This is a genomic window from Sorangium sp. So ce185 (genome assembly GCF_051526825.1).
Lineage (GTDB): Bacteria > Myxococcota_A > Polyangia > Polyangiales > Polyangiaceae > Sorangium > Sorangium cellulosum_D.
This window is the reverse complement of sequence record NZ_CP150316.1, coordinates 4,207,672-4,438,357: the sequence shown is the minus strand read 5'-3', so window position 1 is coordinate 4,438,357 and position 230,686 is coordinate 4,207,672. Positions and strand designations below refer to the sequence as shown.

Here is a 230,686-nt window from a genome sequence, read left to right as displayed (position 1 = left end):
GCGTCGGCAGGTCGCGCATGGCTTCGACAGCGGAGCGCAGCGATGGAGGCATGGGGCCGAAACGAGCTTCGTACAGCGCGATGGTTCCCTGGGCGATCCCCTGCGCCACTCCCTGCGCCACCCCCTGTGTGCGTCCCTGCTCGATGAACTGCTCGACGAGCTCCTCGGTGGTCATCACGAACTCCTCTTCCTCCGGCGTCACCGGCCCGCGCTGTTCGACCTCCGCGCGGAAGCGTAGCAGAGGACCGAGCGCGATGGCGCGCTCCGGCGCATCCTTCGGCAGCTGGCGGAAGTCCTCGATCGCCTCTCGCAACACGCGCCCACCGCCCATCAGCCGGATCAGCACGGTCGAGCGCACGCGGGGCAGCTCGCCGAGCACGACGACGGCGGCCCGCAGCAGGCTCGGTCCTTCGTACACGCCCGCGGGCCAGCCGGCCATCGGCTCCGCCCGCAGGCCGTCAAGCACGGCCGTGGGACGGCCCGTCGACAATACCCAGAGGAACGGGGGCTCTGCCTCGCGATTGCGGGCCGAGCTGCTTCGCCACAGGGCGAGGTGCTTCTCCACGCACGCGCGCGCCTCGTCGGCGCTCGGCGTATCGCTGTAGGCCTCGATGGTGCACGCCGTCGCCGCGAGGCGGCCCAGGAGCCCGAGCCGCTCTCGACCCGAGGCGCGCGCCGGGTCGGGCTCGTACCACACGTCCGCATGCTGCGCGTCTCCGACGACCTCGGCGTTGGTCACCACCTTGCCTATCGGCGCGAGCCCCTCTTGAGCGATGTCCTTTGCCAGCCGATCGAATCGGTTTCGCATGGCGGGCGCAGGCTGGCACGTTGCACGGTCAAGATAAAGAAAAAGGCACGCTCAGCCTGCGCGGTGGGACTGAGATGGGGCCTTGCGGGCTGCCAGCGTGAAGCATTTGAAATTCGACACATCCTCATGCAGCCGATGGGATGATCGCATCCGTCATCAGTCCGCGTCGCCGGCCGAGCGGCCGACCTACGATCGCTTCTGGGAGGCGTATGGCCGACCGCCCTGGATGCGGGCCAGCGCGTTCCGGGCGGCCGCGTACGAGGCGATGAACGTCGGGATAGCGCTCCCCTGGGCGGCGCGGCACGGCTACGGCGACCTGGTGGAGCGGGGGAAGCGCGAGCTGCGCGAGGCGCTGGAGGCGTTGCGGCGGCTCCGGCCGTAGGCCGTCCGTACGCGGTGGAGGATGCGCTGTCCGGAGCCGTCGCCGGCGGAGCGGGGCAGCGAAGGCAGGAACGCGCGCGCTGGATGGAGTCGTCGCGCGTCGGTCAGGACGAAGGTCCGGGGGGAGCGGCGGAGAGGGCGTCGTGCGCCTCCTCGCGCGTCCCGGTGCCGACGAGGACGAGCCATGTCCGGAGCGTCGGCAGGTCGCGCATGGCCTCGACGGCGGAGCGCAGCCGCGGCGGCATGGGGCCGAAGCGAGCTTCGTACAACGCGATGGTTCCCTCGGCGATCCCCAGCGCCATCCCCTGTGTGCGTCCCTGTTCGATGAACTGCTCGAGGAACTCCTGGGTGGTCATGACGAACTCCTCTTCCTCCGGCGTCGCCGGCCCGCGATCGACGACCGCAAGCTGGCACGCCGCGAGGACGAGACCAGGAAAATGCACGTACCGCCGGACCGGCGGTACGGCGATGTGCCCTTACGTGCTGTCGGCGCGATGCGTTTGGAATTCGACACATCCTGTGCGAGCGATCGGCCGATCGCTCCCGTATATCCATGCCGAACATCGGCCCCGCGATCGCCAGTCGCCCGCGCGAGAGCCACGGGATCTCGCCGCGCCTACCGGCGCGCCCCCCGCAGCATGGGACACACAGCGCGTCGAAATGCCTGGAAACCAAGGCTTTGCGTGATCGAATCGTCACGGCGATGTGTCAGCGCATCGCGCGGCTGAGCTCCGCCGAGGTCGAGGGCGCCATGCTGAGCGGCTCCGCCGACCACGAGGGCGCCGAGGTCGAGGTCGACGTCGACGTCGCGATCGAGCCTGCGGCGACCGGCGAGCGCCCCCGCCCTGAGCCAGCACGGCCACGAGGTCGAGGGACACAACCGCCAGCCCGACCGCCAGGCCCGATGCCAGGGAGGCCGGCGAGCAGCGGCAGCCCGACCCGTGTGGCGTTCCGGGACCGGTCGACGTCGAGAGGGCGCACCTCGATCGGCTGTAGGCATGTAGGCAGATCGAGGGGGCTGTTTCCATAAACCCCTCTGGTGTCGATGCGTGCGCTTGCGTGGAGGAAGTTCCCGGATCTGGTCCCTACAAGTGCCTACGTGCCTACAAGCCTGCAACGCCGGCCCCTCCCGGCAGGTCGTCGCCTTGGCAGCGGAGCCCGATGCCGCGCCAGACGTCGCGCGGGGTCCGCTGTCCCGGGAGGCGCTTCGTGCTCTCGTCGGCGCCGAGGTTTCGGATCCGATCCGCGAAGCGTTTGGACCCGAGCGGGAACTTGTTGCCGTTGTCCTGGCACCACCGATCGTACTCCCGCCGTAGGTCTGCTTTCACCACCCATGCGTCCGGGGTGACGACGCAGCGCTCCTCGATGAAGTCACGCAGCGGATCGTTCTCGGCGCGGTAGGCTTCCGTCGCTCGCGTGATCGACGCGGGCACATCCAGCCCTCGCTCTTGCCATTCGCGGCACCCGCGCACCGCCCAGGCCAGGATCGCCGGGCCACCGACCGCCGGATCGAGCAGCGCGGCCTTGACCTGCGGGTCGCGCTTCTCCTTCGCGACGGTGTGCTCGAACGGGATTCGAAGGATGCGGCGCCAGATCGCGGCGTCATCGTCCCGCACGCGCGGCGCATCGTTCGCGGCCAGCCACAGCTTGAACGCCGGCTTGAACTCGAAGGATTCGCGGTAGAGGTACCGAGCCGTCAGGTGTCGCCGCCCGTCAGTTGCTTCACGAGCCCTTCGGCGAGCCGCTTGCCCTCGTCGACATCAATCGAGAGCACGAGGCGAGCGCCCGCGAGCCGCGCGATGTCGTTGCGCGGACCGCCAGCGTCACGCCGGGCGATGAACGTCTCGAAGTCTGCCTTCGCCGCATACTCGCTCATGGTGATCTTCAGCGCTTCGAGGAACGTCGACTTTCCGGAGGCCGGCCGACCGTGGACGAGGAAGAGCACCTCATGCCGGACGTCACCGGTGAGCGTGTAGCCTGCGATGCGGCGGAGGAAGGCGCTCAGCTCCTCGTCGTTGCCCGTCACGTCAGCAAGGAAGCGATCCCAGACCGGCAGTTCCGCGTCGGGGTCGAACGCGATCGGAACGATCCGGCGCATCATGTCGCGGCGGTCGTGGTCCCGCAGCTTTCCCGTACGGAGGTCGAGCACGCCGTTGCGGCGGGTCAGCAGCCAAGGATCGGCGTCGAATTCACCGGGCTCGGCGCGGACGATCGGCGCTGTTTCCGCAAGGCGGAGCATCGCATCGATGCCGCGCGCCGACTGCGATCGCTTCGCCCAGGTGAACAGCGCGGTAGCTTCCATGTGCTAAGCCTTCGCCTTCGCCACCTCGTCGTCGTCGTGCGCGCGCTTCACCTGCTTCGCTGCCTCGCTCATCGAGAACTTGGCATCCATCAGCAAGCGGCGCGTTGTCTCCTTCGCGAACTCTGCCGCCATGGCCCGATCGCTGCACCATCGCGAGCCGTTCCACGTGTACCAGCCGCCGAGCGCGTCGACATGACGCAGGTCGCGACCGTGCACCGCAACGAGGCGCTCCGCGTTCGCGAGGTCGCTGTCCGGCGCGGTGCCCTGCCTCAGCGTCACCACGACGTGCGGTGCCCCGTTGCCGTTTGCCGCACCGTGTCCGGTTGACGCCCCCGCGGGCACCATCGATGTGCCACACGCATCGAGCCAGAGTCCGTCGCCGCGCGAGATCGGCTCGTCGCCACCGGCCTGGTCGGCGTCTGCCTTCGCGTCGCCGTGGTTGCTCGGCTCGCTCGGCTCGACGTCGTTCGCCGCGCGCGCCTCGTGGTCGTGGTGCCGCTCCGGTCCGGCCGTCGACGGCTGCGCCGAACTCGGTTCAGCGTGCATCCCGCACCTCGGCATGCTTCCGGTGAAATCGCGAGAGGATCAGCGCGGCGATCTTCTCGGCGGATTCGCGCGAGCCTGCCCACGTCGTGCTGATGCCGTAGTCCTGCTCGATGGTGAGCGCGCTTGCGATCACCGCCTGCGGCATCGTCTTGCTGCGGTAGCGATGCGTCCAGACATCGGGGACGCCGGCCTCCACCAAGATCGTCTTCAGCTCGTACGAACGAAGCCTCTCGCACTCACGGAGAAAGCGTCTGCGCTCCCACGTGACGCTCTGCACGAAGTCGTCCAGGCTCTTCCGCTCGATCGCGACGCTGGTCTCGAAGCCGGCGATCGAGTAGTCGCCGGCGGGCAGCGTCGCGCGCTCGATGCGGAGGGCACCGCCGAACGTCCACGGGCGCAGTTCGCGCGTGTCGACGATGACGGTCATGCGGTCCGCCTCCTTCATCGCGACGGCCTCCTGGGCTGAAGGGACGCGAAGAAGGCCGCGTCCACGTCGTCGCCGCTCTGCCCCTTCGGCTTCGGCGTGCGCGCCTGGGTCGCGATCCATGAGTCCACGTCGGCCCTGCGCGCCATGGGCTTGCGGCCGACCTTAAAGGTCGGGAAGGCGCCGGCCGCCGCTGCGCGTCGGAACGTCGTCGGCCCTGTCGGGGAGGTCTTCGCGTCGTAGTACTCGGCGCTGGTGTCGCGAGCAGCGTTCTCGTTGGCGACCTCGCGAAACGAGTCGATCAGGTAGCGAGCGATGGTGGCGAATGCTTTGGGCAGTTCATCCTGGGTAACAGGTCGTCTCAATGGCACCTCCAAGAAGCAGCACGATCCACATGAGCGCCCCGGCACGGTCCTGCGGCGCGCGGGACGCAAGTTCCCGAGCTTCACGACGATCCGAGACACACGGCCGTTTTGGCCGACGGCAACAGCCGACGCGGCCAGGCGACCGAAGTCGAACGAAGCGATGGCGACGGGCGCACGGCGAAGTCGAACGGCGGCCCGAGTGCCCTCGGGCCCTCGGCTAAGCAGCCGTCAGCGCCTGGCGCCGGTCACGGTCCAGCGGCTCGGTCGGGGCGCACACGCTCCGGCGTGCTGCCGGTTGGTTGACCCGGCGCCGACCGGTTGGGGGGGCGCTACTCGAACCAGCCGAGCGGCAGGGAGGAGCGCCGGGCCCCTCGGCGACGGGCAGGGGCCGGGGGTCCTCTCATAGATCATGCTGCTCGAGATCGAGGGTGCTGTGATCCGTCGTGGTACGGGGCCCTGGGTCCGGCGCCGGCCGTCGAGGTCCCTCCATGCTCCGGCGCCCTGCCGGTCGATGCTGCCGGCCACGCGATCGGGGGAGCGCCACGAGGGCGAGCTGAGCAGCGGGCGGAGCGCCGGGCTACCCCCGACCGTGATGCCGGGTAGAGGCCGAAGGGGGCGCTCTCCTAGATCGTGGTGCTCGAGATCGAAGGTGGTGTGATTCTTTGCGGGGCGGAGACACTCAGCGGTTACATTTTGGACGGAACATCGCTAGCGGGAGGGCTGGCGAGCATGCGATCAACGTCGCGGACGTGGCGTGGATGATCCGGGGGTGCGGGTGGGATACAGGCGTCCGATGACCTGCATGCTGTCCTCCAGCCGCTTCGCTCCATAGGGATCGGAACTCCACGGCGGGCGCACGGCCGACTGGGCCGACCCGGGTACGAGTGTGGGACTCCGGGCCCACGAGCGAGGCCGTGCGAGCAAACGCGGCAGTACGCCGATGCGGGCGGCGGTAGGGCCCTGCGGGCCGGCCAACCTCCCGATCCTGCCGGCGGCCCCACTGCCGGACGGGCCCTCTTGACGCGGGACGGCATCTCCGCTGGCCTCGCAGAGTGGGGCTGACCATGGGGATAACTGAAGCGATAGCGAGGGCCGGCCAGACGCCGCCGGGAGCCGGCGAGAGACAACGCGCAGATTCGACTGTGCTCAAACATCTTTTCGTCCTATAAATATTCTCCATCTGGACCTTTTTCCGATCAACGCATGCAACCGTCATGGCAGCATAGACACCTGAAGACAGACAAGCCAAGCCAGCAACGGGCTCACATCTTTCCTTATCAGGTCACATACGCCGCCACAATTCCAACCAGACCACAATCAGTCAGGCCAAGGGGCCACAGGCAGATCCATGGCAGCCCTAACACGTCAAGATATAAAACGTACAATCGCAGCCATAGCCAACCATGAGCCCACAGCAACTCTCATAAGCATTTCATACGCAATCGAATCCGTATTGCCCATATTGGAGTATCGCACCCCCACTGAGATCGGGGACGCCATCATTCTGACCCCAGAGGGGAACGCAACATTAGAAAGAATTCAAATCAACTGCCCAGACATTCCAATTGGCGAAATCAAGCTCGCTATTTTTATACGCTTCTTTCACCACGATTTGCTTGTGGACACGACCAGGACACGAGCGCAGGATGTCCTAGATTTTGTCAGTAACAGCATTCAACGCCGACATCTCATCATACCGTTTGGACTCGGTCGAGAACTCTACGATCGATTCAACGATACCTGGCCCGGCCGAGAGATAGAGAGCCTAAATTCAGTCGAAACGATGTGTCTACTCGACGGCTCGCAGCAGGGCGTCTACCAAGTTGGATATTTAACGATCGGCCCTCTTGGCCTTGTACGCTCCCTAGAGCGTCGATATTTTCCGCCACACCGAAAGCTGCCATTGTGGCACTGCCCTGACACAGGGTGCCAGTATGAGCACGACGTGGCGCTTGGCCGACTTGACACACCGTTCACGGCAGCACTGAATGAAGTCAAACGCGAATGTGGCACTGCTGCTGAACCGGCTTCCCCGTGGCACATACATCTTTGTCGTCTCGTTGAAGAGCCGCTCGAATCCGACCGCAACAGATCGCTTACCTGCTCTCCTTCTTAGCTGAAGCATTTGTCGAGGATGAACGCGCTTTGCTGCTGGCACGATTGATCGCATCCGATTCAGGCCCTGCCATACGAGCAGCAGTTGAAGCATCGTCGTCCGACAAATCCAGACACCGCGGGTCTCCAGCTGATGTGGTGCGTCGCCTCAGCGATCGCGAGCGACTTCAGCTTCTAATGACGATCCCCACAAGCACTCTATGGTTCTTTATCGATCAAATCGTAACCACGGGCACCATCAAGATAAGCGCACATGAAACGCGGCGACCCAAGCATGTAATTGATTTTGCTGGAAGCCAAGCAGAGGCTCTGGAACTGTCATCACTTGGTGTTCGAAGAGTGACACGGACACCGATCATTAAGCTCGCAACTAAAGTATGGCGCGTCTACGACGCCAACGGAAAATCCGACGATCTAGCGTGGAGGTTGTCTCGTAAGGCCGTGAAGGCTTCACGCGGTGCAGTGTTGGCACGCCTGGGAACATCGGATCCTTATTCATTCGTAAAAGACATTATATTGCCAAGTGCAGAAGTCACGACGGCGCTCGCAACAGAGCTAGATATGGACATATCACTATACCCAGAAGGATCGACAACCAACGCACTCCTCTGGAAGTTCGGTTTTGCGATTCCACGATTCGAAGACACTTACTCGTCATTAAGAAAAAGACTTCAGCATTTTCAGGACACGATACTACGGATTGGAAGGATAAGCTCAGAGACGGACCGTGAAGCAATCCGAAGTGCTGGCGTAAATCTCTTCGTGTCCGCAGAGGCATTCCTCAATGAACTGATTTCGTTTAATGTGTGGCTTCTTTACTCCGATCATTTTCTTCGAACCAAGTTCATCTTCCGCAATCAAGACGCATGCGAAAGCGTTGGTGGGGCACTGGGCCACGAACTGGGAACAGGTAGTCAAACCATAAAGTGGGACGCTGGCGGGTCGAATACCCTCGGAGTTCTATCGAGCTATCTTAGCGCTGCTGCCAAATGGATCTCTGGAAGAGCATCGGCGCCCACCGGTGATGTGATGCGTCCAGTTAGCGACTTTCCGCATTATCGAAATTCTGGAGATCGACCGTTTGCTTTTAATCACGTTCAGTTCTGGGCAGATGCGGATCGCGAAGCCCTAGAATCATACGCGGCAGACTTTGCGAAGGTGGTCAATGAGCTCGGCCAAGCAAATCTAGCCTATGTAAGAAATGGCCTGGATCATACTCGCACAGAGGAAACATTTCCTTCCATAGATTCGATGCTGCTGTGTGTTACTCGGCTGCGAGAGGCGTTTGACATTGCCGATAGTCGACGTCTGATTCCAAAATCATTCTGGCTTCGCTCTCGGCAACAAGATCGATACGGGCGCATTGAATATGAGTATGAGGACTATGCGGGTCGTGGTGTTAAATTGATCGGTCCACCTGGCGTTGCCGGTTTGCCGACAATTCCTGACGAAGTGCCCGTCATCATCGCTCCTGGGAGTTTGCTGCCAGAGGCCGGAACTGATATTCGGTTTATATTGCGTTCCAATAGCGCATACGACTTGTACTGGTCTGGCTATCCTCGCCGCGCCAGGCCGGAGGCGCGCGATGTAAACTCCGATACATCTGTGAGCCGAGGGTAAGGAGGTGGTCCCGATGGGCATTATAAGGCTTCGAGCGACCTCGCTCACCTGCTCGCCTTAGCCCACGAGAAGCAGCTCCTTCCGCTCCCGGGGCTCCACCAGCCAGAGCAGGTCCAAGAGGGTCTGCGCCTCGACCTCCCCATGGGGGACGGAACCCGGCCGGGCGACGTGCGCCAGTGGCTCGGCCACGGCGACCTCCCGGCGGCGGTAGGCCGTCTCGTGGCACTCCCCGGCCTGGTGGACTGCGTCGAGCGCCGCGGTGGCGTTCAGGATTAGTTTAAGATCGCGCGCGGCGGGCGCTGGCGAGGTCGACGACAGGCGCTGCCCGCAGCGTCGCCTGCGGGGCGCTGAGTAGCTCCGAGAGGGTACGAGCGGCGATCTGCGCGGTCGCGAGGTCGCCCGCCGCGTGGGCAGCGGCGATCGTCTGCGTGAGAGTCGCGACGAGCACCTGGCGCGGGTTGCTCGCCGGGGCAGTGGGCGAGGTTGCTTCGGGTCGGGGAGGGCTCGCCAGCGCAGCCTGCTCCACGACTGCCGAGGGCACCGCCGGAAGCGTCACGGAATCGTCCGGTCGACCAGAGATCGCGGGGTTAGCGCCCGCGATCGGCGAGATGACGTCGACCTCGGTTCCCTCAAAACCCGCTGAAACGCGCTCGATCGTGTCACCCCGCTCCCCCAGATGAGGGGAAATAGCGCCAACCCTTCCCGTCGAGACCCGCCCCACGGCGCGGCCCGCACCGCGCCCGCCCTTGCGCCGGCCTCGACGCCGGCCCCTCGGCCATGGCATGACGGCCCCATGCCCGAGCGAGCCCTCTCGATCCCCCTCCCCGACGGAAGCGCGGTCTCGGGCGTGCTCCACGCGCCCGCCGCGCGCGCGAAGCGCTCCGGCGTGGCCGTGGTGCTGGGCCACGGGGCCGGCGGCGACATGCACGCGCAGCTCCTGGTCGACGTCGCCAGGGGGCTCAAGGACCGCGGGCACACGGCGCTGCGCTTCAACTTCCCTTACAAAGAGCTCGGCCGCAAGGCGCCCGACAGGCCGGAAAAGCTCGAGATGGCCTACGAGGCGGCCATCGCGCGGCTGCGAAAAGACAAGCCCCAGCGGCTCTTGATCGGCGGCAAATCCATGGGCGGCCGGATCGCCTCCCTCCTCGCCGCGCGGGGCGTCCCCTGCGACGGGCTCGTGTTCCTCGGCTACCCGCTCCACCCCGCGGGCAAGCCCGCCACGCTCCGCGACAAGCACCTCTCGGCCATCGAGGCGCCGATGCTCTTCCTCCAGGGCACCCGCGATCCGCTCTGCAGCCTCGATCTCCTCCGGCCGGTGCTGAAGCGCCTCGGCGCTCGCGCGAGCCTGCATGTGGTGGAGGGCGGCGACCACTCCCTCGAGCTCCTGAAATCCGCCGGACGCACCGCCGATAGCGTGCTCGCCGAGATCCTCGCCGCCATCGACGCCTGGCTCGCGAAGCAGGCCCCCGGCAAGCGCGATGAGCCCCGCCCGCCGGAACCAGGGCGCGCCCCTCGCAAGCGAGCCGCCGGACGCCGGCCCGCCGCGCCGCGATCCGCACGTCGACAGCCATGACCGAGCCAGACAGAAGGTGCGAAGCCGATGATCCCGCAAGCGCTGTTCTTCCTGACCCTCGCGTCGACGCTCGGGTGTGGGCTGATCGCGGGGGTGTTCTTCGCGTTCTCGAGCTTCGTGATGCCCGCGCTGGCCAGGCTCCCGCCGGCCGAGGGCATGGCGGCGATGCAGTCGATCAACGTGGTCGTGCTGAATCGCTCGTTTCTGGGCGTGTTCGTGGGGACCGCGGCAACGTGCCTGATCCTCGCCATCGTCTCGATGCTCCGCTGGTCGGAGGCGGGCTCGGCGCTCCGCATCGCCGGGGGCGCGCTGTACGTCGTCGGCACGTTCCTGGTCACGATGGTGCGCAACGTGCCGCTCAACGACGCGCTGGAGCGGGTCTCGCCGCAGGCCGCGGCGGCCGCGGAGACGTGGGCTCGCTACGTCCCCGCGTGGACGACGTGGAACACCGCGCGGGCGCTCGCGGCCCTCGCGTCCGCCGCCCTGCTCACGCTCGCCCTCGTCCAGAGCGCACGCGCCGGGTGATCGCGAGTCCGACAGGGAGAGAGCGCGGCGCCGCGTCGTCGATGCCAGAGACGCCATGACGACCCGCGCGTCGTGGCGCCCCCGAAGGCAACGGCCGAGTTGGGACGCCGCGACATCGCAGCGAGCCCAGCGCACGATACGACCACGATCGCTCGATCGAGCGGCCGAAGCGGTGGAATTGCAAAAACCGCTCAACGTGGCATATTGGACGTCCCTGCGCAACCCCGTCCAGTCCTTCCCATGTCCACCTCCAACCCCGACGAGCTCTCGATTGGAATTGCCCCAGGAGACGTGCTCCTCGGCAAGTACCGCGTGGAGAGCGTCCTCGGGCGGGGCGCCATGGGGCTCGTCGTCGCCGCGCGCCACCTCGCGCTCGACGATCGCGTCGCGATCAAGGTGCTCCTGCCGCGGTACGTGCAGGATCCAGAGATCCTCCAGCGCTTCCTGAGGGAGGGGCGCGCCGCGGTGCGCATCCGCAGCCCGCACGTCGTGCGCGTCGCCGACGTCGGCACGCTGGAGAACGGCGCGCCGTACATGGTGATGGACCACCTCGAGGGGAAGGACCTCGCCGCCGTGCTCGCGGAGAGCGGGCCCCTCTCGGTTCCCCTGGTCGTCGACCTCGTGCTCCAGGCGTGCGAGGCGCTCGCGGAGGCGCACGCGCAAGGCATCGTCCACCGCGACGTGAAGCCGAGCAACCTGTTCCTCACGCGGAACGCGGACGGCTCGCCGTGCGTCAAGGTGCTCGACTTCGGGATCTCGAAGATGTCGCACGCAGAGGACCACGCGCTGACGCGGGTCGGGGGCGTGCTCGGCTCGCCGCTCTACATGTCCCCCGAGCAGCTCCGCTCGGCGAGCGACGTCGACGGCCGCGCGGACATCTATTCGCTGGGCGTCGTGCTCTTCCAGCTGCTCACGGGGCGAACGCCGTTCGTCGCGCTGGAGCTCGCGCAGCTCGTCTATCTGGTCACGCAGGGCGAGCCGCAGCGCCCCCGCGCGCTGCGCCCGGACCTCCCGGAGGCCCTGGAGCAGGCGATCCTCACGGCGATCGCCCGCGATCGCGATCGCCGCTTCCCCACCGCCGCGGACTTCGCGCTCGCGCTCGTGCCCTTCGCCCCGCCGCACCTGCGGGCGGCCGCCGAGCGCCTCTTCGGCGCGCTGCGCGGCGCGCTCCCGGCGGGAGCCCCGCCGCACGGCGGCGCTCCGCTCGCGGCCTCGACGGCCGGGGCCGCCATCGCGGTGGCCATACCCGCCGACGGAGCGCACACGATCGTGCCGGTCGGCACGACGAACCGCAAGCCAGCGTCGCTCGAGCGGCGCGTCCTCCCCATCGCGCTCGGGCTCGGCCTCGCGATCGTGGCCAGCGGCGTGTTCCTCTCGCGCCTATCGCCCGAGACCGCGCCGACCGAGGGCGCTCAGGGCGCTCAGGCGGAGCCCCGCGCCGCGCTCCCGAGCGCCGCGCCTTCCGTGGCCATCGAGCCTTCCGCGAGCGCCGCGCCACCGCCCGCGGCCGCCGACGCACCTCCCGCGGCCGCCGACGCACCTCCCGCGGCGAACGAGCCTCCTCCCGCGGCCGCCGAGCCTTCCGCGAGCGCCGCGCCGCCGCCTGGCGCGTCGGCCGAGGGGCAGCCCGAAAAGGCGCGCGCCACGCCCACCGCAGCGCCGAGGCCCGCGAAGCCGAGCGGCTCGGCTCCCCCGAAGCGCAGCGCGCCGCCCCCGAAGCGGCCCGCCGGCGCGGATCCCTTCCAGCGCGATGTCTTCTGATACCCTCGCCGAGACGATGACGCCGCCGCAGACGACGAGCCGAGCGACGCGCGGGCCCAGGTGGGTCGCAGGCCTCTGCGCGCTCGGCGCCGGCCTGACGGCGACGCTCGCGGGAGGCCCCGCGGCGAGGGCCGACGACAAGGCGGGCGCCGTGGCGCTGTTCCGGGAGGCGGGGGCGCTCGTCGACGCCGGCCAAGCGGCGCGCGCCTGCCCCAAGTACGAGGAGAGCCTGCGCCTCTACGACAGCGTCAACACCCGGTACTTCCTCGCCGATTGCTACGAGCGCGTCGGCAAGATGGCGTCGGCATGGGCGCAGTTCCTCGAGGTCGCCGCCCGGGTGCGCGCGAGCGGCGATCCGGCGAAGGAGGCGAAGGCGCGCGAGCGCGCGGCGGCCGTCCAGCCGAAGGTCTCGCGCCTCACGGTGGTCGTCGAGGCCGCGAGCACGCCGGGCCTCGAGGTGAAGCGCGACGGCAGGCCGGTCGGCCCCGGCCAGTGGGGCGTGCCCATGCCCGTCGACGCGGGGACCCACGTCGTCGAGGCGAGCGCGCCGGGCAAGCGAGCGTGGACGGCGCAGGTCGCGGTCGAGCCGGGCGGCGCGACCTCGACCCTCGTCGTGCGCGCGCTGGACGACGACCCCGCGTCGGCGGACGCGGGCGGCGACGGCAGCGGGCGCCGCACGCTCGCGCTCGTGACGGGCGGCGCGGGGATCGTGGCCGTAGGCGTCGGGACGGCGCTCGGCTTCACCGCGAAAGCGCGGTTCGACGAGTCGCGCCCGTTCTGCAACGGCGACCGCTGCGACCAGCGCGGCATGGACATCCGCGACGGCGCCGTGGCGCGCGCCAACGTCGCGACGGTGGTCTTCGGCGTCGGCCTCGCGGCCATCGCCGGCGGCGGCGTGCTCTGGCTGACCGCGCCGAGCCCGTCGAAGGGCGCGTCGGTCGGGCTGACGCCCACGCTGGGCGGCGCGCTCGTGCGAGGCAGCTTCTGATGCGCCTCCGGGTGCTCGCCGCCGGCCTCTGCGCGTCGGTGCTCGCCGCCGGGTGCGGCCTCGTCCTCGGCATCTCGTCCGGCGAGTACGACCCCGACCCGTTCGGCCTCGATGGCGGCGCCGCGGGCGCTGGCGGCACCGCGGGCTCTGGCGGCGCCGCGGGCACGGGCGGCGCCGCGGGAGCCGGGGGCGCCGGCGCCTCGGACGCCGGGGCCGAGCCGCCTCCCTGCACGGCGCTCCTGGACGACCTCGAGGACGGCGACAGCGCGATCCTCCGGTGCCAGGGCCGCGTCGGCAGCTGGTACACGTACAACGACGGCACCCGGAGCGGCACGCAGACGCCTTTGCCCGGCCGCCCCTTCGTCCCGGTCTCGCCCGGGCACGACCCGAGCAACTACGCCGCCCACGTCGCCGGGAGCGGCTTCGTCACGAGGGGGGCCGGGATGGGGTTCGACCTGAACCTCGCCCCGGGAGGAGCGAAGTTGAGCTACGACGCCTCCGCCTACGTGGGCCTGACCTTCTGGGCCAAGGCGGCGGCGCCGACGCACATCTACGTGAACTTCCCCGACCGCAACACCGATCGCGAAGGCGGCGTGTGCGAGGGCTCGGGCTGCGGCGACCACTTCGGCGAGGGGCTCGACCTCACGACCGAGTGGGCGCAGTACACCGTCATGTTCTCCGTCCTCAGCACGGACGGCTGGGGCGTCCCGGCGCCCCCGGCGTTCGACGCCGCGCACGTCTATTCGATCGAGTTCCACACGGCGAAGTCGACCGTGTTCGACATGCTCGTCGACGACATCGCGTTCGTCCCCTGAACTGCGCGCGCAGCGACGGCGAGCGCGCGCGGCGCTCGCTCAGGGCTCCGGCGAGTCGATGCGCATGAACGAGAGGGTGCGGAACGTGCGCTTGCTGAGCTTCCAGCCCGAGCTCGTCAAGACCGCCTCGTTCTCGTAGGTGCCGTGCGCGACCTGGACGCTGCTCAGCGGGTCGTAGACGTGCGTCGCGATCAGGTAAGAGGTGATCTTCGCCCGGCGGCCGCCAGGGAGGATGTCGATACGAACGTTGCTGATCAGGTGCTGCGTGCCCACATAACCGGACTCCGCGAACAGGACGTCGATGAAATCGGCCCAGGCCTCGGCGCTGGGCACCGTGACCACGGGCGGGTCGCCCGGATCGGCGCCGGCTTCCCAGATGATGACGGGCGCGTCCTCGGTGAAGCACCTCGCGTAGATCGCCTTGCCCGTCTCCAGATCACCGCGGCCGATCGCGTCGGTCCCGGCCGCGTAGCAGTACTCGAGCTGCTCGATCTCCTGCAGCGCCTTGAGCTCCGGCAGGCCGTTCGGGGGCGTGCCCTCCGCGGGCTTCGCGATCGACATGGTGACGGCGCCCGCCAGCGCGAGCGCGGAGGCCGCCGGCAAGGCACGACGCAGAAAGCCGCTGAAACGATCGCCGTTCGTGCTCATGGAACTCACCCCTTTCGGTGGGCGTATGCAAGTCGCCAAGGATCAAAGATATAACCTAAATATCTTAACAAACTCCGTCAAGGACAGATTGCCCCGAGCTTCAGGATCTGACGCGGGAGTGTCGGGTCATCGCGTCATCGCGTCATCGCGTCATCGCGTCATCGTGTGATCATGTGGCAGGTTCGACGCTCGAGCTCCACGGGTTCGGGCGCACGTGCGGAGCCGTCGTCCGCCCGGCGCTCGCCGGCGACGTCGACGCACGCTGTCAGATTGTCCACCTCGCGCCACCTCGCGCCGCGCGGCCAGCGCTGGTGAGCCGCGCTACACGCGCGCTACGCGGCGCTCCGGCGCATGCTGCGAATGCAGTGCTCGAGCCCCTGGCGCAGCGTCGAGCGCGTCTCGATCGACGAGAGATCCACGCCGAGCCCGACGATGGTCTGGGCGATCGCCGGGTGGATGCCCGTGATGATCCCCTCGGCGCCGAGGAGCTTGATGGCCGCGGAGAGCTTCAAGAGGTGGTTCGCCGTCTCCGTGTCCATCGCGTCGATCCCGGTGAGATCGAGGATGGCATAGCGCGCCTGCGTCCGGACGACCTCGCGGAGCACGCCTTCCATCACGTCGGCGGCGCGCGTGCTGTCGAGCATGCCCACGAGGGGCAGCGTGAGCACGCGATCCCACACCTGGATGATCGGCGTCGACAGCGAGCGGATGACCTGCTGCTGCCGCTCGATGAGATCGAGCTTCGCGCGGAGCTCCTGCTCGATGCGCTTCGAGGCCGTGATGTCGAGCGAGACGCCCGCGACGTGGGTGACGTCGCCGCGCTCGTTCTGCATCGGCAGATACCAGGCCTCCCAGTGGACGCCCTCGATCTCGTTCACGAAGGTCGACATCGTGCCCTCGAGCGCCTTGCGCAGGACCGCCGTGCCCGACTCCGGGTAGATCTCGAACATGTTGAGGCCGAGGAACTGCCCCGGCTTGAGCCCCGAGGACTCGAGCCCCTTGCCGTCGTGGAGGACGAACTCCCCTCGCGCGTCGATCGCCCACAGGCAGATGGGCAGGTGGTCGCTGATCGCCCGGAGGAGCTTGAGCTGTATCTCGTGCTTGATCCGCTCCTCGGCGTCGCGGAGCGTTCCATAGACCTCTTCCTTCTCGGGCACCCATCGCGCGGTGCACTGGAAGTACTTGAAGGATCCGTCGGCCGTCTTCAGCCGCACGTCGACGGCCACCGGCTCCGCCGCGGCGCGGACACTCCTCCACGCTTCGTCGAAGGAGCGCCTGTCGTCCGGGTGAACCAGGGGGGCAAGCCCCGCCGCAGACGACGCCTCGCGGAGCTCGGCGCTCATCGCGCGCGTGAGCGCGCCGCTCGTGCGGAGCAGCTCGCCGCCCTCGCTGGCGATGAAGACCAGCTCCATACAATGCAGGAAAAAGTCGGCGAGCGTGCTGGTCGTGCTGTCTGGCTGTGGCATGTCCAGCTTGGCAGACTAGATCGGTCAAGCCGTCAGTGTCGAGCATCCATGTCGAGGAGCGCGCCCCCTCGGGGCGCCTCGAGCGTCCCCTCCCGCGCTGCCGCCGCGCGGCGGATCCGAGCAGCAGCGAGCGCTCCGGCGGCGCTCCCAGGCGCGGGCGACTCGCCATCATCGGTGTGCTGCCGCACACAGATCTCCACTGCTCGGCGCCCCGGCCGGCGCTCAGCCCGCGATCAGCTCCCGGGCGCGGCGGACGTCGCGCGCGTCGGTCGCCTGGGGGAACGTCGCGAGGACGTCTCCCACGAGGCGCAGCGCCTCCTCCGACCTCCCGAGATCGCGGTAGAGCGCGCCGAGGCGCACGGCGGCGCGGAGCTCGAGGAGCTTCTCGCCGGCGCGGGAGGCGCCCTCGATCGCGCGCCGGAAGCTCGCCTCGGCGGCGGCATGTTCGCCGTCGCACATGAGCTGGATCTCACCTTCCAGCCGATCGAGCTCGGGCACATACAGCCGCTCTCCGCTCTCATCGACGTACACCCGCGCTTGCGCGAGCAACGCCAGGGCGTCCTCGCGGCGGCCGGCCTCCACGTAGGCCTGGATCAGCGTCGCGTCCCACTGCGAGTCGGCGCTGCGCGAGCCGATCTCCCGCCATAGCCTTGTCGAGCGCCCTGGCGACCTGGGTGAGGATCTCGATCGCCTCGGCGTGCGGCAGCGCGCCCTTGCTGGCGACGTACGCCTCCACATCCATGCCATCGAGGAGCTCCATCACGAAGAAGGGCGCGCCGCCGAGCTCCGGAGCGACATCGGCGTCGGTCACCCTGACGACGTGCTCGCTCCGGATGAGCGCCGGGATCCGCGCCTCTCGCTTGAAGCGCTCGAGCGTCGTGGCGTCCGCACCGCGGCAGGCCAGCAGGACCTTCAGCGCGAGGTGCTCGCCGGTGTGGACGTGCTCGACGCGGAGCACTCGCCCGATGCCGCCCTGGCCTATCTCGTCGAGGACGCGATACCGCGATGCAATGATCGGAGGGAGATCGCTTTCAGGCATGCTCGGAGGCTCCCGCAACCGCGGTCCGCAGATGCAACGCGGGAGGGGCGGCCCTGTCAAGCCTGGCCCCGCCGCCGTTTCGCCGCGACATCGGCGGGCCTCCGCGCCGCGCTGTGGCGCGATCCGACCAGGTTGCGGGCTCGACCCAGGTTGCGGGGCAGCGACCTCCCGCGGGCTGTCGAGCGGAGACGGGCCGTCCGATGTGCCTGCAATTTGTCGACATGGTCGAATTTTCACGACGGCGCCGATCGCAGGGATTCACCGACCTGAAGCGCGATCCTCTCGGTTCGATTCCGCCCGACGGGCTGTCCAGGCGAGGCGGCCTCGCGGCGAAGAGCCGGGCATGACGCAACGAACGCCTTGTCAATTCGCTACATGCCTCCCCACGATCCGCGGCGGAGCACGCCAATGGAACGTGGCATGGCAGCGCCGCCGGGTGAGGCATTTTGCTCCACAGAGCGCTCGGTGAGGCGCTTTTGCTCCATGCAATGCTCGTCGGCCTATCGAGCGAGAGCGGGCGCCGAGGGTCGTTGGCTTCGCGGCTGAGGCCGCCGGAGCGAAACAAGATGATGACATTGCATCATGAAACCTTCTGGTTCCAGGCCATGAAAACCCGTTGCGAACGTGGTCGAGCATGGTAAGCAAAGCAGGCTTCATCGTCGTAGCCGCGCGATCATCGTCGATCACCGTCGATCGCCGTCGATTGTCAAATCCCGTCGCGAGCCAGGTCGGACGAGGCCCTACGAACTCGATGCCAGGACGTCGCTTCGGCCTCGCCCGGGATGACCTTTCGGCGAGCAAACGGACTGCCAACATGGATGGAACGATCATGAAGAGACATGGATGTTCTCGATACTGGTTGACCGGACTGGCCACGCTGGCGCTCTTCCCTGCCGGCTGCATCGACGATCCAGGCGCAGACCCGGAGGCGCTCGACACCGACGAGGCGGCCGCCGTGACGGGCGCCCCGTTGACCAGCGTCGCGTCCGGGAAATGCCTGGACGTGAAAGGGAGGAGCACCACGACAGGGACCGCCCTGCAGATCTACACCTGCAATGGACAGGACAACCAGAGCTTCAATTTTACATCCGCAGGTGAGCTCCAGGTCTACGGCGGCACCCGGTGCGTCGAGCCGGCGAACGGCGCGACCACCGCGGGGACCAAGGCTGTGATCGCCAATTGCAGCGGCCAGGCTCGCCAGAAATGGACGAGGAGCTCGGCCGGCGCCATCGTCCACCAGCAATCCGGGCTATGCCTGGACGTGGAGGGGCAGCGGACGACCAACGGCACCGCCGTTCAGATCTGGACCTGCAACAACCAGACGAACCAGCGATGGTCGTCGACGGGGTCGGGCTGCAGCTCGGGGGTCTGCGAGGTCGTCCAGGTCGCCACGGACACCGACCTCCCGTGGGGCCTGGTCTCGCTGCCGGACGGCACGGTCCTCTACAGCCGGAGGGACGCGGACGACATCGTCCAGCTCAACCCGAGCACCGGCGCGAAGACCTCGATCGGCACGGTGCCGAACGTCGCGGGCACGGACGGCGAAGGGGGCCTGATGGGGCTGGCCATCGCGCCGACGTTCGAGACCGACCGCTGGCTCTACATCATGCACACGTCGCCCACGGACAACCGGATCGTGCGGATCCAGGTCGTCGGCAACCAGCTCGACACGTCCACCGAGCAGGTGCTGATCTCGGGCATCCCCCGCAACAAGTACCACAACGGCGGCCGGCTGCGGTGGGGGCCGGACGGCAAGCTCTACGCGACGACGGGCGACGCGCAGAACGCGAACCTGGCGCAGGACACGAGCAGCCTCGCCGGGAAGGTCCTGCGGCTCGAGCCCGACGGCAGCGTCCCGTCGGACAACCCGTTCGGGAACTACGTGTGGAGCTACGGCCACCGGAACCCGCAGGGGCTGGCGTTCGACTCCATGGGTCGGCTCTGGGAGCAGGAGTTCGGCAACACCGTGATGGATGAGACCAACCTCATCCAGAAAGGCGGCAACTACGGCTGGCCGAACTGCGAGGGCACCGTCTCGCAAGGCGGCAGCGGGTGCGGCACGGCGGGCTACATCGCGCCCAAGCTCACGTACCCGACCTCCGAGGGGTCGTGCAGCGGGATCGCGATCGTGGACGACGTCTTCTACGCCGCGTGCCAGCGGGGGACACGGATGTACCGCGCGGTCATCAGCGGGAGCAGCCTCACCAGCGTGCAGCAGCTGTTCGTGGGCACCTACGGCCGCCTCCGCACCGTCGAGCCCACCCTGGACGGCGATCTCTGGCTGACGACGACCAACACCGGGGGCACGGACAGCGTCCCCAACAACAGCAACGAGCGCATCTTCCGCGTCATCCTCGGCGACTGAGCCTGGATCAGAACGGGGTGCCGCCGTCCTCCGGGACGATGATCGATTTCAGCGCCCCGTCCTGGCAATCCGCCTGCAGGCGGAAGCCCTTCTCGGCGTCCGACAGATCGAAGCGGTGGGTGACGATGGAATCGACGTCCACCGCGCCCTCGGCGACCATGTGGATCGCCCGCGGGTACACATGCCCCATGCGCCGGGAGAACTTCACCTTCAGCCCCTTGCGGCGGCACAGCGCCGCCGGCAAGGCGTAGCGGTCGCCCTCGGGGATGCCCGCCAGCAGGATCCGCCCGCCGATGCGCGCGGCTTCGGCCGCGTGGTGGAAGCCGTCGGGCGAGTTCGTCGCCTCGAGCACGAGATCGGCGCCCCGGCCGCCCGTCCACTCCAGGACGGCCGCCAGCGCCGGCGCCGCGTCGTGCGCGCCCAGCCGACGCGCCGCCTCGGCCCGGTAAGCCACGGGATCGATGGCGAAGACGCGGGCGGCGCCCGAGCGGCGCGCGAGCTGGACCAGGCACAGGCCGATCGGCCCGCAGCCCAGCACCACCACCGTCTCCTGCAGGTGGGGCCGGGCGAGGTCGATGGCGTGGATCGCGACGCCGAGCGGCTCCAGCATCACCGCCCGGCGCACCGAGAAGCCCGCCGGGACCGGCACGACCTGGTCGGGATGCACGACGACCCGCTCCGTCATGCCGCCATGGAGCGGCGGCGCCCCCAGAAACTCCACGAAGGGGCACAGGTTCACGTGGCCGCGCTGGCACCACTCGCAGCGGCCGCAGGAGTGCGCGGGGTCGACGGCGACCAGCTGCCCCCTGGACAGGCCCAGCTCCGGATGGTCCTGGACGACCCAGCCGGCGAGCTCGTGTCCCGGCACGAAGGCGCGGTGGATCTGCGCCGAGCCGATCCCCCCCTCCAGGTAATAATGCAGATCGCTGCCGCAGATCCCGCAGCCGGCGACCTGGATCATCACCATGCCGTCGCGCGGCTGCGGAGGCTCGACCTCGCCGAACCGGACGTCGCGGATGCCGTGAATGAAGGTTGCGCGCACCGCCTCACTCTTCCCTTTCGCCGCCCCCGCCGGTGCCCGGCCTCTCCGAGCTGAACAACCGTGCGGGCGCGAAGGCGCATGTAATCTTCCTCCGCGATCGCTTGTCAACCCATGTTCCGGATCGCTGGCGGCGGCCACCTCGACGCGCGACGCAACGGTAAGTTAGGCTAACTATTCTTTTGGGAGGAGTCGAACCGCATGACGCCCGTCAGCGGATGAGCCCGTTCGCGCGGAACATCCGCTCGTAGATCGCGCGAATCACGGGTTCCTTGTGCTTGTTGTAGTCCATCATCATGCCGCTCCCCGCGGAGATCGCGGACGCGGCCGCGAGCTTCGCCCGGCGGTAGAGCTCGAGATCCTCCGGGTGCTCGGTGAGCCACTGGCGGAACATCCGGTGGCGGATCACCTCCGGGCAGTCGGGGCCGAAGACATGCACGTTGCTGTTCGGCTCGGCGAGCTGGAGGCACCGATGCTCGTGCCACTCCGGCTCGCGAATGACCAGCGTGAACCCGGCGCTCGACAGCGCGGGGACGTACGCGCGCTCGTCGGCGGGATCGGCGACGGTGAGGTCGACGTCGATCGTCGGCTTGGCGGGCAGCCCTTTCACCGAGGTCGAGCCGACGTGCTCGATCGCCAGGGCGGCGCCGCCGAGGGCGGCGCGGATCTTCCGCGCGACAACGTCGAAGAGCGCCGGCCAGCGCTCGTCGTAGTCGACGACGGCGATCGGCGACGGCGCCGGTGGGCCGTTCACCCACGGGTTCTGACCGGGCGCGGGCTCGTGGTGCTTCGTGATCTCCTCTGCGGTGGGCACGGCGCGAGTATAGGCGCGCCGTGCTCCGCGTCCCGTGGGAAGATCGGATCGAGCCTCGATCCCGCGGCGAGGAAGCTGGAGATCGGCCCGAGCCGAGCCCGCGGCGAGGGAGCGCGAGATGAGATCCGCGCCCGCCGGAGGCCGCGATCAGCGATAGCGCGGCGGCGCGTTGGCGATGAGGGAATCGAACGGCGCGGCGGTCCGCGTGACCCGCACGATCCTCGCTATGGGATCGACGGCCACGATGAAATGGACGTTGCGCAGGACCTCGGGCATGAGCGCTCCACCATCGTACCGTGGATCCCGCCCGAGGCGGGTCGCTCGCGCGGCCTCGAAACACACGACATCGAGGTCGGTCCCGCATTCCGAGCAGCCCAGGCGTCTCCGCCGCGCCCGCGCCATAGGGGGTGTGTCCGCTGCGCCGGGACACCAGGGTTGTGCCCCCGCGACGCCCGCACACGACGGCTGTGCCCGGCGGCCATCGCTGTGCACGGCGTGGCCATCCGCGCCCGGGCCGCCGCTCGAAAGCCGCGGCGCGGCGCGTGGCATCCTCCGTGCTCGCGCCGCAGCGCGTGGCGCCGGCGCTCGTCGCCGCGCCGGTCGGGGAGCTCGCATGCCGCTGCGGATCGAGGAGTACGCGCTGCTCGGGGACACACAGACCGCGGCGCTGGTCGGGCGCGACGGCTCCATCGACTGGCTGTGCCTGCCGCGCTTCGATTCGGCCGCCTGCTTCGCCGCCCTGCTCGGGGCGCCGGAGCACGGCCGCTTCCGGATCGCGCCGAAGGACCCGTCGCCCCGCGTCGCGCGCCGCTACCGCGAGGGCACGCTCGTGCTCGAGACCGAGTTCACCACGGCCGAAGGCGCGGTCCGGCTCGTGGACTGCATGCCGCTGCGCGGGAGGGCGCCGGACGTGGTGCGCGTCGTCGAGGGCGTGCGCGGCCGGGTCCCGGTCTCCCTGGAGCTCATCGTTCGCTTCGATTACGGCTCGATCGTGCCCTGGGTGCGCTCGATCGGCGGCGCGCTGCGCGCGGTGGCCGGGCCCGACGCGCTGATCCTGCGCGCGGGGGTGCCGCTCCGCGGCGCGGGGCTCACCACGGTCGCCGACTTCGACGTCCACGCGGGACAGCGCATCCCCTTCGTGCTCACGTGGCACCCGTCGCACGAGCCGCCGCCCGAGGCGCTCGACGCCGAGCGCGAGGTGCAGAACGCCGAGGCGTGGTGGCGCGCCTGGTCGAGCCGCTGCGCCCACGCCGGGCCGTGGAGGGAGGCGGTCGTCTCGTCGCTCGTCGCGCTCAAGGCCCTCACCCACGCGCCCACCGGCGGGCTCGTCGCGGCGCCGACGACCTCGCTGCCGGAGTGGATCGGCGGCGTGCGCAACTGGGACTACCGCTGCTGCTGGCTGCGCGACGCGACCCTCACGCTCTACGCGCTGCTGCTCGGCGGCCACAGCGACGAGGCCGAGGCCTGGCGCGACTGGCTCCTGCGCGCCATCGCGGGCGACCCCTCGAAGCTCCAGATCCTCTACGGCATCGCGGGCGAGCGGCGGCTCCGCGAGGTCGAGCTCCCCTGGCTGCCGGGCTACGAGGGCTCGCGGCCGGTGCGCGCCGGCAACGCCGCGGTCGCGCAGCTCCAGCTCGATGTTTACGGCGAGGTGATGGACACGATGTACCAGGCGCGCCGCACCGGCCTCGCGCCGGAGCCGGAGGCCTGGCGCCTCCAGCGCAAGCTGATGGACTTCCTCGAGTCGAACTGGCGCCGGCCCGACGAGGGCATCTGGGAGGTGCGGGGCGGGCCGCGCCCCTTCACCTATTCGCGGGTGATGGCCTGGGTCGCGTTCGATCGCGCCGTGAAGACCGTGGAGCAGCTCGGGCTGGAGGGCCCGGTCGACCGCTGGCGCGCGCTGCGCGACGCGGTGCACGCCGAGGTGTGCGAGAAGGGGTTCGACCGGGGCCGCGGCGCGTTCACGCAGTCGTACGGCAGCCAGGTGCTCGACGCGAGCACGCTGCTCATCCCGCTCGTCGGCTTCCTCCCGCCGGACGACCCGCGCGTCGCGGGCACGGTGCGCGCGATCGAGCGCGAGCTCCTGCGCGGGGGCTTCGTGCTCCGCTATCCGACCGGCCCGGCGGGGGCGATCGACGGCCTGCCCGGCGGCGAGGGGGTGTTCCTCGCGTGCAGCTTCTGGCTGGCGGACTGCTATGCCCTCATGGGCCGCGCCGCCGAGGCGCGGGCGCTGTTCGAGCGGCTGCTCGCCCTGCGCAACGACGTCGGCCTGCTCTCGGAGGAGTACGACCCCGCGAGCGAGCGGCTGCTCGGCAACTTCCCCCAGGCGTTCAGCCATCTGGCGCTGGTCGACACCGCGTTCAATCTTGCCCTGGACCGCGCGGGGCCCGCGGCTCATCGATCTCGTTGAGGCTCACACGAAGAAAGGAGAGCTCGATGCGCGCCATCACGGTCGAGCCCGGCAAACCGAGCTCCGGGCGCCTGGACGACATCCCCGAGCCGCCCAGCGCGCACGGGCCGGTGCTGGTCAAGACGCTCGCCGTCGGCGTGTGCGGCACGGACGTCGAGATCGTGGGCGGCGGTTACGGGTGGGCGCCGCCGGGCAAGGCGCGGCTCGTGATCGGGCACGAGTCGCTCGGCGAGGTGCTCGAGGCGCCGCCCGGGAGCGGGCTCGACCGGGGCGACTGGGTGGTGGGGATCGTGCGCCGCCCCGATCCGGTCCCGTGCGCGAGCTGCGCGGCGGGCGAGTGGGACATGTGCCGCAACGGCCGCTACACCGAGCGCGGCATCAAGGCGATCGACGGCTACGCCTCGGAGCGGTACCGCATCGAGCCCGAGTTCGCGGTGGTCGTCGACAAGAAGCTCGGCGAGCGCGGCGTGCTGCTCGAGCCGGCGAGCGTCGTGGCCAAGGCGTGGGACCAGATCGAGCGCATCGGCGCGCGGACGAGCTGGAAGCCGCGGAGCGTGCTCGTCACGGGGGCGGGCCCCATCGGCCTGCTCGCGGCGCTGCTCGGCGTGGAGCGCGGCCTCGAGGTGCGCGTGCTCGACCGGGTGACCGAGGGGCCGAAGCCCGGCCTCGTGCGCGATCTCGGGGCGACGTACCACGCGAGCAGCGTGCAGGAGGCCGGGGCGGGCGTGGACGTGGTCATCGAGTGCACGGGCGTCGGGCGGCTCATCTACGACGCGATGCTGGTCGTGGCGCCGGTCGGCCTCGTGTGCCTCGCCGGGGTGTCGTCGGGCGGGCGGACGCTCCCGGTCGACGTGCAGGGGCTGAACCGCGAGATGGTGCTCGAGAACACGGTCGTCTTCGGCACGGTCAACGCGAATCGGCGGCACTACGAGGCGGCCGCCGCGTCGCTCGCCCGGGCGGATCAAGGCTGGCTCGACCGCCTCCTCACCCGCCGGGTCCCGCTCGACCGCTGGGCCGAGGCGCTCGTGCGAAAGCCGGCCGACGTGAAGCCCATCATCGCCTTCGCGTGAGCGCCGGCGCCGCCGGAGGCGGGACCTCTCGGGCCCGCGGAAGACGGCCCTTGTGGGTCACTCGATAGCGCAGTCGGGCGCCGAGCTCGGGTCGGCGACCCACGCCGCGAGGCGCGCGGTCCCGGCGTCGCCCCACGCGTCGTGCGCCAGCTGGTTGAGCCGGCACCACTCATGACGTGTCTGCTGGACGGCGAGCGACTTCGCCGCCAGGTGCTGCGCCGTGCGATCGGTCAATGAGGTCTTGTCCTTGCTGAGCTCGTCGTGCGTCATCGCGACCGGAGGCGGACAGTAGTCCCCCTGCTCGTACTCGACCGTACCCGAGACGAGCCCATAGGCCTTCTTCCGCTCGACCCGGACCGTCACGATGGCGTACTTCGGGTACGGTGCGCGGGCGTCGCGCGTCACCGCCGCTCGCTTCGGCTTGTCGCCCTGCACGACGATGAAGCCCGTCGACGGGATCGCGGAATACGGCGCGAGCGCGGGGAAAGCGGTGAGCGACTCGTCCACGAGGACGTCGCCGCCGAGCTCGACCCAGTTCGTGTGTGCGTAGAAGTCCTGCACCGCGTGGAGCGAACGCCCGAAGGCCAGCATGGCCCGGGCATCCCCGTCCAGGAGCGGAATGCCCGGGCCCAGCGCGCGCACCGCCTCGGCTTGACTCGCGGCGACGAAGGCGGCGCCTCCGCTGAAGTTGCAGTCATCGAAGTGGGCGGCGTTGCTGAAATGGAACGCGACGTCCGTGGACACGTTCCCGACCTTCAGGGCGGTGAGCACGGAGGGCTTCAGGAACGACAGGGCCGTGTGGGTGATCTCCTCGTGGTTCGGCTCGCCGGGCGCCGTCGAGAATGCATCGGCGCTCTCGTCGAGCGCCTCCGCGGTTTCAACTTCGCCGACGCAGCCGAGCGTCAGCGAGAGACCCATGATTGTCAGTCCGAGAGCGGTGTGTCGATGCATGTTCCGTGAGATTGCAAGTCACGATCCAGGCGTGCGGGCTGAGCGTCTGTTGAAAAAAGCGCACGAGAGGGGTTTGCAACGATGCGCCGGAGCCCGATGAGGACATGTCATCACGTGTCGTTACCTTTCACGCGCGACCTGCACGCGCGCCCCACTGCGACAATTCGCCACGTGCTTTGCTCAGGAGGAGTGTCGGTCGAGGCGCTCCAGGGACGTCTGGCCGACGCGATGGCGATAGCGAGGGCGATCGGAGCGCGGGCCGCGCTCGATCTGCGGATTGCCTGCGGGCAGCGCTACGGCAAGCTGAACGCGAACAGCGTGTTGCCCGGCGTGCCGATCCCGAAGCTCTCGTAGCCGCTCCCCCAGTACACCGTGCCGTTCGCCACCGCCGGCCCGGCGCTGACCGAGCCGTCGGCCGGATGGCTCCAGAGGATCGCGCCCGTCGCGGCGCTCAGGGCGTGCACGTTGCCGCTCATCGAGCCGGCGTAGAGCACGCCGTTCGCGACCGTCAGCGGCCCCCGATCCTGCGCGCCCGGCGTGGGATCGGGCGTCTGCCACAGGATGTCGCCCGTCGCGGTGTCGAGCGCGCTCCACGATCCCCACGAGACGACCTGGCCGGAGGGCTCCAGCGTGTACTCGACCCCGCCGTTGTTGCCGATCGGCACGTAGATCCGGCTCTCGTCCACGGCGACTCCCCACATGATGCCGCCCAGCTCCCCGCCGGGGCCGACCAGCGTGCTCCACACCACGCTCCCGTCGTCCCGGTCGAGCGCCCAGAAGATGCCGCTCTTCTGGCCGGCGCCGACCAGATCGCGGCGCTCCGCCCCCGCGCCGGCCGAGAACAGCGTGGCGCCCGTGCCGAAGTCGTAATCCGGGCCCGCCGGATCAGGGCACCAGTCGCCGCCGAAGTAACACGCCCCCGTCCATGCATCGAAGCCCTGGAGCCGCCGCGCCCACTTCAGCGCGCCGGTGTCGAGGTCGAGCGCGAGGACCGCATCGATGTAGTTGTCGGCCGGGAGGCAGGCCTCCACGGCGAGGGCGTCGTCGCCGGCCGCCTCCACGCACGCGGAGACGGCCGGAGGCACGGTGTAGTTGTTGCCGGTGGTCACGTACAAGGTGCGACGCCCGAGGTCGATCGCGGGCGCGCCGCCCCAGACGGCGCCGCCGGTGAAACCGGCGGGGACCAAGTAGCGCTGCCAGAGCACCTCCCCGGTCACCGCGTCGAGCGCGACCACGCTGCCGCGGAACGAGCAGCACGGATACGCGTTGTCCGCCGCGAAGAGCTCCTCGCGCGAGGAGACGCCCACGTACACGCGCCCGCCGTGCACGACGGGAGACTGCGTGATGATCGCCGCGGGGTGCGGGTCGAGCTGCGTCTTCCACAGGAGATCGCCGGTGCGGCTGTCCACGGCGAGCATGTGCGCGCCGGCCTGGGTGCCGACGAACAGCATGTGGCCGTGGAGCGCGGGGCTCGTGCGCGAGACGGCGTCCGCCGTGCCCGTGAGGCTGGGGATCGCGCGCGTCCAGATCGGGGCCCCGGTCTCGGCGTCGAGCTTGTACAGGTTGCCGCCCCCGTCCGGAAAGTACAGCGCGCCGTGGTCGACGGCCGGCGTCGCGGGGACGATGCCAGTCGTCGTGAAGGCCCACTTCACGGAGAGCGAACCGACGTTCGACGTCCCAATCTCGTTCTCGCCGGTCGCGTGGTGCGTATTGGCGAGATCCCTGCCGTACATCGTCCAGCGCCCGGTGCCCGTGCCCATGGCGGTGCGACCTTGGGCGATATAGAGCCCGGCGAGACATGCGGCGGCCGCGACCGCGGACCGCGCCCAGAAGATGCGCTTCATGATGATCCTCCTGGGGTATCGAGGTGAGCGGCGCTCGGCGGCCCGGCTCGTTCGTTCCGCCGCTGCTGCAACACGACGCCCCGGACATACGTCACGCCGGATCTGGCTGCGTGTCAATCGGATAGAGAGGTTGGCCGAAGCGCCCGTGACATGGCCGAGGTACGGATACCGCGACGCAGGTTTGAGCACCTCGGGATAGCCTGCGGCTCACCGCCGCGCGCGGCAGGCGCGCTGCTGCGGCCGCAGCAGGGTGCGGAACGCCTGCCCGGCGCGCAGCGACGTGACAAGCGCCGTCGCGTCCGCGCCGCGCCTCGCCGCCGGTCCCGCCGCGCGTCGCGCCGCCGCCGCTGCCTGCCAGCGCGCCGCGCATCCCCGCCGCGACCCGAGCGCGCGCAGCACGGAGCGCGTGTGGCCCGGCGAATGCTACACACTCGCCCCGTGACCTCACCCCTGCTCTCGCCTTTCTCCTTCCCGAACGGCCTCACCGCCAGGAACCGCGTCTGGCTCGCCCCGCTCACGAACGGGCAAAGCCACGACGACGGCTCCCTGGGCGACGACGAGCTCCGCTGGCTCTCCTGCCGCGCGCAAGGCGGCTTCGGCGTGGTCGAGACCTGCGCTGCCCACGTCGCCGAGGACGGCCATGCCTGGAAGGGCGAGCTCGGCGTCTTCGCCGACCGGCTCCTGCCCGGCCTGCGCCGGCTCGCGGCCGCGGTCGCCGCCCCCGGCGCCCTGGGCCTCGTCCAGCTCTTTCACGGCGGCCTCCGCGCCAATCCGCAGGTGTCCGGCCTGCCCACGTGGAGCGCCAGCGCCGTCGCCGAGCCGGACCTGCCCGTCCCCCGCGCCGCCACCGAGCAAGACATCCTCGGCGTCATCGAGCGCTTCCGCGACGCGGCGGCGCGGGCGCTCCTCGCCGGCTTCGCGGGCGTCGAGCTGCACGGCGCGCACGGCTACCTCCTCGGCCAGTTCCTGTCCGCCACCCAGAACCGCCGCACGGATCGCTGGGGCGGCGCGTGGGAGAACCGGGCGCGCCTGCTGCGCGAGACCCTCCGGGCGGTCCGCGCCGCGGTGCCCGCGTCCTTCGTCGTCGGCGTGCGCCTGTCGCCCGAGGACTGGGGCCAGGCCAAGGGGCTCGACCTCGACGAGAACCTCGAGCTCGCTCGCTGGCTCGTCGAGGACGGCGCCGACTTCCTCCACCTTTCGCTGTGGGACGCGAGCAAGCCCTCGCGGAAGCGCCCCGACGCCCACCCGCTGCCGCTGTTCCGGGAGGTGGTGGGGCCGAGCCTGCCGCTCGTGGTCGCGGGCGGCGTCTGGACGCGCGCCGAGGCCGAGGCGCTCCTCGACAAGGGCGCCACCGCGGTCGCGCTGGGGCGCGCCGGCATCGCCAACCCCGACTGGCCGCAGCGGATCGCCGATCCCGCCTGGGAGCCGCGGCGGCCGCCGCTCACGCGCGCCGAGCTGCTCGAGCGCGGCGTCTCCGAGACCTTCGCCGGGTACCTGCGGCGATGGAAAGGCTTCGTGGCCGACTGAGGGGCCGCGCCGATCACGTCCCGCAGAACGTGTACTGCACGCGCTCTTCCAGCTGCGGGGGCTCGCTCAGGTGGGCGAGCTCCGGCTGATCCTCGTACGGGCGCTCGAGCACCCGCACGAACGTCTCGAAGGGCTCGAAGTCGCCGCGGACGGCCGCCTGGATGAGCGCCTCGATCCGGTGGTTGCGCGGGATGAACGCGGGGTTGACGAGCCGCATCGCGCGCGCGCGCGCCTCCGGCGTGACGTCCTCCCTGACGAGCCGCCGGCGCCACGCCTCGGCCCAGTCGCGGAAGGCGCCGGGCTCCGCGAACAGCGAGGCCACCTGCGCGTCCGCGGCGGTGTCCTCCGCCGACGCGCACAGCCGGCGAAAGAAGAGGGTGTAATCGACGCCGTTCGACGCGAGCCGGTCCAGCAGATCGGCGGCGAGCGCGAGGTCGTCGTCCTCCTCGCGCGCGAGCCCCAGCTTCGCCCGCAGGACGCGCTCGTGCGCCTCCACGAACAGGCCGGTGAAGCGCTGCACGCGCTCGGTCGCCAGGCGGACGGCCTCGTCCTTGTCGTCGGCGAGGAGCGGCAGGAGCGCCTCGGCGAGCCGCAGCATGTTCCACTGGGCGATGCCCGGCTGGTTCCCGAAGGCGTAGCGGCCGCCGCGATCGATCGAGCTGAACTTCTTCTCGGGGTCGTACTCGTCGAGGAACGCGCACGGCCCGTAGTCGATGGTCTCGCCGGAGATCGAGGTGTTGTCGGTGTTCATCACGCCGTGCACGAAGCCGACGCCCAGCCAGCGCGCGACGAGGCTCGCCTGCGCCTCGATGACGCGCTCGAGCAGCGCCAGCGCGTCGTTGCCGCTGCCCGCGGCCTCGGGGTAGTGCCGGGCGAGCGCGTACGACGCCAAGGTGGAGAGCGCCTCGCGGTCGCCCCGCGCGGCGAAGAACTGGAACGTGCCCACGCGGAGGTGGCTCGCGGCCACGCGCGTGAGCACCGCGCCCGGGAGCACCTCCTCGCGGAAGACCGGCTCGCCCGTGGTCACGGCGGCGAGCGCGCGCGTCGTCGGTACGCCGAGCGCCGCCATGGCCTCGCTCACGACGTACTCGCGCAGCACCGGCCCGAGGGCGGCGCGCCCGTCTCCGCCGCGCGAGAACGGCGTCCGCCCCGCGCCCTTGAGCTGGATGTCGCGCCGCTTGCCGTCCTTGCCGACGACCTCGCCGAGCAGGATGGCCCGGCCGTCCCCGAGCTGGTTCACGAAGCTGCCGAACTGGTGCCCCGCGTACGCGAGCGCGATCGGCGCCGCGCCCTCGGGCAGCGCGTTGCCGGAGAGCACCTCTGCCCCCTCCGCGGACGCGAGCTGCGCCGCGTCGAGCCCGAGCACCTCCGCGAGCGCGCCGTTGACCTTCACGACGCGCGGCTCGCGGACCTTGGCGGGGGCGACGCGCGCGTAGAACCGGTCCGGGAGCCTGGCGTAGGTGTTGTCGAAGGCGAGCTTCATCGGGGAACCTCGGGGCGGGTGGGAGCCATCGGCGTCATGAGACGCGTCGTTCTGCCGAGGTTCTACTGCAATCCGCGCGCTCGCGCCGCCCCGCAAACGAGCGAGCGCGGCGGCGCCCGGCGCGCCCCGATCACTCGTACCACGTCGGCACGATCGCCCGCACCTCCGGCAGCGCGGCGATGCGGCAGATCTTGTCCCAGGCCGCGCCCTCGAGCGCGCCATGGCGCGCGACGCACTCGGCGTCTCCGGTGGGGAAGAAGTACAGCGTCTCCGCGGGCACATCGCACCTGGCGCGCCCGGGCGACGAGCCCTCCTGGATCGTGGGCGCGATGCCCCGCACCCGGGCGACGAGCGCCTCGTCGCCCGCCGGCAGGCAGAACTCGACGGATCCATCGTTCGCGCACCCCGTCTCCCGGGTGAACGCGAGCTTCTCGGTCGGACACGCGGCCGCGGGCGGCGGTGGCCCCTCGACCTGCCCCTCCCCGGGCGCGGACGGCGGCGCGGACGTGCAGCTCGACAGGCAGGCGATCAGCAGATGAGAGATGGCGAATCGTCGCATGGCGCTCCTCTCGGGTCGCGTCGCCGGCTCGCCGGCCTCGACAGCGTAGAGGAGGCGGCCTTCCAGGGGCAATGGCCCTCCGCCTGCCAGGACGTCACCTCCTCGCCGCGCCACCGGCCACGTCGACGGGCCTATCGCGGATGGCCGTCCGGATCGTCCGTCGCCGTCGTCGCGGCCCGGGCCAGGAAGATCTCGCGCACGCGGCCGATCTCTGCCGGCTCCGCGAGCACGTCGAGCCTGTCGCCGACCTCGAGGATCGTTTGGCCCCGGGGCACGACGGTCCCGCCCTCCCGGTGAATGGCGCGGATGAGCACCCCGGCAGGCAGGCCGAGCTCGGCGATGCGCTTGCCGACGACGGCGGCCCCGGGCGCGAGCTCGAACATGCGGCTCCTCGGCTCCGCGCCGGCGAGGGTGTGGGTCGTCGGATCGTACTGCCCCGCGAGCTCGTTCACCACGGTCTCGGGCGAGAGGGGCGTGTTGGTCGTGTAACCGGCGCGAGCGAGCAAGTGCGTCGCGACGGGCATCGTCAGCACCACGAATGCGATGATGACGACGGCCCGGGCCGTGACGGCCGGGTCCTGGAAATGAAGGGCGGAAGCGGAGATGATGCACGTCATCCCGAACACCGAGGCCTTCGAGGTCACCTGGAGGCGGGTGAACAGGTCCGGCATGCGCAGGATGCCCACGGCCGCGAGCAGCATGAAGATGCATCCGATGACGAGGAGCGCGCCCTCGACGAGCTCGAGGATCACGACGACTCCCCCTGTCGCTCGAGGTAATACGCGAACGCGATGGTGCCGAGAAAGAAGATGAGCGACAGCACCATCACCGCGTCGAGGAGGATGCCTTGGTCGGTCACCATCGCGTAGAGGGCGATGCCCCCGCTGCCGACCGTCGCCATGAGGTCCATGGCGACCACGCGGTCGGGGAGGCTCGGCCCGAGCAGGAGCCGGATGAACGCGACGACGAACGCCGCCGTGACGACGGCGATCGCGACGAGCAAGAGCGGGGTCATCGCAAGAGCTCCTTCACGCGGCGCTCGAGGTCGTTCTTGATGGTCGCGCGCAGCGCGTCGGCGCTGTCCACGAACATCGCGTGGACGAAGAGGACCGTGCGGTCGCTCGACACGTCGAGGCCAAAGGTGCCGGGCGTCAGGGCGAGGAGGTTCGTCAGCACCGTGATCTCGAGATCGGTCGTCAGATCCAGGGGGACCGCGACGATGCCGGGGCGGCTCTTTCGCCTGATCGAAATGACGTCGCGGGCGACCCTGATGTTCGCCCGCACCATCTCTCTCGCATAAAAGAGCAGGAAGGACAGCACCCCCGGCAGCTTCTCGAAATAGGTCGTGGGGCCGAGCAGGCGCCGGAGCCCGAAGAGCAGGAGGTACCCGAGGAGGAAGCCGAAGGCGAGGCCCCCCGCGGTGACGCGGCCGAGCAGGGTCACCCAGACGATCGCCAGGAACAGATTGAGGACGAGGGCTCTCATGGGCGCCCCTCCCCCAGCACGGTGCGCACGTATTCGGTCGGCTCGGCGAGCTGCGCGGCGGCCCGGCGGACGACGGCGAGGAGCGGCTCGGGCGCCATCCCGAGCGCGAAGCCCAGCGCCGTCAAGAGGACGACCGGCGCGTAGAGGAGCGCGCGACGCCGCGCCCCGCCCTCCCGCGCGGCGAGGTCGGCCTCGGCGGGCGCGGGCTTCCAGAAGGCCTCATTCCATATCTTCGTCATCGAGATGAGGGTGACGAGGCCGACGGCGAGGCTGGTGGCGACGACGGCCGCGGCCTCGCGCGAGCCGACCTCGAGCCCCGACCGCACCAACATGAGCTTGCCCCAGAACCCCGACAAGGGCGGCATGCCGGCGAGGGAGAGGGCCGTGACGAGGAAGCAGGCGGAGAGCCCCGGGCTCCGCGCGAGGAGCCCGCCCTGAAGCTCGAGGGGGGCGTCTCTCCTGTCGGATCGCATGATCCCGCTGATGAGGAAGAGGTTCGACTTGATGATGGCGTGGTGCAAGACGAAGAAGATCGCCCCCGAGAGCGACGACAACGTGAACAGGCCGAGGCCCATGACCATGTAGCCGACCTGGCTCACGCTATGAAACGCGAGGATCCGCCGGACCTCCCGGTGGGACACCGCGCCGAGCACGCCGACGGCCATGGTGAAGGCCGCGGTCCCGAGGAGGAGCGCGTGGGTGACTTCCCCGTCGGCCACGAAGACGAGGGTGAACATCCGCACGAGGGCGTAGACGCCCACCTTCGTCAAGAGCCCCGCGAACAGCGCGGTGACCGTCACGGGCGGCGTGTGATACGAGTCCGGCAGCCAGAAAAAGAGGGGGAAGACAGCGGCCTTGATGCCGAACGCGACGAGGAAGATCATCGCGAGGGTGAGCCGGATCGGCGGCGCGAGGCCCGGCAGCTTGAGCGAGAGGTCGGCCAGGTTGAGGGCGTGCACGGATCCGTAAAGGATGCCGAGGCCGGTGAGGAAGAGGGCGCTCGAGATCAGGTTCATCGCGACGTACTTGATCGCGCCCTGCATCTGCGGCCGCTCGTTGCCGAGCACCAGGAGCACGAAGGACGCGATCAGCGTCACCTCGAACCAGACGTAGAGATTGAAGAGATCGCCGGTGACGAACACGCCGTTCGCCCCCATGAGGAGCACGTGCATGAGCGGGTAGAACCCGCGCGCCCGCCGCTCCCGGTCGATGTCCGACAGGGAGTAGATCGACGTGACGACCGCGATGATGCCCGAGAGCAGGACCATCAGCGCCGAGAAGAGGTCGACCACGAAGGTGATGCCGTACGGGGCGGGCCAGCCTCCGAGCTGGGTCGATTGAATGCCCCCCCGGTGCACGGCGCGGAGCAAGACGACGCCGACGGCGAGCTGAACGACGCTCCCGACGAGGCCGAGCGCGCGGTGCCGCCCCGCGCGCTGGAAGGAGAGGAGCGAGAGGGCCGCCGTGGTCATGGGGACGAGGACGGGCAGGACGAGGAGCACCTTCATGGGTCGGCCGATTCGAGGGAGTCGATGTCGTCGCTGCCCATGGTCCGATGAACGCGATGAAGGAGGACGACGGCGAACGCGACGACAGCGAAGCTGATGACGATCGCCGTCAGGATCAGCGCCTGGGCCATGGGATCGGCCGGCGGCGCGTGGAAGGCCTCTCCACCCCTGGGGATCAGCGGGGGACGGCCGCGGACGACGCCGCCCGCCGTGAGGATGAGGAGGTTCGTGCCGTGCCCGAGCAGCACGAGGCCGAAGGCGAGCTTCACGATGCTGCGCCGGAGCATGAGAAACAGCCCCGACGCATAGAGCCCGCCGACGACGATCGCGAGGAGGACCGTCATGAGCTCATCTCCGCGGTCATGAGGACGATCATGAGCACCATGCCCATCACGGCGGCATACACGCCGACGTCGAACAGCACCGGCGTCCCCACCGCCACGTCGCCGAGCCCCGGCACCGGGACGGTCGTCCACACGCCTTGCAGGAAGGCTCCGCCGGCCACGAGCCCGATGACGCCCGAGAGCAGGATCGTCGAGAGCCCGAGCCCCATGAGCGTCTGGGGCGCGACGCGGAGCAGCCGCCGCGTCGAGGGGACGTCGTACGCGAGGATGTGGAGCGAGAACGCCGACGCGATGATGAGCCCGCCGACGAACCCGCCCCCGGGCTCGTGGTGACCGCGGAGGAGCGCGTATATCGAGACGATGATCAGGAGCACCATCAACACCGGCGCCGCGGCGCGCAGGATCACGGAGGGCACGGCTCAGGCTCCCTTCCGCGTACGGGTCGCGAGCAGCGCATAGACCCCGATCCCGGCCACGCAGAGGACCGTGGACTCCCCCAGCGTGTCCATCGCCCGGAAATCCACGAGGATCACGTTGACGATGTTCCGCCCGTGGGCCTCGGCGTACCCCTTCTCCACGAAGAACTCGCGCAGGATCGGCTCCGGGGAGAGCGACGACGACATGAGGATGAGCAGGGTCACCGTGCCCCCGAAGATCACGGAGACGATCGCGTCCGGGATCCACACGCGCGCGGGGGATCGGGGCACGAAGCGCGGCAGGTGGTGCAGGACGAGGACGAAGATGACGATCGTCAGCACCTCGACCATGATCTGCGTCAGCGCGAGATCGAGCGCGCTGAAGATCACGAAGATGAGCATGACGCAGGTGCCGATCGCGCCGAGCGCGGCGACGACGGCGAGGCGCGATTGCGTGCGCGTCGCCATGACCGCGGACCCGAGGATCACGCCCGCGAGCACGAGCTCCGGGAGCTCCACGGTGAGCGACGGGACCGTGAACGGGAGGCTCCGGAGCAGCGGCGTCCCGACGAGCACGACCGTCGTCAGGACCGTGATGAGCAGGTAATGGCGCAAATGCCCCGTCTGGAGCCGCCGGGTCAGCCACTCCGCGAACCGGAGGAGCCCCGCGAAGGCAGCGTCGTACACGCGCGCGGGGCCCCACGCTCCAAGGCGCGTGGCGGCGCGCGCGGCGGCGTCGAGGAGGCGCGCTTCGCGGCCGGAGAGGACGCGGAAGAGGCCGAGTCCGGCGAGGAGGGTCGCGACGCTGAGCCCGAGCACGGGGGTCAGGCCGTGCCACAGGCGTAGCTCGAGCGGCGCGGGTCGGCCGAGGATGGCGGTCGCCGCCAGGCCCGGGAGGTCGCCGAGGAGCCGCGGCGCCACCCCGAGGACGAGGCTCGCCGCCGCGAGCGTGGCAGGCCCGAGCCACAAGGACGGCGGCGCTTCGTGGGGGAGCGTGGGCGCCGCCGGGGAACCCCCGAAGAAGGGGCGATGGGCGACGACCAGGCTCACCACGACGAGGAGGGCGCTCGACAGGACCGCGGCCCCGGCGAGGACCGCCGTCATCGAGGGCGGCGCGAGGACGGCCTCGTAGAAGAGCTCTTTCGACACGAAACCGAGGAGGGGCGGCGCCCCCGCGCTCGAGAGCGCCGCCAGCACGGCCGCCGTCGCGGTGATCGGCATCCGCCGCGCGAGGCCCCGCAGGCGGGTGACGTCGCGGGTCCCGGTCTCGTGGTCCAGGGTCCCCGCGGTCATGAAGAGCGCGCCCTTGTACAGCGAATGCGCCGCCAGATAGACCACCGCCGCGGAGACGGCCGCCCGGGTCCCGATGCCGAGGAGCATCGTGAGGAGGCCGAGGACGCTCACGGTCGAATAGGCGAGGATCCGCTTGAGATCCTTCTGCGTGACCGCGAGCGCCGCGCCCGTCACCATCGTGGCGGCGCCGAAGCCCGTCACGACGAGGGTCCATTCGCGCGTCGCGCCGAGCGTGGGGTGCAGGCGCGCGAGCAGATAGACGCCGGCCTTCACCATCGTGGCCGAGTGCAGGTAGGCGCTGACCGGCGTGGGCGCCTCCATCGCCCGAGGGAGCCAGAAATGAAAGGGCACCTGCGCCGATTTCGTGAAGGCCCCCGCGAGGACGAGGAGCAGGATCGGCAGGTAGAGGGGGCTCCCGCGGACGACGGTTCCCGAGAACCGCGATATCTGCGTCTCGCCGGTGGCCACGACGAGGAGGACGAGGCCCGCGAGCATGGCGAGCCCGCCGCCGCCCGTCACGAGGAGCGCCGTCAAGGCGGCTTTGCGCGCCTCCGGCCGCTCGTGGTCCCACCCGATGAGGAGATACGAGCTCACGCTCGTGAGCTCCCAGCACACGAAGAGGAGAATGACGTCGTCGGCGAGCACGAGGCCCGCCATGGATCCCGTGAACAGGAGCAGATAGGCGTAAAACCGCCCGAGCCGCGGGTGCGAGCGCAGGTATTCGCTCGCGTACACGAAGATCAGCGCCCCGATGCCGCAGATGAGCCCGAGGAACACGAGCGAGAGCCCATCCAGCCTCACCGCGAGCTCCACGCCGAGCGACGGGATCCACGGCAGCGACGCGTGATGGGCCTCCCCCGCGGCGAAGAGCCTCGGGACGAACCGCATCGCGACCACGAGCGGAACGAGCGGGAGCGCCGCGAAGAGCCAGCCGGCCTGGCGGCCGAGCCTGCGATGGAGGGGCGGCGCCAGCAGCGCTCCGACGAAGACGCTCAGGACAGCCCACAGCATCGCAGCAGGTTCCCCTTCGATGCCGGCGACGGCCCGAGGCTGCCCCCGGCGCGCTGCGCATCCGCGGAAAAGTCGGTCGCGAGGACGAGCGTCATGCGCGTGGCTCCCACTCCGAGCGAGCACGAGCGGCTCCAACCGCCCTGTCGATGAACTGGGTGGAGCCAGAGCTCTCACGGCGCAAGCTCCACCTCGGCGGCTGCCTGCGTTTGGCCGGCAAGCGGGCGCGTCGTCCCCTCTCCGTGGTCCCAGCGCGTCCTCGCGCGGCCGGGCGAGCCGCCCTGCCCGCGGTCCCGGCTGCCAGCTCGCGTGCCCGTGCGTCGCGGACACGCATTCGCGGCTCTGGATCGGGCGCGGACCTTGCGCCCTGAGGGCGCACACGTCGCGCCCCGCGTGGGGCCCCGCCAAAGGGAGGCATCGAATGTACATTCTTTTCATCGTGGTGCTGCTCGGCGCCGGAGCGGCCCTGATCGCGTGGGGGATGTGGATGCGCAGGCGCCTGCCCGTCGCGGCGGGAGCGCTGCTCGCGGCCGGCACGCTCGCGTTCTTCGGGTTCCTGAGCTTCTGGGGCGAGTACCTCTGGTTCGCCGAGCTCGGTTACACGGCGCGCTTCTGGACGGCGACGCTGGCCCGGTCGATCTCGGCGCTCGCGGCCGCTTCGCTCGGCGCGCTCCTCGTCTTCCTGCTGACCCTCCCTGCGCGGTCGCTCGGCGCGCGCCGCGTCCCGACCTTGCTCGGCGCGGCGTTCGGCGCCCTCTGGGGCTTCTTCGGCTGGGAGGTGATCCTGCGCTTCCTCGCGCAGGTGCCCACGGCGCTGCGCGACCCCATCCTCGGCCGGAGCACCTCGTTTTACCTGTTCTCGCTGCCGTTCTACGATGCGGTGTACTTCCTGCTGTGGACCCTCGCGCTCCTCGCGCTCGCCGGGGCGGCGGTCGACGCGGACCTCGCGTCGGCGCGGCGGACGACCGGTCCCGCCGCGGAGCACGTCGCGGCGCCTGCTGCGGAGCACGTCGCGGCGCCTCCTGCGGAGCACGTCGCGGCGCCTCCTGCGGAGCGCATCGCGGCGCCTCCTGCGGAGCAGGTCACGGGGCCCCCGGCGGACCTCCCTGCGGAGCGCGCCGCGGCGCCGGACATCGCGGCTCCCACCGCGGACGCCGCGCCCGCCGGCGTCGCGCGGTACCGCGCGCTCTTCTTCTCTCTCGGCGCGCTCGCGCTCGTCATCGCCTGGGGGCGGTGGCTCGCGGCCTATCACCTCATGTACTCGTCATGGGGCGTGGTCGTGGGCCCGGGCTGGACCGACGTCCACGTGCGCCTGCCCGCCACCCGCGTCGTCGCCGTCATCGCGGCGCTCGTGGGGATCGCGCTCTTCCTCCCGCCCGTGCAGCGCGCCCTCTGCCGCGCCGCCGCCGTCGAGCGCGGCGCGGGCCGGCGCGCCCTGGCGAGGCTCGCCGCGCTGCCGGCGCTGCTCGTGGCGGTGCCGTGGGCGCTCGGCATGCACGTGCTCCCGGCGCTCGTCCAGTGGCTCAAGGTCGTGCCCAACGAGCTCGCGCTCGAGCGCCCCTACCTCGCCCACAACATCGCGTTCACCCGCGCGGGGTTCCGCCTCCACGACATCGAGGTCACCGAGTTCCCCGTCTCCGACCGGCTCACCCGCGAGACCCTGGCGGACAACCAGGATCTCCTGTCCGAGGTGCGCCTCTGGGACCCGCGCGCGCTCGAGGCCGTGATCCATCAGTTCCAGGCGATCCGCCTCTATTACGAGATGCCTGGCATCGACATCGATCGCTACGCCGTGGGCGACCGCTACCGGCAGGTCATGCTCGCCCCGCGCGAGCTCAACGCCGAGAACCTGCCGCGCGAGCACCAGACCTTCGTCAACCGTCGCTTCAAGTACACGCACGGCTACGGCGTCGCGATGGCCTCGGCGCACGACTTCACGCACGACGGGCAGCCGAACCTGCTCGTGAAGGACATCCCGCCCGTCTCCGCCTCGCCCGAGATCGCGATCGAGCGGCCGGAGATCTATTATGGAGAGACCACCCACGGCTACGTGGTGGCCAACTCCAGGGAGCCGGAGTTCGACTATCCGAGCGGCTCGGAGAACGTCTACACGCGCTACGCGGGCACCGGCGGGATCGCGCTCGACGGCTTCTTCCGCAAGCTCCTCTTCGGGTGGAAGCTCGGCGGCACGAGCCTCCTCGCGTCCGGCATCCCCACGGACGACAGCCGGGTGATGTTCCGCCGCGAGGTCCGCGAGCGCGTGGGGGCGATCGCCCCCTTCCTGGCCCTGGATCGCGATCCGTACATCGTCGTCGCCGGCGGGCGGCTCCACTGGATCCTCGATGCGTACACCACGTCGAGCTACTACCCCTACAGCGAGAGCTTCTTCTCGGCCGAGGGCGCCGGGATGAGCGCGCCGGGCGACGCGGGCGGGCGGGCGGGGTTCGCGCATCACCTCCGCCGCGCGAACTACGTGCGCAACTCGGTCAAGGCGGTGGTCGACGCCTACGACGGCTCGGTGCGGCTCTACGTCTTCGAGCCAGAGGATCCGATCCTCCAGGTCTACAGCCGCATCTTCCCCGGCCTGCTCCTGCCGCGCGAGGAGATGCCGGCGGAGCTCCGCGCGCACGTGCGTTATCCGGAGGATTTCCTCCTCGCGCAGGGCCTCGTTTACGCGAAGTACCACATGACGGATCCCGAGGTGTTCTACAACCAGGAGGACCTCTGGGCGCGCGCGACCGAGAAGTACTACGACAAGGTCCAGCCGGTGGAGCCCTATTATGTGATGTGGAAGCCGCCCGGCGAGGGTCGGCCCGAGTTCACCCTGATCCTGCCGTTCACGCCGAAGGACCGGCAGGTGCTCATCGGCTGGATCGCCGGCATGTCCGACGGCGACGACTACGGGCGCATGCTCGCATACAAGTTCCCGAAGGACACGCGGGTGCTCGGCACCCAGCAGATGGACACGAAGATCGATCAGGATCCGGTGCTGTCGGCGCAGCTCTCCCTGTGGAGCCAGCGCGGTCAGAAGGTGATCCGCGGCAACGCGCTGGTCATCCCTGTCGAGGACACGCTCCTCTATGTCGAGCCGATCTTCCTCCAGGCGGACACGGCGGCGTATCCGGAGCTCCGCGTCGTGGTGGTGATGCACGGCGACCGGATGAGCTTCGCGAGCTCGCTCGACGCGGCGCTGCGCGGGCTCCTCGAGGGCGGGCCGCCCCCGACGCCGGCCGCGGCGGGCGTGCCCGGCGTGCCAGAGGCGCCCGGCGCGCGCGGCGTGACCGACGGGCTGGCGCAGCGGGCCAACGACGCGTTCGCGAGCTACCTGCGCCTGCTCGGCGAGCGTCGCTTCCACGAGGCCGGCGCGGCGCTCGAGGCGCTGAGCCGGACGCTCGAGGAGCTAGAGGGGCCGTCGGCCTTCCTCGACGATCGATAGCGGGACGGCGCCGGGGCGAGACGAAGAGGCGGCCGGGCAGCGCGCAGACACAGACCTTTATCCGACAAAGCGCGCGTCTCTTGACGGTCTGATGGTCACCCCTCCTCTCATCCGGTGCAGCTGAGAAAGGATGTGTGTCCTGGTCTCGCCCTGCTCGGGCGCCGAATTCGGGCTCGCGCCAGAGACGAGGTAGCGGCGCATACCTGCGAGCGTCGTAGCCTTCCTCACGCCTTCGAGCATGTAAGGCCATCGTATGTCAGGTCTGTGGAATCCAGCATCCCCGGCATAGGCGTGCGTATATTGAACCGGAGGTGACGAGGGGGAGCAGTCTGCGTAGAAAAATGCCTTGATAAGGCCGCACATTCGCATGCCTTCGACGAGGGCCGCAAACACGGTATCGCCGATCTCATCAAACGCATCCAAGACGTACCCGCGCCCCACGTTGTACACCGTCTCCTCGAGGGTGAGGTACTGTTCATGACGGAGAATGGATGTAGCCGCGTCGAAGAATCGGTCCTCTGCGAGCGCGACGCCTCCATTGAAGAGGTAGTCCTGCTCATCGAACGTTTCGTACCTCGAGTACCGCTGTCGGCGGCAAATGCGCAAGTGTTCGGCAAAATTTCGCAAACAACAGCGGAATAGCGCCGCGTGAGCGCGGTCGCCGACGTCTGCGCTGGCATATTCCAGCATATGCAGATGATAGAACAGCTGAATCGGGAACATGTCCATGAAGACGCCGACGTTCCCGTCGCGAAGCCTGTTCGCAGAAAATATCAAGAGTTGCCGGATCGTCTCCAGCGCGAACCGAACATGCGGAAACGAGCTCAGCGTCCAATTGATGGTCCGCAGGAACGCGGTGACGCCCTCGCCAAAACCGGCGCCCAGGCTGGGATTCCTTGCGAGCAGTATCAGGCGCCCAGGATCTGAATCGGCCAGATCGAGAAGAAATTCGATCAGGCGAAAATTGCAGCCGACGGCGAACGAGCCGAAGGACGCGCCCCCCGCGAAGAGCAGCCTGTTATTCGCGGAAAACAGCGTGGAGTAACGAGCGTTGATCAGGGTATTCGTCTGTACCCATGCCCGGGGTGTGTTGTAAGAGCGCACGACAGGGTCGGCCACGGCATCGACCTCGCGCCAGAGGTGCTCGCAGTCGTGGCACTGCTGCGCAATTTGGACAGAGGAGGCGCAGCAAGCGCACCTGCCCATCAGAGGACCCCGAGGCCGGGGGCGGACAGGTCCGCGATCACCGACCAGGTGCGCGGGCTCCCGCCGGCGCTCGCGCGGAGGCGGCCCCAGAGCGGTGTTTCATCACAGCAGGCACCAAACAAGAACATCGTCACGCCTCTCTGAACTTGCTCCGTGGTCAGCGCCGAGCATCCGCCGAGCAGCACCTCAGGAGCGCTCGCGTCGAGCTTGCCAGGATTGATCGCGCCGAGCATGCTGAGGTACTCCTCGGCGTTCATTGATCTCAGGGCTCGCCCAGCGAACACCTCCGAAGCCTTTGCGACGGCGACGTCGAGCGCGCTCACCCTCCTTTTTCGCAGGGCGATCCGGAGCTTGGAGAACCAACGGTAGGCGCTGGTCCCGCCGCGCATCGAGTCGCCGGCCCAAGCAAACGCCGGGTCGTCCGGGAAGCGGTAGCCCAGATCCATCGATCCTTCGACGAACTCACGGATGTCGGCGTCTACATCGATGCCCCTCCGCACCGCGTCTTTGGTAGCCATTCGGCTGAGATCCATGAGTGCCTGCTCGCCGAACAGACGCAGGAGGCTGGAGCCACGGTATCGCTGAACGAGATGCCGAGCCAGATCGTCAGCCAGGATCGCCACCATCTGGCGCTGCATCGCTACAAGGGTCTCCTCACGCAGGCAACGCATGGTAGCTCTTGAGCCATCATACATTGGGTCGAGCTCGCGCCGGTCGAGAAGCCCATGGGTTCGTCCTGATTTTGTGCCACATTGCCCCACGTTGACGCTCATCGCGCGATCTGCGTAATACGCACCCCGATCGCCGATTCCCCCTCTTCCCCTCCTTGCGCCTTGGCGCCTTTGCGTCGATCTCTCCCCCGTGTACGCTCGCCCCGTGCGCCCCCTGCAGCAGCTCCGCGAGCTCTTCTCCGCGTTCGCCCCGCGCGTGGTCTCCGCCCCGATCTCCCATTTCGGCCGTCTCCGGCAGAGCGCCGACACCTTTTGCGAGATCGCTCCCGCCTCGTCCGCCGAGCTCGCCGACGCCCTCGGGACGGCCCACCGCCACGGCGTCCCCGTGCGGATCCGCGGCCAGGGCCACGCGCTCAACGGCGCCTCCCTGCCCGCCGCGCACGAGCTCCTCCTCCGCACGGAGCGCCTCGGCGACGTCCGATTCGAAACCGAAGGCACCGTGACCGCGGGCGCCGGCGTCGTCCTCTGGAGCCTGCGCAACGTCGCGGAGCGCCACGGCTACACCGTGCCCGTCGTGAACGACGGCCACGCCGGGCCCTCGGTCGCCGGGTTCGTCGCCGCGGGCGGCTTCGGGCCGCGCTCCAACCTGCACGGGGGCTTCTGGGAGAACGTCGCGGCCCTGACGCTCGTCGACGGCACGGGCCGCCTTCAGCGCGTCGACAGGCATCATGCGCTCTTTCCATGGCTGTTCGGCGCGATGGGCCAGCTCGGCGTCGTCGTCGAGGTGACGCTCGACCTCCACCCGCTGGACACCGCGGCTCCCCCGCCCTACCCGGCCGGCGCCAGCGTCGGCCGCGAGCTCATCGCCGCCTCGCCAGACCTGCAGGGCCCCGGTCCGGACGAGGCCGAGCGCGACGAGCGCCTCCTGTGGTTCACGCTGTTCACCCCCGGAAGGAGCCTCGCGAAGGCGCAGGCGCGGCTCGCCGCCCTCGAGGCGGAGCACGCGGGCCTGCTCTCGTACCGCCGGCGCTACGCATACCCGATCCGCCAGCGGCGCCCGGTGCCGCCGCTCGTCTACCCGCGCGACGAGCCGTTCTTCGCGCTCGGCTCCTGGGGCGCGCTGCGCCTGCCCCCCGGCGACGCCGCGGGCCCGCTGCGGGCCTATGACGAGGCGCTCACGCGGGCCGCCATCGAGCTCGGCTGCCGCCGCTACATCCAGTCCGAGTCGACCTCCGGCGCCGACGCCTACCGCGCGTGCTTCGGCGAGGAGACCTATACGGCCCTCCGCGGCCTCAAGGCGCAGCAGGATCCGGGGGGCATCCTGAACCGCGGTTCCGTCTTCCCCCCTTGATCCGCCGAATCCCGATCGTCTCGCCCGCCCCGGCCGCGCCCACTGACTCGCCCTCTCCGCCCGCCGCCGCGCTCACCCGAACAGCGCCACATACGGCGTGATCCCGAGATACGCCTTCGCCTCCAGCGGCGCGTCCGGCCGGTAGACCAGCTTGAGCATGACGCCCTGACGCAGCCGCGTCGGCCACCCCCGGCCCGGCCAGGGCCGCGCGTCCGCCGGCCAGGCCAGGATCGCGTCGCGCTTGTCCGGCAAGCACGCGCCGAGCGCGACCAGCCGGTCCAGCGCCGTCGCCCAGCGGACATCCACGACCGGAACCGAGATCTCCAGGCCCAGCATCGGCTCCACCGCCGCGCCGACGTCGAGGTGGAAGCCGACATGGCTCGTGAAAGGAACCATGCTGTCGAGGAGCGCCTCGATGTCCGCGATCGATCCGGGCCAGTCGATCCGCGCCAGGTACGCCGGGACATCGGCCTTCCCCATCGCGACCACCAGGCGCACCGCGGCGCGCCCCCGCACGGCGAGCGGGGCCACGTGCATCGCGCGCCCGCTCGGCGGCAGCCGCGCGATGCACCGGAGCAAGGCGCCGTCGACCGCGGGCGGCACGGGCTCGCCCAGCAAAAGCGCGAGCGCCCGCCGGATCACGCCCGTCTGCTCCGGAAGCCCCGCCCCATCGCCCGCAGCGCCCGGCGTGACGCCGCCCGGCACGGCGGGATCGACGCAGGGAAACGGATACGGCGCCGGCACGGACGACGGTAGCCGCGCCCCGTCGTCGGGGAGGTCGAGCTCGAGCCAGAGCAGCGGAATACCGCGGTAGAGCGGCGAGCCAGGGTCCGCCCACTCCGCGCAAAACGCGGCCACCCGCGCCCACGCCGGCTCGGCGAGCAGGTCGAGATCGGCGCGCCGCCGCGCGAGCGCGCGGTGCCCCCCCTCCGCCGCCGTCAGACAGACCAGCAGATCGACCCGCTCGGAGCCGTCGAGCCGGCACTCGACGGCTGCGCAGGAGGCCGCCGCAGGCAGGCCGGCCGCCGCCGCGGCGAGGCGCGCGTGCGCCGCCGGCGACACCAGCGCCGGCGGGAGCAGCGCCGCGCCCTCGGCCATCAGCGCGTGCACCGGGACGATCACCCCGGACCTCCCCGCGGAGGGCAGTGCTCAACATCGAACATGGAGGCGGGAAGGCGGGAAGGAAAGTTCAATGCTCTTCCTGCCTTCCCGCCTTCATGTGAGCTCTCTCCGGGCAAATTTGAGCACTACCCCGCGGGGCCGCGCCGCCCCGGCCGCTCACACCGGCGTCTGGCGAGCGCGCTTCACCTCGAACGCCCTCGGCAGCGTGCTCTCGGCCTTCCGCGACCTCGCCTGCACGCCGTACGGGCCGGGGACCGCGTTGGCCAGGTTGAACCGCACCTCCATCCGCGAGTTCATCCCCGTGACCACATTCGAGACAACCCCGGAGATGACCGAAGTGCCCTGCACCAGCGAGCACGCCATCGTGCTCTCGAAATACGTGCCGTACACGACCGTCTTGACCTCTTGCCCGTGCACGCCGCTGTTCGGCTCGACGGCCGTGACATGGAGCACGGGGCCGATCCAGTTGACCACCGGGCTCACCGACCGGATCGGCAGGGCCTCGACCTCCTGCGCCACCGCGTCGGCGATGCGCTTCGGATCGCGGGTCCGCAAGAGCGCCTTCTGCTCGTCCGAGAGGCCGGCTTGCGCCATGGCGCGCTCCGGATCCTCGCTGAAGGCGGCCTGCAGGTTGGGATCGCGCGCGAGATCGGCGATGAAGAACATCAACATGAGAACCGCTCCACGGCTAGGGTGATGGACGCGGCAAGGGCCCTGCGCCCACGCGCCGCCCGGCGCTCACCGGGACGACGTCCGATGATAGTAGATGAAATTCGATGTATCCCAGTTCGTCTCGACGATGTCCAGCTCCGTCGAGTACGAATAGCGGACCTCCACCTCATCGCCGGGCCGGAGCCGCTGCGCGAACGAAACCCAGCTCCCGCCCGGGAGCGAGGCGACGTCGCGCGGCGCGACGGGCGCGCCGTTCCGGCGGATCTCGTCGATCTGCTCGATGACCGGGCGAGAGAGCGTGATCACGGCCTGCTCGCGCTCGATGCGGAACGTCTCGGTCGCCGACTGCAATGCCTCCCGGCCCAGGTCGGCGAGCGCGATGGTCTCCTGCACCGTCATCGTCGCCGAGGACCAGACGGGCTCCCGGGTGAACCCGCCGCCCAGCCCGAGGTAGATGTGCAGCGGCGCGCCCAGCGCGTTCGGCGGCGGGGCCGGGCCCCAGCGGCCCGCGATCAGATCGAGCACGCCGTCGCCGCTCACGTCGGCCAGCGCGACGCCAGCCCCCCAGCCGGCGCTCGCCGACCTCCAGGTCGGGCCGCGCTGGCGCCCTGGCGCATAGGCCTCGAACCGGGTCGAGCTCGCGCCCGCCGCCCCCCGCCCGGGCGCGCCCGCGCCCTGCGCGCGGCCCGCCGGGGCGGTGCCAGCACCGAAGTCGCTGTACGAGACCACGAGCCCGGTCGAGGCGCCGAGTCGCCCCGCGTCCAGGAACATCGGATACTGGATGGACTCGCTCGCCGTCCAGGCAGGCTCCCGCGGGAGGGAGATGACGCCGCCGTCCCGCAGCACGCCGCGGAAGATCGGCACGCCCGGCATCGCGACGGCGAGATCCAGCAGGCCGTCCTCGTCGATGTCGGCGAACTCCATGCCGAAGCTGTGATCGACCCTCGCGCTCTTCCAGCTCGGCAGCGGGGACAGCGCGCCGCCGACGTTCTCGTAGATCCGCGCGGGGCCCGGCGCATACCCCTCCTCGAGCGCCACGGAGGCCGCGAGATCCAGATCCCCGTCGCCATCCGCGTCGCCGAGCGCGCAGCCGACGCTCGAGTAGCCGTCCGCGCTGCGGTAGCCCGGCGTCGGCTCCAGCGCGCCGCCGCGGTTCTTGTACACCTTGACGTGCCCGAGCTTCAGGGTGCCGGGCTCCCGGGGGCCGACGCTCACCGCGACATCCACCCAGCCGTCCCGATCGATGTCGCCCACGGCGAGCCCGGTGTTGTAGTCGGCGTCCGCCGACGACCAGCTGGGCTCCGGCGGGAAACGGCCCGTCCCGTCGTTGTAATAGACGACGATCGGCTGTTTCGTCATGTCGTTGCCGTTCGCCACGACGATGTCCTTGAAGCCATCGCCGTCGATGTCGGCCAGCCCGAGGCCCATCGAGTACACGTCCTCTTCATGGCGCGACCGCCAGCCCGGCTCCGCCGCATAGGGCAGCGGCCGGGCGACGAACGGCGATAGCGCCTGCGCGTCCGATTGCGCCGGCTCCGGCGGCGAGGCGAGGCCGGCCTGCGAGGTGCAACCCGGGCAGCCGACGGCCGCGGCGAGCGCGGTCCAGACGGCCGCGGCCCACGCCGGAGACATCGAGGAGGCGCGCGCGGCGCGGGAGCGGCGAAGCATCGAGGTCAGCCTCCTGGGCCGCCGAAGCCCGGCAGGTAGAGCGCGGTCCATCGATCCGGGCGGCGGACCCCCTGGCGGGCCATCGCCTCGTCGGCCTGCGCGACGAGCGCACGCCCGGCGTCGCCGCCGAGCAGCTCCCCCCGGCCGCGGCGGGCGCAGGCGCCGTGGAGCGCCATGTCCACCGCGTCGAAGCCGCGCGCCGCGGCGCCGAGCTGCACGATCGCCTCGCTCGGCCGGTCGCGGAGCCGCGCGACGCCCGCCCGGAGCAGCGCCGCGAGCGGGGCGCCGTCGCGCCGCACCTCGCGCTCGAGCCGGGCCGCGTCCGCCTCGGCCTCCCGGAGGAGCGGCTCCCGGCCGGAGCGCCGCGCCGCGGCCGCCGCGATCGCCGTCCGCGCGCGCAGGAGCAGCATGTCCATGCGGGCCGGCTGGACCCGCAGCTGCTGCGAGCGCTCGATGCCGCGCCACTCGGCGAGGAGCCGCGCGCGCGCCGCGTCGGCCTCGCCCTCGTACAGGTCCGCCAGGGTCTCGAGGCGCAGCGCGTAGAGGTGCTGCACGTGCATCGACCCCCGCGCCCCCCTCGCCCAGCGGGCGACCACCTCGCGCACGCACCTCCGCGCCTCGGCCGCGTCGTCCGCGGCGAGCAGCGGCACCGCGGACGCGATCGTCGCGGACACCGACGCGAACAGGTTGCCCACCGCCGTCGCGCTGCGGCGCCAGCTCGCCGTGCGCTCCGCGAGCTCCACGAACCGGCCGAGCGCCTCCAGCGCGACCACGGCGCCGGCCTGCGCCAGGTTGCGCTCCATCTCGACGCCGACGCAGCGCTCCTCGAGCTGCCGGCGGGTGACGTCGTAGTAGTCGAGCGCCTCGCGCCACGCCCCGCGCACGAGGTGCGCGCCGCCCACGTAGATGCGGATGACGCTGCCGAGCCTGCCGTCGCCGAGCCGCTCCGCGATCGCCTCGCCGCGCGCGAGCAGCCTCGACCCCTCCTCGATCGCCGCCGGCGTCCCCTGGAACGCCGAGATGAGCCCGAAGGCGGAGAGGCCCAGGGCGACGCGGGACGGCTCGCCCGCGTCGAGCGAGAGCAGCAGGCTGCGGAACAGGAACACCGTCGAGCGCAGCGGATCGACGTCGGTGAGCGCCTTGCTGACCGAGAGGCAGAGATCGATCCGCGTGAGCACATCGGGCGGGATCTCGGCCGCGGCGCGCTCCTGGAACGCCTGGCCGCGCAGCCGGATGCGGGCGTAGAGCGCCGCCACGGTCATGACCGCACGCGCGGTCGTCGCCGGATAGCCGAGCCCGACCTCGGCGAGGAGCGGGACGAGCGCGGAGGTGCCCTCCTCGAGGTGGCCGCCGACGAGGTACTGCTCGGTGGCGCGCCGGCGCAGATCGAGCGCCACGGCGGGCGGCGCGCCCTCGGCCGCGGCGAGGAAGAGCGGCGCGGCGTCGCGGCAGCGCCCGGCGTTCGCCAGCGCGGTCGCGCGCCGGACCTGGAGATCGCGGCGCGCCTCGGGGGTGTCGCCGGGGCCGCCGCGCCCCCACGCGAGCGCCTGCGCGTAGAGCTCGGCCGCGCGGTCGAACGCCAGCGCGGCGCTCGCCAGATCGGCCGCGGCGGCCGCGTGCCGCGCCGCCTCGAGGAGCTCCCCCGCGCCGTGGAAGTGGACCATGAGCGCCTGCGGATCGGCGCGCCCCGTCGCCTCGAACGCGCGCGCCAGCCGGGCGTGCCGGGCGGCGAGCGCCGCGGGATCGAGCTCGGCGAGGACGGTCTCGCGGATGCGGTCGTGGGTGATCTCGAGGCGCGGGCCGCCGCGGGCCTCCGTGATCCGGACCAGGTTGGCGGCGCGGAGCGGGGTGAGGCACGAGAGCGCCTCCTCGCCGAGCTCCGCGGCCGCGAAGGCGACCTCCTGTTCGATCGGGCATCCGGCGACCGCGACGATCTCGATGAGCCGCCGGGCGCGCTCGGGCATTTCGTCGATCCTGCTCATGATCACCCGCCGGAGGCTGATGTCGCCTCCCCCCCCAGACGGTGCGAGCGTGCCCCCGTCCCGGCTCGAGAGATACTGGATGAGCTCGCTCACCGACAAGGGGTTTCCCTCGGACTCCTGGGCGATCGCCTGCGCGCGCTCGAGGCGCGCGCCCGCTGCGGGCCCGAGCCGCTCGATGGCCAGGCGCATCGTCTGCTCGTACGAGAGCGGCTCGACGGTCAGCTCGCGGAGCTCGACCGCGGCGCCGCACCGGGTCGCGAGCCGCCGGAGCTCGCCGACGGCGGCGCAGCGCTCCGCCTCGTCGCTCCGGTAGCAGGCGATGAGCAGGAGCCGCGGCGCGTTCGGGGGCGAGAGCAGCTCGGCGAGCAGGCGCGCGCTGTCCGCGTCGCCCCACTGCAGATCGTCGATGCAGATCGCGAGCGGCCGGCGCGCCGCGAGGCGGCGGAAGAGCGCCTTGAGCGCCTGGAACGCGCGCCAGCGCGCCTGCCGCGCGTCCGGCGCGGTCGCGGGCGCGCCCTCGACCTCGGCGCCCGGGACGGCGCGGAGCGCGGGAAAGACCCGGGCGAGCGCGTGGATGTCGTCCGGCAGGACGCTCGCCGACTCGGCGGCCGGCATGCGCCGGAGGTGCTCGCAGAGCGCGTCCACGAGGCTGTCGAGCGCCTTGTAGGGCACGGACTCGCGCTCGTGGCAGCGCCCGGCGAGCACGGTGGCGGCGCCGCGCTCGCGCAGCGCGCGCAGGAAGCTCGACGCGAGGGCGCTCTTGCCCATCCCGGACCGGCCGGCGACGAGCACGACCATCGTGCGCCCGGCGGCGCTCGCGCGGAACCCGTCCTCCAGCGCGCCGAGCTCCCGCTCGCGCCCCACGAGCCGCTCGGCGCCCTCGGGCGGGGCGCGGAGCCACCGGACCGGGTGCGCCGGCCGCTCGCCGTGCAGGCGCCGCACGACCTCGGCGCCCGAGGGCCGCGCGGCCGCGTCGCGCTGCAGGAGCGCCGCGCAGAGCTCGTCGAGGTCGCGCGGGACGCCGTCGACGAGGAGCGACGGCGGCGTCGGCGTCGACCAGAGCTTGGCGGAGATCGTGTCGACCACCGAGCCCACGAACGGGAGCGCGCCGGTGAGCGCCTCGTAGAGCATCACCCCGACGCTGTACCAGTCGCTGGCCTCCGTCTCGGGCGCCGAGGTGATCCGCTCCGGCGGCATGTACGCCGGCGTGCCGACGAGGTCCTCGACGGTCGCCTCGCCCGGCGCCCTCGGCGTGAGCTCCTTGGCGATCCCGAAGTCGAGCAGCACCACGCGGCCGTCGCGCGTCACGAGGACGTTCGAGGGTTTGAGGTCGCGGTGGAGGATGTTGGCGGCGTGGAGCGCGGAGACCCCCTCGACGAGCTGCGAGAAGGCGGCCCGGAGCCGCCGCGTGTCGAGCGAGAAGGTCTGCCGGAGCGGGCGGGGCGGGCTGGATCTGCGCTCGGGCCAGCCGCCGTTCAGGCGCCGCGCCGGGGGCGCGGGGGTCCCGAGCAGCGCGTGGGTCACCTCGTCCGGGCCCGCGACGCCGCCGCCGGCGCCGGCGGACGCGCGCTCCACCCACGTGGCGTCGTCCGTCGGGAACGGACGCGCGGTGCTCGGCTCGAGCGACGCGCGGTCCACGAACGCGTCCGAGACGATCGTCTCCTGCTCGGCGTGCGCGCGGTGGCTGGGCAGCTGGACGCGCACGAAGCTGAGGAAGTCGACGCCGTCGACGAGCTCCATGGTGAAGCACCACGTCCCGCCGTCGGAGAGCAGCTCGTGCAGGGTGACCAGGTTCGGGTGCACGAGGTCGGCGAGGCTGCGGAACTCCTGCTTGAAGCGGAGCAGCGCGGTCGGCTCCGACTGCTGGTAGAGGGCCTTCAGCGCGATCACGCAGCCGTAGCGCCGGTCGACGGCCTCGTAGACGGCGCCGAACCCGCCGGCGCCGAGCTGGCGCCGGATCTCGAAGCGCTCGCTGTGCTCGAAGGCGCGGAGGGGCTTCATGCACGCCGCCCGGTGCGGAAGGCGGTCCGCCGGCGCGAGGCTCGGCCGGTGAGCGGGGGATCAAAGCTCGAGATCTTCCACGGCACAGACCGTAGGATATATCACCAGCGTCGGCGCCATCGCACGACAGTGGCGTCGGCGGCCTCGACGTGATCGTTGTTCTAGCACCGCGGATCAGAACTCTCGCCAGGGCTCTGCCTCACGAGCGATAGAGAAATAAACGCAAAGGCGCAAAGGCGCAAAGGCGCAAAGGCGCAAAACTACAAACCTTTTTTGCGTCTTTGCGTCTTTGCGCCTTTGCGTTGAACTCTCGCTCCGGATCCCTGGCCGGACGTCTGGCGGGCGGAACTAGCGCGGCCGGGGGATGCCGAGCCGCTGGCGGCGCTCCCAGAGGGCCTTGCGGCTGATGCCGAGGCGGCGGGCGATCTCGGTCTCGGTCAGCTCGTGCTGGTGCTCGAGGACGAAGCGGCGGAAATACCCCTCGAGCGAGTCGGACCGCGGCTCGCTCTCGTGCGCGGCCGGAGGCGGCGCGGGCTGCGCCGCGTCGTCGAGCCCGAGCAGGCCCACCCCGATGTCCCTGCCCTCGGCGAGGACCATGGCGCGGTGGATGGCGTTCTCCAGCTCGCGGACGTTGCCCGGCCACGGGGCCGCCGCGATGGCGGCGCGCGCCTCCGGCGACAGCGCGAGCGGCCGCTGGCCCGTCGTCCGCGCGCGCCGCGTGAGCAGCGACTCCGCGATGCGGACCGCGTCGCCCGGCCGCTCGCGCAGCGGCGGCAGGCGGAGCTCGAGGACCCGCAGGCGGAAGTAGAGATCGCTCAGGAAAGACCCCTGGCGCACCATCGCCACGAGATCCCGCTGGGTCGCCGCGACGAGGCGCACGTCGACGCGCCGGGCCTGCGCCGCGCCCACGCGCCGCACCTCGCCGGTCTGCAGGAAGCGGAGGAGCCGCGCCTGCACGCGCGCCGGCAGGTCGGCGATCTCGTCGAGCAGGAGCGTCCCTCCCTCCGCGGCCTCGCAGAGCCCCGCGCGCGCCGAGAGCGCGCCCGGGAAGGCGCCGCGCTCGTGACCGAACAGCTCGCCCTCGATCAGCCCCTCGGGGATGGCCGCGCAGTGGACGCGCACGAAGGGGCACTGCCGCCGCGGGCTGAGCCGGTGCACGGCGCGGGCGAGCGTCTCCTTGCCGGTGCCGCTCTCGCCGAGCACGAGCAGCGTCGCCTCGCTCGGCGCCACCTTGCGCACCCGCGCGAACACCTCGCGCATGGCCGCCGAGCCGCCGATCATGCCCTCGAGCTCCTCGTCGTCCGACGCGGGCGGCGTGGACGCCGCGGGCGGCGCCGGCGCCGGCGCGGGCGGCACGGACGCCGGCGACGGCGGGCGCGGCGCGCTCTCCCCGGGCGCGCCTTGCGCGGAGCGCGCGCCGGCGAGGTGGTGATCGACCAGCGCGACGAGCTCGGCGTGATCGAACGGCTTCGACAGGTAATCCGCGGCGCCGCGCTTCACCGCGTCGACGGCCGCCTTCACGGTCGCATAGCTCGTCATGAGCACGACCGGCGCGCCGCCGCACCGGCCGACGAGCTCCGTGCCCGGCGCGCCGGGCAGGCGCACGTCGGCGAGCACCAGATCGAACGCGCGCAGATCGTGCGCCGCCTCGGCCTCGGCGATCGACCCCGCCTCGACGACGTCGTGCCCGTGGCGCGCGAGCAGCCGCCGGAGCTCCATCCGGATGACGACCTCGTCCTCGACCAGCAGGATCCGGCTCACGGCGCCACCTCGGGCCCGCCGGCGCGTGGAACGAGCCCGCCCGCCGCCGCGAGCGCGGGCGCACATTCCGTGGCGACGGCCTCCGCGTCGTGTCCTCCGCGCATGGGACAAGGCTACTCAGGAGCGCAACGGATGAACATGTGTGGGCGCACAACGCAACGCGTCAGCGCCGGCGTCCAGGAGGCTGCGTTGCCGAGGGGATGTCTCCCGCAGAGGCGTCCATCGCAGCCTTCGGCGATCGCCACGACTCCCCGGCTCCCCGCCGGGGAAGCGGGGGTGCCTGGCCGGGCGCGCAAGGATGCCGCGCGCCCGGCCGAGCTCCCCCATGATCGCTTCGCTCTACTTGGTGAACAGGTCGAGGTCGACGGCGTCCGCCATCGCCTCAAGGCCAGTCGGGTTCAGGTGCAGCCCGTCATTCTCGAAGTCGAGGTCGTCTTGCAGCTTGGCAGGGTCGTTGGGGTCGACGACCGCCGGGTCCAGGTCGATGACCGCGTCGTACTTGCCGCTCGTGCGGATCCAGGTGTTGACCTTCTGACGGGCGGCCTCGTGCGCGTCGGAGTAGTACCCGTTGCCCTTGAACGGCAGGATGGGGATTCCGTAAACGAGCATCCCCTTGGCGTGCGCCTTCTCGATGAACTCCTGATAGGCCGCGATCAGGGCGTCGGCGACGTTCGGCGCGCTGTCGCCGCCGATGTCGTTCACGCCGATGAAAATGACCGCCCAGCGAGCCCCGCGCTGGTCCAGGATGTCGCGCTGGTAGCGCAGCTTGGCGGTCGGCCCGAGCCCGCCGGCGAGCACGGTGCCCCCGCCGATCCCCAGGTTCAGCACGGCGACGTCCTCGGTCCCGGGATTGGCCCGCAGCCGGCGAGACAGGAAGTCCGGCCAGCGCGTGTTCCCGTCCGTGACCGAGCCGCGGCCGTCCGTGATCGAGTCGCCGAGGATGGCGATCGCATGGGCCGTGGGGTCGGCCATGACGTCGAGGCCCGTGATGTAGTACCAGTGAGCGGTGCTCACCGGCGACGTCAGCGTCGGCGACGAGACCCCGTTGCCGGTCTGGATGTACGAGTTCGTCCGTGAGCCCGGGTGCCCGGTGATCCCGCTCGGGACGGCGCCGAAATGGATGGTCACCGCGAGCTTGGTGAGGGGCTTGAGGTCGTAATCGATCGGATCGGAGAAGACCGACTTGCCCACCGGGATGGTCACCGACGCGGAGCCCTCGAAGGTCAGGGCCGTGTCGGTGTCCGCATTGATGCCGTCGGCGTTCGTCGAGTCCGCGATGTGCACGGAGCTCATGGTCACCGGCCCGTTGCCGAACTCGTTCGAGAGCAGCAGCCGCACGTTGCTGCCGCCGATCGAGGTGTAAATGACCTGGCGCAGGGTGTTGTTGGCGAGGCCAGGCGCGGGCGGGTTGTTGCTGGTCTCGGTCAGCTGCGGGCCGGTCGTCCAGGTGCCGACCCAGCGCCTCTCCCCGGAGCTGCCGCCGTCGCCGCCGCCCTCGCCCCCCGTGCCGCCAGCGCCGCCGGTGGCGCCCGCTCCGCCTCCGCCAGCGTCGTTGCCGCCGCCGCCGCCGCCGCCGCCGCCGGTGCCGGAAGCCTCCGACCCGCTGGAGCTCGTCGCCCCCCCGGAGCTCCCCGAGCTGGTCGTCGCGCTCGACCCGGTGCTCGTCGTATCGGATCCGGGCGAATCATCGCCGCAGCCGGTGCCGGTGATCGATAGAAACAGCAGTGCGTAAAGAATTTTCCGCATGGTCCTCGTCCGACGCTATATCCCTACAAGTGCCGCCCAAGGTGCCACACGCGGGGCCTGAGCGACACCATGTTTCATGGCGGGCGAGCGCGCTGGACGCCTCGATCCGCGGCATTGCGTTACGATCGGTAACACGTTGGCCGGCGCGCGTTACGCTCGGTAGCAATCCGATCACGCCGGAAACCCACCGTGTTCGTGGACCAGGCACGCGCCGCGGCGCCGCGGCGCCGCGTGACGCCGGCGCGGAGGCCTGCTGAGATGGGCGCATGCCCCCGTGGAACGACGACGACGCCGCCTCCACCGAGCTCGTGCCCGGGCCGCTGCGCCCCGCCGCGGCCGCGGCCGAGAGCTTCGCCCTCTCCGTCATGGCGGGCCCGGACGAGGGCCTCCGGTTCACCGTGGCGCCGGGGCTGCCCGCCCGCGTGCTCGCCGGCACCAGCCCGGCCTGCGACATCACCCTCACCGACCGGCTCGTCTCGCGCCGCCACGCCGCCTTCGAGCTCGCCGGCGCCCGGCTGCGCGTCACCGACCTCGGCTCGACCAACGGCACCTTCGTCCAGGGGATCCGCGTCGGCGACGCTTACCTCCAGGGCAGCGAGCTCGTCCGCATCGGCGAGACTGTGCTCCGGGTCGAGGCGCTCGGCGTCACGCAGGCGGCCGAGCTGTCGCGCGCCGTGCGCTTCGGCAAGCTGGTCGGCGCCAGCGAGGAGATGCGGCGGCTCTACCCGCTCTGCGAGCGCCTCGCGGCCTCGAGCGTCCCCGTCGTCATCGAGGGCGAGACCGGGACCGGCAAGGAGGTGCTCGCGGAGGCGATCCACGAGCAGGGGTCGCGCGCCGCCGGGCCGTTCGTGGTCTTCGACTGCACCGCGGTGCCGCCGACGCTCGTCGAGTCGGCGCTCTTCGGGCACGAGCGCGGCGCCTTCACCGGCGCGAACGAGACCCGCCGCGGCGTCTTCGAGGAGGCGCACGGCGGCACGCTCCTGCTCGACGAGATCGGCGATCTCGATCTCGGCCTGCAGGCGAAGCTGCTCCGCGCCATCCAGCGCTCGGAGGTGCAGCGCGTCGGCTCGAACAAGTGGATCCGCGTCGACATCCGGGTGCTCGCGGCGACGCGGCGCGACCTGGAGCGCGAGATCCAGGCGGGGCGGTTCCGGGACGATCTGTTCTTCCGGCTCGCGGTGGCGCGGATCGAGCTGCCGCCGCTGCGCAAGCGGCGGGGCGACGTCACGGTGCTCGCGCACCACTTCTGGCGGCAGCTCGCGGATCGCGGCGCGCCGTTCCCGCAGGGGTTTGCCGAGCGGCTCGAGGATTACGACTGGCCGGGCAACGTGCGCGAGCTCTACAACGCCGTGGCGCGCCGGGTGGCGCTCGGCGAGGCCGCGCCGATCGAGACCAGCCGGGCCGGGCTCGCCTCCGCGGGCGCGCCGGCCCCGCCCTCCGGGCCCGCGTCGGTGACCCAGCCGGCCGCGGCGAGCGGGCCCGCGTCGGCGCCCCAGCCGGCCGCGGCGAGCGGGCCCGCGTCTTCGGCGCTGCCGCCGCCCACGCCCGCGCCGCCCGCCTCCGCGGGCGCCGGGGCCGGCGAGGGAGCCGAGGCTGCGACATCCAGCGACATCATCGAGGAGATCCTCGCGCTCGACCTGCCCCTGCCGCGCGCGCGGGAGCGGATCGTCGAGCACTTCGAGCGGCGGTACGTGCAGCGCGTCCTCGCGCAGCACGGGGGCAACGTCCGGAGCGCGGCGGCCGCGTCGGGCCTCGCGCGGAGGTACTTCCAGCTCCTGCGCGCGCGGCGGTCCACCTGAAGAGGCCGCGCTCCGGCTGACATGCCGCCGCGCTCCGGCTGACATGCCGCCGCGGCATCCGCCGCGGGCGTGTTATCGTCGCCCCGATGTTGCGGGCCCAGGGCGGCGCATCGGCTGTCGTCCGCTACCTGCTCTTCGACGAGATCGGGGCCGGCGGCATGGCCACGGTGCACCTCGGGCGCCAGCACGGCTCGGCCGGGTTCCGGCGGACGGTGGCGGTCAAGCGGCTCTACCCGCAGTTCGTCCGGGATCCCGAGCTCGTGGCCATGCTCCTCGACGAGGCGCGCGTCGCGGCCCGGATCCGGCACCCGAACGTGGTCGCGACGATCGACGTCGTGTCGAGCGGCGGCGAGGTGCTGCTCGTGATGGAGTACGTGCACGGCGAGTCGCTGGCGCGGCTGCTGCGCGCGGCGACCAAGGACGGCGGCGCGCCCCCGCCGCGCATCGCCTGCGCGGTGCTCGCCGGCGCGCTCCACGGCCTGCACGCGGCGCACGAGGCGACCGCGGAGGACGGCGCCCCGCTCGGCCTCGTGCACCGCGACGTGTCGCCGCACAACCTGCTCGTCGGCGAGGACGGGGTGGCGCGCGTGCTCGACTTCGGCGTGGCGAAGTCGGCCGGACGCGCGCAGATCACGCGCGACGGGCAGCTCAAGGGCAAGCTGGCCTATATGTCGCCCGAGCAGATCGCGGGCGAGCCGCTCGACCGGCGCGCGGACGTGTACTCGGCCGGGGTGGTGCTGTGGGAGACGCTGACGGGCGAGCGCCTGTTCGAGGGGCGCGGCGAGGCGCTCTCGATCCTGCGGCTCTTGCAGGCGGGCGTGGATCCGCCGAGCGCCCGCCGGCCCGGGGTGCCGCCGGAGCTGGAGGCGATCACGCTGCGCGCGCTCGCGCGCGGCCCCGAGGACCGGTTCCCGACGGCGCGCGAGATGGCGCTCGCGCTGGAGGCGACGGGCCTCGCGGCGTCGACCTCGGAGGTTGGCGCGTGGGTGGCGTCGCTCGCGGGCGAGGCGCTCTCGCAGCGCGCGGCGCTGATCGCCGCGATCGAGCCGGGGGCGGCCACGCCGAGCGCGCCGCCGGAGCTCGGGTCGGCCCTCGAGACGGCCGGGGCGGCCCTCGGGACGGCCGGGTCGGCCCTCGAGACGGCCGGGGCGGCCCTCGGGACGGCCGGGGCGGGCCCGGCGGAGGCGGCCGTGGCGAGCGCGCCGCAGCCCGCCGCCGCCAGCCCGAGCCGGCGGCGCTGGGGCGCGGCGGCGGCGGCGGGCGCGGCGCTCGCGATCGCGGCGGCGGCGATCGGGTTCGCGCGCGCCGAGGCGCCGCCGCGCGCCAGCGCGAGGGCCGGCGTCGCGGCGGCGGCGGCGCGCGCGCGGGTTGCGGCGCGGCCGGCGGCGCTCCCGCGCGGGGCGCAGTTCGCGGCCGGCGCGGGGGCGCCGGATGCGTCGGCGGCGCCCGCCGCGCCCACGGCGGCCGCCGCGACGGCTGCGCCCTCGGCGCCCGCCGCGAAGGCGGCCGGCGCGGGCGCGCGGCGGCTGCCGCGCCGCGAGCCCGCGCGCGACGGGTGCAATCCGCCCTTCGTGATCGATGGACAGGGCCACAAGCGCTACAAGCGCGAGTGCTTCTGACGGAGGCCCGATGACCCCGCGCACCTCTCCCCGCTTCCTCGTCGCCGCCGCCCTCTCGGCGCTCGCGTGCCTCCAGCCCGCCCGCGCTCGCGCCGGCGACGCCGAGGCGTGCTTCACCGCCTCCGAGGAGGGCCAGCGCCTGCGCGACGAGGGCCGGCTGCGCGAGGCGCGGGCGCGCTTCATCGCGTGCGGCGGCGCCGGCTGTCCGGATCTCGTCCAGTCGGACTGCGCGGGCTGGCTCTCCGACGTCACGGCGCGCGTGCCGACGCTGATCCTGAGCGCCCAGGACGAGCAGGGCCACGACGTGGCCGACGTGCGGGTGACCCTCGACGGCGCGCCGCTGGCCGCGCGCCTGGACGGCAAGGCCGTCGAGGTCGACCCGGGCGAGCGCGTGCTCCGGTTCGAGCGCGCGGGCAGCGCTCCCGTGGAGCTGCGGCTCGTCGTGCGCGAGGGCGAGAAGCTGCGCCGCGTCTCGGCCCGCCTCGCGCGGACGGCCGCGCCGGGGGCGAGCGCGGGCGCGCCGGGAGGCGGCGCCGTCCCGCCCCGCGAGGACCGCGCCGCCTCGTCGCCCGCGAGCGCGCTCGTCCTGCCGATCGCGCTCGGCGGCGTCGCGGCCGGAAGCGGCGTCGCCTACGCGGCGCTCGGCCTGAGCGCGCGCGCCGACGCCGACCGCCTGCGGGCGACCTGCGCCCCGCGCTGCGCGGAGGCGGACGTCGACGCCGTGCGCGCCAAGATCCTCGGCGCCAACATCGCGTTCGGCGTCGGCGTGGCGGCGCTCGCCGGCGCCGTGGCCGCGCTCGTCCTGCGCCGCGCCGAGCCCGGAGCGCCCGCCGCAACCGCGGCGGTGCACGTCGTCCCCCTGCGCGGGGGCGCCGCCGCCGCGCTCGGCGGCCGGTTCTGAGCTGCCGGGCTCGCCGCGGGCCTGGGACCGCGGCCGGGCGCCCCGCTCAGAACGAGCCCTCGCGCAGGTTGATGCCGTGCTCGAGGTACGCCTTCAGGCAGCAGGCCATGTGCATCCAGCCCTGACAGTTGCCGTAGGAGGCTTGCAATCCCTGCTCGGTCTGCTTCCAGCCCGACTCGGCGATCCGGACCATCGTCGAGCTCGGGCCCAGGGCCTCGAAGTGCATCTCGACCCGCGTGTTGTAGGGGAGCTCGTTCACCGGCTTCCCGTCGTCGCCGGGCTCGCCGGCCGCCCACTCGAAGGCGATGAGCTTGTCGGCGATGACCTGCTTGACGTAGACCGGGAACGGCTTGCCGCCGTCGAAATCGGCGAAGCTCCACATCACGGTCTTTCCTTCGTCGAGCGGGCCGCTCGCGCCGCCGGTCGTGAAATACCCGCTGAGCTTCTTCGGGTTGTAGACCGCATCGAAGACCTCGTGGACGGGCTTCTGAACCTTCGTCTGCACCTGAAACTTGAGCTCCATGACGCCTCCTTGTCGCGGCGCTGCCTCGGCCGCGGACCGCGCGCGACGCGCGGGTGCACCGGCGCGCGGGCGCACGGGTACACCGGCGCACCCGCGCCCGAACACCTCGGCGCACGGACGCACCGGTGCGCCGCCCGTACGGACCCAGCTTCGCGCGGCGATTGACCGCCCGCTCATCATGTTATATTCTTATAACATGTCAAGCGCGGATCCGGACGACCTCGTCTTCAAGGCGCTGGCCGACGGTCGGCGGCGAGAGATCCTGGACCTGCTCAAGGACGGGCCGAAGACGACGGGCGAGCTCTGCGCTCATTTCGCCGACTGGGATCGCTGCACGGTGATGCAGCACCTCGGCGTGCTGGAGAAGGCCGAGCTGGTGATCGTCAAGCGCGAGGGGCGCCACCGCTGGAACTACCTGAACGTGCTCCCCGTCAAGCGGATCCACGACCGGTGGATCAGCCGCTACGCGTCCGCCGCGGTCGACCTGCTCGACCGGCTGAAGCGGGATCTGGAGACGTGACGCGGGGGCCCGGCGCGCGCGGCATCGGCCGGCCGCTCGGCGTGGGGCAAGCCGTTCAGGGGGGCCTCCGGGTCGAATTTCGCGAGCCCGTCCGCCCGGACCTCCACGTCCGGATGACGAGGCGGCCGCCGCCAGCTCAGTCCATGTAGTAGCTGGCCTGCTTGGTGAACATCTCGTGGTATTTGCCCTTCAGCCCCATGAGCTCTCGGTGCGAGCCCGCCTCGATGATGCGCCCCTTTTCCAGCACGACGATCCGGTCCACGAAGCGCGTGAGCGCCAGCCGATGGCTCACCACGATCGACGTCTTCCCGCCCATCATCTCGCGGATGAGCTGGATGATGTGGTGCTCTGCATCCGGGTCGATCGCGGACGTGGGCTCGTCGAAGATGAGCAGATCGGCTGTCTTCGCGTTCAAGAGCGCCCTCGCGATGGCGAGTCGTTGCCACTCCCCTCCCGAGAGCTCGGTGCCCCCGTCGATGCCTTTCCAGAGGACCGTGTCGAGCTCTCCCGCGAGATCGTCGAGCCCGACCTTCTTCAGCGCCGACCTGATCTCGTCATCGCTGGCCCCGGTCTGCCGCACATCGACGTTTTCGCGGACGGACAGGGGGAACCTCGCGAAATCCTGGAAGACGGCGCATATCCTGCTCGTGTCTCCGCACCCGTCGCTGGCGCCGGGGTTCGCGGCGGCTCCGTCCCACCGGATCCGCCCCGACGTCGGGCGGTAGAACCCGCAAATCAGCTTCACCAGGGTCGATTTACCCGAGCCGTTCTCTCCGACGACGGCGATCTTCTCTCCTCGAGCGATCAGGAGGTTCACGTTCCGGAGCGCGAGCTCCGCGCTGCCCGCATACCGCAGGGATACGTCCTCGAGCCGGATCCCCGGGATGGGATACCGCTCTGCCTCCGGGCGCGCGTCCCCTCGCGGCGGCTCGGGCAGGTTCAGCAGCTCGATCAACGGCTTGGTCGCCAGCAAGGCGCCGATGATGTCTCCACCGTTGTAGATGATGACGGCCAGCCCGTTTCGTATCTGCACGATGACGCCGATGAGCAGCGACACGTCTCCGACCGTGAAGCCTCCATCCAGCGCTCCCTTGACGACGTACACGAACGGGACCGACATGCCGAGGCCGCTCAGCAGAGACCAGATCGATATAAGATGCGCTCCTCTCTTGCGGACGGCCGTGAGATCCCTGAGGAACGTCTCGTACAGGCCGCTCCATCGCCGGAGGACCCACTCCTGCATGGAAAAGAGCCTGAGATCCTTCGCGAACTCTTGCTGCGTGAGGATCCGCTCGCCGAGCTGCAGCCGATTGAACGTGGCCGCGTGAAAGGTCTCGATGTCCCAGCTCTTGCGCTCGTTAATCGCTTTCGCGTACAGCACCGGGGTCATGCTCGACACGACCACCAGCGGGATCCACCACCTCAAGCTGGCAGCCAGGACGAGCGCCGGGACCATGCCCAGGACGCCCATGAGCGTATAGGACGACGTATGGACCAGCTCGTTGATCGAGCTCAAGCTGCGGCGCGCGAGGATCACCAGGTGATTCAACCTCGGCTCATCGAAGAAGGTGAGCAGCGGTTGCTTCGATATCTCCTCGTTGATCCTGAGCGACACGTTCCTGCGCACGCGGTCCTTGAACGAGTCGCCGACGAAGCCCTCCATCGCCTCCAGGACGTCGCCGAGCGCGTTCAGCAGGACGACCAGGACAGCCAGGAGCAACGCCGAGTAGGCCAGGAGCTCGTGCACGCTCCTGGGTCCGGCGCCGGCGATCTCGTCGACGATCATCGCGTTCAGCCAGACCGTGAGGCTGGGGGTGGCCCCGGCGAGCGCCTGAAAGAGGACGAGCGCCGCGAGGCTCCCCCAGGAGGGACCGACGAGCACCTTGAGCAGGAGCGGCAGGCGACGGAGGGCCGCGCGGTGAGGATGTTCCTCGTCCGCGAGGACGCCCACGGGGTCGCCGGCGCCGTCGTCGAGCGCGTCGTCCAGCGCCGGACCGTCGCCTTCGTGGCCTCGTTCGCCGTTCGCTTGCTTCACGCCAGCCATCGAACGAGCTCCACGTCAGCGGTGGGCCCAGGCTCTCTCAGGCGGCATCTCGTTCCGAGGGGGTCCACGGGGCCGCGGACATCGATGTGCTGAAAGAACGCCTGGGTGTCGGAAATTTCATTCTCTCCGACCCTGGAGGACATCCTCCGTAGTCCAAGCACGCTTCGTGCCGAAGCTCGAGCGGTACGAGCCTGGAGACCGAGCCCGATCGTCTACCCCGTATTGCCGGCCCTAGTTTCCGCCCGCCAGGAGTCCGGCCAGGGATCCGGAGAGAGAGTTCAACGCAAAGGCGCAAAGGCGCAAAGACGCAAAAAAAACAAAAAAGAATTTGTAGTTTTGCGCCTTTGCGCCTTTGGTCTCCGCCTTTGCGTTGATTTCTCTTCGCTCGCGAGGCAGATCCCTGGCGGGAGCTCTGACCCGCGGTACTAGGTTTCCGCGTCCGGTCCGTCGTCGAGGGCCGACAGGTCGAGATCGCGCAGCTGCTCGGGGTCGCCCATGACGTCGATCTGGGCGATCTTCCCCTGCGCGAGCGTGAAGCGGAGCACCCGGAAGAGCCGCCCGCGCGGGGCCAAGACGACGCCCACCGCGCCGTCCACGAGCGCAGGCCGGGCGAGCTTGGCGCCGCGCGCGCCGGAGAGCGCCCGCTTGGCGCAGGCGCGCGCGCCGCGGAGCTCGATCCCGGCCGGGGGCGCGGCCGTGGCGTCGCCGCGGAGCACGACGTCCGGGTCGAGGATCGACACGAGCGCGTCGAAGTCGCCGCCGCGCATGGCCGCGAGGAAGGCGTCGACGACCTCGCGCTGGCGGCCGACGTCGGCGTCCGCGGACGGGGGCGCCCCCTGCACGCGGCGGCGGGCGCGGCTCGCGAGCTGCCGCGCCGCGGCCGGGGAGCGGCCCACGATGGTGGCGATCTCCTCGAAGGGCACCGCGAACAGGTCGTGCAGCACGAACGCGAGCCGCTCGGCCGGGGTCAGCGTGTCGAGCACCACGAGCAGCGCGAGGCCGACGGAGTCGGCCAGCACCGCCTCGCGCTCGGGATCGGTCCCGGCCTCGCGGTCCGCGGCGGGGTCGGGCGCGGCCATCGGCTCCTCGCGCCGCGCCTTGCGCGAGCGCAGCATGTCGAGGCACACCCGCGCCACGACCGTCGTCAGCCACCCGCCCAGGTTCTCGACGCCGGTCGTGTCGGCGCGGCTCAGGTGGAGCCAGGCCTCCTGCACCGCGTCCTCCGCCTCGCCCACGGAGCCGAGCATCCGGAACGCCACCGCCCGCAGGTGAGCCCGGTGGGCCTCGAACCGCTCCGCCAGCCAACGATGTTCATCCATCCCGTCACACTCCCTCGTCCTGCTTCGTCATGGCTGTGACGAACGAACCCTAGCCGATGTGACGACGCGACGGGCGTTCAGCGCCCCGTCACGTTGGCGAGCCCACCCCTACCCCTCGAGAGGGTCACGATCCTGCGGAAGGCACGGAGGAAGATCCCGCGATGAGCTCAGCGTGTTTGGACCGTGTCCCGGCGCGCGGCGAGCCATACGGCCCCGGCGGCGGCCAGGAGGGCGGTGGCGCCGAGGAGATAGAGCCGGCGCAGGGCGACCGCCGTCTTGTCGGGATCGAAATCGGTGAGCGAGCTCCGCGCGCCGCGCGGCAATACCCAGGCGTCGCTCCCGCCGCCGATCGCGCGCACCGCCCGGCCGAGCCTGCCCTCGGGCGCGATCCGGCCCTGAGCGTACAGGATCCAGCGGCCCAGCGGCGTATGCCCCTTCGGCTTCTGCTCCATCGACGCGATGACGCGGCGGAGCTCGGCGGCCGTCTCGGCCGCGCTCCCCTCGCCCGGCAGGCGGGCCCATTCCCCGTGACCCGGCAACACCCACGCGAACCTCAGCCATCCGGCCTCGGCCGCCGCGAGCAGATAGCGGACCGAGCGGGTCTGGCGCTCCCAATCCTCCCAGCATTGCAGTCGGTGCGCCACGAGCTGCCCCGAGGCGCGCGAGTAGCTCAGGTGATCGCCGGTGAACAGGAAGCGGCCTCGGTACAGGAGGCATAGCGAGCCCGGCGTGTGTCCGGGCTGCGGCACGATCACGATCTCGGCCTCCTTGGCCGCCTCTCTCGAGAGCGGCTCCCCCTCGGGCGAGAGCGCGCCGAGCTCGTCCCCGAGCTTGATCTCCACGTCGCCGGTCGAGGCCATGTGCTTGGTCTCGCGGAGGTTCACGTCGGCGGCGCCGATGATGCGGCGACAGCCCGGGAAGCGGCTGGCGAACTCGGCGTGGTGGTGCGCATGATCCCGGTGCGTCAGAAAGAGCCACCGCACGCCGCCGTGCTCCGCGAGCCAGCGGAAGACCTCCTCGCTCGGCTTCGGGGGATCGACCAGCACCCCGCCTCCGTCCCGCTCGATGAAATAGGACAGGGCGCTGATGTTCTTGATGGATGGCTGTCCGATGATCCAGACGTTATCCTCGATGAGGCGCGGAAAACCGCGCCAGGGCGAGCCGAGGGCGCCCCGGCGGACCCGCGACGCGCCCGGCTTGAGCTTGATGGCGCCGAACGGGCACGCCGCGACCGCCGTCCGCGCCGCCATCAGATCTTCCTGGCTCCGCGGCTGCCGCAGCACCCCCGTGAAGGCGCCCGCCGCGTAGGAGCCCGGCAGCACCGAGACCGAGAGGCGGCGGCCTTCCCGGAGGTCGCTGGCCGGCACCACCTCGCCGAGGAGCTCCGGCGCGTAGTTCCGGCACGTGCCGGCGCCGCAGCACTTGCGCGTGACGAACAGCTCTCCCCAATCCTCGACCTGCATTTCGTCTTGCATCGCGGTACCTCGTGGATGGCAATCGCTGGTGGAGCGTCTCTCAGCCGAGCTCGGCGCGCGAATCGTGCGAGCTCGAGGGAGGTGCTCGCCGCGCGGCCCGCGCTCGACGCGGCAGTGTCGAGGGCGACGGTAGCTTCTCCGGCTGCGCTTGACCAGGCGGCGACGTGCTGCGCGACGCCTCCTTACCTCGAGCCAGCATCGCCTCGCGCTCCGGGTCGCGGGCCCGGTGGGCCTCGAACCGCTCCGGCAGCCAACAATTTTTCATCCATCGGTCACACTCCCTCGCCGCACTTCGTCATGGCTGTGACGAACGAACCCTCGCCGATGTGACGACGCGAACGGACGTTCAGCGTCCGGTCACGGTCGGCGAGCCCACCCCTATCCTCGAGAGGATCACGATCATGTTGAAGGCACGGATGAAGAACCTCGTGATGCTCATGCCCGAAATCATACAGCCCATCCACGCCCTGCTCGGCGCGGCGAAGAAGAGCGGCGTGCCGGCGCGGACGCTCGAGCTCGTCCACCTGCGGGTGAGCCAGATCAACGGGTGCGGCTTCTGCGTCGACGTGGGCGCGCGCGACCTCAAGAAGGTGGGCGAGACCGACGAGCGCATGTTCGCCGTGGCGGCCTGGCGCGAGACGCCCTATTTCACCGACGCGGAGCGCGCCGCGCTGGCGCTCGCCGAGGCCGCGACGAGGCTCAGCGATCGCGCGGATCCGGTGCCCGACGACGTCTGGGAGGAGGCGGCGAGGCACTACGACGAGCGGGCGCTCGCGGGGCTGATCCTGCACATCGCGCTGGTCAACTGCTTCAACCGCTTCAACGTCACCACGAGGCAGATCGCCGGCTCGATGAAGTTGGAGGCGCGGGCGGACGGCCGCTGAGGCGGGGATAGGGGCCGGATTCGCCGGCGTTCGCTCAGCCGGCGGGTCTGGGTCCTGGGACTGGCGAAGCGGCAGCCCTCCGCTGCCGCACATCTGGCCGCATCCTAGCTTCGCGCATCGATGGGCGGGTCTGGAGGGTCTGCGGTAGGTTGCGCGAGTGTCGCATTCCGCGCAAGGACATCGTTATCGTCGAGCTGGACCCGCCATCTCGCGGGCCGGACACGCGCGGATCTGCCGTGCCGACGTGGTGCTCCGCCTCTGAGCTGGGTACCCTCCCGGCGCGGCTCAGTGAAGCGCGCCCTTGGCCGCGCGAACGCTACTGGCGCGCCGTCCGCCTCTGGAGCCAGTACACCGCAGCGGACCCGAGACCGCTCGCGCAGAACTGCGCACGCTGCATCGAAGGGTTTCCAGAGCTCGCTCCCTTATGGGCACTCCTCTCTTCTTTTTTTCCAAGGAGGACCACGGACGGAACCCTGCGCCTCAGTCGATTCGACGAACTGCTCATGACCGCCCTGTCCTCGGAATGGCAGACTCCTCTCGCGGTGATTAGCCGCGACTTGCGAGCTGGAATGGATCTGTGGCAGATGCTCTCCTGCACAGGCGACCTGTTCCTGCCGCGCCGGCTAGAGCATTGGGCCGACCACGATGGAAGCGCGGCCGTGGAGCGCGCGCCTGGCCCCAAGCCGCATGACGCTGGTTACCCGATGCTCTCGGAGGTCTATCGCCTCACCGAACGTGGGATGCGGCTCCGAGACAAGGGGCTGGCTCGGCTGACGGATGCGCCGAGCCTGCCGATCGCCGGAACCGAGGCGTACTCGGCTTCGGCTCCCTGGGTGCTGCTCGAAGATGCCCGGCTCGCTCGGCCGTGAAGGCTAGCCGCTGGCAGGTGGCCGGCCTGCGCCGCCTTCCCGCCGCCTCGACGTCACGGACTCCCCTGCCCGGCCGGCGACGTGTCGCTTTCTTTCAACGCGCTCGCGCACAGCTCCGCCAGAGCATGGATCTCTCGAGCTGCTTGACGCGCTTCGTCGCTGTCGAAGCCCGCCGCAATCAGCCGATTGAGCCGCTTGACCATCTCGAGGTTGCCAGCCGGAAAATCGGCCGTTCCGACGCCGAGCTTGCCCGCCGCCTGCAGCTCGATGAGCCGCTCATACGCTTTCTCGAACGAGGCGAGGCTTTCAAGGACGGCCTGTCGGTTTGCGACCACATAGGCCCACGCAGCTACGACATCGACCGCGTGCGCCCCACTGTAGAAATCAACCAACACATCCTGGATATCCATCACAATCCTCCCCGGCGCTGCTCCCGCTGTAGTTCTCTCCCAGGCCGACCCATGGACGGCGACCCCCACGTCGGCCTTGGCGCGTTCGACCTTCCGGAGGGAGCCGATGGCGATCCCGGCCGCGGTGGCGAGCAGCCCGCCCACTCCACCAGCCTGGCGCGGCGCGCCGCCGGACCTCAGGGGGCCCGTTCGACGCCGCCAGCTGCCCCTCCGGCGCCCCACCTCCGGATCTCCCGCCAGGACTACGTGGACGTGCTCCAGCTGAGCTCGAGCACGCTGTCGTTGTAGTCGCTGTCGTCTCCGTTCTCGGCGACGATCACCAGGAGATTGTAGCTGCCGATCGCGTAAGGACCGCCCGATTTCAGCTGGTGCGACTTGCGCCACTCTGCGTTGATGTCCGTTTGATACTCGAACTTCGCCTGCAGCTTCGCCCGCGAGTTGGCGACGATGGTCGACTGGCCCGTCATGGCGTTGCGCTCGCCAGAGCCCGCGAAGACGCACAGCACCTCATCGTTGCGAGTCACCGTGATCCGTTGAGTGTGCCTCGAGTTCGTCGTCACCTTGATGGTCACGGTCACACCATCCGGGAGCTCGTCGATTTCACAGGTGTTGCCGTTCAATTGAGGCATCTGCTCATGCTCCTTCTTGGGGATCGCGCGCCGCGGCCGGGAGGACGACCGTCGAGCGCAGGGACGGTCTCGCGGCGTCAGAGGATGGCTATCAAACCTGCCGCAAGCGTGCAACGACAAACATCTTCCTGCGCTGGACGCGGTCATGCGCGGACCGATCTGGCTCAGCCGGCCCACGGCGCGCCGGTGCCGCGGCGGCCGACGCTGGTGTCTCCCGGGTTTCTCCCGGGCGAGCGCGGGTCGCCAGGCGCCGCCCCGCCGGGCTCGGCGTCCGGGCGCGGAGCCGGTCCGGTGTGGGCGCGGCGGATACGATGGCGGTCGCGGCTCCTCCCCGTGACGGCGCGCCGCTCCCCTTCGCCCCGAGAGACCCCTGTCGCCGTGCGACGTAGAGCGGCTATGCTGCCCGCCATGCACGAGCCGGATCCCAGGCGCGGAGTCCTCGAGCTCCGCGAGGAGCCCAACGGAATCCTCTATGTGACGGCCGAAGGAGAGCTCTCGGAGGAGATGGTGCGCTCGATCGCCGCAGCGTCCCGGCGCATCGCCGAGAGCGGCCGCGAGGTCCTGGCGCTCGCCGACGTGAGCCGCATCAAGGCCATCCCGCATGACGTGCGCAAGCTCATGGCGGGCGGAACGCTCGGGGCGCGCCACGACGCGGTCGCGGTCGTCGGAGCGAGCTTCGCCCTGCGCGTCCTCGCGATGCTCACCCTGAGGAGCGTGAACCTCCTCACGTCACGCTCCTATCCCGTCGATTTCTTCGCCACAGAAGCCGAGGCGCGCGCGTGGCTCCTCGCTCGGCGGGACGAGATCCGGGCCAGGCAGCAGCCGGCCGCGTGACGCTGCCTGCCGCCCCCTCGCCCAGCATCGCCCCCTGAAGCTGCGGAAGAGTCACACCGCATCTCGACGCGATCGTCGTTCTAGGGACAGCCCGTCAGGCCGTCGATCCACTGCTCCAGCAGCGCCGCGCCTCCGCCGTCGGCGAGCTTGCTGCCGATGGGCGGCATGAAGCTCGCCGCGCGCTGGCTCATGCGCAGCCAGACCACCGACGCCTCGTGAGCGCCCGGCTCGATCAGCGCGAGCCCCGGGTAAGCCGTCAGGATCGACTCCTGGTCGCAGATGTTCTTGCCGGCAAGCGGCGTGTCGTAGCGATAGTCCGCAGCGCCGTAGCCGGGGCCGCCCGGGCGGTGGCAGTTCGAGCAGTTGACATGCAGGTAAGCGTCGGCGCGCATCTGCAGCGACGCGTCCGGCTGCGCGTGCGGCGGGAACGGCGGCAGGCTGGTGAGATTGCCGCTCAGCATGCCGATGGCGTTCAGCGTGTCGAACTGGTTCGCCGTACGGCCGGTCGACGGATAGAGCTGGGTCGCGTTGAGCTGCCGCGTCTCGAGGCCCAGGCTGAAACCGGCGGCGCTGGTGTGGCACTCGAAGCATTGCGCTTCGGTCGGGTAGCTCCAGACGTGGCCCCCGGCCAGCGTCTTGGAGGCGCCGTCGACCGGATCGACCAGGAATGCCTCATCCTGCGCGTCGCTCCACCGGTACGTGTAGGCTCCGTAGGTGCCGTTCGTGAAGCGCACGAAGAAGCGTGTCTCGAAGTACTGGCCTTGCCACTGGAAGCTCTTGATCGTGACGGCCCCGGGCGGCAGCTCGAAGTCGCCGTCGCTCTTCACGTCGAACGTCGTGCCGTCCGGCAAAGCGAGGTAGCGCGACTTCACCGCGCCGTCCGACCAGAATGGCTCGGCGATCGCGTACGGGATCACCCCGGGGGCGAGCGCCGGCGGGTTCGCGACGCTGGTGAAGCAGGGGTGATCGCTGAGCAGGACCGGCGGATCGATCGCCCCATCGCCCGCCACGCACGCCGTGTTCGACGGCCGCGCGTCGAGGCCGAGCTGGCTTCCCATGCAGGTGTCGCAATCCCAGGGGCAGCTCGCGCACGTCTCGCTGCCGTTGCAGGCGCGATCGCCGCAGACCGGGCCGGCGTCAGGGAAGCCCCAGACCTCGATCTCGGCGAGCTCGACCGGTCCGCCGACGTTTTGCATGCACACCGACACGCGCGAGACGCCGGGCACGTCGGCGAAGTCCACGGTATTCCAGGCCGGCATCGCGCTCGGCGTGTCGGTGTACGCGAAGGCGTCCACATAGCCGCTGCCGGTCTGATACTGCACCTTCCAGGTGTCCGTATGCCAGGCGCCGTCGTTGTCCTCGAGCAGGCGCGCCGAGCTGATCGTGTAAGTCCCGCCGAGATCGTACGTGGCGCAGCTCGGCGAGGCCGCGCTGCTCACCTTGGCGGTCAGGTTGCCGTCGGTGAGGCCGGCCGCGCTCGACCAGCCGCCGCTGTCGCTCACGTGGGCCAGCGTCAGCTTGGCGGGTGTGCCGCTGCACGTGCCGCAGTCCGCGGCGCAGCTGCCGCACGTCTCGCCCGCGTCGCAGGCGCCGTCGCCGCACGCGGGGCCGGCGCTGCCGCAGGCCGTCGCCTCGAGATAGAAGCGCTCCCAGGACGTGGCGTCCCCCGTCACGCAGCTCGTGCCGTTGCCGCCGTCGCCGCTCTTGATCGGACCGGCGGTGCTCGTCGCCTTCCAGTGCGGCGCCGCGCCGGCGAGCGCCGCGTAGCCCTTGCCGTTCGGGTAGAGGCCGCCGCTCGAGCAGTCGTATTCGGCGAACGCGGCGGCGGTCGCCGACGTCGCGTCCATCGTGAGATCATTGGCCACCACGCGCAGGTAATCGCCGGAGCTGCTCTTGAATTTGAACGCGGCCCCCGACGGGACCTTCTCGAAGATCTGCGCGGCGGCCTGCGTGGCGCCGGGCACGACCTTCTTGGCAGCGTCGAGCACCAGGTAGTTGTTCGTGCGCTGGGAGCGTATCCTGACGCAGCTGTTGCAAGTGCCGTTGTCCACGTACTGGCACATGCCGCTCACGCACGAGTCCGTGGTGCAGGTCGAGCCGTCGTTGCAGGTCGCCGAGCTCGCGCAGCACTGGCCGTTGTCGGTGTAGGCGCAGCCGCTCGTGGCGGTGCAGCCGTTGGTCGTGCAGGGGTCGCCGTCGTCGCAGCTCAGCGGTGTGCCGGCCTGGCACTGCCCGGCGACGCAGGTCTCCGCGCCGGTGCAGACGTCGCCGTCGCTGCAATCGGCGTTCGTGGTGCAGGCCGGCTGCGCCACGTAGATGCGCCCGATCTTGGCGCCGCTGCCGCGCTGCAGGTAGTAGAGCGAGCCGTCCAGGCCGACGTCGAGGTCGACGGGGTTGTTCAGCTCGCCGTTCGAGTCGTCCGCGAAGACGGTGACGCCCGTGCCGTCCTGGTTCATGGACCAGATCTGGCTGGAGCAGTAGTCGGCGAAGAAGTACTTGCCGACGTAGGACGGCGGGAAGTTCACGACCGTGGGGTTGTAGAAGGTGCCGCCCGTGATCGCGCAGCGCCCGGCGTCGCGCGGGTAGGCGTGGACCGGCGGCACCGGCGAGGGGCCGCCCCCATGGCCGTAGTTCGAGCCGCGCGTGATGTGGTCGATCTCCTCCGGGTCGCCTCCGCCCACGTCGTTGGCGAAGATCTTCCCTGAGGCGCGCTCGACGGAGAAGGTGAACGGGTTGCGCAGGCCGTACGCCCAGATGGCGCGCGCGAGGCCGGTGGAGGTGCCGTAAAAGGGGTTGTCGGTGGGGATGCTGCCGTCGGCGTTGAAGCGATGGATCTTGCCGAAGGTGTGGTTCAGGTCCTGGGCGTGCGCCGTTTCGGCGTTGTCGCCGTGCGCGACGTAGAGCTTGCCGTCGTTGCCGAAGTGGAGCGCGCCGCTGTTGTGGTTGCCTGCCGCGCTGAGCGGGGGAAAGTCCACGAGCACGACCTCGCTGCCAGCCGCCGCCACGTCGCCGCTCGCCGTGAAGCGGCTGACGCGGTTGTGCGCGCCGCCGCTGGTCGACGTGTAAAAGAGGTAGACGTGACCGTTGCTCGAGAAGCTCGGGTCGAGGGTGATGCCGACCAGGCCTCGCTCGTTGACGCTGTCGACCGTGACGGTGACGAACGGCGCGGCGAGCAGCGCGTTGTTCTTGATGACGCGCACCTGCCCCGTCTGCTGCGTGACGAAGATGCGACCGTCGGGCGCGATCGCCATCGCCGTCGGCTGGCTGAGCGCCGTCGCGATCACCTGGTGCTGGAAGCCCGAGGGGATGACGATGGGCTGCCTGGCTTGGCCGGCCTCGCCTCGATCGGGCTGTTCGGGGCTCTCCGACGCACAACCCAGGGCGACGAGGCCGACGGCGAGCGCCGACGGCCGAAGGATGTGCCCGGCCACCGAGCCGAACCCATGAGCGCAGCTGCGCAACGAGCGCAGACGCGCTGCGGCCCACGGCGTGGGGACACGAACTATATATTTGCGCATTCCAGATGTACCTCGGCCATCGTCGTCAGAAGGGTTCACGCGGTTTCATCGAGCGCCCGCGCGCGGCGTAGGTCGTTGCGGATGCAGCCGTCTCGGCGCCTCATGCCCGAGCGAACACGGGAGGTTCGATGTCGATACGAAGAAGTGTGCATGGCGAAGGCGCACCGCCGCGCTCCCGGCGTCCCGTTTCCTCTCACACACCTCGTTGCCGGAGCGGGTGGCTTCCGTGATCGAGTCGACGTGCCACCTGACGATTTTTGTAACGTCCATGGAGGCGCGCATTTTTCGATGACGCTGGCCCCCCCTCGCAGGTATGGTGAGGCCGGTTGTCCTGGACGCCCCGGTCGCTGACCGCCCGGCACGACGGCCGGCGAGCTCCGGGCCGGCCAGGTCACCCTCCACGGGAGCTTCTGATGAGAGAGCACGCAGCAGTCCGGACGACGGAGCCACGCGCGATGGTGATGGTCGCGGCGCTCGCCCTCGCGTGCGGGATCGCGGCATGCAACGCGATCTCGGGGGTCGACGAGCTCGACTTCTCGGGCACCGCCGACGCGACGGGCGGCGGCGCGGCCGGCAGCGGCAGCGGTACGGCCGGCGGTGAGGCGGGCGGCGGCGGCGCTGGTGGCACGGGCGGCGATGGCGGCACGGGCGGCGGGGGCGGCGCCGGCGGCACGGGCACCAGCGGCACGGGCGGCGCCGGCGGCACGGGCGGTGATGGCGGCACCGGCGGCGGGGGCGGCACCGGCGGCGCCGGCGACATCTCTTACGACATCGACTGTGGGGGCGGCAATGTTGCTGTCGGCGTCCACGGCCGGAGCGGCGGCTCGCTCGACAGCATCGGCCTGATGTGCGCTCCGCTCGCGAGCGACGGCACCCTGGGCACCGCCTTCCAGACCCTGACCGCCGGCGGCGACGGCGGCTCGCCGGGCAGCGTGATCTGCCCCGCGAGCCAGGTCATGGTCGGGATGAACATCTGGGTCGACGACAACCGGGTGTACCGGGTCGAGCTGCTGTGCCAGACCATCGAAGCGTGGAAGATGGACGACATGAACCTCAATGTCGGCCCTGGCATCGGCCCCGTCCAGAGCATGGGCTTCGGGGTCAAGTGCCCGAAGGGGACCGCCGTCGCCAAGATCACCGGAGACGCCGACACCCTCGTGCGCGCCGTCCATCTCGCTTGTCGCACGCTGTGACGGGCCGCTCTGCTCCCGGGCTGCGGCGCTCGTGAGAGCGCCTCACAGAACCGGACCGAGCCAGCGGCAGGACACGCATGGCAAGGAGCAGCGGCCTCACGATCGCCGCTTCCGGGGCGCCGCGCCGCGGGCCTTCTTCGCGGGCGCGGCGGCGGGCGTGCTCCGGAACCACCCGAAGCGATCGAGCGACACGTTGCCGCGATCGTCGAACTCGATGCCCTCGGCCTCGAGCAGCATGCGCTGGAGCGCGCCGCCCACCGGATCCTTGATGGTGACGGCCGCGCGATGGCGCGGGCGGCTCCCGAGCACGCGCTGCCACGGCACGCCCGCGCCGTCGCCGGTCTCCTTGAGCGCGGCGAGGGCATACCCGACGTGGCGCGCCGCGCGGGGGTGCCCGGCCATCGCGGCGACCGCGCCGTACGTGCACACCCGCCCCGCGGGGATCCGGCGAATGACCCGGTAGAACGCGGCCCACCAGGAGATCGTGTCGGGGAGCGCGGCGGGCTCTCGCCGCCCCCGGCGCGGCCCCGGGGCCACCGGGAGGCGGCGGCCGACCTCCGGAGCTTGCTTGCGGGCGCGGCGGTCCTTGGTGGCCACGCGGCTGACCTAGCACGGAGGGCCGCGCCCGGGGATCCCCTGTTCCGTGATGCCTCGGCGATTGACCTGATGCGCGGGAATGCGAGGGAGCAGGTCAAGGGCAGAACACGATGTCGTAGTCTTCCCCCGCGCAGGCGGCCATCGACTCCTGATCGTCCCCCGACCAGGAATAGGCATCCTTGCATCGCTCTTCGAAGTACACGGCCACGGGGTTCGTGGGGTCGTCCCGGTCGGGGCTCACGCAGGAGATCGTCGCGCCGCTCGCGTCCTCGTAGCGGCCCGCCTCCGGACACCGCGCGAGCAGGCTCTCCGGACACGACAGCGTCCGGCAGTCCGGCAGGCCGACGGGCACGATCGCCAGCGGGAGGTTGTGCGCGTCCACGTGGCTGATGTTGTACCAGTCGAAATCGTTGAAATCGGTGTTGAGGGTCATCTCGGCCAGCGTGTGTCGGCCGCCGCCGGGGTCCGACCCGGCATACGCCCAGTAGCGCAGCGACGACAGCGGCTCCTCGCTGGTGCCGACGTCGCGGCACGCGAACTGCCCGGGGCCGAGCTCCCCGCCCTCGATGAGGCTGCCCAGGAACTGGAGCGGCTTGTCGCACCGGTTGACGAAGGCCAGCGTGGACTTCCCGTCCCCCGGCGTGCGGCAGTCGACCTCGACCGGATCGCCGGGCGGCTGGCCTGTCGACGCGCTGCTGGCCTCGCTCGACGCGGCCCCGCCGGTCGAGGTGGACGCGGAGCTCACCGGGCTGGAGCCGCCGCCCGTGGCGCCGGGCGAAGCGTCCTGTCCGGGGTCGGCGCAGCCGGCGTCGAGCAGCGCAAAGGCGAGCGGCAGGGCCGCGATCTTCCAACGTTGCGACATGGCGGTCTTCCTTGCGGCGTGTCCTGGGAGGAGAATACAGAACGTCCGGAACGATGTCCCGCCCGCCGAGCTCGACGCATGGCAGCGAAGCCGTCGACCAAGGCCCGCTGGCCGGCTGCCATGCGGCCCTTGGGCCATCGAGCTCCCGCGCATGTGCCACGGCACAATCTGGCACTCGGCGCTATCGTGCGCCGAGCGTCTGAATCGCCGCGAGCAGCGCTCTTCGCATTCTCCCGCCGTGGCACCGGAGCTGCATGGTCGGTACAGCCATGAATAACAGATCGGTCTTTGTCGCTTTGATTCCCCTCGTGCTGACCGCCTGCGACCCTGCTTTCTGGGACGGCGGCTCGGTCGATATCTCCGACGTCTTCAACGGCGGCGCGCACGATCCGCCGGATTCGAACGATCCGCCGGGGCCGCCTGGCACCGGCGGCGCGGGCGGCGGCGGGGGTGGCGATTCGGGCCCGCTGTCGGCGGCCGTCGCGATGACGCGCGCGCAGCGCGAAGCCCTCATGCAGGCGTATTACGATCAGATCATGAACGAGACCGGCAGCGTGGTCTCGACCGCGGCGGCCGGCGGGCAGCCCGACCAGGATCCCAACGACCTCATGCTGCACATCTCGGACATGGGCGAGTCCTGCGATCTCTATCCGAGGGCTCTCCCCTGCGGTGAGCACTGGCAGCTGCGCCTCGTCCTGCCGATCGCCTACCAGCAGGTCGGCGTCTACGATCTCGACGATTTCTCGCTCCACGCCACGGTCTTCGAGACGGGCGCGCCCTACTCTCCGGCGCCGGACGACTGCCCGAAGGGCGGCGGCACGCTCTTCGGCTCGGGCACGCTCGAGATCCTCGCGATCGACAGCGCCGAGGTGCGGTTCCGCGTGACCACCGACGCGGCGCTCATGGGCGGCAACCCGAGCGGAGAGTACACGGCGCCGCGCTGTCCGTGACGCCGCTGCGACGACGCGCGCCAGCGCGCGGTGCGGCGGCGGCGCGGCGTTGCCGTGCTCGGGCGGAAGATCACGGTCCAGGGAGCTTTAACGTATATCGAGGAACTCACCCACGCCGCGCAGGAACAGCTCCGGCTGGTCCTGGAATGCGACGTGCCCGGCGCCCGGGATCTCGAGCACCCTCGCATCCGGGATCCGCTTCGCCAGCCTGTCGATAGCGTCTCTCGACGCGAGGTGATCGTCCTCCCCGCGCACGATGAGCACCTTGCAACCGATCCTCTCGACCGCGTCGTTCGGGTGCCCGGATGGGCCCGCGTCGAGCCACATCGCGACGACCGCCCGGGCAAACGCGTCGAAGTTCGGCGCCGGATTCAGCCGCTGGTAGCTGTCGTAGGTGGAAGGGAACCGCTCGCGCCAGCTCTCCGGCGTGACCTTCGTCAGGATCCCTCGCACCGGATCGTCCTCCGGCAGGTCGCCCTGGGCGCCTATCGCCACCACTCGCTCGATGGCCGACGCCCCCCGGGAGGCCATCCTGTACGCCACGATGCCTCCGTCGCTGAAGCCGATGACGCTGTACCTGTCGAGCTTCAGCCGGTCGACGATCCGCTCCGCGTCCTCCTGGAGGCGCTGGTACGTCAAGGGGACCTCGCCGAGCGTCGACCTCCCGTGCCCGCGGCTGTCGACGCCGATGACCCTGTACCTCCGGGTCAATGCCGGCAGCAGCCCAGTGAAGTCCTCCATGTCGCCGAAGCCGCCGTGGAGCAGGAGGAGCGCCGGACCGTCGTCCGGGCCGACGATCTCGTAATAGATGCTCGCCCCATCTATCTCGATGGATTGCCCCGATCGATGGTCGAACTGGCTCATGTCCTCCGCGCCTCCGTGGTTCCTCCTCTCATGCAACCAGCGATGCGCCCGGTCAACACGGCGCTACCGCGCCACGCGCACCACGCGGCCGCCGCCGGCCTCGTCGATGGCGTAGACGCAGGCGCCCTGCACCGCCACGGCCGCGGGGCGCGTCAGCCCCTCGGCGAGCACCTCGGGATAGCCGGGGCAGCCCGCGGTCGGACAGCGCATCACCGTGCCCCCGCCTCGGTCCGCCCAGTACGCGTCGGCGCCGTCGATCACGAGCGCCGCGGGCTCGCGCAGCGGCCGCGACGGCTCGGCCTGCGGCGCGAGCTCCGCCGCGGCGCACGACGCCACGAGGCCGCAACGGGAGACGCCGCCCGAGGTCCCGTCCGGGTGGGCCCAGGTCCAGAGCACCGCCGCGTCGCCGAGCGCGATCCGGTCCGGATAGTCGAGCAGCACCGCGATCTGCGCCGCGACGGCGCCGGACGGAGCGCCCTTGTCGAGGCCGAGCACCCGGCCGAAATCGGCGCCCGTGCCGCGCTGGACCCAGACGACGCTCCCCGCGTCGCCCGGGGCGACCGCCACGCCGCGCGGGTGCGACTGGCTCGGCGCGAGCAGCTCCGGGGCCGCGCCGCAGCCCTCGGCGACAGGGCAGCGCAAGAGCTCGCCGGCGGTGCCGCTCGGCTCGTCGCGCGTCCAGTAGACGTGCCGCCCGTCCGTCGCCAGGCCGCGCACGGCCTCGGCCTCGCCCGCGCCGAAGGCGAGGAGCGAGGTCGCCCCCGCCGCGCAATCGTCGACCGCGCACCGCCAGAGCCCGTTGGCGGCGACCCAGACGACGAGCTCGCCAGAGGCCGCCAGCAGGCCCGGCGACGGCATGGACGACACGAGATCCTCCACCGCGCCCGTCGCCGGGTCGAGGCGGCGGAGGCGATCGCTCGCGCGGCTCGTCCACACCACGTACGGCCCGGCCGCGGCGATCGCCGCAGGGCCGCCGGCCTCCTCGGCCGCGGCGACCACGCACGGGCCATCGCAGTCCGCCGGCGCGCAGCGCCCCGGGTCCCCGGCGTCGGGGCCGGCCAGGCCCCCGCCGCCGGCACCGTGGCCGCCCCCGCCGCCGACCCCCCCGCCGGTCAGGCCGTCGAGGTCGATGTAACAGCCGGGCAGCAGCGCGAGGAGGGCCAGCGCGGCCCCCGTCCGCCGTGCGGTTCTCGACCCGCCGCTCACCGATGCACCCCTCATGGCCTGCTCTCGAAGAGAAGCAATCGCCTGGCGGGCGTCAACCCCGGCAGCTCGCGCCGCGGGCGGCGTGCATCGAGCTCCGAACCTTGACGCGCGGGGGGGACGCGCGAACATGGCCCCGCGTTCATGGGCGGGGACGACACGAAGATCTGCACCCTGACCGACGGCGAGGAGAGCTCGATCGTCCTGCCGTCGGCGCAGGTGATCGCGACGCTCCCGCACAACGTCACCCGCGAAGCGCGCCTCACCATGGACCTGATGGTCGTCGGCACGGGCCCGGAGTGCGATCTGGTCGTCCCCGACGCGCGGGTGTCGCGCAGGCACTGCGAGCTGAAGCTCACCCGGCGGGGCGTCGTCCTGCGCGATCTCGGGAGCAAGAACGGCACGTTCATCGGCGAGATCCCGGTGATGGAGGCGATCCTGCCGGTCGGCGCGATCGCGACGATCGGGAGCACGCGCCTCTCCATCGCGCTCGAGGGCGCCCCGTCGCTCGTCCGCCTGTCGGCCTCCGAGCGCTTCGGCGAGGCCCTCGGCAGGAGCGTCGTCATGCGCGCGCTCTTCGCCCAGCTCGAGCGCGCCGCGGCCACCTCGGAGACGATCCTCCTCCTCGGCGAGTCCGGCACGGGGAAGGAGGTGCTCGCCAGGGCGATCCACGCCGCGAGCCCGAGGAGGGACGGGCCGCTCGTGGTCGTCGATTGCAGCGCCGTCGCCCCGAGCCTCGTCGAGGCCGAGCTCTTCGGCCACACGCGCGGGGCCTTCACGGGCGCCGTGGCCCCGCACGCGGGCCTGCTCGAGCAGGCGGACGGCGGGACGCTGTTCATCGACGAGCTCGGGGAGCTGCCGCTCGATCTGCAGCCGAAGCTCCTCCGCGCGCTCGAGGCGCGCCAGATCCGCCGGGTGGGATCGAGCGAGTGGCGCTCGTTCGACGCGCGCGTCATCGCCGCCACCCACCGGGACCTCCGGGCGCGCGTCGCCGAGGGCACGTTCCGCCAGGACCTCTATTATCGTCTCGCCGTCGTCGAGGTGCGGGTGCCGGCCCTGCGCGAGCGCAAGGACGACATCCCGGCGCTCGTCGAGCGCTTCCTGGCCGCCCAGTCGCCCCCGCGCGCCCTGTCGGATCTGCCCCCGAACGTGATGGATGTGCTGCTGTCGCACGACTGGCCAGGCAACGTCCGCGAGCTCCGAAACATGGTCTCCCGGCTCGTGATCTTCCCCGACCTCGCGCGGGAGGCGCTCGGGGTCGCGCTGGCTCCCTCGAGGGTCGAGGCGGCGGCGCCGGCGCGCCGCGCGGAGGCGCCCTCGCCGGCGGGCGCGGCGGAGCGCGCCGAGGGCGCCGCGGCCAGCACGGCCGAGGACGGCCTGAGCGCGCTGCTCCAGATGCAGCTCCACGAGGCGCGAGATGCGGTGGTCGAGCACTTCGAGCGCCGTTACATCGCGGCCAAGCTCCGCGAGCACGGCGGCAACGTCTCGCGGACCGCGGACGCGATCGGGGTGTCGAGGCAGCTCGTCTATCGGCTCATCGAGCGCTACGGGCTCCGCGGGGCGGAGCGGGCGTGAGCGGCGGCGCGGACCGCGCTTCGTGCAGCCAGGATCAGCGGTTGTGCCACTCCGGCCTGCGCATCTTTCGGGGGTCGGCGTTCGAGTAGCTGCGCGCCACCTCGAGGAGCGGGCCCGCAGGAAGGCCGTTGAACGGCGAGCCCTCCGCGCGCCTGCCGTCGCGGTCGAACGTCGCAATTCGCCCCGCCGCGGAGACGTGGAGGGTGCCGCGCTCGTTCACGCGCTCGGCGGGGACGACGCCGCCCGAGCGCAGCGGGTTCACGCCCGGCGCGCCCGGGTCCGTCGGGTGAACCTGGAGCTCCGCCACGTGCGGAGAGCCCGCGCGGGTGAGGCGGAGCGCGCCGTCGCCCTCGTCGACGGTCAGGGAGAGCCGCCCCTGCCCGGGCACGTGCGGCAGCTCGTGTGAGCCGTGATGGCGGAGCTCCGGGCTGAAGCGCAGGAGCTTCCCGGCGGAGACCGAAGCGACGATCAGCCGGTTCTCCGTGGCGTCGAACGCGAGCGCGTCGATGGGACGGTCCAGGGCGGCGCGGCTCACCTCCTGTCCATGGTCGTCGAGCGCGACGACGTGCCGGTCCTGGGCGACGAACAGGCGGCGCGACCGCCCGCCGTGCGCCAACCGGCGGGCGCCGGGCAGCCGCGCGAGCCGCCTCGAGTCGCCGCTGATCAGATCGACGGCCACGACGTCGCCGCTCCCCTCGCCGAGCGCGGCGACGCGCATCGCCGGCTGAATCGCGAGATCGGCGATGCCCGCGGAGAGCGGCGTGGGGATCTCACGCGCCTCGACGGCGTCGCTGGTGAGGCTCGCCGAGTAAACGGTGAGCGCGCCGCCGCTCAGGTTCGTGACCGCGAACAGCGGAAAGATGATCATGACGTGGTCGATGAACTCATACGGTGACTCCGAGCTCCCCCAGCGGAGCATCGTCGCCAGGGTCCCGTCGAACTTGCCGAACGTCGGCGTGAGGTTCCCCGTCGACTTCTTCGGGGAGGACTGCGTCTCCGGGTCGCGATCGTCCTGGGCAGGGTCGTGCACGACGATCTGCTTCCCCGCGGAGGTGGAGCTCAGCCCGACGACCGTCAGCGCGTGGCCGCCCCCCCGAACGTATTCACCGTTGATTTTGTAGTACCGCCCCCGCGCGATCGTCAGCAGGCCCCCCGCGGCGGCGCATTGCTGCAGCCGGTCGAACAGGATCCACGAGTCGTCTTCCACGGTGAAGAGCAGCGCTATCGCCGGAACTTGTCGATGCTTGAGCCACGCGTCGAGCCCCTGGTGCCAGGATCTCCCGGAGGTGCCGCGCTCCGGGTGCGTGAGCATGAACAGGCTGAGCATCAGCACGTTCATCGGGGTGGACGAGGACGCGGAGGGGTCGGCAGGCGGGAACATCACCGCCGAGGGACGGCCGTGACTGGCGATGTAATACATCCAGTTCATGGTCGAGGTGGGCACACAGAAAGCGCTGCCGCCGCCCGGCAAGCTGGCCCACCGTTGATCGATGTCGGGCACGTTCGCGATTGAGTATTTGAAAGCAGGCACGATGAACCGCCTTTGTCGATGGCTGGTGAGCCCCAGGGATGAAGCGACGCCGGGGCCCGCGACGGCCCGGCGTCCAGCCCTCCGTCGAGGGCCATGCCATCGCGCAGAGCAGAAGCCGGGCCAGGGGAAGCTCCGGGCGATCTCTGCGCGCTGAGCGGGGACGACCCCCGCGCGCCATCGGGTGTGATCTGTGCGCAACACCGCGCGTGATCCGCGCGCAACACGGAGCGTGATCCCTGCGCAACACCGCGCGTGTTCCGGGGGCGACGTCGCGCGTGATCCGCGCGCGACACGCACGTCCCTCACGCGCAACAAGGCCTGTGATCTGCTCGCGACCGGGCGCGACCCTTCACCGGCTGTAGCGAACCGGCTCCTCTGGCGCAGCGCTTGCGTGTTCGCCGGCCATGATGAGCGACACGTCCCCTCGGCCGGAGCATGGAACCCGCAACGCAGGACGCTCGAGGATCGCGATCCTCGGTGGAGGCATCGGGTCTCTGATCACCGCCTTCGAGCTCTCGTCCCACGCAGGCTGGCAGGACCGCCACGATATTACCATCTATCAGATGGGGTGGCGCCTCGGAGGGAAGTGCGCGAGCGGGGTCAACACCGAATGCGCGGATCGCATCCAGGAGCACGGCATTCACGTTTTTTACGGCTTCTACGAGAACATCTTCCGGGTCGTGCGCGCCTGTTACGACGAGCTGGGGCGCCACCCCGACGCGCCACTGTCGACGTGGGAGGACGCGCTCCGGCCCATGCCGTGCGTGATGAACTCGGAGCGCGTCGACGGCAGGTGGGATTTCTGGGAGCTGCCCTGCCCGCCGAATGACCGTGTCCCCGGCGACGGCGGCGAGCTCGACGCGCCCTGGCAGTACGTGGCGCGGATCCTCGGCTGGGTGACGCACGCGATGGTCAGGCTCTCGCGGGCGGCCGAGAGGACCGTCGAGGGCGAGGCCGGCGGAGGGGGCTCGCTCGCGCAGCTCCTGGAGCGCGGCCATGCGCTCGCGAGGCGGCTCGCGGCGGACCCGTCGCAGCCTCCGTCGGACAGCCGGAAGGTGCTCCTCGGGATACTGGACCGGACGGCCGGAGCCCTCCGGCGCAGCCCGGTAACCGAGGCGCTGCGCCGGCTGCGGATCGCGGGCGACCTGATGATCGCCATGGCGCGGGGGCTCCTCGCGGACGGGCTCATCGAGCCGCCCTACGATTGGTTCAAGATCGATCACCTGGATTTCAGGGAATGGCTCTCACGGCACGGCGCGAGCCCGGAGACGTTGCGATCAGCCCTGTGCGAAGGGCTCTATGCGTCGGCGCTCTGCGCGGGGGCGCGTCAGATCGGCGCAGGCACGTTCGCCCACGCCATCCTGCGGATGGTGTTCACGTACAAAGGGTCTGTCCTCTGGCAGCTGCAGGCCGGCATGGCCGACGCGGTCGTGGCGCCGCTCTACCTCGTGCTCCGGCGCCGCGGCGTGAAGTTCGAGTTCTTCCATTCCGTACACCGGCTCGAGCTCTCCGCCGACAGGCGCCGGGTCGAGCGGATCGTGATGGACCGGCAGGCGACGCCGAAGGGGGTCACGTACGAGCCGCTCGTCGATGTCCGGGGGCTCCCCTGCTGGCCTGCCGCGCCGCGGTACGAGCAGCTGATCGAAGGGGAGCGCCTGCGCATCGAGGGGCACGATCTCGAGGATTGGTGGACCGCATGGCCGAACGTGGGCACGGTGACGCTCGAGGCGGGGAGAGACTTCGATCGGGCGGTGCTCGGCATCTCGATCGGCGCGTTCCCGTACATCTGCAAGGAGCTGATGGACGATCCGACGAACCCGCGCCTCCGGGCCATGGTCGAGAACGTGAAGACCACCGCGACACAGGCGCTCCAGCTCTGGCTCACGCCGAGCCTGTCGGGGCTCGGCTGGTCCGGGAAGAGCCCGATCTTGATCCCGTACGCAGCGCCCTTCGATACGTGGGGCGACATGAGCCACCTGCTCGGGCGGGAGCGGTGGGCGGCGCCGCACCCGTGCGGCAGCCTCCATTACCTCTGCGCGGCGCTCGACGACGACGAGCCGCTGCCGCCCCGCCACGATCACGGATACCACGCCCGGCAGAACGCGCGCGTGAAGCAGAATGCGCTCCGCTGGCTGAGCGAGAGCGCGCCCGGGCTCTGGCCGCGCGCGGCCAGCACGAACGCCCCCGGCGAGCTCAATTGGCACCTGCTCGTTGATCCGGAGGAGCGCGCAGGCGAGGCGCGCCTCGACGGGCAGTTCTGGACGGCGCCGGCCAACCCGTCGGATCGCTATGTCCTGTCCGCGCCGGGCACCAACCGCTACCGCCTCCGCGCCGATGAGTCCGGTTACGAGAACCTGCTGTTCGCGGGGGACTGGGTGCTCACGGCGCTGAGCATCGGGGCCGTCGAAGCCGCCACGATGGCCGGCATGCAGGCGGCGCGCGCCATCGACGGGCGCTGCCGCAAGGCCTACGGCGACTGGCTCCCGGATCGCCCGACGCCGGGCAGCGCGCCTCTCCGGGGGCGTACGCCATACCTCGTGCAGGACGGGAGCCTCACCGTGCCGGCGCCGATCGGGCTCGACATCCACGCATACGTGTTCCTCCTCGACGCGAGCCACGAGCGGCTCACGGCGCTGTGCGATCGGTATCTGAACCTCGGAGGAGACACCGTGTACAAGCCGCTCGGCCCGTTCGTGATCCTTTACTGCGCCACCGTCGACAACCACCCGGAGGTCGATCGGATCGGGTGGTGCCGTGAGAAGGATTTCGGGTTCTGGGTGCCGCTCCTCGCTGGCACCGTCACGCGCGGCCGCTTCCATCCGGATCGCGTGGTCACGTATACCCCCTACATCTGGGTCGACAACGGGGCGGCGCTGATCGCTGGGCGCGAGGTCTTCGGCTTCGCGAAGCAGCTCGCCCGCCTGGAGATGCCCGATCGGGCGGGCCCGGACCGGTTCAGCGTGGACGCGCTCGTCCTGCCCCGGTACTCGCCTGACGCGCCGATGGCCGTGCGACGCGTGCTCGAGATCGAGCGGCGTGACACGGGCAGGCAAGAGGGGCGGCGCGGCGGCCGACCCGTGCTCGAGCCTGCGGCCGCGCTGGGCCGTGCGCTGGGCGCGGCGGCCCACGGCATGCTCGACCTGGCCCCGTTCGCGCTGAATTACGGCCAGACGCTGCGGCGCGAGGGGATGCGAATGGTGTTCCTGAAGCAGATGCCGGACGCGACGGACGGCCAGAGGGCCTGTTATCAAGCCATCATCGAGGCGCAGCTCCCCGTGCTGAGCGGGTTCTCGGGGGGGCCGCTCGACGGCGACCGCCTGGTCCGCATCCGTCGCTACGACAGCCTGAGGATCGTCGAGAACCTGGGCCTCGACCCGGGCGCAGAGCGCGCCGAGGAGGCGACGCTGCGGCCGCGTCTGCAAGGCTTCGCGAAGTTCCAGTCGCGGATCGAGCCCGGGGTCGAGGTCTGGCGGGCGGCGTGACGGCGCACGCGCGCCGTCGCGGCGAGGATCTTGGCCAAGACGCCCATCAGGCGCTCGCCCGCGAAGCAGCCGCTCGCCGAGATCCTGGCCGTCGAGCCACTCCAGCGCGAGGTACGGCTCGCCGGTACCGGTGATGCCCCTGGACGCGTCGGATCCAGGAGCCGACAATGCGCGCGCGAAGATGCGGGTGGGGGACGTGCTGGAGGGCCGCTTCACGCTGGACGCGCGCGCCGGGTCGGGCGGCATGGGCGAGGTCTTCCGCGCGCACGATCGCGACACGGGTCAGGCCGTCGCCGTCAAGGTCATGCTCGCCAGGCACTCGGGCGAGCGCGCCCGCTTCGAGCGCGAGGTGCGGGTCCTGTCCGAGCTCAGCCACCCCGCCATCGTCCAGTTCGTCGCCCACGGCGAGACGCCCGACGGCGAGCCCTACCTCGCGATGGAGTGGCTCGAGGGCGAGGACCTGCGGGCGCGGCTCGCCCGCGGCATGCTCGGCGTCGACGAGAGCGTCGCGCTCGCCGCGCGCGTCGCCGCGGCGCTCGGCACCGCGCACGCGCGCGGCGTCGTCCACCGCGACCTCAAGCCGAGCAACCTCTTTCTGCCGGCCGGCGACGTCGCGCTCGTCAAGGTGCTCGACTTCGGCATCGCCCACCTCGGCGACGTCACGCGCCTGACGCGCACCGGCGCCATCCTCGGAACGCCGGGCTACATGGCGCCCGAGCAGGCCGGCGGCGCCGGCGCGCTCGACGCGCGCGCCGACGTCTTCGCGCTGGGCTGCGTGCTCTACGAGTGCCTGACCGGCACGCCCGCCTTCGCCGGCGAGCGCTTGATGGCGGTCCTCGCCAAGATCTGCTGCGAAGAGCCGCCACGCCTCGCCGCGCTCCGGTCCGGCGTGCCGCGCGCCCTCGACGCGCTCGTCGCGCGCATGCTCGCCAAGCAGCCCGACAGGCGCCCTCGCGACGGCGCCAGCGTGGCGGCCGAGCTCTCGGCGCTCGAGGACGATCCATCTGGCGCGCACGCCGACCCGATCCCGGCGGGCTCCCTCGCCGCCACGGTGACGGCGGGCGAGCGGCGGGTGGTCTCGGTCGTCATGCTCGGAAGGGAGAGCCCGCTCTGGCTCGACACGACGGAGGTCGAAGCGCCGTCCGGCACGCCGGCCGAGCACGAGCTGCGCGACACGGCCGCGTCGTTCGGCGGCCGCCTCGAGATCCTCGCCGACGGCTCGGCGGCGGTCACCATCTCCGGCGACTTCATCGCCACCGATCTGGCGGCGCGCGCCGCGCGCTGCGCGCTCGCCCTGCACGCCATCCACCCGAGCCGGCCGATGGCGCTCGCGACGGGCCGGAGCGATGCCTCCGGCGCGGGGCTCTTGGGCGACGCCATCGATCGCGCCGCGAGGCTCGTCGCGCGGCGCGGCCCCGGCGCGCAACGCATCCTCCTCGACGATGTGACGGCGGGTCTCCTCGACGCGCGGTTCGAGATGGCCGCGGGCGAGGCCAGGTACGAGCTGCTGGGCGAGCGCGACGTCGTCGCCGAGGCGCGGGCGCTGCTCGGGAAGCGGACCGCGTGCGTCGGCCGCGCGCGCGAGCTTTCGATACTCGAAGGGCTCCTGTCCGAATGCGTGGACGAGCCGGTCGCGCGCGCAGTGCTGGTGACGGCGCCCGCCGGCGTCGGCAAGTCGCGCCTCTGCCACGAGTTCCTGCGCGCTGCTCGCACGCGCGGCGAGCCGATTGAGACCTGGATCGGGCGCGGCGACGCGCTCCGAGGCGGACAGGCGTTCGGCGCGCTCGGACAGGCGCTCCGCGGCGCGTGCGAGATCCGCGAGGACGACCCGCTCGAGGCGCGCCGGGACAAGCTCCGCGCCCGCGTCGCCCGGCGCGTGGCCCAGGCCGACCGCGCCCGGGTGACGGCGTTTCTCGGCGAGCTCGCCGGCACCCCCTTCCCCGACGATGACAGCGCGCCGCTCCGCGCCGCCCGCGCCAAGGCAGAGCTCATGAGCGAGCAGGTCCGCCGGGCCTGGGAGGACTTCCTCCTCGCCGAGTGCGCGGCGGGCCCCGTCCTGCTGGTGCTCGACGACCTGCACTGGGCCGACCACGCCACGGGGCGCCTGGTCGACGCGGCGCTCTGGAGCTCGCGGGACCTGCCCTTCATGGTGCTCGCGTCGGCGCGACCGGAGATCCACGAGCGGTTCCCGCGCCTGTGGGCCGAGCGCGAGCTCCAGGAGATCCGGCTCGGGGCGCTGACGCCCAAGGCGAGCGCGCAGCTCGTCCGGCAGGTGCTCGGCGACGGTGTATCCCCCGACATCGTGGAGCGCCTGGTCTCCCGGTCGCGAGGGCACGCATTTTATCTGGAGGAGCTGATCCGCGCCGTCGCCGAGGGCCGCGAGACGCTCCCCGAGACGGTCGCGGCGATGGTGCAGGCCTGGATCGAGCGGTTCGAACCGGAGGCGCGGCGGCTGCTCCGCACGGCCAGCATCTTCGGGGAGGTGTTCTGGCCGGGCGCCGTCGCGTCGCTGCTCGGCGGCGGGCAGGATGCCGGCGACACCGGCGTCGAGCTCGCCGCGCGGATTGACCAGCTCGTGCAGCAGGAGGCGCTCGTGCGCCGGCCGGAGAGCCGGTTCGCGGGCGAGCCGGAGCTCGCGTTCCGGCACGCGCTCCTCGCGGAGGGCGCGTACGCGATGCTGACGGAGGACGAGCGGGTCCGCGGCCATCGGCTCGCTGGGGAGTGGCTGGAGCGGCGCGGCGAGAGCGCCACCGCCGTGCTGGCCGAGCATTTCGAGCGCGGCGGGGAGCCGGAGCGCGCCGCGGCCCTCTACTGCCGCGCCGCGGACCAGGCAGCGCGCTTGGGCGACACGGAGGCGGCAATCGCGCACGTCCGCCGTGGCCTCGCGTGCGCCCCCTCGAACGAGCACCGGCTCGCTCTCCTGAACGTGCTCTGGGAGGCCCACCTGTGGGGCATGGACCTCGCCAACCCCGACGCCGCGCGCGACGCGGAGCACATGATGGCCCTGGCCACGCCGGGCAGCGGGCCCTGGGCGAGGGGCGCGCTCCTGAAGCTCTTCGGGCTCATGGCCACGGGGCAGCCCGAGGCGTTCACGGCCACGCTACAAGCCGTCCGCGCCGTCGGGCCGCTCCCCGACGCCGCAGCCGCCGTCGCCAACACCCTCTTGCTCGGCGTGGTGCAGCTCTTGACGAACGGCCAGCACGAGGTCGCGCAGCATCTCCTGAGGTGGCTGGAGGCCATCGTGGAGCCTGTCGCCGAGCTCGATCCGAGGGCACGGGGGCTGCGCGACATGGCGCGCTCGCTCCACGCGACGTATGCGGACGAAGAGCCGTGGTCGGGCCTGAAATGGGCCGAGGCGGCCCTCGAGATCTTCGAGCAGGCAGGCTCCCAATTCGATATCGCGCACGCGCACACGCAAATCGCCATGGGATTCTGGCTCCTCGGCGCGTATGCGCGTGCGGAGCAGACCATCCGAAAGGCGCCTCTTTGTGCGGACGAGGATGTGTGGTTTGCGGTCGCCAATCACTCGATCGTCCTCGGCTGGATCCTGATCGACAAGGGGGAGATCGAGGAAGCTCGCCTCGTCGCTGAGGCCATGATCGACGCGGGCCGCGTCCGGCGCGTCGCCGTCTACGAAGGGATAGGGCGCGCGCTCCTCGCGGACGTGCTCCTTGAACGGGGCGATCTGGAGACCGCCGAGCGCGAGGCGCTCTCCGCGCTCGGGTCGCTCTCGTCAGCGCCCCCCCGGCGCATGATGCTCGTACGGACGCTCGCGGCCATCCGGCTCGCGCAGGGCCGCGTGACCGAGGCGCTCGCGGGCGCGGAGGAGGCGCTGACCGGGTACGAGGCGCTCCGGATATTCTTCCTCAAGGGATCTCTCGCTCGGCTCACCCACGCCGAGGCTCTCATGGCGGCGGGAGACCAGCGGAGGGCCCTCGCCGCGATCACCGAGGCCCGCGCGCGCCTGCTCGGGAACGCCGCCAAGATCGGCGATCCGGAGCTCCGCCGGAGCTTCCTCGAAGACGTCCGCGAGAACGCGCGCACCCTCGAGCTCGCGCGCGCGTGGCTCGGCGAGGCGTGACCGCCGAGCGCGGCGATCCTGCCGGGCTCGCTCACGACGCGTGTGTAGTCCCTCGCCGCTGGCCGCGGATCACGCGCTCGAACCGTCATGGCCCGACGGCGATTATGGGGCCTCCGTCACCACGAGCGTATCGCCCCAGCCGATAGTGCTATGGCACACGGGGAGCCCTGCGGCGCAGTCGGGCGCGACGCCTCCCGTCATGCGCGACCGGGACAGGCAGCGGGCGCCGTCCGCGTCCCACTCGGACTCCATCAGCCAGGTCTCGGTGTCCGGCTGGACGCCGAGGTCGTCGAAGAGATTGATGAGCTGGCCGCTCGTCGTGTGCGGGCTCCCATCGCCGCAGTAATCCGCGCGATACGCCCGGACGCAGGCCTGATGGTGATCGCCGAGCGGCGCGCCGGCGGCCGTGGTCCAGGGCTCGTAGCCGAGCGCAACGCATTTGTGGAGGGCATGGCCAGCACAAGCGAACGTGATCCAGTCCGGCTCGTCGAGCTTGGCACCGCCGCCGGCCGTGCCCTCATCATAGCTCCACCGGCTCGCGAGCGGGATGACGGCGACGGGTACGCCCATCACGTCGCCGCAGACGGCCCTCCACAGGCCCGACACGCCCTCCTTGTACGAGAGCGTGTAGCGGCTGACGGTGCTGCCCGCGTGGTAGCGCGAGGGGCTCGCCGAGACCGTGTCGATGCGCAGATCGATCGGCGCGCCGCCGGGCGCCTGCGTGGCGAAGACCGCGCCGGCGAGCGAAGCCCCCGAGAGGACGGCGCCGTCGGAGACGCGAACGCTCGTGAGGTCGCTGCCCTGCAACCTGATGCCGAGCACGGCGCTGCCGTCCGCCGTGGAGCCGGTGACACCGAGGCCATAGACCTCGGTCCCGGCCCTTGCGGCGCCGTTGACCAAGGGACCATTGATGCTGGAGCCGTTGGTGACGATGATCTCGAAGCCCGCCGGCCGGACGAGCGACGGCGGATCTCCCGCCCTCGCGGGCTCGCCGCCTCCGGGCTCGCAGCCGGCGCCGGCCACGAGCGCGTACATTCCGATCATCATGGAGCGAATCGCGTTCGTCATTGTAGTCTCCCTGGCTGTTGAACAGCGCGGTTCGATGCAGTTCGTTAGCTGTCGCAGGCCCGGGCCACGCCGCGCTGCAGCGCCACGCGGTGCGCCCCGGGTCATCCCATCAAGCTCGCCCTCCTCTTGGCCTTTGGACCGACCGGGCGAGGCCTCGTGTCGTCAGACGAAGGACAGGTTCGGCGAGAGCCCCAGCATCACGCGGCCGTGGGCCTCGAGGTTGGTCGGCAAGCAATACGCCGCGTGCTGGCAGATGGCGCGCGCGTCGCGCGCGATGCGCTGGATCGGGTTCGACAGCGAAAGCGCGCTGCCCCCGCTCGCGCCGAACAGCGTCTCCACCGCCTCTCGGCACAGGTGGACCGCGAAGGCGACCTCTGTCCGGATCCTGATCAGGAGCTCGACGTCCGTCGCTCCGGCGCCCGCCGCGCGGCGCTCGAGATCCTCCACCGCGGCGTGGAGCAGGAGGTCCGCCGCGCGGACCTTCATGGCCGCCTCGGAGAGGAGCAGGTGCGTCACGGGCGCCTCTGCCTTCTTCTCGTACAGGGTGAAGGAGATCCCGCGCCCCTCCGTCTGCGCCTTGAACACCTCGATGGCGGCCTGCGCCATCCCGAGCGCGCAGCTCGCCGCCGTGACCACGATGCCCTGCACGATGGGGCAGCGGTACGGAGAGCCTGTCAGATCGGGAGAGAGCAGCTCGCCGGAGAAGACGGTGGACACCGGCGCGACGCGCCGGTCGGGCACGAACAGGTCATGCGCGGCGGTGCTGTTGCTGCACGTCCCGCAGAACCCGCTCACGTGCCAGTCGTCCAGGATCTCGAGCTCGCTCGCCGGGACGATGAAGAAGGCCGGCGCGGCGCCCCCGCGGCCGTCCTCCACGGAGAGCCCGAGGCCGATCCACGTGATGTGGTGCGAGCCGGAGCAGAACGGCCAGACCCCGTTGACCTTGTAGCCGCCCGCGACCCGCTCCGCCGAGCCCCGCCCGAGCAGCGCGAAGAGGATGGAGCTGTCGGGCTGACGGAGGATCTCCTCCCGGACGCCCTCCGGTAGGGCGCAGGCCATCCACATGGCGAGGTTCAACTGGCTCACGATCCACGACGTCGACCCGCAGCCCCGCGCCAGCTGCGTCCCGACCTCGAACGCCGTGCGCAGGCTCGCCTGGAGCCCGCCGTGGCTCCTCGGCTTGAAGAGGTCGAGCAAGCCGGAGGCTCTGAGCTCGCCGATCGTCTCGTCCGGCAGGCGGCGCAGCGTCTCCGTCTCTCGCGCGCGCTCGCGCAGGCGCGGCACGAGCCTCGCTGCGCGGGCCACCAGATCGTCGTGGATCATCTCTGCACCTCGGGTCATGATCGCTGGTCCTTTCATGGGCGCTTGCCTTCAGCTCGGGATCTTCCACTGGATGGACTCATGGGCGTGGAGGAAACGCCACTCGCCGTCGCGCTTGCGCGACAGAATGCTCGCCCTGATCCGCACGGCGAATTTTTCGGCGCCCATTCTGAAGCCCCAGTCGATGTGAGCGACCACGTAGGTCAGGCCGCCCATCTCGCGGACGACCACATCGCCGACCTTGCCCTCGGTGACGACGAACGTGCCCGCCAGCTCGTCGTAATAGGCCTCGAGCGCCGGAGCTCCGAAGATGGGCCGCTCGATCTCGGCGCCTATGTACGTGCGGTCGATGGCATCCGGGTCCCAGAGGGCTTTGACCTGCTTCATGTTTCCCGCGACAAAGGCGGCGACGTACCGCTCGAGGAGCGTCCGAAACTGGATCGCGACATCTTCGTGTCTCATGCGGCTTCTCCTGTGTGCAAGGCGAGACATGCCCACTGTCGTGGTGGAGCTCCAGGCCGCAGGCTCGACGAGCCACAATGCGGCCCCCCGGCGCCGACCTGCTTCCGTCCGGTCTCCAGCAAGGCGCCGCGGGACGCGGTCTGCCTCTCCTGTCTGCCCTGCGTCATTACAACTCACGTGCCAGAGCGAGCGCGCGCGGCGGGCTCCACCACGAGACGCGCATGTCTGCATGAGGCGGCTCCGGCGGGGTGTTCCCGGCGCGGGACAGCCTGTGAACCCGCGGTTGACACGCTGTTGCGGGGGCGCAACGAACGCCTCTGCGCGAGCCGGGTGGCGGCGACGGCACGCCAGCGTGTCAGGTGGCCGGCGAGGCACCGAGCTGCGGGATCGCCACGCCGCAACCGCCGCGAACGCCGCCTGGTCCGGCACTTGCTTGAGATGCAGTCGGCTCTGCATACCTCGCTTGCGCTGCCAATCGATCCGGCCCGCCGCTCGGCGTCGATCGACAATGGTCTGGACGCGTCGGATCCAGGAGCCGACAATGCGCGCGCGAAGATGCGGGTGGGGGACGTGCTGGAGGGCCGCTTCACGCTGGACGCGCGCGCCGGGTCGGGCGGCATGGGCGAGGTCTTCCGCGCGCGCGATCGCGACACGGGTCAGGCCGTCGCCGTCAAGGTCATGCTCGCCAGGCACGCGGGCGAGCGCGCGCGCTTCGAGCGCGAGGCGCGGGTCCTGTCCGAGCTCAGCCACCCCGCCATCGTCCAGTTCGTCGCCCATGGCCAGACGCCCGACGGCGAGCCCTACCTCGCGATGGAGTGGCTCGAGGGCGAGGACCTGCGGGCGCGGCTCGCCCGCGGCATGCTCGGCGTCGACGAGAGCGTCGCGCTCGCCGCGCGCGTCGCCGCGGCGCTCGGCACCGCGCACGCGCGCGGCGTCGTCCACCGCGACCTCAAGCCGAGCAACCTCTTTCTGCCGGCCGGCGACGTTGCGCTCGTCAAGGTGCTCGACTTCGGCATCGCCCACCTCGGCGACGTCACGCGCCTGACGCGCACCGGCGCCATCCTCGGAACGCCGGGCTACATGGCGCCCGAGCAGGCCGGCGGCGCCGGCGCGCTCGACGCGCGCGCCGATGTCTTCGCGCTGGGCTGCGTGCTCTACGAGTGCCTGACGGGGACGCCCGCCTTCGCCGGCGAGCGCCTGATGGCGGTCCTCGCCAAGATCTGCTGCGAAGAGCCGCCACGCCTCGCCGCGCTCCGGTCCGGCGTGCCGCGTGCCCTCGACGCGCTCGTCGCGCGCATGCTCGCCAAGCAGCCCGACAGGCGCCCTCGCGACGGCGCCAGCGTGGCGGCCGAGCTCTCGGCGCTCGAGGACGATCCATCTGGCGCGCACGCCGACCCAATCCCGGCGGGCCCCCCTGCCCCCACGCTGGCGGCGGGCGAGCGGCGGGTGGTCTCGGTCGTCATGCTCGGAAGGGAGAGCCCGCTCTGGCTCGATGCCACCGAGCCCCTGGGGCCCCACAGCACGCTGGAGCCGGAAGAGGACGAGCTGCGGGACACGGCCGCGTCGTTCGGCGGCCGCCTCGACGTCCTCGCCGACGGCTCGGCGGCGGTCACCCTCTCCGGCGTCTTCGTCGCCACCGATCTGGCGGCGCGCGCCGCGCGCTGCGCGCTCACTCTGCACGGCATCCACCCGAGCCGGCCGATGGCGGTCGCGACGGGCCGGAGCGAGGGCGCCGGGATGCGGCCGCTCGGCGACGTCATCGATCGCGCCGCGAGGCTCGTCGCGCGGCGCGGCCCCGGCGCGCAGCCCGTTGTCCTCGACGACCTGACGGCGGGTCTCCTCGACGCGCGGTTCGAGGTGGCCGCTGGCGAGGCCGGGTACGAGCTGCTCCGCGAGCACGACGTCGTCACGGGATCGCGGACGCTGCTCGGGAAGCGGACCGCGTGCGTCGGCCGCACCCGCGAGCTCGCGGTCATGGCCGGGCTGCTGTCCGAATGCGTGGACGAGCCGGTCGCGCGCGCAGTGCTGGTGACGGCTCCCGCCGGCGTCGGCAAGTCGCGCCTCTGCCACGAGTTCCTGCGCGCCGCCCGCACGCGCGGCGCGCCGATCGAGACCTGGATCGGGCGCGGCGACGCGCTCCGAGGCGGACAGGCGTTCGGCGCGCTCGGACAGGCGCTCCGCGGCGCGTGCGAGATCCGCGAGGACGACCCGCCCGAGGCGCGCCGGGACAAGCTCCGCGCCCGCGTCGCCCGGCGCGTGGCCCAGGCCGATCGCGCCCGGGTGACGGCGTTTCTCGGCGAGCTCGCCGGCGCGGCCTTCCCCGACGACGAGAGCGCGCCGCTGCGGGCCGCGCGCGCCAAGGCCGAGCTCATGAACGAGCAGGTCCGCCGGGCCTGGGAGGACTTCCTCCTCGCCGAGTGCGCAGCGGGCCCGGTCCTGCTCGCGCTCGACGATCTGCACTGGGCCGACCACGCCACGATGCGCCTGGTCGACGCCGCGCTTCGGGTCGCGAAGGACCTGCCGCTCCTGGTGCTCGCGTCGGCGCGGCCGGAGGTCCACGAGCGGTTTCCGCGCCTCTGGGCCGAGCGCGAGCTCCAGGAGATCCGGCTCGGGGCGCTGACGCCCAAGGCGAGCGAGCAGCTCGTCCGGCAGGTGCTCGGCGACGCGGTGCCCGCCGAGACGGTGAAGCGCCTGGTCTCCCGGTCGCGAGGGCACGCGTTCTACCTGGAGGAGCTGATCCGCGCCGTCGCGGAGGGCCGCGAGACGCTCCCCGAGACGGTCGCGGCGATGGTGCAGGCCTGGATCGAGCGGTTCGAGCCCGAGGCCCGGCGGCTGCTCCGCACGGCCAGCATCTTCGGGGAGGTGTTCTGGCCGGGCGCCGTCGCGTCGCTGCTCGGCGGCGGGCAGGATGCAGGCGACGTCGGCAGCGGGATCGCCGCGCGGATCGACCAGCTCGTGCAGCAGGAGGCGCTCGTGCGCCGCCCGGAGAGCCGGTTCGCGGGCGAGCCGGAGCTCGCGTTCCGGCACGCCCTCCTCGCGGAGGGCGCGTACGCGATGTTGACGGAAGAGGATCGGACGCTCGGCCATCGGCTCGCCGGCGCGTGGCTGGAGGAGCGCGGCGAGAGCGCTCCTGTCGTGCTCGCCGAGCATTTCGAGCGGGGCGGCGAGCCGGTGCGCGCCGCGGACCTGTACCGCCGCGCTGCGGACCAGGCAGTGCGGTTGGGCACCATGGAGGCTGCGATCGTGTACGCCCACCGCGGCCTCGCGTGTGCCCCCTCGGACGAGCTCCGGCTCGCCCTCCTGGACGTGCTCTGGGAGGCCTACCTGTGGAGCAGGGAGCACGCGCACCCCCAGGTCACGCGCGACGCGGAGCAGATGATGAGCCTGGCCACGCCAGGTAGTGGGCTCTGGATGAGGGGCGCGCTCCTGAAGCTCTTCGCACTGCTGGCCGCGCGGGAGCCCGAGGCGTTCACGGCCACGCTGCACGCCGTTCGCGCCGTCGAACCCCTCCCCGACGCCGCCGCGGCCGTCGCGGATACCCTTTATATGGGAGTGGCGTACCTCCTGTTTCAGGGTCAACTCCGGGTCGCTGAGCCATTTCTGCGGTGGCTCGAGGACATCGTGGAGCCCGTCGCCGAGAGCGCTCCGAGGGCGCGGGGGTTCCGCGACATGGCGCGCTCCTTCTACGCGATGTACGCCGACGAAGATCCGTGGTCTGGCGTGGCGTGGGCCGAGGCGGCCCTCGAGGGCTTCGAGCGGGGGGGCTCCCAGGTCGACGTCGCGCACGCGCGCTCGCTCGTCGCCGCCGGCCTATGGTTCCTCGGGGCGCGCGCGCGCGGGGCGCAGATCCTGCGAGATACACCGCCTTGCACGGACGAGGACGTGTGGCTCGCGGTGGCCAACCGGTCGATGTTCCTCGGCGAGATCCTGATCGACCAGGGCGCGATCGAGGAAGGGCGCCTCATCGCGGAGGGCATCATCGAGGCGGGGCGCGCCCGGCGCGTCGCGCCCTATGAAGGCATGGGGCGCAGGCTCCTCTCCTACGCGCTCTTTCACCGGGGCGATCTGGAGGCCGCCGAGCGGGAGGCGCTCACCGCGCTGGGGATGCCCTCGACCACGCCCGGCGAACGCGCGGTGCTCAAGCGGACGCTCGCAGCGGTCCGGCTCGCGCAGGGTCGCGTGGCCGAGGCGCTCGCGGACGCGGAGGAGGCAATGGCCGGGTACGAGGCGCTCCGGATGTTCTTCGCCAAGGGCTCTCTCGCGCGGCTCATCCATGCCGAGGCGTTGATGGCGGCGGGAGACCAGCAAAGAGCCCTCGCGGCGCTCGCCGAAGCCCGCGCGCGCCTGCTCGCCAATGCCGCCAAGATCGGCGATCCGGAGCTCCGCCGGAGCTTCCTCGAAGACATCCGCGAGCACGCGCGCACCCTCGAGCTCGCGCGCGCGTGGCTCGGCGAGGCCTGACCGCCGAGCGCGCCGATCCTACGGGGACGCCCCCGCGCCGACGACCGACGTGCGGCTGCCACGCCCGCGCGTGTCGAACGTCCTCAGCTTCACGACGCCGCTCACCGCCACCGGCCCTTCATAGACCGCCGAGTCGGCGCCAGGCTCGGCGCCATCGGTCGTGTAGCGGATCTGCAGCCCCGGGAACGCCACGTTCGCCACGAGCTTGCCGTCCTCGACGCGCGCGCCCGGCAGCGGAAGCCGGTAGTCCACGCCGCCGCTCAGGTGGTCGAGCCGCGGCAGCTCGCGCTGCCCGAGGCTGTTGGCGAAGCGACTCCACGCCTCGGCGAGCAGGCCCGCGCGCGCCGCCCCGTCCTCCTCCGCCGCCCACGCCGGGTCCGGCGCCCAGGCCCGCTCCGCGAGGCCGATCAGCTTCGGGAAGATCAGGTACTCCATCGCCCCCTGCCCCTTCGCGTTCTCGGCCCAGAGCTGCCCCTGGATGCCGAGGATATTGGCCCGGCCGGCGTCGGTCAGCTTGACGTGGTCCCGGAACATCTCGGCCGGATCGATCGGATTGCCCATGCGGTCCGCGTGGGCGCTCTTGTAGACGTCGAACGGCACGAACTCGTACGGCTTGCGCGTGTCCACGAACCCCGCCCAGTAATACCCAGGCTCGGCAGGATCCTTGTCGTAGGCGAGGTCGAAATACAGGTTGGTGGCGTTGGAGAGGACCACCGGATACCCCGCGTTGGCGAGCTTGTACCCGTTGTCCTCGTCCCCCCACCCCCAGACATTGTTCCAGACATACGCCCTGAAATTGCTGCTCAGGAACTCGGGGTTGGCCTCCTTGTCGACGCCGCCCTCCGCCTGCACCTTTTTCAAGGCGATCTCCTCCCAGCCTCCGGTCACCAGGCCGTGGGACGCGACGATCGCGTTGAGCTCGCGGAGGAAATGGCTCGCCAGGTCCTCCACGGACGCGACGCCGTCCGGCGCCTGGCCGAGGAGGGCCTGGCACGACGGGGATTGCTCCCAGACGCCGTCCGGCACCTCGTCGCCGCCCGTATGGATGGTGGTGAGCGTCGCGCCGGCCTCGGCGTAGATCGCGACGACGTCGTCCACGACCTTCCGCAGGAACCTGTAGGTGGACGCCCGGCAGGGGTTCACCACGTTGTCGGTCCACATCTGCACGGACATGTACTGGGACGGGTCCTCCAGGTCGCTCAGCAGGAACTCCTCGGCCTTCTCTGCATCGCCCTCGGCCGCGAGCCTCGCGTAACGCGCCTCCATGGCCTTGACCGCCGCGCGGGCGTGGCCCGGCATATCGATCTCGGGGATCACCTCGATGTGGCGCGCCTTGGCATGGCGCAGGATCTCCACGAGCTCGGCGCGCGTGTAGTGGCCGCTGCCGCTCGACGACGGCGACGCCGGATCCGGCCCGGAGCCGAACGAGGGGACGATCTGGTCGCGGTCGTCGACCGTATGGCCGCGCCGGGCGCCGACCTCGGTGAGCTCCGGCAGGCCGCTCACCTCGAAACGGAACCCCTCGTCGTCGGTCAGGTGGAAATGAAACTTGTTGAGCTTGTAGAAGGCCATCACGTCGAGCAGCTTCAGCACGGCCTCCTTGCGCTGGAAGTTGCGCGCGACGTCGAGGTGCATGCCGCGGTACCCGAAGCGCGGGGCGTCCTCCACCGTCACGGCGCCGATCGCGATCTCGGGCTTCGCGGTCCGGTACGCCTCGACCGGCGCGAGGGCGCGCAGGCTCTGAATGCCATAGAAGACGCCGGCCGCGTCGCTGCCCACGATCTCGACCCCCTCGGCGGTGACCGTGAGGCGATAGGCCTCGTCGCCCGCCTGCCTCGGCTGGCCGCCGACGTCGATCGCGCCCGTCGCCAGCGCGATCGCCGCCGTCCCCGCGGGCGGCGCGCCCTCGCGGACCTCCGGCGCGGCGCCGAGGAGCGCCCCCAGCGCCTCCGCCAGAAAGGCCGCTTCTCCCTCGAGCCCGGCAGCGTGGTAGATGGGCACGGCCGACGAGAGCGAGAGCTCTCCGGCGCCCGCCTCGAGGAGCACCGGCGTGGGCACGACCCTGTCCACGTCGCCCGCCGGGAGCAGGCGGACAGCGAGGTTCTCGTCATAACGAGACGCCGCCGTCGGCACGGGCGTCATGTCGCCGGGGAAACGGTCTGTCTGCTTCTTCTCCACGAACGGCGCGACGGCCTCGGAGCCCACCACCTCCGGCGCCGAGGCGACGCCCTCGCCGTCCGTGAACACGAAGTAATAGCCCGCGGGCGCGTCCGTCTCCTTGATGGCCCAGTACGATCCGTCGAAGGGGATCACCGCGCTCTGCCCAGGTTCCAGCGGCTGGAACGCCTCGGTCGGCTCCAGCTTGAAGAAGTCGCCGTTGATGTGGGTGACCTTCACCCCAGGCGGCAGGCTCTCGGGCAGGATCGAGCGCACGAAGTTGAAATACAGCGTCCAGCCGCTGTTCCCGAGCGCGACCTTCCCGTGATTGGTGATCGTCAGCTCCGAGCCGAAGCTCACCGCGGGGTTCTTGTGGTTGTCCAGCACGCCCCAGGTGACGGCGAAGTCCGCGCCCGACGGGCGCTCCTGCGCCGAGCCGCCGCCACCTCCGGTGCCGCCGCCACCACCTCCGCCGCCACCGCCGCCGCCGCCGTCGTTGCCCGTGCTGGTGCTCATCGTGGTGCTCGCCGTGGACGAGGACGTCCCGTCGTCGCCGCACCCTGCCACAAACAGGGCGCCGGCGAGCAGCCCAAATCGGTAAACAGGCCTTCTCATGACGCACTCCTACAGTGTTTTGGTGACCTTCTTGAGCCGCCTCGGCGCGTCGGGATCCAGCCCTCGGGCCTCGGCCAGGGCAGCGGCCGCCAGGTAAAACGCCAGGATCTGACAGAGCGGGTCGAGCAGCTCGTGAGGAGACGCGGGCACCGCGAGATCGACCCCCGGCAGCCCGGCCGGGCCCACGAGGATCACCTTCGCGCCCTGCCCCCGGAACTCCTCCGCCACGCGGACGAGGCCGGCCTGCGCCGGGCCCCGCGGGGCGAAGACGAGCAGCGGAAAGCGCTCGTCGATGAGGGCCATCGGCCCGTGCTGCACCTCGGCGACCGTGAACGCCTCGGCGTGGACGCCGCACGTCTCCTTGAACTTGAGGGCCGCCTCCAGCGCGATGGAGAACCCAGGGCCCCGCCCGAGCACGAGCAGGCGCTCCTCGCCCGAGAGCGCGTCCACGAGCGGGCCCACGTCGCTCTCGCTCGCGGCGGCCAGGGTCTCCGGCAGCGCCTGGAGCGCGTCGAGCAGGGCGGCGTCCTCGCCCCAGACCCCCACCACCCTCGCCATGGCGCTCAGGCTGGCGATGAAGCTCTTCGTGGCGGCGACGCTGCGCTCGGGGCCGGCGCGCAGGGGGATCGTCGTCGCTGCGGCCTGGTCGAGGGGCGAGCCGAGCTGGTTCACAAGCGCCGCCGTCATCGCGCCCGCGGCGCCGCACGCCGACAGCGCGCCCACCACGTCCGGGCTCTGCCCCGACTGCGACACCGCGACCGCCAGGCCGCCCGGGAGCCGCAGCGGCGCGCGGTAGAGGGTCACCACCGACGGCGGCAGGCTCGCGACCGGACAGCCGAGCTGCGTCGTCACGAGGTACGCGAGGTAGCTCGCGGCGTGATCCGAGCTGCCGCGGGCGATCGTGACCACCGACGGCGGCGGCGCCGCCCGCAGGCGGGCGCCCAGCTCGCGGTAGGCGTCCTCGTCCTGCGCGAGCTGCTGCGCGACGATCTCCGGCGCGGAGCGGGCCTCCTCGGCCATCATCGAGGTCGTTCGGTCACTCAAGGGGCTCCCCCTCCACGAGGACCTGCCGCAGGGCGAGATCCTCCTCCAGGACCAACAGATCCGCGAAGCAACCCGGCGCGATGCGCCCTCGATCCTCGAGGCCGAGGTGCTCGGCCGGGAACTGGCTGCACCGGCGCGACGCCTCGGCCAGCGGGAGCCCGAGGTCGACGAGGTTCTTGAAGGCCTGGTGCATCGTCAGGCAGCTCCCCGCGAGCGTCCCGTCGGGGAGCCGCACGCTGTTCTGGCACTTCGCGACGGCGTGCGCGCCGAGCTGGTACGGCCCGTCCGGCATCCCCGAGGCCGCGGTGCCGTCGGTCACGGCGTAGAGCCGGGGGATGCAGCGCAGGGCGGCGCGGATGGCGCCCGGGTGCACGTGGACGAGATCCGGGATCAGCTCGGCGAAGTCGCCGTGGGCCAGGGCCGCGCCCACCGCGCCGGGCTCGCGGTGATGCAGCCCGTTCATCGCGTTGAAGAGGTGCGTGAAGCCGCTCGCCCCGGCGGCGAGGGCCGCCACGACCTCCTCGTAGCTCGACAGCGTGTGCCCGATCTGGACCCGCACCCCGAGCCCGGACAGGCGGCGGACGAGCTCCAGGTGGCCGGCGAGCTCCGGCGCCAGCGTGAGCACGCGGATCGGCGCGATGGCGTTCAGCGCGAGCGCGGTGTCGAGATCCCCGCCCACCACGCAAGGCGGCTGCGCGCCCAGCCGACCCGGGTTGAGGAACGGGCCCTCGAGGTGGACGCCGAGGACGCGCGCCTCGCCGCGGCGGCGCGCGTCCATGGCGGCCCGGATCGCGCGCAGCGCGGCGGCGATCTCCGGGAGGGGCGCCGTCATCGTGGTGGCGAGCAGGCTGGTGGTCCCGGTCGCGGCGTGCGCACGGGCCATCGCGCGGGGCGCGTCGCCGCCCTCCATGACGTCCCGGCCGCCGCCGCCGTGCACGTGCAGATCGATGAAGCCGGGCACGATCCGCGGCCCCTGGCCGGGCCCTTCGGCCGGCGCGCCCGCGATCTCCTGGACCCGCGCGCCGAAGTACAGGCGCCCGCGGAGCCAGCCGTCCGGCGTGAGGATGTTGCCCACGAGCTCCACGCCCATCACCCCTTGAGCTTCTGCGCGAGCGCGGCGGCGTACCGCGGCGCCTCCGGGCCGACCAGGAGGTGGACCACCTGGTCGGACAGGCGCATCACGCCCTTCACGTCGGCGGCCTCCAGCGCCGCCTCGTCGATCGGATCCGCGTCGGCGAGCTCGACGCGCACGCGCCCGCTCGAGAACCCCTCCACGGACCGGATGTTGGCGGCGCCGCCGAGCGCCGCGAGCCAGCGGTCGATCCACATCTCCTGCCGCGCCGCGGGCGCGGCGGGCCATGCCTCGGACCGCGCGACGGCCGCCGTGGCCGCGCCCCCCCGCGCGGCGCCCGCCGCCTTCGGCTCGCCTGCCGCCGGCGCGCGGCCCGCGAGCTCCCGCATCTCCTTGGCGATCGACTCGGCCATGGGGCCGAGGATCACCTGCAGGCTGTCGGTCCCCGGGCGCACCACGCCCTTGGCGCCGAGCGCCCTGAGGTCCGCGTCCTTCACGCGATCGCGGTCGACCATGACCAGGCGCAGGCGGGTGATGCACGCGTCGATCTCGCGGATGTTGCCGTGGCCGCCCAGCGCCCGCAGGAACTGCCCCGCGAGCCCGCCGGCGTCCGCCTCGACCCCGGCGCCCGCCTCGGCCCCGCCGGCCGTGTCGGCCCCGCCGCCCTCGGACGCGACCGCGGAGGGCGCCGCCGCGGCCTCGCGCCCCGGCGTGGCCAGGTTGAACCGCTCGATGCAGACGACGAAGAGGCCGTAATAGACGACCGCGTAGGCGAGGCCGATCGGCACGATCATCCAGCCCTTCGTCGAGAGGCCGTAGTTCAGCGCATAATCGATGAACCCGGCGGAGAAGCTGAAGCCGTGCTTCACGCCGAGCACGTCGAGCAGCGCCAGCGAGAGGCCGGTCAGCACGGCGTGGACCGCGTAGAGGGCCGGCGCGAGGAACATGAACGCGAACTCGATCGGCTCGGTGATGCCGGTCAGGAAGGCGGTAAGCGCGGCCGAGAACATCACGCCGAAGGTGGCCTTGCGGTTCTCCGGGCGCGCGGTGCGGTAGATCGCCAGGCACGCGGCCGGCAGGCCGAACATCATCACCGGGTAGAAGCCGGCCATGAACACCCCCGCCGAGGGATCGCCGGCGAAGTAGCGGTTCAGATCGCCGGTCACCGCCCCCTTCGCGCCCTGGAACGAGCCGACCACGAACCAGGCGAGGTTGTTGAGGATGTGGTGCAGCCCGGTCGGGATGAGCAGGCGGTTGAGGACGCCGAAGAAGAAGGCGCCGACCGGCCCCGAGGCCACGATCCAGCCGCCCACCGCGTCGATGGCGCCCTGGATCGTCGGCCAGACGACGCCGAGGACGAGCGCGAGGGCGAGGCTCGCGCCGCCGGTGACGATGGGCACGAAGCGGCTGCCGCCGAAGAAGCCCAGGAAGGACGGCAGCTTCGTGTCGCGGAAGCGGTTGTACATCGCCCCCGCGAGGACGCCGGCGAGGATGCCGGCGAGGACGCCCATCTTGATCTTGTCGTCGATGCTCTTCACCCCGTTCGTGATCACGAGGTAGGCGATCATCCCGGAGAGCCCGGCCACGCCGTTCGTCTCGCGCGCGAGGCCGACCGCGATGCCGACCGCGAAGATCAGCGCCAGGTTGTCGAAGATGGCGCCGCCCGCCTGGGCGACGAACGCGATGTCCAGCACGTCGGGCTGCCCCAGCCGGAGCAGGAGGCCCGCGACCGGCAGCACCGCGATGGGCAACATCAGCGCCTTGCCAACGCGCTGCAGCTCGTTGAATCCTCTCATACGACGCTCCTCCTCCGTTGGGCGGGGCGGCCTCCGCGCCGCGCCGCCCCCGGTCTGCTTGCTGGGCTCTCGAGATCAGCCGGGCCGCGCGCCCGGCGCGAGCAGCGCCCGCACCTCGGCCGCGGTCCCCAGATCGAGCGCGGCCCGCGCGATCTCGCGGCACCGCGCGGCGTCGAGCTCGCGGATCCTCGCCTTCACCTCGGGGATCGCCTGGACGCTGACGCTGAGCTCGGTCACGCCGAGGCCGACCAGCACGGCCACGGCCTCGGGGTCGCTCGCCACCGCGCCGCAGATCCCCACGTGGCGCTCGCGCTTCTTCGCGGCCTGCACGGCCGTGTCGATGAGCCGGAGCACCGCCGGGTGCAGCGCGTCCTGCCGGCCGGCGAGCCGCGGGTGCGTGCGGTCCATGGCCAGCGTGTACTGGGTGAGATCGTTCGTGCCGATCGAGAAGAAATCGACCTCCGCGGCGAACCTGTCGGCCTGGACCGCGACCGACGGCACCTCGACCATCACGCCGAGCTCCACCGGGGGCGAGCCGGCGCGCCGGCGCTCCTCCTCGAGCACCTGCTTCGCCTCCCGGAGCTCCTCGAGGCTCGCGACCATGGGCAGGAGGATCCGGTGCCCGGCCGGCGCCCGCGCCGCCAGGATGGCGCGGAGCTGGCTGCGCAGGAGCGCCGGGTGGAGCGCGCCGATGCGCAGGCCGCGGATGCCGAGGAGCGGGTTGTCCTCCGCGGGGAGCGGCATGTACGAGAGCGGCTTGTCGCCGCCGACGTCGAGCGTGCGGACGACGAGGGGGCGCTCGCCCAGCGCGTCGGCGATCTCCTGGTACGCGGCGGTCTGCTCGGCCTCGGTCGGCGCGGCGTCGCGATCGAAGAACATCAGCTCGGTGCGCAGGAGGCCCACGCCCTCGGCCCCGAGCCGGACGGCCTTGCGCGCGTCGTCGGCGCTCGCGATGTTGGCCAGCACCGCGACGCGGACCCCGTCCCGGGTCACCGCGCGCTCCCCCGCGGCCGCCTCCTGCCGCTCGCGCAGCGCCTTGCGCGCCCCGAGCCGGCCGCGGTACGCGTCGAGCTCGGCCTCGGTCGGGCGGAGCAGCACCACCGCCCCCTCGGCGTCGAGCACGGCCGGCGCGCCCGCCTCGACGGCGAGCAGCGACGCCGAGGCGCCGACGAGGTACGGCAGGCCGAGCGAGCGCGCCAGGATCGCCGCGTGCGAGGTGGTGCCGCCGAGCACGCTGACGAGGCCGGCGACCCGCTGGTCGGCGAGCCGCACGACCTCGGAGGGCGTCAGGCTCTCGGCGACGACGACGCTGCCCGCGGGCGCGGCCTGCGCCTCGCCGCCGCCGACGAGGTGCCGCAGCGCGCGGCCGCCCACGTCCCGGAGATCGTTGGCGCGCGCGGCGAGCAGCGGGTTCGAGAGGCGCGCGAGCTCGCGGCACGACGCCATCACCGCCTCGCGCCACGCGAACGCGGCCGACTTGCCCTCCACGATGGCGACCTCGGTGCGGGTGATCATCTCCGGGTCGTCGAGCATCGTGAGGTGCGCGCTGAAGATCTGGGCCTGCTCGACGCGCTTGCCCGACGCGGCGACGAGCTGCTTCAGCTCGAGCCGGGTGTGGCGCAGCGCCTTCTGCAGCCGCGCGAGCTCCGCCTCCGTGTCGCTCGCGTGCTCGTCCACGTCGGCGGCGAGCGGGTCGATCTTGCAGATCGGGCCGATGGCGAGGCCGGGCGAGGCGCTCACGCCGTGCACGTGCCGCGCGTCGTCGGCCGCGCGCGGCGTGGAAGCAGGCGCGGCGGCGGCGGCGCGCTCGGGCTCGGCCGTGCGCGCGGCGGTCGCCGCGGAGAGGTCCTCGCCCAGCCCGCTCCGCACGAGCTCGACCAGTCGGGCCACGGCCCGCGCCGCCTCGCTGCCGCTGCCGACGATGCGCAGCTCGGCGCCCGGGCCGGCGCCGAGGTTCATCAGCGCGACGACGCTCTTCGCGTTGGCGTTGCGGCCGGCGAGCTCGACGCTGATGTCGGCTGCGAACGACTTCGCCTCGCTGGCGAGCACCGCGGCCGGCCGCGCGTGCAGCCCGTGCGGGTTGGGCACCACGACGAGGGCCGACGTGACCCCGACCGTGGCCCGCGGCGGCGGCCTGGACGCGCCCGCCTCCCCCGCGCTCGAAGCCCGCGGCGCTCCCCCGGCGGCGCGCCGCCGGGGGCTCACGGTCATGAGGCGGCTCACGCCGGCCCTGGCCACGCCGCTCGCGCGCTCGACGATGGAGCTCGTCTCGCCGCTCAGGACCACGATCTGCGTGAGCAGGCTGGGCGCCTTGCGGAGGAGGAGATCCGCGTCGAACTCGAGGAGCGCCTGGCCCGCCGAGACCCGGTCTCCCTGGCTCACCCGCGCCGTGAAGCCCTCGCCCTTCAGGCCGACCGTGTCGATGCCGACGTGGATCATGATCTCCACCCCGCCCGCGGCGCTCAGGGTGATCGCGTGCCGCGCCGCGTGGAGCTGGGTCACCGTCGCGTCGCACGGGGCGAGCAACGTCTGGGAGATCGGGTCGATCGAGATGCCGTCGCCGACGATCTTGTCGGCGAAGACCGCATCGGGGACCGACTCGATCGGCACGATGGGACCGGAGAGCGGTGCGAGCAGCGTCAGCGATTCGCCGGGGTGCATGTCGACCGCGATCCTACCCGGATGTGGCTCGACAGGTTCCTGGCCGAGGGGCGCGATGGTTCCGTCCACGGATCGAGGCGAGAGCAAGCGTCGTGCCCTGCGCCGGCGCTGGCTGCTCCGGGAGGGAGGTGATCGAGAAAAGCGCGCTGCGCGCGGGGATCGCCGGCGATCTCCCGGCGATCGCGCGGACGGCGAGGGGGCGATCCGGGAGCGCTCGTGCGATCGGGGGGATCGCCCGGCGATCTCCCGGATCGCCCCCCTGCTCGCCGGGATCGCCGGGCGCGACCGAGGCGGCTCCCGTCCTGGCGGCGCGCAAAAACGCGCCGAGGGGGCGCCGTGGCGGCGGCTGTCGAGGGCGTCGCCGCGACCGGTACGCCGATTGCTCGTTGGACCAGCAACGACCGGCAACGGCAAACTAAAGGAGATCCGTTATGAAGCTTTATGCCCTCACGACCCTGCCGCTCTTTGCTGTGATCGCGCTGGCCGCTTGCGGCGGCATCGATGGCGGCGACGCGGAGCGCTCCGGCCCAGATGGAGTAGAGCTCGAATCGACGGAGCAAGCCGCCGTCGCCGCTGCGTGGGCGCCGTATACCGCGTATGCGGTGAACGCCGAGGTGACCTACGGCGGCGTCACATACCGCTGCATCCAGGCGCACACCTCCCTTCCGGGCTGGGAGCCGCCGATCGTCCCGGCGCTGTGGCAGCCGGTCAGCGGCGCCGGCAGCACCACCACGAGCTCCAGCACCACGAGCTCCAGCACCAGCGGCGCGGGCGGCTCTGGAGGCAGCGGCGGCTCCGGCGGCTCCGGAGGCGGCGGCGGCTCCGGCGGCAGCGGCGGCTCCGGCGGCGGCGGCGGCAAGAAGGTGATTGGCTACTTCGCGGAGTGGGGCGTCTACGGCCGCAACTACCACGTCAAGAACATCGACACGAGCGGATCGGCCGAGAAGCTCACGCACATCAACTATGCCTTCGGCAACGTGGTTGGAAACCGGTGTGCGCTCGGCGACACCTATGCCGATTACGACAAGGCCTACAGCGCCGCCGACAGCGTCGACGGCGTCGCCGACACCTGGGACGCCGGCGCGCTCCGCGGCAGCTTCAACCAGCTCCGCAAGCTGAAGCGCAAGCACCCGCACCTCAAGGTGCTGATCTCGCTCGGCGGCTGGACCTGGTCCGCCGGCTTCTCCGACGCGGCGCTGCCTGCGAACCGCGCGTCGTTCGTCTCGTCGTGCGTCGATCTCTTCATCAAGGATCCCCGCTGGGCGGGCGTGTTCGACGGCATCGACATCGACTGGGAGTACCCGGCCGCCTGCGGCAGCACCTGCAACCAGCGCCCCGAGGACACGCAGAACTTCACGGCGCTGCTCGCCGAGTTCCGCAGCCAGCTCAACGCGGCGCGCCCCGGCCTGCTGCTCACGATCGCGGCGCCCGCCGGGCTCGACAAGATCGAGAAGATCCAGGTGGGCCAGATCCACCGGCACCTCGATTTCATCAACCTGATGACGTACGACATGCACGGAGCGTGGGAGCGCACGACGAACTTCCACTCGCCGCTCTACAACTCCGGCGCGAACCCCGCGAAGGCGCTGAAGTACAGCACCGACGAGGCGGTCACGGCCTGGCTGAACGGCGGGACGCCGGCGAGCAAGCTGGTCGTCGGCGTGCCCTTCTACGGCCGCGGCTGGACCGGTGTCGCCAATGCGAACCAGGGAGTGTGGCAGTCGGCCGCCGGCGCCGCCCCGGGCACGTACGAGGCGGGCATCGAGGACTACAAGGTCCTGAAGGCGAAGGGGCACCCCGGCTTCACCCACCCGGACACGAAGGCGTTCTACACCTTCAACGGGACCGAGTTCTGGAGCTACGACAACCCGGCCTCGCTCGGGACCAAGATGCGCTACATCAAGGACAAGGGCCTCGGCGGCGCGATGTTCTGGGAGCTGAGCGGCGACACCGCGAACGGCGAGCTCGTCACGGCGGTGAAGAACGGCCTGCGGTGACGGCGTGAAGGGCCGCGCGGCCGCGCTACGCGGCCGCGCAGAGGGTTCCGACCTCCTCGAACTCTCGCACCATCCGGTCGAGCCCGCCCTCGTCGACCCTGAGGCCCAGGGCCGCCGCGGCGTGTCCGAGGAGCTTCCGCTCCCGCAGCGAAGCCACCTTGTCCACCGCCGCCGCGATCTCGAGCGCGCACAGCAGCGGGGCCCGCGCGCCCTCCGGCACGCCGCGGAGGCGCTCGATCCAGGCGATGTCGTCGGCGAGCCGCTCGTTCAGGCCAGCGCGCGCCGAGGCCGGCAGCTGCCGCAGCACGGCCGCGAGCAGCGCGGTCTCCTCCGGCTTGAGGCGGCCGTCGGCGGTGAAGATGAACCAGAGCCCGTCGAACAGCCGATCGAGGTGCGGGCGCAGCGCCTCGTCGCAGAGCGCCCCGTCGAGCGCGCGCCGGTAACGCAGGTATCGGCGCCCGGTGTCCCCGAGGCGCCGGGTCACGAACCAGCTCGCGATCGACGACGAGGCGACCGAGAGCACGGGCACCAGGTTGCGCGCCACGCTCTCGCCGGCGAGCCGCGCCGCGAGCTGCTTGGCCACGTCCGAGCCGCGCTCGCGCGCCGAGCGCACGAGCACGCCCGCGGGATCGTCCGTGTCCTGGGGGTGCTCCGCGACGCCGAACGTGAGGGCGAGCAGCGCCCACACGTCGGCCGGCTCGTCCGGATCGAACCGGAGCCCGAAGAGATCCGCGAGCTCGCAGAGCATCTGCACGTGCAGGAGCAGCCGGAGCACCGTCTCGCCGCCGAGCGCGAGCGCGGCGGCGGGGATCGCGACCAGCCCGCCGAGCCCGTTCGTCTCGGCCGTGGCGGCGGCGGCGCCGGTCGAGAGCGCCCCGGTCGCGCCGCCCGCGAGCGCCGAGCGGACGCAGGCGCGCCGGATGACCGCGCGCGCCTGCGTCCGCTCGGTCACGCCGGTCGACGCCGCGATGCTCGCGGGGCGAGGCCGCCGGTTGTAGCGGCGCACCGCGCGGGACAGGAGCTCCTCGAGCCATGCGTGGACCGAGCGCGCGCCCACGCCCGCTCCGCTCGTCGCCTCGGTCAGCGGGAGCGCCGCGGCCCCCGCTGCGTCACCAGGATGCGCAGCCTCGTCGCTCATGGTTCAGGGCGGTTCAAGATGCATTCCGCGCAGAGCGGCCGACGAGGCCGAGCGCGTCCCCAGCCTTGCCGAGATCGGCTATCGCCGGCGGCGTACGCGCCGCGCGGGCCCGATTGCCGAGATCACTCGTCCCAGTCGAGCTCGCACTCGGCGACCTCGGACGCGCACGCGCCCTCCACCTCGGCGGCCAACGAGGCGAGGCAGCCGTCGCACTCGGCGCTCCGCGCCGCGCCGGCGCCGCACCCGCCATAGCAGGGCGAGCCCTCCACCGTGCCGCATTCGGCGCACAGGCAGTCCATGAGCACCGCGTAGATCCCGGCCGACCACTCGCACATCTCCGCCGGATCCGCGGTGTCGTACGGGGGCGGCGAGCAGGTCGCGCACCCGGTGCTGCCGCCGCCTCCGCCCCAGCCGCCGACCTCGCCGCCCGCTCCGCTCCAGCCGCCGACCTCGCCGCCGGCCTCGCCTCCGGTCCCGTTCCCGCCCATGCTGCCGCCGGCCTCGCCGCCCGTCCCGCTGCCGCCCGCGCCGCCGCTCGCCCCGCCGCCTCCGCTCCCGCCCACCAGATGGTAGGCGTCGTCCAGCCCCGCCAGCGCGGTACACCCGACGGCCGCCGCAGCCGCCAGCCCCATCAGCGCCATCGCCAGGAATGCGTCCGCCCGCTTCGAGCCCGCCATGGCGACGGAGCATCATCCCCTGGCGCCCCCGGCGTCAAGTGACCGTACGGCTGGTGAAGCCGCCGCAGCGGCGTGCGCCGCCGGCTACCGCTGTGCGACTCCCTGGCGCGCCCGCCGACCGCGGAGGACGGCCGGGATCAGGGAGCGGACGTCAAGGTCGCGAGGAGGTGATCTCGCATCTCGCTCCTGACGTCGACGAGCCCGCCGTTCGGGAAGCTCATTCCTTCCTCCGTCAGCGCGTTGACGGCCTGGTAGAAGGGATCCGCGCTGATCGTGGGCGCCGAGTACGCATCGAACGTCCCTGCCATGAGGTAGCGTGGAACGCGGGTCTCCCGCGGCGCGTCCTCGCTCGCGAGGATCCACGCGAAGGTGCTGGCCGAGCTCATGTAGGCGACGAACGCGGCGGCAGCATCGGCGCAGGCGTCCGTGCACCGCGCGCTCACGACGAAGCTGTCGGTGAAGAGCAACGGGTGGTTGCCGTCCCCGAGGGGCGCCGAGGAGAGCTTGATCTCGGCCGGATCGCCGCCAGAAGGGAGGCTCTTCAAGATGGTGTGGAGCCGCTCGGAATAACCGAAGGTCGCGTCGACCTCCCCTGCCGCGAACCGCTGCGCCGGGAGATCGACGTTCTCTTCCCGATCGTAGGTGCCGTCGAGGCACGGATTGCTCCCCTCGCTCTCGCACGTCCTCGCGAAGGTGCCGAGCGCATCGAGGGTCGCCGCGTCGTACATCGTGGTGGAGATCGCCGATGCGACCCCCTCAGGCCCGTTCGTGTCCGCCCACGCGTCCAGGTACAGCGACGGTAGGTTCCAGCTTCCGAGCAAGTTGCCGGCCATGTCCGGCGCATCCGTCTGGAGGTCGACGAGCGCCGACGCCAGCTCGGCCGCAGTATCAGCGCTCTCCACGGACGGGTCCCTGGAGAAGGTGAAATGGCCACAGAGCCAGTGCGGGACGCCGTAGATCTCGCCGTCGTAGGTCGACGCCTCGACGCCCGCCGGGTGCCAGTCCGCGGGCGGAAGCTCCAACCAGGGACGGATGGCGCCCGTGTCCACGAGCTCGCCGAGCAGGATCATGTCCGTCTCGATGACGTCGACCGGACAGCCGGCGTCCTCCCCGGCGAGGCTCACGGCCAGCGCCGCGGGATCGTAGACATCCGCCGCGAAGCAGGGCGGATTCACCACGAGATCGATCCCGGCGTGCGCTTCCTCGAACTCGGCCTCGATGCGGAGCGCCATCGCCGCGAGCTTGTCTCCCGCCGCGTCGGGGATATAGGGGTACAGGGGAACCCGGAGCACGGTCTTCTCCCCGGCGCTGCCCCCCTGGCCGCCGCTCCCGCCCTCGCCCCCGCTCCCGCCCTGGCCCTCGCTCCCACCAGCGCCGGCCGACGATCCGTCATCCATGCCGCTCGAGCAGCCCAGCGTCGAGAGCAACGTCAGACCGACCATCCGGGCCAGGTTGCGCGCCATCGAGGCCGTTGGCCCCAACGACGGCGAGTTTCCGATCTTGGATTCCCTCGTTCCCATGGTGACACCTCGTCGCTCGCAGCTGGCCACGACTCCCCGGAAAAGTCGAGACATGGCGCGCTGCACGCGCTCGCGCCGCCGGCGCCGCCAGCCCCGGCGCGCTCGATCCGTCCCCCGGGGGCTCGCCGCCGGCGCGGCTCACCGCGGCGCCGGCGTCGAGCAGACTGCACAAGTGCCAGAGGAGCAGAAGTCGACGCATCGTTGCACGCTCCTGCTGCAAGGATATGCCATCTCCGGTCTCGGAGCTCGGGGCGAAATGCACTAGGGTCGATCGGCAGGTCGAGGTGCGGAAGGGCGCCGAGCTCCGGCGCCGGGTGGGAGCAGCGCGATGAACGAGATCGATTTTTACAAGCTTCCGCGTGCCATTCAGGACGGCGTCATCGAGGCGTTCCGCGGCCGGTTCGCGCCGGCGCCGATCGTCAGCCGGCTCGCGACTCGGCGCACCATCGTGGCTTGGCTCGCGGTCAGCGTCGCGGCGGGCCTCCTGCTGGCGGCGCTCTGCGCGGCCGGCTTCGGCGACGTCGACAGCCCCGTCGCGCTCCACCCGACGGCGGCGGCCGCCGCGTACGTGCTGCTCGCCGCGACCACCGCCGTCGGCGTGGTCCAGGCGCTCGCCTACAACGCCGAGCTCGTCTCGCTGCCGTTCGCGCCCGGCCTGTTCGTCTTCCCCGCGAACCTGATCGACGCGCGCGACCACAGGCTCCGGGTCTTCTCGCTCGCGGAGCTCTCGCGCGTCTCGGCGGGCCCTCGGGGCGCCGTGGTCCTCACGTTCGGCGGCACGCGGCACGCATTTCCCCTGGAGGACCCGTCGCGCTCGGACGACGTGATCCGGGAGATCGAAGCGGCGTGGAGCCGCATGAGAGCGAACCCCGACCCCGCGGAGCTGCGCCGGCTCGATCCATTCCAGCCGCCTGCCATCGAGAGCCCGTTCGCGTCGCCGATCCCGCTCTCGCGCGTGGTTCCGGGGTGGCAAAGCTATGCATGGCTCCTCGCGGCCGCGGTCGGCGTGGCCCTCGGCTTGGGGCTCTTCTTCCTCCGCAACCGGATGAGCGACGCGCGGATGTACGCCGCGGCGCGGGCGCGCGACGACGTGGCCGCGTACCAGCGCTACATCACGCGCGGCCGCGGCCACGGGGAGGTCGTCTCGCAGGTGCTGCTGCCGCGGGCCGAGCTGCGCCTCGCGGTGGCGAAAGGCTCGGTGGAGGCCATCGACGACTTCATCCGCGCCTACCCCAAGACGGGCATCCAGGCCGAGGTGGCCGCGGCCCGCCGCGCCGCGCTCGCCGCGGCGCTCGAGCGGGCGCGGGAGGTGGGCACGCTCGCGGCGCTGCTGGCGTTCGCGGAGCGCTACCCGAAGCACGGCCTGGACAAGGCGTTCAACGACGCCAGGCACGCGCTCTATGTGCGCGCGCTCGATCGGTACAAGCGCGAGATGCCCGAAGGGAGCGAGCAGAACGCGGATTTCGTGCGGCGGCTCCTCGCCTACGCGGAGCGCGTCGGGCCCAAGAGCACGCCGCAGGGCCTGCGCGGCCCGGCCGTCCAGGTCCGCTTCCGGCGGCTTCCATCGCAGGACCTCGAGCGCGCCGACGAGCTCGTGATGAAGAGCCCGATGTTCAGCGGCGTCACGTCCCTGCCGACGCGCTACGTGGATGCGACCCGCCTCGATCCCCAGGAGAAGCGGACCGCGACGGCGCTGGCGGAGGGGCTCGCGCGGGGCTTCGACCTCGAGCTCGTCACCTTCGAGCCGGGCCCGTCGTTCGAGGGCTCCGCCGAGGAGCAGCTCTCCGTGACCTCCCCCTCCCTCGTGGTGAGCTATCGCGTCGAGTCGTCCGGTATGGCCTATGGCAGCAAGAAGCCGCAGATCATCGTGATGGGGCTCAAGTTCCTCTTCAAAACGGAGTTCATCTTGCCCGGAGACGCGGAGCCGCTGCTCACGAGCCACAAGATCGCGCGGCAGATCCCTGCCGGGCTCATCCAACAGCAGGTGGGCTCCCCGCCCCGCGGGACCCTCGAGGCCATCGTCTACGAGGCGATGATGCGCGAAGCCTTCATCGACCTCGGGGAGCGCTACCTCTCCACGTGGTTCCGGAAGCGCGACGAGCCTCGGTGAGCGTGGACGAGCTCCTGTCGTCGCCAGGCGTGGTCGATCGGAATTGACACCGACAATGTGAGCGTTCACAATGGGCCCGAGTGGTACCCTTTTGCTGTAAACGTTCACGGATCGGATCCATAAAGGCAACGATTTCGAACACTTGCAAGGCCGAGCTCGCTTATGCTGCCCATGATCGATGGGCTCGTAAGTGCCCGAGATAGCTCAGGAGCGCGCTCCGACTCGTGAACGGCTATCGTTTGCTTAGCCTGGATCGGTCATGCGCACCGAGACCTTCGTCATCCGATCGATCTCGATCTCGGCCTCGGCACTGATTCCATTCGCCCGATCGTCTCGGACGCGATGCTGATGAGCTCTTGATGGGCCGGGCTGCCATCGCGGCGAAGCGCCCATCGAGCGGCGCCGGAGAGCCATCGCCTGAGCGTTCTACGACATCTGGCGTCACTTGACGATCCTTCAGGAGAGCAGCGAGGTCCAGGAATGGCCACGGTTACGACATCCCTCCAGCACAAGCACCTCATCGCGGCGTTGCTGCTTTGTAGCGCGACCGTGTTTCCGTCTGAATCCATGGCGGACAACCCCATCGTACAGACGATCTACACCGCGGATCCGGCCCCTCTGGTCCACGACGGGACTCTGTACCTCTATACCGGACATGACGAAGACAGCGCTTCGACGTTCTTCGGAATGAACGAATGGAGGGTGTATTCGTCCACGGATATGGTGAACTGGACGGATCGCGGTTCGCCGCTGAAATACAAGGATTTCAGCTGGTCGAAGGCAGACGCCTGGGCGGGCCAGGTCGCCCACAGGAACGGGAAGTTCTATTTCTACGTCCCTACGACCAGCCGGACGCACAACAGGATGGTCATCGGCGTCGCCGTGTCGGACAGCCCTGTCGGCCCGTTCGAAGACGCCCTGGGGAAGCCGCTGATCAACGCCAATTGCGGCGACATCGATCCGACGGTGTTCATCGACGACGACGGCCAGGCCTATCTCTACTGGGGAAATCCCAACCTGTGCTACGTGAAGTTGAACGAGGACATGATCTCCTATCAGGGAGAGGTCGTCCGCGTGCCCATGACGGCGGAGAGCTTCGGAGAGCGCACCGGGAGCGCCGAACGACCGACCCTGTACGAGGAAGGTCCGTGGCTCTACAAGCGCAATGGAATGTACTACCTGGCGTATCCGGCGGGCGGCATCCCCGAGTACATCGCCTACTCCACGAGCAGCAGCCCCACCGGCCCGTGGACGTACCGGGGGGTCATCATGCCCACGGAAGGCGACAGCTTCACCAATCATCCGGCCATCATCGACTTCAAGGACAACTCGTACTTCTTCTACCACAACGGCGCTTTGCCGGGCGGAGGAGGGTATCACCGTTCGGTGGCCGTCGAGCGATTCACGTACAACGAGGATGGTACCATCCCGACGATCACGATGACCGAGGCGGGACCGCCTGGCGTCGACACCCTCAATCCGTACGTCATGACGGAGGCTGAGACCATCGCCTGGGAATCCGGCGTCGAGACCGAGGCATGCAGCGAGGGCGGGATGAACGTCACCTCGATTGACGACGGGGACTACATCAAGGTGAAGGACGTCGATTTCGGTGCCGGCGCGGGATCGTTCGACGCAAGGGTCGCCTCGGCGACCAGCGGCGGCAGCATCGAGCTGCGCCTCGACAGCCCGACCGGCACGCTGGTGGGGACCTGTGTGGTTGAGGGTACCGGCGGCGCCCAGACCTGGGTTACCAAGTCGTGTCCGGTCGACGGTGCGAAAGGGATACACGATTTGTATCTGAAGTTCACCGGTGGGAACGGTCCCCTGTTCAATTTCAACTGGTGGAAATTCGCTACGCTCGACGCCACGGATCCGACAGGCGGCGGGGGCGGTCCGGACACGGGTGAAGGGGGAGCGACGGGCAGCGGCGGCTCGGGTGAGGGTGGGAGCGTCAGCAGCGCGGCGACGACCGGCAGCGGCACGGGCGGCGCTGGCGCCGCCCCGCCAGACAGCGCCGGCGAGGACGAGGGCGGGTGTGGGTGCCGGGTCAAGACGGGGCCCATCTCCCCGGCGAGCGTGCTCGCCGCCCTGACCGCGTTGGGCGCGATCGTCGCGCGGCGTCGTGCGCGAAAAGCGGGGCGGAGCGGGGCCGTCGCGAACTGACGGAGCCGGTGCCGGGAGCGATGATCCAGCGGGCGCGCTCCCGGTGAACGTAGAGAGTGCCCGGGTCCGGCGCGGCTGGCTTTCAGAGAGCTGGGACAGAGGGGAGCAGGCACGGCGAACGCCGGCCCGAACCGCGCGCCATCCCGTGGGACAACAGAATAGAGCGTAGAGAGGATGCTATGAGATCAGTTTTTGCTCTGGCAATGTGCGGCTTGCTGGCTGGCTCGTTCGTCACGACGGGTTGCGGCGGTGACGACGACGGGACCGGTGGAGGCACCACGACGAGCAGCTCGAGCAGCTCGTCGACGAGCGGTACCGGGAGCGCGGGCGGCGACGGCGGCGCGGGCGGCGACGGCGGCGACGGCGCGGGCGGCGACGGCGGCGCGGGCGGCAACGGCGGCACGGGCGGCGCGGGCGGCGACGGCGGCACGGGCGGCGCGGGCGGCGACGGCGGCACGGGCGGCGACGGTGGCGCGGGCGGCGCTGAAGAAGCGGACATCGGTCCCGGTCCGGACGAGCGCTGCTCGGGCTGCGCCCGGCTGGCCGTGCCGCTCACCGAGGCCGACACAGGGACGCTGTTCCAGTTCGACTTGCCGGATCTGATCGACCTGACCGGCGCCACCGTCACGTTCCGCGTGAAGACGTACGCCGGCACCGGCGGTGGCGTGCAGACGTTCGTACAGAATGGAGGTGCACAGGCCTGGATAGGCCTCCCCTGGGCCTGGACGGACCTCAGCAGCCTGCAGGAGTGGACAGAGCTCACCATCGACGTCGATGCCGCCGCCGCTGCGGATGAGACCATGACGTTCGACAAGACCCAGGTGAGGCGCATCGGCCTGAGGGTCGACGCAGGTATCTCGGGGCCCTGGGCCAACCCGAGCGTGGTCTATGTCGACTTCATCAGGATCACGAGGCCCGGCGGCACGGGCGGCGACGGCGGCGCAGGCGGCGACGGCGGCACAGGCGGCGACGGCGGCGCAGGCGGCGACGGCGGCGCAGGCGGTACGAGCGGCACAGGCGGCGCAGGCGGCGCAGGCGGCGACGGCGGCGCAGGCGGCGACGGCGGCGCAAACGGCGACGGCGGCGCAGGCGGCGACGGCGGCGCAGGCGGCGACGGCGGCGCAGGCGGCACGAGCGGCACAGGCGGCGACGGCGGCGCCGGTGGCGCCAGCGGCGAGGTGGTTCACGTGCTCGGTCCGTTCGAGTTCACGAGCGATCTGCAGGGGTTCGCGATCGGTGACTACAGGATGGTGCCAGGCTCGCGCCTGGATCTCCTGGACGAGTGAACCTGGCTGCCCGCGGCGCTCGCGCGCCGCATCCTCGATCCCCTCAACCCCCGGCGCCGTCGGGCTCCCGCCTCATCGCTCGTCGGCGCCGATGTCGATGCGCGCCCCGCGCGTCCGCGCCTCGCCGTCGATGTCGGACGCTCCGCCCTGCGCGCCCGGATCGACGCCCGCGTCGACGGCCGGCGAGCCGCTCGTCAGATGGAGGTCCGACGGCGGCCCGGCCAGGAGCGGGTCGACGAACCGCGCGCGCGCGTCGTTGAAGGCGCCGGCCGAGGTCTTGCTCGCGCCGAAGAAGATGTTGTTGTCGACGCGCACGTTCCTGTTGTTGCGGCCGCTGCTCACGTAGGCGTTCCTCGCCTTGGCGTAGAGGATGTTGTTCTGGATGAGCACGCCGTCCGAGTTGTTCTGGAGGATGATCTCGCCGCCAGTCGCCTGATATAGCGTGTTGTTGAGCACCGAGATGTTCGCCGCGCTGCCCACGCTCGTGGAGTAGCCGCCGACCATGATGTTGCCCTGGTAGCTCCGCGACACGAAGTTGTTCCGCACGGTGATGTTGCTCGTGGTCCTGCCCCGGTGCTCGCTGGCGACCTCGATCCCGATGTCGCTGTTATCGACCTTGTTCCGCTCGATGACGATGTCCCTGCCGCCGTCGACGTAGATGCCGTCGGCGGACCGCTCGCCGTCGTAGGCGGGGTTCTGGGCCGAGGTGATGTTGTAGACGACGTTGTCCACGCACACGCCGTTCCTCGCCTGATCCGAGCCCGAGGGGCCGACGCCCTCGAAGCCGATGAAGTCGATGCCGATGTTGTCGTTGTCGTGGACCTCGTTGCGCGAGACCACGAAGTTCGTGACGTTGCCGTTGAGGACCAGCGACTCGCTCGAGCCGAGCTTGCAATCCCGGATCTCGTTGCCGTCGATGAGGATGTCCGTCATCGGCGTCGCGGACGTGCCATAGACGGCGATGCCGTGGGCGTCCTCGGAGCTCTCGATGTGGTGCACGACGTTGTCGCGGATCTCGAGGAAGCTCGAGCTCCCGCTCGCGCTGATGCCGATCGGCGTGTCGGCGCCCTTGAAGTTCTGCACCGTCATGCCGGCGACCCGGATGTAGCTCTTGCTGGCGATCTCGATCCCGGCGCCGTCCCTGCCTGTCCCGTCGAGGATCGCGCCTGTCTCGCCCTGCAGGGTGATGCAGCCGGCGGCGGCCGTGCCGCCCCTCCCGAAGGAGACGTTCTCCCTGTAGGTGCCCGCCTTGACGAGCACGGTGTCGCCCGCGGCCGCCGCGTCGAGGCCAGCCTGGATCGTACGATGATCGCCGCCCGAGGGAGCGACGGTGATGATCTTGCCGCTCGAGCGATCCCCGCACGGCCCGGCCGCCGCGGCGAGCCCGGCCTGAAGCGCGTCTGCGCCGGCGTCGTCGGGGCCGGACGGCGCTGCGCACGCGGGAGACAGCCCGACGGCGAGCAGCAGGATGCCGGACGGAGCGAGGCGGTGCGCCGCGTGCGGCGCGCGGATTCTCATCGATCGATTCATGAGCCTTTGTCCTCGAAGTGTTGCCTGTCACGTTGGAGTCGCGACCCTGGCGCGTGCGCCGGGCGCTTCGACGCGGGGACATTGCAAGCGGGCGGCCATACCGCCCGCCGCGGGAGGACGCCGGGGAGAAGGCCGCAAAGGCCCTTCGTCGCCTCGGGCCAATCACGAGATCTTGCGCAAGGATCGTACAGCTGCGCAGCGCACGGACAGCCGCTCGCCGGCGAGGCGGCGAGGCGGCGAGGCGGCGAGGCGAGAAGGTATCCAGTCCTGCCGAACAGTGCGCGGCCCCCGGGCTCCTCCGGCGGAGCGCTCGCGCGCCTGCTGCGCGTACCCGCTCGCTGCGCAGCGCCGCTTCACGCGGGCGCGGCGCGCGCTGGTGCGACCGGGGGGCTCGCTTCGCACTGGCTTCCTCCGCTAGCATCGGCGGCGCGCTGCACGGGTATGCGCAGGAGGTTTTCTTGATCAAGGCGACGAAGCACAAGCCTCTCGCAACGACCATCACCGGCTCTCTGCCGCGGCCGTCCTGGTATGTCTCCGGCCTCGCGGGCCGCAGGTTCTCGACGGCCATGGCCGATCTCGTGTTCAGGGAGCAGTACACCGACACGCTCGCCGTCCACATCACCGACCAGGTCAGGGCCGGCCTCGACATCCTGACCGACGGCGACGCCCGCTTCGACATGGATGTCGGGGGCCGCTCCTGGTTCGGCTATCTGGCCGAGCGCATGGAGGGCATGGCCGATCCCGGCCTCCGGCCCCAGCCATGGACGTCGCCGAGGGAGCGGGAAGCGGGCGATATCCTCCACGAGGTGATGGAGGCCCGCCTCCCCTTCTTCGTGCGCGGCCCCGTCGGCCGCGGAGGGCTGGAGTACGCGCGCGTCTGGAAGGCGGCGCAGCGCATGACGAGCAGGCCCATGAAGCTCGGCAGCTGCTGCGGCCAGCTCCTCGAGGCCGTCCTCCTCAACCAGCATTACGCGAGCCGCCGCGAGCTCCTCTTCGCCATCGCCGACAGCCTCAATCAGGAGCTGCACGAGGTCGCCGACGCGGGGTGCCCCGTCATCCAGCTCGAGGAGCCGATGCTCCATTACGTCGCCGGCCAGGACAAGGGGGCGGAGCTGACCGCGGCGCTCTACGTCGACGCCTTCAACCGCGAGGTCGCGGGGCTGCGCGACAAGACCGAGGTCTGGGTGCACACCTGCTGGGGCAACCCGGCGGCGCAGCGGGTGGAGGTCGCGACGAGCGGCTACGAGGGCGCGCTCGGGCTGCTCGACCGGCTCGACGTCGACGTCATCACGTTCGAGGCCGCGAGCGACGGCGGCGCGGCGCTCCCGGCGATCGGCGAGGCCATCGGCAAGGACAAGAAGGTCTGCATCGGCGTCGTGCACCACCGCAGCCTGGAGGTGGAGACCCCCGAGCAGGTCGCGGCGCTCGTCCGCAAGGCGCTCCGGTTCATCGAGCCGGAGCGGCTGATCCTCAGCAGCGATTGCGGCTTCGGCCGACAGGGCATGAGCCGGATGCACGCGTTTCACAAGATGGTGTCGCTGGTGCGCGGCGCGAACATCGTCCGCCGCGAGCTCGGCCTCGAGCCGGCGCCGTGCCTCGCGGCGGAGCAGCGCTATTCGATGCTCGTTTAGCGCGCCGAGGTCGGTCCCCGGGCGCCTCGGCCGCGGATCAGCGGGAGATAGACCTCGTCGACGATCTCGACGAGCACGCTGTCGGGCACGCTCGGCGCGCCCCGGGTGATGAACTCGTTGCGCAGGAGGACGACGGCCGCCGTCGCGACCCGGGGGTGCAGCGCCTCGGGCGGCGCCTCGCCGCGCGCGACCGCGCGGCCGAGGACGCTCAGCCACAGCGCGCTGCCGCCGTCGTTCGACGCCTCCTGGAGCTCCCTCAGCAGCTCGGGCTCGCCGCCGACCCCTGCCAGCAGGCCGCGGAGCACATCGCCGAGCGGCGACGACCAGTGCCGGTTCGCCCCCCGCAGCAGCTCGAGCGCGTCGGCGCGCAGCGAGCCGGTGTCCGGCAGCGCCGCGCTGTCGGCCGCGAGCTGCCGGTACGCGGCCACGGCGAGCGCGGCCCGGCTCGGCCACCGGCGGTAGATCGCGTTCTTGTTCGTCCCCGCGCGCCTCGCGACCCCATCCATGGTCAGCCCCGGGAAGCCGACCTCGGCGAGCTCCTCGGCCGCGGCGCGCAGGATCGCCAGCTCAAGCACCGCTCCACGCCGTCGTTCCGCCGCCACGCCGTCACCCGCTCTCGGACATGTAATTCAAATTACGTTGCGCGCACGCCGGGACGATTTAAGGTACGATCAGTACCTTAACCGGCGTGAGGGCCATCGATCATGCGAGCCTACGGCATTTGCTACGACACCGGCTTTCTCAACAAGGGCAACAGCACCCACGAGCCGTTCGACCCGGACCGCGTGCGGCGGGACATGCAGGTCATCCGCGGCGACCTGCATTGCACCGCGGTCCGCATCACCGGCGGCGATCTGGGCCGGCTGAAGATCGCCGCCACCCACGCCGCCGCGGCGGGCCTGGAGACGTGGATCTGCCCGTTCACCACCGATCTGACCGGCGACGAGCTGCTCGCGTTGCTCGCCGAATGCGCCGAGCACGGGGAGCGGCTCCGCCGCGCGGGGGCCGAGGTGGTGATCGTCACCGGCTCGGAGCTCAGCCTGATGAACGAGGGCTTCGTGCCCGGCGAGACGTTCCTCGACCGGAGCAAGGTGTTCACCGGGCGGGGGCCGGAGCTCCGCGAGCTGCTCGCCGCGATCCCGGCGCGGTTGAACGCGCTCCTCGCCCGGGCCGTCGCGGTGGTCCGCGCGCGGTTCGGCGGCAAGGTCACCTACGCTTCGCTCTCGTTCGAGGGCGTCGACTGGACGCCGTTCGACATCGTCAGCACCGACGCCGCGTACCGGTACGCGCAGATCGCCGACCGCTTCCCCGAGCTCATCCGCGCCTTCGTCGCCCAGGGCAAGGCGCTGGGCAAGCCGGTCGCGATCACCGAGTTCGGCTGCGCGACCTACGCGGGCGCGGCCGACGCCGGCCCGCGCGGCAGCGATATCATCGTGTGGGACGAGGCGACCGCGACGCCGCTCGGGCTGAACGGCGCGTACGCGCGCGACGAGGCCGAGCAAGCCAGTTACCTGCGCGAGGTGCTCGAGGTCCTCGACGCGGAGGGCGTCGACGCCGCGTTCGTGCACGCCTTCGCCGGATACATCCTGCCGCACGACCCGGGCGAGCCGCGCAAGGACCTCGACCTGGCCAGCACCGGCATCGTGAAGGTCCTCAAGGACGGCACCTGGGCGCCCAAGGAGGCGTTCTCGATGCTCGCCGGTACCTACGGCCGGCGGAGCCAGTAGCTCCACCCGCCGGGAGTCCGGACAGGGATGTGGAGGGACGGCCCGCCGCGCTCAGATGAACTTCGCCGTGATGCTCCGCTCGCAGCCCTTCAATTCGTAGGGCGGCCCCGCGAACAGCACCTCGCCGCCGGCGCTGCCGCCCTCCGGGCCGAGGTCGATGATCCAGTCGGCCTGCCGGATCACGTCGAGGTGATGCTCGATCAGGACCACCGTGTTCCTGGCGTCCACCAGCCGGTCGATGATGCCCATGAGCAGGCCGATGTCGGAGAGGTGCAGCCCGGTGGTGGGCTCGTCCATCACGTAGACGCTGCCCTGCTTGTGGATCTCGGTGGCGAGCTTCAACCGCTGCCCCTCCCCGCCCGACATCGTGCTGAGCGGCTGGCCCAGCTTCAGGTACCCGAGCCCCACGTCGTTCATGGCCTGCACAACGGCCCGGATCTTCTTCTCGCCGAAGAACGCCAGCGCCTCTTCCACGGTCATGTTCAGCACGTCGCTGATCGTCTTGCCGCGCAGGCGGTACGCGAGCACCTCGGCCTTGAACCGCTTGCCCTCGCAGATCTCGCAGGTGGAGACGATGCCCTCCATGAACGCCAGATCGGTGTAGACCACGCCCAGACCGTTGCAGTTGGGACAGCTGCCCTCCGAGTTGAAGCTGAAGAGCGAGGCGCTGACCTTGTTGGCCTTGGCGAACGCCTGCCGGATGTCGTCCATGATGCCGGTATACGTGCACGGCGCCGAGCGGCTGTTGGCCGTCACCCGGGACTGGTCGATCACGATCGCCTCCGGGTGCTGCTCCAGGAAGACATCGTTGATGAGCGTGCTCTTCCCGGAGCCGGCGACCCCCGTCACGACCGTCAGCACGCCCGTGGGGATGCCCACCGTGACGTTCTTCAGGTTGTGCAACGCGGCGTTCTTGATGAGCATCTGCCCGGTGGGCTGCCGGACCTTCCGCTTGATCGGGAGGTGCTGCTTCAGGGACCTTCCGGTCAACGTGTCGGCGTCCTTGAGGGCCTCATAGCTCCCCTGGAAGACCACCTGACCGCCGTGCACCCCCGCCTTCGGGCCCATGTCCACCACATGATCCGCGATCGCCACCACGTCCGGATCGTGCTCGACGACGAGCACGGTATTGCCCTTGTCGCGCAGCTTCTGGAGCAGCCGGTTCAGCCGGGCGACGTCGCGCGCGTGCAGCCCCACGCTGGGCTCGTCGAGGATGTACAGCATCTCGGTCAGGCTGTTTCCGAGGTGCCGGATCATCTTCACGCGCTGCGACTCGCCGCCGGACAGGGTGGCGGTCTCCCGGCCGAGGCTCAGGTAGCCGAGGCCGATGTCCACGAGGTGCTGCAGGCGCTCGATGAGCCGCGCGGCCAGCCGCACGGCGACCGGATCGGTGAGGCCTTGCAGGAACTCGATCAGCTCCGTCGCCTCCAGATCGGAGGCCTCGGCGATGTTCAGGCCGTGGATTCTGCAATTCAGGGCCGCCTGGTTGAGCCTCGCCCCGCGGCACGCCGGGCACGTCTGCGAGGTGGTGAACTGCTCGAAGACCGCCCGGTTGCGGTCGGACATCGCCGCGGCGTCCTTCTTGAGGTACATGCGGGTGAAGCGCTCGACGAGGCCCTCGTACTTCGAGCCGAACTCGCCGAACGAGACCTTCACGTCAGCGCCGTACAGGAGCGCGCGGAGCTCCTCCTCCGAGTAGTCCTTGATGGGCTTGTCGCTGTCGAAGAGCCCGGAGAGCGGGTACATCTTCCACATCCATTTGCCGACCTTGAAGTCCGGATGGAGGATGGCCCCGCCGTTCAGTGACTTGCTGCGGTCGAGGAACCTGTCCAGATCGAGCTGGACGGTCTTGCCGATACCCTCGCACTCCGGGCACATCCCCTGCGGGTTGTTGAACGAGAAGCCGAAGGCCGGCCCCGCGGCCGGCTGCCCGACCCGCGAGAAGAGCAGCCGCAGCAGCGCGGCGATGTCGGTGTACGTGCCGGCCGTCGAGCGCGAGCCGCCGCCGACGCGCTTCTGATCGATGATGATCGGCGCGTTCAGGTGCTCGATGCGATCGACGTCGGGCTGGCCGTAGTGCGGCAAAAAGCCTTGCACGAAGGCGGTGAAGGTCTCGTTGAGCTGGCGCTGCGCCTCGGCGGCGATGGTGTCGAAGACCAGGGAGGACTTCCCGGAGCCGGATACGCCGGTGAACACCGTGATCTTCTGCTTGGGGATGTCCAGCGAGACGTCCCTGAGGTTGTTCTCACGCGCGCCGCGCACCTGGATGAACTGGCGATCCATCACGATTGCCTCCTTCTCCGAGCCCGAAACGCCCGACCGCCGCAGTCTCCCCGAAGGCCACGATCAGAAACCGACGCGGCTCTCCACCTCGCGGATCCGAGACGATCGATCGTCGAACATGTCCGCGTGGGCCCCCCCAGGCGGCATCGCGCGCGCCGGACGCAGTCCACGCCTCGAGGTCGGCCGGCTCCTCTAGCGCGAGGGATCAGGAAAGGCAAGACGAATCGGAAATGTCAAGGGCCTGAAGCGCGAGCCGATCGGCGTGGCCGACCTTGCCGGCGGTGGGCCTGAGCCGTCTGAGCCGCCTGAGCCGCGACCAGGCATCGAGCGTTCTCGCGTCGCCGTCGCCGGCGCTTGCTGGGGTGGGGCCGGCAGGGTAAGGATTCGGCGGAAAGCATGGGAATCGCGCCCACATGCTGCGGCGATCGACCGGCGCGCGGTCGGGACTCCCTCTTTCTGCTCGTCGCATTCCTCCTCCACGCGGGAGGCGTCGTGGCCGCGGTTGCGCTCGCGCCGCGGGTCGTCGACGAGCCCGCCGACGCGGGCGCGGAGGTCGAGCCGCTCGTCCTGCTGGATCTCGACGTGTCGACTGACGAGCCCAGGGCGCCGGACGACCCGCCGATGGAACCGCCGCGGGGCCTCTCCCGGACGAGCAGCGCCGACCCCGGCTCCGCGCGCGCCGCATCGAGAGGGCGGGCGCCGGCGCCGCCCGAGGCGCCTTCCGCGCAGGCGCCGAGCTCCGGACCGGAGACCCACGAGGCGGCGCCCCCGGACGAATACGGCGCGCCTCCCCCCGCCGCGGCCCCGCCCGGCCTCGATGGATCGCCGGTCTGGGCCTTGCCGGGTGTCTTGCCGGCGGCGCCTCCGGCCGGCTCTCCCGCTCCCACGCGCCCCGTCCCGCCGCGCTCCGCGAAGAACGACGCCGAGGAGGGCGGGAGAGGCCCCATGCTGGTGTTTCCCGCGGCGGGCACGCTCGCCTCGGCCGTCGCGGACGAGGTGTCCTCGTCCCCGGCACCGGAGGTCTCCGAGAGCTCGTTCGAGCTCACCCTGAACGCGAAAGGCCAGCTGATCTCGGCGCGCTTCCTCCGGGCGAACGCGGGGAGCGGCGACGACTGGCGGCGCATCGCCCAGGCCGTGCTGAGGCGCTTTTCCGGGCGCGCGCTGCCGATGAACGGCGATTTCGCGGCCGGCAGCAGGGTCATCGTCCACGTGAACAGCCGGGTCGTCGTGCCCGACGGGACCGGGCACGGGATACCGATGCCGATGGCGAAGCACGACGGCGGCAAGCCGATCATCCGCGAAGACTCGCTGGATGATCGCTTCCGCTCGCCTCACCTCGCGCCTGCGCCTGACGAGAAGAGATTCGTGCTCTCGTTTCTCACCGATCTCGCGAACCTCGGCGCGCAGCGCCGGAGGGTCGTCAGCACGCGGGTCGAGGCCGTGCCCGTCGCGCTGCCATGACGCGCTGGATCGCGGTCCGATCGCCGCGCCACGCCGGATCCCGCCCCGCGGACGCCGGGGCCCCGTCCCGCCGGCGCGCGTCCGGCGGCCCGGCGCTCAGGCCAGCGCGCGGCGCTCAGGCCAGCGTGCGGCGGATGCGCGCGCCGAGCTCCTCGAGCCGCGCGATGGCGCTCGCCGGGTCGAGCACGCTCTCCGGGTTGTAGAGGCCCGGGCCGACCGGCGGGCCGCCCGCGAGCCCGAGCAGGCGCTCCGTCGCGATCGCGGCGCCGTACGCGCTGAGGCGAGAGAGGTTGTCCGTGTCGATGATGTCGTAACGCAGCCGCGCCCCCGACCCGTCGCGGCGCCGCCCCGACACCTCGACGATGAGCTCCGTCCGGGGGCCCGCGCCGCCGGCCGCCCTGTCGCGCGCGGCCACGTCGGTCCGGATCGATCGCGCGTCGGTCGCCGCCGCGAGGCTGACCACGTCGGACAGCGGCAAGGCCTGGCCGACGTGCGCCGCGCCCTCGGCGTCCACGACGCGCCTGGTGGCCGCCTCCCCGCGCAGCCAGGTCCATTTCCCGTCATCGAGGACGAGCGCGGCCTCCCCGACCTGCCGGAGCCGCTCGAAATCGGCGCTCGACGCGGGGCCGCCGTGATCGTCCGGGCCGACCACGGCCGCGATCGCGATCGCGTCGACGCTCCGAAGCTCCTGGGCGAGGTGCAGCGCCGCCAGCGTCGCCGTGCCGCCGAGGGTGTGGCCCAGCATGAGGATGGGAGCGCGCGTCGGACGCGCCACGTAATGGGCGACCAGGGGGCCGATCTCCGAGACGAAGTCCGAGAAGGCGATATAGGGCACGCCGTCCGCCTGCGCGCGCTTCAGCGCGTTCGACGACTCGTCCTTGACCAGCGTGACGATGGCGCTGAACGACGCGCCCGGCTCGAGGCCGAGGTCGCTCCTCTGGACGTCGACCGTCACCGCCGCCGTCGGGCCGCCGACCTCCGCGGCGACCGCCGCCGCCTTGCGCCCGTCGCGCCCGCCGATCGCGATCCGGAGATCCGGATGCAGGCGCCGGAGCGCCCTCGCCGCGCGCGCGCCGACGTGACCCGAGCCGCCGATCAAGAGAACTGGAGACATCGTACGTGTGCTCATGGGAATGGACTCCTCCCGCCGGGTCGCGCGAGCGGCCGGGCGTGCTCGAAGCAACCTACCATCAGTAAGTTACCTTTGGTAATATGAACCTACCCGTGGTAGTGTCAAGGCGCATGGCGAAGACGAACGCAGCGCGGACCCCGACCCGGCCGAGGGGCGAGGCCCCCGGCAAGCGCCTGCCGAAGGCGGAGCGCCGCGAGCAGCTGCTCGAGACGGCCGAGCAGATCGCGCGCGAGGAGGGCACCGAGGCGCTGACGCTCGGCCACCTCGCCGAGCGCGCCGGCGTCAGCAAGCCGATCGCGTACGAGCACTTCGAGACGCGGTCCGGGCTCCTCATCGCGCTCGCGCGGCAGATCGACGATCGCCAGGTCGCGGCGCTGCTCGAGGCGCTGACGCGGACGCAAAAGCGCCTGGAGGACGTCGCGCGCGTCGTCAGCGCCGCGTACATGCACTGCTGCGCGACGGTCGGGCCCCAGTGGTTCGCGATCCTCGCGGCGCTGAAGGGCGACGAGCAGATGGACGCCGTGGAGCGGGAGCTGCTCGACAGGTACGTGACGATCTACCGGGACGCGCTCGCGCCGTGCGTCCAGCTCTCGAAGCGCGAGCTGCACCTCCGCTGCGTGGCGATCATCGGCGCCGCCGAGGCGCTCGCGGCCGAGATGTTCCGCGGCCGCGCCGACGAGGCCGCCGCCGCGAAGGCGCTCGAGTCGCTGATCGTGCGCTGGCTCTCGAAGGGCGGCTGAGCGGCGCCATCCGCGGTGGCCGCGAGGCGGCGGGCCCCCGCCGCCGGGCGCCGCGGGCGAGCCGCTGCGGGCGGCGACCGTCCGAGAGCGCGCCTCGGCTGCGCGCGCTCGTCATCCGGCCGGGCGGCGGCGGTACGCGCCGGGCGGGACGCCAGCCCAGCCCTTGAAAGCCCGGTTGAACGCCTCGTCGGACCCGTAACCCACCTTCGCCGCGATGTCCTCGAGGCTCAGGCGTCCATCCTCGAGCAGCCGCGCGGCGTGGCGCATCCGCCACGCGCTCACGTAGGCGAGCGGCGGCTCGCCGACGAGCCGGCGGAACTCGGCGGCGAACGCCGAGCGCGACATCCCCGCGCGCCCGGCGAGCGCGGCGACCGTCCACGGGGCGCCGGGCTCCGCGTGGATCGCGGCGAGCGCGCGCGCGATCGACGGCTGCCCGAGCCCCTTCAGCCACCCGACCTCGGCCGCGCCCCGCGCGATCGAGGCGCGCAGCGCGTGGATGAAGACGAGCTCGGCGAGCCGCGTGAGCGCGGCGTCCGAGCCGGGCTGCGGCGCGGCGACCTCGCTCGCCAGCGCGCCGAGGACGCCGCCGAGGCCGGGGCCCGCGGCCTCGGCGGGGAGGTGCAGGAGGCCGGACAGCGCCGACCCCAGGAGGGCGCGGCCGGCCTCGTCGAGCGCGAGCGCCCCGCAGACCAGCGTCGTGCGCGGCCCGGGGCCGCCCCACCGGAGCGGGCCGCGGCGCGGGCCGGCCGCGCGACGGAGCTCCTCGAACGCGACCGCGGCGCTGCTCGGGCTGTCCCGCAGGGCGTGCGCGCGCCCCGCCGCCACGAGGACCACATCGCCGCTCGAGAGCGCGATCTCGTCCCGCGGCGCGTCGATCATCGCGAGGTGCGCCGCGCCCCGGACGACCACGTAGCAGACGAGCTCCGGGAGGCCGGGCGTCTTCACGCCCCACGGAGCCCCGAGCTCGCCGGCGCCGAAGACGCTGCCGCGGAGGCGGACCGCCTCCAGGACGCCGCTCAGCGGGTCGACGGCGCGCTCTGTGGACGATTCATCAACCATTTCCGATTCATTATCACTGAACGTCCACAGTCGCCATGGTACGGGTCAACGCGTGTCGTGAGGAGACACCCGTCCTCGAGGCGTCGAGGAGAGGAGAAGAGCGATGAGAGAGCGGAGCGTGAAGGGCGCGAGCTTCGTGTTCGTGGGCGGATCGGGCGGTATCGGGCTCGCCGCGGCCAAGGCGATCGCGAGCCGCGGCGCCTCCGTGGTCCTCGTGGGGCGCGACAGCGCGCGGGGCGAGGAGGCCGCGCGCGCCGTCCGGGAGGCGGGCGCGCGGGAGGTAGCCTGGGTCTCGGCCGACGTGTCCTCGGTCGCGGGCGTGGCGAAAGCGGTCGAGGAGATCAGGGCCTCTCGCCGGGCGATCCACGGGCTCGTGCACAGCGCGATGACCGTCAGCTTCCGGCGAGCCACCACGGCGGACGGCTTCGAGCTCGCGTTCGGCCTCCAGTACCTCGCCCGGTACGCGCTGAACCGCGCGCTCGTCGGGGAGCTCGCGGCCTCGGGCGACGGGCGGATCGTACACATCGGCGGCAAGGCGCCCCCGGGCCTCGTGCCCGATTTCGAGGATCTGCAGTTCGAGCGGAGGCGGTGGTCGCTGCTCCCGGCGCTCATGTCGTCTCAGGTGCTGGGATATCTCCACGTGCAAGAGGCGGCGAAGCGCTGGCAGGGGCTCCCGGTGACGGCGAGCATCGCCTGTGTCGGGATGACCAAGACCGAGAGCACGATGAGGGGCCCCTTTTGGGTGCGGGCGCTTTACGGCCTCGCCGGGGCGCGGCCGGAGCGGTCCGCGGAGAACGTCGTCCGGCTGCTCACCGCGGCCGACGCGACTCCCGCGCGCGGCGCGGTCCTCTTCGATCCGAAGCGCTATTCCCCCACCCCGCTCTCGTACGACCCCGCGCTGGCGCGGCGCGCGTGGGAGCTCTCGGAGCGGCTCGTCCGGGAGCGGGGGCTCGCGCTCGGTCCGGGCCGGCAGGGGGGCGCGGCGCAAGAGGCCGATTCGCCGGCCGGGCCGATCGCTCAGAACCGATAAAGGACGTTGGCCTTGTCGCCGGACACGTAGATCGCGCCCGACGGGCCCACGGCGACGCTGCTCATCCCGAAGGTCGGCGGCGTCCCGGTGATCGCCGGGAGCCCCACCTCGAGGTGCTTCGCCAGAACCGTGATCTCTCCGGTCGACGGGTCGATGCGCAGGAGCTTTCGCCTCCCGCTCTCCACGACGAGCAGGGTGCCGTCCAGATCCACCGCCATCCCCTCGGGCTGCCACAGGCCGGCGGCCACCTCGAGCGGCGGAGAGAGCGTCGCGCCGCCGGACACCAGCTGGAGGACCTCGCCCGTGGCCCAGTCGGCGGCCCAGAGGTCGCCGCCGTCGACGGCGAGGCCCGAGGGCACGGACATCGGCGCGAGGGTCACGCGCCCGCCGCCGGTCTCGCGGACGACGCGCCCCGCGCCCTGCCCCGCGCCGAGCTCGGCCACCACGAGATCGCCCTGGAAACGGACCGCGTTGAGCGGCGTGGCGAAGTCGCTGTAAGTCTCGAGCACCGAGCCCGTCGCGGTGTCGTAGATCTGAACCACGCTGGAGAACCACGAGCTGAGGATCAGCTCCGGGCCGTCCGCCGACACCGTGACGGGCCCGTGCAGCTCGGAGAAGCCCAGGAACGGCCGCTCCACGCCGAGCGGCTCGCCCGTGTCGCCATCGAACGACCGGAGCGCGGCCATATCGCCGACATAGACCGTCTCGGCCCCTCCCTCGCTCAGCACGGCCACGCCGCCGGGCAGGATGAGGCCACCCGGGAGCAGCGAGCGCACCCCGCCGTCCGGCTCGATCCGGACGACGAAGCCGTCGGTGGCGCTCGAGACATAGAGCTTGTTCTGCGCGTCGATGGCGAGGTTGTCGAGGCCGGGCGGGAGCACCGCGAGGACCTCCGTGTCGCCGGTCGCGACGTCGATCCGCACCACCTCGCCGTTCTGATCGACCGCGTGGAGCCGGCCGAGCCCGTCGAACTTGACCGCCGCGGGGATGAAGAAGCCGTCGGCGACCGTCCGGATATCGCACTCCGCCTCCGGGTCGACCGCGCCGGTGCAGGAGTCCACATCGATGCTGACCACCCTGCCCTGCGTCCAGATCGGCCCGTACAGCCTGCCGTCGGGGCCCCAGTCCATGCCGTTCAGGAAGCCGAGGTTGCCCGCGATGAAGCGCGGCGGCGCCGACAGATCGGGATCGAGCTCGTAGAGGCCGTCGCCGAGGAAGTCGAGGGCCACGAAGAGCCGCCCCGTATCGGAGAAGGTGATGGGGTTGACCCCGAGCGCGACGTTCTGCGCGGTGATGTCCCCCGACGGCGAGCGCCGCACGACGTTCCCGGTGAGGAGCGACGTCCAGTAGAGCGAGCCATCCGGGCCGAACGCGAGGTCGTCCGGGCCCTCGACGCCGTCCGACCCGTCGAGCCGGTCCACGACGCTCCCGCTCTTGCGGTTCACGACGGCGATCTCGTCGCCGAGCAGGCTCGCGACGTACAGCCGGCCATCCGGCCCCACGTTCATCCCGTTGGCGCCGTGGAGCCGCGCCCCCTCGACGAGGACCGACGGCTTCGCGTGCGCCGGCGGCGAGACCCCAAGAGCGATCGACCCAGCAAGCACGAATGCAAAGGACCTAGGCATAGTTCTCCTTTCACCGTCGCGCGTGGACCCGAGACCCCAGGATCAAGTCATCGAGCGCGGAACCAGCGTGACGGAGCGAACACCCGGTGAACTGTCGAATCAAGCAGATCGCTTCACATGATAGCACGGCGATTGAGGAATATCCATGGATGCATGGGCCCGCTCCGCTGTCGTTACGCGTTGCGCATGTTCGGCGCGTTCGGCGCGTTCGGCGCGTTCGGCGCGTTCGGCGCGTTCGGCGCGTCCGGCGCGGGCGAGCAGAGCGGCGTCGGCCGAGGTGCATGAGCTCGCAGGCCGCGCCGCGCGCGGCGCCGGGGTCCGCCTTGTCGGGCGGGGGACCAGGCGTTAGAGCATGCCGCGATGAACCCCAAGGGGCCGGGAGATCCAGCCCGCTCGAACGGTCACGATCCGACCGTCCGGGAGAGTCACGGCGCGGAGCGCCTGCTCTGCGCCGTGGGGGAGCTGTGGCGCGCGCCCGATCTCCCGACCCTCCTGAACGTCGCGGCCCGCGCCGCCCGGGAGCTCACCGGCGCCGACGGCGCGTCGTTCGTCCTCCGCGACGGTGAGCTTTGCCACTATGCCAGCGAAGACGCGATCTCCGAGCTCTGGCAGGGCAGGCGATTCCCGATGTCGAGCTGCGTCAGCGGGTGGGTGATGCTGAATCGGAGGCCGGCGATCGTCGACGATATCGCGCTCGATCCCCGGATCCCCCTCGGCGTCTACAGGCCGACGTTCGTGCGGAGCATGGCGATGGTGCCGATCCACGCGCGCGCTCCCCTCGGGGCGATCGGGTGCTACTGGGGCTCGACGCGCGTGGCCACGGCGCACGAGGTGACGCTGCTCCAGGCGCTCGCCGACGGCGCCGCGCTGGCGATGGACAACATCGCCCTCCGCGAGCGCATGGAGAAGGCCGAGGCGCGGATCGACGAGCTCGACGCGCTGGCCCGCGATCTCGCGGAGCGGCACGAGGCGCTCGCGGAGAGCCAGCGGCAGGGAGACGCGCTGAACGAGCTCCTCGCGCACGACCTCAGGAGCCCCGCCGCCGGCATCCTGCTGACCGCCAGGGCTCGGCTGCGGGATCCGGCGCTGGAGGAGCGGGAACGGCGCCGATGGAGCCGGGTGCTCTGCTCGGCCGAGCTCATCCAACGCACGGCGATGAACCTGCTCGACACCTCGAGCCGGCAGCTGGGGGCGCTCGTACCTCGGCTGGATGAGCTCGACCTCACGGCGTTGCTGGAGGAGGTGGCCGAGATCCTCGAGCCGTTCGCGGCCTCCCGCGACCAGCGCATCGCGCTCCGCCCCGGCGCGCCGCGCTGCTGCCGCGCCCGGGGCGACGCGGATCTCCTGCGCCGGGTGCTGCAGAACCTGCTCGACAACGCCCTCCGCCACACGCCCGCGCGCGGCGCCGTGCACGTCGCGGCGCGGCCGGTCGACGCGCGCTGGGTGGAGGTGCTCGTGTGCGACGAGGGCCCCGGCATCCCTGCCCACCTGCGCGACCACATCTTCGACAGGTACGTCCGGCTCGACGATCCGAACGTCGCGGCGCGCTCCGGCCGCGGGCTGGGACTGACGTTCTGCAAGCTGGCCGTCGAGGCGCACGGCGGCACGATCGAGGCGCGGGACAACGGCGATGGGCGCCCGGGGAGCTGCTTCTGCGTCCGGCTCCCGGCGTGCTGATGCGCGCCGGCAAGAGCGGCATGTACTGGAGATGGGTGAAAACCGCTCTAGGAGGACTGGTCGATTTCGCGCAGCGTCTCGCGGAGGGCCTGGGCCTCCGCACCCTCGAGGATCACGGACGCCGACAGGGGCGTGGGCACGTGCTCGCGAAACTCCACGGGCTGGAAGGCGGCGAGGGCACCGGACGCGGTGTAGGCGAGATCCAGGCGCACGGCGGAGGTGTCCGGGTCGCCCTCCGCGTCGAGGGCGAAGGGGAGCTTCGCGATGGCGGCGAAGTCCCGCCTCGCCAGGGCGGCGGTGAGGGCCTCGACTGGGCAGGTGAAATAGCGGAAGCCCTCCTCCACCTTCTCACGCGTAGGGAGGTAGACGAGCTCGCTCAGAATCAGCCATTTACGACGGGTGGTGAAGCGAGGGTCGGCGCGCAGGGAGTCCGACAGATCTTTGATCTCCATGAGTCCGTTCATACCGCAAGCGGGCCCAGCAATCGTCATTTTTCCAGGAGAGATGCGGATCGAGTAGGGTTTTCTATGTCAACCAGCGCGCGCAGGGTGGCAATAGGGTGAATAGGGTGAATGGTGCGACCGGTGATGCCGCGAGCCCTTCACCGCGGGCGACGCGGCGGCGGAGGGCGCCCCGCTGGGCCACGCCGGAGGGAGCTAGACCTGCCCTCGCCCGAGCTTCCGGACGAGCCTCACCAGGTCCTCCGGGTGGACCGGCTTTCCGAGGTGCTCGTCGTACCCCGCCTCGAAGGCGAGCCGCTGGCTCGCGCCGCTCGTGTACGCCGTGAGCGCGATCGCGGGCGTCGCGCCGCCGTCGTCCCGCGCCATCGCCCGCACGCTCCGCATGAACGCGTAGCCGTCGAGATCGGCCATGCCGACGTCGCTCACGATGACGTCCGGCCTCACCGCGGCGATCGCCGAGAGCGCCTCCGACGCGGAGCTCGCGAGGTGCACCTCCGCCCCTCGCGGGCGGAGCACGGCGCTCACGAGCTCGCGCGCGTCCGGCTCGTCGTCGACGACGAGCACGCGGAGGCCGTCCAGCTGCGCCTGCGTCGGCTCCCGAGCGGCCGCCGCGGGGGGTCGCTCCGCGTCGTGCTCGGGCGCGGACGCCACCGCCCGCACGGGCAGCGTGACGAAGAAGCTGGACCCTCGGCCATGGCCGGCGCTGCGGGCCGAGACGGTGCCGCCGTGGAGCTCGACGATGTGGCGGACGATCGACAGCCCGAGCCCGAGGCCGCCGAACCTGCGGGTGATCGAGCTGTCGGCCTGCCAGAACCGCTCGAACACGTGGGAGATCATCGCCGGATCGATGCCGCGCCCGTCGTCGTGCACGGCGAGGTGGATGCTCGCCCCTGACTGCTCGATCTCCACGCGGACATGCCCCCCCTTCTCGGTGAACTTCACCGCGTTGGACAGGAGATTCCACACCACCTGCTGGAGCCGCGCCGGATCCCCGAGGAGCATGAGGGGGCGCCCTCCGCCATGCACGACGAGCTCGATGCCCTTGGCGTCCGCGGCCGGGCGGACGACCTCGATCGCCTGATCCACGATGGCCGCGAAGCTCAGCGGCCTGGTCTCGATGCGCATCTTGCCGGTGATGATGCGCGAGACGTCGAGCACGTCCTCCACGATCCTCGCCTGCGCCTGCGCGTTTCGCCGGATCGTGTCGAAGGCCTTCGCGATCTCGGGGTCGCTCACGCTGTCGCACAGGAGCGACGACCACCCGAGGATCGCGTTGAGCGGCGTCCTCAGCTCGTGCGAGATCGTCGCGAGGAACTCGTCCTTCATGCGGTTCGCCTCCTGCGCCTGGACGAGGCGGAGGCGCTCCTCCTCGGCCCGGCGCCGCTCGGTGAGGTCCCTCGTGACCTTCGCGAACCCGACGAGCTCCCCGTGGGGGCCGCGGAGCGCCGTGATGATGACGCTGGCCCAGAACAGCGCTCCATCCTTGCGGACGCGCCACCCCTCGTCCTCCACCCGCCCGTCGCGGGCGGCGACCTCGAGCATCCACGCGCATTTGCCGGCGCGGACGTCCTCCTGCCGATAGAAGCGAGAGAAATGGTGCCCGAGGATCTCCTCGGCCGTGTACCCCTTGAGCTCCTGCGCCCCGCGGTTCCAGGTCGTGACGACGCCCTGCGGATCGAGCATGAAGATGGCGTAATCTTTGACGCTCTCGACGAGCAGCCGAAAGCGCTCCTCGCTCCGGCGGAGCGCCTCCTCCGCGTGCCGGCGCTCCGTCAGATCCCGGGTGATCTTCGCGAAGCCGATCAGGGCGCCATCGCGGTCCCGCAGCGCCGTCATGACGACGCTGGCCCAGAACAGCGTGCCGTCCTTGCGGACGCGCCACCCCTCGTCCTCCACCCGCCCGAGCGCGGTCGCCTGCTCGAGCTCGCGGTCGCACTTCCCCGCGGCCACGTCCTCCGGCGGGTAGAACGTCGAGAAATGGCGGCCGACGATCTCCCTGGCCTCGTAGCCGTTGATCCGCTCCGCCCCCGGGTTCCACGTGGCCACATGACCTCGGTCGTCCAGGATGAAGATGGCATAGTCCTGGATGGTCTCGACGAGCAGCCGAAAGCGCTCCTCGCTCGCACGAAGCGTTTCCTTGACGCCCGGATCGGCCAACCCGCTCGGCTGTAACAAAACAGACATGACGCAGAGAGGATGCTCGATCCACGCCCTGCTGACCACTTCCGCGACGAGCGTGAGCGAGCCGAACGGCAGCGCTTCCTCCCCCGGAAGCGGCGCCCCGCGCAGGTCACGTCTCGAAACGCCACGCGCGCCGCGGGCCGAGGCGCTGGTCGGTATTCCGCCCTCCGCAGACATTTCTGCCGCTCACTCTGAATCAGGATCTGGATGAGGCTGCTCGGAGGGGCATCATGCCGATGCGGAGCCCTGACGCGCGACATGAGAGGAGATCCAGACGCGGAGACACACCGCAGACGGCGATCGCCGGATCGGCGCCGCGACGGGGCCGTGACCCGCGGGAGGGATGCCGTAGATTGATGCGGCAGGAGGCTTGGTGATGAGGCTCTCGAAGATCGCATTTTCGCTCTGCTGCTCCTCGGCGCTCTCGCTGCTCGTCGCTGCGTGCGGGAGCTCGCCGCTGGGCGGCGGCGCCGGCGGTGACGGCGGCGGCGCGAGCAGCGCCGGCCATGGCGCCAGCGCGTCGAGCGGCCCCGGCGCCGAGTGCGGCGGCCCGAGCCCCGTCGGCTGCCACGCCCAGGGCTGTCCCGTGGGCCAGACCTGCGTCGACGAGGGCTGCGCGCCCTCGCGCTGCGGGTGCGATCCAGAGACCGGCACGTGGTACTGCACCGACGACTGCGAAGGCGGCACCTGCGTGCCCGACGAGCCGAGGTGCAGCGGTCCCAGCCCGGTCGGCTGCCACGTACGGGGCTGTCCCGAGGGCCAGACCTGCGTCGACGAGGGCTGCGCGCCCTCGCACTGCGGGTGCGATCCCGAGTCCGGCGCGTGGTACTGCACCGAGGACTGCGGGGGCGGCACCTGCGTGCCCGACGAGCCCACCTGCAGCGGTCCCAACCCGGTCGGCTGCAAGACCCAGGGCTGCCCCGAGGGCCAGACCTGCGCCGACGAGGGGTGCGCGCCCTCGGAGTGCGCCTGCGATCCTGCGACCGGCGCGTGGGCCTGCACCGAGGACTGCGGCGGCGGCACGTGCGTGCCCGACGAGCCCGCGTGCAGCGGTCCAAGCCCGGTCGGCTGCAAGACCCAGGGCTGCCCCGAGGGGCAGATCTGCGCCGACGAGGGGTGCGCGCCGTCGGTGTGCACCTGCGATCCCGACAGGGGCCATTGGCTCTGCACCGCCGACTGCGGCGGCGGGACCTGCGTCCCCGCGCCCTGAGCCGGTCCCCGCGCCGGCGCGGTCCGGCGGTCATCGCGCCGGCGGCGAGGAGGGCTAGAGGCTGTTCAGGTGGTCCCAGCCCAGCCACGTGCTCACGAGGGGGATCAGCATCTCGTGGATCGCGCCGGTCTTGTCGCTCCAGCGCATCACCCCCCATTCCGCCACGTCCGGCGTGGGCCCCCCCGGGACGGAATAAGCCATCCTGCCGCGGCCGAAGTACGCGCCCGACTTGAGCACGTAGATGCCGACGAGCTCGCGGCTCCGAGAATAGAAATCGAGGCGCATGTCGGGCGCCGTGCCCTCGCTCGAGAGGATCGCATAGAGCCTCTGCTCCTGCACGCTGTACACGGCGCACGCGCCGCACTGGGGGTCGGACGGATCCATCCCCCCGTCGCCGTCCGTTCCCTCCTCCCCGGCGAGCTCGACGTCCGGCGCCAGCTCCACGTCGGGGATCGCCGGCTCGGCCGCCGCGAGGCCTGCGCCGCTCGACAGATGGAGCGCGGCAAGGAGGAAAGCGCCAAGACACGACACGACGCGATGTACCATCGGTTTCTCCGTTGTTGTCCGGGATCGCTGTCTTCTACGCCGCGGCCACGGCGCCTCTGACGAGGGTTTCGTGCGCTCAGGGGACCAGCGCCCGGAAACTCGCCCAGTCCGACGACGGCGCCGCGCGCATCACGGCCAGCGCCGCTTCCCGGAGCCGCGCGCCGGCGTCGGTGGTCGCGAAGCCGGCGCCGCCGTACAGCGCCGCCATCATCCGCTCCGCCACGGCGTCGTCCACCGGCCGCGCCGCCGCGATGATCGACCCGGCGCCCGCGAGCAGGAACGCTTGCGCCAGGCCCAGCCCGAGCCCCGCGTCGCCGGCGGTCGGCGCCGTGCGCGCCGTGTCGCAGCCCGAGAGGACGACCCGCGCGGGCGCCCGCTGGAGCGCCAGGACGTCCCCCACGGCGAGCTCGCCGCCCGCGGCGAGGCGCAGGCTGCTGCCCCAGCCGTCGCGCCCGGCGAAGGCGCCGTGACCCGCGTAGTGGAACACCTCGAGCGAAGGGCGCTCCAGCGCGTCGCGCAGCGACGGGTGCGTGGCCGCGCCGCCCGACAGCCGCTCCACCCGCAGCCCCTGGCCGGCGAGCGCCGCCGCCACGATCTCGCCTTCGCGCCGCGCGGCCGGCAGATCGCCGCGCGGGTCGGCCACGACCAGCGCGCCGCCCCCCGCGCCCGGCGCGGCGCGCTCGCTCCGGCCGGGTAGATCCATGCCGTACGTCACCGGCGCGTGCGCGACGAGCGGCGCGCCGCTCCAGGGCAGCGCGTGGAAGTCGACCTGCTCGAGCGCGCCGCTCGGCACGAAGCGGAGGCGGCGCGCCGCGGCGATGCTCTCCCGGAACGGCGTCAGGAGCGCCGCGGACAGCTCGCCGGCCGGCGTCGCCGCGGTCAGCTCGCCGGCCGGCGTCGCCGCGGTCAGCTCGCCGGCCGGCGTCGCCGCGGGGCGCTCGCCGTCCGGCGCCGCCGCGGAGGTCGCGGCGAGCCGCCGCGCCGCGACGACGCCGGCCCGCGTGACCGCGAAGCCCGCCCAGCCGTCGCGGACGCGATGGTAGACGAGCATCAGCTCCCCCTCCCCCAGCGCCGGCAGCGCGCCGTCGTCGGCCGCCTCCGGCTCCGCGCGCCCCAGCACCGCGAGCGCCTCGTCGAGCATCGCCCGGATCGCCTGGCTGCGGTGCTGCCGCGCGGCGGTCGCGCGCTCGAGCTCGTCCGCCGCGAGCTGCCAGTCCTGCCGGCCTTCCGCGTCGAACGCCTCGCGCGCGCGCCGGTACGCCGCGAGCGCGCCCTCCCAGCGCGCCCGCTCCGCCGCGCTGAGCGACGCGAGGCGATGGCTCCAGCGGAGCGCCGCGAGCGCGCGCGCCCGCGACCGCCGCGCGGCCCCGAGCGCCCGCGCCGGATCGCGCCGCAAGAGGAGGTCCACGCGCAGGCGCGCGCTCTCCTCGAAGCGGCCGAGGAACGTCCCGCGGCCCTCGCCGAGCGGCGCGAGCAGGCCGAGCTCCCCGCGCGTCGACTCCGCGGCGGCGTAGGCCCCGTCCGCCTCGTCGAGGCGCCCCAGCGCCTCGAGCGCCTCGCCGCGCCCGAGCGCAGCCCGGTAGCGGCCGTGCGCGAGCGCCGACAGCTCGGCGAGCCGCGCGAGCCGCTCGTAGATCCGCAGCGCCTCCGCGCCGTCGCCGCGCCCGAGCGCGATGCGCCCCTCGATGTCGAGCCAGTGCAGCGCGAGGCGCGCGTCGGGGCTCGGGACCGCCCGCCGCGCCTCGTCGAGGCGCGCGCGCGCCCCCGCTGCGTCGCGCGCGCGGAGCGCGGTCAACGCGAGGTTGGTCAGCGCGTTGGCCTTGCTCGCGGGCTTCGGGCACGGCCCGCCGTAGAGCGCGAGCGCCTGCTCCAGCGCCCCGCGCCCGTCCTCGATGGGGCCGCCGGCCTCGGCCACGTGGAGCGCGTTCCACCCGAGGTCGTTCAGGAGCGAGGCCCGCTCGCACGGGGGCGCGTCGGGCGGCGTGGACGCCTCGAGCTCGCGCAGGAGCGCCCGCGCCTCGCCGGCGCGCCCGAGGCTCTGGAGCACGTCGGCGCGCTGCTGCAGCACGTGCCGGAGGTGCGCGCGCATGCCCAGGCGCTCGGCGCCCTCGGCCGAGGCGTCGAGCTGCCGGAGCGCCGAGCGCAGGTCGCCGGTCTCGAACGAGACCAGCGCCGCGTAATACTGCTTCATCGCGCGCCCCTCCGGGTGGCTCGCCTCGAGCGGGCCGAGCGCGTCGAGCGCCTCCCGCGCCTCGGTGAACCGCCGGCCGTTGTAGAGCAGGGCGTACGACAGGGCGAACCGATCGAGGAACTCGTCGGAGATCCTCCCTTCGGCCCGGTGCGACCGGATCGCCTCCTCGAAGCGCGGGATCGCGTCCTCGACCCTGCCGCGCGCGAGGTCCACGCGGGCGAGCTTGCCCGTCGCCAGGGCCCGCGTCGCGGGATCCGGGCTCGACGACAGGGCGCCGAGCAGCGCGGCGGCCTCGTCGAGCTTGCCCTGACGGCGCAGGGCCTCGGCCTGCTTGAGCGCGGGCGCCGCGGTCGACGGGATGAGCCGCGCGCGGAACGAGGCCCGCGCCCCCGCGCCCTCGGCCGTCACCTCGAGCTCGCGCGCCCCGTCCGGCGCGTGGACGAGGGTGAGCACGCCGCCCTGGACCGGCGCGCCTCCCTGCGCGACGGGCGTCCCGTCGAGCGCGAGCGCGGCGCGGGCCTGCGCCGGCGCCCGCACCCAGACGCGGATCGTCCCGTCCTCCGGCAGCTCGCAGACGCCCTTGGCGCGCACGGCGCCGCATCCGGCGAGCTCGACCTCGAGGGGCAAGGGCGGCGGCTCGGGGGCGGCCCGGTCGCACGCGTCGCCGCCGCACGCGAGCATCGCCGCGCCGAGGAGCGCGAGACCCGCCGCGCGCGGGATCGCGCGGGCCCGGCGCGGGGCCGGGTCGACGACCGGCCGAGCGGGCCCTAGGAGGACGGCCATGAAGGCCACCCTAGATTCACGGAACAGCGCGCACACGCCCGATCTCGCGGTTCGACATCGTACCATCTCGGTCGACGGGGTCCGGATCTTCTACCGTGAGGCCGGTCCGGCGAACGCGCCGGTCGTCCTGCTGCCGCACGGATATCCGTCGTCCTCGTTTCAGTTCCGCAACTTCATGCCCGCGCTCGCGGACCGATGGCGGCTGCTCGCGCCCGACTATCCTGGCTTCGGCTACAGCGACACGCCCGCGGGCTTCGCGTACAGCTTCGACGGGTACGCCGACCTGCTCGAGCGGTTCGCGAGGGCGCTGGGGCTCCGGCGATACGCCCTTTACCTGCACGACTACGGCTCTCAGATCGGCCTGCGCCTGGCGATCAAGGCGCCCGAGCGGATCGCCGCCTTGATCCTCCAGAACGGCGATATCTACGAGGACGAGCTCGGGCCCAAGTACGAGACGTTGAAGGGGTACTGGGCGAACCCGACGCCGGAGGGCCGCAAGCAGCTGTACGAGGCCGTCAGCGAGGAGGGGTTCCGTCACGAGTTCGTGGGCGAGATCGATGAGCGGCTCGTGGAGAGGATCCCTCCCGATCTGTGGAAGCTCTCCTGGCCGCTCATGACCGAGGAACGCCGTGACATCATGGTGGGCTTGATGGAGGGCCTGAAGGACAACCTCGCATGGTTCCCCCGGTACCAGGCGTATTTGCGCGAGCGCCGCCCGCCGACGCTGATCGTCTGGGGGCCGCAAGACGGCTACATGCCCGAGGGCGCGGCGCGCGCGTATCTCCGGGACTTGCCCGACGCCGAGCTCCACCTCCTCGACGGCGGGCACTGGGCGCTCGAGACGAACCTCCCGGAGATCGTGGCGCTGACGCGAGACTTCCTCGGGCGCGTGCACGCCTGAACGCCGTCGTAGATGCCATACAAAAGAGATCGCCCGGCGTGTCGATCGGGCGGCATCTCGTTCGTCATCACGGTAGAACCAGCGCCCGTCCTGTCGGGGCCGTCCGGGCGCCCGGCTTTGAGCCAGAAGGAGACATGACGATGCGAGCCATGAATACCTTGGGACCGGCGATGCGCGACGCGCAGACGGGGGCAGCGCTGCCTCACCGCTCGCCACCTCCAGGTCGCCGGAGGAGCAGGGACAACACGGCCGTGAAGTGCATCTCGATGGTCGCTTGCCTGTTCGTCGCCGCGTGCGGCGGTGGGGACGGCGGCGAACCGGAGCCGGTCGCGTGGAAGGACATGAGCTTCGAGGAGCGCACCGAGTACATGACCGACGTCGTCCTGCCGCGAATGGCGGCCCTCTTCGCGGAGTACGACGCGAAGTACGAGACCATGACCTGCACGACGTGCCACGGCGCCGACGCGAGCGGCGGCACTTATGCCATGCCGAACCCGCAACTCCCCGCGCTCCCCAGCACCGAGGAGGCGTTCTTCGAGTGGGTCGCGGACCCGGCGCACCCGGAGCGCGAGAAGTTCGGCACCTTCATGTACGAGCGGGTCCTGCCCGAGATGGCCGACGTGCTCCGGGTCCCCGTGTTCGATCCGGAGAAGCACCCCGACGGGTTCTCGTGTAGCAGCTGCCACCCGATGGCTGCGGCCGAGCCGTGAGGCCGCGGGGCAGCGCCCGGCTCGACGCGGAGGCGCTCGCGGCTCGTGGGGGGTGAGCCTCGTTTCGGGTAAGCTCGCCGGGCTGCATGCCCACCACGACGCTGACACGAAGAGAGCTCAACCGCGCCACGCTCGCGCGACAGATGCTGCTATCGCGCGAGCGGACCGCGCCCGTCCGCGGGATCGAGCGGCTGGTCGCCCTCCAGGCGCAGCTGGCGCGGCCGCCGTTCATCGGGCTCTGGTCGCGGATCGAGGGGTTCCGGCGCGAGGAGCTGGTCCGGCTGATCCGGCGCCGCGAGGTCGTCCGGGCGCCGTTCCTGCGCGGCACGCTGCACCTCGTGAGCGCGAAGGATTACCTGGCGCTGCACCCGGTCATCGCGCCGGTGCACCACGCCGCGGTGCGGTCGATCCTCCGCGACCGCGCGGACGCCCTCGACGTCGCCCGGCTGGTCGCCGAGGCGCGCGCGTATTTCGACGAGGAGCCGCGGACCATGGACGAGCTGCGCGACCACCTGGCCGCGCTCCACCCCGAGGGCGACGTGCGGGCCATGGCCCTCGCGGTCCGCATGCACCTGCCGGTCGTCCAGGTGCCCGCCGAGACCGCGTGGGCCTACCCGGGAACGGCGGATTTCGCCCCGGCGGCGTCGTGGCTGGGCGCGCCGTTCGGCGAGGGCGGCGGGCCTCGCGCGCTCGTGCTCCGGTACCTCGCGTCGTTCGGTCCGGCGACCGCGGCCGACGTGCAGACCTGGTCCGGCCTGACCGGGATCAAGGACGTTCTTCGATCCCTGGGGGACCAGCTCTGCACGTTCCGCGACGAGCGGGGCCGGGAGCTCTTCGACCTGCCCGACGCGCCGAGGCCGCCCGCGGACGCCGCGGCGCCGGCCCGGTTTCTCCCCGATTACGACAACGTCCTGCTCGCGCACGACGACCGCACGCGGATCATCGCGGACGAGCATCGCGCGCGGATCGTCCTGTCCGCCAACCTGCGCATCCTGCCGACCTTCCTCGTGGACGGCTTCGTGGCCGGCACATGGGGCATCGAGCGGAAGAAGGCCTCGGCCACGCTCGTGATCGAGCCGTTCGAGGCCCTCTCCCGGGCGGCGCGCGAGGAGCTCGCCGAGGAGGGGGAGGCGCTCCTCCGGTTCATCGAGGAGGACGCCGGCGCGTTCGAGGTGCGCTTCGACAAGGGTGGGGCCGCGAAGGCGCCGGCGGCGCGCGCGAAGGGCGACGGCGCCGCGAAGGCGCCGGCGGCGCGCGCGAAGGGCGACGGCGCCGCGAAGGCGCCGGCGGCGCGCGCGAAGGGCGATAGCGCCCCAAAGGCGAAAGCGGTGCGGGCGAAGGGCGTGGCAAAGGAGCAGAGACGACGATGATCTCGTATCGCCCCGTGGGCCTCGCCGAGCTCGGCTGATCGCAGCGTTCACGCGCAGGAAGGAGCATCATGCTGGACACGATCTGGAATCGCCATCGCGCCGCCGGGCTCGACGCAGCGGCCGCCGCCGTCGCCGCGCCGTCGCCGGAGGACCTCTGCTACCTCGCGATGCTGGCGTTCTCCGACGAGCGCTACGCGGACGCCGCGGCCTTCGCCGCCCGCGCCGCGGCGGCCTCGCCGGGGGACATCCTGTTCCACGCGGCCGCGGAGCACCTCGCGCGGGTCGCCCGGGAGGGCAAGCGCAACGTGTACGTGTCCGCCGAGGGGTTCGCCGCCTTCATCCGCGGCGGCGGCAATGTGCCGCTCTACCGGGAGACCAGCGCGGCGCTGGCCAGCGAGTACCCGGAGGCGCCCTTCGATCTCCTCGACATCGGCGCCGGCGACGGGATGGCGCTGCTGCCCGCGCTCACGCCGGCGGTGCGGCGGGTGACCATCGTCGAGCCGGCGGCGCCGCTGCTCGAGCGATGCACCGCCGCGCTGTCCGGCCGAGGGGTCGACGTCGAGGCGTTCGGCGGGCGGCTCCAGGATCTCGCCGCAGACCCGGACATGGCGCCGCGGCGCTGGTCGGTGGCGCAGGCGACGTTCTGCCTCCACGCGATCGCCCCGGCCGAGCGGCCGGCGCTGCTCCGCTGGGCGCGCGCGCGCTGCGACCGGCTGCTCGTCGCCGAGTTCGACGCGCCGCGCATGGATGAGCCGCTCTCCCCGGACACCGCGCGGCACGTGCTCGAGCGCTACCGCGAAGGGCTCCTGGAGTACGCCGGCGCCGAGCGCGACACGGTCGCCCAGGGGTTCCTGATGCCGGTGCTCTTCGGCTACGTGGACCGCGGCGCCACCCGCACCACGTTCGAGCACCCCATCGACGACTGGGCCGCGCTGCTGCGCGAGGCCGGCTTCGCGCGCGTCGACCGACGGCTGCTCCACCGCTACTGGTGGGCCCCGGCCTTCCTGCTCTCGGCGCGCTGAGGCTGCTGGCCGAGCGCGGGCCTCCAGCCGCTCGGGCGGCCGGGCAGGACGAGCGGCAATCACCGCCGATCCGGCGCATTGCGCGCCCGGTAAGCGCGCTGCTGGCAAGCCCGCGAGCAGTACGCCCGCGGCCGCCCCGTGGCGGGCTGGTCGATCGCGCCGCCGCACTGCGCGCACGTCGGCGCCCCGTCCGTCCGCCGGGCCTCGTCCGGAGTTTCGTCACGATCCCGCGCTGCGGGCCGTGACGTTTCGCGACTTTCGTCACACTGGCCGGAGCGCGACCGGACGAGCGCCTCGATGCCGTCGAGCACGCGCTCTAGGCCGAACAGGAACATCTCCTCCGTGAACGGGTGCTCGTCGAACGCGCCCGACCCCATCATCCTCGCCATCGTCGGGTAACGAGCCGGGTCGAAGAGCTTATCGAAGAAGTACGCGCGCTCGGACCACCACTGCTCGTCGGTGACGCCGGTCTCCTGCTCGGCCTCGGCCCGGTCCACCGCGAGCCTCCCCGCGCCGCGAACGTAGCTATCGACGAGGTGGACGGCGGCGAGCATCTCGCGGTCGGTGAGGCCGATGCCGGCGACCGCGCGGAGCACCGCCTCGTACGACGCCATCCCCTTCGGCCCCATCACGGGGCGCACCGGCGTCACGTGCAAGAACCACGGGTGCCGGTGGTAAAGCGCCCAGTCCGCGAGCGCCGACGCCTCTAGCTTGGCCCGCCACCCCCCGGGGACGCCGTCGACGAGGGGCGGCTCCCCCACCGCGGCGTCCAGCATGAGGTCGAGGAGCTCGGCCTTGCTCGGCACGTACCGGTATAGCGACATCGTGGTGAACCCGAGCTTCGCGGCGACCCGCTGCATCGACAGCGCCGAGAGCCCCTCGCCGTCGGCGAGCTCGATCGCGGCCCGGACGATCTGATCGAGGCTCAGGCCAGGCTTGGGCCCCCGGCTCGGCCGCCGCGTGATCCCCCAGAGGAGCTCGAGGCTGCGCACGGCGTCGCCGCCTCCGCTGTACTCGGTCGCAGTTTTTCGTCGCCGCTTGGGTTTGACAGCCATCGAATAACTGCGTATACCACACACAATACAGTGTACGTGATAAACAGTTTTCTGGAGGTCCGCGTGAAGCAGCACGACGAGAGGCGACCGATGCGATCGAAGACCCAGCTTTTCCGAGCGCGCGGCCTCGCGGCCGCCGTGCCGCTCGCGTTTTCGCTCGGGTGCGCGGCGGAGGAGCCGGCGCCGGAGCCGACGTTCTGGCAGGACGTCGCGCCGATCACCGCATCCAAGTGCACCGCGTGTCATCAGGAGGGCGGGCTCGGGCCCTTCCGCCTCGACGACTACGCCTCGGCGAAGGCGCGCGCCGGCGCGATCGACGCCGCCGTGCAGGGCGGCCATATGCCCCCGTTCCTCGTGGCGCACGACGGCTCGTGCGGCGACTTCAAGGACGAGGCGACGCTCACCGCCGAGGAGCTCGACATCATCCATCGCTGGGCGACCGGGGCGCGCGCCGAGGGGGAGCGCGCGGGCGCGCCGCCCACCCCGCCCGTGCCCACGCTCGAGGGCGGCGTCGACTACATGACACCGCCGATCACCCCCGTGGCCGACCCCGCCGATCCCCTCGCGGCCTACGACGAGTGGCGGTGCTTTCCTGTCGACCCGGGCCTCGACGCCGACCGCTTCATCACCGGATATCAGGTGACGCCCGGGGTCCGGTCCATCGTTCATCACCTCACGGTCTACCGGGTGACTCCCTCGGAGCCGTCGCTCGTCGAGGGCAAGACGAACCAGGATGTGATGACGGAGCTCGACGACGCCTCGCCGGACCGGCCCGGCTGGGAGTGCTTCGGCGGCCCGTCCGACGCGCTGCCGTTCCAGCCGCTGTTCGCCTGGGCGCCCGGGCAGAACGTCGTCGAGTTCCCCGGCGGCACCGGGGCGCCGGTCTCCTCGAAGGACCATTTCGTCGTCCAGGTGCATTACAACCTCCATGATCGCGCGGGCGCATCCGCCGAGGACTCGACGCGCCTCCGGATCCGATACGAGGACACCGTGGAGCGGCGCGCCGTGTTCGTCGGGGACGACGGCTTCATGACGAGCCTCTTCGAGCCGGACGGCCCGGACACGCTGCCGCCCCGCCAGAAGGACGCCGCCTATACATGGAGGAGGACGCGGGCAGAGCTCGCCTTCGACCCGGCGCTGCCCCCGCTCGAGGTGCTCGGCGTGATGCCGCACATGCACGAGCGCGGGCGCACCTTCGATATCCGCGTGACCTCGGGGGCGCAGGAGAGCTGCATTGCGCGCGTGGACGACTGGGACATCCACTGGCAAGACGTGTACTGGTACCGCACGCCGCCGCTGCTCGACCCGAGCTCCTCGCTCGAGGTGACATGCACCTTCGACACGCGCGACGCCAAGGACCCGGTGCTGCCCGGGTGGGGCACGCAGAACGAGATGTGCAATGCGAACCTCCTGGTCGCGGTGCCGATGACGCCCTGACGTCGCGACCGCAGCTCCCTGCGGTCCCCTCGGTCGCCGCGCATCCCTTTTCAGCCCCCGCCGGCCGCGCCCTGCGCCTCCCGCGTCGCCCCGGCCCACAAGAGGCCGAGCGCCGCCGCCGACATCGCCCCGCCCGCCGCGCACACCCCGAGCCACCCCCAGCGCGTCCAGGCGGCGGTGCCGAGCCACGCGCCGGCCGCCCCGCCGACGAAATAGGTGGTCATGTAGATCGTGTTCATCCGGCTGCGCGCCTCGGGGCGCAGCGCGTACACGCGCGCCTGGTTCGAGATCTGGTTGGCCTGCGCGCCCAGATCGAGCAGCACGACGCCGAGCGCGATGCCCCACAGCCACCCTCCGAGCAGCCACAGCACCCCGAACGACGCGAGCAGCACCCCGAGCGCGAGCGCGTTGATCCGACGATCGCCGCGCACGTCGGCGTACCGGCCCACGAGCGGCGCGGCGGCGGCGCCGGCCACGCCGACGAGGCCGAAGAAGCCCGCGACCTGCGGGCCGTGGCGCTCGGGCATGCTCTGGAGGTAGAGCGCGAGCGTCGCCCAGAAGGCGCTGAAGGCGCCGAACGAGAGCGCGCCGAGCGCGGAGTGCAGCCGCAGCGCAGGCTCGCTCCGGGCGAGGCGCCCGAGCGAGCGCAGGAGCTCCGGATACGACATCGTCGCGGCCGGCGGCTGCGCCGGCAGGGCCAGGCGCAGCACCGGGCCGAGCGCGATCATGAGCCCCGCCGCCGCCCAGAACATCGCGCGCCACCCGAGGTGCGTGCCGACGACGCCGGCCACGGTGCGCGACAGGAGGATGCCGATGAGCAAGCCGCTCATCACCATCCCCACCACGCGCCCGCGCTGCTCGTCCGGCGCGAGCTGCGCCGCGAACGGCAAGATCAGCTGCGGCACCACGCTGGTGATGCCCACCGCGAAGCTCGCCGCGATGAGCCACGGCAGGTCCGGCGCGAGCGCGGCGCCGCACAGCGCGAGGCTCGCCAGCGCCGTCATGATCACGATGAGCCGCCGCCGCTCGTGGCTGTCGCCGAGCGGCACGAGGAGGAGCATGCCCGCCGCGTACCCGACCTGCGTCATCGTCGGCACGAGCCCGAGCGAGCCGCCCGCGCCGCCGAGCTCGCGGGCGATGTCCCCGAGCAGCGGCTGGTTGTAATAGAGGTTCGCCACGGTGGCGCCGGAGACCGCCGCCATCAGCCAGACGAGCCCGCGGCGGAGCGACCGGGAGGGCGAGGAAGAGGTCTGCATAGGGAAAGGAGGGCAGCGCAGGCATGCGCCGCGCGCCGTCCCCCATCCATCGCACAACCCTGGCGCCACCCACCAGGGATCCGGAGAGAGAATTCAACGCAAAGGCGCAAAGGCGCAAAGGCGCAAAGGCGCAAAAAAGACAATTATTATTGCCTTTTTGCGTCTTTGCGCTCTTTGCGCCTTTACGTTAAAAATTCTCTTCGCTTGCGAGGCAGATCCCCGGCGGGATTTCTGAAGCGGCGCATCGCCTACCGAACCGGGGCCGCGGGGGCGCGGCGCGGCCGGCCCCCGCGGCGCTCGCTCAGCGGCGCGGGCACTCGCCGCGCAGCGCGACCGAGACGCCCGCCGCGTGCGCGAAGCACGCGTTGCTGTACGTCTTGTCGTCGCAGCCGCAGACCGGGTCGTACTGCTCCGTGCACGCCTCCGGGATCGTCTCGCAGACGCCCGTCTGGTCGGCCGCGCCGCAGATGGCCTCCAGGCTGTAGTTGCAGAACTCGCCGGGGTCGCACGCGAGGCCGGCGAGGCCGCCGCAGTGCTGCACCTCGGAGGGCGCGCACTCGCCGCGCGACGCCACCGACACGCCCGCCGCGTTCGCGGCGCACGCGTTGCCGTAGGTGATGCCGTCACAGCCGCAGACCGGGTTGTACTCGAACGTGCACGCCTCCGGGATCGGCGCGCAGGCGCCCGGCAGATCGGTCGCCCCGCACGCGGCCTCGGGCGCGAAGTCGCAGAAGAACCCGGGCTCGCACGCCGCGGCGCCGCGGGTGCCGCACACCCCTCCCGGAGCAGGCGCGCACTCGCCGGGCGACGCCACCGACACGCCCGCCGCGGCCGCCATGCACGCGTTGCCGTAGGTGTTGCCGTCGCAGCCGCAGACCGGGTTGTACTCCTTCGTGCACCCCTCCGGGATCGGCGCGCAGACGCCGGTCTGATCGGCCGCGCCGCACATCGCGTCGGGCGCGTAGTCGCAGAACTCGCCGGGCTCGCACGCGAGGCCCGCGAGGCCGCCGCAGTCCCGCGCCGGGGGCGGCTCGCACTCGCCGCGCGACGCCACCGACACGCCCGCCGAGTTCGCGGCGCACTCGTTGCCGTACGTCTTGCCGTCACAGCCGCAGACCGGGTTGTACTCCTCCGTGCACGCCTTCGGGATGCGCTCGCAGGTGCCCGTCATGTCGAACGCGCCGCACATGGCCTCGAGCTCGTAGTCGCAGAAGTAGCCCTTCTTGCAGCTGAGGCCGGCGAGGCCGCCGCAGGCGCGGCCGTGACCGCCGCCCGACACCTCCTCCGAATTGGTGCCGGTGTTGTCGCCGCCCAGCTCGACCTGACAGCCCACCGTGAGCGGGATCATCGACAGCGCGAGCCAGAGAACGGAACCGATACGGCTGCTCTTGATGCGATTCTGAACGTTCATGATGTTCCTCCAACACAAGGCCTCGCCGTCGCCGGCGAGGCGAAAGACATGCACGAGCCCCTCCCCTCCCGAGGAAGGGCGCCCTTGCGCCGCGCGAGCGCGGCGCGTGATCCGTGGGTCGCTTCCCCGACCGATCAGTCGGGGAGCGTGAGCGTCAGCGCGCGGCGCCCGGGCTCGGGCGCCGTGACGTCGAGGAAGAGCACGTCCTCGCGCTCGTCCCCGTCACCGTCCGCGCGCACGGTGACGACGGTGGACCCGCCCGGCGGCACCACGAACGGCGCCTCCGGGCTGACGCTGAACGGCGCGGCGCCGCGGCGCAGGCGCGGCGCCTCGATGGCCACGTCCTCGGCGCACCCGTTGCGGACGACAACGTCGCGCGAGCCGCCGTCGGCCTCGAACGTGACCCACGCGCCCGGCGTGAGCTCGAGGCACGGCAGGTGATCGAGCGTCTTCTCGGTCGAGCTGGGCCCCGCGAGCCGCAGATCTGCCGGGTCCGACCGGCGCTCGCCCTGCTTCACCTGCATCCGCAGGACGTGCTCGGTCCGGGCCATCACGGTGGCGATGAAGCTCCCGTCGGGGTTCACGTCCGCGACCACCGGCGCGTCGGGCGTGTCGAGGTTCGTCACCACGATCACGCCCTCCGCCGGCGTGACCGCGCCCGGCTTCCCTTCGAGCGTGATCTGGTCGACCAGAGGCATGAGCGCGTCCACCACGCCGACGAGCCCCCCGTCGAGGATAGGCTCGCGGACCGGCGGGCTCGGCTGCGGGCTCACGACACAGCCGCCGAGGAGCACCGCGAGGAGCGCCGAGACGACCGCGCCCCGCCGGTCCCCGTGTCCGCTTGTCATCCGCATCGCCATGCCCAAGCCTAGAGCAAACGCGGTGCCGACGGAAAAACATCGGAAATCGTCTTGAAATCGCGGCCGCGAGTGTCTCATCAATTGTCTCACTGTCTCAGATGGCACATCCGTGAGACACTGTGCGGATGATCCCAGCCGAAGGGAGCCTGGTCGCCCGCCGCTACCGCCTGATCCGACCGCTGGGCCGGGGGGGGCTGGCCACGGCGTGGCTCGCGCGCGACGAGGCGCTCGGGCGCGACATCTGTCTGAAGCTGCTCGGCCGCGCGCGCAGCGCGGAGCGGGCGGCGTTCCGCGGCGAGTTCAGGATGCTGGCGGGACTGTTCCATCCTCACCTCGTCCGGGTGCACGACTTCGGCATGCTCCGGGAGACCGGCGAGCCGCGCTTCTACTTCACGTCGGAGGCGGTGCTCGGCGCGCCGCTCGACGCGTACGTGACAGGCCGGCGCTTCGAGGAGGTGCGGGCCGCGATCGTCGACGTGCTCGACGCCCTGCGCTTCCTCCACCGGGCGCGCATCCGGCACGGCGACGTGAAGCCGGCCAACATCCTCGTCGACGCCTCGGGGCGCGCGGTGCTGATCGATCTGTCGTGCGCGGCGCGGGTCGGCGAGCGGTCCGACGACGGGATCTCCGGCACGCAGGGCTACGTGGCGCCCGAGGTGATCCGCGGCGACGCGGCCGACGGGCGCGCGGACCTGTTCGCGCTCGGCCGCACCCTCGGCGCGATCGCGCCGCTGCTCGCGGAGCCGCCGCCGGAGGCGATCGCCGCGCTCGCCGAGCGCCTCGTGCGGCCCGAGCCGCGCGACCGCCCCGCCGACGCGGGCGAGGTGCTCGACTGGGTGGGCGCGTCGCCGCGCGCCCTGGCCCCGCCGCCGCCGGAGCCGCCCCACCTGGTCGGCCGCGACGCGGAGCTCGGCGCGGTCGCCGAGGCGCTCGCGGCGCTGGAGCGCGGGGAGAGCGGGCCGCGCCTGTGCGTGATCGCCGGGGAGCCCGGCTGCGGGAAGAGCCGCCTGCTGCGCGAGGCGAAGTGGAGCGCGGAGCTCAGGATGGAGGCCGTGGAGGGGTTCGCGCGGGCCGGGGCGCGGGTGGGCTCGGTCCGATCGATGCTCGGCCGCGCGACCGGGGAGGAGGCGCTCCCCGCGGGCGCGCTCGGCGCGCTGCGCGCGCACGAGCGCCTGACGCGCGCGCGGTCGGGCTCGGGGGCGGAGCCGCTGGTGCTGGTGCTCGACGACGCCGACGAGGTGAGCGGGGCGGACCGGGAGATGCTCGAGGCGCTGGCGCGGCTGCTGGGCCCCGACGATCCGGTGCTGCTCCTCGCGGCGGAGCGCATCCCGCACGGCGGGGGCCGGGCGCCGCTCGCCGCCGTGGCCGCGGAGGCGGGGCGGAGCGTCCGGGAGGTCGCGCTGCCGCCGCTCGGGCGCGAGGCGGTGCAGCGCTGGATGGACGCCATCGGGCTGGGCGACGCGACCGAGGCGGTGCTGCGCGCGAGCGCCGGGTGGCCCGCGGATCTGGTGGTGACCGCGGGGCGGCTCGCCGAGAGCGGGGACATCGGGGGGCTCGACGCGACGACGCCGGGGGCGAGCGCGCGCTACGCGCTGCGGCTGCGGGGGCTCGCGCGGCCGCTGCGCGACGCGGTGGCGACGCTGGCCGTGCTGGGCGGCGCGGCGGCGGACGAGGCGCTGCCGTCGCTCGGGCTGCCGGTCGCGCACCTCGCCGAGCTCGCCGCGCGCGGCGTCGCGGCCCGCGCGGCGGGGGGCTGGACGCTGACGCGGGCGGGGCCGATCGCGGCGCTCCTGGCGGCGCTCGGCGGCGAGGCGGTCCGCGCGGCGCACGCGCGGGCGGCGGCGGCGTTCCCGGCGCGGGTCGAGCAGCAGGCGCTGCACCTCTCGCTGTCGGGCGACACGGCGGCGGCCGAGCGCGTGTTCCTGGCGCGGCGCGCCGAGCGCGAGGCGGACCCGGGGCCGTGGGCCGCGGCGGCCGAGGCGCTGCTCGAGGCGGCCACGGCGGCGGAGACGCGGCTCGAGATCGCGTCGACGCTCCAGCGGGGCGGGCGCGCGGCGCGGGCGCGCGAGGTGCTGGAGCAGCTGCTCGCGGAGGGGCAGGCGGCGGCGCTCGGGGCGCGGCGGGGGCAGGCGCTCGTGCGGCTCGGCGCGTGCCTGCTCGAGCTGGGCGACCCGACGGCGGCGCTCGCGCGGCTCGAGGAGGCGGAGCAGGCCTCCGGGGAGGCGTCGTCGTTCGCGCCGCGCGAGCGCGCGTGCCTCGCCGATCTCGCGAGCCGGGCGCTCTTGCGGCTCGGGTCGCACGCGGAGGCGCGGGCGCGCGCGGAGCCGGCGCTTCCGTGGTGCGACGAGCCGGAGGTGCTGGCGAGCCTGCACGAGGACGTGGGGGTGGCGGCGAGCTACCTCGGGGAGCGGCGGCTCGCGGGGCTGCACCTCGGGCTGGCGGCCGGGCTGCACCGGGACCGGCGCGCGCCGCGGGCGCTGGTGCGCGCGCTGTCGTACCAGGCGATCGACGCGTTCCGCGCGGGGGAGGTCGAGGCGGCGCTCGTCGGCTACCGGCAGGCGCTCGCGACGGCGGAGGAGCACGGGCTCGGGGATCTGGTGGCGCGCTGCAGCCTCAACGTGGGTACGGCGTGCCACCAGTCGGGCGAGCTGGGGGAGGCGCTCGCCGCGTACGAGCGCGGGGCGCGGCTCGCCTCGGCGCTGGGGCAGGCGGACCTGGTGCTGGTGCTCGATTTCGATCTGGCGAAGCTCTGGGCGGACGTGGGGGCGTTCGAGCGGGCCGGGCGCGTGGCGTCGCGGGTGGAGGCGGAGGCGGCGCGGCGGGGGGCGCCGTTCTTCGCGGCGGCCGCGGCGTCGGTGCTCGGGGATTGCGCGCTCGCGGCCGGCGACGCCGAGGAGGCGGCGCGCTGCTTCGAGCGGTCGAGGCGGGGGTTCGAGGCGCAGGGCGCGCAGCGCGAGGTGGTGGAGGAGGAGCTGGAGCTGTGCCGGGCGCACCTTGCGCGCGGGGCGCTGGGCGACGTGCGGGCGGCGCTGGCGCGGGCGCGCGAGCACGCGGCGGTGCGGGAGGCGCCCGACCTGGGGGCGCGGGCGGCGCTGCTGGAGGGGCGGCTGGCGCTGCTCGATGGGGACGGCGGTGGGGGGGACGGCAACCTGGGTCAGGCGGGAGACGAGCTGGGGGAGCCCAACCTGGGTGAGGGCGGGCTCAACCCCGGTCGGCCCAACCCTGGTCGGCCCAACCTGGGTCAGCCCAACCTGGGTCAGCTCAACCTCGGTCAGCCTGCCCTGCCCAACCTGGGTCAGCCCGCCCTCAACCCCGGTCAGCCCAACCCCGGTCGGCCCAACCTGGGTCAGCCTGCCCTGCCCAACCCCGGTCAGCCCGCCCTCAACCCCGGTCGGCCCAACCTGGGTCAGGTCAACCTCGGTCAGCCTGCCCTGCCCAACCTGGGTCAGCCCGCCCTCAACCCCGGTCAGCCCAACCCCGGTCGGCCCAACCTGGGTCAGGACCTCACCGCGGCCCGGGAGCTCCTCGAGCGCGCCCTCGGCCTCGCCGAGCGGGCAGCCCAGCCCGACCTCATCGCCGACGTCCGCCTGGCGCTCGCCGACGCCGCCGAGCTCGCCGGCGAGCCCGACGCCGCGGCCGCCCAGCGGCAGCGCGCCACCGCCGCCTGGACCGCCATGGCGCGCTCGCTGCCAGAAGCCCTCCAGCACGCCTTCTGGACGCACCCCCGCCGCCGCGCCGCTCGGCCCGCCCCGGCCAACGCCGCGGCGCCGCCCGGGGCGGCCGCCGGTCTCGAGGCGCAGCCCGCCACCGAGCGCGCCGCCAAGCTCGAGCGGCTCCTCGCGATGTTCCGCAAGCTCAACTCCTCCGTCGAGATCGCCGACATCCTCGCCATGGCCATGGACGCCGCGATCGACCTCACGGCCGCCGAACGCGGCTTCGTGCTGCTCGAGCAGCCCGGCGGCGAGCTGCGCGTCGCCGTCGCGCGCAACGTCGACCGCGAGAAGGTCGGCAGGAGCCACCTCAAGTTCAGCTACAGCATCGCCGAGCGCGCCATCGCGGCGCAGGAGCCCGTCGTCACCGTGGACGCCCAGGACGATCCGCGGTTCCGCGAGCACGCGTCGGTGCACGCCATGCGGCTCCGCTCCGTGATCGCCGTGCCGATCCGCTCGCCGGACGGCGTGCTCGGCGCGCTCTACCTCGACAACCGCTTCCGGCGCGCCCGCTTCGCCCCCGACGACGTCGACCTGCTCCTCGCCTTCGCCGACCAGGTCGCGCTCGCGCTGCGCAACGCGCGGCTCGTCGACGACCTGCGCCGCCGCACCGTGGAGCTCGAGGCCGAGCGGCGCCGCGTCGAGGAGCTCCTGCGCGGACAGGCCGCCGAGATCGACCGGCTGCAAGAGGAGGTGCTCGTCCGCCAGCAAGCCCTGGAGCACCGCTACGACTACGGCGCCATCGTGGGGCGCGGCCCCGCCCTGCGCGCGGTGTTCGCGACGCTCGACCGCGTGGTCGACACGCCGGTCAGCGTGCTCGTGACCGGCGAGAGCGGCACCGGCAAGGAGCTCGTCGCGCGCGCCATCCACTTCGCCGGCCCGCGCAAGAGCGGCCCGTTCATGGGGATCAACTGCGCCGCGCTCCCCGCCGCGCTGCTCGAGTCGGAGCTCTTCGGCCACGTCCGCGGCGCGTTCACGGGGGCCGACCGGGACCGGACCGGCCTCGTGGTCGCGGCGCGCGGCGGGACGCTGTTCCTCGACGAGCTCGGGGAGATGCCGCTCGAGGTGCAGGCGAAGCTGCTCCGGGTGCTCCAGGAGCGCGAGGTCCGCCCCGTCGGCAGCGCCGAGGCCGTGCGCGTGGACTTCCGCCTCGTCTGCGCGACGAACCGCGATCTGCTCGCCGAGACCGCGCGCGGGCGCTTCCGCGAGGACCTCTACTACCGCGTCGCGGTGGTGCAGATCCGGCTGCCGCCGCTGCGCGACCGGCTGGAGGACCTGCCGGAGCTCGCGCTCCACTTCGTGCGCCGCGCCGCGGAGCAGCTCGGCCGCCCGGCGCCGCAGCTCTCCCGCGAGGCGCTGCGGCGGCTCAGCCAGCACGGCTGGCCCGGCAACGTGCGCGAGCTGGAGAACGTGATCACGAAGGCCGTCGTGCTCTGCGACGGCCGCAGGATCGGCCCCGACGACGTGGACCTCCCGCGCGCGCGCGAAGGCGGCGGCCGCGGCGCGCCCCGCGCCCTCCCCGACGAGCGCGCCGCGCTGCTCGCCGCTCTCGAGCGCACCGGCTGGAACGCGCTGCAAGCCGCGCGCGACGCGGGCATGTCGAGGGCGACGTTCTACCGGAAGCTGCGGCGGCTCGGAATCCAGCGACCGGCAGGGCCTCCGGCAGAACGCTCGACCGAGCGCTCGGCAGAGCCCCCGAACGGCGGCCCGACGAGCGCCCGCGGCGACTGACCACCTCCGCCCACACGCCCTATCCGCCACAGGCAACCTCGCGCGGGTCGGTTTCGTCCGAGAAGGCAAATTCTCCTGAATTCGACGCGGCCGGCACGGGGCAGTTCGCCCCACCTGAGGCACTCCGGCCTTTGCCAGTCATGAGCTCGCTAGGCGCTCCGCGTCGCGCTCGCGTCGCGCGAGCGAGCCGCCCACGATGCGGCGCAGAAAAAAGACAACTCATGTTCAGGGGTAGCGGCGTCCATGTTCCGCCCCGACCACAGCCGTGGACCGACAGGCGCTCTCGGCCCGAGGTGGCCCGAGCCTTGCGACGTGGTCCGGGCATGAACACAGCGAAACTCTTTCTGCTGATGTCTCTCTCCGTCGCGGCCGCGGTTGGCTGCGACAGAGCAGAAGGCACGACGCGTTCGGACAACAACACCGCGACGGTGCCGGGCGAGGTCGCCCAGAGGGCGAACAACCCCACGCCCGCGGCCGCCGACAACACGGACAAGAACGATCGCGATCGCGATCCCGCCGCGCTGACCCCCGGGGATCAGGGCGAGAACGAGACCGATCGCACGATCACGCAGAAGATCCGCCAGGCGGTGGTGGCGAACGACACGCTGTCGATGAACGCCAAGAACGTCAAGATCATCACGAACGGGCAGGTCGTCACGCTGCGCGGCCCGGTGAAGAGCGACAAGGAAAAGGCCGACATCGAGGCGGTCGCCAAGGGGACCCCGGGCGTCCAGCGGGTCGACAACCAGCTCGAAGTTGACGTTGACTGAACCAGTCTGAAAGGCTGAAAGGAAGATACCATGGCAACGAAGAAAGCGGTCCTGGGCCTCGTGAGCACGCTCGCTCAGGCGGACATCATCGTCGGCGAGCTACAGCGCGCCGGCTTCATGACCAGCGATATCTCGGCGCTCTTCCCCGACAAGCACGGTACGCGGGACTTCGCGCACGAGAAGAACACGAAGGCGCCCGAGGGCGCGACCGCGGGCGCCAGCGCCGGCGGCGCGATCGGCGGGACCATCGGCCTGCTCGCCGGCATCGGCGCGCTCGCCATCCCCGGCCTCGGGCCCTTCATCGCGGCCGGCCCGATCATGGCCGCGCTGAGCGGCGCCGCGGCGGGCGCGGCGGTCGGCGGCGTGACCGGCGCCCTCATCGGGCTCGGCATCCCCGAGGTCGAGGCCAAGCAGTACGAGGGCAAGATCAAGGGCGGCAACATCCTGATCTCCGTCCACGTCGAGAACAGCAACGAGCGGTCGCTCGCCAAGCAGGTCCTGGAGCGCGGCGGCGCGACCGACATCGCGGTCCTCACCGAAGAGGGCCTCTCGTCGAAGCAGCGGGCCGTCGCCTGAGCGTAACGCCCCTGCGGAACACCTGACCTCGGCAGCTGCCCGTCCGACGCCCGGCCCCCCCAGAGGCGTCAGGCGGGCAGCCGCTCGAGGTCGACCTCGTCGGACGGCGCGATGTCGGCCTTGAGGAAGCGCTGCATCTGATGGAGCGCGTAGCGGTTGTCTTCCTCGCTCTCCGACGCCAAGCAGTCCGACGGGACGAGCAGCCGGTAATCGCGCATGTACGCGTCGTTCGCCGTGAACAGGACGCAGATGTTCCCCGCCATGCCGGTGAGGATCAGCGTCTGCACGCCGAGGGACTCGAGCAGGATCTCGAGCGTGGTGCCGTAAAAGCCCGAGTGCTTGGGCTTGAGCACGAAATAATCCTCCTCTCCGGGCCGCAGCAGCGCCGCGATCTCCCGGCCGCGGACGCCCTCCTCCAGGCAGTGCTCGATCTGCCGGTGGAAGTTGGACTGCCAGCGGCCGAAGTTGTCGTTCACGTAGACCGCGGGGATGCCCGCGTCGCGACACCGCTGCTTCAACGCACGGATGCGGTGCGCCATCGGGAGGGCGTGGGCGAGCAGCTGGTCGCCTTCGGGGAACTCCAGGTCGTTGATGACGTCGATGAGGAGGAGCGCGATCCGGCTGTTGTCCGGCGCAGCTCCGTGGAGGTCGTGGGTCCGCCGCGGCATAGAGACCGCGGGTTATACAGCGGGCCACGGCCAGCGGGGCAGCAATCGCCGCTCGCTCAGCCCGCTGTGGCGAAACGCGACGCCGGCCGCGGCGGCGCCGCGGCGCGGCGGGCCGGGAGCGGCCAGGACGGGCGCGGCGCGCGGGACCTCCGGGATCGCGCCTTCGGCCGCTGGCTTGCATTGCCTCCCGACACGGACCTGAAACGGACCTCTTGGGTCGAAGGAGAGCGCATGCCTCGCAGCATCTGGAAAGGGAGTATCAGCTTCGGGCTCGTGCAGATCCCGGTCGCCCTCTACCCCGCGGAGGAGCCCAACGAGCTCCACTTCACGCAGCTCGACCGGCGCAACATGACGCCGATCCGCTACGAGCGCGTGAACCGGGAGACGGGCGAGCCGGTGAGCTGGGACGATATCGTCCGCGGCTATCCCTACGAGAAGGGCGAGTATGTGGTCATGTCCGACGAGGACCTGCGCCGCGCGAACGTGGAGGCGACGCAGACCGTGGACATCCTCGACTTCGTCGACGCCTCGGAGATCGACCCGATGTACTACGAGAAGCCGTATTATCTCGCCCCCGCGTCGATGAACAGCAAGAAGAAGTCGTCGGTGACGGCGTACGTGCTCCTGCGCGAGGCGCTGCGGAAGACGGGGAAGGTCGGGATCGCGAAGGTCGTGATCCGGACGCGCGAGCACATCGCCGCGGTGCGGCCGCACGGCCGCGCGCTCGTGCTGAACCTGCTGCGGTTCGCGCACGAGCTCCGCTCCGATGAAGAGCTCGACCTGCCCGAGATGGATGTCGACGCAAAGGGGCTCGGCAAGCGGGAGCTCGAGATGGCCGAGCGGCTCGTGGCCGAGATGGCCACCGAGTGGAAGCCGGAAAAATACAAGGACGAGTACCGCGACGACGTGATGAAGATGATCGAGAAGAAGGTGAAATCCGGTCAGACCACGACGCCCGCGGAGCCGGAGGAGGAGGAGAAGCCCCGCGACACCGGCACGGTCGACCTCATCGCGCTGCTCAAGAAGAGCCTCGGCCAGAAGGGCGCGAAGGTCGCCAACGACGCGAGCGACGACAAACGGGAGAGCGCCCGCGCGAAGCCGCGAAAGGCGGAGACGTCGAAGCGAAAGGCGAGCGGCTCTCGCCGGGCGGCGTGACGCCGCGCGACGCGGCCGGACCGCACGCCGCCGCGGCGCTCAGCGCCGCGGCGGCGGGCCGAGCCCGCATGCAGCCGTCGGCCTGACCGGCGACGGCGCAGGATGGTATACCGAGCTCATGCGCCCCAAGTATCCTGCGGATGTCACGGCCGCATTTCTCGATCTGCAGGAGCAGCCACAGCTCACGGCGCAAACGCTCTCGTGCAAGGGCAGGGTCGAGCCGGGCGCGGCGGCGCCGCCGCCCTTCGCCGCCGTCCTCACCGAGCTGATCGAGACGATGTTCTTCGCCTCCATGGCGACCGAGGAGGGGCGGCTCAACCCGGTCGGCGTCGTGTTCGCCGGGAGCCTCGGCGATCTCGAGCTCGACGAGCCCGCGTGGGATCTCGTGCGGTTCGGCTCCGCCGTGGCGTTCGACGTGGAGCACGTCGCCAACCTCGCCTCGGCGTGCGCGTGGCCGCGCTCCTTCCTGTCGGTGGTGCCGCTCGATGGGTCGCTCGTGATCGCCGGCATCGCGACGCCGCATAGCCGGCGCTCCTTCGAGCTCGATCAGCTCGTGCGCGTGGTGGTCCCGAAGCCCGGCGTCGTGGCCGTGTACCGCGGCGAGTGGGAGATCGTCCGCTACGAGCGCGGCGCGGTGCGGACGTGGATGCCGAAGAACCGGCCGCAGCTCGACTCGATCGAGCGGACCGTCCTCCGGGACCTCGCGAGTCCGCACGGCCGCCGCGTGAGCAAGTATCTCCTGCGCATCGTGGAAGGGATGGTCGAGCTCGGGCGCGGCGGGCTGCTCGTCGTGCTCGGGCCGGGCGAGGGCCTGCCGCAGCTGTTCGGCGAGGAGGGGAATCCGTTCGACACCGAGGTCAAGCGGCTGGATCCCGCCCTGTGCCTCGGCTCGGCCATCCGCGATCTCTCCGCCTCCGCCGCGCGCGAGAGCCAGCCGCCGAGCGAGCCGCACCAGGTGGACGGGAAGAAGACCGCGGCGGACGGGGCGGCGCGCGGCCCGGACCACCGGTTCAAGAGCTCCGAGCGCCTCAACCGGCTGCTCGACCTCATCGTCCGGCTGACGACCGTCGATGGCGCGGTGGTGATGGACCACGGCCTCGACGTGCTCGCGTTCGGCGCGAAGCTGCCCCCGCCGCGGTCGATCATCTCCGAGGTGTACGCCGCGACCCCCGACCAGCGGATGGACGTGAGCCTGAGCCTCGACGCGCGCGGCACCCGCCACCGCGCGGCCGCGGCGTTCGTGGCGGGGTACCCGGAGCGGATCGCGTTCATCGTCTCCCAGGACGGCAACGCGGCCACGTTCCAGGAGATCGAGGGAAAGGTCGTTTACTGGCCGCTGTGACGGGCCGGCCGCCCGACGTCAGAGGTGCCGCACGATGGCCGCGGCCATCTCGTCGATCGGCGCCTCGGCCGCGGCGAGCCTGGCCTCCACCACGCGGCGGGGCATGCCGTGGACGACGCAGGACGACTCGGCCTCGGCGAGGATCCTGCCGCCGGCCTTGTGGATCGCCCTCGACCCCTCCAGGCCGTCGTCGCCCATGCCTGTCAGCACGACCCCGAGCACGCCCGAGCCGAACTCTGCGGCGGCGCTCGAGAAGAGCAGATCGACCGACGGGCAGTACAGCGACGCCCTGGACGCGTCCGCGAAGCGGACGCTGGCGCGGTCCCGGTGCCGCCGGACCTCGAGGTGCGCCCCGCCGCGCGCGATGACCGCGAGCCCGGGCCGGAGCTGGAGATCGTCCGACGCCTCGACGACCGAGAGGGCGCTCGCCTCGTTCAGGCGGCGCGACAGCGACTCCGTGTACCCGGCGGGGATGTGCAGCGCCACGACGATGGGGACCGGGAAATCGCCGGGCATCGCCGCGAAGAGCCGCGTCAGCGCCTGGGGGCCGCCGGTGGACGTGCCGATCACGACGAGGCGCGCGCGCGGCAGCGCGGGGATCGCGCCGGACACGGGCGGCGGCTGCGGGCGCGGGCCTTCACGGCGGACCCGCGCCTCGGCCGCGGCGAGCACCTTGCGGACCAGCTCGTCCGAGAGCTCGAAGAGGCGATCGGTCGCGAGCGACGTCGGCTTCTCGACGAGATCCACCGCCCCCTGCTGGAGCGCTTTGACGCCGAGCTCGCTGTCCGCCTCGGAGTTGCTCACCACGACGACCCGCGGGGCGCCCTCGCGCGGCAGCGACGCGAGCACGCCGATGCCGTCGAGGTTCGGCATCACGAGGTCGAGCGTGACCACATCGGGCTTGTAACGCTCGATCTTCTCCAGCGCGTCCAGGCCGTCCATGGCCGTGTCGACGACCTCGATCGCCGCGTTCGCGCCCAGGACCTGCCGCAGGACCTTGCGCACGAAGGCGGAGTCGTCGACCACGAGCACGCGGACAGCCGGGTTCTTCATCGCGCGGTCTTCCGGTAGAGAAACACGCCACCTCGCTCCTCGCAGGCGAGCGCGGTGCCAAGCCGCAGCAGCGACTCGGAGATCCCGACCAGGAGGGCCCCGCCCGAGGCGAGCGCCCCCGAGAGGTTCGCGACCACCCACCGCGCCGTGTTGTCGTGGAAGTAGATGAGCACGTTGCGGCAGACGATGACGTCGAACTGCCCGAGCGACGTGACGTCGGACGCCTCGAGCAGGTTGATCCGCCGCCAGTCGATCGCCTGTTTCAGCTCGGCGCTCACGACGACCCGGTCGGGCGTCACCTCCAGCCACCGGGTGGCGAAGGGGGGCGGCGGGGCGTTGCTCCGGATCGAGCGCGGCCCGTACACCCCGGCCCGGGCGCGCGAGAGCGCCCGCGCGCTGATGTCGCTCGCGACGAGATCGACCCCGCCGAGCAGGCCCCGCTCGGCGAGGAGCATCGCGATCGTGAACGGCTCCTCGCCGGTCGAGCAGGCCGCCGACCAGATCCGCGGCCGCTCCCCCGCCGCGACGCGCGGCGCGACGAGCTCCGCGACCGCGACCTCGAGCTGCGCGAGCTCGCGGAAGAAGTACGTCTCGCCCACGACCAGCACGTCGATCAGCGCGTCCAGCTCGGCCGCGCCCGCGGGGTCGTACCGGAGGAAGTAATAGTAATCGAGCAGCGAGTCGAAGCCGGCGTCGATCGCGCGCACCGACACCTTGTCGCCGAGCAGCTCGCGATCGCCCGCGTCGTAGTGGATCCCGATCTTCTCGGCGATGAGCGCGCTGAAGATCGCGAAGACCTGCGGCGAGATGGGGAGGCGGCTCGTCATACGCACGGCGTCATGCCCACTGCGAGAGGACCGAGGCGGCCACGCGCCGCACCTCCGGGTCCAGATCGGTCCGCGAGACGTGCTCGACCGCGGCGAACCCCTCCCGCGTGGCCACCGCGGCGAGCGTCGTGGCCGCCGCCTTCCGCGCCGGCGCGGAGGGCAGGCCGAGCGCCTGGAGGAGCGCGGCGTGCCCCGCGGGCTGCCGCATCCGCGCCAGCGCCGCGGTGAGGACCGGCGAGAGCTCGTCGTCCGCCGTCCCGAGCGCCTCGAGGATGCCCTCGACGCGCCCCGGCACCGGCGTGGACAGCGCGGCGAGGAGCGGGCCCTGCGCCGGCGAGGCGACGAGCAGCGCGATGAGGCTCCGCGTCGCGTCGACCCCGGCCCGCCCCGCGATGAAGCCGGTCGCCGCGGCGCGCACGCTCTCGTCGGGATCGCCCGCGGCGCGCACCAGCGCCGGGAGGACCTCGGGCGACGAGAAGCCGGAGATCGCCGAGACCGCGACCAGCCGGGTCGCCACGTCGGGCGACGAGAGCGCGCCGAGCAGGGTCGGCAGAGACTCCGCCCGCCCGGCGATGCCGAGCCCGATCAGCGCCGAGCGGCGCATGTCCGTGTCGCTCGCCTGGGCCGCCTGCTCCAGCGCAGCGAGCGCGAGATCGCCCTTGATCGCCGACAGCGCCTCGATCGCCGCCACGCGCACCTGGCCGCTCTCGTCCCGGAGCCGCTCGGCGATGAGCCCGGCCGCCGCCTCGCACCCGAGCTTCCCCAGCGCCTGGCAGGCGTAGTAGCGGACCCACGCGTCCTCGTCGCCGAGCCCCGCGAGGAGCGCGTCGACGACGCGCGGCGCCCGCTGCGACTGCCCGAGCGCCCGCATCGCCACCGCCCGGACCCGCTCCGACGCGTCGGCGGCGAGCGCGGCGAGCGCGGCGAGCGCCTCCGGCTGCGCGAACGACGCGAGGCCGTGGATCGCGCGCTCGCGCGTCCGCAGGTCGGGGTCGCGGACGCCGTCGAGGAAGATCGGCAGCGCCGAGGCGGGCGCGAAGTAGGCGAGGATCCGCAGGGCCGTCCGGCGCGCGGCCGGGGTCCCCTCGCGGGCCGCGGCGAGCGCGAGCGCCTCGACGTCGGGGCCGCCGAGGCACTGGATCGCGGTCGTCGCGGCGTGGACGACGCGGGGGTTCGGGTCGTCGAGCAGCCGGAACAGCGCGCGCGCCGAGCTCGGCTCCGAGATCCGCGCCAGCGCGTCGCACGCCGCCGCGCGGACCTCCGGGTCCGGATCCGCGAGGCAGCGCTCCACGTCGCCCGCGGCCGCGGCGCTCCGGACGAGCGGCAGGAGCAAGAGCCGTCGGGAGCTGTCGCCGTCGCGCAGCGCCGCGAGCACCCGGGCGTCGGCGCTCCGGGAGAGCTGGAAGAGCGCCTCCGCCGCGGCGCTCGCGACGGCGGGCTCGGCGTCGAGCAGGCGCGTCAGATCGAGCAGGACGTCCTCGCCCCCGATCGCGCCGAGCACGCTGCAGATGAGGACCTGCTCGGCCGGATCCGCGCCGCCGAGGCTCTGCGAGAGCCGCCGCGCCGCGCCGGGCGCGGGCGCCTCGCCCCGGAGCGCCTCGTCGATCGGCCCGGCCGTCCCGTAGCGCTCGCGGTACCGCTCGCGCAGCTCGGCGAGCGCCACCGCGGCGACGCGCGCGACCGCGTCGCTCGGGCGCCCGAGCAGGCGCATCAGCGGCGCCACCGCGCTCCGGCTGCCGGTGCGGCCGAGCGCCCGCGCCGCCTCGAGGAGGTAGCGCGGATCGTCGAGGAGGGCCGAGAGCGGGGCGATCGCGCGCGGGTCGCCGCTGCGGCCGAGCACGTCGATCGCCGGGAAGACGCGGAAGAAGTTGCCGCTCGTGACGGCGTCCACGAGCGCGTCGACCGCCGATCGGCCGCCGACCCGGCCGAGCGCCTCGATCGCGGCGACCGCGACGTTGTCGTCGGCGTGCGACGTGAGCTCCGCGAGCCGGGGGACCGCCTTCGCGCTGCTGCGGCGCCCGAGGATCTGCGCCGCGTCGGCGACGACCGCGGGGCGAGGGTCCCGCGTCAGCGCGAGCACGGGGTCGTCGACGTCGCCGAGCGACGCGACGAGCGCGTCGACGTTGGCGGCGATGCGCGCCTCGCTGTCGCGCCGCGCGGAGAGGCACGCGCAGAGCGGCCCCACGGCCGCGTCGCCGAGCGCGGCGAGCGACGCGACCACGGACCGCCGCACGGTCCAGCTCGGATCCGCGAGCATCTCGATGAGCGCCAGCACCCCCGCGGGCCCGGAGGCGGCGAGCCGATCCACCTGCTCGACGCGCTGCCGCTCCGCGTCCGAGACGGAGAGCGCGGGGCGACGGGAGATCACGCGGTCTCCGGCGGGGCGTGGGGCTGGCTTCCGTTCGCCCTGAGCTGCGCGACCGCGGCGGCGACCCCCGCGACCGCGTCCACGTGCTCGGCGCTCGCGTGCCGGATCCGGCCGACCTGGTCGAGCACGTGGCCGGCGTCGGCCGCGACCGCGCCGGAGTCCCTCGCCTGCCGCGCCGCGGCGGCGGCGACCTCCCGGACCGGCTCGCGCAGGCGGGCGAGCGACGCGGCGTGCTGCTCGCTCCGGGTCGACAGCTCGGCGGCCGCCCTGACGACGCCCTGGAGCGACGCCGCCTGCCGGCTCGCGCCCGACGCGAGCGCCGCGATGGACTCGGCCTGATCGGCCACCGCCCGCGCCGTCTGCTTGGCGATGCGGCGCACGGACTCCCCCTCCTTCGCGAGGGACGCCGTCGCCTTGGTCTGGTCCGCCGTGGCGGCGGTCACCGCCGCCGCGAGCCGCGCGACCTGGCGGGCGGACGCCTCCAGCTGCTTCGCGGCCCGCGCCTGCTCGCCGATCCCCCGCGCCGACTGGGCCGACATCTTCCGGATGTCGTCCATGGCGCGCGCGACCTCGGTCGCGCCGCCGGCCTGCTCCGCGAGGCCGGCGACCATCCGCTGCGACGCGCCCGCGGCCTCCTGCGTCAGCGCCGTGACCCCGGCCAGGGCGCGCGTCTGCTCGACCATCGCGGTGCTGGTCTGGTGCGTCAGCGCGCGCATCTGCGCGGCGACCTTCGCGAGCTGCGACGCCCCCGTCGCCTGCTCCTCCATCGCCCGCGACACGCGCTCGGCGCTCGACGTGAGCTGCCCGTTCAGCTTCACGGCGTCGCGCAGCGCGCGCGCCTGCTCGGCGGTCGCCTCCTTCGTCTGTCGGGCCATGCGCCGCATCTCGGCGCTCCCCTGCGCGAGCGCCTGGACCGCCTTGGTCTGCTCGGCCGCGGAGCGGGCGACCGCCCTGCCCTCCTCGCTCATGCGCGCCGCGGTCTGCGTGAGGGCGCCTACCGCCTGCACCTGATCGGCGTTCGCCCGATCGATGTCGCGGATCGAGCGGCCGAGCTCCTCGACGCCCTGCAGGATCGACGCGAGCGCCCGGTCGGCGTCGCCCGCGAGCCGGGTCCCCTCGTCCGCGACCTTCACGCCCTCGGTCGAGGCGGCCACCGCCTCGCGGGCGCTCGCCTGGAGCGCGCGGACGATCTTGGCGATCTCGGCGCTCGAGACGGCGGCCCGGTCCGCGAGGTTCCGGATCTCCTCGGCGACGACGGCGAAGCCGCGGCCGTGCTCCCCTGCCCGCGCGGCCTCGATGCTGGCGTTGAGCGAGAGGAGGTTCGTCCGGTCGGCGATCAGGTTGATCGTCTGGACGATGTCGCCGATCTCCTCGGCCCGCTTGCCCATCTCCTTCATGACCGACGCGGAGTCGACCATCGCCTGCCGGATGCTGCCGAGGCCGGCGATGGACCTGCCCACCGTCGCCGCGCCCTGGCGCGCGGTCGCGACGCCCTGCTCGGCGGTCGCGCGCGCGGTCTCGACGATGGAGACGATCCGCCGCGTGGTGCCCTCGACCTGCGACGAGGCGGCGGCGTTGCCGGCCGCGAGCCCGCTGATCTGGTCGGCGCTCTGCGCGACCTGCTGCGCGGTCCGCGCGAGCTCCTCGGCGGCGACCGCGTTGGCCTCGATGGTCGCCGCGTTCTTCTCGGCCGTGGCCGCGACCTCCTCGACCGAGCTCGCGATCTCGGTGATCGTGCTCGCGGTCGACGACGCGCTCGCCTCGAGCGCCTTCGCGCTCTCCGCCACCCCGCGGATCGACCGCGCCATCTGCTCCGCGGTCGCGGCGGTCTCCTCGACCGCGCTCGCCATCTCGGTGGCGTCGCGCGCGACGCGATCGAGGGAGCCGCCCACGCCCGCGACGGCGCCGGCCATGGTCGAGATCTGCGACCCGAACCCCCGGGCGTCGGCCGAGATGCGCGCGATGCCCTTCGACATCTCCTCGATGGTGGCCCCGATCTGCTCGAGCGCCGCGGCGCTGCTCTCGCCGCGGGCCGCCGCCTCGTCGGCGGCCCCGCTCGTCACCGAGACGGAGCCGAGGAGCTCCTCGCTCGAGGACGCGAGCTCCTCGGCGTTGGCGCTCACCGACTTCACCGAGCGGGCGATCTCCTCGAGCGCCGCCGCGGTCGTCTCCGCGGAGCCGGCGAGCGCCTCGGCGTCGCCCCTCACGCCGGCGAGCGCGGGGGCGAGCGTCCCGAGGCCGCTCGTCGTGCCCTCGGCGCCCTGCGCGACCTCGGCGGCGGCGTCGCTGATGCGCTGCCCCGACCGCGCGAGCGCCTGCGCCGCGGCGGCCGCCTCCTCGATCTCGCCCGCGAGCGCGCCCGCCGCGGCGCCCTGCTGCCTGCCGGCGGCGGCGTGCTCCGCGCCGGCGGCGGCCAGCCGCGCGGCCGCCTGCTCGACGCCGGCCACGGCCGTGATCGCCTGACGGAGCGAGCGCTCGGTCTGCTCTGCCCGCGCGAGCGCGCCGTCGATGTCCGCGATTGCATCAACTGCCATGTTCCTGCTCCTCACCGATGATCCTGCCGACGTCGACGAGCATGACGAGCCGCTTCCCGAGCTTCGCGACCGCCTTCACGAACCCGGCGCTCTCCTCCGCCATGACCTCGGGGGGCGCCCGCAGCTCGTCGGCGGCGATGTTGACGACCTCCCGCGCGCTGTCCACGAGGAGGCCCACGGTGCGGCCGCCGCGCTGGACGACGATGACGCGCGAGTCGAGCGTGGGCTCCACGGTGGGGAGCCCGAACCGGGCGCGCAGATCCACGACCGGCACGACGCGGCCGCGGATCTGGATGAGGCCGCCGACGTACGGCCGCGTGCCCGGCACCCGGGTCGCGCCGGTGAACGACTCCATGTGGAGCACGTCGGCCGCCGAGATCGCGTACTCGGTGTCCGCCACCTTCAGGACCACGTGCAGGTCGCTCATGAGGCCACCCGGACCAGGCTTGCGCGGCCGCCCTGGCCGGCGGAGAGCCGCCCGCTGAGGCTCACGAGGTCGAGGACGAGCGTGGGGCGGCCGTCGCCGAGATCGGTCGAGCCGGATACGCCCGGCACCTTGACGAGCGGGTCCTCGAGCGGCCGCACGACCACCTCCTGCTGGCCGAGCACGCGGGTCACGCCGAAGGCGAAGGGCGCGCCGTTGCGCCGCACGACGAGCGCCCTGGTCGCGGACGAGGCCCCGAGCTCGAAGAGCGCGCCGAGGTCGACGAGCGGCACGACCTCACCGCGCCTCTCGATCAACTCTGTACCGCCCCGGGCGCGGCCCGGGGCTGGCAGCTCGGTACCGCCCCGGGCGCGGCCCGGGGCTGGCAGCTCGGTACCGCCCCGGGCGCGGCCTGCGGCCGGCAACTCTGCAGCACCTCGGGCGGGGCCCAGCGCCGGCAGCTCCGCACCGCCCCACGCGCGGCCCGGCGCCGGGCCGCGGAAGATGCGGGCCGCGTCGATCTCCATGACTTCCTCCACGCCCGCGACGGGCGTCACGAACGGCTGGTCCCCGCACAGGAAGGAGAACGCGTCCACGATGGTCAACGTGAGCGGGATCCGCAGGGTGAAGGTGGTGCCGGCGCCGCGCGCCGTGCTCACGGAGAGCTCGCCGCCGAGCTGCTCCACGGCGATGCGCCGCACGATGTCCATCCCGAGCCCGCGGCCGCTGGTCTTCGTCGCCTGGTCGAGCGTCGACAGCCCGGGCAGCGTGATGAGGTCGAGCAGCGCCGCGTCGCTGTCCGGCGCGGGGCGGCCGGCCCGCGCCGCGATGAGCGCGCGGTCGATGCCCCGCCCGTCGTCGGCGACGCTGAGCTCGAGCTGGTTGTTGGAGCGCTCGAAGCAGGAGACCCGGACGACGCCCTCCTCGGGCTTGCCCAGCCGCCGGCGCTCCGCGGGCGGCTCGATCGCGTGATCGACCGCGTTGCGGAGCAGGTGCACGATCGCCGGGAAGATGCGCTCCGCGACCGCCTTGTCGAGCTCCGCCTTGCCCGCGTCGATCTCGATCCGCACCTGCTTGCCCGTCGCGCGGCCGAGGCCGCGGACGACGAGCGGCACGCGCTCGAGGAGCTCCGTCACCGAGATCATGCGCGCGCGCATGATGGCGCCGCGGAGGTCGCGCAGCTGGCGGTCGTGCTCGCGCAGGATCTCCGAGAGGTCGCGGACGTCCACCCCGCGGGCGCGCAGGTCGGCGGCCGCCCGGGCGAGCCGGAACCGCGTGACGACGAGCGCCGACAGCTTGTCGAGCGCGTCGTCGAGGCGCGCCACCTCGACGCGCACCACGCCGCGGAGCTGGGGCTCCCGGTCCGCCGGCTCCTCCGGCTCGGCCTCGGCCAGGGCCGCGACCGCCAGCGGGACGGGCGGCGCCACCGTGAGCGGGCGGACGCCGTCGGCGCCCGCGGCCCGCGCGATCTCCTCGTCGGGCGCGCTCGTGAGCACGAGGAGCGCGAAGGCGATGCCGCCCGGCGCCCTGTCGCTGGCCGGGACCGAGAGCGGGACGACCTTGACGATTTCGGCGAGCTTGCCGACGCGCTCGCGGACGGTCGTGATGTTCATCCCCTCGGCCGTGCGCGCCGGCGACGGGACGAAATCGACCCGCAGCGCGCGCCGACCGGAGGCCAGGCCCTGCGCGAGCTGCACCCGCTCGCCGGCCCCGAGCTTCGCGAGGATCTCGGGGTCGGCGCTGATCGTCGGCGCGGGCGGGGACGGCGCGTCGGCGAGATCGAGCGCGGAGAGGGCGTCGAGCAGCGCGGGCGCCGCGGGCGGCACCGGCTGCTTCCCGGCGAGGGCGCGGGTCCGCTCCTCGATGGCCCGGAGCCCGCGGAGCAGCACCTCGATCGATTGCGCGGAGAGGCTGCCGGCGGCCCTGTCCACCGCCCGGAGCACGGTCTCCATCGCGTGGGCGATGTCCACGATCGGCTCCACGCCGACCATGGCGGAGAGGCCTTTGATGGTGTGAAGAGAGCGGAAGAGCTCGCGCACCGCCCGCGGGTTCGACTCGCCGGCGCGGACGGCCGCCTCCGCGGCGAGGAGGTTCGCGGTCGACGCGGAGAGGTGCTCCTCCACCTCGACGAGGTAGCCGGCGACGAACTCGTTCACATCGAGCGCGTCGCTCATCCTGCGCCCGCGACGCGCTCCCCGAGGAGCGCTCGCACGCTGGCCAGGATGGCGTCGGGCGTGAACGGCTTCGTCATGAACTCCGAGGCACCCGCGCCGAGCGCGCGGGCCCGGGACTCCTCATCACCCCGGGTGGTCACCACCAGAATCGGCAGGCTCCGCAGCTTGTCCTGGCCACGGATGAACTCGATGACCTCGAGCCCTCCGATATCGGGCATGTTCAGGTCGAGCACCACGAGATCGAACGGCCTGAGCGAGAGCGTCTCAATCGCCTCGAGCCCGCTCGCCGCGTGCGCGAACGAATACTGCTCGGCCCGCAGGCAGGCGACGACCATCTCACGCATTACCCTGCTATCGTCGACGACGAGGATCTCTGCCACAGCGACACTCGGCCCAGGGCATAGCCGGCCCGCGTGCTGGGTGTCAATTGCGCGGCGGAGCGAGCCCGGACGAATCAGGGAAATCCCGTCGGACTGGCCCCGAGGTTCACGACACGCGGGCGCGGGCGGCGCGGGCGACGTGCGCTCGTTCGGGTCCACGCCGGCTGCGCCGCGTCCGTCCGGCAACGGCGCCGAGGGGCGCTCGCTCGGGCCAGGGCGCGGCGCGCGCCGCCCGCCTCGCGCGGACACCGCGCGCGGACACCGAAAGCCCGACGCGCGACGCGCGGCCCCGGAGCGCGTCCCAAAGCGGAAGCCCGCGCCTCGAGGCGCGTCGAGGCGCGTCGAAGCGGCGGAACGCGGCAGCGCGCTTTTCAGCGCATGGGGCTTGCGTCGTTGTGGGCTCTCGATCAGATGAGACTGGGCGGTAACGACTCGCGCAGAGCCAATTCCTCTCCGCGCCCCGGTTTCAACCCGGAGAGCGGCCTCTCGCGGGAGAGGGGCGTTGCGGTCCCTGCTGCTCCTGGAGAACCATGAACCGGCGGACAACGATGGATTTCGTGCTCGCGGACGCGGCGCGCGAGCCGATCACCTCGCCGCGGCGCGGTGCGGCGCCGGCGGGGCGCTGCGACCGGGAGGCGAGCGCGGAGCCGCCGCCGAGCGAGCGCGCGCGCCGCGCGGTCGTGTGGATCCTCGACGACTCGCCGCTGGAGGCCGAGATGGCGGCGCGCTCGCTCGCCGCCGGGCACGAGGTCCAGGTCTTCACGGACGCCGCGGTGATGCTGGAGCGCGTGACGAGCAGCGAGCTCCCCGACGTCCTCGTGCTCGACCAGGTGATGCCGGGCATGTCCGGCACAGAGATCTGCGGCCTCCTCCGGTCGCGCCCCGCCACGGTCGGGCTCCCGATCCTCATCCTGACCGTCGCCGGGCACGAGCAGGACCTCGTCGAGGGGCTCACCGCGGGCGCCGACGACTACGTGGTCAAGCCCTGCCCCCCGGCCGCCCTGTCGGCGCGCGTCGGGGCGCTCCTCCGCTCGAAGCGGCTCCGCGAGCGCGCCGAGCGGGCCGAGCGCGTCGCCGCCGTGGAGCGCGATCTGCTGCGCGCCCTCATCGATCAGAGCGGCGACGGCATCATGGCCACGGACGAGCGCGGGGTGCTGCGCATCTGCAACGGCGAGGCCCAGCGCCAGCACGGCGTGTATGCGCGGGACGCGAGCGCCGCGATCGAGGCGCTCCGGGCCAATGGGCTGCTCGCCCTGGACGGGCGCCCGCTGCGCCCCGACGAGGACCCGCTCTACCGCGCGATCCGGGGCGAGAAGGTCGAGAACGCGCGCTGGCTCGTGACGCGCCCGGACGGCTCGATCCGCGCGCTCGCCGGGACCGCGTCGCCGCTCCGGCAAGCCGACGGGTCGCCCGCCGGCGCCGTGCTGATCACGCGCGACGAGACCGACGCGCTCGAGGCGGAGCGGGCGCTCCGGGACAGCGAGGAGCGCTACCGGGTGATCATCAGCGCGCTCGAGGAGGGCATCACGCTCCAGGACGAGCGCGGGGTGATCCGCACCGCGAACGCGAGCGCCGAGCGGATCCTCGGGCGGCCCGTGGCGCAGATCGTCGGGTCGACGATGCTGGATCCCGCGTGCAGGTTCGTGCGCGAGGACGGCTCGCCGTTCCCGTTCGAGATGTTCCCCGCGCAGGTCGCGCTCCGGACCGGCGCGCCCCAGTCGGCCGTCCTGCTCGGCATGGAGCGGCAGGACGGCTCGGTCCTGTGGCTCTCGGTGAACGCGCAGCCGCTCCGCCGCGCGGACGGCGCGGTGGCCGGCGTCGTGTCCTCGTTCTTCGACATCACCGCGCGCAAGCGCGCCGAGGAGGAGCGGCAAGGCCTGCTCGCCGCGGCGCAGGCGGCGCGGGAGGAGGCCGAGGCCGCGAGCCACCTGAAGGACGAGTTCCTGGCGACGATGAGCCACGAGCTGCGCACGCCGCTCACGGCCGTCCTCGGCTGGGTCCGGATGCTGCGCACCGGCAAGCTGGCCGAGGATCGGCGCGACAAGGCGCTCGAGACGGTGGAGCGCAACGCGCAGGCGCAGGCGCAGCTGATCGACGATCTGCTCGACATCTCGCGCATCATGGCCGGCAAGCTCCGGCTGGAGGTGCAGCCGGTCGAGCTCGTGGCCGTGCTCGACGCCGCGCTCGAGGTGGTGCGTCCGGCCGCCGACGCCAAGGGGGTGCGGCTCGAGCCGCTCCTCGAGCCCGGGGTGGGCCCTGTCGCGGGGGACGCGGGCCGGCTGCAGCAGGTCGTCTGGAACCTGCTCAGCAACGCGGTGAAGTTCACGTCGCGCGGAGGGTCCGTGCGCATCCGGCTCGAGCGCTCCGAGGCGTCGGCCGAGATCGTCGTGTCCGACACCGGCCAGGGCATCGATCCCGCGTTCTTGCCCTACGTGTTCGAGCAGTTCCGGCAGGCCGAGAGCGGCACCACCCGCAAGCACGGGGGCCTGGGCCTCGGGCTCACGATCGTGAAGAGCCTGGTGGAGATGCACGGCGGCACGGTCCAGGCGCTGAGCGACGGCGAGGGGCGGGGCGCGACGTTCATCGTCCGGCTGCCGCTCTCGGTGGCGGTGAGAGACGCCCGGGATCGCCGGGGGATGTCGCTGCCCGGCGCGGGCGGGACCGAGCGCCCTCCGGAGCTCGAGGGCCTGAACGTGCTCGTGGTGGACGACGAGGACGACACGCGCGAGCTCCTCGTCACGATGCTGGAGCAGTGCGGCTCGCACGTGACGGCGGTGGCCTCCACCGCCGAGGCGCTGCTCGCGCTCAAGGCGCTGCGGCCCGACGTGCTCGTGTCCGACATCGCCATGCCCGGCGAGGACGGCTACGCGCTGATCCGCAAGATCCGCGCGCTCCCGTCGGCGGGCGGCGGGCGGACCCCGGCGGTCGCGCTCACCGCCTATGCGCGCACCGAGGACCGCACGCGCGCCCTGCGTGCCGGGTTCAACACCCATGTCCCGAAGCCGATCGAGCCGGCGGAGCTGCTCGCGGTGCTCGCGAACATCGCTGGATCGCGGGGAGAGGTCTAGCTCCGCCCGCCAGAGGTCCGGCCAGGGATGGCGGACTTCTGCGCGGTTTCGCGGCGGCCTCGCGCGGGCGGACCTGGCTTTGTCTCCCCGGGGCGCGAGGCCGGCCTTTCCGTCTCACGATCTCACAGGCATTCGGATAGGCACGTGATGTACGCGGCGCACCCCTCGTCCGCGGCGCATTGCTCCGCGGATGTATCGATGCAAGCGTCTTCCTGGAGCCCGCCAACGCAGTCCCGGCACGCCTGGTTTCCGACGAGCCCCTGCAAGTCGGCGGATCCATCGTCCCCGCAGGCGTCGGTCTCCGCTTCGGCCGTGTCGCAGTCGCTGGCGCACGTAGCGCTCTCCGCACAACCGCACGCCTCCAGCGTCATCTCGAGGAACGCCACGGCCCCCTGCTGGTTGTCCTCGATGCACTGCGTGGCGCAGTCAGCGCCGCCGCCCTCGCCGCCGCCGCCGCCCTCGCCGCCGCCGCCCTCGCCGCTGCCGCCCGTCCCCGTGCCCGTCGTGACGGTCGAGCTCGACGACGAGGAGGTGGTGGTGCCGGACGCGCCGCCCCCGCCGCCCGCCCCGCCGTCACCGCCCGGGTCGCCGTCATCCGAACAGGCCGCCACCGCGCACGCCGTGACCAGAATCGCTGCGAAGCTGAGACTCTTCATGGAGGTTTCTCCTGACAACAAAGGTTACGCTGCTCCGGCTCGAACGAGACGGCGAACGCCGCCGCCCCTGCGGAGCGTCTTCTCCTTCGCGCTCTGGCGCCGTGCCGCGGCGCCGAGCGTCTACCCACATCAGCGCTTTACACGATGGTTTCTACCGCGTGCGCGCCAACACCCCTCGTCGCCGGCATTGGCCATCTGCCATCCGCGCACTCAGCGTGAGCATTCACACAACCGTCCAGCAGATCCGCCGGCGACGTCCTTGTACAGAAGAGCTGATCTTAGCACGTCGAAAACCTGTGCCATTCCGATTCGCCACGTGGAGAACTTGCTCTCCATGGCGGCCTGAAGGGAGGAGCGCTCCCGGAGGGTGATGCGGGCGGATGAATCCGAGACGGGCGCCGCGGCGATGAGGCCGCTTGCCTATTTGCCGCTGCTGTTCACGACAGCCGTGCTCTCGGTCGCGTGGATTCCGCCGTGAGGCACCCTACCCGCGCCGCGCCTCGGCCAACTCGATAGCTGCGCGGGCGGCTCACTCGCTACGGCAGCTCCGCTCGATGGTGTCCATCAGCTTGAGCACGTCGAACGGCTTGCTGATCACCGCGTCCGCGTCGATGCCGGCGCGGTCCGTCCCGCCGCGCGCGGTCATCACCACGATCGGCATGGAGGCGAGCATCGGGTCGCGCTTCTGCTCGGCCCGGAACTGGAACCCATCCATGACCGGCATCATCAGGTCGAGCAGGACCAGCGAGATGGACGACGGATCGTCCCGCAGGTAGTCCAGGGCCTCGCGCCCGTTCGCGACCGACGCGACCAGATACCCCTCATCTTCCAGGAGCTCGCTCAACGTCTGGCGGATCGCCGCGTCGTCGTCGACGATCAGGATGCACTTGTTGGGACGGCTCATCGTCATGCGCAATCGCTCTCTCCCCGAGGCAGCAGGGTCCTGTGGCGCCTCGGCCAGGCGCCGGCCCGCGACCCGCTCGCGCCGATCGCCTCAGGCGCGCCCGGAGGCCGGCCCGCCCCCCGGCAGCGCGGCGGCAGGGCCGGCCAGCGGCAGGGTGACCTTGAAGGTCGAGCCCTCGCCCAGGACCGAGCTCACCTCGATCGAGCCGTCCAGCGCCTCGACCAGCTGCCTCGTGATGTAGAGCCCCATGCCCAGACCGCCATAGTGCCGCGCCGACACGGCGCGCTCGAACCGCCCGAAGATCCGACCGAGGTTCTCCGGCGCGATCCCGATACCGTGGTCCGCGATCGTGAGCGTGGCGCTCGAGCCCGCCGAGTCGACGGCGATCTCGATGGGTTTTCCCTGACCGTACTTGAGCGCGTTCGAGACGAGGTTGTCGACGACCTGCTCGAGCCGCAGCCGATCCCAGTTGCCGGCGCCGTCGTCGCCCGCGCTCACGGTCACCCGGGAGCCGGACTCCGCGATCTCCCCGCCCTCGTGGAAGCGGGCCACCACCTGCCGGACGATCTCCGACAGCCGGACGGGCTCCAGGTCGAGGGCGAGGCGCCCCGCGGAGATCCGGGAGATGTCGAGCAGGTTGTCGACGAGCCGCCTCAGCCGCTCGCCCTGGCGGCGGACGAGCCCGAGCCGGTCGGTGAGCCACGCGAGGCGCTCCTTGTCGGGGCAGAGCTCCGGCGCGCGGCGCGTCAGGATCTGGATCTGCAGCGACAGCGGGGTGAGCGGCGTCTTCAGCTCGTGGGAGGCGATCGAGAGGAACTCGTCGCGCAGCGCGATCGCGCTCTGGGCGTCCTTGTACAGGCGCGCGTTGTCCACGGCGAGCGCGCAGCGGCGCGCGAGCTCCTCCGCGCCCGCGAGGTCCTCCCGGCTGTACCGGCGCCCGGACTGCGCGGCGATGAAGGTGAGCGTCCCGAAGAGCCGCCCCCGCCGCGCCAGCGGGACGCACATGTACGAGCGCCCCCCCATGGCCCGCATCACCCGGAGGTGCTCCTCGTCGTGCGCGATGCCGCGCATGTCCTCCTCCGTGAGGCGCTCGACGAGGAGCGGCTCCCGCGCGATGAACACCCGCGTCGACGGGTGCTCGCGGTTCCCGTCGAGCTTGAGCGTGAAGCGCTTCGCCTCCTCGGCCAGGGCCGCCTGCGAGGGGTCGGCGCAGGCCACGCTCACCCGCCGGAACGTGCCCTCCTCCTCGTCGAGCAGGTCGACGAGGCAGAAATCGGCGAGGACCGGCACCGCGAGCTGCGCGACCCGGGCGAGCGTCGTCGGGTAGTCCAGCGAATCGGCGAGCACCACGCTCGCCGCGTCGAGGAAGCGGGGCAGCTCCAGCGCGCGCTCCCGCTCCGCGGCCTCGGCCGCCCTCCGCCGCATCCGCGCCATCTCGATCTGCGTCCGGACGCGCGCGAGGAGCTCGCGCGCCGAGAACGGCTTCACGAGGTAATCGTCCGCCCCCGTGTCGAGGCCCTCGACGACCGCATCCTCGCCCGCGCGCGCGGACAGGAGCATCACGGGGACCATGCTCGTCCTCGGATCCGCCCGGAGCTCGCGGAGGAGGGAGACGCCGTCGAGCCCGGGCATGATCACGTCGCTCACCACGAGGTCCGGCGGGCGCGCGAGCGCCGCGTCCAGGGCCGCCCGTCCGTCGGAGACCGCCTCCACGTGCCACCTCGGCGAAAGGAGGTGGACGAGGTAGTCGCGCATGTCCGCGTTGTCGTCGGCGACGAGGACGCTGCCCTCCCGCTCCCCCGGCGCGGCCCCGGCGCGGGCCTCCGGCGCGGCCCCGGCGCGCTCCTCCGGCGCGGCCCCGGCGCGCTCCTCCGGCGCGGCCCCGGCGCGCTCCCCCGGCGCGGCCCCGGCGCGCTCCTCCGGCGCGGCCCCGGCGCGCTCCTCCGGCGCCGCTCCGGCGCGAGCCTCGGGGCCTCCGGGCGCCGCGCCTTTGCGCGCCTGCGGACACCACTGCGACGCCTCGATCACGTGGAGGCTCGTGCCGACCGGCGAGGGCGCGGCCTCCGGGGCGGCCGCGGCGACGCGCTCGGCGGGCAGGTGCGCGTGGCCCCTCGGGATCGACACGGTGAACGCGCTCCCCCGGCCCGGCTCGCTCGAGACGCGCACGGCCCCCCCGTGGACCTTGACGAGCTCCTGGACGAGGGCGAGCCCGATGCCGGTGCCCTCGATGCTCCGGCAGCGCGCGCCGTGGACGCGGTGGAACCGCTCGAAGATGCGCGGGAGCTCGTCCGCCGGGATCCCGGCGCCGGTGTCGCGCACGCACAGCTCGACGTGGTCTGGAGAAGGCTGGAGCGAGACCGCGATCTCCCCTTCGAACGTGAACTTGAAGGCGTTCGACATGAGGTTCGAGACGATCTTCTCCCACTGCGCCCGGTCGACGTAGATGGGCTCAGGCAGCGGCGGGCAGTCCACGACAAGCGACAGGCCCGCGCCCTCGACCAGCGAGCGAAAGGAGCTCGCGAGCTCCGCGGTGAGCCGCGCGAGGTCGGTCGGCTCGAACGTCCGCTGGAGGCGCCCCGCCTCGATGCGGGAGAAGTCGAGCAGCGTGTTGACGAGCCGGAGGAGCCGCAGGGTGCTGCGGCGCACCGCGGCGAGGCCATCGCCCGAGAGCGAGGCGCCGGGGTGGGCCAGCGCGTCCTCGACGCGCCCGAGGATGAGGGTGAGCGGGGTGCGGAACTCGTGGCTCACGTTGGCCACGAACTCCGTCTTGAGGCGGTCGAGCGTCGCGAGCTCGTCCCTGTGCCGGGCGACCTCCCGCTCGAGCCGCCGCTGCTCGGTGACGTCGCGCCCCTCGGCGATCATGAAGACGACGTTGCCTTGCCGGTCCTTGACGGGCTTCAGGTTGAAGTCGATCGTGATGATCTCCTCGCCCCGGTTGCCCCCGAGGATCTCCACGTCGTACCGGACGAACTCGCCGCGCGCCGCGTGCCGCACCGCGTCCTTCAGCCGCTCCTGGGCCTCGGGCGCGCCCTGCCACCAGCGGCAGTCCCAGAACGGCACTCCGTGCACCTGCCCGAGCCCCACGCCGGCGCCGCGGACCGAGGCGTAGTTCGACTCCCAGTTCGTGCCGCGGGCGTCGAGCAGGCCCCAGAACTGGAAGGCGCTGTTCATCGCGACCCGCGCCGCGAGCAGCCGCATCAGCCCGGACTCGCGCCCTGGGCTCGCGCGCGCGAGCTCCTGCTTCAGGAGCTCGGTGTCCTGGAGGAGGCGTTCCTCGGAGTCGTCTACGGGTCTCACGATCGTGAGGTCTTCCAGGCGTTCGATGAAGTCGCGCCCTTCCGCTCGTTCCTCGCTGCACCGCTGTTTCATCCCGTCGCTCATCCCGCCTGCGGCTCCGCTCCACGCAGGGAACAGCTCATCGTGAAGCGCTTAGTGGAGATCGACCTTCGCGCAAGGCCCGATCGCCTGGGCGCGGGCGAGCGAGCTTTTGTGGACGGTCGCGATGTCTGGATACGCGGGCGGGCCGGGCTTTGGGGCGCGCGGCGCCGCGTCCGGCTGCCGGCCCGGCCGGCGGCGTGGCGGGCAGCCGGACGCGGCGCCGCGATGTCTGGTAAGCTCGCCGGCCATCCACCATGAGCGCGCCCCCCGAGGTCGTCGTCGTCGGCAACATCGGCATCGACACGAACGTCTATCTTCATGGCGAATCCATCGACTGGAGCGTCGAGGGGAATTTCACCCACAACACGGACTCCGTGGGGCAGGCGGGCGGGTACGCGAGCCGCGGCTACGCGGGCCTCGGCGCCTGCAGCGCGGCGATGGCCGGCGCGCGGCTCCGCCATTTCAACCTCGGGTGCGCACCGCCCACGGCGTTTTCGGCCGTGCGCGCTGGGCGCAGCGCCCTTTCGCGCGATCACCGAACCCGATACGCTCGGGCACTATGGTCGAAGAGAGCACGCGTCAGGAGCCGCCGGTCGCCGACAGGTTGCGTCGCGTCGGCGCGCTGTTCGAGCCCTTCTCGTCGAGCTATGCGGACAACCCCGCGCTGGCGTTCTATCAGGCGGCGCACCGGGAGGCGCCGGTCGCCTACAGCGAGGCGTTCTCCGCTTACCTCGTCGTGGGGCACGCCGAGCTCACGCAGGTGCTCCGCGAGCCGGTCGGGTTCTCCTCGGCGCACATCCTCGACCTGCCGCCGGATCTGCCGCCGGAGGTGACCGCCGAGCTCCAGCGCGGCGTCTACCAGATGCCGCCGGCGCTCTTCAACAACGACCCTCCCGGGCACACGCGCGCGCGGGCGCTCTTCTCCAAGGCGTTCACGCCCGCGCGGGTCGCCTCCCTCGAGCCGACGATCGCCGAGGCGGCGGAGGCGCTGGTCCGCGCGATGGCGCCGGGCGACGACCCGGTGGATCTGATGCAGGCGCTCGCCTTCCCGCTCCCCTTGCAGATCATCACCGCGCTCATCGGGATACCGCTCGTGGACGCGCCGCTGCTCAGGGCTTGCCAGGACGACCGACTCAAGCTCTACGACCCGGCGCTCGACAAGGCGCGCCAGGTCGAGGCGGCGCGGAGGTGCGTGGCCTACGAACGATATCTGGCCGACCTCATCGAGCGACGCCGCGGCGCGCCTGCCGACGACCTGATCACCGCCCTCATCGGCGCCCGTGTCGACGGCGAGGCGCCCCTGTCGGTGGAAGAGATGATCTCCCACCTCATCGTCCTGTTCTTCGCCGGCTACGAGACCGTGGCGAGCCTGATCGGCTCGCTCGTGCTCCGCCTGCTCGAGACGCCCGCGCTGTGGGACGCCATCGGCAGCGACCCGGCGCTGCTCCAGGCGGCGATGGAGGAGACGCTCCGGATCGACGCCCCGGTGCAGATGGAGCCGCGGCGCGCGACGGCGCCGGCGGTGGTCGGCGGCGTCGAGATCCCCGCGGGGGCCACGGCGTTCGCCTTCTTCGGCGCCGCGAACCACGATCCGGCGATATTCCCGGATCCGCTGCGGTTCGACGTGAATCGCTTTGCCGCCGGCCCGCGCGCGCGGCACCTCGGCTTCGGCTGGGGTGTTCACACCTGCATCGGCGCCTCGCTCGCGCGCATCGAGGTGCGGTGCGCCGTGCAGGCGCTGCGCGCTGCGTTCCCCGGCCTGCGCCTCGCCGCCGAGGCGCGCCCGAGCTATGCGCCCAGCATGTTCTTTCGGAAGCCCACGGCCTTGCCCGTGACGCTCGGCGCGGCGTGACCGGGCGGCTCCTCCTGCCGGCCGACGGCGAATCCGCGCCGGCGGGCGCCGGCGACGCGCCCGGCCATCGACTATCCTCGCGCCGATGCCCCGTCGCCTCAGCCTCGCCGCCGGCGCGGCGCTCGCCGTCGCGCTAGTCTCGTCGCCCGGCCTGCTGTCGTGCGCCCGGCCCCAGCCCTCCGCGCCTTCCCCTCCCGCCGCGCCCCCCTCGCCCTCCGCGCGGCCAGCGGCGGCGCCGCCGGCCGACGGCGCGCGCCGCCGCGCTCGCGAGCTCGGCATCGTCATCGGCCGCCTGCCCACGGGCAGGCTGAACGCGATCACCGATGTCCCCGGCGTGCGGGTCGGGCACGTCACCCACCATCGGGGCGCTGGCCGGCTCGCCCCGGGCAAGGGGCCGGTGCGGACCGGCGTGACCGTCATCCTGCCGACGTCGGACGACTTCTGGCACAACAAGCTCCCTGCCGCGAGCTTCGTCCTGAACGGCAATGGGGAGATGACCGGGCTGCACTACGTCAACGAGTTCGGCGTCCTCGAGTCGCCCATCGTCTTCACCAACACGCTCGCCGTCGGCCGCGCGTTCGACGGGGCGGTCCAGTACATGCTCCGGCGTTATCCGGCCATCGGCATCGACGAGCCCACGGTGGGGCCCATCGTCGGCGAGTGCGACGACAGCGCGTTGAACGACATCCGGGGGCTGCACGTGTCGGCCGAGGACGTGCTCGCGGCGGCGGAGCAGGCGGCGGACGGGCCTGTCCAGGAGGGGGCGGTCGGCGGGGGAACGGGCATGATCTGCTACGATTTCAAGTGCGGTATCGGCACGGCCTCGCGCGTCGTGCCGGAGGCCGCCGGCGGGTTCATCGTGGGCGCCATCGTGCAGGCCAATTTCGGGGCGCGGGGCGAGCTGCGGATCGACGGCGTGCCGGTCGGCCAGGAGATCCGCGACCTCTTGCCCGTGCCGGATTACCACAGCGAGGGCTCGCTGCTCGCCGTGGTCGCGACCGACGCGCCCCTGTCGGCGCGGCAGCTCGGGCGGGTCGCGCGCCGCGTCTCGCTCGCGGTGGGGCGCACGGGCACGATCTCCCGCGACGGGAGCGGCGACCTGTTCCTGGCCTTCGCGACGGGGAACCGGATCGCGGCCGAGCCGAGGGAGCTGACCCGGACGCTCCGCGAGGTGGACGACGGGCGCCTCAACCCGCTGTTCCAGGCGGCCGTGGAGGCGGTGGAAGAGGCGATCCTCAACGCGCTGACCATGGCGACGACGACGTTCGGGCAAGACGACCACGTCGCTTACGCCATCCCGCTCGACCGGCTGCGCGAGGTGATGAGAAGGCACGGGAGGCTCGGGGAACCGGAGCCACCGGTGCGAGAGGCGCGCTAAGCCGGACCTGCTCAGCGCGCGGGACGCTGCCTTTCGTAGGGTTCAGCGCGCGGATCTGCTCCGGCGTCGGTGGAGGAGCGCAGCGTCGGCCTGCCCTCCGAGGAGAATTGATTTACAGGTCTTCATGGGTCGGCGCAGGGATATGCGCTGACGACGAGGCCCACCCCGTACTGCCCTACCGAGCGCAGCACGCCCGGTTCGAGCTCGATGGATCTGGCGCTCATGGCCTCGATGAACAGCGCGAAGTCGACCACCGCCGTCGCCCCGGATTGTACCAGCGCAGCGACCTGCGGCGCGAGCGAGAGAAACACCCTCATCGCCTCTTCGACCGCGAGCGACGTGTCCTCGTTCTCCGCCAGCAGGACGTTGCACCCGGAGGTCGCGCTGATCTTGCCGCCGTGTCGCCGTTCGCCCGCGCGCCAGACCTGCTCGAGGGCGGTCTCTGGAATCCACGTCAGGCACTGATCCACATCGAGATGTTTCCCCTGAATCCTGAGCACGACCGTGGTCACACCGGCACCCCCTCTTCTGCCACTGCCGCGGGAAGTGGCCCCGTTTCAGGAGAAAAGCACCATGGCGCCAAGGAGGAGAGAGGAAGCACGTCCCGGCATTTTTCCCTCTACTCCTCTGGTTTCTTGGCGTCTTGGTGGTTCGCTTCGCAGCCCGACTTCCCGCAGTAGTGCTACCACGCCCCCGCTCCCCATCGCCGGCCTTTCCGTCTCCCCCGGCAGGTTGCCGCTCGCCTCCCCGCCTGCTGCGCTCACCTCCCCACCTCCGATGCTCGCCTCCCCGCCTCCGGCGCCGTCACCCCCGGCTCGCCCGACTCGCCCCCCCGCCTCCGCCATCTCGCTCCCCACCTCGCCGGACTCATCCCCCGCCTTGCCCGGCTCGCCCCCCGCCTCGCCCCCCGCAGTCCCCGCGGGGCACGCGCCCTCCGAGCCGGGGATGGCCCTCGCCGCCCCGGGGGCTCCCGCCGCCGCCCCCCCGGCGACCCACCGCCGTGCCGGGGGCTCCGCGCCACGCCCCCCGGCGCCGTCCCGCAGGACCCCGGCGCACTCCTCCCGAGCGCGGTCCTCTGGCGAAGGGCCCGCGCCGCGCGCTCCCCCATCTCGCGAGACCGACGCGCCCCTGTCCGCGCGGCAGCCCGCGGAGCCGCGGGGGTCGGTCGGAGGAGAAGGCGTGTGAATGTTCGATCCCAGAGGCGCATCTGACTCGACCCACCCGCCTCAGTAGCGAGCGCCAGGCGAGCTGGCGTCTCATCCATTCTTCTGGAGGGAATGTTGATATGGCAATCGGCAAGACGAGGACGAGCGTTCTGTCGGCGATGAGTCTGGTCCTCTGCGCCGCGCTGCTGCCGGTCGGCGGCTGCGCGCAGCACGGCGACCCCCTCGACGCGGGAGAAGCCGACGGCTCCCGCCTGGGGATCGCGCGCTTGAGCGTCCAGGCAGCGCCGACGACCGCGGGCGACATCACGCGGGTCACCGTCACCGTTCTGAGCGGCCCCGAGGCCGAGCTCGCGCGCGATCCCGACGGCAACTTCAGCGGCACCCTGCTCTTGCCCGAGGGCTCGCACCAGCTCGTCGGCAACGCCTTCGTCGGAGACCAGCTCGTCGGCACCAGCGCTCCGGCCTCGGTCGAGATCCAGGGCGGCGCAGCGACGCAAGCCATCCTCCGGATCCTCGATCTCGCGGAGGCACACGACATCGAGCACAGCCCGATCGTGCTGGGCCTGACCTACCCGCTCTCGACCGTGGTGAACCAGCCGGCGCAGCTCTCGATCTCCGCGGTCGATCTGGACGACGACGCGCTCGCCGTCGAGTGGACCAGCGACTGCGCCGATGGGGTGTTCTCGGCGCCCACGGCGTTCGTGACCGACTTCACCAAGCCCGCCGCCGGCACCTGTGAGGTGAGCGTGAGCGTGACGGACGGCGAGCTCTCCGCGAGCGAGACGTTCTCGATCATGATCTTCGAGGAGAGCCAGGCCCAGGGCGCCGTGATCATCGACGGCCGATTCATCGCCAGGCCAGAGATGCGCCTGACGTTGCAGTGGCCTGATGCTTCCTGCTTCGTCAACTCGTACCTCGCCGACGGCACCTGCCAAGAGCCCATCACGGCGCCCGGTCGCGTCGAGCTGCTCTTGCGCGTCGAGTGGGGCGATTCGTCTCCTGGGCCGGTCGAGGTCACCGACAGCTGCGGTGGCGCCATCACGTACACCGGTCTCTCTTACTATCACAGGTACGACTGGCAGCCGCCGACGGCTCAGGCTGCGTGCTCGATCACGGCTCGCTCCACGAACGGCGACGGCCTGAGCGGCCTGCTGTCAGCCGCCGTCCTGGTACGCCCGGAGCAGGCCGAGTAGCGGGAGGCGCGTCGAGGGCGATTTCACCACGACATTGACGCGATCGCCTGCGCTCTGCGGGACGTGCCCTGCCCGCTCGACCCTCACCGGCGTGACTGCGCCGGGGCACCCGCCGCCCGGGCGCTCCCGGCCTGCCACCCCTGTCCTGCGCGCGCCGCAGCAGCCGATCACCACCCGGCTGCTGCTGAGGCAGCAGCGGAGCCCCCTGCCGCACGTCCACGCCGGCCGCAGCGCTGGCCCGATCGGTGCTTGGGCCCGCCGCGGCGGATCCCCGATGAGCACCCCTGCGACGCCGTCCCCACCCCTCGCCTCCGAGATCGACGACGTCGCCGACGTCCTGGTGATCGGCGGCGGCCCCGCCGGCGCGTGGGCCGCGCTCGGGGCCGTCGCGAGCGGCGCGCGCAGCGTGGCGCTCGTCGACAAGGGATACTGCGGCACCTCCGGCGCCACGGCCCCCGCGAACACCGGCGCCTGGTACGTGACGCCCGACGGCGACGCGCGCGAGCACGCCATCGAGGCGAGGTTCGCGCGGAGCGGCGGGCTCGCGCACCGCGACTGGATGGCGCGCGTCCTCGACGCGACCTGGGAGCAGATCAACCGCCTCGCCGAGTGGGGCTATCCCTTTCCGCTGGACGACAGCGGCCTTCAATACCGCGCCAACCTGCGGGGCCCCGATTACATGTATTTCCTGCGCCGCCAGCTCCGGCGCGCGGGCGTCCGCATCCTCGACCACGCCCCTGCCCTCGAGCTCCTCGTCAGCGACGGCGTGGTCGCCGGCGCGGCCGGCCACGCCCGCCAGCAGGACGCCGCGTGGCGCATCCGCGCCGGCGCCGTGGTCCTCGCGAGCGGCGGCTGCGCGTTCCTCAGCAAGGCGCTCGGCTGCGACGTCAACACCGGAGACGGCACCCTGATGGCCGCCGAGGTCGGCGCCGAGCTCTCCGGGATGGAGTTCTCGGCGCAATACGGCATCAGCCCCGCCTACGCCTCGGTCACCAAGGGGCTGCCCTATTTCTGGGCGACCTTCACCACCGAATCGGGCGAGGTCATCGACAGCCGGGGCAATCGCATGCTCGCGGTGGCCAGAGCGCTGCGCCAAGGGCCGGTGTACGCGGTGCTCGACCGCGCCGGCCCCGAGATCCAGCGCTGGCTGCGCGACGGACAGCCGAACTGCTTCCTGCCCCACGACCGGCTCGGGATCGACCCCTTCAAGCAGCGGTTCCCCGTCACCCTCCGCTCGGAGGGCACGGTGCGCGGCAGCGGCGGGATCCGCATCGTCGACGACGGGTGCGCGACCGGCGTCCCGGGGCTCTACGCCGCGGGCGACGCGGCCTCGCGCGAGCTCATCGTCGGCGCCTCGAGCGGCGGCGGGAGCCCCAACGCGGCCTGGGCCATCTCGAGCGGCACCTGGGCGGGCCGCGGCGCGGCCCTCTTCGCGCAGCGCCTCGGCGACCGCGCCGCCGCGAGGGCCGTGCGCCCCGCCGGGACCGTCGGCCTCCGGCCCGGCGGGACGGCGGGCGGGCTCGGCGCGAAGGAGATCATCGACCTGGTCCAGCAGGAGGTGCTGCCGCTCGACAAGAACCTCTTCCGCCGGGGCGATCGGCTGGCGGCCTCGGTCGAGCGGCTCGACGGCGCGTGGCGCGACGCCGAGGCGCACCTCCACGCCGCAGGCGCCGCCCGGGTCCGCGCGCGCGAGGCCGCCGCGCTGCTGGCCACCGCGCGGTTCTGCTACAGGAGCGCCCTCGCGCGCGCCGAGTCCCGGGGCCTGCACCAGCGCACCGACCTGCCGCACACCGACCCGGACCAGGCCCACTGCCTCGCGACCGGCGGGCTCTCGTCCATCTGGGTCGAGCCTCGCCGGCCCACGCATGGGTCCGGCCCGCCCGCCCCTGACGCCCCTGACGCCTCTGATCGAGGAGACCTCGCATGATCGAGCTCTTGAGCGACGCCCGCTGCATCGACTGCAACCTCTGCGTCAAGGTCTGCCCCACGAACGTCTTCGAGGCGCGGCCGGGCGAGGCGCCCGTCATCGCGCGCCAGGAAGACTGCCAGACCTGCTTCATGTGCGAGCTCTACTGCCCGACCGACGCGCTCTACGTGAGCCCGCTCGCCGAGCGCCGCGATCCCGTCGCCGAGGAGCGGCTGGCGCAGGATGGCCGCCTCGGGAGCTACGCGCACCACCTCGGGTGGCGCGCCGCGCGGCCCGGCGGTACGGATCGCGACCCCACGTTCCGGTTCCGCGCCGTGACGGCCGGGCAGTGAACACAACAGCGTGACGCTCCCTGCGCCGGCGCTCTCCCTGCCCGCGCGGGGCGGGCGCCGCGCGGGGTGGAAGAGCAGACGACCGTCGGCCCATGAGGGCGCGCGAGGCGCCCAGGACAATGCGGTGGAATCCAAGACCTCTCTGCAGCGCGCCCCCGGCGCTCCGGCGCTGCCGGACACGCCCTTTCGGTTCATCCTTCATTTCGTTCGCCGGTACCGCGCCTGGTATCTGGCGATGTTCGTGTTCGAGTCGGCCCACGCGTCGTTCGGGATCATGATCCCTTATGCCATCGGGCAGGTGATCAAGGGCGTGACGCAGGCGCCGGACGGCGACCGGGCCGCGCTGAGCGGCCAGCTGCGCAGCCCGCTGACGCTGTTCGTCGCGCTCATCGCCGGCGAGTTCCTGTTCAGCCGCGTCGCGGGCCTCTGCCAGATCCTCGTCGGGCCGTGGCAGCGCCAGAACGTGACCCGCAATCTCTACGCCTACCTCCAGCACCACTCCCACCGGTATTTCAGCAACAACTTCGCCGGGGCGCTCGCCCACCGCATCAGCGAGACGTCGATGGGCGTCTCGCAGACGCTGTGGGCCATCCTGTTCGACTTCTGGCCGATCGCCATCGTCTTCTCCGTCTCGATCGGCCTGCTCTACCGCGCTCACCCGGAGCTCGCGGCGTTCGTCTCGGCCTGGGCGGCGCTGTTCGTCGGCATCTCTTACTGGCTCGCGACCCGCTGCCAGCCGCACGCGGTGCGGGCCGCGGGCGCGCGGAGCGAGACCACGGGCAAGGTCGTCGACTCGGTCACGAACCTCACGAGCGCGCGGCTCTTTGCCCGGCTCGGCTTCGAGCGTGAGTACCTCGACGAGCAGCTCGTCCGGGAGCTCCGGGCGGTGCGCCGGTCGAACTGGTACTCCGAGCGCGTGCGCTGGTTCCAGTTCGCGTCGGCCGCGCTGCTCAAGGTGGGGACGCTCTACTACGCGCTCGCGCTCTGGCAGCGCGGCGCCATCGGCGTCGCCGAGTTCGTGATGGCGACCAGCCTGTCGCTCCTCATCATCAACGAGGCGCGCAACCTGAGCCGCCGCTTCCTCGAGTTCTTCGAGTTCGTCGGCAACGTCGCGAACGGGGTGAACACCATCATCCGCTCCCACGAGCTCGTCGACCGGCCGGGCGCCGTCGCGCCGCGCATCGAGCGCGGCCGGATCGAGCTCCGGAACGTCACCTTCGGCTACACGCCGGACGACACGATCTTCGAGGGGCTCAGCGTGACGATCCCGCGCGGCCAGCGGGTCGGGCTCGTCGGCTTCTCCGGCTCCGGCAAATCGACCTTCGTCAACCTCATCCTGCGCCTCTACGACATCGACTCCGGTCAGATCCTGATCGACGGCGTGGACATCCGCGACATGACGCAGGACGCGCTGCACGCGCAGCTCAGCCTGATCCCGCAGGACCCGAGCCTCTTCCACCGGACGCTCCTCGACAACATCCGCTACGGGCGCCTCACCGCGACCGACGAGGAGGTCGTCGAGGCGGCGCGCAAGGCGCGCGCGCACGAGTTCATCGCGCAGATGAAGGACCAGTATCGCTCCATGGTCGGCGAGCGCGGCGTCAAGCTCTCGGGCGGCCAGCGCCAGCGCATCGCCATCGCGCGGGTCATCCTGAAGGACGCGCCGATCCTCATCCTCGACGAGGCGACGTCGAGCCTCGACTCCATCACCGAGAAGGCCATCCAGGACACGCTCGACGGGGTCATGAAGGGCAAGACGGTGCTCGTCGTGGCCCATCGCCTCTCGACGATCGTCCACCTCGATCGCATCCTCGTGTTCGAGGACGGCCGGATCATCGAGGACGGCACCCACGCCGAGCTGCTGGCGCGGAACGGGGCCTACAAGCGGCTCTGGAGCAAGCAGTCGGACGGCTTCCTGCCCGACGGGGGCGCCGAGGAGCGCCGGGGGGCGCCGCGGGCCCAGGCGGCCCCGGCGCAGAGCGCGGTCCCGGCCACGTGAGGCGCGGCGCGCGGGCGGCTCAGGCGGGCGGCGGCGCCGCCGCCGGAGGCGCCGCCGCTACCGGAAGGTCCACGGCTGCGGCTGGTCCATGCGGGCGCGGAGGCCCTCCTCCCAGCGGACGAGCCGCGGCGTGAGCCACGCCGCCCCCGTGGCCAGCGCGACGCCGGCGACCACGTCGACCGCGTAGTGCCAGCGGAGGAGCATGGTGGAGATGATGATGTTGAAAGAGAAGAACGCGGCCACCACGGCCAGCCAGAAGAGGCGCCGGTCCGTGCGCGCGCGGTGGAACGTGTACAGGGCGAACCAGAGCGGCGCGGCCGTGTGCAGCGAGGGAAAGACGTCCTTCATGGCGCCGCCGGCCTGCACGATGCTGCTCACGCACCCCCAGAAGAAGCCGCCGTCGAGCGGCCCCTGATAGAGGTGGCTCAGCGCCTGGATCGGGCCGTACGCCGGGACCGCCATGTAGCCGAGCTGGCCAACGCAGTAGACGATCGACGTGCCGACCGCGTACTCGGTCGTGCCGCGGCCGGGGCGGGCCACCCAGACCGCCAGCACCATCGAGGTGAAGCAGATGAAGAAGTAGCTGAAGTAGAAGAAGGAGAACCACTCCACGATGGGGCGCGTGTTGAAGCGCTCCATCCAGAGCGCCGGCTCGAACCGGAAGAGGAGGAGGTCGAGCTGGAGGAGCTCCGCGTCGAGGCTGTCGCTCCGGACCGTCGGCAGGATGGTCCGGAGCGAGAGGTAGTTGAGGAGGAAGGTGCCGACGAGCGAGAGCCGGTAAACCACGCTCCGCAGCAGGCTGGGCACGAACGTCGCGCGGCGCACGAACACGCAGAGGGACACGAGCGCGGCGATGGCGGCCAGATTGCGGTGCACGCACTGCGCTTGCACCTCGGAGGGCGGCGCGCCGAGCAGGCAGACCGTCGTCACGACGAGGTAGCCGATGAGGATCGCGTCCTGGAGGGCGAACACGGCGACCAGGCCGCGCAGCGCGTCCTTCAGGAGCGTGCCGGGGCGCTCGATGTCGACCAGGCCGCGGGAGCCGGCGACTTTATCACAGTCCGTTGTCAGCCTCTCTTGCATACGGGAATGTTCCAGGGATGGCGTGATGCGCGCGTGGGTCGCCTACGTCCGTTGCGTCCGTTGCGTCAGGTCGCTCTGTATCACGTGTGGCGTCGCCGTGACATCCGTGACGAGCGCGCGCGCGCGCATCTTGGAGAGCAACTCGGAGGCCACGCGGACGTCGAGTTTTTGACGGGCTGCTCCGCGTTGCGCGACGGCCGCGGGCGCCGCGCCGCGCGCCGGAGCGACGCGCCCCGGGCGCGGCCCGCCGCCGCGCCGCGCGTGCGAACGCGCAGCGCGCCGCTTCGCGCGTGCGAACGCGGCGACGCAGCGGCGCAGCTCCTACGCGTCCCACCGTGCGCTTTCGCTTTCTGATCCTCACTGCCGAGCTCCGGAGCGCGCAGAATCTGCGCGACTGCAGCTCCGCAGGATCTGCGCGCTCGCCGTACCCACCGCGCCTGTCGGACGCCGGTGATGCGGTGATCACGATCGCGAGAAGCGCAATGTCGACCCGCCGAGGGCGCGCCCGGGCGAGCGTCGCTCCGCGGCGTGCGCGTCGCTCGCGCTGCGCCTCCCCGAGCGGCGTGCGCCTCGGCCTGACGATGGGCCTTGAGCGGCGTGCCCGTCGCGGTCAGGACGCGCGGCTGCTCTCGATCGTCAAGGCCCACGCGCGCTGGCCCCGGCGATCCCGATGGCGGCGCGGCGCCGTGACGGCGTCGCGTGCGGTGTCGCGCGGTATCGCGCGGTGGAGCGTGATGGTGGGTAAGGCGCGGTGAGGCGACGTGGATGACTTTCCCGCTTTCCCACCTTCTCTTCTTCTTCGGCGATCTCTCCGGATGAACGGCGGCGCACCGCCGGCCGCGCGGCGCCGCGCCGACGGGGAGCGCGGCCAGCCGCCTCGTCCGCGCGACGGCGAGCGCTGAAGGCCAGACGAAACGCGCTGAGCTCGTGAGCTCGCGCGCGTCCGCTCGCCGCGGATCTCGGCGGCGCGCGGACGAGGCGCGATGGCCCGCGCGCCCACGGCCGGTGGGGCAGTCTGCCGCGACGCGGATCTCCTGCTGAAAACCTGGATCGGCCAGGCTGAGCAGCGCGCCTCGCGAGCTGAGCGGCGTAGAAGCCCGCGATCCGCGTCGCGACGCGTTTGCGCCGACGCGCACCGTTGTCGTTCGCCCTGGGCGAGACGCCCCCGGGACGACCGCGGGCTCGCGCGGCGATCCCCGGGAGCGCTCGCTGGATCCGCGCTGGAGAGGCCCAATTTCCATGGGTTCTACTCCATGGCATCCACGTTGCAGTTACCCCTCCTGCCGACATCGTTCAGCGAAGATCGGGCGGGGTGCCGCAGCTGCGTTGTCCCGCGCCGGCGCCGAGCGATGCGCCAGACACCAAGGAGACCTATCATGGCACAGCAACAAGGGCAGAGCAGCAGTCGTGGGTTCGCGGCGATGGACCAGAAGCAGCAGCGTGCCATCGCGAGCATGGGTGGCAAGGCCGCGCACGAGAAGGGCACAGCCCACGAGTTCAGCTCCGAGGAGGCCCGCGCCGCGGGCCGCAAGGGCGGCGCGGCCGTGAGCCGGAACCGCGAGCACATGGCCGCGATCGGCCGCAAGGGCGGCGCGGCCGTGAGCCAGAACCGCGGGCACATGGCCCAGATCGGCCGCAAGGGCGGCGAGGCGCGCGGCGACGGCTCGAGCAACGCGAGCGCCGCGCAGGCCGAGGGCGAGCGCGAGCAGGGCGGCAGCCACGAGCAGCACGTCCAGGCCGGCCAGCAGAGCCACGAGGCCCACTGATCGGCGCCGCTGCCGGCGGCCCCCGGCGCGCGGGTACGCGCGGCAACTGGGGCCGGCTCGCGCGTACGCGCGGCAGCTGGGCTCGCCAGCTGCTCGCGCGCGCCGCCCCGCGGAGCTCGACGAAGCTCCGCGCGGCCGTGCGAGGTCGTCAGGGCGAGAGGGTGACGAGGAAGACGTCGCCGTTGTTGCGATCGCGCGCGGGCGCGCTGTGCTCGAGGGCGGGGAGCCCGCCGCCGAGCTCGAGCCGCTCGCCGCAGAAGAGGCCCGCCACCACCGTGTTTCCGCCGGCGGTGACCGCCTGCGCGGTGGCGTACGAGAAGAACTGATCCCGGTAGACATCGGACCAGAGCTCCTCGGAGAAGTCCGGGCTGAGCTTCGCGACGAACGCGTCGCCCGTCGAGGGCGCGCCGACCGAGAGGGGCTCTCCGCCGAGCGAGAGCGACCTCGTGAAGTAGCCGCTCAGCACGTGGTTGCCCCAGGGATCCTGCGAGAAGCCCCACACGAACTCGTCGCCGTCGGACAGGAACGCGCGCGCGGCGAGCGGCTCCCCCGCATCGGCGTCGAGCCGGGCGACGTAGAGGTCGTATCCCGCCGCCTCGGTGTGCTCGACGTCGATGGAGCCGACCTGGAACGGCGCCCGGTGATTGCCGAGGACCACGGGGTGGCCGTCGACGCCGACGCTGACGTACTTCGCGTACTGCTCGCCGGCGGCGCCCAGCGAGCTCGCCCAGACCAGGCTGCCCGACGCCAGATCGAACCGGGCGACGAGCCCGTCGATGCTGTAGATCGGCTCGCCGCCGCCCCCGGCGCCGCCGGCGCCCGACGTCACGCCGCTGACGGCGCTCTCCAGGAGCCGGTGGTCGATCGCGAGCCTGCCGCCGAACGCGCCGGCCACGTAGAGGGCCGAGCCGCTGGTCGCGAGGCTGGCGAGGCGCTGCCAGCTCTCGAGGGACCCGAACCGCTTGCTCCAGAGGTGGCCGCCGGCGGCGTCGAGCTTCGCGACGACGGCGCCGTCGCTGCCGGTGCCCGTGAGCTCGGCCCCGGGATCCTCGCTGAAGTTGATGGCGCCGTCGGCGACGCCGAGGACCACGATCTCGTCCTCCGCGGTGACGGCCAAGGCCGAGGCGTACTGGTCGAGCGCGTCGCCGAAGCGCTTGCTGAAGAGGTGGTTGCCGTCGGGGTCGAGCTTGGCGACGAAGATGTCCCGCTCGCCGGCGCTCACGAGCGCCGTGCCCGGGTCCGCGCCGAAGTTGAGGGTCCCCTCGAACTCGCCGGCGATGACGATGTTGCCGCTCGAATCCGTGGCCACCGCGATCGCGTATTGATCCGACGCGTCGCCGAAGCGCTTGCTCCAGAGGTGGCCCCCGGCCGGGTCGAGCTTCACCACGAAGATGTCGTGTTGGCCCGCGCTCACGAGGCGGTCGGCGTCGCCGCCGAAGTTGATCGCGGTCTGGAAGCCGCCGACCAGGACGACGTTCTCGCCCTGATCCGCGGCGATCGCCTCGACGCGCTCGCCCCTCTCCTCGCCGGCGCTGGCGCCCCAGAGCGCGTCTCCGAGGAACTCGGGAGGCTCGCCGCCGCCGCCTTCGCCGCCTTCGCCGCCGCTGCCGCCGGCGCCGCCGAAGCCGCCGACGCCGCCCGGCCCGGCGCCGCCGGTGCCGCCCGCGCCGCCGAAGCCGCCGACGCCGCCCGGCCCGGTGCCGCCGGTGCCGCCGGTGCCGCCAGCGCCGCCGGCGCCGCCAGAGCCGCCTTGCCCGCCGGCGCCGCCCGCGCCGCCAATGCCGCCGGTGCCGCCCGCGCCGCCTTGCCCGCCGGCGCCGCCCGAGCCGCCCGAGCCGCCGGCGCCGCCCTCTCCGCCGAAGCCGCCTTGCCCGCCGGCGCCGCCCGAGCCGCCCGAGCCGCCTTGCCCACCGGATCCACCGTCGCCACCGCTGGCCCCCGCGCCCCCGTCCCCGCCGACGCCGCCATCCCCGCCGACACCGCCCTCACCGCCGCCGCTCGATGAAGCGTTGGTGCCATCGTCAGGCTCCGAGTCGCAGCCGCCGCAGCCCACGGGGAGCCCCATGCTCGTCAGCAGAGCAATCTGGGCCACTCTCGTCACGAAGCGCTCTCTCATCATTCCTCCATGTCTCGACGAAGAACCCTCGCCGCGGGGCGTTCGGTGGAGCCAAGGATGGTCCGGTACCCCATCGCTGTGGGGTGTCGAACGTCCTATCCGCTGTGTCGTGAAGCTGGAGTACGCGTGCCCGCCGTTCGAATCAACAGCTGTCTCGGCGAAATCCGGGGCGACAACCTGCTACCTCCGGTTCCGCCTCCACGGCACATCCCGATTCCACAGCGCGCGCCGCGCGAGCGCGGCGCGCCCCGAGACAGCGCGCCGCGGTTCGCCTCAGCGCCCGTCCCGCGCTTCGCTCCCCCAGATCGAGCGCGCGCCCCGCGCGTCGCTTCCCCACAACGATGCGCGCCGGCGCTCGACGCGCGGCCGCCCTGCCCGGTGCAGCTTTGTCCCATTGTGGCGGAATGCCTCACCGCGCCCACACGCGAAGGCGGGACGTCCTCGGCCGCGCGCGCCGTGCGGGGCGGCGGGCGGCCGCGGTACGCGATCTGCATCGTGCAGCAGCCTGATGCAGACGGCTTGGCTTCGGAGCGCGGCGATCCTCGGTGCGCTCGCGCTCTCCGCGTGCAGCGGCGACAAGAGCCGCGCGCGGGAGAGCGCCGGCGCGCCCGAGGGCGGCGTCGCGCCGCCGGCCGCCGCGCCGCAGCCGGGCGCGCCGGAGGACGCGGCGCGCGGCAGCGCCGGGCCGAAGCAGGCGTCGCCGTTTCGCGTGGCCACCTACAACGGCGGGCTCGCGATGGGCGTGCTCAAATACGTCGACGAGCGGGCGGAGCCGCTCATCCGCGCGCTCGCCGAGCAGCCCGCGGACCTGCTCTGCGTGCAGGAGTTCTGGCTCGAGGAGCACTGGCAGCAGCTCGTCTCCGCCACGTCCAGCGCCTTGCCGCATACCTTCCGGCTGCCCCCCGGCCACGAGGACGGCGGCTGCACGCAGCAGGAGACCGAGCCGCTCGTCGCGTGCGCCGCGAAGAGCTGCGCCGGCCTGACCCAGCACGCCTTGCTCCCGTGCCTCCTCCAGAGCTGCTCGGCGAGGCTCACCAGCCTGTCGCCCGACTGCTTCAACTGCCTCTCCGCGAACCCGCGGCAGGGGCCTGACGAGCTTGCTCGAGCGTGCCTTCGCACACGCACGAACAGCGCCGCCGGCGCGCGTCCCCCCGCGCGCGCCGGCGGCGCGACGGCCGTGGAGGCCTACGCCGGGGCCTCCGGCACCGCCATCCTGACGAACGCCGAGATCCTCGAGCGCGACGCGCTGGTGCTCCCGTCCGCGATCGATCGGCGCGCGGTGCTCTATGCCCGCATCTCGCCCCCTTCCGTCGGCGAGCTCCACGTCTTCTGCACCCACCTCACGGCGAGCCTGGAGGGCGTCCCGCACCCCCGCAACACGTCGTGGCAAAAGGACCAGTCCGCGCAGATCGACGCGCTCCTCGACTACATCGATCGCAAGACGGGCGGCCGCGGCGCGACCGCGCTGCTCGGCGATCTCAACACCGGCCCGGCCAAAGCGCCCGCGATCTCGGCGCGCCTGCCCGCCCATTACGACCGGCTGCTCGCGCGCGGCTTCGTGAACCCCTACGCGTCCCAGGAGGACGCGAAGTGCACGTATTGCTTCGACAACCCCCTCGACGGGGGGACGGGCACCCGCGGGCTGCTGATCGACCACGTGCTGCTGCGCGGCTTCGAGGGCGACGCGCGCGGGGCCCAGATCATGCGGTCGAACCTCACGATCGAGGCGGGCAAGAAGAAGGTGAAGAGCGGCTTCTCCGACCATTACGGGCTGCTCGTCACCCTGTCGAGGCGCGACACATGACGCTCCCGGACGCCTTCTTCACCGCGCCTCCCGGGGGGCAGAGCGACACCGCGCCTCGCGCGAGGCGGGCGAGACGATCGATTGACGATGGATGACCGAGACCGAGCGCCGGGATGCAGCCCTCGGCGTCCACACGCGGAGCGTTTATGACGGAGCGAGCCTACGATAAGAACACCGTCTGGACCCACGCCGTCCTCCCTCCCATGGCCCCCCTCGCGACCGATCACACGGCGGACGTGTGCGTGGTGGGCGCCGGGATCGCCGGGCTGACGACGGCCTATCTCCTCGCCAAGGCGGGCAAGCGCGTCATCGTCCTCGACAACGGCGCGGTCGGCGGGGGCGAGTCGGGCTTCACGACCGCGCACATCACCCACGCGCTCGACCGGCGCTGGGCCTCGCTCGCGAAGCTCCACAACGTGAGCCACCTGCGGCTCGCCGCGCGCAGCCACACGATGGCCATCGACACGATCGAGCGCATCGTCAAGGAAGAGGAGATCGACTGCGACTTCCGGCGCGTCCACGGCTATCTCTTCGCGGCCCCGGGGTCGCCCCCGATGACGCTCCGCGACGAGATCCAGGCCGCGCACCGCGCCGGGCTGGGCTCGGTCCATTACGTCGACCGGGCGCCGCTCGTCGATTTCGACACGGGGCCCGCGGTCTGTTTCCCCGATCAGGCGCAGTTTCATATCCGCAGGTACCTCGCGGGGCTATCGCGTGCGATCGAGCGCGACGGCGGCAAGCTCTACACGCTGGCGCACGTGGTCGACGTGGACGAGGGCGCGGCGCCGCACAAGGTCGTCGTCAAGACCGCGCGGGGCCTCCAGGTGGTCGCGAACGAGGCCGTGCTCGCCACGAACTCCCCGTTCATCCCGCGCATCAGCGTGCACATGAAGCAGGCCGGATACCGGACCTACGTCATCGGCCTGCGCGTGCCCCGGGACGCCGTCGCGCCGGGCCTCTACTGGGACACGGCCGATCCGTTTCATTACGTCCGCGTGGCGAACGTCGACGGCGCGGACGGCCCGGACCAGGTGCTCATCGTGGGCGGAGAGGACCACAAGACGGGCCAGGCCAGCGACGCAGACCAGCGGTACGCGCGGCTCGAGGCGTGGGCGAGGGAGCGCTTCGCGCAGGCCGGCGAGGTGCTGCACCGCTGGTCCGGCGAGGTGATGGAGACGGTCGACGGGCTCGCCTACATCGGCCGCGTCAAGCGGGACTCGAGGATCCTGATCTCCACGGGCGACTGCGGCAACGGCATGACGCACGGGACCATCGCCGGGCTAGTGATCTCGGATCTCGTTCAGGGCCGGGAGAACCGGATGGCGTCGCTCTTCGATCCCACGCGCGTCAACCTGAGCGCGGCCGCCGTCTCGGAGTACGTGAAGGAGAACGTCAATGTCGCCTGCCAGTACGCCTCGTGGCTCGGCAAGGGCGATGTCGGCGACGTGGCGCAGATCGCGCCGGGCAGCGGCGCCGTCGTGCGCAGGGGCCTCAAGAAGCTCGCCGTCTACCGCGACCCGCAGGGGCAGATCCACGAGATGTCGGCCATGTGCACCCACCTCGGCGGCATCGTGTCGTGGAACCCGGCGGAGCGCAGCTGGGACTGCCGCTGTCACGGCGCCCGGTTCGACGCCATGGGCCGCGTCCTGCGCGGCCCGGCCACGGCCGATCTCGCGCCGGTCGCGCCGAGCGAGGCGCCCGCCGGCGCCGGAGAATCGGTGACGCCGAAGGGTACGCCCGAGGTCGTCGCCGTCCCGGTGTCGGCCGTGAGCCTGCCCCAGAGTCGCCCGGCCACCTGATCGGCGAGCGCCATGCGCGCTTGCGCGCGACGCGCCGCGTGAGGGCGCAGTTGACCCCCGCGCGAGCCGCGTGCGATCATGACCGGGTGGTCCGGGAGGGTTCCCGGCGGCTTGGTGATGAGATGAATTTCCTGCGCCCTCGTGCCCCGCGCGCCGCGGGCATCGCCTTGGCTGTCCTCTCGGTCGCCGTGGCGCTCCCGGCGCGGGCCGAGCCCTCGGCGGCCGATCGACAGACCGCGCGGACGCTCCTCATCGAGGGGCGCAAGAAGCGCGACGCGGGGGACGTGTCGGCCGCCCGCGCGGATTTCCAGGCCGCCCACGCGCTCGTCCGCGCCCCCACGACGGGGCTCGATCTGGCGCGCGCGGACGAGGCGCTGGGCCACCTGCTCGAGGCCCGGGAGACGGCGTACGAGGTCGTCCACCTGCCCCTCGGGAAGGACGAGCCCGCGGCGTTCACGCAGGCGCGGGCAGCGGCCGCGGCGCTTGTCGAGCAGCTCGACGCGCGCATCCCGTCGCTCGTGCTGCGCGTCGAGGGCGCGTCGCTGGACCAGATCGAGGCGCGGGTGGACGGCCAGCCGATCCCCCGCGCGGCGCTCCCGTACCCCCGCAAGCTCAACCCCGGTCGCCACGAGGTGGTGGTGGCGGCGCCCGGCTTCCAGACCGAGCGGCGCGAGGTCGCGCTGAAGGAGGCGGAGCGCGCGCCGGTGGAGGTCCGCATCGCCCTCGTCCCGGGACACGGTCCCGCGGCCGAGGCCAGCGCCCCAGGCCAGCCGCCGCCCGAGAGCGCGCCCGCGGAGCCTCGCGCGCCCGTGCCGCTGTGGGCGTGGGCGGCGGGCGGCGTCGGGCTCGCGGCGCTCGCGGGGAGCGTGGCGTTCGCGGTCGACCACGCGGCCGCGCGCGATCGGGTCGAGCGGGACTGCCCCGGGTCCGTGTGCGATCGGCGCGCGTACGACCTCGAGAGCATGGAGGCGCTCCGGGCGCGGTGGAACCGGAGCCTCGGGCTGTCGGTGACGCTCGGCGCGATCGGCGTCGCCGGCGTCGGCGCGGCGCTCGGCGGCATCCTCCTGCGGCCCAGGACGGGCGACGAGCGGGCGGCCGCGTCGCTCGTGCCGCTCGTGACCCCCACGGCGCGGGGCGTGGTGTGGCAGGGGGCGTTCTGATGATGGCGCGACCTTTCATGGCGGCTTCGGCCGCGGCGGCGCTCGGCTGCGTGGCGCTCTGCGGCGCGGGGCTCGGCTGCGCGCCGGAGCTCAGCCTCTCGGCCGCGACGACGGGCTCGGGCGGCGCCGGGGGCGCGGGCGGCGCGGGGGGCGGCGGCGCGCCGCCGGCGGGCGGCGAGGTGCAGTGGGCGCGCGCGCTCGGGGGCGACGGGGAGCAGGCCGGGGCGAGCGTGGCGGTCGCGGACGACCGCAGCGCGGCGCTCCTCGGCCGGCTCACGGCGGCGGAGGGCGTGGCCCTCGACGACGAGCGCGTGACGCCGATCGGCGTGGAGAACGTCTTCTGGGCGCGGCTCTCGGCGAGCGACGGGGCGGGGCTCGGGCTGAAGCGCTTCGGAGCGTTCGACCCGCAGATCGTGAACGCGGTCGCGCCGGACGGGAACGAGGGCCTCCTCGTGGCGGGGGAGTTCTCGGGCAAGCTGGAGTTCGGCGGCGCGCCGCGGACGAGCGCCGGCGGGCGGGACGGCTACGTCGCGCGGCTCGACGCCGAGGGGCGGGAGCTGTGGCTGCAGCCGCTCGGGGGCGTCGGCTTCCAGGCGGCGACGGGCGTGGCGGCGATCGCGGCGGGGCGCCTCGTCGTGGCCGGCCGCTTCTCGGGCGCGCTGAGCGTCGGCGAGGACCGGCTCCAGAGCGCCGGCGGCAGCGACGTGTTCGTGGCGAGCTTCGACGCCGACGGGACGCCGCTCTGGAGCGCGCGGTTCGGCGACGGCTTCGATCAGCAGGCCCGCGCCGTGGCGATGGACGAGCGCGGCAACGCGATCGTGGTCGGGGACTTCGCCGGGACGCTCGATCTGGGCGGCGATCCGCTGGAGAGCGCCGGGGATCTCGACGTGTTCGTGGCGAGCTTCGACGCGCTCGGCAAGCACCGCTGGAGCAAGCGCTTCGGCGACGCGGGGCTGCAGCGGGCCAGGGCCGTGGCGGTGGACGGCGCGGGCAACGTGATCGTGGGCGGGGAGCTCAGCGGGGCGATCGACCTCGGCGGGGGGCCGCGGGTGGCCGGAGAGCGGCCGGCGGTGTTCGTGGCGAAGCTCGATGCGAAGGGCGGGCACCTCTACAGCCGGGTCATCGGCGAGCAGGGCGCGACGCTGGGGCAGCTGCTCGTCGACGGGACGGGGGACGTGCTCGTGGCGGGGGGGTTCCGGGGCGAGGCGTCGCTCGCTGCGGGGCCCGTGAGGAGCGCGGGCGGCGACGACGTGTTCGTGGCCAAGCTCGATCCGGAGGGCGGCTTCCGGTGGAGCCACCGCTTCGGCGGGGCGGGCGCGGACCGGGCGACGGGGGTTGCCATCGACCGGGAGCGGCAGGTGTTCGTCACGGGGGCGTTCACCGGGACGGTGGAGTTCGGGGAGAAGCGGCTCGAGGGCGGCGAGGGCACGGACGTGTTCGTGACCAAGCTGTCGCCGTGAAGCGGCGGTCGCCGCGAAGGATGGAGGCGCGATGATGCGTGCGGGGAAAAAGGGCGTGCGGTCGCGCGGGCGGCGGTTGGCGATGGGGCTCGCGGCGGGGGTGATCGGGGTGATGCTGCCGGTCGCGGGGTGGGCGCAGGAAACGGACAGCGATGCGGATGGGATTCCGGACACGATTGACAACTGTGATTTTATCGCAAACTCGGACCAGCGGAACACCGATGGTGACAACGTCGGCGACGCCTGCGACCCCGACGATGACAACGACCACATTAATGATTTCGAAGACAACTGTCCTCTCGATGTAAACATAGGTCAAGAAAACTCCGACGGTGACGATTTCGGGGATCTTTGTGACGAGGACGACGACAACGACGGTGATCGCGATGACAGCGACAATTGCCCCTTTGACCACAACCCGGATCAGCTGAACCTCGACGGGGACGAGCTCGGCGACGCCTGTGACCCCGACTTCGACGGCGACGGCGTCCCCAACGACGCCGACAACTGCGAGAGCCTGCAAAACCCAGATCAGACGGACTCCGATGGAGACGGCATCGGAGATCCCTGTGACGACAACACCTCTGCGCCAGACGACGACGGCGACGGTGTAGCCAACGAGGTCGACAACTGTCCCAGCGTGGTCAACCCGCGCCAGGAGGACCGGGACGACGACAAGCTCGGCGACGTCTGCGACAACTGCCCCGTGACGCAGAATCCGAACCAGGAGGACAGCGACGGCGACGGCGTGGGCGACTTCTGCGAGCCCGACTTCGACGCCGACGGCGACGGGCTCGTCAACGCCGAGGACAACTGCCCTGCGGAGCGGAACCCGGATCAAACGAACACGGATGGCGACAGCCTGGGAGACGCCTGCGATCCGGACAGCGACGACGACGGCGTGCTCGACGGGGAGGACAACTGCCCCCTCGCGTCGAACATCTTCCAGGAAGATACGGACCGCGACGGCACCGGCGACGCCTGCGAGGACGACGACGACAACGACGGCATCGCGGACGAGCGCGACAACTGCCCCTTCGTGTCGAACCAGGACCAGGCCGACAGCGACGCCGACGGCCGCGGCGACGCCTGCGACCTCGGCGCGGACGCCGACGCCGACGCCGACGGCATCCCGAACGAGGCCGACAACTGCCCGGAGGTCCCGAACCCCGATCAGACGGACGCGGACGATGACGGCACGGGCAACGCCTGCGAGGACACCGACGGCGACGGCCTGACCGACGCGGCGGACAACTGCGACGAGGAGCCGAATCCCGAGCAGACCGACAGCGACGGCGACGGGCAGGGCGACGCCTGCGACGACGACGACGACGGCGACGGCGTGCCCGACGAGGCGGACAACTGCGACGCGGTCCCGAACGCCGACCAGGCCGACAGCGACGGCGACGATCAGGGCGATGCCTGCGATGTCGACGACGAGGACGACGACAACGACGGCGTCCAGGACGGCGACGACAACTGCCCGCTGGCGGCCAACGCGGACCAAGCGGACACCGACGCCGACGGGATCGGCGACGTTTGCGACGGAAACGGCGGCGGCGCGGGCGGCGGCGGGACGGGCGGCGGCGGGCAGACCCCGGAGCCGGAGGTCTCGTCGGGCCTGGTCTGCGCGATGCAGCGAGGCGAGGGCGGCGGCGCGCTCGTCGGCCTTGCGGCGTTCCTCGCGGGCGCGCTCGGCCTGGGCTCCCGCCGGCGTCGCGGCCGCGCGGCGTGATCGCCGCCGCGCGCGGCGCTGCGGCGCAGCGGTCGTGAAGGGCTGCCGGCGCGCGGCAGCACGGTCAGCCGGACGTGAGGGCGGTCGGCGTCGAATTAGACCAAGACCATAGCGTTCGATCCTATCCCGGTTGGATGAGAGAGGGACCCACCGAGGCACAGAGGCGCAGAGGAGAGGACAGAGAAACTCTGTGTCCTCTGTGCCTCGGTGGGTCCCAATTCCTCCTCATCGCACGACCAGGAAGAACGAACGACGCGAGCGCTCGCTCGGTGGCTGCCTGGGAATTGCCGCAAGCACGGGGTGGGTCATGACCCCACGACGGTTCCGGGCGGGCTCGGCCGCCTCTCCGATCCGAGCATTTTTCTGAGCCGTGGCTGCGCGGCGATGTAACTGCTCCGACTGAACGCGCCGGCACGCTCGCTCCGCAGCCGCGCTGCGGGTGGGTCGTCTGGAGCCACCTTTGGAGACACCATGCGCCTAGCTCTCCCGCTCTCTCTTTCGTTGCTGACCACCCTGTTCGGGCTCACGTTCGGCGCCGGCTGTAGCGATGGCGTCGTCGATGGCGCCGCCCCGTCCGGCGGCGCGGGCGCGGGCGACAGCGGCGGCGGCGCCGCGAGCGGCGGCAGCGCCAGCGGCGGGGGCAGCGGCGGCGGCAGCGCCAGCGGCGGCGGCGGCGGGGCCGGGGCGGGCACCGGCGGCGCGGGCGGCGGCGTCATCCCGACCCCGACGACCACCGTCACGTGCCAGGGCAAGATGTACCAGTGCGGGGATCTCGTCGACAACGACGGGGATGGGCTCCTCGACGCGCAGGACCCGGACTGCCTCGGCGCGTGCGACAACACCGAGGACAGCTACTACGGCGGGATCCCCGGGCAGGCAGGGCCGGCGTGCACCGTCGATTGCTACTTCGACCAGGACTCCGGGTCCGGCAACGACGATTGCCACTGGAACCATCAATGCGATCCGAACGAGGTCGCGCCCGACTATCACCCCGAGTCGATCAACGGGACGATGTGCGCGTACGACCCAGCGGCATCGACGCCGGGCGCCCAGGGCAGGAGCTGCAGCCAGCTCAAGATGGAGCAGTCCGATGCCTGCCACGATGTCTGCGGTCCGCTCACGCCGAACGGCTGCGACTGCTTCGGCTGCTGCGAGCTGCCCGCGGGCAGCGGCCTCTACGTCTGGCTCGGCTCCGACGCCGACGGCACCGGCCAAGGCTCGTGCTCGCGCGACGGCATCTCCGACCCGAGCCGCTGCGAGCCGTGCACGCCCGTGGACGCCTGCCTCAACGATTGCGGCCGCTGCGAGCTGTGCCTCGGCAAGGACACGCTGCCCGCCGACTGCTTCGAGACCGGCACCGGCGCCGGCGGCGGAGGGACCGGCGGCGGCGCGGCCGGCAGCGGCGGCGACGGGGCCGGCGGCGGCGCCGCAGGGAGCGGCGGCGGCGACCCGGGCGGCCAGTGCGCGCCGGGAGTCCAGCCGTGCGGGCTCGCCGGCCAGGAGCCTTGTACCGCCGATTACTACTGCATCACGGGCTGCTGCCAGCCCATCGTGAAGTAGCACCGATAAGCGCGAGCTCTCCCTGGATTCCAGGCCAGGGAGGGAGCCCTGAAGAGCGCTGAAGACACGGAGGTTTGTTACAACTCTCCTCTGTGCCCACAGCGCCTCCGTGGTGTATTGCGTCCGTGCGAGGTGGAGACGAGCTTGGGGGGGACGCAGCGCTGACCGCCCGCGAGCTGAGACATTGTGTCTGCGGCGACGAAACATCGTTTGAAAGGAGACGAGTCGATGAGGATGCGCTCGATGGCTGTTGGGATGCTCTGCGCCTCGCTGGGGATGGGGTGTGGCGGCGACGACGAGGATCAGCCGAAGCGCTGCTCGGTGGCCGAGCAGACGGGGTGCACCGCGCCGCAGGTGTGCGAGGAGGTGGAGGGCGCCGAGCCCGCCTGCTTCGATCCGGTGACCCTGAAGGGCCGCGTCTACGACTCGCTCGACGACAAGGGCATCGCCGGCGCGCGCGTGCTCGCCCGGGACGCGAACGACGCCGTGATCTCCCGGGTCGCCGTCACCGGCGCCGACGGCAGCTACGAGCTCGCGGTGCCCGCGCGGCGCGACGCCAGCGGGGCGCCGGTCGAGACCGTCGTCACGCTGCGCGCCGACGCGCTCGCTTACGAGACCTTCCCGAAGGCGCCGCGGGTCGCGTTGCCCATCGACCTCTCGACCGCGTCGGGCAAGCCGCTCGGGATCGCGTCGGCGGCCACCGAGGTCGCGCTGTTGCCGCTGCCCGACAGCGACGGGCTCGGCTCCATCTCCGGGGTCGTCCGCGCCGACCAGCCCGGCGGGACGCTGCTCGTCGCGGGCGGCGCCACCGGCGCGGCCGATCTCGACGGCAGCTACACGATCTTCAACGTGCCCGCGGGCGAGGTCACGGTGAAGGGCTACGGCGCCGGCCTCGCGCTCGACACGGCGAGCGCGACCGTCGGCGCGGGCAAGGAGACGGCCGGCGTGGATCTGCACGAGACCGGAGCGGCCACGGCGGTCGTGAGCGGCAAGGTCGAGATCGTGAACGCGCCCGGCGGGAGCGCGACCTCGGTCATCCTGGTCGTGGCCGATACGTTCGACGAGATGACCGCCCGCGGCGAGACGCCGCGCGGGCTCCGGCAGGGCGACGTGACCGGCGAGTTCTCGATCGACGGGGTGCCCGACGGCGAGTACGTCATCCTCGCCGCCTTCGAGAACGACGCGCTCGTGCGGGATCCCGACACGTCGATCGGCGGGACCGAGATCGTGCGCATCAAGGTCTCCGGCGAGGATCTGCCGGTGCAGGAGTCGTTCAAGGTGACGGGCGCGCTCGCCGTCGCCTCGCCCGGCGCGAGCTCGCTCGAGGAGGTGAGCGGGACACCGACGTTCGTCTTCGAGGACGACTCCAGCGAAGATCTCTACGAGGTGACGCTGTTCGACGCGCTCGGGGCGAAGATCTGGGAGAACCTCGAGGTGCCCAGGGTGTCGGGGAGCGAGAACGTCTCTGTCGAGTACGACGGTCCGGCGCTGATGCCTGGGATGATCTACCAGTTCAGGGCCACCTCGAAGAAGGGCGGTACGCCCATCTCGCAGACCGAGGACCTGAAGGGCGTCTTCCTCTACCGGTGATCGAGCATCCGCGCTCGGGCCGGCGCGCGCCGACGCCGCCGTCAATCGCGGCGGGCGCGGCGGGCGCGGCGCGCGCTGCCGAGCGCGAGGAGGAGACCGTAGAGCGCGAGCGCGCGGGACGGGCCCGGCGCGCGCCCTGCCTCGCCGCCCACGGCGGCGACCGCGCAGTTGATGTTGATGTTGAAGCAGCAGCTGCATTCGTCTGAGGGCGCTCCTCCGCCGGCGTGATCCCCTCCCCCTGCCCCGCCTGCCGCCTCCCGGCCTCCGCCGGCGCCGCCGCCAGCTCCGCTCGCCGCGGCGCCGCCCTCCCCGGCAGCCCCCTCGCCCCCGGCTGCGGCCGTGCCGCCACCCCCCTCTCCTGCGCTGCCAGCGCCGCCGACGGCGCCCCCGCCGCTCGCATCGCCCCCCTGCCCTGCGCCGCCGCCCTCGCCCGCTCCGCCGCCCTCGCCTGCGCCACCGCTCGCTCCTGCGCCGCCCCCCTGCCCTGCGCCGCCGCCCTCGCCTGCACCGCCGCCGCCGCTCGCTCCTGCGCCGCCTCCGCTCGCTCCTGCGCCGCCGCCCGCGTCGCCCCCCTGCCCTGCGTCACCGCCCTCGCCTGCGCCGCCGCCCGCCGCGTCGCGCCCACCGCCGACATTGCCGCCGCCCGAGCCGCCCCCGGCGCCCGCGCCGGAGGCGCCCGGATCCGAGATCGGTAGATTGCGGCAGCCGAAGCGAGGGTGGCACTCGTCCGTGGTCGTTGGATCCCCATCGTCGCAGTCGAGGGGGATGTCGCCCACGCAAGCCCCCTGGAAGCACAGCTCGATGCCGTTGCAGACGTCGAAATCGTCGCAGAGGTCCCCGTCCGGCAGGGTCACGTCCGCCGGGCAGCGCCCTGCGCCGTCGCAGTACTCCCCGGGATCGCAGGGCGAGCTCGAAACGCGGCAGAGCAGCGTCGTGGGCTCGGCGGTGCACCGCGCCGAGCAGCAGTCCCCGTCGAGCCGGTTGCCGTCGTCGCACGACTCGCCCCGCCCGAGCACGCCGTCTCCGCAGATCGCGGGCCGCACCGTGAAGACCGTCGGATCGGCCGCGCCGGCGAACAGGGGCTCGTCGGTCAGCACGCTCGACTCGTTGACCCCATCCGAGTCGGCGTCGAAGAAGAGCTTCCCCTGGTTCCTCACGACGAGCCCCTCGGTGCGAGGCCGGAGCGTCGCTTCTATCGTGATGAACATCCACTCCCCGGGCGCGATGACGCCGTCCCAGCCGATCGTGTTGGTGGCGGGATCGGACGTGATCGCGCCCTCCTCCGCGACCGCGCCCTCGAGCAGGAGCTCCGGCGGGAGCACATCCACGAACTCGAACCCCGCGTTGTCGGGCTGCGCGCGACCGCCCTTGTTGTTGATGAGCAACGCATAGGAGACGTCGTCGCCGGCTTTGCGCTCGCTGAGCACGGTCAGGTAGGCGATCAGGCGCGTCGGCACGGAGACGTTCGTCTTCGCCACGCCCTGGTTGTTCTCCGGCGCCGGATCGTGCTCTCGCGCGGTGACCTTCGCCGTGCTGTCGATCTCGAGGGCGACCGCGGGCGGCGTGAGCGCGGGCGCGGTCAGGGTGACCGCGATCGACGAGCTCTCCAGCGCCGCGAGCGACGCGCGCCGGCACACGAGCCCCTCGGTGGCCAGCCTGCACGTCCAGTCGGTCCCAGAGGCGCCGACGAAGCTCGCCCCGGGCGGCAGGACGTACGTCACGACCACGTCGCTCGCGTCGCCCGGCCCCTGGTTGGAGACGCCGATCGTCGCGACGAACTGCGCGCCGGGCGACACGGGATCCGGCGCGTCGGTCAGCGTGAGCGCCAGATCCGCCCCGCAGGCCCCGGTCGCGACCGGCACCGCCGCGAGCACGACGTTGTCGATCGCGACGCCGCACGGCCCGGGGCGCCCGATATCCGTGCAGACGAGGGTATCGTCCTGCGTGTAGTCGAACCGGAGCTGGACGGTCCGCCCGACCAGCCCCGCGCCAGGGAAGCGGATCGACACGCGCTTGCTCCCGCCGGAGCTCCCCGACCAGACCGACTGATCGCCGAAGTATCCCGGGTCGTCCCTGGCGGGAAGGTGCTTGGGGAAATGGTGGCTCGCGCCCGTCAAGATCTGCTCGGCGAACGCCTCGGCCAGGACCGCGCGCGGCGCGGCGCCGGCCGTGAGATCCTCCACGCGCAAGGTCAGCCCGTCGAACGCCTCGACGAGCCGTTGCGGATCGTCCTCCAGCTCGTAGGTGAGATCGAAGTCGAGCGTGACGTGCGATTCCCCGGAGCGCTCCGGGATCGTCACCGCGGGAGACACCAGCGCGACGTGCGACGTCGCCGGCTCCTCATCGTGAAACGCGGCGTTGTTGCCGGACGTCAGCGTCTGCGCGACGATCCACGGCGACGCGGAGGCCGCCCCGCCCTCGCGCACCGACTGCCAGCCCGACGGGAGCGCGGGCGGGCTCGCGGCGTCGAAATCCTCCTCAAGGAGGATCTCCGCGTCGCCGGGCACGCCCGTTTCGAGCTGGATGGGCAGCTCGATCGTGCCCTGCGCGGAGCTCACCGTGAGCGTCAGATCGATCGGCGCGCCAGGGGTGAAGTCCCGCGCCGTGACGACGAGGAACGGCGCGTCGCTCGCGGCGACGCGGAGCGGCTCGATGTCGGGGTAGGTCGCGCTCGCCCGCGCGACCGTCACGGCGGGCGTCTCCGTCTCGAGCGTGGCCGTGATCCCGGAGACGGTGGTGCTGCCCGAGACGGGGTTCGCGACGTAGTTCTCGAGGTAGACGCCGACCTCGATGAGCTCCCCAGGATCGACGCGCTCGTTCGCGAGCGCGCCGCACGCCGTGTCCGCGATCCGGGTGCGCGCGGCGCGCAGCGGCGGGACGCGCGCGAACTCGTCGAGGGCGTCGAGGTGGACGTTCGGCGCGATCATGGAGGTCGACGTCGGCTGTCCCTCATCGAACCGCGGCTTTTCGGCCGTCATGCCGAAGACGCTGTAGAGCTCGCCGGCGAGCGCCACGCCGCCGATGCGATCGCCCAGGTTCGGCCGGGAGACGTCGTTGCCGTGGCCCGCGTGAAAGGGGTGGTCCGAGATCGGCCCAGGGGGGCTGAAGGAGGCGCCTTGATCGCTCGACGCGGTGTGCATGATCTCGGTCAGATCGCCCGTGCCGGCGACATCCTGGTCGTAGTAGACGACGTGCGCGGTGCCCGTCGTTCGGTCGACGGCGACGAAGGGGAAGAGCTGGGCCCGGTCGCGCCCGGGATCGCTGTTGAGGAGGACGGCGTCGCCGGCGGCGCACTCCTCCGTGAAGGAGCGCAGGGCGATGTCGCCCGTCCCCCGGTCGCCGCTCCGCGGATAGACCACGTAGACGCGGCCCGTGGCCTGGTCGACGTCGATCGACGGGGAGCTCCTCGCGTGGTCCACGCCGAGGACCTGGTCTTCCGGGGGGTAGCCGGCCGCGTCGAGGAGGACGAGCGGTTCCCAGGTGGCGCCGCCGTCGGTCGAGCGGCGGCATCCGATGTTGCGCAGCGAGGTCCCCGGCTCGATGGAGCGGAAGACGGCATAGACGATGGACTCTCGATCCACGGCCCCGGCGAGGATGCGCGCGCTCGGCCCGTCGAGGTCGCCGCCGGCCGGCGCCTGCGCGAGCACGGCCGCGGGCGACCAGGTCTGGCCGAGATCGTCGGAGTGGCTGTAGAGGATCCTGGGCGACGCGCCGCCGCGCTGGACCCAGGTGACGGACAGGCGCCCGGTCGCCGCGTCGACGTCGATGGAGGCCTGCTCGGCGCCCTCCCCCGCGACGAACGCGGGAGCGACCTCCACCGGCGCGGACCACGAGGTCCCGGCCGCGCTGCCGGGGCTCGATCCGTGGATGCAGAGGCCCTGGACGCCGTCGGCGGGGCGAACGTAGGTGGAGGCGCTGATGAACACGTCGCGGCTCGGATCGTGGACGACGCGGGGGTCGCCGAGCACCTGTCCGCCTGGGGCCGAGGGCAGCCCGCGCTCGCCGCTCGGGTCGAGCACCTCGTCGAAGGACCTCCCCCGATCGGTGGAGCGCGCGACGCCGGACAGGCGGATCGGGCTCGCGAGCGCGCCGCGCGGATCGGTGTAGGTCACGACGAGGATGCTCGCGTCCGCGTTCGCGGCGATCGCCGCCTGGCTCTGGGGGCCGAGCGCGTCGGGCGCGTGCACGTCGCGGTCCTCGCCCGCGGCGATCGCGAGCCGAGCTGCGGCGGGCGCCGCCGGTTCGTCGCTGCCGCAACCCGCGCCGGCGGCGAGCAATCCCCCGCCGAGCCACAAAGCGATCCTGCGTCGCGCGCGCATAAGCACCTCCGAACGGAGATCGATGCCGCGAGCTCGCAGGACGTGCCGATTTCCCCCACATGGCACGGCCCGTCCAGCGAAGCGGCCCGATGCGCTGCGGTCGTTCTCGGGCAACGCCGACGCACGCCGCCCGTCGGCGGGGCCGATGCGCCCGGCGCGAAGGCCTGCCTCGACGCCCTTTCCTGTTCTTCCCGTGCGGCGAGCCGGGCGCGCCGGGCGTCGCGCGCGGAGCATGGCGCGCGCCCTCGGCCGCCGGCGGGCGCCTGGGGGTGGACCGGATCAGGCGCTGCGCCGCGGGCCCCGGTCGCCGATCGGCGGCGGTGCGGGCGGCTCCGGGGGGCGGGCGGGGAGCACGAGGTCCGCGAGCCGTCGCGCCGCGGCGAACGCCACCTCCTCGTCCGGAGCGGGAGCCTCACCGAGGTTGGCGCGCCCGCTCAGCGCGAGCATCGCGATGCCGTGGAGGCCCGCGAAGAGCACGTGGGTGTCCTCCGCCGGCCGCGCGCTGCCGTAGCGGCGCAGGAGCTCGACGAAGCCGCTCCACAGCGGGCGCGCGAGCCGCAGGCGCCCCTCCTCGCGCAGGCGGGCGCGGTCGAAGCGGCGCTCGGCCATCAGCCAGTAGAGGTCCGGGTGGCGCAGCGCGAACTCGACATACGCGACGGCGAGCGACCGCGCGTCGGCGCCGGCGCGCGCCCGCGCCTCGAGGAGCCCCGCGAGCCGCCGCCAGCCGGCGCCGTCGACGCGGATGAGGAACCCGTCGAGCGAGCCGAAGTGGTGGTACAGCACCATCGTCGTCTGGCCGAGGAACGCGGCGATCTTGCGGGCGGTGAGATCGTCGCGCGCCAGCCGACCCTCGCAGAGCGCCTGGAACACGCGCTCCACCGGCTCATCGGCGTCCGTCACACCCATGCCCGCGATCCTGCCACGTCCGTGCTTCGCCCGTTGACGCGCGCAGCATAACACTGTTATGCCGAATGGATATGGGATTGCTTTGCGCTGAGGCGGCGGCTTCCGGGGCGCGCCGCGGGGGGCGCGCGCTCGCGGTGGGGCTCGCGCTCGCGGCGGGCGGGCTCTCGGGGGCGTGCACGTCGCGGCCGCCGGCGGCGGACGACGCGCCGGTGGGGCCGTACGAGGTGGTGGACGGGTGGCCGCGCGTCCCCGAGGGGATGGTGTTCGGGCCAGCGCTCGACGTGGCGGTGGACGGGCGCGGGCGCGTGCTGGTGAGCCATGCGGCTGGGCGCGCGTCGGGCAACGACGCGCCGATCGGGGAGGCGACCATCCTGGTCTTCGATCCGGAGACGGGGGAGCTGCTCGACGCATGGGGTGAGGGGTTGTTCGTCTATCCGCACGGGATCGAGGTCGACAGGGATGGCTTCGTGTGGGTCACGGACTCCGAGCAGAACCGGGTGTTCAAGCTGACGGCGGAGGGGAAGGTGGTCATGACCCTCGGCGAGGTGCCGTGAAGAAGAGGAGCGGCGTGTGGCTCTTGGCGTCGCTCGCGGGGCTCGGGTGCGCGGCGAGCCCGGAGCAGCTCGATCGGCCGACGAACGTCGCCTTCGGCCTGGACGGCGACGTCTACGTGGCGGACGGCTACAACCACGCTCGCATCGCGCGCTTCTCCGCGGGCGGCGAGCTCCTGTCGGAGTGGGGGGAGAAGGGCTTCGGGCGGGGGCAGTTCGATACGCCGCACGGGATCGCCACGGACGACGAGGGGCGGGTCTATGTGGCGGACCGGGAGAACGCGCGCGTGCAGGTCTTCAGCGCGGACGGCGGCTACCTCGCGCAGTGGAAGAGCGCCGCGCTGGGGCGGCCATGGGCGATCGCCTTCGGGCCCGATCGGCATGTCTACGTGGTCGACGGTGGCGACCAGGATCCGGAGCGGCCGCGGGGGCATGTGCTGCGGCTCAACCTCGGTGGGGAGATCGTGGACCGGTGGGGAACCTCGGGGGATGGCCCCGGGGAGATCGACTGGGGGCACGGGATCGCGGTGGGTCGGGACGGGAGCGTCTACGTGACCAGCCTGACGGGTCGCGGCGTGCAGAAGTTCCGGAGGACGAAGTGAGGGGGCGAGGGCGGGCGCTCGCGCTCGCCGCGGTCGCGGCCGGCGCGCTGGCCGCGGCGCCTGCTCGGGCGCAGGGCGTGGGCGACATGCCGATGCGGCCGGAGGACCGCGGGTATGTCGCGCTTTACGGCGTCTTTTCGGCCTCGCCGCAGGACGGCGAGCAGGCGACGGCGCACGTCGCCCCGCAAGTCGCGGCGGGCGCTCGCCTGAACGGGTGGCTGAGCGCGACCCTGGATGTGACCGCGGCCTGGACCACGTTCCAGGTGGAGGGCGAAGCGCGGCGCTCGTCGTTCCGGTTCGGGAATCCGTTCGTGACGCTGCAGGCGGCGCTGATCGAGGGGCGAGGGCGATCGATCCATGCGGGGCTCGGGGCTGCGCCGCCGCTCACGACGTTCCCTGGGACGATCCCGGCGAACACGGAGGTCGAGTACAACTACGCGGTCGCGAGCGCGGCGCGCGGGTTCGCGGACCCCTGGATGTGGGCGCCGAACGCGATCCCGATCGCGCTCCTGCTCCGCAGCCGGGCGGAGCTCTTGGCGCGCGTGGTGCTCGGCGCCGAGCTGGATCCTGCGGTGCTCGTCTCGGTGAACTCCACTCCATCGCGGCTCGCGATCGTGGCCGCCGCGCACGCGGGCTTGCGGCTCGGGCCGGTGACGCCGGGGCTGCGGGTGCAGATGCTCGCGCAGTCGGCGCCCCTCGCAGGGCGCAATTTCTCGCAGTGGTCGGCGGCCCTGTACGCGCACGCGGAGTTCGAGGCGGTCTTTGTGCGCGCGCAGGGCGTGGTCAACGTGGATGCGCCGTTCGGCCTCGCCGGGCAGCGAGGGGCCACCGTGTGGGGGGCGTCGCTGGGCGGCGGGATCCGCCTGTAGCGGAGAGCGCGAGGCGACGCGGCGCTCGTCACGGCGCGACGCGCGAGACGCCGTCGCACCTCGCTTTCCTCCGCTGCGCTGCGCGCCGTCCGGCTCACGCGTCCCTGGCAGGGGTCACGACCGGTCGAGATTCGAGGTCGCTGGCGCATCTGCAGCGCCGTGGAGGCGGTGGCCTGGGCGGCGACGCAGCTGCGAGGCACCGCCGGCGGGCGGCTGAGGGGGGCCGAGAGAACAAGCCTGGCAAGGAAAAACGTCGGGGCTGCTGGCAACAACACGGGAGAGAGCTCATGACGACCGCATCAGGCGTCCGTCCGCCCATTCACCTGCTGGGCAACAACGCACCGGTCTCCGAGGAGGGGACCGTGGAGCCGCGCGAGGTGCTCGGAAAGATCCCGAGCGAGCTGTTGGGCTGGTATGGTCGCAACGGGTCAAGCCGCGGACCGGATGGTCGCCCAACGCATTCGCCGGCGATGGGATGGCCCAGGCATCGCGGTCGAGGGCGGCCAGGCCCGCTCGTACCGGAACCGGTATGTCCGGAGTCCGCTTTACGAGAACCCGGGCGTGACGCGCTTCGGTCGCAACCACGGTCGGTTCGGTCGCGTGCGGCCGCATCCACGGGCGGCCGCAACCACGGTCGGTTAGGCGGTCGCGCGCCGGGGCGGTCGCAACCACGGTCCGTTGGTGGAGTGGGCCGAATCGCAACCACGGTCCGTTCGGGCGGGCGGCGATGGCCTCGAACCACGTTGAGATGAATCTCGAACCACGTTGAGACGAATCTATGGATCTCGGATCTCTCGACCTTCGGATCCTCAAACAAAGTAATATCTCTCACATCTCCCCGCTTTCAAATTTGTTAGGTCAACCACACCTACCGATCGACGAGATCGTTGCTCCACTGGCGAGACGTGGCGGAGAGGGTGGCGGCCGCCACCCGAGGAGCGTCAACATCGTCCGAATCAGCCGCTTTCGCAGCGTGGCACGACTCTTGGTATGGCCCACGAACATGAGTCAGCCCCGAGCGATCCTCCCTGGCGCTACTTACCTTCTCACGCGCCGGGTCCTGCGACGGCACTTCCTCCTCCGACCCGATTCCGCCATCACACGACTCGTGGTCTATAGCCTGGCGGTCTCGGCACAACGCTATGGAGTCCTCGTGCACGCACTCTGTGTGATGTCCACCCATCTTCATCTTGTTGTCACAGATACGCGTGGCGAGCTTCCACGCTTCCTCCAGCGGTTCCACCGCATTGTCGCGCTCGGAGCAAAAATCCTGCGAGCCTGGGAAGGTCCAATATGGGACCATGAGGCGACGAGCGTAGTACACTTATCAACAAGGGATGCGTTGGTGGAGAAGATCGCCTACACACTTGCCAATCCGGCGATTGCCGGCCTCGTCGAGCATGCTCACGAATGGCCAGGCGCAAAAGTGCTCGTCCGCGAACTCGGCTGCGGCACACTGCGCGCCCGACGCCCTGAGATTTACTTCAATCCGAAGAATCCCGAGTGGACCGAGGAAGCCACCGTACCAATCACACTTCCGCCCATGATCGCGGACAGCGACGCCGAGCGGTTTAGGCGCGAGGTCACAGTACAGATCGATCTGCACGAAAAGCAGGCTCGTGCCACCCTGAAACAACAGGGACTTAGCTTCCTCGGGCGTGCACGAGCAGGCAAGATCTCCCCTTACAAACGCGCAACAACCATCGAACCGATCCGTGGCCTCAACCCAACATTCGCGGTTGGGCGCGGACAAACAGATGCGCGAAACAATGCTATCGCCGCGATGTACGCCTTCCGCACCGCATATCGCAGATCACTTGAACAATGGCGCGCTGGTGTACGCGATACAATTTTCCCCATCGGGACATGGTGGATGCGTGTGTTCCACGGGGTTAGCGTCGCTCGCGGCGAGCTCGCTGAAGCATAGACAGGGTGATCATACCTCAACATCAACGAGGAGGAAGCGTCGGTCACGGGTGCTCCCTCTCCCGTCGCACGGCCATGAGCTGGAGCGCATTGACGTACTCTATGGATGAAGGACCGGCGCAACCACGGAGGAAGCGCAACTGCGGCAGAGGAGGACCGGACTGCGCCTGTGCGCGCGATCGGATGGGACCGAGGACTGCACAATCACGGTCGGGTCGGTCTGGTCGCAGTTGCGCAACCACGGTCGTGTCCGCGTGCGCCGCCACTGCGTCGCCGCCGCCGCGCCGCCGCCGCCGCAACCACGGTCCGCCGCCGCCGCCGCAACCACGGTCAGGACCGCGCGGTCCGGGTCCGCTCGCGGTCGGGCCCGTGCTGGATCCGCAAGGGCGGTCGGGGTTCTCGGGGATGCGCTCCGGGTCGCGGAGCCGATCCGGGGCGGTCCGGGGCTGCAGATAGCGCCCGGTCGGGTCGGATGGCGCCGCCCATGCTAGACCGCGCTGCGCCGATGCCCTCCGAGCGCTCCCTCCTCTCCCCCGCAAGCTCCCCACTCACCGCTACCCTCAGCGAGCTCTCAGGCGGCCTCGACGACACCGCCTCGAACGACACCTCCACCAGCGGCCCTCCCGCCTCCACGCCGGCCGACCACGAGCCGCTCCCGTCGTTCGACCTCCCCTCGGACCGCCGGATCGTCACCCCCCGCGATCTCGCCGCGGAGCTCGCCGCAGCGCCGCCTGGCACGTTCCACGTGACGGGCTCAGCCGGCTCGGCCGGCGCGCTCGTCATCCGTCGCCTCGTGGCAGCGGCCGCCGGCCGCCGCATCGTCGCCCTCACCCCTGACGTCGACAGCGCCCGCGCCCTGGCAGCAGACGCCTCGTTCCTGCTCGCCGACCGAAACGCCGACGACGCCGAGGCCACCGGCTCCACGGCCTCTGGTCGCGTCCTCCTCTACGTGCCCAACGAGGCCAGCCCCTACGCGGACGTCAACCCGGACCGCCGCGGCGCCCAGACCCGCCTCGCCACGCTCTTCCACCTCGGCATGGACCTGCCGTGGTCGGTCCTCGTCTGCCCCGTCGCCGCACTCGCCCGCAAGGTCGTTCCCAAGGACGAGGTCACCGATCACGCCGAGCTCGTCATCGCCGAGCAGGAGATGGATCGCGACGCGCTCTCCGCCCGCCTCGGCGCCGCTGGCTACGTGCGCAGCCCCCTCGTGGAGGACCCTGGCTCCTTCGCGGTGCGCGGTGCCCTCCTCGATGTCTGGGCGCCCTCGGCCGAGCTGCCCGTGCGCATCGATTTTTACGGCGACGTCATCGCGTCGATCAAGACCTTCAACCCCGACGATCAGCGCACGGTCGCCGACGTGAAGGAGGTCTGGCTGCCGCCGGCCCGCGAGGCGATCCTTACGCCAGGCAATGTCGAGCGCGCCCGCCAGCGCGTCCGTACCGCGTGCGACACAATCGACTTCCCCTCGACCAAGGCGCGCGCCTTGGTCGACGACGTTGCCAGCGGCCGTGCCTTCTTCGGGGCGGAGGGCTATTTGCCGGCGTACATCGACCTCGCCGCCTTCAGCTCGTACCTGCCCGGCGACGCGCTCGTCGTTCTCGAGGATCCGGCCTCCCTCACCGCCGCCCTGCGCGACGAGCTCGGTCGCGCCGCCGCCGACCGGAGCCACAAGGATCGCGAACCGCACTTCCCGCTCGGCGCCTTCTACGAGGACGAGGCGCACGTCGCGTCGTGGCTCGGGGACCGCACCGTGGTTGCGCTACATCGCACCGGGGTTGAGGGCGCTGTGGAAAGTCAGGACTCGCTGGAGCGCTTCGAGGTCGTCCCCGAGGATGCCCCCTCGATCGCCACGCGGGACCAGTCGGACCTCGAGCGTGCCATCAAGGCGGCCCGCGCTTCACGGGGCAAGCATGGCGCTCTGGACCCCCTCGTCCGTCGCGTCGTCGCATGGCAAGAAGCGGGCCTACGGGTGCTAATCGCCGCGCGCGCACAGACCCAGGTTGAGCGCCTGGTTGCGCTGCTCCGCCACCGAGACGTGCGGGTGAAGGCCAACCTCGGTCCGTTCGACCCGGCGTTCCTCGACGGCAGCAGCTCGATCGTCCCACGCGACACCGCCCTCGTCGTCACCGGCTCCCTTGCGCGTGGCGTCATCGCTCCGGCCGAGGGGCTAGCGCTGGTCACAGAAGAGGAAATCTTCGGAGCCCGGGCCCACCGCCGCGCCGCTCGCGCCTCCGCTTCCGCCGCCAAGCCCGCGCAGGCTTTCCTTGAGGACCTCCGCAACCTGGACGTCGGCGATTACGTCGTCCATGTAGAGCACGGCATCGGGCGGTACCTCGGCCTCGTCCACAAGCAGGTCGGCGCAACCACGGTCGACCTCATCGCCGTCGAGTACGCCGGCGGCGACAAGCTCTACCTGCCGGTCTACCGCCTCAACCAGATCCAGAAATTCAGCGGCGGCGAAGGCGCCCCCAAGCTCGATCGGCTCGGCGGGCAGACCTTTGCCAAGACGAAGGCGCGGGTCGAGAAGAGCGTCCGTAAGATGGCCGACGAGCTCCTGCGCCTGTACGCCGAGCGCCGCGCGGCCACGGCCGAGGCCATTCCGTCTCCGGACGACGATTACCGTGCCTTCGAAGCGACTTTCCCCTTCGACGAGACGCCCGACCAGGCGCGGGCCATCACCGAGGTTGCGGCCGACCTCGAGTCCGGCCGTCCCATGGACCGCCTCGTCTGCGGCGACGTCGGCTTCGGCAAGACCGAGGTTGCCATCCGCGCCGCCTTCCGCGCCGCCAACGCCGGCAGGCAGGTGGCCGTCCTCTGTCCAACCACGGTGCTCGCGCAGCAGCACTACCTCAGCTTCAAGTCCCGCATGGCCTCCTACCCCATCGAGGTCCGCGCCATGTCCCGCTTCCAGACCAAGCAGGAGCAGGACGAGGTCTCCCGCGGCCTCCGTGACGGCAGCGTCGACGTCGTCATCGGCACGCACCGCCTCCTCTCCAAGGACATCCACTTCAAGCGGCTCGGCCTGCTCGTCGTCGACGAGGAGCAGCGCTTCGGCGTCACCCACAAGGAGCGCATCAAGGCCCTCAAGACCAACGTCGACGTCCTCACGCTCTCGGCCACCCCCATCCCCCGCACCCTCCAGATGGCGGTCTCCGGCCTCCGCGACATGTCGATCATCACCACCCCCCCGGTCGACCGCCGCGCCATCCGCACCGTGGTTACCCGCCACGACGAGGCCGTCATCCGCGAGGCCGTCCTCCGCGAGCTCGGCCGCGGCGGCCAGGTCTTCTACGTCTACAACCGCGTCGAGGGCCTCTACGAGCGCGCCGCCCGCCTCGCCGAGCTCGTCCCGAGCGCCCGCATCTGCGTCGCGCACGGCCAAATGAGCGAGCAGAACCTCGAGCAGGCCATGCTCGACTTCGTCGAGGGGCGCTACGACGTCCTCTGCGCCACCGCCATCATCGAGAGCGGCCTCGACATCCCCCGCGCCAACACCATCCTCATCGACCGCGCCGACATGTTCGGCCTCTCGCAGCTCTACCAGCTGCGCGGCCGCGTCGGCCGCTCCAAGGAGCGGGCCTACTGCTACCTCATCGTCCCGCCCCCGAACGCCATGACCGACGAGGCCCGCGCCCGCATCGAGGCCCTCGAGCGCCACACCGAGCTCGGCTCCGGCTTCCAGATCGCCTCGCTCGACCTGGAGCTGCGCGGCGCCGGCGACCTCCTCGGCGCCGAGCAGAGCGGCACCGTCGCCCAGGTCGGCTTCGAGCTCTTCTGCCAGATGCTCGACGAGGCCGTCCACGAGCTCCGCGGCGAGCCCGTGGTCCACGACGTCGACACCGAGCTCTCCTTCGACGCCGATGCGCTCCTGCCCGAGGAGTACATCTCCGACGTAGGCGTACGCCTCTCCCTCTACAAGCGCTTCGCCGGCGCCGGCTCGGCCGAGGACGTGCAGGACCTCGCCGTCGAGATGGAGGATCGCTTCGGCCCGCCGCCCATCGAGGCGCGCCGGTTCGTGCACCTCATGCGGCTGAAGACCGAGCTGCGCCGGCTGAAGGCGCTCGCGTGCGAGGCGAGCGCCAAGGGGGTCACGCTGCACCTGCGCGAGGACACCCCGCTCGACCACGCCAAGGTGCTCCGGCTGGTCCAGCCGAAGGGCTCGCCCTACCGGATCTCGCCCGACATGCGGCTCTCCCGTCGGCCCAAGGACGGCGAGGTCTTCACGAGCGGGCTGGAGGCGACCGACAAGCTCCTCAGCGAGCTCGCCAACTGCCTCAAGGACGGCGCCTGATCGCGCACCCCGCGCGGCCTCCCGGGTCGTCCGGCATCCCCGGTGAGCTCGCGGCGCGGGATTGACCACGATCCGGCCCCGCGGCGCGGAGGCGACGCCGCGCTCCGGCGGTGATACCGTTGCGCTACGGGAGGGAATGGATGACCGATCGCCGGGATCGCGAGCGGCTCGAGGCGCTCCAGCGGAGCACCATGACGAGCTGGTACAGCCCGTTCCAGCTGGCCCGCGCCGCGCTCGACCTGACCGTCTCCCGCCTGATCGGCGCGCGCGGCGATTTCCGGCTCATCGAGGCGATCGCGGGGCCGCAGCCGCCCTTCGACTATGCCGTCCGAAACGGCCTCACGCGCGACGAGATCTGGATCGACTACGTGGCGGACACGGGCGATGGCTTCAACCCCACCTACGCGATCGCGAGCCTGCTCGCCCGGCCGACGCTCTCGCTCGGCGGCCGGGAGACGCGGCGCGGAGACGTGCTGATCATGGGCGGGGACCAGGTGTATCCCTCGGCCACGCGGCAGGCGTACTGGACGCGCCTCGTCGAGCCCTACGCGGCCGCGCTCCCGAAGGCGGACGTGAAGGAGCCGCCTCACCTGTTCGCGATCCCGGGCAATCACGACTGGTACGACGGGCTGATGAGCTTCATGCGCCTCTTCGGCCAGAAGCGCACGCTCGGCGCGTGGAAGACGCTCCAGTCGCGGAGCTACTTCGCGCTGAGGCTCCCCAACGGCTTCTGGCTGCTCGGCGTGGACATCCAGCTGGAGTCCGACATCGATCAGCCGCAGATCGAGTATTTCTGCAAGCTGGCGAGGCACGACATGCGCGACGGGGATCGCGTGGTCCTCTGCACCGCCGAGCCCGACTGGGTGAAGGGCGCCATCTACAACCCCGATCTCCAGAGCAACCTCGCCTTCTTCGAGAAGCAGCTCGCCGACGCGCGGCCCGGGATCGAGGTCGTCGCGCGCATCGCCGGAGATCTGCACCACTATCGACGCCACGAGTCCGCGGACGGCCGGCAGAACATCATCGCCGGCGGCGGCGGCGCCTTCCTCCACCCGACCCACGGCGAGCCGGTCGCCGTGGTCCGCTCCGGCGCGGGCGCGGACCAGCGCCCCTACACCCTGAAGGCGTCCTTTCCGTCAGAGTCCGAGTCGCGCCGCCTCACCTGGCGCAACCTCTTGTTCGCCCGGTACAACCTCGGCTTCTGGCCCGTCGCGGCGTTCGTCTACATGCTCTCGTCGCTGACGCTGCCCCGCCCCGGTCCAGGCGCCGTCGCGTGGGTCCTCGTCGTCCTGCTCGTGTTCATCGTCTTCACCGACACGCACAAGACCTGGTATCGCCGCCTCGCCGGCTCGCTCCACGCGCTCGCGCACCTCGGGGCCGCGCTGGGGCTCGCGTACGCCGGCGGCGCCCTGCTCGGCGTCGACGTCCGGAACCTCCAGTCGATGTGGAGCATCATCGGCGTGACGCTCTTCGTCGGCGTGACCGGCGCCGTGGTCGGGTCGACGCTGATGGGCATCTACCTCCTGATCTCGCTCAACGTGGCGCGTCGCCACGGCAACGAGGCGTTCTCGGCGCTCCAGATCGAGGACTACAAGAACTTCTTGCGGATTCACGTCCACCGAGAGGGGCTCACCATCTACCCCGTCGGCCTGCGGGAGGTGCCGCGCGCGTGGAAGGTGGCCGAGGATCGCAGGCCCGGCGAGCCGCGCCTCGTCCCCGAAGGCGGCGCGCTCGCCCCGGAGCTCATCGAGGAGCCCGTCACGATCCCGATCGCGCCACAGCATCGCCGGACCGACCGGTCCATCCCCGCCTCCGCGGACGCCGGGCTCCGCGAGTGCCCCGCCGGCGAGCCGCGGAGCCGCCCCTCTGCGGCCGGTTGCACGGCGAAGGACGGCGCGCCGGAGCCGTAGGATCGTTCCTACGGGTTGAGGCAGTTCGCCTCAGCCGGGACATTCTGCCGTTGTCGTGGCGAGCACGGCCTCGATCGGGCGGTCAGGGCGTGGCGGCGAGGTTGGGCAGGGTCGGCGGAGAGACCTTGGGACAGATCTCGCGTTGCTCGCCGGGGGGCGCGAGCGGATCCGGGCCTTCTCTCGGGCACGAGCGCGGGCCGTTTGCGATGGCGTCGTGCTCGCGGTCGTCCGGGGTCCATTCGCGGTTGATGCTCGGCGCGTTCGCGAGCCCCTCGGCGCACGCCGCGGAGGCGGCGACGAGGAGCAGCGCGAGCGCGGCGCGGATCGAGGAGCCAAAAGAGCGTTTCATAGGCACATCCCATCTCCCCGCGTGGCCGGCGCTGGCCGCGCCGGTCCGCGGAGGTCGTCAGGGTTTCCCGACGGGGTTCACGGTCCGTGCCAGGTCGAGGCCGCCGGGCTGAACGGGTTGCCAGGCAGCCCCTCGCGACCGCCGCCGGCCGCGGCTCATCGCGGGCCGTCGAGCCGAGCGCGGCCACGGCGGCGCCAGCCTCGGCGCACAGCCCGCGCGCGGCTTGCGTCCCCGCGCAAATGCCCAAGGTGGTCGGCGGGGGGGTCCGCGCGGAGCGCGACCCCGGAAGGAGTGTCGATCATGGCGAGAGACGTCATCGAGGTGCTCAACGATCTCATCCAGCTCGATCGCGACGCGATCGCCGCTTACGACCAGGCCATCAAGGCGTGCGAGCACGCTCAGACCAGGGAGATGCTCGCGAGGTTCAGGGACGATCACGGGCGCCACGTGGTGGATCTGAGCGCACACGTGACGTCGCTCGGCGGCGCCCCGGCGGCGAGCCGCGACCTCAAGGGCAAGCTCATCGAAGGGTTCACGGCGATCACGAGCATCGGAGATCAGAGCGCGCTGCTCGCGATGCGCGGCAACGAGGAGCTGACGAACCGGCAGTACCAGGGGGCGCTGAACGAGTCGCTCACGACCGAGGCGCGGGCCATCGTCGAGCGCAATTACGCCGATGAGCAGCGGCACCTCGCGTGGATCAAGGACGCGCTGTCGCGGAAGGTCTGGGAGCGGGCCGCCTAGGCGGGCGGTCGGCCCGAGGTGGTGACGCAGACGATCGGAAACAGGTTTTACGCTGGGGGGGTAATATGAAGTCGAATCGGTCCATTCATCTCGCGCTCGCCATGGGCGTGCTCGCGGCCGCGCCGGCGCTCTCGGCCGCTCAGACGGGCAGCACCAGCCCGCCGCAACAGCGCGAGTCGGGCATGCCGGGAGCGGCCCAGGGCGGCGCGCAGCAGCAGGGCGGCAGCGCGCACCAGGGCGGCGCCCGCGGGGCGGCGCAGGGCGGCGCGCAGCAGGGCGGCGCGCGGCAGCAGGGCGACCAGCCTGGCGCGAGCGGTGGGCAACGCGCGCAACAGCAGCAGCAGCAGCAGCAACAGGGGCAACGCCAGAAGAAGGCGATGACGCTCAAGGAGCAGATCTCATTTAAAGTCGAGGAAGGGTGCACCTACACCGCTTCCGTGAACGGCCGGATCGACCCGGCTCCGGCGGGCAAGTCGCAGCAGCCCTCGGGCGCTCAGCCGGGCGGCGGCCCTCAGGGGCGAGGCGGCGCGGGCGCGCAGGGCCAGACCGGCGGCGCGGCGCAAGGCCCTGCCGGCGGCAGCCAGGCTCAGGCCGGCGGCGCTCAGGATCGCAGCCGTGACACCGGCGGTAGCCAGGCTCCGGCGGGCGGTGCTCCAGGCGGCAGCCAGGCCGGCGGCGCTCAGGGCGACAGCCAGGCCCATGCAGCCGCTCAGGCCGGCGGCGCCCAAGGCGGCCAGGCGGACAGCGCGCAGGGCGGGGGCCAGGCAGGCCCAGGGGCCGGCGGCCAGGAGAGGGTGAAGCCCAACCTCACCGTCTCCGCCTCGATGAGCTGCCCGAACACGCCCGAGCTCCGGGTCACGGACACGCTGAAGACGGACACCGCCGTCACGCGCTCGGAGCTCGAGGGCATGATCTCGCGCCGGGCGAGCATCGCGACCCAGAAGAGCGGGCGCTTCTGCATGTATGTGCCGCAGTTCGAGCTGACGAGCGAGAGGCTGAGCGGCCGCGGCATCGCGCAGCTGTGCCGCGTGCCCGCGGCTGATCAGAAGCAGGGAATGCGGTGAGCCAGAGGTCCTCCGCGCCCGCGAGAGGCGGGGACGTCCGAGCTGGAGAGGCGCGGAGCGACGAGAGCTCTCTTTGATCTCAGGCGCGCGCCGGCGCTCGGCAGGCGCGCGCCGGCGCGGCGCTCAGCGGCGGATCAGAGCAGGGGGCAGGATTGCACCCTGGCGATCACGAAGGAGCGCACGGGGTAAGTCGTCCCGCTCTGCGCGTAGAACGTGCCGCCCGAGGTGACGCTCCAGGTGTGGCCGGTCAGGGCTCCCGTCGCCGCATCGGCGTAGATACGCATGAAGGCCGTCCCCACCCCGCCCCTGAAGGTCCCGGTGCACGAGCCCGGCGTCGAGGCGGTGAAGCGGCCGTCGGGATAGATGGTGCTGCACCCATGCACCGAGGTGGTGGAGTCGACGATCGGCAACGCCCATTGCGTGTAGGTGCCGATCTTCGGGTTGATCGCGGTGATCTGCTGCGGCAGCCCCGTGACGATGGCGGTGTGCCCGCTGTAGGTGCCGGTCGCGTCGATCACCAGGACGTCGCCCGGGGCGATCTCCGCGACGCTCGAGACCGGCGTGAAATCATCGCCCGCGTCAGTGCCCGGGACATCGATCAGATCGACGGCGTTGTCGTAGTAAACGGCGGAGCTCGGGCTGGATGACCCCCAGAGCAAGGAGAGGTCCGTGTTGTTGACTCCCCAGATATTCTTCTGGATGAGCGTGAGGAGCGATGCGCCGCTGGCGAGCGGCGTCTGAGCCGCGGCGAGAGCGAGCGCCTCATCGGCGATGTCCTGACACGCCTCGGCGGGCGCGGCGCCGAGCGCGACGAGAGAAGCAGCAGCAGAGACCATCAGGAGACGAGCAGCATTGCTGAGCATGAAGTACCTCGGTTGACGGTTACCACGTTGCCGTTCCGCAGGCCGAGCAGATTCGGTTGAGGAGGTCGATCGTGTACAGCAAGAGAATCGCACCTGGTCGGGTCGAGCCTAGCATCCAATGTTTACTGTCAATACACGGCATCCGTCAACATGCTTCGAACATTTCCCGATGCGCTGATTCATTTTCATGTGCTCATGTAGGACACAAGAGCTCTTCGGCCGGCACCGCCAGATAGTGTCCACCCGTTGATGGCGACCCCGAGTCATCGACTCAGCCACCTCGCGGCTGACGCTGCGCGCCAGCGACCGCGAGGGACGGCGTCGTGAGGCATCGGTCTCGGAAGCTCGTCCCGCTGGAATCCAGCAACACTTGATTCGCTGAACGCTGGGGCTCAATGCATCTGCGATGGGGTGGGGCCCAGGGAGAGAGAGGGGCGAGAGGCCGTTCACGATGAGCCGCGCGCCCCAAGCGGCCGAGAGGCTCGCGTCCGGGGCGCGCCGGGGGCGGACGATGGCGGGGCGGCCGGGGTGCGGCGCGGCCATGTGAAAGGCGTGTCGCTGCGGCACCGGTGCGGTCTCGCAGCGGCGCGGGGCGCTGCGGCCGGTGCAACGGAGCTCGGCCCAGGGGGAGAGATGGACCGGGACGGCTCACCCGAGTGGGACGGTTGCCGCTCGCGTGGTACCTCTCGCGTCCGTGCGGGGCGAGATCGCGATCGCGGCTGCGGGCGAGAGCCGGCGGACGGCGGATACGCCGTCTGGCGCCCGGTGCTCCGTGACCGCGACAGCCGCCCCGCGCACCGGCCCCGGCACATGCCCCCGCGCGTATTGACCGCGTGAGCGCGACTGGGTAGGCAGTGGTTCGTGCCCGGCGCTCGCGATACCAGCACCACGCTCTCGTCGTCGTCCGAGTCCCGTGAGCTCTCGGAGCGCCCGAGCAGCCCGCATCTCTACCTCGTGCTCGAGAGCCATCGTCCGCTCGCACCGCCAGCCCGCATGTCTCTCCACGGCTTCGACGAGGTGGTCGTCGGCCGGGGCCGGCCGCGAGCCTTCTTGCGCCGAGACGAAGGCGCGCGCCGCATCCTCGAGGTCCGCTCCGAGGATCAACGGATGTCGTCGAGGCACGCTGTCCTCCGGCGGTCCACGAGGCAATGGGAGCTCGAGGACCTCGGCTCCAGGAACGGTTGTATCGTCAACGGCGTCCAGCGGACGCGCGCCGAGCTCGTCGACGGCGATGTGATCGAGATCGGCTACACCTTCTTCATCTACCGCGAGGCGGTGTCCCTCGAGGAGGGGGAACCCTCGCTGCTCGACGGCGCCAGCCTGCCGCCGTCCGTCCCCGGGTTGTCGACCATGGTGCCGTCTCTCGGCCGGATCTTCGCGCGGCTCTCGCTGATCGCGCAGTCGACCGTCCCGGTGCTCGTCGAGGGAGAGAACGGGACCGGCAAAGAGCTCTTGGCACGGGCGATCCACGAGCTCTCGGGCCGCACCGGCGAGTTTGTCCCGGTCAACAGCGCGGCGCTGCCGCGCGAGCTCATCGAGGACGAGCTCTTCGGGCATCGCAAGGGAGCCTTCACCAGCGCGGTGGCGGACACCCCCGGCCTCGTGCGCGCCTCCGATCGCGGGACGCTCTTCCTTGACGAGATCGGCGATATGCCAGCGCAGGCGCAGGCCGTCCTGCTGCGGGTGCTCCAGGAGCGCGAGGTGCGCCCGGTGGGGGCCACGCGCGCGCTCCGCGTGGATCTGCGGGTGGTCGCGGCGACGCACCAGCCGCTCGACCGGATGGTCGAGGACGGCAGGTTCCGGGCGGATCTGCTGAATCGGCTCACCGGGCACCGCGTCGAGCTGCCGCCGCTGCGCGCCCGACGGGAGGACCTCGGCTTCCTGCTCGCGGCGCTCCTGCGCCGCGCCGATCCAGAGCTCGCCGGGGAGCTCCGGATCCGCCCTCGCGCGGTGCGGGCGCTCCTTCAGCACAGGTGGCCTGGAAACGTCCGCGAGCTGGACAAGGCGGTATCCTCGGCGATCCTGCTCGCCAGGGCCGAGCGAGAGATCGGGCTCGATCACCTGCCGTCGAAGTTGCAGGAGGCCCTCGGCGGCGCCGCCGCTTCCCGGAGCAGCGAGGACGACGCCAGGCGCGATACGCTCCTGGGTCTCCTTCGGCAGCACGAGGGCAACATCGCGGCCGTGGCGCGCGCGATGGGCAAGGAGCGCATGCAGATCCACCGCTGGCTGAAGCGGTACGGGATCGACCCGGACAGCTTCCGGGCGAGCGACGATCGCTGAGCTGACGCGACGTGTCCGGCGGGACAGACGGCGTACCGCTCAGCCCCCTGCTCTGACCGGGAGCTCAGCGCGCGCCCCCGCGGCCCCCGTTGGGCCTGTCACGCCTGTTGCGCCTGAGTTACGGGGACGAGCTGGCTGGACGACGTCGATCTGTCGGGAAGTCGTCGGACGCGCCGCCGCGAAGCTGCCGCGAGGGCAAGTTTCCCATGGCGGGTCCGTGCTCCACATCCAGGCGTATTCCTCGGTGATCTGAGCGGCACGAGCCTCTGGCAGCTGGCCCGACGCCGCGTGTAGCCGCGTGGCTCGGCGATTGCTCACCTCCCGGGCGCTGGCGATCGCGCGCTCGCCCTGCCGCGCGCCCCGACGGCGCCGCTCGTGCCGGGAACAGCACAATACGCGGTCGAGATCCTCGACTCGAGCAGCTCCGGCCACGGGGAGACCGACACCAGGCGAAATCCGGACGGATCGTGGCATGACGGCGCAGGCGCGGGCGTCATGCGCCTCTACGCCGACGAGGATGGGCAGATCGCGGGGTACACCTGGAGCGAGGACGCATCTTCCGTGTATCATCCCACCTCGGATCACGCCCTCGTCGTCGGCAGATTGCGGTGAGCCACCCCCGCGCTTCCACCGCGAAGCCACGGCGCGCGTGAACGGCTATCCCCAGCGAGACGCCGGCTCGCGCGCTTCGGACGCTACCCGCCGCGCTCGCCCCCCCGGGGAGGGAGCGGGCTCGTAACCAGGTGAAGAGCCCGCCGGCCGCGCGCCCCTCCAGCGCTGGCGGCGCCCCCTCAAGGATTCGTCGGAGGCGCGAAGTCCGCCCCGCGAGCTTGTTCGACACGGCGCAGGCACGCGTCCTGTTGAGCATGCGCGGTGGCCTCGGGGACGTTCAGGATCTTGATCCTGCGCTCGACGGACATGCAGTAGGTGGTCGCGGTCCACAGCCTGGGATCATCGACGCCGCGAAGCGGGTCGAGGTCGGCCCATATCCATACGCTATTGTCATCGGAGGCGGCGGCGATTCTCTTCCCATCCGGGCTGAACACCGCGTGGTTGTACGCCATACCGGCGCCGCGGAGGACCAGGGGGTCACCCGTACCGTCAGCGTTCCACACCCGCACGGTCTTGTCCTGAGATGCGGTGACGATATGCTTGCCGTCAGGGCTGAACGCAGCCGAGATGACCCAGTGGTCGTGGCCGCGCAGCACTACCGGCTCACCCGTGCCGTCGGCGCTCCAAACGCGCGCCGTCCTGTCCCAAGCCGCCGTGACGACCCGCTTGCCGTCTGGGCTGAACGCGGCCGAGTTGACCCGTTCCTCATGACCGCGCAGCACCACCGGCTCGCCCGTGCCGTCGGCGCTCCACACGCGCGCCGTCCTGTCCCACGACGCCGTGACGACCCGCTTGCCGTCAGGGCTGAACGCAGCCGAGTTGACCCGTTCCTCATGACCGCGCAGCACCACCGGCTCGCCCGTGCCGTCGGCGCTCCACACGCGCGCCGTCTTGTCCCACGACGCCGTGACGACCCGCTTGCCGTCTGGGCTGAATCCTGTGGAATAGACGCCATCCGCATGACCGCGGAGCACCAGCGGCTCGCCCGTAGCGTCGGCGCTCCAGATACGCGCCGTCTTGTCCCATGACCCGGTGATGATCCGCTTGCCATCAGGGCTGAATGCCGCCGAATAGATCCGATCGTCGTGACCGCGAAGAACCAGAGAAGCACGCGTATCGCCCGTGCGCCACACGCGCGCCGTCTTGTCCGCCGAGGCGCTGACGATGCTCTTGCCGTCGGCGCTGAACGCCACCGCATAGACCCCGGCCTCGTGACCGCGGAGCACGAGGAGATCGCCTGTGCCATCGACACTCCACACGCGTGCCGTCTTGTCCCAGGATGCGCTGACGATGCTCGTCCCATCAGCGCTGAATTTCGCTGAATAGATACCATCCTCGTGCCCTCGGAGCACCAGGAGATCACCTTTACCGTCAGCGCTCCACAGCTGCACCGTCTTGTCCCATGACGTCGTGACGATACGCTTACCATCCGGGCTGAACGACGCAGAGTAGACCCCTGCCTCGTGGCCGCGAAGTACCAGCGGCTCGCCCATGCCGTCGGCGCTCCGCACCCGCGCCGTCTTGTCCCACGACGCGGTGACAATACGCCTCCCATCCGGGCTGAACGCCGCAGAGTAGACCGCGCCGGCGTGGCCGCGGAGCACCAGCGGCTCGCCCGCACCATCGGCGCTCCACACGCGCGCCGTCTTGTCATGCGATGAGGAGACGATGCGCTTGCCATCCGGGCTGAACGCCGCAGAGTAGACCCCAGCCGCGTGACCGCGAAGCACCAGGGGCTCGCCCGCACCATCGGCGCTCCATACACGCACGGTGTGGTCGAAGGACGCGGTCACGATGCGCTCGCCGTCGGCGCTGAACGCCGCGGAATGGACCCGATCGGCGTGACCACGGAGCACCAGCGGCTCACCCGTGCCGTCGGCGCTCCACACGCGCGCCGTCTTGTCGAAAGACGCCGTGACGATGCGTTTGCCGTCTGGGCTGAACGCCGCCGACCAGACCCGATCCTCGTGGCCGCGGAGCGCCAGGGGCTCGCCCGTGCCGTCGGCGTTCCACACGCGCGCGATGTTGTCGAAGCACGCGGAGACGATGCGCTTCCCATCGGGGCTGAACGACGTCCCCAGGACGGCCTCCGGATGCGTGAGCACCACCCGGGCGACCCCGGCCTGCAGCGCTCCGCGCGAGAGCTCGGACCACCCTCGCGGCACCTCCGGCGGCTCCACCTCGCGCAGCAACGCGAGCGCCGTCGTCGGATCCGCCTGCTGCTCGCGCGCCGCCGCGATGCGCGTCGCATTGCGCGCCTGCCGCGCCTCGGCCTGCGCGCGCTCCGCCTCCTGGTCCGCGCGCGCAGCCTGCCGCGCGGCCATCGCGGCCTCCTCGTGCGCCCATTTCGCCGCTCGATCGGCGCGCACCGCCAGGTACGACACCGCCACGGCGGCCGTCGCGAGCCCTCCGATCGCGCCCATCGCGATCCTCCAGCGCCGGCGCCGCGCGCGCTGGGCCAGCGCGATCACCGCCTTCAGGTAGCGCTCCTCTCCGAGCGCGAGCTCGCCGGAGTACCGCGCGCGCCAGCGCTTCGCGTCCGCCGCCGCCTGCCCGCGCCAGAGCAGACCTTCAGATCGTCCGCTCGCCTCCCACTGCGCGGCCGCGTTGCGGAGCCGCGACAGGAACGCCGCGTCCTCCTGGCTCTCGGCCACCCACCGCGCCAGCGTCGGCCAGGCCTCGATCAGCGACTCGTGCACGATCTCCACCGTCGCCTCGGCCGAGCCGCCGCCCTCGACCGTCAGCAGCCGAGCGTCGATGAGGCGGCTCAGGACCCGATCCCGGTCCGACGGCACCGCGGAGAGCTCACACAGCTCGCCCAGCGTGCACAGGGCCCGTGTCCGCTCGGGGGTCACGAGCCGGAGCAGCGCCGCCCGCGCCAGCATCCGCTCGCTGGACGACATGGCGTCGAGCACCGCATCGGCATGGCCGGCGAGCGTCCCGGCGACGCCGCCCATCCGCCGGTAGCTCGCCTCGGTCAAGGCGCGCCGCGCCCGATCGCGCTGCTCCCACAGCTTGGCCGCGGTGAACGAGAGCAGCGGCAGCGCGCCCGCGGTGTGCTCCAGCTCGTCGAGCATCTCCTCGACCAGCTCCGGCGGCTCGAACCGATGCTCCATCGCCTCGAGCGGCCGCAGCAGCGCCTCGCGCAGCCCCTCGCGGTCCATGGGCGACAGCAGCATGAGCCCGCGGTTCAGCCCGGTCGTGGCGGCGTGCGCCTCGGCGACGAGGTCGAGGAAGTCCGAGCGCAGGGTGAGCAGCACGCGGAGCGGCGAGCCCGGGTCGTCGGCCACCCCGGCGAGGCACGCATAGAACGCGGCGCGCTCTCGCTCGCCGCCCCGCGCCAGGGTGTAGAGCTCCTCGAACTGATCGACGAAGAGCACGGCGCGCTTGAGCTTGCGCCGAGCCCGCGCGCGGAGCTGCGCACCCAGGAACCCCGGCTCCGCGCGCAGCTTCGCGATGAGCCCCTCGCGGTCCTTGCCTCCCGGGGCGGACGCGTCGCGCGCGGGGCGGGCGGCGTCCTGCGTCGACGTCTCGAACTCGCGGGCGAGCAGCAGCTCGGCCAGGGCGGCCAGGGGATGAGCGCCCGGGCGAATGGTGAAGGACTCCCACGCCTCGCCCGTGCGGCCCAGCGCGGGGATCACGCCGGCGCGCACGAACGACGACTTCCCTGCCCCCGACGGCCCCACCACGGCGATGAGCGGCTGCTCGGCGAGCCGCGCGACCACCTCGGCGATCGACCGGGCGCGGCCGAAGAAGCGCGACGCATCGCTCTCCTGGAACGCGGCCAAGCCAGCGTAGGGGTTGTGCTCCTCGCCCGCGGAGGGCCTCGACCACGCTGGCGCGAGCGCTTCGAGCTCGGCGAGCAGCTCGCGGGCGCTGCCGAGCCGGTCCTCTCGCCGCTTGATCAGGCATCGATCGATGATCGAGGCCAGCTTGCCGAGGTCCGGGCGCATCTCGCGGAGGCTCGGCATGGGGACATTGAGGCGGGCGATCGTGGACAGCTCGTAGAGCGACAGCGGCGAGAGCGGATGCCGGCCGAGCACGAGCTTCGCCAGCAGGATGCCGGCCGCCCAGATGTCGGTGCGGTGATCCACGGGGCCCCCGCCCCATTGTTCCGGCGACATGTACGGCGCGGTTCCGAGCCGGGCGCCGGCGCCGGTCAGCACGAGGGCGTTGGCGTCATCGTCGAGCAAGGTCTCCGCGAGCGCGACGTCGGCGGCGCCGTCGCGCTCTCCGTCGCGCGCGCCCAGCAGCTTGGCGAGACCGAAATCGAGCACCTTCACCGTGCCCGTATCGCTGATCATGATGTTGGACGGCTTCAGATCGCGGTGGACGATGCCGCGCTCGTGAGCGCAGACCAGCGCGCGGACGACCGGGATCATCAGCTCGACGGCGCGGCCCGGCGGCAGGCCGGCGGCGGCCGGCGCCGAGGGCGGCGCCTCGGCGTCCTCCTCGTCCCGCTCGCCGTCCAGGCCATCGCGCTGTTTGCTGAGCAGCTCGCTCAACGTCTTGCCCTTGATGTACTCGAGCACCATATAGGGCCGGCCGTCGTGCTCACCGAGCTCGTGGATCACGACGATGTTCTCATGGCTGATGTGCGCGGTGGCGCGCGCCTCGATCAGAAAACGCTGCGCGCGCTCGCCGCTGTGCTTGAGGAGGACCTTGATGGCCACGAGGCGACCGAGGCGCGTGTCGCGGGCGAGGAAGACGGTTCCCATGCCGCCGCTGCCGAGAGCACGGATGAGCTCGTAATGGCGGATGACAGAGCCCGCCGCGATCGTGCTGCTGGCTTGGGGAGCGCCGGCTGAATCCGCAACGACAGCGGTGGTGACCGGTGCGGCGGGGGGCTCGAGAGGCGCGTCCGGTGCGCGAGGTGTCGGGTTGTCCTGCGGTGCTGGCTGAGCCACGTGGCTCGCGAGCCGCATCGCGTGGACAGTTCCGGTGCGTGCGTCGACGCGAGCGTTCGGGGCTTCGGAATGCTTCGACATATTGCTCACGATGCTCAGGGAGCAAGTCCCCATCCTACCCAATGGTATCCATGATAAGCCGCAAAGAGACCTGAACACACAGAATCCAGATTAACAATGAGCCATCGAAGCGAACCAATATTCGTCATCTACATATCGACGCCACAAACCAAAACCCACTTCGAGCTGTCCTCGCCGCGCAGGACCACCGTGTGCTCGCCGACCGCGATCGGCCCTTCCCACGGCGTCTTGCCCACCTCGAACCATCCACCATCACGGCGAGCGCCCTGCCTCTCCGCTCCGCGACGCGCTGCCGCCCGGACGCGACGAGCGGCGCGCAACCACGCTCGTCGTTTGACCGCCAGCCACCGATGCGGCGCTCTCGAACGGCTCGAACCTGTCCTTGGAAATGCGGACCACGTGGGTACCCGCAACGACGCGCAGCGGCGCGGCCGACGGATGTGCCCCGCGAGCTCGTTCGTCGATCACGACGGCTGCGCCCGGCTCGGCCCTGACGAGCGCGATCGTCCCGCCCCCGTCACGGAGCGCGAGCACCTCCTTTTGTGCTGCGGTCTTGACAGCGGCCGGGAGAGTGTCCCCGTACGTCGCAAGCAGCCCCTCGAGCGCCTCATCGAAGCGCCCGAGATTCATCAGGCAGGCACCGGCGCTCGAGGTGGCGCTCCAGGTCGCGTAGAGCCGCCTCGACTCGAGAAACTCCGCGAGCGCGGCGTCCCACGCGCCCTCCAGCAAGAGGCGACGCCCCCGTCGAAAACGCCCCTCCGCCTCCTCCCTCGCGCCGGTCTCGTATGGCGCAGGCACCGGCGCGCTCGGCGCCGCGACCGCGACACCACCGCCTAGAGGCGGCACCGTCGGCGGCGCCACGCGACGCGCGGAAGGCTGGGCGGCGAGCGGCGCCGACACAAGCTCCAGCGTCAAGAGGGCCGCGCAGGCCCAGGCGAAAAGGGAGCGGCGGAGCATCGTTCGGAACCGTCGTGAAGCGCAAACCGATAATGCAGCGGCAGCGCCGGATCAATCACGGCGCTTGCGAAACGATGCTACACCGATGCGACCGGACCCATCCGCGCAAGGATGCTCCTTACGCCTTTGGGATACCTCCTTGATCTCTTCCGGCGCATCTTCGGGGTGCGGCGCGCAGTCTCGCGGAG

General features: G+C 71.9%; 159 protein-coding genes and 1 pseudogene (1 of these 160 cut by a window edge). 72 read left to right on the top strand and 88 right to left on the bottom strand.

Annotated features, from left to right (window positions below):
* A protein-coding gene (locus tag WMF26_RS16420; protein ID WP_438001097.1) for a hypothetical protein crosses the window boundary here: on the bottom strand, positions 1-808 show its 5' portion. Its footprint begins 89 nt before the window's first position; 808 of the gene's 897 nt are visible here — the first part of the coding sequence; it begins with the start codon at positions 806-808; its stop codon lies off the left edge, out of view.
* Positions 809-905: 97 nt separating this feature from the next.
* On the opposite strand from WMF26_RS16420, the gene WMF26_RS16415 reads away from it, so the two are divergent.
* Positions 906-1,190: a hypothetical protein gene (locus WMF26_RS16415; RefSeq protein ID WP_438001096.1), complete on the top strand. Its 285-nt coding sequence runs from the start codon at positions 906-908 to the stop codon at positions 1,188-1,190.
* A 103-nt stretch (positions 1,191-1,293) separates the two neighbouring features.
* Here the strand turns inward: WMF26_RS16415 and WMF26_RS16410 are convergent, their stop codons facing one another.
* The 4 genes and pseudogenes from WMF26_RS16410 to WMF26_RS16395 form a co-directional block, all read right to left on the bottom strand.
* Complete coding sequence (locus WMF26_RS16410) at positions 1,294-1,545, bottom strand: hypothetical protein (protein ID WP_438001095.1); 252 nt, start codon at positions 1,543-1,545, stop codon at positions 1,294-1,296.
* An 885-nt stretch (positions 1,546-2,430) separates the two neighbouring features.
* Positions 2,431-3,836 (bottom strand): annotated as a pseudogene (locus WMF26_RS16405) (DNA primase family protein); the annotation flags it as partial.
* Positions 3,837-4,026: 190 nt separating this feature from the next.
* Positions 4,027-4,464 carry an ERCC4 domain-containing protein gene (locus WMF26_RS16400; protein ID WP_438001094.1) on the bottom strand — a complete coding sequence of 146 codons (438 nt, stop codon included), beginning with the start codon at positions 4,462-4,464 and terminating at the stop codon, positions 4,027-4,029.
* Between the two features lie 14 nt (positions 4,465-4,478).
* The gene (locus WMF26_RS16395; protein WP_438001093.1) at positions 4,479-4,838 is read right to left on the bottom strand and encodes a hypothetical protein; all 360 of its coding nucleotides are present in this window, start codon (positions 4,836-4,838) and stop codon (positions 4,479-4,481) included.
* A 2,133-nt stretch (positions 4,839-6,971) separates the two neighbouring features.
* Between WMF26_RS16395 and WMF26_RS16390 the strand changes: the two genes are divergently transcribed.
* The 6 genes from WMF26_RS16390 (at position 6,972) to WMF26_RS16365 (ending at position 14,223) form a co-directional block, all read left to right on the top strand.
* Complete coding sequence (locus tag WMF26_RS16390; protein ID WP_438001092.1) at positions 6,972-8,561, top strand: hypothetical protein; 1,590 nt, start codon at positions 6,972-6,974, stop codon at positions 8,559-8,561.
* Positions 8,562-9,354: 793 nt separating this feature from the next.
* Positions 9,355-10,134 (top strand): alpha/beta hydrolase family protein, encoded by a 780-nt coding sequence (locus WMF26_RS16385; protein ID WP_438001091.1) that lies wholly within the window; start codon positions 9,355-9,357, stop codon positions 10,132-10,134.
* Between the two features lie 27 nt (positions 10,135-10,161).
* Positions 10,162-10,659 carry an anthrone oxygenase family protein gene (locus tag WMF26_RS16380; protein WP_438001090.1) on the top strand — a complete coding sequence of 166 codons (498 nt, stop codon included), beginning with the start codon at positions 10,162-10,164 and terminating at the stop codon, positions 10,657-10,659.
* A 240-nt stretch (positions 10,660-10,899) separates the two neighbouring features.
* On the top strand, positions 10,900-12,420 hold the full coding sequence (locus WMF26_RS16375) for a serine/threonine-protein kinase (protein WP_438001089.1): 1,521 nt from the start codon (positions 10,900-10,902) through the stop codon (positions 12,418-12,420).
* On the top strand, positions 12,410-13,408 hold the full coding sequence (locus WMF26_RS16370) for a hypothetical protein (RefSeq protein ID WP_438001088.1): 999 nt from the start codon (positions 12,410-12,412) through the stop codon (positions 13,406-13,408). The genes WMF26_RS16375 and WMF26_RS16370 overlap by 11 nt, the downstream gene beginning before the upstream one ends.
* The gene (locus WMF26_RS16365) at positions 13,408-14,223 is read left to right on the top strand and encodes a hypothetical protein (protein WP_438001087.1); all 816 of its coding nucleotides are present in this window, start codon (positions 13,408-13,410) and stop codon (positions 14,221-14,223) included. The genes WMF26_RS16370 and WMF26_RS16365 overlap by 1 nt, the downstream gene beginning before the upstream one ends.
* Before the next feature lie 39 nt (positions 14,224-14,262).
* Here the strand turns inward: WMF26_RS16365 and WMF26_RS16360 are convergent, their stop codons facing one another.
* The 4 genes from WMF26_RS16360 to WMF26_RS16345 form a co-directional block, all read right to left on the bottom strand.
* Positions 14,263-14,871 (bottom strand): nuclear transport factor 2 family protein, encoded by a 609-nt coding sequence (locus WMF26_RS16360; RefSeq protein ID WP_437941033.1) that lies wholly within the window; start codon positions 14,869-14,871, stop codon positions 14,263-14,265.
* A gap of 332 nt (positions 14,872-15,203) precedes the next feature.
* Positions 15,204-16,337, bottom strand: coding sequence for an STAS domain-containing protein (locus WMF26_RS16355; protein WP_438001086.1), 1,134 nt, complete (start codon positions 16,335-16,337; stop codon positions 15,204-15,206).
* A 222-nt stretch (positions 16,338-16,559) separates the two neighbouring features.
* Positions 16,560-16,886: a tetratricopeptide repeat protein gene (locus tag WMF26_RS16350; protein ID WP_438001085.1), complete on the bottom strand. Its 327-nt coding sequence runs from the start codon at positions 16,884-16,886 to the stop codon at positions 16,560-16,562.
* Positions 16,855-17,376 carry a protein kinase domain-containing protein gene (locus WMF26_RS16345; RefSeq protein WP_438001084.1) on the bottom strand — a complete coding sequence of 174 codons (522 nt, stop codon included), beginning with the start codon at positions 17,374-17,376 and terminating at the stop codon, positions 16,855-16,857. Before WMF26_RS16345 ends, WMF26_RS16350 begins: the two co-directional genes overlap by 32 nt.
* An 829-nt stretch (positions 17,377-18,205) precedes the next feature.
* Between WMF26_RS16345 and WMF26_RS16340 the strand changes: the two genes are divergently transcribed.
* Entirely contained in the window at positions 18,206-19,741 is a 1,536-nt protein-coding gene (locus WMF26_RS16340; protein WP_438001083.1) for a lectin, read from the top strand.
* A gap of 7 nt (positions 19,742-19,748) precedes the next feature.
* Here WMF26_RS16340 and WMF26_RS16335 read toward each other — a convergent pair whose 3' ends face one another.
* The 3 genes from WMF26_RS16335 to WMF26_RS16325 form a co-directional block, all read right to left on the bottom strand.
* Positions 19,749-20,783, bottom strand: a complete 1,035-nt coding sequence (locus WMF26_RS16335; RefSeq protein WP_437337941.1) for a zinc-dependent alcohol dehydrogenase — start codon at positions 20,781-20,783, stop codon at positions 19,749-19,751.
* Between the two features lie 208 nt (positions 20,784-20,991).
* Entirely contained in the window at positions 20,992-21,594 is a 603-nt protein-coding gene (locus WMF26_RS16330) for a GrpB family protein (protein ID WP_438001082.1), read from the bottom strand.
* Positions 21,595-21,741: 147 nt separating this feature from the next.
* A complete protein-coding gene (locus WMF26_RS16325; protein ID WP_438001081.1) occupies positions 21,742-21,870 on the bottom strand; it encodes a hypothetical protein in 129 nt (42 codons plus the stop codon).
* A gap of 337 nt (positions 21,871-22,207) precedes the next feature.
* Between WMF26_RS16325 and WMF26_RS16320 the strand changes: the two genes are divergently transcribed.
* Positions 22,208-24,004, top strand: coding sequence for a glycoside hydrolase family 15 protein (locus WMF26_RS16320; protein ID WP_438001080.1), 1,797 nt, complete (start codon positions 22,208-22,210; stop codon positions 24,002-24,004).
* A 26-nt stretch (positions 24,005-24,030) separates the two neighbouring features.
* Complete coding sequence (locus tag WMF26_RS16315) at positions 24,031-25,074, top strand: glucose 1-dehydrogenase (RefSeq protein WP_438001079.1); 1,044 nt, start codon at positions 24,031-24,033, stop codon at positions 25,072-25,074.
* Positions 25,075-25,131: 57 nt separating this feature from the next.
* Here the strand turns inward: WMF26_RS16315 and WMF26_RS16310 are convergent, their stop codons facing one another.
* Entirely contained in the window at positions 25,132-25,992 is an 861-nt protein-coding gene (locus WMF26_RS16310) for a hypothetical protein (protein WP_438001078.1), read from the bottom strand.
* A gap of 326 nt (positions 25,993-26,318) precedes the next feature.
* Complete coding sequence (locus tag WMF26_RS16305) at positions 26,319-27,869, bottom strand: outer membrane protein assembly factor BamB family protein (protein ID WP_438001077.1); 1,551 nt, start codon at positions 27,867-27,869, stop codon at positions 26,319-26,321.
* A 438-nt stretch (positions 27,870-28,307) separates the two neighbouring features.
* Here WMF26_RS16305 and WMF26_RS16300 point away from each other — a divergent pair, with 438 nt between their 5' ends.
* The gene (locus tag WMF26_RS16300) at positions 28,308-29,396 is read left to right on the top strand and encodes a HisA/HisF-related TIM barrel protein (RefSeq protein WP_438001076.1); all 1,089 of its coding nucleotides are present in this window, start codon (positions 28,308-28,310) and stop codon (positions 29,394-29,396) included.
* 13 nt (positions 29,397-29,409) lie between these two features.
* Here WMF26_RS16300 and WMF26_RS16295 read toward each other — a convergent pair whose 3' ends face one another.
* The 9 genes from WMF26_RS16295 to WMF26_RS16255 all read right to left on the bottom strand — a co-directional run bounded on the left by WMF26_RS16295 (position 29,410) and on the right by WMF26_RS16255 (position 37,495).
* Entirely contained in the window at positions 29,410-30,879 is a 1,470-nt protein-coding gene (locus WMF26_RS16295; RefSeq protein WP_438001075.1) for a protein adenylyltransferase SelO, read from the bottom strand.
* Positions 30,880-31,009: 130 nt separating this feature from the next.
* Positions 31,010-31,438 (bottom strand): hypothetical protein, encoded by a 429-nt coding sequence (locus WMF26_RS16290; protein ID WP_438001074.1) that lies wholly within the window; start codon positions 31,436-31,438, stop codon positions 31,010-31,012.
* Between the two features lie 131 nt (positions 31,439-31,569).
* Positions 31,570-32,190, bottom strand: a complete 621-nt coding sequence (gene mnhG, locus WMF26_RS16285) for a monovalent cation/H(+) antiporter subunit G (protein WP_438001073.1) — start codon at positions 32,188-32,190, stop codon at positions 31,570-31,572.
* Positions 32,187-32,453: a monovalent cation/H+ antiporter complex subunit F gene (locus WMF26_RS16280; RefSeq protein ID WP_061624828.1), complete on the bottom strand. Its 267-nt coding sequence runs from the start codon at positions 32,451-32,453 to the stop codon at positions 32,187-32,189. Before WMF26_RS16280 ends, mnhG begins: the two co-directional genes overlap by 4 nt.
* Positions 32,450-32,923: a Na+/H+ antiporter subunit E gene (locus WMF26_RS16275; RefSeq protein WP_061624827.1), complete on the bottom strand. Its 474-nt coding sequence runs from the start codon at positions 32,921-32,923 to the stop codon at positions 32,450-32,452. The genes WMF26_RS16280 and WMF26_RS16275 overlap by 4 nt, the downstream gene beginning before the upstream one ends.
* Positions 32,920-34,431, bottom strand: coding sequence for a proton-conducting transporter transmembrane domain-containing protein (locus WMF26_RS16270; RefSeq protein ID WP_438001072.1), 1,512 nt, complete (start codon positions 34,429-34,431; stop codon positions 32,920-32,922). The genes WMF26_RS16275 and WMF26_RS16270 overlap by 4 nt, the downstream gene beginning before the upstream one ends.
* Positions 34,428-34,775: a Na+/H+ antiporter subunit C gene (locus tag WMF26_RS16265; RefSeq protein WP_061624825.1), complete on the bottom strand. Its 348-nt coding sequence runs from the start codon at positions 34,773-34,775 to the stop codon at positions 34,428-34,430. Before WMF26_RS16265 ends, WMF26_RS16270 begins: the two co-directional genes overlap by 4 nt.
* Complete coding sequence (locus WMF26_RS16260; RefSeq protein WP_438001071.1) at positions 34,772-35,191, bottom strand: Na+/H+ antiporter subunit B; 420 nt, start codon at positions 35,189-35,191, stop codon at positions 34,772-34,774. Before WMF26_RS16260 ends, WMF26_RS16265 begins: the two co-directional genes overlap by 4 nt.
* A gap of 3 nt (positions 35,192-35,194) precedes the next feature.
* Positions 35,195-37,495 (bottom strand): putative monovalent cation/H+ antiporter subunit A, encoded by a 2,301-nt coding sequence (locus tag WMF26_RS16255; RefSeq protein ID WP_438001070.1) that lies wholly within the window; start codon positions 37,493-37,495, stop codon positions 35,195-35,197.
* Between the two features lie 418 nt (positions 37,496-37,913).
* On the opposite strand from WMF26_RS16255, the gene WMF26_RS16250 reads away from it, so the two are divergent.
* Entirely contained in the window at positions 37,914-40,928 is a 3,015-nt protein-coding gene (locus WMF26_RS16250) for a UPF0182 family protein (protein ID WP_438001069.1), read from the top strand.
* A 57-nt stretch (positions 40,929-40,985) separates the two neighbouring features.
* Here the strand turns inward: WMF26_RS16250 and WMF26_RS16245 are convergent, their stop codons facing one another.
* Together WMF26_RS16245 and WMF26_RS16240 are read right to left on the bottom strand one after the other, a co-directional pair.
* The gene (locus WMF26_RS16245; protein WP_438001068.1) at positions 40,986-42,047 is read right to left on the bottom strand and encodes a DUF2515 family protein; all 1,062 of its coding nucleotides are present in this window, start codon (positions 42,045-42,047) and stop codon (positions 40,986-40,988) included.
* 86 nt (positions 42,048-42,133) lie between these two features.
* Positions 42,134-42,772 (bottom strand): hypothetical protein, encoded by a 639-nt coding sequence (locus WMF26_RS16240; RefSeq protein ID WP_438001067.1) that lies wholly within the window; start codon positions 42,770-42,772, stop codon positions 42,134-42,136.
* Between the two features lie 238 nt (positions 42,773-43,010).
* Here WMF26_RS16240 and WMF26_RS16235 point away from each other — a divergent pair, with 238 nt between their 5' ends.
* Positions 43,011-44,156 carry an FAD-binding oxidoreductase gene (locus tag WMF26_RS16235; RefSeq protein WP_438001066.1) on the top strand — a complete coding sequence of 382 codons (1,146 nt, stop codon included), beginning with the start codon at positions 43,011-43,013 and terminating at the stop codon, positions 44,154-44,156.
* A 72-nt stretch (positions 44,157-44,228) separates the two neighbouring features.
* On the opposite strand, the gene WMF26_RS16230 is transcribed toward WMF26_RS16235, so the two are convergent.
* From WMF26_RS16230 to WMF26_RS16205, 6 genes are all read right to left on the bottom strand, one after another.
* On the bottom strand, positions 44,229-45,278 hold the full coding sequence (locus WMF26_RS16230; protein WP_438001065.1) for a hypothetical protein: 1,050 nt from the start codon (positions 45,276-45,278) through the stop codon (positions 44,229-44,231).
* A 156-nt stretch (positions 45,279-45,434) separates the two neighbouring features.
* The gene (locus WMF26_RS16225) at positions 45,435-45,950 is read right to left on the bottom strand and encodes a hypothetical protein (protein ID WP_438001064.1); all 516 of its coding nucleotides are present in this window, start codon (positions 45,948-45,950) and stop codon (positions 45,435-45,437) included.
* Between the two features lie 66 nt (positions 45,951-46,016).
* Positions 46,017-47,618, bottom strand: a complete 1,602-nt coding sequence (locus tag WMF26_RS16220) for an FG-GAP-like repeat-containing protein (protein WP_438001063.1) — start codon at positions 47,616-47,618, stop codon at positions 46,017-46,019.
* 5 nt (positions 47,619-47,623) lie between these two features.
* Entirely contained in the window at positions 47,624-51,601 is a 3,978-nt protein-coding gene (locus tag WMF26_RS16215; RefSeq protein WP_438001062.1) for a serine/threonine-protein kinase, read from the bottom strand.
* Between the two features lie 348 nt (positions 51,602-51,949).
* Positions 51,950-53,362, bottom strand: coding sequence for a sigma-54-dependent transcriptional regulator (locus tag WMF26_RS16210; RefSeq protein ID WP_438001061.1), 1,413 nt, complete (start codon positions 53,360-53,362; stop codon positions 51,950-51,952).
* Between the two features lie 339 nt (positions 53,363-53,701).
* Positions 53,702-55,108: an SGNH/GDSL hydrolase family protein gene (locus WMF26_RS16205; protein WP_438001060.1), complete on the bottom strand. Its 1,407-nt coding sequence runs from the start codon at positions 55,106-55,108 to the stop codon at positions 53,702-53,704.
* 266 nt (positions 55,109-55,374) lie between these two features.
* On the opposite strand from WMF26_RS16205, the gene WMF26_RS16200 reads away from it, so the two are divergent.
* The 3 genes from WMF26_RS16200 to WMF26_RS16190 all read left to right on the top strand — a co-directional run bounded on the left by WMF26_RS16200 (position 55,375) and on the right by WMF26_RS16190 (position 59,427).
* Positions 55,375-56,907 (top strand): sigma 54-interacting transcriptional regulator, encoded by a 1,533-nt coding sequence (locus WMF26_RS16200; protein WP_438001059.1) that lies wholly within the window; start codon positions 55,375-55,377, stop codon positions 56,905-56,907.
* Positions 56,908-56,993: 86 nt separating this feature from the next.
* Complete coding sequence (locus tag WMF26_RS16195) at positions 56,994-58,526, top strand: serine/threonine-protein kinase (RefSeq protein ID WP_438001058.1); 1,533 nt, start codon at positions 56,994-56,996, stop codon at positions 58,524-58,526.
* Positions 58,527-58,536: 10 nt separating this feature from the next.
* Positions 58,537-59,427, top strand: coding sequence for a hypothetical protein (locus WMF26_RS16190; RefSeq protein ID WP_438001057.1), 891 nt, complete (start codon positions 58,537-58,539; stop codon positions 59,425-59,427).
* Positions 59,428-59,473: 46 nt separating this feature from the next.
* Here the strand turns inward: WMF26_RS16190 and WMF26_RS16185 are convergent, their stop codons facing one another.
* Positions 59,474-59,950: an SRPBCC domain-containing protein gene (locus tag WMF26_RS16185; protein WP_437947045.1), complete on the bottom strand. Its 477-nt coding sequence runs from the start codon at positions 59,948-59,950 to the stop codon at positions 59,474-59,476.
* Between the two features lie 196 nt (positions 59,951-60,146).
* Here WMF26_RS16185 and WMF26_RS16180 point away from each other — a divergent pair, with 196 nt between their 5' ends.
* Entirely contained in the window at positions 60,147-60,470 is a 324-nt protein-coding gene (locus tag WMF26_RS16180; protein ID WP_020735210.1) for a helix-turn-helix domain-containing protein, read from the top strand.
* A gap of 136 nt (positions 60,471-60,606) precedes the next feature.
* Here WMF26_RS16180 and WMF26_RS16175 read toward each other — a convergent pair whose 3' ends face one another.
* From WMF26_RS16175 to WMF26_RS16165, 3 genes are all read right to left on the bottom strand, one after another.
* Entirely contained in the window at positions 60,607-62,505 is a 1,899-nt protein-coding gene (locus WMF26_RS16175; protein ID WP_438001056.1) for an ABC transporter ATP-binding protein, read from the bottom strand.
* 434 nt (positions 62,506-62,939) lie between these two features.
* Positions 62,940-63,833, bottom strand: a complete 894-nt coding sequence (locus WMF26_RS16170) for a sigma-70 family RNA polymerase sigma factor (protein WP_438001055.1) — start codon at positions 63,831-63,833, stop codon at positions 62,940-62,942.
* 167 nt (positions 63,834-64,000) lie between these two features.
* Positions 64,001-65,308, bottom strand: a complete 1,308-nt coding sequence (locus WMF26_RS16165; RefSeq protein WP_438001054.1) for an MBL fold metallo-hydrolase — start codon at positions 65,306-65,308, stop codon at positions 64,001-64,003.
* 404 nt (positions 65,309-65,712) lie between these two features.
* Here WMF26_RS16165 and WMF26_RS16160 point away from each other — a divergent pair, with 404 nt between their 5' ends.
* Positions 65,713-66,192 carry a carboxymuconolactone decarboxylase family protein gene (locus WMF26_RS16160; RefSeq protein ID WP_438002417.1) on the top strand — a complete coding sequence of 160 codons (480 nt, stop codon included), beginning with the start codon at positions 65,713-65,715 and terminating at the stop codon, positions 66,190-66,192.
* Positions 66,193-66,695: 503 nt separating this feature from the next.
* Complete coding sequence (locus WMF26_RS16155; RefSeq protein WP_438001053.1) at positions 66,696-67,061, top strand: hypothetical protein; 366 nt, start codon at positions 66,696-66,698, stop codon at positions 67,059-67,061.
* A gap of 53 nt (positions 67,062-67,114) precedes the next feature.
* On the opposite strand, the gene WMF26_RS16150 is transcribed toward WMF26_RS16155, so the two are convergent.
* Both WMF26_RS16150 and WMF26_RS16145 read right to left on the bottom strand, forming a co-directional pair.
* Positions 67,115-67,615: a hypothetical protein gene (locus WMF26_RS16150; RefSeq protein ID WP_438001052.1), complete on the bottom strand. Its 501-nt coding sequence runs from the start codon at positions 67,613-67,615 to the stop codon at positions 67,115-67,117.
* A gap of 98 nt (positions 67,616-67,713) precedes the next feature.
* Positions 67,714-68,100: a fucose-binding lectin II gene (locus WMF26_RS16145; RefSeq protein ID WP_437337900.1), complete on the bottom strand. Its 387-nt coding sequence runs from the start codon at positions 68,098-68,100 to the stop codon at positions 67,714-67,716.
* Positions 68,101-68,508: 408 nt separating this feature from the next.
* Between WMF26_RS16145 and WMF26_RS16140 the strand changes: the two genes are divergently transcribed.
* Positions 68,509-68,934, top strand: coding sequence for an STAS/SEC14 domain-containing protein (locus WMF26_RS16140; RefSeq protein ID WP_438001051.1), 426 nt, complete (start codon positions 68,509-68,511; stop codon positions 68,932-68,934).
* An 80-nt stretch (positions 68,935-69,014) separates the two neighbouring features.
* On the opposite strand, the gene WMF26_RS16135 is transcribed toward WMF26_RS16140, so the two are convergent.
* Positions 69,015-72,365, bottom strand: coding sequence for a PQQ-dependent sugar dehydrogenase (locus WMF26_RS16135; RefSeq protein WP_438001050.1), 3,351 nt, complete (start codon positions 72,363-72,365; stop codon positions 69,015-69,017).
* Between the two features lie 542 nt (positions 72,366-72,907).
* Between WMF26_RS16135 and WMF26_RS16130 the strand changes: the two genes are divergently transcribed.
* A complete protein-coding gene (locus WMF26_RS16130; protein WP_438001049.1) occupies positions 72,908-73,645 on the top strand; it encodes a hypothetical protein in 738 nt (245 codons plus the stop codon).
* Positions 73,646-73,741: 96 nt separating this feature from the next.
* On the opposite strand, the gene WMF26_RS16125 is transcribed toward WMF26_RS16130, so the two are convergent.
* Together WMF26_RS16125 and WMF26_RS16120 are read right to left on the bottom strand one after the other, a co-directional pair.
* Entirely contained in the window at positions 73,742-74,242 is a 501-nt protein-coding gene (locus WMF26_RS16125; RefSeq protein ID WP_438001048.1) for an MGMT family protein, read from the bottom strand.
* Between the two features lie 94 nt (positions 74,243-74,336).
* The gene (locus WMF26_RS16120) at positions 74,337-75,104 is read right to left on the bottom strand and encodes a thaumatin family protein (RefSeq protein ID WP_438001047.1); all 768 of its coding nucleotides are present in this window, start codon (positions 75,102-75,104) and stop codon (positions 74,337-74,339) included.
* Positions 75,105-75,412: 308 nt separating this feature from the next.
* On the opposite strand from WMF26_RS16120, the gene WMF26_RS16115 reads away from it, so the two are divergent.
* A complete protein-coding gene (locus tag WMF26_RS16115) occupies positions 75,413-76,054 on the top strand; it encodes a hypothetical protein (RefSeq protein ID WP_438001046.1) in 642 nt (213 codons plus the stop codon).
* A gap of 87 nt (positions 76,055-76,141) precedes the next feature.
* On the opposite strand, the gene WMF26_RS16110 is transcribed toward WMF26_RS16115, so the two are convergent.
* Positions 76,142-76,918 carry an alpha/beta fold hydrolase gene (locus WMF26_RS16110; protein WP_438001045.1) on the bottom strand — a complete coding sequence of 259 codons (777 nt, stop codon included), beginning with the start codon at positions 76,916-76,918 and terminating at the stop codon, positions 76,142-76,144.
* 63 nt (positions 76,919-76,981) lie between these two features.
* Entirely contained in the window at positions 76,982-78,139 is a 1,158-nt protein-coding gene (locus WMF26_RS16105; RefSeq protein WP_438001044.1) for a hypothetical protein, read from the bottom strand.
* Positions 78,140-78,265: 126 nt separating this feature from the next.
* Here WMF26_RS16105 and WMF26_RS16100 point away from each other — a divergent pair, with 126 nt between their 5' ends.
* A complete protein-coding gene (locus WMF26_RS16100) occupies positions 78,266-79,696 on the top strand; it encodes a sigma 54-interacting transcriptional regulator (protein ID WP_438001043.1) in 1,431 nt (476 codons plus the stop codon).
* A 34-nt stretch (positions 79,697-79,730) separates the two neighbouring features.
* Here the strand turns inward: WMF26_RS16100 and WMF26_RS16095 are convergent, their stop codons facing one another.
* On the bottom strand, positions 79,731-81,227 hold the full coding sequence (locus WMF26_RS16095; protein ID WP_438001042.1) for a hypothetical protein: 1,497 nt from the start codon (positions 81,225-81,227) through the stop codon (positions 79,731-79,733).
* 404 nt (positions 81,228-81,631) lie between these two features.
* Here WMF26_RS16095 and WMF26_RS16090 point away from each other — a divergent pair, with 404 nt between their 5' ends.
* Entirely contained in the window at positions 81,632-84,709 is a 3,078-nt protein-coding gene (locus WMF26_RS16090; protein WP_438001041.1) for an NAD(P)-binding protein, read from the top strand.
* A gap of 181 nt (positions 84,710-84,890) precedes the next feature.
* Positions 84,891-88,790, top strand: coding sequence for a protein kinase domain-containing protein (locus tag WMF26_RS16085; protein WP_438001040.1), 3,900 nt, complete (start codon positions 84,891-84,893; stop codon positions 88,788-88,790).
* Between the two features lie 102 nt (positions 88,791-88,892).
* On the opposite strand, the gene WMF26_RS16080 is transcribed toward WMF26_RS16085, so the two are convergent.
* From WMF26_RS16080 to WMF26_RS16070, 3 genes are all read right to left on the bottom strand, one after another.
* Positions 88,893-89,837 (bottom strand): ADYC domain-containing protein, encoded by a 945-nt coding sequence (locus WMF26_RS16080; protein WP_438001039.1) that lies wholly within the window; start codon positions 89,835-89,837, stop codon positions 88,893-88,895.
* A gap of 183 nt (positions 89,838-90,020) precedes the next feature.
* On the bottom strand, positions 90,021-91,199 hold the full coding sequence (locus WMF26_RS16075) for an acyl-CoA dehydrogenase family protein (protein ID WP_438001038.1): 1,179 nt from the start codon (positions 91,197-91,199) through the stop codon (positions 90,021-90,023).
* Positions 91,200-91,229: 30 nt separating this feature from the next.
* Positions 91,230-91,640, bottom strand: coding sequence for a YybH family protein (locus tag WMF26_RS16070; protein ID WP_437337885.1), 411 nt, complete (start codon positions 91,638-91,640; stop codon positions 91,230-91,232).
* A 555-nt stretch (positions 91,641-92,195) separates the two neighbouring features.
* On the opposite strand from WMF26_RS16070, the gene WMF26_RS16065 reads away from it, so the two are divergent.
* Positions 92,196-96,101 carry a protein kinase domain-containing protein gene (locus WMF26_RS16065; protein WP_438001037.1) on the top strand — a complete coding sequence of 1,302 codons (3,906 nt, stop codon included), beginning with the start codon at positions 92,196-92,198 and terminating at the stop codon, positions 96,099-96,101.
* 18 nt (positions 96,102-96,119) lie between these two features.
* Here the strand turns inward: WMF26_RS16065 and WMF26_RS16060 are convergent, their stop codons facing one another.
* From WMF26_RS16060 to ptsP, 5 genes are all read right to left on the bottom strand, one after another.
* Positions 96,120-98,873: a family 20 glycosylhydrolase gene (locus WMF26_RS16060; RefSeq protein WP_438001036.1), complete on the bottom strand. Its 2,754-nt coding sequence runs from the start codon at positions 98,871-98,873 to the stop codon at positions 96,120-96,122.
* Between the two features lie 9 nt (positions 98,874-98,882).
* Complete coding sequence (locus WMF26_RS16055; protein WP_438002416.1) at positions 98,883-99,893, bottom strand: SIS domain-containing protein; 1,011 nt, start codon at positions 99,891-99,893, stop codon at positions 98,883-98,885.
* Between the two features lie 16 nt (positions 99,894-99,909).
* Positions 99,910-101,007 carry an N-acetylglucosamine-6-phosphate deacetylase gene (nagA, locus tag WMF26_RS16050; RefSeq protein ID WP_438001035.1) on the bottom strand — a complete coding sequence of 366 codons (1,098 nt, stop codon included), beginning with the start codon at positions 101,005-101,007 and terminating at the stop codon, positions 99,910-99,912.
* Positions 101,007-102,785 carry an N-acetylglucosamine-specific PTS transporter subunit IIBC gene (gene nagE, locus WMF26_RS16045; protein WP_438001034.1) on the bottom strand — a complete coding sequence of 593 codons (1,779 nt, stop codon included), beginning with the start codon at positions 102,783-102,785 and terminating at the stop codon, positions 101,007-101,009. Before nagE ends, nagA begins: the two co-directional genes overlap by 1 nt.
* Positions 102,786-102,860: 75 nt before the next feature.
* A complete protein-coding gene (gene ptsP / locus WMF26_RS16040; protein WP_438001033.1) occupies positions 102,861-105,446 on the bottom strand; it encodes a phosphoenolpyruvate--protein phosphotransferase in 2,586 nt (861 codons plus the stop codon).
* A 431-nt stretch (positions 105,447-105,877) separates the two neighbouring features.
* Between ptsP and WMF26_RS16035 the strand changes: the two genes are divergently transcribed.
* On the top strand, positions 105,878-107,443 hold the full coding sequence (locus WMF26_RS16035; protein WP_438001032.1) for a glycosyl hydrolase family 18 protein: 1,566 nt from the start codon (positions 105,878-105,880) through the stop codon (positions 107,441-107,443).
* 25 nt (positions 107,444-107,468) lie between these two features.
* On the opposite strand, the gene WMF26_RS16030 is transcribed toward WMF26_RS16035, so the two are convergent.
* The 3 genes from WMF26_RS16030 to WMF26_RS16020 form a co-directional block, all read right to left on the bottom strand.
* Positions 107,469-108,581: a hypothetical protein gene (locus tag WMF26_RS16030; protein WP_438001031.1), complete on the bottom strand. Its 1,113-nt coding sequence runs from the start codon at positions 108,579-108,581 to the stop codon at positions 107,469-107,471.
* A 122-nt stretch (positions 108,582-108,703) separates the two neighbouring features.
* Positions 108,704-109,258 (bottom strand): hypothetical protein, encoded by a 555-nt coding sequence (locus tag WMF26_RS16025; RefSeq protein WP_438001030.1) that lies wholly within the window; start codon positions 109,256-109,258, stop codon positions 108,704-108,706.
* 137 nt (positions 109,259-109,395) lie between these two features.
* On the bottom strand, positions 109,396-110,778 hold the full coding sequence (locus WMF26_RS16020; protein WP_438001029.1) for an extracellular solute-binding protein: 1,383 nt from the start codon (positions 110,776-110,778) through the stop codon (positions 109,396-109,398).
* Between the two features lie 328 nt (positions 110,779-111,106).
* Here WMF26_RS16020 and WMF26_RS16015 point away from each other — a divergent pair, with 328 nt between their 5' ends.
* The 3 genes from WMF26_RS16015 (at position 111,107) to WMF26_RS16005 (ending at position 116,340) form a co-directional block, all read left to right on the top strand.
* A complete protein-coding gene (locus WMF26_RS16015) occupies positions 111,107-112,888 on the top strand; it encodes a hypothetical protein (RefSeq protein ID WP_438001028.1) in 1,782 nt (593 codons plus the stop codon).
* 480 nt (positions 112,889-113,368) lie between these two features.
* Positions 113,369-115,054, top strand: coding sequence for a glycoside hydrolase family 43 protein (locus WMF26_RS16010; protein WP_438001027.1), 1,686 nt, complete (start codon positions 113,369-113,371; stop codon positions 115,052-115,054).
* Positions 115,055-115,257: 203 nt separating this feature from the next.
* Entirely contained in the window at positions 115,258-116,340 is a 1,083-nt protein-coding gene (locus WMF26_RS16005; RefSeq protein WP_438001026.1) for a hypothetical protein, read from the top strand.
* Between the two features lie 72 nt (positions 116,341-116,412).
* Here WMF26_RS16005 and WMF26_RS16000 read toward each other — a convergent pair whose 3' ends face one another.
* Positions 116,413-117,858 carry a right-handed parallel beta-helix repeat-containing protein gene (locus WMF26_RS16000; RefSeq protein WP_438001025.1) on the bottom strand — a complete coding sequence of 482 codons (1,446 nt, stop codon included), beginning with the start codon at positions 117,856-117,858 and terminating at the stop codon, positions 116,413-116,415.
* Positions 117,859-118,328: 470 nt separating this feature from the next.
* On the opposite strand from WMF26_RS16000, the gene WMF26_RS15995 reads away from it, so the two are divergent.
* Complete coding sequence (locus WMF26_RS15995) at positions 118,329-119,501, top strand: hypothetical protein (protein WP_438001024.1); 1,173 nt, start codon at positions 118,329-118,331, stop codon at positions 119,499-119,501.
* Here the strand turns inward: WMF26_RS15995 and WMF26_RS15990 are convergent.
* Complete coding sequence (locus tag WMF26_RS15990; protein ID WP_438001023.1) at positions 119,498-120,076, bottom strand: TetR/AcrR family transcriptional regulator; 579 nt, start codon at positions 120,074-120,076, stop codon at positions 119,498-119,500. The genes WMF26_RS15995 and WMF26_RS15990 overlap by 4 nt on opposite strands.
* A 129-nt stretch (positions 120,077-120,205) precedes the next feature.
* Between WMF26_RS15990 and WMF26_RS15985 the strand changes: the two genes are divergently transcribed.
* The gene (locus tag WMF26_RS15985; protein WP_438001022.1) at positions 120,206-121,228 is read left to right on the top strand and encodes a hypothetical protein; all 1,023 of its coding nucleotides are present in this window, start codon (positions 120,206-120,208) and stop codon (positions 121,226-121,228) included.
* Positions 121,229-121,279: 51 nt separating this feature from the next.
* Here WMF26_RS15985 and WMF26_RS15980 read toward each other — a convergent pair whose 3' ends face one another.
* Positions 121,280-123,511, bottom strand: coding sequence for an ATP-binding cassette domain-containing protein (locus WMF26_RS15980; protein ID WP_438002415.1), 2,232 nt, complete (start codon positions 123,509-123,511; stop codon positions 121,280-121,282).
* Between the two features lie 396 nt (positions 123,512-123,907).
* Between WMF26_RS15980 and WMF26_RS15975 the strand changes: the two genes are divergently transcribed.
* Positions 123,908-124,972 carry a hypothetical protein gene (locus WMF26_RS15975; RefSeq protein ID WP_438001021.1) on the top strand — a complete coding sequence of 355 codons (1,065 nt, stop codon included), beginning with the start codon at positions 123,908-123,910 and terminating at the stop codon, positions 124,970-124,972.
* A gap of 115 nt (positions 124,973-125,087) precedes the next feature.
* Here WMF26_RS15975 and WMF26_RS15970 read toward each other — a convergent pair whose 3' ends face one another.
* Complete coding sequence (locus WMF26_RS15970) at positions 125,088-126,101, bottom strand: hypothetical protein (RefSeq protein ID WP_438001020.1); 1,014 nt, start codon at positions 126,099-126,101, stop codon at positions 125,088-125,090.
* A 113-nt stretch (positions 126,102-126,214) separates the two neighbouring features.
* Between WMF26_RS15970 and WMF26_RS15965 the strand changes: the two genes are divergently transcribed.
* The gene (locus tag WMF26_RS15965) at positions 126,215-126,844 is read left to right on the top strand and encodes a TetR/AcrR family transcriptional regulator (RefSeq protein WP_438002414.1); all 630 of its coding nucleotides are present in this window, start codon (positions 126,215-126,217) and stop codon (positions 126,842-126,844) included.
* A 111-nt stretch (positions 126,845-126,955) separates the two neighbouring features.
* Here the strand turns inward: WMF26_RS15965 and WMF26_RS15960 are convergent, their stop codons facing one another.
* Complete coding sequence (locus WMF26_RS15960; protein WP_438001019.1) at positions 126,956-127,903, bottom strand: AraC family transcriptional regulator; 948 nt, start codon at positions 127,901-127,903, stop codon at positions 126,956-126,958.
* A gap of 103 nt (positions 127,904-128,006) precedes the next feature.
* On the opposite strand from WMF26_RS15960, the gene WMF26_RS15955 reads away from it, so the two are divergent.
* The gene (locus WMF26_RS15955) at positions 128,007-128,933 is read left to right on the top strand and encodes an SDR family NAD(P)-dependent oxidoreductase (protein WP_438001018.1); all 927 of its coding nucleotides are present in this window, start codon (positions 128,007-128,009) and stop codon (positions 128,931-128,933) included.
* On the opposite strand, the gene WMF26_RS15950 is transcribed toward WMF26_RS15955, so the two are convergent.
* Positions 128,921-130,558 (bottom strand): hypothetical protein, encoded by a 1,638-nt coding sequence (locus WMF26_RS15950; protein ID WP_438001017.1) that lies wholly within the window; start codon positions 130,556-130,558, stop codon positions 128,921-128,923. The two genes, WMF26_RS15955 and WMF26_RS15950, sit on opposite strands and share 13 nt — an antisense overlap.
* A 360-nt stretch (positions 130,559-130,918) precedes the next feature.
* On the opposite strand from WMF26_RS15950, the gene WMF26_RS15945 reads away from it, so the two are divergent.
* The gene (locus WMF26_RS15945) at positions 130,919-132,235 is read left to right on the top strand and encodes an ATP-binding protein (RefSeq protein WP_438001016.1); all 1,317 of its coding nucleotides are present in this window, start codon (positions 130,919-130,921) and stop codon (positions 132,233-132,235) included.
* 47 nt (positions 132,236-132,282) lie between these two features.
* Here WMF26_RS15945 and WMF26_RS15940 read toward each other — a convergent pair whose 3' ends face one another.
* Entirely contained in the window at positions 132,283-132,687 is a 405-nt protein-coding gene (locus WMF26_RS15940) for a hypothetical protein (RefSeq protein WP_437946988.1), read from the bottom strand.
* Between the two features lie 204 nt (positions 132,688-132,891).
* Entirely contained in the window at positions 132,892-134,880 is a 1,989-nt protein-coding gene (locus WMF26_RS15935; RefSeq protein WP_438001015.1) for a PAS domain-containing hybrid sensor histidine kinase/response regulator, read from the bottom strand.
* Positions 134,881-135,253: 373 nt separating this feature from the next.
* Between WMF26_RS15935 and WMF26_RS15930 the strand changes: the two genes are divergently transcribed.
* On the top strand, positions 135,254-136,087 hold the full coding sequence (locus tag WMF26_RS15930) for a hypothetical protein (RefSeq protein WP_438001014.1): 834 nt from the start codon (positions 135,254-135,256) through the stop codon (positions 136,085-136,087).
* Positions 136,088-136,141: 54 nt separating this feature from the next.
* On the opposite strand, the gene WMF26_RS15925 is transcribed toward WMF26_RS15930, so the two are convergent.
* Both WMF26_RS15925 and WMF26_RS15920 read right to left on the bottom strand, forming a co-directional pair.
* The gene (locus tag WMF26_RS15925) at positions 136,142-136,633 is read right to left on the bottom strand and encodes a hypothetical protein (protein ID WP_438001013.1); all 492 of its coding nucleotides are present in this window, start codon (positions 136,631-136,633) and stop codon (positions 136,142-136,144) included.
* 76 nt (positions 136,634-136,709) lie between these two features.
* The gene (locus WMF26_RS15920) at positions 136,710-139,607 is read right to left on the bottom strand and encodes a CHAT domain-containing protein (RefSeq protein WP_438001012.1); all 2,898 of its coding nucleotides are present in this window, start codon (positions 139,605-139,607) and stop codon (positions 136,710-136,712) included.
* Here WMF26_RS15920 and WMF26_RS15915 point away from each other — a divergent pair.
* The 4 genes from WMF26_RS15915 to WMF26_RS15900 all read left to right on the top strand — a co-directional run bounded on the left by WMF26_RS15915 (position 139,606) and on the right by WMF26_RS15900 (position 143,610).
* Positions 139,606-140,508, top strand: coding sequence for an alpha/beta fold hydrolase (locus WMF26_RS15915; protein WP_438001011.1), 903 nt, complete (start codon positions 139,606-139,608; stop codon positions 140,506-140,508). The genes WMF26_RS15920 and WMF26_RS15915 overlap by 2 nt on opposite strands.
* Before the next feature lie 149 nt (positions 140,509-140,657).
* Entirely contained in the window at positions 140,658-141,218 is a 561-nt protein-coding gene (locus tag WMF26_RS15910; RefSeq protein WP_438001010.1) for a hypothetical protein, read from the top strand.
* Between the two features lie 86 nt (positions 141,219-141,304).
* Positions 141,305-142,588, top strand: coding sequence for a winged helix DNA-binding domain-containing protein (locus WMF26_RS15905; RefSeq protein WP_438001009.1), 1,284 nt, complete (start codon positions 141,305-141,307; stop codon positions 142,586-142,588).
* A 68-nt stretch (positions 142,589-142,656) separates the two neighbouring features.
* The gene (locus WMF26_RS15900) at positions 142,657-143,610 is read left to right on the top strand and encodes a class I SAM-dependent methyltransferase (protein ID WP_438001008.1); all 954 of its coding nucleotides are present in this window, start codon (positions 142,657-142,659) and stop codon (positions 143,608-143,610) included.
* 59 nt (positions 143,611-143,669) lie between these two features.
* On the opposite strand, the gene WMF26_RS15895 is transcribed toward WMF26_RS15900, so the two are convergent.
* The gene (locus tag WMF26_RS15895; RefSeq protein ID WP_438001007.1) at positions 143,670-144,665 is read right to left on the bottom strand and encodes a TetR/AcrR family transcriptional regulator; all 996 of its coding nucleotides are present in this window, start codon (positions 144,663-144,665) and stop codon (positions 143,670-143,672) included.
* A gap of 90 nt (positions 144,666-144,755) precedes the next feature.
* Here WMF26_RS15895 and WMF26_RS15890 point away from each other — a divergent pair, with 90 nt between their 5' ends.
* Entirely contained in the window at positions 144,756-146,102 is a 1,347-nt protein-coding gene (locus WMF26_RS15890) for a hypothetical protein (RefSeq protein ID WP_438001006.1), read from the top strand.
* Positions 146,103-146,152: 50 nt separating this feature from the next.
* Here the strand turns inward: WMF26_RS15890 and WMF26_RS15885 are convergent, their stop codons facing one another.
* The 3 genes from WMF26_RS15885 to WMF26_RS15875 all read right to left on the bottom strand — a co-directional run bounded on the left by WMF26_RS15885 (position 146,153) and on the right by WMF26_RS15875 (position 149,617).
* Positions 146,153-147,358 (bottom strand): MFS transporter, encoded by a 1,206-nt coding sequence (locus WMF26_RS15885; RefSeq protein WP_438001005.1) that lies wholly within the window; start codon positions 147,356-147,358, stop codon positions 146,153-146,155.
* 301 nt (positions 147,359-147,659) lie between these two features.
* Entirely contained in the window at positions 147,660-148,769 is a 1,110-nt protein-coding gene (locus tag WMF26_RS15880; protein WP_438001004.1) for a Kazal-type serine protease inhibitor family protein, read from the bottom strand.
* A gap of 134 nt (positions 148,770-148,903) precedes the next feature.
* Entirely contained in the window at positions 148,904-149,617 is a 714-nt protein-coding gene (locus WMF26_RS15875) for a hypothetical protein (RefSeq protein ID WP_438001003.1), read from the bottom strand.
* A 137-nt stretch (positions 149,618-149,754) separates the two neighbouring features.
* On the opposite strand from WMF26_RS15875, the gene WMF26_RS15870 reads away from it, so the two are divergent.
* The 3 genes from WMF26_RS15870 to WMF26_RS15860 all read left to right on the top strand — a co-directional run bounded on the left by WMF26_RS15870 (position 149,755) and on the right by WMF26_RS15860 (position 156,416).
* Complete coding sequence (locus tag WMF26_RS15870) at positions 149,755-155,070, top strand: sigma 54-interacting transcriptional regulator (RefSeq protein ID WP_438001002.1); 5,316 nt, start codon at positions 149,755-149,757, stop codon at positions 155,068-155,070.
* Between the two features lie 323 nt (positions 155,071-155,393).
* Entirely contained in the window at positions 155,394-155,840 is a 447-nt protein-coding gene (locus tag WMF26_RS15865; protein WP_438001001.1) for a BON domain-containing protein, read from the top strand.
* Positions 155,841-155,870: 30 nt separating this feature from the next.
* The gene (locus tag WMF26_RS15860; RefSeq protein ID WP_438001000.1) at positions 155,871-156,416 is read left to right on the top strand and encodes a DUF3341 domain-containing protein; all 546 of its coding nucleotides are present in this window, start codon (positions 155,871-155,873) and stop codon (positions 156,414-156,416) included.
* Between the two features lie 68 nt (positions 156,417-156,484).
* Here the strand turns inward: WMF26_RS15860 and WMF26_RS15855 are convergent, their stop codons facing one another.
* The gene (locus WMF26_RS15855; protein WP_438000999.1) at positions 156,485-157,084 is read right to left on the bottom strand and encodes a cysteine hydrolase family protein; all 600 of its coding nucleotides are present in this window, start codon (positions 157,082-157,084) and stop codon (positions 156,485-156,487) included.
* A 231-nt stretch (positions 157,085-157,315) separates the two neighbouring features.
* Between WMF26_RS15855 and WMF26_RS15850 the strand changes: the two genes are divergently transcribed.
* Together WMF26_RS15850 and WMF26_RS15845 are read left to right on the top strand one after the other, a co-directional pair.
* On the top strand, positions 157,316-158,239 hold the full coding sequence (locus WMF26_RS15850) for a Ku protein (RefSeq protein ID WP_438000998.1): 924 nt from the start codon (positions 157,316-157,318) through the stop codon (positions 158,237-158,239).
* Positions 158,240-158,357: 118 nt separating this feature from the next.
* The gene (locus tag WMF26_RS15845; RefSeq protein WP_438000997.1) at positions 158,358-159,581 is read left to right on the top strand and encodes a putative sensor domain DACNV-containing protein; all 1,224 of its coding nucleotides are present in this window, start codon (positions 158,358-158,360) and stop codon (positions 159,579-159,581) included.
* 18 nt (positions 159,582-159,599) lie between these two features.
* On the opposite strand, the gene cheB is transcribed toward WMF26_RS15845, so the two are convergent.
* Genes cheB through WMF26_RS15810 form a run of 7 tightly spaced genes read right to left on the bottom strand, consistent with a single transcriptional unit; the run spans position 159,600 to position 169,341 of the window.
* Positions 159,600-160,634: a chemotaxis-specific protein-glutamate methyltransferase CheB gene (gene cheB, locus WMF26_RS15840; protein WP_438000996.1), complete on the bottom strand. Its 1,035-nt coding sequence runs from the start codon at positions 160,632-160,634 to the stop codon at positions 159,600-159,602.
* Positions 160,631-161,461, bottom strand: coding sequence for a CheR family methyltransferase (locus tag WMF26_RS15835; protein ID WP_438000995.1), 831 nt, complete (start codon positions 161,459-161,461; stop codon positions 160,631-160,633). Before WMF26_RS15835 ends, cheB begins: the two co-directional genes overlap by 4 nt.
* Before the next feature lie 10 nt (positions 161,462-161,471).
* Positions 161,472-163,829: a HEAT repeat domain-containing protein gene (locus tag WMF26_RS15830; RefSeq protein ID WP_438000994.1), complete on the bottom strand. Its 2,358-nt coding sequence runs from the start codon at positions 163,827-163,829 to the stop codon at positions 161,472-161,474.
* Positions 163,826-166,363, bottom strand: a complete 2,538-nt coding sequence (locus tag WMF26_RS15825; protein WP_438000993.1) for a methyl-accepting chemotaxis protein — start codon at positions 166,361-166,363, stop codon at positions 163,826-163,828. The genes WMF26_RS15830 and WMF26_RS15825 overlap by 4 nt, the downstream gene beginning before the upstream one ends.
* On the bottom strand, positions 166,353-166,790 hold the full coding sequence (locus WMF26_RS15820) for a chemotaxis protein CheW (protein ID WP_438000992.1): 438 nt from the start codon (positions 166,788-166,790) through the stop codon (positions 166,353-166,355). Before WMF26_RS15820 ends, WMF26_RS15825 begins: the two co-directional genes overlap by 11 nt.
* Positions 166,787-168,961, bottom strand: coding sequence for a chemotaxis protein CheA (locus WMF26_RS15815; protein WP_438000991.1), 2,175 nt, complete (start codon positions 168,959-168,961; stop codon positions 166,787-166,789). Before WMF26_RS15815 ends, WMF26_RS15820 begins: the two co-directional genes overlap by 4 nt.
* Positions 168,958-169,341, bottom strand: coding sequence for a response regulator (locus tag WMF26_RS15810; RefSeq protein WP_437320101.1), 384 nt, complete (start codon positions 169,339-169,341; stop codon positions 168,958-168,960). Before WMF26_RS15810 ends, WMF26_RS15815 begins: the two co-directional genes overlap by 4 nt.
* 530 nt (positions 169,342-169,871) lie before the next feature.
* On the opposite strand from WMF26_RS15810, the gene WMF26_RS15805 reads away from it, so the two are divergent.
* Positions 169,872-172,409, top strand: a complete 2,538-nt coding sequence (locus WMF26_RS15805; protein ID WP_438000990.1) for a hybrid sensor histidine kinase/response regulator — start codon at positions 169,872-169,874, stop codon at positions 172,407-172,409.
* Between the two features lie 122 nt (positions 172,410-172,531).
* Here the strand turns inward: WMF26_RS15805 and WMF26_RS15800 are convergent, their stop codons facing one another.
* From WMF26_RS15800 to WMF26_RS15790, 3 genes are all read right to left on the bottom strand, one after another.
* Positions 172,532-173,065 (bottom strand): hypothetical protein, encoded by a 534-nt coding sequence (locus WMF26_RS15800; protein ID WP_438000989.1) that lies wholly within the window; start codon positions 173,063-173,065, stop codon positions 172,532-172,534.
* Positions 173,066-173,594: 529 nt separating this feature from the next.
* Positions 173,595-173,969, bottom strand: a complete 375-nt coding sequence (locus WMF26_RS15795; RefSeq protein WP_438000988.1) for a response regulator — start codon at positions 173,967-173,969, stop codon at positions 173,595-173,597.
* Positions 173,970-174,059: 90 nt separating this feature from the next.
* Entirely contained in the window at positions 174,060-177,266 is a 3,207-nt protein-coding gene (locus WMF26_RS15790; RefSeq protein ID WP_438000987.1) for an ATP-binding protein, read from the bottom strand.
* 640 nt (positions 177,267-177,906) lie between these two features.
* Between WMF26_RS15790 and WMF26_RS15785 the strand changes: the two genes are divergently transcribed.
* A complete protein-coding gene (locus tag WMF26_RS15785) occupies positions 177,907-179,199 on the top strand; it encodes a cytochrome P450 (RefSeq protein WP_438000986.1) in 1,293 nt (430 codons plus the stop codon).
* 85 nt (positions 179,200-179,284) lie between these two features.
* On the top strand, positions 179,285-180,577 hold the full coding sequence (locus tag WMF26_RS15780) for a P1 family peptidase (protein ID WP_438000985.1): 1,293 nt from the start codon (positions 179,285-179,287) through the stop codon (positions 180,575-180,577).
* Positions 180,578-180,699: 122 nt separating this feature from the next.
* Here WMF26_RS15780 and WMF26_RS15775 read toward each other — a convergent pair whose 3' ends face one another.
* Positions 180,700-181,089, bottom strand: coding sequence for a hypothetical protein (locus tag WMF26_RS15775; RefSeq protein ID WP_437940903.1), 390 nt, complete (start codon positions 181,087-181,089; stop codon positions 180,700-180,702).
* A gap of 812 nt (positions 181,090-181,901) precedes the next feature.
* Between WMF26_RS15775 and WMF26_RS15770 the strand changes: the two genes are divergently transcribed.
* The 4 genes from WMF26_RS15770 (at position 181,902) to WMF26_RS15755 (ending at position 187,194) form a co-directional block, all read left to right on the top strand.
* A complete protein-coding gene (locus WMF26_RS15770; RefSeq protein ID WP_438000984.1) occupies positions 181,902-182,936 on the top strand; it encodes a hypothetical protein in 1,035 nt (344 codons plus the stop codon).
* 274 nt (positions 182,937-183,210) lie between these two features.
* Positions 183,211-184,863, top strand: a complete 1,653-nt coding sequence (locus WMF26_RS15765) for an FAD-dependent oxidoreductase (RefSeq protein WP_438000983.1) — start codon at positions 183,211-183,213, stop codon at positions 184,861-184,863.
* A complete protein-coding gene (locus WMF26_RS15760; RefSeq protein WP_061621483.1) occupies positions 184,860-185,195 on the top strand; it encodes a 4Fe-4S dicluster domain-containing protein in 336 nt (111 codons plus the stop codon). Before WMF26_RS15765 ends, WMF26_RS15760 begins: the two co-directional genes overlap by 4 nt.
* 235 nt (positions 185,196-185,430) lie before the next feature.
* Entirely contained in the window at positions 185,431-187,194 is a 1,764-nt protein-coding gene (locus WMF26_RS15755) for an ABC transporter ATP-binding protein (RefSeq protein WP_438002413.1), read from the top strand.
* 57 nt (positions 187,195-187,251) lie between these two features.
* Here WMF26_RS15755 and WMF26_RS15750 read toward each other — a convergent pair whose 3' ends face one another.
* On the bottom strand, positions 187,252-188,277 hold the full coding sequence (locus WMF26_RS15750; RefSeq protein ID WP_437946958.1) for a phosphatase PAP2 family protein: 1,026 nt from the start codon (positions 188,275-188,277) through the stop codon (positions 187,252-187,254).
* A 1,376-nt stretch (positions 188,278-189,653) separates the two neighbouring features.
* On the opposite strand from WMF26_RS15750, the gene WMF26_RS15745 reads away from it, so the two are divergent.
* Positions 189,654-190,043 (top strand): KGG domain-containing protein, encoded by a 390-nt coding sequence (locus WMF26_RS15745; RefSeq protein WP_437946957.1) that lies wholly within the window; start codon positions 189,654-189,656, stop codon positions 190,041-190,043.
* 148 nt (positions 190,044-190,191) lie between these two features.
* Here WMF26_RS15745 and WMF26_RS15740 read toward each other — a convergent pair whose 3' ends face one another.
* Positions 190,192-192,135, bottom strand: a complete 1,944-nt coding sequence (locus WMF26_RS15740) for a PE-PGRS family protein (RefSeq protein ID WP_438000982.1) — start codon at positions 192,133-192,135, stop codon at positions 190,192-190,194.
* 532 nt (positions 192,136-192,667) lie between these two features.
* On the opposite strand from WMF26_RS15740, the gene WMF26_RS15735 reads away from it, so the two are divergent.
* From WMF26_RS15735 to WMF26_RS15705, 7 genes are all read left to right on the top strand, one after another.
* Positions 192,668-193,963, top strand: a complete 1,296-nt coding sequence (locus WMF26_RS15735) for an endonuclease/exonuclease/phosphatase family protein (RefSeq protein WP_438000981.1) — start codon at positions 192,668-192,670, stop codon at positions 193,961-193,963.
* A 146-nt stretch (positions 193,964-194,109) separates the two neighbouring features.
* Positions 194,110-195,762 (top strand): FAD-dependent oxidoreductase, encoded by a 1,653-nt coding sequence (locus WMF26_RS15730; RefSeq protein ID WP_438000980.1) that lies wholly within the window; start codon positions 194,110-194,112, stop codon positions 195,760-195,762.
* Between the two features lie 122 nt (positions 195,763-195,884).
* On the top strand, positions 195,885-196,922 hold the full coding sequence (locus WMF26_RS15725; protein WP_438000979.1) for a hypothetical protein: 1,038 nt from the start codon (positions 195,885-195,887) through the stop codon (positions 196,920-196,922).
* A gap of 17 nt (positions 196,923-196,939) precedes the next feature.
* Positions 196,940-198,382, top strand: coding sequence for a hypothetical protein (locus tag WMF26_RS15720; protein ID WP_438000978.1), 1,443 nt, complete (start codon positions 196,940-196,942; stop codon positions 198,380-198,382).
* Positions 198,383-198,413: 31 nt separating this feature from the next.
* On the top strand, positions 198,414-200,117 hold the full coding sequence (locus WMF26_RS15715) for a thrombospondin type 3 repeat-containing protein (RefSeq protein WP_438000977.1): 1,704 nt from the start codon (positions 198,414-198,416) through the stop codon (positions 200,115-200,117).
* 471 nt (positions 200,118-200,588) lie between these two features.
* On the top strand, positions 200,589-201,677 hold the full coding sequence (locus WMF26_RS15710; protein ID WP_438000976.1) for a hypothetical protein: 1,089 nt from the start codon (positions 200,589-200,591) through the stop codon (positions 201,675-201,677).
* A gap of 243 nt (positions 201,678-201,920) precedes the next feature.
* Positions 201,921-203,267, top strand: a complete 1,347-nt coding sequence (locus tag WMF26_RS15705) for a hypothetical protein (RefSeq protein ID WP_438000975.1) — start codon at positions 201,921-201,923, stop codon at positions 203,265-203,267.
* Between the two features lie 41 nt (positions 203,268-203,308).
* On the opposite strand, the gene WMF26_RS15700 is transcribed toward WMF26_RS15705, so the two are convergent.
* Positions 203,309-207,586, bottom strand: coding sequence for a hypothetical protein (locus tag WMF26_RS15700; RefSeq protein ID WP_438000974.1), 4,278 nt, complete (start codon positions 207,584-207,586; stop codon positions 203,309-203,311).
* A gap of 279 nt (positions 207,587-207,865) precedes the next feature.
* Positions 207,866-208,492: a TetR-like C-terminal domain-containing protein gene (locus tag WMF26_RS15695; RefSeq protein ID WP_061627749.1), complete on the bottom strand. Its 627-nt coding sequence runs from the start codon at positions 208,490-208,492 to the stop codon at positions 207,866-207,868.
* Between the two features lie 77 nt (positions 208,493-208,569).
* Here WMF26_RS15695 and WMF26_RS15690 point away from each other — a divergent pair, with 77 nt between their 5' ends.
* From WMF26_RS15690 to WMF26_RS15665, 6 genes are all read left to right on the top strand, one after another.
* Positions 208,570-209,046 carry a hypothetical protein gene (locus tag WMF26_RS15690; protein ID WP_437337815.1) on the top strand — a complete coding sequence of 159 codons (477 nt, stop codon included), beginning with the start codon at positions 208,570-208,572 and terminating at the stop codon, positions 209,044-209,046.
* Entirely contained in the window at positions 209,043-209,645 is a 603-nt protein-coding gene (locus WMF26_RS15685) for a hypothetical protein (RefSeq protein WP_438000973.1), read from the top strand. Before WMF26_RS15690 ends, WMF26_RS15685 begins: the two co-directional genes overlap by 4 nt.
* Positions 209,642-210,514 carry a hypothetical protein gene (locus WMF26_RS15680; RefSeq protein ID WP_438000972.1) on the top strand — a complete coding sequence of 291 codons (873 nt, stop codon included), beginning with the start codon at positions 209,642-209,644 and terminating at the stop codon, positions 210,512-210,514. Before WMF26_RS15685 ends, WMF26_RS15680 begins: the two co-directional genes overlap by 4 nt.
* Positions 210,515-211,517: 1,003 nt before the next feature.
* On the top strand, positions 211,518-212,441 hold the full coding sequence (locus WMF26_RS15675) for a transposase (RefSeq protein ID WP_438002412.1): 924 nt from the start codon (positions 211,518-211,520) through the stop codon (positions 212,439-212,441).
* A gap of 483 nt (positions 212,442-212,924) precedes the next feature.
* Positions 212,925-216,731 carry a transcription-repair coupling factor gene (gene mfd, locus WMF26_RS15670; protein WP_438000971.1) on the top strand — a complete coding sequence of 1,269 codons (3,807 nt, stop codon included), beginning with the start codon at positions 212,925-212,927 and terminating at the stop codon, positions 216,729-216,731.
* A gap of 140 nt (positions 216,732-216,871) precedes the next feature.
* Positions 216,872-218,641: a metallophosphoesterase gene (locus WMF26_RS15665; protein ID WP_438000970.1), complete on the top strand. Its 1,770-nt coding sequence runs from the start codon at positions 216,872-216,874 to the stop codon at positions 218,639-218,641.
* An 82-nt stretch (positions 218,642-218,723) separates the two neighbouring features.
* Here WMF26_RS15665 and WMF26_RS15660 read toward each other — a convergent pair whose 3' ends face one another.
* Positions 218,724-218,990 (bottom strand): hypothetical protein, encoded by a 267-nt coding sequence (locus WMF26_RS15660; protein WP_061627755.1) that lies wholly within the window; start codon positions 218,988-218,990, stop codon positions 218,724-218,726.
* Between the two features lie 300 nt (positions 218,991-219,290).
* Here WMF26_RS15660 and WMF26_RS15655 point away from each other — a divergent pair, with 300 nt between their 5' ends.
* Both WMF26_RS15655 and WMF26_RS15650 read left to right on the top strand, forming a co-directional pair.
* Positions 219,291-219,734, top strand: a complete 444-nt coding sequence (locus tag WMF26_RS15655) for a PA2169 family four-helix-bundle protein (RefSeq protein WP_438000969.1) — start codon at positions 219,291-219,293, stop codon at positions 219,732-219,734.
* Positions 219,735-219,799: 65 nt separating this feature from the next.
* On the top strand, positions 219,800-220,798 hold the full coding sequence (locus WMF26_RS15650) for a hypothetical protein (protein ID WP_438000968.1): 999 nt from the start codon (positions 219,800-219,802) through the stop codon (positions 220,796-220,798).
* Positions 220,799-220,932: 134 nt separating this feature from the next.
* Here WMF26_RS15650 and WMF26_RS15645 read toward each other — a convergent pair whose 3' ends face one another.
* Positions 220,933-221,661 (bottom strand): hypothetical protein, encoded by a 729-nt coding sequence (locus tag WMF26_RS15645; protein WP_438000967.1) that lies wholly within the window; start codon positions 221,659-221,661, stop codon positions 220,933-220,935.
* Between the two features lie 861 nt (positions 221,662-222,522).
* Between WMF26_RS15645 and WMF26_RS15640 the strand changes: the two genes are divergently transcribed.
* Both WMF26_RS15640 and WMF26_RS15635 read left to right on the top strand, forming a co-directional pair.
* Complete coding sequence (locus WMF26_RS15640; RefSeq protein ID WP_438000966.1) at positions 222,523-223,941, top strand: sigma 54-interacting transcriptional regulator; 1,419 nt, start codon at positions 222,523-222,525, stop codon at positions 223,939-223,941.
* A 375-nt stretch (positions 223,942-224,316) separates the two neighbouring features.
* Entirely contained in the window at positions 224,317-224,553 is a 237-nt protein-coding gene (locus WMF26_RS15635; RefSeq protein WP_438000965.1) for a hypothetical protein, read from the top strand.
* Positions 224,554-224,732: 179 nt separating this feature from the next.
* On the opposite strand, the gene WMF26_RS15630 is transcribed toward WMF26_RS15635, so the two are convergent.
* A complete protein-coding gene (locus WMF26_RS15630) occupies positions 224,733-229,541 on the bottom strand; it encodes an nSTAND1 domain-containing NTPase (RefSeq protein WP_438000964.1) in 4,809 nt (1,602 codons plus the stop codon).
* A gap of 252 nt (positions 229,542-229,793) precedes the next feature.
* On the bottom strand, positions 229,794-230,270 hold the full coding sequence (locus WMF26_RS15625; RefSeq protein WP_438000963.1) for a PEGA domain-containing protein: 477 nt from the start codon (positions 230,268-230,270) through the stop codon (positions 229,794-229,796).
* Positions 230,271-230,686 lie beyond the last annotated feature (416 nt).

Excerpts from the sequence above, each read along its gene's own strand:
- WMF26_RS15930 (WP_438001014.1), top strand. The coding sequence starts at position 135,254 with ATGAGGCTCTCGAAGATCGCATTTTCGCTCTGCTGCTCCTCGGCGCTC.
- WMF26_RS16070 (WP_437337885.1), bottom strand. The coding sequence starts at position 91,640 with ATGAGACACGAAGATGTCGCGATCCAGTTTCGGACGCTCCTCGAGCGG.
- WMF26_RS16375 (WP_438001089.1), top strand. The coding sequence starts at position 10,900 with ATGTCCACCTCCAACCCCGACGAGCTCTCGATTGGAATTGCCCCAGGA.
- WMF26_RS15870 (WP_438001002.1), top strand. The coding sequence starts at position 149,755 with ATGATCCCAGCCGAAGGGAGCCTGGTCGCCCGCCGCTACCGCCTGATC.
- WMF26_RS15665 (WP_438000970.1), top strand. The coding sequence starts at position 216,872 with ATGACCGATCGCCGGGATCGCGAGCGGCTCGAGGCGCTCCAGCGGAGC.
- WMF26_RS15975 (WP_438001021.1), top strand. The coding sequence starts at position 123,908 with ATGGGAATCGCGCCCACATGCTGCGGCGATCGACCGGCGCGCGGTCGG.
- WMF26_RS16280 (WP_061624828.1), bottom strand. The coding sequence starts at position 32,453 with ATGACCCCGCTCTTGCTCGTCGCGATCGCCGTCGTCACGGCGGCGTTC.
- WMF26_RS16010 (WP_438001027.1), top strand. The coding sequence starts at position 113,369 with ATGGCCACGGTTACGACATCCCTCCAGCACAAGCACCTCATCGCGGCG.
- mfd (WP_438000971.1), top strand. The coding sequence starts at position 212,925 with ATGCTAGACCGCGCTGCGCCGATGCCCTCCGAGCGCTCCCTCCTCTCC.
- WMF26_RS16360 (WP_437941033.1), bottom strand. The coding sequence starts at position 14,871 with ATGAGCACGAACGGCGATCGTTTCAGCGGCTTTCTGCGTCGTGCCTTG.
- WMF26_RS16145 (WP_437337900.1), bottom strand. The coding sequence starts at position 68,100 with ATGCCTCAATTGAACGGCAACACCTGTGAAATCGACGAGCTCCCGGAT.
- WMF26_RS16320 (WP_438001080.1), top strand. The coding sequence starts at position 22,208 with ATGCCGCTGCGGATCGAGGAGTACGCGCTGCTCGGGGACACACAGACC.
- WMF26_RS15945 (WP_438001016.1), top strand. The coding sequence starts at position 130,919 with ATGAACCCCAAGGGGCCGGGAGATCCAGCCCGCTCGAACGGTCACGAT.
- WMF26_RS15885 (WP_438001005.1), bottom strand. The coding sequence starts at position 147,358 with ATGCAGACCTCTTCCTCGCCCTCCCGGTCGCTCCGCCGCGGGCTCGTC.
- cheB (WP_438000996.1), bottom strand. The coding sequence starts at position 160,634 with ATGAAGAACCCGGCTGTCCGCGTGCTCGTGGTCGACGACTCCGCCTTC.
- WMF26_RS16105 (WP_438001044.1), bottom strand. The coding sequence starts at position 78,139 with ATGAGGGGTGCATCGGTGAGCGGCGGGTCGAGAACCGCACGGCGGACG.
- WMF26_RS15835 (WP_438000995.1), bottom strand. The coding sequence starts at position 161,461 with ATGACGAGCCGCCTCCCCATCTCGCCGCAGGTCTTCGCGATCTTCAGC.
- WMF26_RS15795 (WP_438000988.1), bottom strand. The coding sequence starts at position 173,969 with ATGAGCCGTCCCAACAAGTGCATCCTGATCGTCGACGACGACGCGGCG.
- WMF26_RS15675 (WP_438002412.1), top strand. The coding sequence starts at position 211,518 with ATGAGTCAGCCCCGAGCGATCCTCCCTGGCGCTACTTACCTTCTCACG.
- WMF26_RS15955 (WP_438001018.1), top strand. The coding sequence starts at position 128,007 with ATGAGAGAGCGGAGCGTGAAGGGCGCGAGCTTCGTGTTCGTGGGCGGA.
- WMF26_RS16270 (WP_438001072.1), bottom strand. The coding sequence starts at position 34,431 with ATGAAGGTGCTCCTCGTCCTGCCCGTCCTCGTCCCCATGACCACGGCG.
- WMF26_RS16090 (WP_438001041.1), top strand. The coding sequence starts at position 81,632 with ATGATGAGCGACACGTCCCCTCGGCCGGAGCATGGAACCCGCAACGCA.
- WMF26_RS15745 (WP_437946957.1), top strand. The coding sequence starts at position 189,654 with ATGGCACAGCAACAAGGGCAGAGCAGCAGTCGTGGGTTCGCGGCGATG.
- WMF26_RS15755 (WP_438002413.1), top strand. The coding sequence starts at position 185,431 with ATGTTCGTGTTCGAGTCGGCCCACGCGTCGTTCGGGATCATGATCCCT.
- WMF26_RS15655 (WP_438000969.1), top strand. The coding sequence starts at position 219,291 with ATGGCGAGAGACGTCATCGAGGTGCTCAACGATCTCATCCAGCTCGAT.
- WMF26_RS16060 (WP_438001036.1), bottom strand. The coding sequence starts at position 98,873 with ATGAGAAGGCCTGTTTACCGATTTGGGCTGCTCGCCGGCGCCCTGTTT.
- WMF26_RS15920 (WP_438001012.1), bottom strand. The coding sequence starts at position 139,607 with ATGGCCGTCCTCCTAGGGCCCGCTCGGCCGGTCGTCGACCCGGCCCCG.
- WMF26_RS15660 (WP_061627755.1), bottom strand. The coding sequence starts at position 218,990 with ATGAAACGCTCTTTTGGCTCCTCGATCCGCGCCGCGCTCGCGCTGCTC.
- WMF26_RS16225 (WP_438001064.1), bottom strand. The coding sequence starts at position 45,950 with ATGTTGATGTTCTTCATCGCCGATCTCGCGCGCGATCCCAACCTGCAG.
- WMF26_RS16140 (WP_438001051.1), top strand. The coding sequence starts at position 68,509 with ATGCACGAGCCGGATCCCAGGCGCGGAGTCCTCGAGCTCCGCGAGGAG.
- WMF26_RS15735 (WP_438000981.1), top strand. The coding sequence starts at position 192,668 with ATGCAGACGGCTTGGCTTCGGAGCGCGGCGATCCTCGGTGCGCTCGCG.
- WMF26_RS15765 (WP_438000983.1), top strand. The coding sequence starts at position 183,211 with ATGAGCACCCCTGCGACGCCGTCCCCACCCCTCGCCTCCGAGATCGAC.
- WMF26_RS16325 (WP_438001081.1), bottom strand. The coding sequence starts at position 21,870 with ATGCCCGAGGTCCTGCGCAACGTCCATTTCATCGTGGCCGTCGATCCC.
- WMF26_RS15935 (WP_438001015.1), bottom strand. The coding sequence starts at position 134,880 with ATGTCTGTTTTGTTACAGCCGAGCGGGTTGGCCGATCCGGGCGTCAAG.
- WMF26_RS15715 (WP_438000977.1), top strand. The coding sequence starts at position 198,414 with ATGATGCGTGCGGGGAAAAAGGGCGTGCGGTCGCGCGGGCGGCGGTTG.
- WMF26_RS15825 (WP_438000993.1), bottom strand. The coding sequence starts at position 166,363 with ATGGCAGTTGATGCAATCGCGGACATCGACGGCGCGCTCGCGCGGGCA.
- WMF26_RS15815 (WP_438000991.1), bottom strand. The coding sequence starts at position 168,961 with ATGAGCGACGCGCTCGATGTGAACGAGTTCGTCGCCGGCTACCTCGTC.
- WMF26_RS15880 (WP_438001004.1), bottom strand. The coding sequence starts at position 148,769 with ATGAACGTTCAGAATCGCATCAAGAGCAGCCGTATCGGTTCCGTTCTC.
- WMF26_RS16385 (WP_438001091.1), top strand. The coding sequence starts at position 9,355 with ATGCCCGAGCGAGCCCTCTCGATCCCCCTCCCCGACGGAAGCGCGGTC.
- WMF26_RS15820 (WP_438000992.1), bottom strand. The coding sequence starts at position 166,790 with ATGAGCGACCTGCACGTGGTCCTGAAGGTGGCGGACACCGAGTACGCG.
- WMF26_RS16185 (WP_437947045.1), bottom strand. The coding sequence starts at position 59,950 with ATGGAGCTCAAGTTTCAGGTGCAGACGAAGGTTCAGAAGCCCGTCCAC.
- WMF26_RS15705 (WP_438000975.1), top strand. The coding sequence starts at position 201,921 with ATGGCTGTTGGGATGCTCTGCGCCTCGCTGGGGATGGGGTGTGGCGGC.
- WMF26_RS16275 (WP_061624827.1), bottom strand. The coding sequence starts at position 32,923 with ATGAGAGCCCTCGTCCTCAATCTGTTCCTGGCGATCGTCTGGGTGACC.
- WMF26_RS16305 (WP_438001077.1), bottom strand. The coding sequence starts at position 27,869 with ATGAAGCGCATCTTCTGGGCGCGGTCCGCGGTCGCGGCCGCCGCATGT.
- WMF26_RS16410 (WP_438001095.1), bottom strand. The coding sequence starts at position 1,545 with ATGACCACCCAGGAGTTCCTCGAGCAGTTCATCGAACAGGGACGCACA.
- WMF26_RS16170 (WP_438001055.1), bottom strand. The coding sequence starts at position 63,833 with ATGGATGAACATCGTTGGCTGGCGGAGCGGTTCGAGGCCCACCGGGCT.
- WMF26_RS16020 (WP_438001029.1), bottom strand. The coding sequence starts at position 110,778 with ATGGGAACGAGGGAATCCAAGATCGGAAACTCGCCGTCGTTGGGGCCA.
- ptsP (WP_438001033.1), bottom strand. The coding sequence starts at position 105,446 with ATGCACCCCGGCGAATCGCTGACGCTGCTCGCACCGCTCTCCGGTCCC.
- WMF26_RS16065 (WP_438001037.1), top strand. The coding sequence starts at position 92,196 with ATGCGGGTGGGGGACGTGCTGGAGGGCCGCTTCACGCTGGACGCGCGC.
- WMF26_RS16365 (WP_438001087.1), top strand. The coding sequence starts at position 13,408 with ATGCGCCTCCGGGTGCTCGCCGCCGGCCTCTGCGCGTCGGTGCTCGCC.
- WMF26_RS16030 (WP_438001031.1), bottom strand. The coding sequence starts at position 108,581 with ATGAGCGACGAGGCTGCGCATCCTGGTGACGCAGCGGGGGCCGCGGCG.
- WMF26_RS15855 (WP_438000999.1), bottom strand. The coding sequence starts at position 157,084 with ATGCCGCGGCGGACCCACGACCTCCACGGAGCTGCGCCGGACAACAGC.
- WMF26_RS16155 (WP_438001053.1), top strand. The coding sequence starts at position 66,696 with ATGACCGCCCTGTCCTCGGAATGGCAGACTCCTCTCGCGGTGATTAGC.
- WMF26_RS16190 (WP_438001057.1), top strand. The coding sequence starts at position 58,537 with ATGACCCCGCGCACCTCTCCCCGCTTCCTCGTCGCCGCCGCCCTCTCG.
- WMF26_RS16205 (WP_438001060.1), bottom strand. The coding sequence starts at position 55,108 with ATGCGGAAAATTCTTTACGCACTGCTGTTTCTATCGATCACCGGCACC.
- WMF26_RS15970 (WP_438001020.1), bottom strand. The coding sequence starts at position 126,101 with ATGAGCACACGTACGATGTCTCCAGTTCTCTTGATCGGCGGCTCGGGT.
- WMF26_RS15850 (WP_438000998.1), top strand. The coding sequence starts at position 157,316 with ATGCCTCGCAGCATCTGGAAAGGGAGTATCAGCTTCGGGCTCGTGCAG.
- WMF26_RS16195 (WP_438001058.1), top strand. The coding sequence starts at position 56,994 with ATGTTGCGGGCCCAGGGCGGCGCATCGGCTGTCGTCCGCTACCTGCTC.
- WMF26_RS16180 (WP_020735210.1), top strand. The coding sequence starts at position 60,147 with ATGTCAAGCGCGGATCCGGACGACCTCGTCTTCAAGGCGCTGGCCGAC.
- WMF26_RS16315 (WP_438001079.1), top strand. The coding sequence starts at position 24,031 with ATGCGCGCCATCACGGTCGAGCCCGGCAAACCGAGCTCCGGGCGCCTG.
- WMF26_RS15780 (WP_438000985.1), top strand. The coding sequence starts at position 179,285 with ATGCCCCGTCGCCTCAGCCTCGCCGCCGGCGCGGCGCTCGCCGTCGCG.
- WMF26_RS16200 (WP_438001059.1), top strand. The coding sequence starts at position 55,375 with ATGCCCCCGTGGAACGACGACGACGCCGCCTCCACCGAGCTCGTGCCC.
- WMF26_RS16100 (WP_438001043.1), top strand. The coding sequence starts at position 78,266 with ATGGGCGGGGACGACACGAAGATCTGCACCCTGACCGACGGCGAGGAG.
- WMF26_RS15860 (WP_438001000.1), top strand. The coding sequence starts at position 155,871 with ATGGCAACGAAGAAAGCGGTCCTGGGCCTCGTGAGCACGCTCGCTCAG.
- WMF26_RS15980 (WP_438002415.1), bottom strand. The coding sequence starts at position 123,511 with ATGGATCGCCAGTTCATCCAGGTGCGCGGCGCGCGTGAGAACAACCTC.
- WMF26_RS15800 (WP_438000989.1), bottom strand. The coding sequence starts at position 173,065 with ATGAAGAGTCTCAGCTTCGCAGCGATTCTGGTCACGGCGTGCGCGGTG.
- WMF26_RS15700 (WP_438000974.1), bottom strand. The coding sequence starts at position 207,586 with ATGCGCGCGCGACGCAGGATCGCTTTGTGGCTCGGCGGGGGATTGCTC.
- WMF26_RS15710 (WP_438000976.1), top strand. The coding sequence starts at position 200,589 with ATGCGCCTAGCTCTCCCGCTCTCTCTTTCGTTGCTGACCACCCTGTTC.
- WMF26_RS15900 (WP_438001008.1), top strand. The coding sequence starts at position 142,657 with ATGCTGGACACGATCTGGAATCGCCATCGCGCCGCCGGGCTCGACGCA.
- WMF26_RS16355 (WP_438001086.1), bottom strand. The coding sequence starts at position 16,337 with ATGCCACAGCCAGACAGCACGACCAGCACGCTCGCCGACTTTTTCCTG.
- WMF26_RS16025 (WP_438001030.1), bottom strand. The coding sequence starts at position 109,258 with ATGGCGGGCTCGAAGCGGGCGGACGCATTCCTGGCGATGGCGCTGATG.
- WMF26_RS16165 (WP_438001054.1), bottom strand. The coding sequence starts at position 65,308 with ATGCAAGACGAAATGCAGGTCGAGGATTGGGGAGAGCTGTTCGTCACG.
- WMF26_RS16265 (WP_061624825.1), bottom strand. The coding sequence starts at position 34,775 with ATGACGGTCCTCCTCGCGATCGTCGTCGGCGGGCTCTATGCGTCGGGG.
- WMF26_RS15895 (WP_438001007.1), bottom strand. The coding sequence starts at position 144,665 with ATGGCTGTCAAACCCAAGCGGCGACGAAAAACTGCGACCGAGTACAGC.
- WMF26_RS16290 (WP_438001074.1), bottom strand. The coding sequence starts at position 31,438 with ATGCGACGATTCGCCATCTCTCATCTGCTGATCGCCTGCCTGTCGAGC.
- WMF26_RS15950 (WP_438001017.1), bottom strand. The coding sequence starts at position 130,558 with ATGCCTAGGTCCTTTGCATTCGTGCTTGCTGGGTCGATCGCTCTTGGG.
- WMF26_RS15925 (WP_438001013.1), bottom strand. The coding sequence starts at position 136,633 with ATGGTACATCGCGTCGTGTCGTGTCTTGGCGCTTTCCTCCTTGCCGCG.
- WMF26_RS15965 (WP_438002414.1), top strand. The coding sequence starts at position 126,215 with ATGGCGAAGACGAACGCAGCGCGGACCCCGACCCGGCCGAGGGGCGAG.
- WMF26_RS16340 (WP_438001083.1), top strand. The coding sequence starts at position 18,206 with ATGAAGAGACATGGATGTTCTCGATACTGGTTGACCGGACTGGCCACG.
- WMF26_RS16380 (WP_438001090.1), top strand. The coding sequence starts at position 10,162 with ATGATCCCGCAAGCGCTGTTCTTCCTGACCCTCGCGTCGACGCTCGGG.
- WMF26_RS16075 (WP_438001038.1), bottom strand. The coding sequence starts at position 91,199 with ATGACCCGAGGTGCAGAGATGATCCACGACGATCTGGTGGCCCGCGCA.
- WMF26_RS16015 (WP_438001028.1), top strand. The coding sequence starts at position 111,107 with ATGAACGAGATCGATTTTTACAAGCTTCCGCGTGCCATTCAGGACGGC.
- WMF26_RS15760 (WP_061621483.1), top strand. The coding sequence starts at position 184,860 with ATGATCGAGCTCTTGAGCGACGCCCGCTGCATCGACTGCAACCTCTGC.
- WMF26_RS16310 (WP_438001078.1), bottom strand. The coding sequence starts at position 25,992 with ATGGGTCTCTCGCTGACGCTCGGCTGCGTCGGCGAAGTTGAAACCGCG.
- WMF26_RS16240 (WP_438001067.1), bottom strand. The coding sequence starts at position 42,772 with ATGCAGCGCCAGATGGTGGCGATCCTGGCTGACGATCTGGCTCGGCAT.
- WMF26_RS15730 (WP_438000980.1), top strand. The coding sequence starts at position 194,110 with ATGACGGAGCGAGCCTACGATAAGAACACCGTCTGGACCCACGCCGTC.
- WMF26_RS15750 (WP_437946958.1), bottom strand. The coding sequence starts at position 188,277 with ATGCAAGAGAGGCTGACAACGGACTGTGATAAAGTCGCCGGCTCCCGC.
- WMF26_RS15865 (WP_438001001.1), top strand. The coding sequence starts at position 155,394 with ATGAACACAGCGAAACTCTTTCTGCTGATGTCTCTCTCCGTCGCGGCC.
- WMF26_RS16130 (WP_438001049.1), top strand. The coding sequence starts at position 72,908 with ATGGTGATGGTCGCGGCGCTCGCCCTCGCGTGCGGGATCGCGGCATGC.
- WMF26_RS15905 (WP_438001009.1), top strand. The coding sequence starts at position 141,305 with ATGCCCACCACGACGCTGACACGAAGAGAGCTCAACCGCGCCACGCTC.
- WMF26_RS16220 (WP_438001063.1), bottom strand. The coding sequence starts at position 47,618 with ATGCTTCGCCGCTCCCGCGCCGCGCGCGCCTCCTCGATGTCTCCGGCG.
- WMF26_RS16250 (WP_438001069.1), top strand. The coding sequence starts at position 37,914 with ATGTACATTCTTTTCATCGTGGTGCTGCTCGGCGCCGGAGCGGCCCTG.
- nagA (WP_438001035.1), bottom strand. The coding sequence starts at position 101,007 with ATGGGCGTGGAGCTCGTGGGCAACATCCTCACGCCGGACGGCTGGCTC.
- WMF26_RS15890 (WP_438001006.1), top strand. The coding sequence starts at position 144,756 with ATGCGATCGAAGACCCAGCTTTTCCGAGCGCGCGGCCTCGCGGCCGCC.
- WMF26_RS16110 (WP_438001045.1), bottom strand. The coding sequence starts at position 76,918 with ATGAGCCAGTTCGACCATCGATCGGGGCAATCCATCGAGATAGATGGG.
- WMF26_RS16080 (WP_438001039.1), bottom strand. The coding sequence starts at position 89,837 with ATGATGATCGGAATGTACGCGCTCGTGGCCGGCGCCGGCTGCGAGCCC.
- WMF26_RS15695 (WP_061627749.1), bottom strand. The coding sequence starts at position 208,492 with ATGGGTGTGACGGACGCCGATGAGCCGGTGGAGCGCGTGTTCCAGGCG.
- WMF26_RS15845 (WP_438000997.1), top strand. The coding sequence starts at position 158,358 with ATGCGCCCCAAGTATCCTGCGGATGTCACGGCCGCATTTCTCGATCTG.
- WMF26_RS15725 (WP_438000979.1), top strand. The coding sequence starts at position 195,885 with ATGAATTTCCTGCGCCCTCGTGCCCCGCGCGCCGCGGGCATCGCCTTG.
- WMF26_RS16035 (WP_438001032.1), top strand. The coding sequence starts at position 105,878 with ATGAAGCTTTATGCCCTCACGACCCTGCCGCTCTTTGCTGTGATCGCG.
- WMF26_RS15910 (WP_438001010.1), top strand. The coding sequence starts at position 140,658 with ATGAATACCTTGGGACCGGCGATGCGCGACGCGCAGACGGGGGCAGCG.
- WMF26_RS15875 (WP_438001003.1), bottom strand. The coding sequence starts at position 149,617 with ATGACAAGCGGACACGGGGACCGGCGGGGCGCGGTCGTCTCGGCGCTC.
- WMF26_RS15985 (WP_438001022.1), top strand. The coding sequence starts at position 120,206 with ATGCGAGCCTACGGCATTTGCTACGACACCGGCTTTCTCAACAAGGGC.
- WMF26_RS16255 (WP_438001070.1), bottom strand. The coding sequence starts at position 37,495 with ATGCTGTGGGCTGTCCTGAGCGTCTTCGTCGGAGCGCTGCTGGCGCCG.
- WMF26_RS15650 (WP_438000968.1), top strand. The coding sequence starts at position 219,800 with ATGAAGTCGAATCGGTCCATTCATCTCGCGCTCGCCATGGGCGTGCTC.
- WMF26_RS16215 (WP_438001062.1), bottom strand. The coding sequence starts at position 51,601 with ATGAAGCCCCTCCGCGCCTTCGAGCACAGCGAGCGCTTCGAGATCCGG.
- WMF26_RS16085 (WP_438001040.1), top strand. The coding sequence starts at position 84,891 with ATGCGGGTGGGGGACGTGCTGGAGGGCCGCTTCACGCTGGACGCGCGC.
- WMF26_RS16345 (WP_438001084.1), bottom strand. The coding sequence starts at position 17,376 with ATGCCTGAAAGCGATCTCCCTCCGATCATTGCATCGCGGTATCGCGTC.
- WMF26_RS15915 (WP_438001011.1), top strand. The coding sequence starts at position 139,606 with ATGAAGGCCACCCTAGATTCACGGAACAGCGCGCACACGCCCGATCTC.
- WMF26_RS16000 (WP_438001025.1), bottom strand. The coding sequence starts at position 117,858 with ATGAGAATCCGCGCGCCGCACGCGGCGCACCGCCTCGCTCCGTCCGGC.
- WMF26_RS15770 (WP_438000984.1), top strand. The coding sequence starts at position 181,902 with ATGAGTCTGGTCCTCTGCGCCGCGCTGCTGCCGGTCGGCGGCTGCGCG.
- WMF26_RS16055 (WP_438002416.1), bottom strand. The coding sequence starts at position 99,893 with ATGGCCGAGGAGGCCCGCTCCGCGCCGGAGATCGTCGCGCAGCAGCTC.
- WMF26_RS16295 (WP_438001075.1), bottom strand. The coding sequence starts at position 30,879 with ATGAAGCTCGCCTTCGACAACACCTACGCCAGGCTCCCGGACCGGTTC.
- WMF26_RS16120 (WP_438001047.1), bottom strand. The coding sequence starts at position 75,104 with ATGTCGCAACGTTGGAAGATCGCGGCCCTGCCGCTCGCCTTTGCGCTG.
- WMF26_RS16370 (WP_438001088.1), top strand. The coding sequence starts at position 12,410 with ATGTCTTCTGATACCCTCGCCGAGACGATGACGCCGCCGCAGACGACG.
- WMF26_RS15940 (WP_437946988.1), bottom strand. The coding sequence starts at position 132,687 with ATGGAGATCAAAGATCTGTCGGACTCCCTGCGCGCCGACCCTCGCTTC.
- nagE (WP_438001034.1), bottom strand. The coding sequence starts at position 102,785 with ATGAGAGGATTCAACGAGCTGCAGCGCGTTGGCAAGGCGCTGATGTTG.
- WMF26_RS15630 (WP_438000964.1), bottom strand. The coding sequence starts at position 229,541 with ATGTCGAAGCATTCCGAAGCCCCGAACGCTCGCGTCGACGCACGCACC.
- WMF26_RS15645 (WP_438000967.1), bottom strand. The coding sequence starts at position 221,661 with ATGCTCAGCAATGCTGCTCGTCTCCTGATGGTCTCTGCTGCTGCTTCT.
- WMF26_RS15805 (WP_438000990.1), top strand. The coding sequence starts at position 169,872 with ATGAACCGGCGGACAACGATGGATTTCGTGCTCGCGGACGCGGCGCGC.
- WMF26_RS15720 (WP_438000978.1), top strand. The coding sequence starts at position 196,940 with ATGGCGGCTTCGGCCGCGGCGGCGCTCGGCTGCGTGGCGCTCTGCGGC.
- WMF26_RS16400 (WP_438001094.1), bottom strand. The coding sequence starts at position 4,464 with ATGACCGTCATCGTCGACACGCGCGAACTGCGCCCGTGGACGTTCGGC.
- WMF26_RS15960 (WP_438001019.1), bottom strand. The coding sequence starts at position 127,903 with ATGGTTGATGAATCGTCCACAGAGCGCGCCGTCGACCCGCTGAGCGGC.
- WMF26_RS15785 (WP_438000986.1), top strand. The coding sequence starts at position 177,907 with ATGGTCGAAGAGAGCACGCGTCAGGAGCCGCCGGTCGCCGACAGGTTG.
- WMF26_RS16005 (WP_438001026.1), top strand. The coding sequence starts at position 115,258 with ATGTGCGGCTTGCTGGCTGGCTCGTTCGTCACGACGGGTTGCGGCGGT.